General features: G+C 68.7%; 192 protein-coding genes, 1 tRNA gene and 1 pseudogene (1 of these 194 cut by a window edge). 91 read left to right on the plus strand and 103 right to left on the minus strand.

Annotated features, from left to right (window positions below):
- The 3 genes from JGU66_13605 to JGU66_13615 all read left to right on the plus strand — a co-directional run.
- Positions 1-1,455 (plus strand): invertase recombinase-like protein (locus JGU66_13605; protein ID MBJ6761805.1); only part of this gene is annotated, 1,455 nt, incomplete at its 5' end.
- A gap of 465 nt (positions 1,456-1,920) precedes the next feature.
- Positions 1,921-2,337: a hypothetical protein gene (locus tag JGU66_13610; protein MBJ6761806.1), complete on the plus strand. Its 417-nt coding sequence runs from the start codon at positions 1,921-1,923 to the stop codon at positions 2,335-2,337.
- Entirely contained in the window at positions 2,334-2,891 is a 558-nt protein-coding gene (locus tag JGU66_13615) for a DUF4123 domain-containing protein (protein ID MBJ6761807.1), read from the plus strand. The genes JGU66_13610 and JGU66_13615 overlap by 4 nt, the downstream gene beginning before the upstream one ends.
- Before the next feature lie 35 nt (positions 2,892-2,926).
- Here the strand turns inward: JGU66_13615 and JGU66_13620 are convergent, their stop codons facing one another.
- From JGU66_13620 to JGU66_13630, 3 genes are read right to left on the minus strand one after another with little or no spacing between them, the layout of a single operon-like run.
- Positions 2,927-7,798 (minus strand): hypothetical protein, encoded by a 4,872-nt coding sequence (locus JGU66_13620; protein ID MBJ6761808.1) that lies wholly within the window; start codon positions 7,796-7,798, stop codon positions 2,927-2,929.
- Positions 7,799-7,816: 18 nt separating this feature from the next.
- Positions 7,817-8,782: a peptidoglycan-binding protein gene (locus tag JGU66_13625; protein MBJ6761809.1), complete on the minus strand. Its 966-nt coding sequence runs from the start codon at positions 8,780-8,782 to the stop codon at positions 7,817-7,819.
- Positions 8,783-8,796: 14 nt separating this feature from the next.
- Entirely contained in the window at positions 8,797-9,195 is a 399-nt protein-coding gene (locus JGU66_13630; GenBank protein ID MBJ6761810.1) for a hypothetical protein, read from the minus strand.
- Between the two features lie 277 nt (positions 9,196-9,472).
- Between JGU66_13630 and JGU66_13635 the strand changes: the two genes are divergently transcribed.
- Entirely contained in the window at positions 9,473-9,769 is a 297-nt protein-coding gene (locus JGU66_13635; GenBank protein MBJ6761811.1) for a hypothetical protein, read from the plus strand.
- 91 nt (positions 9,770-9,860) lie between these two features.
- A complete protein-coding gene (locus tag JGU66_13640; protein ID MBJ6761812.1) occupies positions 9,861-10,982 on the plus strand; it encodes a sterol desaturase family protein in 1,122 nt (373 codons plus the stop codon).
- 28 nt (positions 10,983-11,010) lie between these two features.
- Here JGU66_13640 and JGU66_13645 read toward each other — a convergent pair whose 3' ends face one another.
- From JGU66_13645 to JGU66_13725, 17 genes are all read right to left on the minus strand, one after another.
- Positions 11,011-11,565 carry a TlpA family protein disulfide reductase gene (locus tag JGU66_13645; protein MBJ6761813.1) on the minus strand — a complete coding sequence of 185 codons (555 nt, stop codon included), beginning with the start codon at positions 11,563-11,565 and terminating at the stop codon, positions 11,011-11,013.
- Positions 11,566-11,673: 108 nt separating this feature from the next.
- Positions 11,674-12,039, minus strand: coding sequence for an HPF/RaiA family ribosome-associated protein (locus JGU66_13650; GenBank protein ID MBJ6761814.1), 366 nt, complete (start codon positions 12,037-12,039; stop codon positions 11,674-11,676).
- Between the two features lie 237 nt (positions 12,040-12,276).
- On the minus strand, positions 12,277-12,639 hold the full coding sequence (locus JGU66_13655; protein ID MBJ6761815.1) for an antibiotic biosynthesis monooxygenase: 363 nt from the start codon (positions 12,637-12,639) through the stop codon (positions 12,277-12,279).
- Positions 12,640-12,677: 38 nt separating this feature from the next.
- Complete coding sequence (locus tag JGU66_13660; protein MBJ6761816.1) at positions 12,678-13,835, minus strand: cytochrome P450; 1,158 nt, start codon at positions 13,833-13,835, stop codon at positions 12,678-12,680.
- A gap of 282 nt (positions 13,836-14,117) precedes the next feature.
- Positions 14,118-14,318: a hypothetical protein gene (locus tag JGU66_13665; GenBank protein MBJ6761817.1), complete on the minus strand. Its 201-nt coding sequence runs from the start codon at positions 14,316-14,318 to the stop codon at positions 14,118-14,120.
- A 283-nt stretch (positions 14,319-14,601) separates the two neighbouring features.
- Positions 14,602-15,162 (minus strand): hypothetical protein, encoded by a 561-nt coding sequence (locus JGU66_13670; protein ID MBJ6761818.1) that lies wholly within the window; start codon positions 15,160-15,162, stop codon positions 14,602-14,604.
- Between the two features lie 95 nt (positions 15,163-15,257).
- Entirely contained in the window at positions 15,258-17,507 is a 2,250-nt protein-coding gene (locus JGU66_13675; protein MBJ6761819.1) for a hypothetical protein, read from the minus strand.
- A 338-nt stretch (positions 17,508-17,845) separates the two neighbouring features.
- Positions 17,846-19,009, minus strand: coding sequence for a His-Xaa-Ser system radical SAM maturase HxsC (hxsC, locus tag JGU66_13680; GenBank protein ID MBJ6761820.1), 1,164 nt, complete (start codon positions 19,007-19,009; stop codon positions 17,846-17,848).
- A gap of 3 nt (positions 19,010-19,012) precedes the next feature.
- The gene (gene hxsB, locus JGU66_13685; GenBank protein MBJ6761821.1) at positions 19,013-20,455 is read right to left on the minus strand and encodes a His-Xaa-Ser system radical SAM maturase HxsB; all 1,443 of its coding nucleotides are present in this window, start codon (positions 20,453-20,455) and stop codon (positions 19,013-19,015) included.
- A gap of 14 nt (positions 20,456-20,469) precedes the next feature.
- The gene (gene hxsD / locus JGU66_13690; protein MBJ6761822.1) at positions 20,470-20,838 is read right to left on the minus strand and encodes a His-Xaa-Ser system protein HxsD; all 369 of its coding nucleotides are present in this window, start codon (positions 20,836-20,838) and stop codon (positions 20,470-20,472) included.
- A complete protein-coding gene (locus JGU66_13695; protein ID MBJ6761823.1) occupies positions 20,832-21,359 on the minus strand; it encodes a hypothetical protein in 528 nt (175 codons plus the stop codon). The genes hxsD and JGU66_13695 overlap by 7 nt, the downstream gene beginning before the upstream one ends.
- On the minus strand, positions 21,356-23,590 hold the full coding sequence (locus tag JGU66_13700; GenBank protein MBJ6761824.1) for a hypothetical protein: 2,235 nt from the start codon (positions 23,588-23,590) through the stop codon (positions 21,356-21,358). The genes JGU66_13695 and JGU66_13700 overlap by 4 nt, the downstream gene beginning before the upstream one ends.
- A 28-nt stretch (positions 23,591-23,618) precedes the next feature.
- Complete coding sequence (locus tag JGU66_13705) at positions 23,619-25,799, minus strand: DEAD/DEAH box helicase (GenBank protein MBJ6761825.1); 2,181 nt, start codon at positions 25,797-25,799, stop codon at positions 23,619-23,621.
- Between the two features lie 46 nt (positions 25,800-25,845).
- Positions 25,846-27,186 (minus strand): ATP-binding protein, encoded by a 1,341-nt coding sequence (locus tag JGU66_13710; GenBank protein ID MBJ6761826.1) that lies wholly within the window; start codon positions 27,184-27,186, stop codon positions 25,846-25,848.
- The gene (locus JGU66_13715) at positions 27,183-29,291 is read right to left on the minus strand and encodes a TerB N-terminal domain-containing protein (GenBank protein MBJ6761827.1); all 2,109 of its coding nucleotides are present in this window, start codon (positions 29,289-29,291) and stop codon (positions 27,183-27,185) included. Before JGU66_13715 ends, JGU66_13710 begins: the two co-directional genes overlap by 4 nt.
- 1,324 nt (positions 29,292-30,615) lie before the next feature.
- Positions 30,616-30,987, minus strand: coding sequence for a hypothetical protein (locus tag JGU66_13720; GenBank protein ID MBJ6761828.1), 372 nt, complete (start codon positions 30,985-30,987; stop codon positions 30,616-30,618).
- 92 nt (positions 30,988-31,079) lie between these two features.
- Positions 31,080-32,891, minus strand: coding sequence for a DUF4157 domain-containing protein (locus tag JGU66_13725; protein ID MBJ6761829.1), 1,812 nt, complete (start codon positions 32,889-32,891; stop codon positions 31,080-31,082).
- A gap of 621 nt (positions 32,892-33,512) precedes the next feature.
- Between JGU66_13725 and JGU66_13730 the strand changes: the two genes are divergently transcribed.
- From JGU66_13730 to JGU66_13770, 9 genes are all read left to right on the plus strand, one after another.
- On the plus strand, positions 33,513-35,042 hold the full coding sequence (locus tag JGU66_13730; protein MBJ6761830.1) for a hypothetical protein: 1,530 nt from the start codon (positions 33,513-33,515) through the stop codon (positions 35,040-35,042).
- Entirely contained in the window at positions 35,039-36,547 is a 1,509-nt protein-coding gene (gene hldE / locus JGU66_13735; GenBank protein MBJ6761831.1) for a bifunctional D-glycero-beta-D-manno-heptose-7-phosphate kinase/D-glycero-beta-D-manno-heptose 1-phosphate adenylyltransferase HldE, read from the plus strand. Before JGU66_13730 ends, hldE begins: the two co-directional genes overlap by 4 nt.
- Positions 36,548-36,550: 3 nt before the next feature.
- The gene (locus JGU66_13740) at positions 36,551-37,765 is read left to right on the plus strand and encodes an FAD-dependent oxidoreductase (GenBank protein ID MBJ6761832.1); all 1,215 of its coding nucleotides are present in this window, start codon (positions 36,551-36,553) and stop codon (positions 37,763-37,765) included.
- On the plus strand, positions 37,756-38,991 hold the full coding sequence (locus JGU66_13745) for an HAD-IIIA family hydrolase (GenBank protein MBJ6761833.1): 1,236 nt from the start codon (positions 37,756-37,758) through the stop codon (positions 38,989-38,991). The genes JGU66_13740 and JGU66_13745 overlap by 10 nt, the downstream gene beginning before the upstream one ends.
- Positions 38,981-39,832: a hypothetical protein gene (locus JGU66_13750; protein ID MBJ6761834.1), complete on the plus strand. Its 852-nt coding sequence runs from the start codon at positions 38,981-38,983 to the stop codon at positions 39,830-39,832. Before JGU66_13745 ends, JGU66_13750 begins: the two co-directional genes overlap by 11 nt.
- A complete protein-coding gene (locus tag JGU66_13755; GenBank protein MBJ6761835.1) occupies positions 39,829-40,416 on the plus strand; it encodes an AAA family ATPase in 588 nt (195 codons plus the stop codon). The genes JGU66_13750 and JGU66_13755 overlap by 4 nt, the downstream gene beginning before the upstream one ends.
- Before the next feature lie 9 nt (positions 40,417-40,425).
- Positions 40,426-41,751, plus strand: coding sequence for an aspartate aminotransferase family protein (locus JGU66_13760; GenBank protein MBJ6761836.1), 1,326 nt, complete (start codon positions 40,426-40,428; stop codon positions 41,749-41,751).
- An 18-nt stretch (positions 41,752-41,769) separates the two neighbouring features.
- On the plus strand, positions 41,770-42,834 hold the full coding sequence (locus tag JGU66_13765) for a glycosyltransferase family 9 protein (protein ID MBJ6761837.1): 1,065 nt from the start codon (positions 41,770-41,772) through the stop codon (positions 42,832-42,834).
- Between the two features lie 367 nt (positions 42,835-43,201).
- Entirely contained in the window at positions 43,202-44,005 is an 804-nt protein-coding gene (locus JGU66_13770; GenBank protein ID MBJ6761838.1) for a lectin ESA-2, read from the plus strand.
- 148 nt (positions 44,006-44,153) lie between these two features.
- Here JGU66_13770 and JGU66_13775 read toward each other — a convergent pair whose 3' ends face one another.
- From JGU66_13775 to JGU66_13785, 3 genes are all read right to left on the minus strand, one after another.
- A complete protein-coding gene (locus tag JGU66_13775) occupies positions 44,154-44,843 on the minus strand; it encodes a lysoplasmalogenase (GenBank protein MBJ6761839.1) in 690 nt (229 codons plus the stop codon).
- 108 nt (positions 44,844-44,951) lie between these two features.
- Positions 44,952-46,574: a DUF2079 domain-containing protein gene (locus JGU66_13780; GenBank protein ID MBJ6761840.1), complete on the minus strand. Its 1,623-nt coding sequence runs from the start codon at positions 46,572-46,574 to the stop codon at positions 44,952-44,954.
- A 645-nt stretch (positions 46,575-47,219) separates the two neighbouring features.
- Positions 47,220-48,080, minus strand: coding sequence for a haloalkane dehalogenase (locus tag JGU66_13785; protein MBJ6761841.1), 861 nt, complete (start codon positions 48,078-48,080; stop codon positions 47,220-47,222).
- Positions 48,081-48,231: 151 nt separating this feature from the next.
- Between JGU66_13785 and JGU66_13790 the strand changes: the two genes are divergently transcribed.
- Both JGU66_13790 and JGU66_13795 read left to right on the plus strand, forming a co-directional pair.
- Positions 48,232-49,140 (plus strand): LysR family transcriptional regulator, encoded by a 909-nt coding sequence (locus JGU66_13790; protein ID MBJ6761842.1) that lies wholly within the window; start codon positions 48,232-48,234, stop codon positions 49,138-49,140.
- Positions 49,141-49,339: 199 nt separating this feature from the next.
- Complete coding sequence (locus JGU66_13795) at positions 49,340-49,753, plus strand: nuclear transport factor 2 family protein (GenBank protein ID MBJ6761843.1); 414 nt, start codon at positions 49,340-49,342, stop codon at positions 49,751-49,753.
- A 120-nt stretch (positions 49,754-49,873) separates the two neighbouring features.
- On the opposite strand, the pseudogene JGU66_13800 reads toward JGU66_13795, so the two are convergent.
- A pseudogene (locus JGU66_13800) lies at positions 49,874-50,215 on the minus strand (LysR family transcriptional regulator).
- A 12-nt stretch (positions 50,216-50,227) separates the two neighbouring features.
- On the minus strand, positions 50,228-50,857 hold the full coding sequence (locus JGU66_13805) for a TetR/AcrR family transcriptional regulator (protein MBJ6761844.1): 630 nt from the start codon (positions 50,855-50,857) through the stop codon (positions 50,228-50,230).
- 187 nt (positions 50,858-51,044) lie between these two features.
- On the opposite strand from JGU66_13805, the gene JGU66_13810 reads away from it, so the two are divergent.
- The 5 genes from JGU66_13810 (at position 51,045) to JGU66_13830 (ending at position 55,031) form a co-directional block, all read left to right on the plus strand.
- On the plus strand, positions 51,045-52,052 hold the full coding sequence (locus JGU66_13810; GenBank protein ID MBJ6761845.1) for an NAD(P)-dependent oxidoreductase: 1,008 nt from the start codon (positions 51,045-51,047) through the stop codon (positions 52,050-52,052).
- A 31-nt stretch (positions 52,053-52,083) separates the two neighbouring features.
- A complete protein-coding gene (locus JGU66_13815; protein MBJ6761846.1) occupies positions 52,084-53,097 on the plus strand; it encodes an NAD(P)-dependent oxidoreductase in 1,014 nt (337 codons plus the stop codon).
- A gap of 152 nt (positions 53,098-53,249) precedes the next feature.
- Complete coding sequence (locus JGU66_13820; protein MBJ6761847.1) at positions 53,250-53,669, plus strand: ATP-dependent helicase HrpB; 420 nt, start codon at positions 53,250-53,252, stop codon at positions 53,667-53,669.
- A gap of 204 nt (positions 53,670-53,873) precedes the next feature.
- Complete coding sequence (locus tag JGU66_13825) at positions 53,874-54,260, plus strand: VOC family protein (GenBank protein ID MBJ6761848.1); 387 nt, start codon at positions 53,874-53,876, stop codon at positions 54,258-54,260.
- Between the two features lie 165 nt (positions 54,261-54,425).
- On the plus strand, positions 54,426-55,031 hold the full coding sequence (locus tag JGU66_13830) for a TetR/AcrR family transcriptional regulator (GenBank protein ID MBJ6761849.1): 606 nt from the start codon (positions 54,426-54,428) through the stop codon (positions 55,029-55,031).
- A 4-nt stretch (positions 55,032-55,035) separates the two neighbouring features.
- Here the strand turns inward: JGU66_13830 and JGU66_13835 are convergent, their stop codons facing one another.
- The 8 genes from JGU66_13835 to JGU66_13870 form a co-directional block, all read right to left on the minus strand.
- Positions 55,036-55,887: an NAD(P)H-binding protein gene (locus JGU66_13835; GenBank protein MBJ6761850.1), complete on the minus strand. Its 852-nt coding sequence runs from the start codon at positions 55,885-55,887 to the stop codon at positions 55,036-55,038.
- A complete protein-coding gene (locus JGU66_13840; protein MBJ6761851.1) occupies positions 55,884-56,690 on the minus strand; it encodes an SGNH/GDSL hydrolase family protein in 807 nt (268 codons plus the stop codon). The genes JGU66_13835 and JGU66_13840 overlap by 4 nt, the downstream gene beginning before the upstream one ends.
- Positions 56,691-57,022: 332 nt before the next feature.
- Positions 57,023-57,095, minus strand: a tRNA-Ile gene (locus tag JGU66_13845).
- Between the two features lie 55 nt (positions 57,096-57,150).
- Positions 57,151-57,507: an MGMT family protein gene (locus JGU66_13850; GenBank protein MBJ6761852.1), complete on the minus strand. Its 357-nt coding sequence runs from the start codon at positions 57,505-57,507 to the stop codon at positions 57,151-57,153.
- Between the two features lie 80 nt (positions 57,508-57,587).
- Positions 57,588-59,726, minus strand: coding sequence for an RNA polymerase sigma factor RpoD (gene rpoD / locus JGU66_13855; protein ID MBJ6761853.1), 2,139 nt, complete (start codon positions 59,724-59,726; stop codon positions 57,588-57,590).
- Positions 59,727-59,819: 93 nt separating this feature from the next.
- On the minus strand, positions 59,820-61,628 hold the full coding sequence (dnaG, locus tag JGU66_13860) for a DNA primase (protein MBJ6761854.1): 1,809 nt from the start codon (positions 61,626-61,628) through the stop codon (positions 59,820-59,822).
- 330 nt (positions 61,629-61,958) lie between these two features.
- The gene (locus JGU66_13865; protein ID MBJ6761855.1) at positions 61,959-62,417 is read right to left on the minus strand and encodes a GatB/YqeY domain-containing protein; all 459 of its coding nucleotides are present in this window, start codon (positions 62,415-62,417) and stop codon (positions 61,959-61,961) included.
- Between the two features lie 105 nt (positions 62,418-62,522).
- Positions 62,523-62,717 (minus strand): 30S ribosomal protein S21, encoded by a 195-nt coding sequence (locus tag JGU66_13870; GenBank protein ID MBJ6761856.1) that lies wholly within the window; start codon positions 62,715-62,717, stop codon positions 62,523-62,525.
- A gap of 153 nt (positions 62,718-62,870) precedes the next feature.
- Between JGU66_13870 and JGU66_13875 the strand changes: the two genes are divergently transcribed.
- Positions 62,871-64,430 (plus strand): HEAT repeat domain-containing protein, encoded by a 1,560-nt coding sequence (locus tag JGU66_13875; protein ID MBJ6761857.1) that lies wholly within the window; start codon positions 62,871-62,873, stop codon positions 64,428-64,430.
- A 10-nt stretch (positions 64,431-64,440) separates the two neighbouring features.
- On the opposite strand, the gene JGU66_13880 is transcribed toward JGU66_13875, so the two are convergent.
- Complete coding sequence (locus JGU66_13880; protein MBJ6761858.1) at positions 64,441-65,352, minus strand: GGDEF domain-containing protein; 912 nt, start codon at positions 65,350-65,352, stop codon at positions 64,441-64,443.
- Between the two features lie 72 nt (positions 65,353-65,424).
- Positions 65,425-66,486, minus strand: a complete 1,062-nt coding sequence (locus tag JGU66_13885; GenBank protein ID MBJ6761859.1) for an asparaginase — start codon at positions 66,484-66,486, stop codon at positions 65,425-65,427.
- Between the two features lie 72 nt (positions 66,487-66,558).
- On the opposite strand from JGU66_13885, the gene JGU66_13890 reads away from it, so the two are divergent.
- Genes JGU66_13890 through JGU66_13900 form a run of 3 tightly spaced genes read left to right on the plus strand, consistent with a single transcriptional unit; the run spans position 66,559 to position 69,951 of the window.
- Positions 66,559-67,593: a thioredoxin domain-containing protein gene (locus JGU66_13890; protein MBJ6761860.1), complete on the plus strand. Its 1,035-nt coding sequence runs from the start codon at positions 66,559-66,561 to the stop codon at positions 67,591-67,593.
- A 7-nt stretch (positions 67,594-67,600) separates the two neighbouring features.
- Positions 67,601-68,932, plus strand: coding sequence for a DUF4388 domain-containing protein (locus JGU66_13895; protein MBJ6761861.1), 1,332 nt, complete (start codon positions 67,601-67,603; stop codon positions 68,930-68,932).
- Positions 68,929-69,951, plus strand: a complete 1,023-nt coding sequence (locus JGU66_13900) for a tRNA pseudouridine(13) synthase TruD (GenBank protein ID MBJ6761862.1) — start codon at positions 68,929-68,931, stop codon at positions 69,949-69,951. Before JGU66_13895 ends, JGU66_13900 begins: the two co-directional genes overlap by 4 nt.
- Positions 69,952-70,090: 139 nt before the next feature.
- Here the strand turns inward: JGU66_13900 and JGU66_13905 are convergent, their stop codons facing one another.
- Both JGU66_13905 and JGU66_13910 read right to left on the minus strand, forming a co-directional pair.
- On the minus strand, positions 70,091-71,524 hold the full coding sequence (locus JGU66_13905) for an OmpA family protein (protein ID MBJ6761863.1): 1,434 nt from the start codon (positions 71,522-71,524) through the stop codon (positions 70,091-70,093).
- Positions 71,525-71,541: 17 nt separating this feature from the next.
- On the minus strand, positions 71,542-71,856 hold the full coding sequence (locus JGU66_13910) for a DUF4398 domain-containing protein (protein ID MBJ6761864.1): 315 nt from the start codon (positions 71,854-71,856) through the stop codon (positions 71,542-71,544).
- A 148-nt stretch (positions 71,857-72,004) separates the two neighbouring features.
- On the opposite strand from JGU66_13910, the gene JGU66_13915 reads away from it, so the two are divergent.
- Together JGU66_13915 and JGU66_13920 are read left to right on the plus strand one after the other, a co-directional pair.
- On the plus strand, positions 72,005-72,991 hold the full coding sequence (locus tag JGU66_13915; GenBank protein MBJ6761865.1) for a HEAT repeat domain-containing protein: 987 nt from the start codon (positions 72,005-72,007) through the stop codon (positions 72,989-72,991).
- Positions 72,988-73,851 (plus strand): DUF1460 domain-containing protein, encoded by an 864-nt coding sequence (locus JGU66_13920; GenBank protein ID MBJ6761866.1) that lies wholly within the window; start codon positions 72,988-72,990, stop codon positions 73,849-73,851. Before JGU66_13915 ends, JGU66_13920 begins: the two co-directional genes overlap by 4 nt.
- Before the next feature lies 1 nt (position 73,852).
- Here JGU66_13920 and JGU66_13925 read toward each other — a convergent pair whose 3' ends face one another.
- Both JGU66_13925 and JGU66_13930 read right to left on the minus strand, forming a co-directional pair.
- On the minus strand, positions 73,853-74,308 hold the full coding sequence (locus tag JGU66_13925; protein MBJ6761867.1) for a hypothetical protein: 456 nt from the start codon (positions 74,306-74,308) through the stop codon (positions 73,853-73,855).
- Positions 74,309-74,379: 71 nt separating this feature from the next.
- Positions 74,380-74,742 (minus strand): response regulator, encoded by a 363-nt coding sequence (locus JGU66_13930; protein ID MBJ6761868.1) that lies wholly within the window; start codon positions 74,740-74,742, stop codon positions 74,380-74,382.
- A 159-nt stretch (positions 74,743-74,901) separates the two neighbouring features.
- On the opposite strand from JGU66_13930, the gene raiA reads away from it, so the two are divergent.
- Positions 74,902-75,261 carry a ribosome-associated translation inhibitor RaiA gene (gene raiA, locus JGU66_13935; GenBank protein MBJ6761869.1) on the plus strand — a complete coding sequence of 120 codons (360 nt, stop codon included), beginning with the start codon at positions 74,902-74,904 and terminating at the stop codon, positions 75,259-75,261.
- Positions 75,262-75,393: 132 nt separating this feature from the next.
- Positions 75,394-77,616: a cell division protein FtsK gene (locus JGU66_13940; GenBank protein ID MBJ6761870.1), complete on the plus strand. Its 2,223-nt coding sequence runs from the start codon at positions 75,394-75,396 to the stop codon at positions 77,614-77,616.
- Positions 77,617-77,673: 57 nt separating this feature from the next.
- Here JGU66_13940 and JGU66_13945 read toward each other — a convergent pair whose 3' ends face one another.
- From JGU66_13945 to JGU66_13965, 5 genes are all read right to left on the minus strand, one after another.
- Entirely contained in the window at positions 77,674-79,326 is a 1,653-nt protein-coding gene (locus JGU66_13945) for a HAMP domain-containing protein (protein ID MBJ6761871.1), read from the minus strand.
- 10 nt (positions 79,327-79,336) lie between these two features.
- The gene (locus JGU66_13950) at positions 79,337-80,710 is read right to left on the minus strand and encodes a peptide ABC transporter substrate-binding protein (protein MBJ6761872.1); all 1,374 of its coding nucleotides are present in this window, start codon (positions 80,708-80,710) and stop codon (positions 79,337-79,339) included.
- Positions 80,707-82,053, minus strand: a complete 1,347-nt coding sequence (locus JGU66_13955) for a VCBS repeat-containing protein (GenBank protein MBJ6761873.1) — start codon at positions 82,051-82,053, stop codon at positions 80,707-80,709. Before JGU66_13955 ends, JGU66_13950 begins: the two co-directional genes overlap by 4 nt.
- Positions 82,054-82,070: 17 nt before the next feature.
- Entirely contained in the window at positions 82,071-84,683 is a 2,613-nt protein-coding gene (locus JGU66_13960) for a PBP1A family penicillin-binding protein (protein MBJ6761874.1), read from the minus strand.
- 104 nt (positions 84,684-84,787) lie between these two features.
- Positions 84,788-85,819 carry a tetratricopeptide repeat protein gene (locus tag JGU66_13965; GenBank protein MBJ6761875.1) on the minus strand — a complete coding sequence of 344 codons (1,032 nt, stop codon included), beginning with the start codon at positions 85,817-85,819 and terminating at the stop codon, positions 84,788-84,790.
- A 191-nt stretch (positions 85,820-86,010) separates the two neighbouring features.
- On the opposite strand from JGU66_13965, the gene xth reads away from it, so the two are divergent.
- A complete protein-coding gene (xth, locus tag JGU66_13970) occupies positions 86,011-86,781 on the plus strand; it encodes an exodeoxyribonuclease III (protein MBJ6761876.1) in 771 nt (256 codons plus the stop codon).
- Between the two features lie 13 nt (positions 86,782-86,794).
- Here the strand turns inward: xth and JGU66_13975 are convergent, their stop codons facing one another.
- Positions 86,795-87,250 carry a hypothetical protein gene (locus JGU66_13975; GenBank protein ID MBJ6761877.1) on the minus strand — a complete coding sequence of 152 codons (456 nt, stop codon included), beginning with the start codon at positions 87,248-87,250 and terminating at the stop codon, positions 86,795-86,797.
- 139 nt (positions 87,251-87,389) lie between these two features.
- Here JGU66_13975 and JGU66_13980 point away from each other — a divergent pair, with 139 nt between their 5' ends.
- Positions 87,390-87,581, plus strand: a complete 192-nt coding sequence (locus JGU66_13980; GenBank protein MBJ6761878.1) for a hypothetical protein — start codon at positions 87,390-87,392, stop codon at positions 87,579-87,581.
- Positions 87,582-87,706: 125 nt separating this feature from the next.
- Entirely contained in the window at positions 87,707-89,353 is a 1,647-nt protein-coding gene (locus tag JGU66_13985) for a GMC family oxidoreductase (protein ID MBJ6761879.1), read from the plus strand.
- A gap of 39 nt (positions 89,354-89,392) precedes the next feature.
- Here the strand turns inward: JGU66_13985 and JGU66_13990 are convergent, their stop codons facing one another.
- Positions 89,393-89,908, minus strand: coding sequence for an OmpA family protein (locus tag JGU66_13990; protein ID MBJ6761880.1), 516 nt, complete (start codon positions 89,906-89,908; stop codon positions 89,393-89,395).
- A gap of 198 nt (positions 89,909-90,106) precedes the next feature.
- Between JGU66_13990 and dgt the strand changes: the two genes are divergently transcribed.
- The 3 genes from dgt to JGU66_14005 are packed head-to-tail and all read left to right on the plus strand — an operon-like array spanning position 90,107 to position 93,529.
- On the plus strand, positions 90,107-91,552 hold the full coding sequence (gene dgt, locus JGU66_13995) for a dNTP triphosphohydrolase (protein ID MBJ6761881.1): 1,446 nt from the start codon (positions 90,107-90,109) through the stop codon (positions 91,550-91,552).
- Between the two features lie 59 nt (positions 91,553-91,611).
- Positions 91,612-92,736, plus strand: a complete 1,125-nt coding sequence (locus tag JGU66_14000) for a histidine kinase (protein ID MBJ6761882.1) — start codon at positions 91,612-91,614, stop codon at positions 92,734-92,736.
- Positions 92,729-93,529: a response regulator transcription factor gene (locus tag JGU66_14005; protein MBJ6761883.1), complete on the plus strand. Its 801-nt coding sequence runs from the start codon at positions 92,729-92,731 to the stop codon at positions 93,527-93,529. The genes JGU66_14000 and JGU66_14005 overlap by 8 nt, the downstream gene beginning before the upstream one ends.
- On the opposite strand, the gene JGU66_14010 is transcribed toward JGU66_14005, so the two are convergent.
- The 3 genes from JGU66_14010 to JGU66_14020 form a co-directional block, all read right to left on the minus strand.
- Complete coding sequence (locus tag JGU66_14010) at positions 93,526-95,067, minus strand: hypothetical protein (GenBank protein ID MBJ6761884.1); 1,542 nt, start codon at positions 95,065-95,067, stop codon at positions 93,526-93,528. The two genes, JGU66_14005 and JGU66_14010, sit on opposite strands and share 4 nt — an antisense overlap.
- Positions 95,068-95,182: 115 nt before the next feature.
- Positions 95,183-95,569: a hypothetical protein gene (locus tag JGU66_14015; GenBank protein MBJ6761885.1), complete on the minus strand. Its 387-nt coding sequence runs from the start codon at positions 95,567-95,569 to the stop codon at positions 95,183-95,185.
- Between the two features lie 355 nt (positions 95,570-95,924).
- Positions 95,925-96,146 (minus strand): hypothetical protein, encoded by a 222-nt coding sequence (locus JGU66_14020; protein ID MBJ6761886.1) that lies wholly within the window; start codon positions 96,144-96,146, stop codon positions 95,925-95,927.
- Between the two features lie 86 nt (positions 96,147-96,232).
- On the opposite strand from JGU66_14020, the gene JGU66_14025 reads away from it, so the two are divergent.
- Positions 96,233-96,907 carry an SOS response-associated peptidase gene (locus JGU66_14025; GenBank protein ID MBJ6761887.1) on the plus strand — a complete coding sequence of 225 codons (675 nt, stop codon included), beginning with the start codon at positions 96,233-96,235 and terminating at the stop codon, positions 96,905-96,907.
- A gap of 179 nt (positions 96,908-97,086) precedes the next feature.
- Here JGU66_14025 and JGU66_14030 read toward each other — a convergent pair whose 3' ends face one another.
- Positions 97,087-97,974: a LysR family transcriptional regulator gene (locus JGU66_14030; GenBank protein MBJ6761888.1), complete on the minus strand. Its 888-nt coding sequence runs from the start codon at positions 97,972-97,974 to the stop codon at positions 97,087-97,089.
- Positions 97,974-100,760 (minus strand): 2-oxoglutarate dehydrogenase E1 component, encoded by a 2,787-nt coding sequence (locus JGU66_14035; GenBank protein ID MBJ6761889.1) that lies wholly within the window; start codon positions 100,758-100,760, stop codon positions 97,974-97,976. The genes JGU66_14030 and JGU66_14035 overlap by 1 nt, the downstream gene beginning before the upstream one ends.
- 198 nt (positions 100,761-100,958) lie before the next feature.
- Here JGU66_14035 and JGU66_14040 point away from each other — a divergent pair, with 198 nt between their 5' ends.
- Positions 100,959-103,679, plus strand: a complete 2,721-nt coding sequence (locus tag JGU66_14040; protein ID MBJ6761890.1) for a response regulator — start codon at positions 100,959-100,961, stop codon at positions 103,677-103,679.
- A 9-nt stretch (positions 103,680-103,688) separates the two neighbouring features.
- Here JGU66_14040 and JGU66_14045 read toward each other — a convergent pair whose 3' ends face one another.
- The 3 genes from JGU66_14045 to JGU66_14055 all read right to left on the minus strand — a co-directional run bounded on the left by JGU66_14045 (position 103,689) and on the right by JGU66_14055 (position 106,232).
- A complete protein-coding gene (locus JGU66_14045) occupies positions 103,689-105,206 on the minus strand; it encodes an Hsp70 family protein (protein MBJ6761891.1) in 1,518 nt (505 codons plus the stop codon).
- Between the two features lie 83 nt (positions 105,207-105,289).
- Positions 105,290-105,667 carry a GIY-YIG nuclease family protein gene (locus JGU66_14050; GenBank protein MBJ6761892.1) on the minus strand — a complete coding sequence of 126 codons (378 nt, stop codon included), beginning with the start codon at positions 105,665-105,667 and terminating at the stop codon, positions 105,290-105,292.
- The gene (locus tag JGU66_14055; GenBank protein MBJ6761893.1) at positions 105,654-106,232 is read right to left on the minus strand and encodes a hypothetical protein; all 579 of its coding nucleotides are present in this window, start codon (positions 106,230-106,232) and stop codon (positions 105,654-105,656) included. The genes JGU66_14050 and JGU66_14055 overlap by 14 nt, the downstream gene beginning before the upstream one ends.
- 340 nt (positions 106,233-106,572) lie before the next feature.
- On the opposite strand from JGU66_14055, the gene JGU66_14060 reads away from it, so the two are divergent.
- Both JGU66_14060 and JGU66_14065 read left to right on the plus strand, forming a co-directional pair.
- Entirely contained in the window at positions 106,573-108,507 is a 1,935-nt protein-coding gene (locus tag JGU66_14060; protein MBJ6761894.1) for a carbohydrate binding domain-containing protein, read from the plus strand.
- 255 nt (positions 108,508-108,762) lie between these two features.
- Entirely contained in the window at positions 108,763-109,644 is an 882-nt protein-coding gene (locus tag JGU66_14065) for an alpha/beta hydrolase (protein ID MBJ6761895.1), read from the plus strand.
- A 78-nt stretch (positions 109,645-109,722) separates the two neighbouring features.
- Here JGU66_14065 and JGU66_14070 read toward each other — a convergent pair whose 3' ends face one another.
- A complete protein-coding gene (locus tag JGU66_14070) occupies positions 109,723-110,778 on the minus strand; it encodes a DUF2236 domain-containing protein (GenBank protein MBJ6761896.1) in 1,056 nt (351 codons plus the stop codon).
- Positions 110,779-111,372: 594 nt separating this feature from the next.
- Between JGU66_14070 and JGU66_14075 the strand changes: the two genes are divergently transcribed.
- Complete coding sequence (locus JGU66_14075) at positions 111,373-111,738, plus strand: hypothetical protein (protein MBJ6761897.1); 366 nt, start codon at positions 111,373-111,375, stop codon at positions 111,736-111,738.
- A gap of 97 nt (positions 111,739-111,835) precedes the next feature.
- Here JGU66_14075 and JGU66_14080 read toward each other — a convergent pair whose 3' ends face one another.
- The gene (locus JGU66_14080; protein MBJ6761898.1) at positions 111,836-112,270 is read right to left on the minus strand and encodes a hypothetical protein; all 435 of its coding nucleotides are present in this window, start codon (positions 112,268-112,270) and stop codon (positions 111,836-111,838) included.
- A gap of 1,747 nt (positions 112,271-114,017) precedes the next feature.
- On the opposite strand from JGU66_14080, the gene JGU66_14085 reads away from it, so the two are divergent.
- A complete protein-coding gene (locus JGU66_14085; protein ID MBJ6761899.1) occupies positions 114,018-114,869 on the plus strand; it encodes a patatin-like phospholipase family protein in 852 nt (283 codons plus the stop codon).
- A 1,224-nt stretch (positions 114,870-116,093) separates the two neighbouring features.
- Positions 116,094-117,941: a S8 family peptidase gene (locus JGU66_14090; protein ID MBJ6761900.1), complete on the plus strand. Its 1,848-nt coding sequence runs from the start codon at positions 116,094-116,096 to the stop codon at positions 117,939-117,941.
- Between the two features lie 348 nt (positions 117,942-118,289).
- Here the strand turns inward: JGU66_14090 and JGU66_14095 are convergent, their stop codons facing one another.
- Positions 118,290-118,463, minus strand: a complete 174-nt coding sequence (locus tag JGU66_14095) for a hypothetical protein (protein MBJ6761901.1) — start codon at positions 118,461-118,463, stop codon at positions 118,290-118,292.
- Between the two features lie 162 nt (positions 118,464-118,625).
- On the opposite strand from JGU66_14095, the gene JGU66_14100 reads away from it, so the two are divergent.
- A complete protein-coding gene (locus JGU66_14100; protein MBJ6761902.1) occupies positions 118,626-119,324 on the plus strand; it encodes a site-specific integrase in 699 nt (232 codons plus the stop codon).
- Here the strand turns inward: JGU66_14100 and JGU66_14105 are convergent.
- Positions 119,273-120,754: a sigma-54-dependent Fis family transcriptional regulator gene (locus JGU66_14105; GenBank protein ID MBJ6761903.1), complete on the minus strand. Its 1,482-nt coding sequence runs from the start codon at positions 120,752-120,754 to the stop codon at positions 119,273-119,275. The genes JGU66_14100 and JGU66_14105 overlap by 52 nt on opposite strands.
- Before the next feature lie 187 nt (positions 120,755-120,941).
- On the opposite strand from JGU66_14105, the gene JGU66_14110 reads away from it, so the two are divergent.
- The 13 genes from JGU66_14110 (at position 120,942) to JGU66_14170 (ending at position 135,334) form a co-directional block, all read left to right on the plus strand.
- Complete coding sequence (locus tag JGU66_14110; GenBank protein MBJ6761904.1) at positions 120,942-121,694, plus strand: OmpA family protein; 753 nt, start codon at positions 120,942-120,944, stop codon at positions 121,692-121,694.
- Between the two features lie 23 nt (positions 121,695-121,717).
- A complete protein-coding gene (locus JGU66_14115; GenBank protein ID MBJ6761905.1) occupies positions 121,718-122,152 on the plus strand; it encodes a chemotaxis protein CheW in 435 nt (144 codons plus the stop codon).
- A gap of 2 nt (positions 122,153-122,154) precedes the next feature.
- Positions 122,155-122,541, plus strand: coding sequence for a protein CrdC (locus tag JGU66_14120; GenBank protein MBJ6761906.1), 387 nt, complete (start codon positions 122,155-122,157; stop codon positions 122,539-122,541).
- Positions 122,538-124,334 (plus strand): methyl-accepting chemotaxis protein, encoded by a 1,797-nt coding sequence (locus JGU66_14125; protein MBJ6761907.1) that lies wholly within the window; start codon positions 122,538-122,540, stop codon positions 124,332-124,334. Before JGU66_14120 ends, JGU66_14125 begins: the two co-directional genes overlap by 4 nt.
- A 3-nt stretch (positions 124,335-124,337) precedes the next feature.
- A complete protein-coding gene (locus JGU66_14130; protein ID MBJ6761908.1) occupies positions 124,338-126,155 on the plus strand; it encodes a methyl-accepting chemotaxis protein in 1,818 nt (605 codons plus the stop codon).
- On the plus strand, positions 126,152-128,626 hold the full coding sequence (locus tag JGU66_14135) for a response regulator (GenBank protein ID MBJ6761909.1): 2,475 nt from the start codon (positions 126,152-126,154) through the stop codon (positions 128,624-128,626). The genes JGU66_14130 and JGU66_14135 overlap by 4 nt, the downstream gene beginning before the upstream one ends.
- 82 nt (positions 128,627-128,708) lie before the next feature.
- Positions 128,709-129,761 (plus strand): chemotaxis-specific protein-glutamate methyltransferase CheB, encoded by a 1,053-nt coding sequence (gene cheB, locus JGU66_14140; GenBank protein ID MBJ6761910.1) that lies wholly within the window; start codon positions 128,709-128,711, stop codon positions 129,759-129,761.
- 66 nt (positions 129,762-129,827) lie between these two features.
- Entirely contained in the window at positions 129,828-131,126 is a 1,299-nt protein-coding gene (locus tag JGU66_14145; GenBank protein MBJ6761911.1) for a methyltransferase domain-containing protein, read from the plus strand.
- 70 nt (positions 131,127-131,196) lie between these two features.
- Positions 131,197-132,063: a tetratricopeptide repeat protein gene (locus JGU66_14150; protein ID MBJ6761912.1), complete on the plus strand. Its 867-nt coding sequence runs from the start codon at positions 131,197-131,199 to the stop codon at positions 132,061-132,063.
- Positions 132,064-132,263: 200 nt separating this feature from the next.
- A complete protein-coding gene (locus JGU66_14155) occupies positions 132,264-133,178 on the plus strand; it encodes a 5'-nucleotidase (GenBank protein MBJ6761913.1) in 915 nt (304 codons plus the stop codon).
- 205 nt (positions 133,179-133,383) lie between these two features.
- Positions 133,384-133,848 carry a hypothetical protein gene (locus JGU66_14160; GenBank protein ID MBJ6761914.1) on the plus strand — a complete coding sequence of 155 codons (465 nt, stop codon included), beginning with the start codon at positions 133,384-133,386 and terminating at the stop codon, positions 133,846-133,848.
- Between the two features lie 144 nt (positions 133,849-133,992).
- Positions 133,993-134,244 carry a 50S ribosomal protein L31 gene (gene rpmE / locus JGU66_14165; GenBank protein ID MBJ6761915.1) on the plus strand — a complete coding sequence of 84 codons (252 nt, stop codon included), beginning with the start codon at positions 133,993-133,995 and terminating at the stop codon, positions 134,242-134,244.
- A 211-nt stretch (positions 134,245-134,455) separates the two neighbouring features.
- Positions 134,456-135,334, plus strand: coding sequence for a site-specific DNA-methyltransferase (locus JGU66_14170; GenBank protein ID MBJ6761916.1), 879 nt, complete (start codon positions 134,456-134,458; stop codon positions 135,332-135,334).
- Between the two features lie 22 nt (positions 135,335-135,356).
- Here JGU66_14170 and JGU66_14175 read toward each other — a convergent pair whose 3' ends face one another.
- Positions 135,357-137,111, minus strand: coding sequence for a M1 family metallopeptidase (locus JGU66_14175; GenBank protein MBJ6761917.1), 1,755 nt, complete (start codon positions 137,109-137,111; stop codon positions 135,357-135,359).
- Positions 137,112-137,237: 126 nt separating this feature from the next.
- On the opposite strand from JGU66_14175, the gene JGU66_14180 reads away from it, so the two are divergent.
- Both JGU66_14180 and JGU66_14185 read left to right on the plus strand, forming a co-directional pair.
- Entirely contained in the window at positions 137,238-139,631 is a 2,394-nt protein-coding gene (locus tag JGU66_14180; GenBank protein MBJ6761918.1) for an enoyl-CoA hydratase/isomerase family protein, read from the plus strand.
- Between the two features lie 81 nt (positions 139,632-139,712).
- Complete coding sequence (locus JGU66_14185) at positions 139,713-140,885, plus strand: thiolase family protein (GenBank protein ID MBJ6761919.1); 1,173 nt, start codon at positions 139,713-139,715, stop codon at positions 140,883-140,885.
- Between the two features lie 79 nt (positions 140,886-140,964).
- Here the strand turns inward: JGU66_14185 and JGU66_14190 are convergent, their stop codons facing one another.
- Both JGU66_14190 and JGU66_14195 read right to left on the minus strand, forming a co-directional pair.
- Positions 140,965-141,888, minus strand: coding sequence for a hypothetical protein (locus JGU66_14190; GenBank protein MBJ6761920.1), 924 nt, complete (start codon positions 141,886-141,888; stop codon positions 140,965-140,967).
- A 133-nt stretch (positions 141,889-142,021) separates the two neighbouring features.
- The gene (locus JGU66_14195) at positions 142,022-143,857 is read right to left on the minus strand and encodes a DNA mismatch repair protein MutS (protein MBJ6761921.1); all 1,836 of its coding nucleotides are present in this window, start codon (positions 143,855-143,857) and stop codon (positions 142,022-142,024) included.
- 165 nt (positions 143,858-144,022) lie between these two features.
- Between JGU66_14195 and JGU66_14200 the strand changes: the two genes are divergently transcribed.
- The 5 genes from JGU66_14200 (at position 144,023) to JGU66_14220 (ending at position 148,000) form a co-directional block, all read left to right on the plus strand.
- Positions 144,023-145,117: a VWA domain-containing protein gene (locus JGU66_14200; GenBank protein MBJ6761922.1), complete on the plus strand. Its 1,095-nt coding sequence runs from the start codon at positions 144,023-144,025 to the stop codon at positions 145,115-145,117.
- Positions 145,118-145,334: 217 nt separating this feature from the next.
- Positions 145,335-145,901, plus strand: a complete 567-nt coding sequence (locus tag JGU66_14205; GenBank protein ID MBJ6761923.1) for a hypothetical protein — start codon at positions 145,335-145,337, stop codon at positions 145,899-145,901.
- Between the two features lie 17 nt (positions 145,902-145,918).
- Complete coding sequence (locus tag JGU66_14210) at positions 145,919-146,599, plus strand: AHH domain-containing protein (protein MBJ6761924.1); 681 nt, start codon at positions 145,919-145,921, stop codon at positions 146,597-146,599.
- A gap of 17 nt (positions 146,600-146,616) precedes the next feature.
- A complete protein-coding gene (locus JGU66_14215) occupies positions 146,617-147,225 on the plus strand; it encodes a hypothetical protein (protein MBJ6761925.1) in 609 nt (202 codons plus the stop codon).
- 43 nt (positions 147,226-147,268) lie between these two features.
- Entirely contained in the window at positions 147,269-148,000 is a 732-nt protein-coding gene (locus tag JGU66_14220; protein MBJ6761926.1) for an immunity 49 family protein, read from the plus strand.
- Between the two features lie 9 nt (positions 148,001-148,009).
- On the opposite strand, the gene JGU66_14225 is transcribed toward JGU66_14220, so the two are convergent.
- Complete coding sequence (locus JGU66_14225; GenBank protein MBJ6761927.1) at positions 148,010-150,538, minus strand: TIGR02270 family protein; 2,529 nt, start codon at positions 150,536-150,538, stop codon at positions 148,010-148,012.
- Between the two features lie 94 nt (positions 150,539-150,632).
- A complete protein-coding gene (locus tag JGU66_14230; GenBank protein MBJ6761928.1) occupies positions 150,633-151,097 on the minus strand; it encodes a DUF4150 domain-containing protein in 465 nt (154 codons plus the stop codon).
- Positions 151,098-151,468: 371 nt separating this feature from the next.
- On the opposite strand from JGU66_14230, the gene JGU66_14235 reads away from it, so the two are divergent.
- Complete coding sequence (locus JGU66_14235; protein ID MBJ6761929.1) at positions 151,469-152,293, plus strand: HEAT repeat domain-containing protein; 825 nt, start codon at positions 151,469-151,471, stop codon at positions 152,291-152,293.
- A 24-nt stretch (positions 152,294-152,317) separates the two neighbouring features.
- Here the strand turns inward: JGU66_14235 and JGU66_14240 are convergent, their stop codons facing one another.
- Genes JGU66_14240 through JGU66_14250 form a run of 3 tightly spaced genes read right to left on the minus strand, consistent with a single transcriptional unit; the run spans position 152,318 to position 155,656 of the window.
- On the minus strand, positions 152,318-153,142 hold the full coding sequence (locus JGU66_14240) for a metallophosphoesterase (GenBank protein ID MBJ6761930.1): 825 nt from the start codon (positions 153,140-153,142) through the stop codon (positions 152,318-152,320).
- 41 nt (positions 153,143-153,183) lie between these two features.
- Positions 153,184-154,353: a hypothetical protein gene (locus JGU66_14245; GenBank protein MBJ6761931.1), complete on the minus strand. Its 1,170-nt coding sequence runs from the start codon at positions 154,351-154,353 to the stop codon at positions 153,184-153,186.
- Between the two features lie 31 nt (positions 154,354-154,384).
- A complete protein-coding gene (locus JGU66_14250) occupies positions 154,385-155,656 on the minus strand; it encodes a hypothetical protein (protein ID MBJ6761932.1) in 1,272 nt (423 codons plus the stop codon).
- A 206-nt stretch (positions 155,657-155,862) separates the two neighbouring features.
- Between JGU66_14250 and JGU66_14255 the strand changes: the two genes are divergently transcribed.
- Positions 155,863-156,759: a hypothetical protein gene (locus JGU66_14255; protein MBJ6761933.1), complete on the plus strand. Its 897-nt coding sequence runs from the start codon at positions 155,863-155,865 to the stop codon at positions 156,757-156,759.
- Between the two features lie 25 nt (positions 156,760-156,784).
- On the opposite strand, the gene mrpC is transcribed toward JGU66_14255, so the two are convergent.
- The 3 genes from mrpC to JGU66_14270 form a co-directional block, all read right to left on the minus strand.
- A complete protein-coding gene (gene mrpC / locus JGU66_14260; protein ID MBJ6761934.1) occupies positions 156,785-157,531 on the minus strand; it encodes a Crp/Fnr family transcriptional regulator MrpC in 747 nt (248 codons plus the stop codon).
- 276 nt (positions 157,532-157,807) lie between these two features.
- A complete protein-coding gene (locus JGU66_14265; GenBank protein MBJ6761935.1) occupies positions 157,808-159,238 on the minus strand; it encodes a sigma-54-dependent Fis family transcriptional regulator in 1,431 nt (476 codons plus the stop codon).
- 7 nt (positions 159,239-159,245) lie between these two features.
- Positions 159,246-160,220 (minus strand): HAMP domain-containing histidine kinase, encoded by a 975-nt coding sequence (locus tag JGU66_14270; GenBank protein ID MBJ6761936.1) that lies wholly within the window; start codon positions 160,218-160,220, stop codon positions 159,246-159,248.
- Between the two features lie 43 nt (positions 160,221-160,263).
- On the opposite strand from JGU66_14270, the gene JGU66_14275 reads away from it, so the two are divergent.
- The 3 genes from JGU66_14275 (at position 160,264) to JGU66_14285 (ending at position 164,555) form a co-directional block, all read left to right on the plus strand.
- Positions 160,264-163,152, plus strand: coding sequence for a fused MFS/spermidine synthase (locus tag JGU66_14275; GenBank protein MBJ6761937.1), 2,889 nt, complete (start codon positions 160,264-160,266; stop codon positions 163,150-163,152).
- A 165-nt stretch (positions 163,153-163,317) separates the two neighbouring features.
- Positions 163,318-163,575, plus strand: a complete 258-nt coding sequence (locus tag JGU66_14280) for a hypothetical protein (GenBank protein MBJ6761938.1) — start codon at positions 163,318-163,320, stop codon at positions 163,573-163,575.
- Positions 163,576-163,679: 104 nt separating this feature from the next.
- The gene (locus tag JGU66_14285; protein ID MBJ6761939.1) at positions 163,680-164,555 is read left to right on the plus strand and encodes a hypothetical protein; all 876 of its coding nucleotides are present in this window, start codon (positions 163,680-163,682) and stop codon (positions 164,553-164,555) included.
- 16 nt (positions 164,556-164,571) lie between these two features.
- On the opposite strand, the gene JGU66_14290 is transcribed toward JGU66_14285, so the two are convergent.
- Entirely contained in the window at positions 164,572-166,068 is a 1,497-nt protein-coding gene (locus JGU66_14290) for a hypothetical protein (GenBank protein MBJ6761940.1), read from the minus strand.
- Between the two features lie 155 nt (positions 166,069-166,223).
- On the opposite strand from JGU66_14290, the gene JGU66_14295 reads away from it, so the two are divergent.
- The 5 genes from JGU66_14295 to JGU66_14315 are packed head-to-tail and all read left to right on the plus strand — an operon-like array spanning position 166,224 to position 171,502.
- On the plus strand, positions 166,224-167,564 hold the full coding sequence (locus JGU66_14295; protein MBJ6761941.1) for an amidohydrolase family protein: 1,341 nt from the start codon (positions 166,224-166,226) through the stop codon (positions 167,562-167,564).
- Complete coding sequence (locus JGU66_14300) at positions 167,561-168,547, plus strand: class I SAM-dependent rRNA methyltransferase (GenBank protein MBJ6761942.1); 987 nt, start codon at positions 167,561-167,563, stop codon at positions 168,545-168,547. The genes JGU66_14295 and JGU66_14300 overlap by 4 nt, the downstream gene beginning before the upstream one ends.
- A gap of 37 nt (positions 168,548-168,584) precedes the next feature.
- Positions 168,585-169,916: a protein kinase gene (locus JGU66_14305; protein MBJ6761943.1), complete on the plus strand. Its 1,332-nt coding sequence runs from the start codon at positions 168,585-168,587 to the stop codon at positions 169,914-169,916.
- Positions 169,917-169,922: 6 nt separating this feature from the next.
- Complete coding sequence (gene truA / locus JGU66_14310; GenBank protein MBJ6761944.1) at positions 169,923-170,696, plus strand: tRNA pseudouridine(38-40) synthase TruA; 774 nt, start codon at positions 169,923-169,925, stop codon at positions 170,694-170,696.
- A 20-nt stretch (positions 170,697-170,716) separates the two neighbouring features.
- The gene (locus tag JGU66_14315) at positions 170,717-171,502 is read left to right on the plus strand and encodes a hypothetical protein (protein MBJ6761945.1); all 786 of its coding nucleotides are present in this window, start codon (positions 170,717-170,719) and stop codon (positions 171,500-171,502) included.
- A 13-nt stretch (positions 171,503-171,515) separates the two neighbouring features.
- Here JGU66_14315 and argC read toward each other — a convergent pair whose 3' ends face one another.
- Genes argC through JGU66_14350 form a run of 7 tightly spaced genes read right to left on the minus strand, consistent with a single transcriptional unit; the run spans position 171,516 to position 179,253 of the window.
- A complete protein-coding gene (argC, locus tag JGU66_14320; protein MBJ6761946.1) occupies positions 171,516-172,583 on the minus strand; it encodes an N-acetyl-gamma-glutamyl-phosphate reductase in 1,068 nt (355 codons plus the stop codon).
- Positions 172,580-173,641 (minus strand): DUF1611 domain-containing protein, encoded by a 1,062-nt coding sequence (locus JGU66_14325; GenBank protein ID MBJ6761947.1) that lies wholly within the window; start codon positions 173,639-173,641, stop codon positions 172,580-172,582. Before JGU66_14325 ends, argC begins: the two co-directional genes overlap by 4 nt.
- Position 173,642: 1 nt before the next feature.
- A complete protein-coding gene (gene argG / locus JGU66_14330; GenBank protein ID MBJ6761948.1) occupies positions 173,643-174,833 on the minus strand; it encodes an argininosuccinate synthase in 1,191 nt (396 codons plus the stop codon).
- A gap of 30 nt (positions 174,834-174,863) precedes the next feature.
- A complete protein-coding gene (gene argH / locus JGU66_14335) occupies positions 174,864-176,213 on the minus strand; it encodes an argininosuccinate lyase (protein MBJ6761949.1) in 1,350 nt (449 codons plus the stop codon).
- Positions 176,206-177,267 carry a M20/M25/M40 family metallo-hydrolase gene (locus JGU66_14340; GenBank protein ID MBJ6761950.1) on the minus strand — a complete coding sequence of 354 codons (1,062 nt, stop codon included), beginning with the start codon at positions 177,265-177,267 and terminating at the stop codon, positions 176,206-176,208. Before JGU66_14340 ends, argH begins: the two co-directional genes overlap by 8 nt.
- Positions 177,264-178,193, minus strand: a complete 930-nt coding sequence (gene argB / locus JGU66_14345; protein ID MBJ6761951.1) for an acetylglutamate kinase — start codon at positions 178,191-178,193, stop codon at positions 177,264-177,266. Before argB ends, JGU66_14340 begins: the two co-directional genes overlap by 4 nt.
- Positions 178,194-178,248: 55 nt before the next feature.
- Positions 178,249-179,253, minus strand: a complete 1,005-nt coding sequence (locus JGU66_14350) for an N-acetylornithine carbamoyltransferase (protein MBJ6761952.1) — start codon at positions 179,251-179,253, stop codon at positions 178,249-178,251.
- Positions 179,254-179,433: 180 nt separating this feature from the next.
- On the opposite strand from JGU66_14350, the gene JGU66_14355 reads away from it, so the two are divergent.
- From JGU66_14355 to JGU66_14365, 3 genes are all read left to right on the plus strand, one after another.
- Entirely contained in the window at positions 179,434-179,859 is a 426-nt protein-coding gene (locus JGU66_14355; protein ID MBJ6761953.1) for an arginine repressor, read from the plus strand.
- 141 nt (positions 179,860-180,000) lie between these two features.
- Positions 180,001-181,842: an SBBP repeat-containing protein gene (locus tag JGU66_14360; GenBank protein ID MBJ6761954.1), complete on the plus strand. Its 1,842-nt coding sequence runs from the start codon at positions 180,001-180,003 to the stop codon at positions 181,840-181,842.
- A gap of 153 nt (positions 181,843-181,995) precedes the next feature.
- Positions 181,996-183,483, plus strand: a complete 1,488-nt coding sequence (locus tag JGU66_14365) for an RluA family pseudouridine synthase (GenBank protein MBJ6761955.1) — start codon at positions 181,996-181,998, stop codon at positions 183,481-183,483.
- 47 nt (positions 183,484-183,530) lie between these two features.
- Here the strand turns inward: JGU66_14365 and JGU66_14370 are convergent, their stop codons facing one another.
- On the minus strand, positions 183,531-183,947 hold the full coding sequence (locus tag JGU66_14370; GenBank protein ID MBJ6761956.1) for a hypothetical protein: 417 nt from the start codon (positions 183,945-183,947) through the stop codon (positions 183,531-183,533).
- Positions 183,948-184,113: 166 nt separating this feature from the next.
- Between JGU66_14370 and purU the strand changes: the two genes are divergently transcribed.
- Positions 184,114-184,980, plus strand: coding sequence for a formyltetrahydrofolate deformylase (gene purU / locus JGU66_14375; GenBank protein MBJ6761957.1), 867 nt, complete (start codon positions 184,114-184,116; stop codon positions 184,978-184,980).
- 72 nt (positions 184,981-185,052) lie between these two features.
- On the opposite strand, the gene clpB is transcribed toward purU, so the two are convergent.
- Positions 185,053-187,677, minus strand: a complete 2,625-nt coding sequence (gene clpB / locus JGU66_14380) for an ATP-dependent chaperone ClpB (protein ID MBJ6761958.1) — start codon at positions 187,675-187,677, stop codon at positions 185,053-185,055.
- A gap of 232 nt (positions 187,678-187,909) precedes the next feature.
- On the opposite strand from clpB, the gene JGU66_14385 reads away from it, so the two are divergent.
- Entirely contained in the window at positions 187,910-188,443 is a 534-nt protein-coding gene (locus JGU66_14385) for a hypothetical protein (protein MBJ6761959.1), read from the plus strand.
- 6 nt (positions 188,444-188,449) lie between these two features.
- Here JGU66_14385 and JGU66_14390 read toward each other — a convergent pair whose 3' ends face one another.
- From JGU66_14390 to JGU66_14400, 3 genes are read right to left on the minus strand one after another with little or no spacing between them, the layout of a single operon-like run.
- Positions 188,450-189,097 carry a hypothetical protein gene (locus JGU66_14390; GenBank protein ID MBJ6761960.1) on the minus strand — a complete coding sequence of 216 codons (648 nt, stop codon included), beginning with the start codon at positions 189,095-189,097 and terminating at the stop codon, positions 188,450-188,452.
- Positions 189,094-189,405, minus strand: coding sequence for a DUF1844 domain-containing protein (locus JGU66_14395; protein MBJ6761961.1), 312 nt, complete (start codon positions 189,403-189,405; stop codon positions 189,094-189,096). Before JGU66_14395 ends, JGU66_14390 begins: the two co-directional genes overlap by 4 nt.
- Positions 189,402-189,656 carry a hypothetical protein gene (locus JGU66_14400; protein ID MBJ6761962.1) on the minus strand — a complete coding sequence of 85 codons (255 nt, stop codon included), beginning with the start codon at positions 189,654-189,656 and terminating at the stop codon, positions 189,402-189,404. The genes JGU66_14395 and JGU66_14400 overlap by 4 nt, the downstream gene beginning before the upstream one ends.
- A gap of 92 nt (positions 189,657-189,748) precedes the next feature.
- Here JGU66_14400 and JGU66_14405 point away from each other — a divergent pair, with 92 nt between their 5' ends.
- From JGU66_14405 to JGU66_14415, 3 genes are read left to right on the plus strand one after another with little or no spacing between them, the layout of a single operon-like run.
- Positions 189,749-190,396: a thiamine phosphate synthase gene (locus JGU66_14405; GenBank protein ID MBJ6761963.1), complete on the plus strand. Its 648-nt coding sequence runs from the start codon at positions 189,749-189,751 to the stop codon at positions 190,394-190,396.
- A 31-nt stretch (positions 190,397-190,427) separates the two neighbouring features.
- A complete protein-coding gene (locus JGU66_14410; GenBank protein MBJ6761964.1) occupies positions 190,428-191,192 on the plus strand; it encodes a gamma-glutamyl-gamma-aminobutyrate hydrolase family protein in 765 nt (254 codons plus the stop codon).
- Positions 191,189-191,929 (plus strand): bifunctional hydroxymethylpyrimidine kinase/phosphomethylpyrimidine kinase, encoded by a 741-nt coding sequence (locus JGU66_14415; protein MBJ6761965.1) that lies wholly within the window; start codon positions 191,189-191,191, stop codon positions 191,927-191,929. Before JGU66_14410 ends, JGU66_14415 begins: the two co-directional genes overlap by 4 nt.
- Before the next feature lie 9 nt (positions 191,930-191,938).
- On the opposite strand, the gene dnaB is transcribed toward JGU66_14415, so the two are convergent.
- The 12 genes from dnaB to JGU66_14475 all read right to left on the minus strand — a co-directional run bounded on the left by dnaB (position 191,939) and on the right by JGU66_14475 (position 201,661).
- A complete protein-coding gene (gene dnaB, locus JGU66_14420; GenBank protein MBJ6761966.1) occupies positions 191,939-193,342 on the minus strand; it encodes a replicative DNA helicase in 1,404 nt (467 codons plus the stop codon).
- Positions 193,343-193,501: 159 nt separating this feature from the next.
- Entirely contained in the window at positions 193,502-194,251 is a 750-nt protein-coding gene (locus JGU66_14425; GenBank protein MBJ6761967.1) for a response regulator transcription factor, read from the minus strand.
- Positions 194,248-195,369, minus strand: a complete 1,122-nt coding sequence (locus tag JGU66_14430; GenBank protein ID MBJ6761968.1) for a histidine kinase — start codon at positions 195,367-195,369, stop codon at positions 194,248-194,250. The genes JGU66_14425 and JGU66_14430 overlap by 4 nt, the downstream gene beginning before the upstream one ends.
- Positions 195,370-195,376: 7 nt before the next feature.
- Positions 195,377-196,546 (minus strand): acyltransferase, encoded by a 1,170-nt coding sequence (locus JGU66_14435; GenBank protein ID MBJ6761969.1) that lies wholly within the window; start codon positions 196,544-196,546, stop codon positions 195,377-195,379.
- A 167-nt stretch (positions 196,547-196,713) separates the two neighbouring features.
- Complete coding sequence (locus tag JGU66_14440) at positions 196,714-197,157, minus strand: 50S ribosomal protein L9 (GenBank protein ID MBJ6761970.1); 444 nt, start codon at positions 197,155-197,157, stop codon at positions 196,714-196,716.
- A 22-nt stretch (positions 197,158-197,179) separates the two neighbouring features.
- Positions 197,180-197,560, minus strand: coding sequence for a 30S ribosomal protein S18 (locus JGU66_14445; protein ID MBJ6761971.1), 381 nt, complete (start codon positions 197,558-197,560; stop codon positions 197,180-197,182).
- Between the two features lie 51 nt (positions 197,561-197,611).
- On the minus strand, positions 197,612-198,088 hold the full coding sequence (gene rpsF / locus JGU66_14450) for a 30S ribosomal protein S6 (protein MBJ6761972.1): 477 nt from the start codon (positions 198,086-198,088) through the stop codon (positions 197,612-197,614).
- 240 nt (positions 198,089-198,328) lie between these two features.
- A complete protein-coding gene (locus JGU66_14455) occupies positions 198,329-198,904 on the minus strand; it encodes an aminoacyl-tRNA hydrolase (GenBank protein MBJ6761973.1) in 576 nt (191 codons plus the stop codon).
- Positions 198,905-198,998: 94 nt separating this feature from the next.
- Positions 198,999-199,694 (minus strand): 50S ribosomal protein L25/general stress protein Ctc, encoded by a 696-nt coding sequence (locus JGU66_14460; GenBank protein ID MBJ6761974.1) that lies wholly within the window; start codon positions 199,692-199,694, stop codon positions 198,999-199,001.
- A 180-nt stretch (positions 199,695-199,874) separates the two neighbouring features.
- A complete protein-coding gene (locus JGU66_14465; protein ID MBJ6761975.1) occupies positions 199,875-200,825 on the minus strand; it encodes a ribose-phosphate pyrophosphokinase in 951 nt (316 codons plus the stop codon).
- A 44-nt stretch (positions 200,826-200,869) separates the two neighbouring features.
- The gene (gene spoVG / locus JGU66_14470) at positions 200,870-201,169 is read right to left on the minus strand and encodes a septation regulator SpoVG (GenBank protein MBJ6761976.1); all 300 of its coding nucleotides are present in this window, start codon (positions 201,167-201,169) and stop codon (positions 200,870-200,872) included.
- Between the two features lie 105 nt (positions 201,170-201,274).
- The gene (locus JGU66_14475; GenBank protein ID MBJ6761977.1) at positions 201,275-201,661 is read right to left on the minus strand and encodes a hypothetical protein; all 387 of its coding nucleotides are present in this window, start codon (positions 201,659-201,661) and stop codon (positions 201,275-201,277) included.
- A 180-nt stretch (positions 201,662-201,841) separates the two neighbouring features.
- On the opposite strand from JGU66_14475, the gene JGU66_14480 reads away from it, so the two are divergent.
- From JGU66_14480 to aqpZ, 4 genes are all read left to right on the plus strand, one after another.
- The gene (locus JGU66_14480; GenBank protein ID MBJ6761978.1) at positions 201,842-202,441 is read left to right on the plus strand and encodes a thymidine kinase; all 600 of its coding nucleotides are present in this window, start codon (positions 201,842-201,844) and stop codon (positions 202,439-202,441) included.
- 47 nt (positions 202,442-202,488) lie between these two features.
- Positions 202,489-203,304, plus strand: coding sequence for a uracil phosphoribosyltransferase (locus tag JGU66_14485; GenBank protein MBJ6761979.1), 816 nt, complete (start codon positions 202,489-202,491; stop codon positions 203,302-203,304).
- An 11-nt stretch (positions 203,305-203,315) separates the two neighbouring features.
- Positions 203,316-203,849: a hypoxanthine phosphoribosyltransferase gene (gene hpt, locus JGU66_14490; GenBank protein MBJ6761980.1), complete on the plus strand. Its 534-nt coding sequence runs from the start codon at positions 203,316-203,318 to the stop codon at positions 203,847-203,849.
- A 145-nt stretch (positions 203,850-203,994) separates the two neighbouring features.
- Entirely contained in the window at positions 203,995-204,825 is an 831-nt protein-coding gene (gene aqpZ, locus JGU66_14495) for an aquaporin Z (protein MBJ6761981.1), read from the plus strand.
- A gap of 48 nt (positions 204,826-204,873) precedes the next feature.
- Here aqpZ and JGU66_14500 read toward each other — a convergent pair whose 3' ends face one another.
- From JGU66_14500 to JGU66_14510, 3 genes are all read right to left on the minus strand, one after another.
- Positions 204,874-205,884, minus strand: a complete 1,011-nt coding sequence (locus tag JGU66_14500) for a ribonucleotide-diphosphate reductase subunit beta (protein ID MBJ6761982.1) — start codon at positions 205,882-205,884, stop codon at positions 204,874-204,876.
- Between the two features lie 47 nt (positions 205,885-205,931).
- The gene (locus tag JGU66_14505; GenBank protein ID MBJ6761983.1) at positions 205,932-208,406 is read right to left on the minus strand and encodes a ribonucleoside-diphosphate reductase subunit alpha; all 2,475 of its coding nucleotides are present in this window, start codon (positions 208,404-208,406) and stop codon (positions 205,932-205,934) included.
- Between the two features lie 494 nt (positions 208,407-208,900).
- Complete coding sequence (locus JGU66_14510; protein ID MBJ6761984.1) at positions 208,901-209,713, minus strand: IF-2 protein; 813 nt, start codon at positions 209,711-209,713, stop codon at positions 208,901-208,903.
- Positions 209,714-209,817: 104 nt separating this feature from the next.
- Between JGU66_14510 and JGU66_14515 the strand changes: the two genes are divergently transcribed.
- Genes JGU66_14515 through JGU66_14530 form a run of 4 tightly spaced genes read left to right on the plus strand, consistent with a single transcriptional unit; the run spans position 209,818 to position 219,654 of the window.
- A complete protein-coding gene (locus JGU66_14515) occupies positions 209,818-215,382 on the plus strand; it encodes a plectin 1 isoform 8 (GenBank protein ID MBJ6761985.1) in 5,565 nt (1,854 codons plus the stop codon).
- A 24-nt stretch (positions 215,383-215,406) separates the two neighbouring features.
- On the plus strand, positions 215,407-216,261 hold the full coding sequence (gene dapF, locus JGU66_14520) for a diaminopimelate epimerase (GenBank protein MBJ6761986.1): 855 nt from the start codon (positions 215,407-215,409) through the stop codon (positions 216,259-216,261).
- A 35-nt stretch (positions 216,262-216,296) separates the two neighbouring features.
- Positions 216,297-218,147 (plus strand): response regulator, encoded by a 1,851-nt coding sequence (locus JGU66_14525; protein ID MBJ6761987.1) that lies wholly within the window; start codon positions 216,297-216,299, stop codon positions 218,145-218,147.
- A 16-nt stretch (positions 218,148-218,163) separates the two neighbouring features.
- Positions 218,164-219,654 carry a response regulator gene (locus tag JGU66_14530; protein MBJ6761988.1) on the plus strand — a complete coding sequence of 497 codons (1,491 nt, stop codon included), beginning with the start codon at positions 218,164-218,166 and terminating at the stop codon, positions 219,652-219,654.
- A gap of 20 nt (positions 219,655-219,674) precedes the next feature.
- Here JGU66_14530 and JGU66_14535 read toward each other — a convergent pair whose 3' ends face one another.
- Positions 219,675-220,019 carry a hypothetical protein gene (locus tag JGU66_14535; protein ID MBJ6761989.1) on the minus strand — a complete coding sequence of 115 codons (345 nt, stop codon included), beginning with the start codon at positions 220,017-220,019 and terminating at the stop codon, positions 219,675-219,677.
- 40 nt (positions 220,020-220,059) lie between these two features.
- Here JGU66_14535 and JGU66_14540 point away from each other — a divergent pair, with 40 nt between their 5' ends.
- Positions 220,060-221,388 (plus strand): tetratricopeptide repeat protein, encoded by a 1,329-nt coding sequence (locus JGU66_14540; GenBank protein ID MBJ6761990.1) that lies wholly within the window; start codon positions 220,060-220,062, stop codon positions 221,386-221,388.
- On the opposite strand, the gene JGU66_14545 is transcribed toward JGU66_14540, so the two are convergent.
- Both JGU66_14545 and JGU66_14550 read right to left on the minus strand, forming a co-directional pair.
- Entirely contained in the window at positions 221,366-222,691 is a 1,326-nt protein-coding gene (locus JGU66_14545; GenBank protein ID MBJ6761991.1) for an insulinase family protein, read from the minus strand. The two genes, JGU66_14540 and JGU66_14545, sit on opposite strands and share 23 nt — an antisense overlap.
- On the minus strand, positions 222,688-224,226 hold the full coding sequence (locus JGU66_14550; GenBank protein MBJ6761992.1) for a HAMP domain-containing protein: 1,539 nt from the start codon (positions 224,224-224,226) through the stop codon (positions 222,688-222,690). Before JGU66_14550 ends, JGU66_14545 begins: the two co-directional genes overlap by 4 nt.
- Before the next feature lie 150 nt (positions 224,227-224,376).
- Between JGU66_14550 and JGU66_14555 the strand changes: the two genes are divergently transcribed.
- Complete coding sequence (locus JGU66_14555) at positions 224,377-225,936, plus strand: hypothetical protein (protein MBJ6761993.1); 1,560 nt, start codon at positions 224,377-224,379, stop codon at positions 225,934-225,936.
- A 19-nt stretch (positions 225,937-225,955) separates the two neighbouring features.
- Here JGU66_14555 and JGU66_14560 read toward each other — a convergent pair whose 3' ends face one another.
- The 3 genes in view from JGU66_14560 to tssI are tightly spaced (at most 22 nt apart) and all read right to left on the minus strand, a layout consistent with a single transcriptional unit that may run on beyond the window.
- Positions 225,956-227,014 (minus strand): hypothetical protein, encoded by a 1,059-nt coding sequence (locus JGU66_14560; protein ID MBJ6761994.1) that lies wholly within the window; start codon positions 227,012-227,014, stop codon positions 225,956-225,958.
- Positions 227,015-227,036: 22 nt separating this feature from the next.
- Positions 227,037-229,313, minus strand: a complete 2,277-nt coding sequence (locus JGU66_14565; protein ID MBJ6761995.1) for a hypothetical protein — start codon at positions 229,311-229,313, stop codon at positions 227,037-227,039.
- 7 nt (positions 229,314-229,320) lie between these two features.
- Positions 229,321-229,873, minus strand: the end of a protein-coding gene (gene tssI, locus JGU66_14570; GenBank protein MBJ6761996.1) for a type VI secretion system tip protein VgrG. The gene runs 1,940 nt beyond the window's last position; only the last 553 of its 2,493 coding nucleotides appear in the window; its start codon lies beyond the right edge, outside the window; the stop codon is at positions 229,321-229,323.

Consider the following 229,873-nt stretch of genomic DNA (forward strand, 5'->3'; position numbering starts at 1 on the left):
GACTCCGGCACGGTGACGCCGGACGCGGGCAGCGAGACGCCCGACTCCGGCACGGTGACGCCGGACGCGGGCTCCGAGACGCCGGATGCCGGCACTGGGAATCCCGACGCGGGTGAGCCCCAGGTGGTGAACGCCATCGACAATGGTGGGTTCGAGATCTGGCCCGGAGCGCTGCCCGCACAGTGGTTCGGCAGCACGTCGAACATCCTCAGCAGCGACGTGCAGAAGGTGACGACGGGCGCCTTCGAGGGCGTGAACGCCGCCCGGTTGGTCAACACGTCGGGCACGCACCGGCGCTTCAGCACCCTGGCGAAGTCGATGCAGAAGGGCCGCTACACCTGCACCTACCAGGTGCGCGGCTCCGGCGAGATTCGCAACGCCTTCTACAGCACCGACTACTCCAGCTACTCGGGCTACATCAGCGCCAAGCCGCAAGAGTGGACCCAGGTGTCGTATTCGTTCAACCTCGCCACGGACGTCTTCGACACCTTCGAGCTCATCTTCAGCATCCGCAACACCACCAGCGACCATCTGCTCCTGGATGACGTGCGCTGCACGCGCGCCGCCGAGCCGTGTGATCAGGTCACCTGCGGTTCTTGGGAGCGGTGCGTGAACACCACCGCCACCTGCGAGCCGCTCTCGGGCCGCTGCAACGACGCCTCGAGTTGCACCGAGTGGCAGACCTGCGACGCGACCCACACCTGCGTGGTCGCAGCGGACCGCTGCGTCCGCCACGCGGATTGCGCGGGGACCCCGACGACGCCTGTCTGCAATACGGCCACGCACGTGTGCGTCGAGGGTGACCCGTGCGCGGGTGTCACCTGCAGCAATCCCGCGACGACCTGCAACCCGACGTCGGGCGTGTGCGAGCTGGCCCCGGGCGCGTGCTTCACCACCTATGACTGCGTCGGTGCGCTGCCCGCCTGCGATCCTTCAACCCGGCGCTGCGTCGCGGCGGACCACCCCGCGAACATCATCCGCAACGGTGGCTTCGAGTCCTGGCACACCTACTCCGTCCCTTACTACGGGGACTACTACCTCCCGGACTACTGGTACGGCCCCGACAACGGCATCACGGACCCGGGCACGGAGATCAAGCCTTCGCGGCTGGTGCTCTACTCGAACGCGGTGCATGGCGGCACCAAGGCGCTCCAGTTCGTGGTTCCCATCCAGGTGGCGGATCGCTTCACGAGTGAGAAGTTCAACGTGCCCAGCGGCAACTACTCGTGCTCGTACCGGGTGCGCGGCCACGGCACCATTCGTCACCGCAGCTACTCCACTGGTGGCTGGAGCCCGCAGACGGACTTCATCACCGTGGACAGCGACGCGTGGACGCCGGTGTTCTTCCGCTTCACCGGCAACGTGCGGGATTGGCGCCTGATTCTCTATCCGAGCCGCAGCGTCGCCGATCGCGACCACCTCCAGATCGACGACGTGGTCTGCACCAAGGACTGAGTCCGTCCCGGGCTCCTCGCTGAGCCCGAACGGTTCCAGCGGCACCCGGTGACATGCCGGGTGCCGCCTTGCCGTGAAGGGAGCGCATTCGCTCGCGCTCCCTGTGGGGGAATGGGACGTCGAGGTGGGCCAATGCCATACCCTTGCATCGGTTGGCCCAGGCGGACCGCATGCAATGGCAAGCGGCTGGGGGGCCCACCCAGCGGGTGGGTCAATCTCTCCGTGGCTGGGCAATCCGTGACACCGCCGGGCTGACAAAGGCTGCCAGGCGTCGTCCAGTCCTGGGCTTGACGCGATGGGGCCGGGCGGTCAGCATTCCTTGCCCACCTCCAGCAACGGCCGGGAGCCCCCATGACAATCCGTACCTCTCGCGGAAGGGAATCATGGTCGCTTCGGCACGGTCTCAATTCCCACATCCGCATCTATCGCGACACGGACGTGACCGCGGACGAAGCCGTCGCTCGAGTGGCTCCGACGCTCATGCGCTGGACGTTGGAGGAGGGGATTCGCAGCGCTCCCGCGACGCTTCGCGCGCTGTACGAAGCGCTGGGCGGTGTCTGGCCTTCCGGCCTGACGAGCCTGGAGCGCACGCCCCACGAACTCCGGCTCGTGAAGCGCCTGGCCGACGCCTTCGAGTCGGGCGCACTGGTGGCGCTGATTGAGGAGCGCCCGGTGGGCACCTGGCATTGGCCCGAGACGGTGCCGGAAGCACAACCGGCGGCGCAGCCCCGGCCCATCCGTGCGCCCCCGACGCCCGAGCCCGGAGTGGATGCCGCGGCCCAGGCCAAGGCCTTGCGTGACGCCGCTCGGTCGGGCGTGCCCTTCTGCGAGGAGTGCGAGAAGCTGCGTCAGAGCCAGCAGTCCCAGCGGGCCGCCGCGTGAGCGAGGCCAGCTCGCAGGTCGACTCCATCATCGAGGCCTTGTGGCAGCCGCGCGATACCGGCGGTCCATCGGAGGTCTACGCCATCCTGGACGCGGCCCGGGACCCCGCCATCCTGCCGTTCGTGGCGGGCAAAGGGGTCCGCCATGAATGTCTTTACGAGGGCCCGGTGCCACGGGAGCTTCTGGAAGTCGCTCCCTACCTGGTCCCGCTTCAGCGCGAGTCTCCCTTCACGCGCGAGTTGTTGGAGCGAGCCTGGGGCAATTCCTGGGGGCTGTTCTTGATGACCTCGGAGGACCTGCCCACGGTGCGCAGGCACTTGCGCCGGTTCCTCAAGGTGAAGGACGAGCAGGGGCGGCGTCTGTATTTCCGCTACTACGATCCGCGCGTCATGCGGGTGTACCTCCCCACCTGCAACGAGGATGAACGCCAGTTTGTCTTTGGCCCCCTCCACGCCTGGGGCATGGAGAGTCAGGAGGGGACCGCATTGCTGCGCTACAGCCTCGGAGACAACTCCGAGATGCACGCGCAGACCGAGCAGCTCGCAGGGCGCTAAGCCCCGCCATCCGCGGGGCCTTGCCAGCTCCGACGTCAATCCCGCCGGGGCTCCACGTGCAGCTTCTTGTGGGGGCCGTCGTCTTCGACGGAGACCGGGTCGACGTCATCCGAGTTCGGGTCGTCCATCATGCCGGCCCCCAGCTCCACGTCCCCATTGTCCTGCTGGGAATTGTTGGGGGAACCCATGCCCCTGACTTTCTTGGTGACGCGTTCCTGGGTTCCTGGCGTCGAGCGCGGCGCGACATCTCCCTCATCATCCGAGTCGTCACGACCTTTGCGCTTGGCGTCGGGCCGCGCCGTGGACGGGCGGCTGTCGTCCGTGTCCATGGCCGACGCCTTCTCGACTTGGACCTCCCCACAGCGCTTGACGAGCTTGTCGAGTTCTTCGTGCAGGTACTTCAGCGTCTTGGGCGAGTGCTGGTCGAGCAGCCCCTTCTCGGTCCCCAACAAGGGCTTTCCGTCCGAGTCCAGGGGCAACACGAGCCGCTGGAACTTGCCGCTCTCCACCTTGTGGCGCAGCGTCCCCAGCCCCTTGTCGATCGCGGCCTTGTTCTTGTCGAACTCGGCGTCTGTCATCAGGCCCGTCTCGGGGGACGTGGCCCCGGGGTACCACAGCGTCCGCAAGCCCACGACGTTGTCCGCGGACTTGAGGCTGGTGCTGGAGTTCGCGTCCACCGACCAGGCGTCATCCATTGCGCGCGAAACCTCCTGCACGTAGAGGTCCGAGGAGCGGTGCTTCACGACGCTGGGGACGAACCCCATCGTCTTGGGGACAACGTGGACCTTCCCCACGTTCGTCTTCGCCCACGTGATGAGCCCGTCGATGGCTTTCTTCAGGTGCGCCCACGTCTGGGCCGATTTCGGGTTCTTGTCCAGGTCCGCGACGCCGGTGCCGATATCGACGGTGTTCGCCTTGAGGTTCCACGGAATGACGAGCGCCGTGTAGCCATCATTCGTCAGCTTCGTCTTCGCGTCTTCGATGTCCTCGTCGATGGCGGCCGTGTTCTTGGCCAGGTCCAAGTCCTCCATTCCTATTCCGGCCACCCAGCACGTGCGAACCCCGTGGGCGTTCGGGCTCATCCGGATGATCGCTTGCGTGCTGGCCTGGTAGTAAGGGTTCTTCTTCGCCGTGTCGTTCTCTCCGAAGAGGAAGAGCGCGTGCGGGTGTCGGCTGGGGGTCTTGTCGTCGAACCACACCCGGTGATCCCACAGGCACACCGGCCCCTTCGTGGACGGATCGCTGGAGGCGGTCTTGGAAGGGGCAGACACCTTGGGCTCGGTGCCCGAAGAGGGCGTGGGAGACTTCCCCTCGTCCCGACGGCGGCGCTTGCTCAGCGACTCGAACCGCGCCGGGAACTCCACCGCCAGGGGCGGCATCGCGAGCAAGGGTTGCACCGCGACGAAGTGTGCCTGATTCAGGTTCGCGAGCTGCAACGTCGCCGCGGCCTCATGGCCCAGGGCGCGCGGCACGAAGTCCACGAGGTCGGTGCGGAAGGCGTTGGCGCCTGTCCGGACATAGAGCTGGATGCGAACCCCGAACAAGTGCGAGGCCGCCGAGAGACCGATCAGATCTCCCCACGCGCCCTCCCTGCTCATGGCCCGCAGGTAATGCCGCCACGGATCCACGCCGGGGACCTCTCGGTACGCGGGCTCGTCAGGCCAGCCCTCGCGGTGCCAGTCGAGCATGAGCCGCATGTGCTCGCGGAACTCCGCCGTGGACACGGGCCCCACCTGTCCGCCCGCGTCCTGGACCGTCCCCTGGAGCAGATCCTCCAGGTGATTGACCACCGCCTGCCGGATCTCCGCGTGGTGTTCCTCGGTGCCGTACAGGAGTTGAGAGAGTGAGCGGAACATGCAGTCCCCACCCCCCTTGTTGTCCACGAGCCCCAGCGGAGAGTCCAACCCGGCCAGATGGCTCTCCAGCGACTTGGTGGCCGAGGTCGAGCCTTGGGTGCCCCCGTGCTTCAGGGTCGGCCGCTTCTCCCAGTGGGCGAGATCCTCGAAGCCCTCGGCCCGCAGCACTTCGAGCGTCGCTCTCCACTGCATGGCCTCCGCGACCAGCACCGCGGACTGCCCGTACTCCGCCTCGGGGACCTTCTGCGCCGCCTCCAGGATGGCGTTGAGTTGCTTGGCGGCCTCCGCATCCGAGGCGGAGGAGATCTGATACTTCTCGCACAGCGAGCGCAGCTTGCTCAGCTCCGTGGACGCGACGGGGAGCAGGGCGGGTTCCTCGAGGACCAGCGCATCCCTCCCGCTGTAGACGAGCTGGAGGTTCGAGACGAGCGGCATGTGGTCGCTCAGCTTCTTCGCGGCGACCATGACCGCCTCCCACCGCGCGTCATGCTTGCCTGTCTTCGACACGCCGCCCTCGCGCAGGGAACCGAAGAGGCGCTGATCATCCGGCAGCTTGGCGTCCTCACGCTGGATGAGGGCCCAGAAGGGCTTCAGGTGCTCGGGGAGCAGCTCCCCGTGGATGAAGAAGAGGTCTTTCTCGTCCTCGCTGGCGATGGCCATGGGGAACGGAATGACGAACACCGAGACCTGCTCCAGCGTCCATCCATCCGTCGACGGGGAGTACACGAGAATCTTGTCGTAGCCGCTGGCGCCATAGCGCTGCTGGGGCGGAGTGGCGAAGGACTCGATGAGCCCCAGCACCTCGTCCGAGGTCAGCCGGGGGGCGACCTTGAGCCCTTTGTTCTTCGTCGTGCTGGACGTGAACATCTCGGGCCGCGCCGCCTTGTTGAACAGCGAGCGGAGCGACTGCTGCGAGCCACTCCCAAAGTCCCGAGGCTCGTCGACACTCCACGCATTGAACTTGCTCTTGGCGATGGTGGAGAGCTGGTGGGCCTGTTCGTACAGGTGGCGTGGATCCACGCTGGGCCCGAGCAGGGTCCCGAAGAACTGATGGAACGACAGCGCGGGCAGGCACGTGTCGATGAACGGCGAGCCGTCCGGTGCCTTGTTGTTCTTGGGCCTCGCGGTGTCGATGTTCAGGTCCGACAGGATGAGCCCCAGTGACTTCGCCTTGCGCTCGTCCTGGCAGTACTGGAGGAACGTGGGGAAGTCCTTGCCCCGGGCGCTCTCGTTGCGAGGCCCCGGCGCGGGGGGATGCCACGCGACCACGCCCACCGGCGGGCTGCCCTTCACTTGGGCCAGACGCACCGGGACGCGGATGGGCTCCCGTTTGGCGAAGCGACTGGGGGCGTCACGCTCGTCTCCGTCCTCGCCTTTCGCGCCGCCATCGGTCTCCATCTTCAACGCGCTGTCCGTCGAGGACTGGGACTGCTTCGCCAGATAGGTGCTGAGGTAGACGATGCCCTCCGCGTCGACGGTCACCTTGGACTTGCGCCACAGGACGCCGTACGCCTCGTCCTGGGTGTAGAGCCCCTTGCGCGGCTTGTCGGGGACCGCGTCGGGCCAGGACAGATAGGTCTCCTCGCCGCGATCCTGGCACTGGCGATTCAGCTCATCGCGGATGCGGAGGAACTCGCGCAGGCCCGCGTGCGACAACTCCTTGCCATCCACCTGCGCGTTCTTCTGCTTGAGGTACTCGGCGTATTTCTTCTGATAGAGCGCCTCCAGATGGTGCTGGTTGGCGCGCATCAACTTGTTCTGGAGGAAGTTCTTCGGGTCCTTGGCGACTTCCTCCTGGGGCACCTTCGCGAGAGCCGCCAGGAAGCCGTAGAAGAGGTCCGTACACACGGCCTGCAGGCCTTGGAGCGCGACCCTCGCACGCTCGCTCCGCGCGGCCCGTTCCTCCTGGGCCTGCCGCTCTTCTTCCTTCTCCGCTTCGGTCTTCTCGTTGTCCTCCGCGGTCTTCTTCGTCTTCTTCTTGTTGGCGCCCTTCTCGGGGACATGGGGCTGACACCAGTCGTGGTAACCCTCCTCCAAGAGGAACTGCGTGCTGTGTTGCGCGGCGGTCTTGAGATCGCCGGTCGACAGGACCTGCGCGGCGTCTCGCGCCGTTCCATCCGGAGGGTTGTATTGCCTGGCGAGCTCGGCCTCGCACTTCTTCCATTCCGCGTCGAAGCTGGCTTCCGCGGTCGGCTGGAGGCCCTCCATGCGCTCTTGCCGTGTCTTCACCCAATCCGGCGCGGGGTGCGTCGCCTCGGTGGCGCCCGGCCAGATGGTGTGACTCACCCGCGTGGAGAAGAGCTGGGCCAGGTAGTCGAGCAGGACTTCGCCCAGCCGGATGGACAGGAGCTTGGGGTCACCCTTGCCGAAGGCGACGTAGCCCTGGGCCAGCTTCTCCGGCACCGTGGACGCCTTGTCCGTCCCCCCGCCCTTCGCGCGGACCGTATTCTGATGCGTCTTCTGGAACGGCTTGGGCTCTCGCAGCGTCGGGCCCATCTTCTTCAACTCGAGGAGGGTCGCGACGTCGGGGCGCGCGGTCCGGATGATGTGGGCCAGCGCGGCGATGGTCCACGGCTTGCGGACGGGAAGCGTGCCGCTCGGTCCTCCGCCCAGGTCCGCGATGTTCCAGAGGAGCACGCGCAGGGGGAATCCCTTGGGGACCATCGGCTTGTCGGCGACGACGGTCTCTTCTCCCAGGGGGGCGAGGCGCTCCTCGTCGAACACGTCCTCCAGTTCCTCGGAGGGCACCACGAGGGGCTCGACGATGGACGGACCCGACGTGGCCCGGCGCAGCTCCTCGCCCATCTCCTCCAGCGAGAGCCGCGGCTCCGCGAGGAGGCCGTTGTAGCTGCTGGACAGGAGATGGTTGCGGAACGCCTCCTGACTCCGGCGGACGTCGTTGCGCGGCGCCTCATCGAACGTGACCTCGACCATGGACTCGTCGACGCCTGTCGTGGGGTCCGCGATGAGGTCGGCTTTGCAGGTGTCGCACTTCGGCGAGCCCGAGGACTCGTCGATCATGAAGTCGTTACCGCAGTTGGGGCACTGCATGGAGAGTGTCCTCGCCGACTACGAGCGATGCAGCAGACCCAACGCGGCGCACGTCGCATCGTCCGCGTCGCCGCTCGGGGGAATCCCGAGCGCGTACTGGAACCACTCGATGGCGCGGCGAGTCTTCGGCCCCAGCTCGCCGTGCTCGCCTCCGCAGGAGAAGCCCAGGTTCTCCAACCGCTCCTGCAATCCGTCGGGCTCACTCGTGGGGCGCAGGGCCGCGAAGCGCAGCGTCACCTTGCGCTCGTCTTGCTTCCCGGGCGACACGGTCAGCTCGCCGCGCACGGCGCGCTCTGGCAAGACCTCCGCGACACGGCCTTCCGCGTCGGTCACTCCCTCTCGCGCGGGCAGCTCCTCCTCGTCATCCAGCCACACCTTCAACAGGTAGGGCTGACGCACGCGAGGCCGGTGCGTGCCGTCACGAAGCGTCAGCACCAAGGCCAGGGGAATCCCGATGCGGTGGACCACCTGTCGGTAGCCGGTGTCCACCTCCGCCCACTCCCGGTTGAAGTGGCTCACTGCGACGCGTGTGCCCGCCGCGGGAGGGACCTCGGACGCGAGGGCTTGGCCGCTCTGGGCATCTCTCAGTCGAGACGGCTGCACCCCCAGTCGAGCGGCCAGCACGCCCACGGACTCCGTTCCCTCGCAGGTCCACGTGAGGGATTGCGGCTTCGAGAGGGGGCCCCACGCCGGAGCCTTGGTCCCCTCGCGCTTCGGGAGGGGCAGCTGGCCAAGCACGCGCCACAGCGCGGGCTCCACGTCGACCAGACGCAGACGGTAGCGCCCCTCATCCAGTCCTTTGAACACGGCCACGCCGTGCTCATCCGTGCGCAGGCACACCGCTTCTTCCTCGGTGCGCTTGGCCAACTCCAGCGCCACGTTGGCGAGCGGGGTCTCCTGGTCGTCGACGACGACGACCTCTACCTGTCCGGGGCGCTTCTGGAGCGGGCAGGGCGCAACCGCTGGGTCGTTCTGTGCCGTCATAGAAAGCGAGGCGTTCAGATGGAGGTGGGGGGCGAGGCATGGCGGAGTCGGAACGCCTCCGCTTTCTGCCGGTTCATTCGCGCGACATCCTCACGGCGGCGACGCTCGGTCAGCACCCGGTGCAGTCGCGTCACCGGGTCGGAGATCGCGGTGTCATCCAGCCAGGTCCGCATCCAGGCATGGGGCCGCTGCGTCTCGAAGTCCGCCCCCAGCGCCGAGGCGAGCCCCACGTACTGACGCACCTCGTCCAGCGGCAGGATGCCTCGCTCCACCACCCGCCGCACCACGGGCTCCAACGTCTCGTGGGTCCAGGCGGGGGTGGCGGTGGTCTCGACAGAGGGGGGCTCCGCGAGCAGGACTCCGACGAGCTGCTGAACCCGCGCCTCGGTCGTTGCGCGACGCAGCGCTGCCATCTGGGATTCTCGGATCCGCAGCAACGTCGACCCCCCGCTCGTGGTGAAGGAAGACAGAAGTATTCCCGGTGCAATCCGTGTTGGCAAGGCGGGCGGGGGAGGGATTGCGCGGCACCCTCCGGAGGGTCAGGTCTGTCCCAGCCCCGTAGGGCGCTGCCCCGGCGCCAGGTCACAGATGCGAGGCAAAGCCAGCCAGACCACGCAGAGCGCTCCTCGCTGTCTGTCGTGGTGATGGATTCGTGTGCGACGAATGTTTGTCCAAACCCACAGGTCCCGCATGGCTCATTTTCACGGTGCGACGCGTCGAGAGGTCCTGATGTGGGCGCTGGGCAGCCATGCCCTCGTTCGTACGCTGTTGGCGCAGGAGGCCCTGGCCGCGCCGGTGCGGACGGAGGTCCAGGCTTGGTCCGCTCGGACCTCTCAACTGTGCGCGGACGTCAAGGGGCGCAAGCTGGAGCCACGGGAGTGGCAACAGCAGGTCGAGGAACTCTTCGCCCGAGTCCCACTTACTGACCTGCTCCGCGCGCGTCGCATGGACTTCGACGAGGCGATTCGCCGTTACGGAAAACATTGAGCGGGTGCTCGTCTCACCGAGGCCGGACGCCATGGACACGCCCTGAAGTCCGTGAGTTGAATGGACCTTGTTCTCTCTCGGGATACCTCTCTTGGACCTCTCTTTGACTCCTGGCTTGCGCACCGACCTGGGGAAGCGTGCCGGTGTGACCGGCGGCCTGCTGGGCGTGTTGTGTGTGTTCGCTGAGTTCTGTTTCTTGTTTCCCCACCTGCTGGTTTCCAACGACAGCCGGGCCCTCTACGCGGAGCACATGGGCCTGTTTCGCGGCATCCTTCAGGCCGCCATCGTCGCCACCTTCGTGCTCGGGGCCATCAGCGCGCTCATCCTGCGCTCCAAGGCCCATGGCGGCATCGCGATGCTGCTCGCGCTGGTGGCGTTGCTCCTGGGCGGGAGTGAAGTGGAGCCGCTCACCCGCGAGCCGCGTGCCTTCAGCGCGGGCCTGGACTACTTCGTGTTGGAGCTCTTCGTTCTGGGGCTGTTGTTCATCCCCATGGAACGGCTCTGGGGGCTCCATCCGCAGCGCATCTTCCGCGAGGGCTGGCAGACGGACCTCAAGCACTTCTTCGTCAGCCACGTGGGCGTGCAGCTCATCTCCTTCGCGGTGCTGATTCCCGTGCAGGTCTTTCTTTCCTGGGCCGTGCGCGCGGACTTCCAGGCCCACGTGGCGGCTCAGCCCGTGTGGCTGCAAGTCTTCGAGATTCTCTTCGTGGTCGACCTGGTGAGCTACTGGGTGCACCGCGCCTTCCACCAGGTTCCCTGGATGTGGAAATTCCACGCGATCCACCACTCCAGTTTGCAGATGGACTGGCTGGCCAGCTCGCGCTCACACCTGGTGGATGTGCTCATCAACCGGGTGGCGGGGTTCGTCCCCGCGTTCCTCCTGGGGTTCAGCCCCTCCGCCATCTACGGCTACCTGGTCTTCGTCTCGTTCCACGCTGTCTACATTCACGCCAACGTGAGCCATCGCTGGCCGTACCTGCGTTGGGTGTTCGCGACGCCGGAGTTCCACCACTGGCACCACACGTCGGACGAGGAAGGCATCGACAAGAACTTCGCGGTCTTCCTCTCGTTCATCGACGTCATCTTCGGCACCGCGCACCTCCCCGCGCACTGGCCCTCGCGCTATGGAACGACGAAGTTCCAGCCGCCCGAGACGTATCTGGGGCAGCTCGCCTATCCGTTCCAGCGGCACGAAGAGACGCCTTACGGGTAGGCCGACGTTCTCGGGCCTGGGTGGCTGGCTACAACATCCACCGCCAGGACAATCCGAGCAGCGTGGTGTAGCCCACCACCGAGCGCTCGATGCGCCCCTCAGGGGACAGGAAGAAGACGGTGGGGAACATGTTCACCCGCCACGCTTCCTGGAGCGAGTCGTCCCCGAGGAGCACGGGGTAGTCCACCGCGTGCTCCTGGGTGAAGCGCCGTACGGCGGCCACATCGTCATAGGCCAGCGCGACGGACACGACGTGCGCGGAGTCTCCCGCGAGGCGTCGCAGCTGCGAGAGGTTCGAGGACTCCGCGCCGCACACGCCGCACCACGGTGCCCAGAAGGCGAGCACCACCGGCTTGCCGCGCAACGAGGCGAGCGACACGGTCTCGCCCGAGAGGCTCGTGAGGGTGAAGTCCGGAGCCTGTGTGCCTGCGCCTGGCAGATGCCGTGTCTGCCAGGCCGCCACCGCGGTGATGACGAGCGCCACGAGGGCCAGGTCCACGCCCCACCGCACCCACCAGCGCTGTCGTGCTCGGGCCCATGCGGCCCGTACTCGCTCCAGCGCTCCAGTGCCTGCCGTCTGCATGGCGTATCTCCAGGAAGGGCTCGTGGGCGCTCACGGCCCGCGCGTCACGAGCCCATCCTGACATTGCCCAGGGCCCTCCGGGGGGAAGGCTCGTGGGGGAGCGAGCGGTCAGACGGGGTGAGGCAGCTCCTCAGCGGCCCACGGGCCGGTCCTCACGCTCGCGCTGTCCTGGCGGTGTGTACGCCCCAGCGCCTTGCTCACGGCGTGTCCGGCGCGCTCCAGGGCTCGGTCCACCGCCGCGGCGTAGCTGGCGTCCATCGCCTCCGAGGCGAGCTGGCCCCCATGCTCCAGGCGCACGGTCACCTTCGCCACCTTGTCCACGCCTCCGCGTGGGCCGTTGATGTCTTCCAAGCGCACCGTCACCTCGCGGACCCGGTCCGACAGTCGTCCCATGGCGAAGCGCGCGCGGCGCTCGACGTGGGTGCGAAGGGTCTCGGTCAGGGTGAAGTGTCGGGCTCGGATTTCGATTCGCATCCTCGGCTCCTCATGGCCCACCATGGGCCTCCCCTCTTCTCTGTCGGCTGACGACTTTCGGCGCCAATAGGAAAACCACTGAGGATGCTTCGAAAAAACGAAGGTCTCCTGCGGGAATGAGGAGGGCGTCGGGATGTTGGCTCCGGGCCAGGGTTCAGGTCGCGAAGGGCATCCGTGTGCCCTATGACCGAGACATCGCCGAGAGATGCTGGAGGACGGCGCGAGCGCGCCATGGCCTTACGTCCCCTGTGCGCTGGCGTCATGGATGCTGCGGCTGTCGGTCGGCGCTTCGGTGCGCTCGTGCATGCCGTAGTCGCGCAGCACCTGCGCCACGCGCAGTCGGTAGCCGGCAAACACGCCGTCGCGACCGTTGGCCTGCGCCTCTCGATGCGCCACCGAGTTGCGCCAGGCGAGCACCGCCGCCTCATCGCGAAAGAACGACAGCGACAGCAGCTTGCCGGGGTTCGTCAGACTCTGGAATCGCTCCACGGAGACGAAGCCGTCGATCTGCCGCAGGGTGGGCAACAGCTGCGCGCCAAGGTCGAGGTAGGAATCCTGCCGGCCTGGCGCCGGCTCGACTTCAAAGATGACCGCAATCATGGTGGCTCCCGGTGGAGTGAATCGGGTGGGCGATGGTGTCAGCCGAAGCGAGGCATGCGCGCATTGACTGAAGGTCGATAGGAGAAGCGCTGCGCCAACGCGGCTGGCTGGATGCCGCGCGCCAGCAGCGCCGTCACGGTGGCCGAGGCCAGGGCCTGCGCCAGTGAGTGACCGGGGCATGCGTGTGCGCCAGCGCCAAACGTCCACGGGCGGCCATCGATATCGGGGCGCATCGTGCCGGCGGATGCGAGCACCACCAGCACGCCGTCGCCCGCGGAAACCCGCGCGCCACACAGCGTCGTGTCGTGCGCGATGAAGCGCCGTGTGTTCTGCACGGATGGATCCTCACGGGCCACTCGGGCGACCCAGGCGTGCATGAGGTCCAGTGCTTCAGCTGTCACGCTGTCTGGAGCATCGCCTCTCCTGACGCCTACGTCCGACGAACCCACGTCTTCACGGGCCAGCCTCAGCAGCGTGTTGCCAGCCAACCCTGCCGTGGCCTCACAGGTCTGGACCAGCAGGCCAGCCGCGTTGGCTGCCACGGCTTCTGGCGGGATACCGGCGGCAGCGGCCGACTGGCGCAGCGCGAAGAGCGGACTGTCATCGGGTACGGGCAGCTCGGCCCAGCGCATCAGCGCTTGCGCGGCTTGTGCACCACGCGCTGCATCCTCGGCGCTGGCCAAAGGCGATTGTGCGGTCGCATAGGTCGCCACCTGGGCGGCGATGCCGTCAGGGTCCAGCGAGGACTCGACTGGGAGCCCGAGCAACGTGCCCACGGTGAGCACGGGAATCGTGCGCAGCCATGCATTGACGGTCTCACCAGGCGAGGTGGCCTCACACGGCAGTCGCGATGTCAGCCAGAGCGCATGTCGCCTGGCCGTGGGGAGATCGACGGCGGCCAGCTCCGTGGCCAGCATGCCCTTGAGGGGTGCATGTGCTGGCCCGTCATTCATCCGCACGAGTCTGCCGAACAGCGCTCCGGCAGCGGTATTGACCAACGCGGGTGGAACCGGCTGGGCCGCTGGTCGCACACGGCAGGCCGGATGCCGCAGCACCTCGGCCACCGCGTCAGGTCCAGCCGCCACCCACAGGCCGAGCGCGGTATCTCGGTAGAACGAGCGCGTGGCGGCGAGGTGCCGGTAGTAGGGGTACGGGTCGGGATGCGTGACGGCGGCGATGGGATCGGCGGGGAACATGGAGGTCGGCAGTCGGCGCGAGAACGAGAGTCGATGGGGCCGTGTCGGCAACAATCGGTCGATGCGCGCAGAATGGCGCCGAGGCCGCACCCGATGTTTCGGCGCGACATGAAACGTCGATGGGTGCGGCCGCCTTTGACGCACGGCGCCCCTCACCGGCGTCGTAGGCTGTCTCTCCTTCGGTCTCACCCGGGCCGAGCACGCCACCGCCCACGGCATCAGGTTGCGTGGGCAGTGGTCTCAGGGGGACCCGACAGCCTCATCGGTGCATCGTGCTCCGCGCTACGGCTGGGGCTCGCAGACGCCGCACTCCAGGGGGGCACCGCAGCCGTCGTCCACGGTGCCGCAGGGCACGCCCAGCGACGCGCACGTCACGGCAGCGCCGCCACACGTCCCCGCGATACAGGCATCCGCCTGCGTGCAGGCCAGCCCGTCGTCACAAGCCGTCCCGTCCGGCAGCGCCTCGTCCGCGGGGCAATCCACCTGGGTGCCGTCGCAGAATTCGGCCGCGTCACACGTGCTACCCGCTGGTCGGCACGTCACCTGGGCAGCAGCGGCGACGACACCACATGTTCCATCCTCCGCGGCTCCTGCGGCCTGGCTGCACGCTTGGCAGTCCGTGGACACTCCGCCACCGCAGGCGCTGTCGCAGCAGACTCCGTCCGCGCAGAAACCGCTGGTGCAGTCCGACTCCGAGGCACATGCCGCGCCCTGGTCGCCAAATGTCAGGGTGATCGCTTTCCCCCGGACGACATTGAGGGCCGAGTCATAGCGGGAGACCAGCGCCATGAAGCGGCCCGGGGCGTGGGAGGCCAGGGGGGGCAGGGGTGGACTGATCCATGATGACGAATCCGGCCCCGTCCACGACCCTGCCCGCCGGAGAGACCCGGGTACCAAATAGGTTCTGGCTCGTTCGCCAGTCCACCAGGAAGTTTCCTCCATCAAAGGCCACTCGGGGCATGTCCTGATGGCCGGAGAGGGTGCACAACGGGATGTTCTCGGCGTCGAGCAGGGCGCCGTCCGCGGGGGACACGCGCACCGCGTAGACGTTGCCATCCGTGCTAGTGGGGTAGCCTGTCCATGCGAGAAGGTAGACGCCCCCTCCATAGGTCACGGCCGGGTAGTTCGTGTGGAACGTGCTGCGCGACAGGTCCAGGCCCGTGGCGAGCACCGTGTCCGTCGCGCCACTCACGCGCGCGCCCTTGATTCTTCCCACCGATCGGAGGTCCACCCAGGCGACGAGGTAGTCTGCTCCATCCGAGGCCACCGTCGGGGAATCCTTCGTGAAGTTCCCGTCGGCGAGCAGGAGCTCCGATCCGAGCTTCACCCCATCCATGCCCCGCACCCGAGCTCCGTAGATGCCCGCCGAGGTGCTCGTCCGGGAGTCCCTCCAGACCACAAGGAAGGTGCTCCCACTGGAGGCTACCGCCACCTGGTCTTGGTTCTGGGCTGCGGTGGTAATGGACAGGCCCGCAGGGTCCAGAACCAGTCCATCCGAAGCCCGCACCCGGGTCCCGTACACGTCCGACGTCGTCCCGTTGCGGAAGTCCTGCCACGCAACGAGGAAGTTCGAGCCATCGAATGCGACGGCCGGCGCCTTCTCGTCCGTGGGGCGGGCGGAGATGAGAATGCCGGATGGGTCCAGTACCGCGCCATCCGAGCCACGGACGCGCGCCGCGTAGATGTCCGAGCTCGCGCCCGTCCGGGTCTCTGCCCAGACCAGGAGGTAGCCTTCCCCCCCGCGGTGAGCGTCATGGAGGTCTGGTTCACGGCGGCGGTGGCGACGAGCAGCCCCGTGCCATCCAGCGGTACGCCATCTGATAGCCGCACCCTGGTCGCGTAGAGGTCGCTCCCCAGCTCCGTCCGGGCCTCGCTCCACGCCAGAAGTGCCTGGGTTCCATCCGTTGCGATGGCAGGGCTCTCCTCGTTCTTTGCTCCCGTGACGAGCACCAAGCCCGCAGGGTCCAGAACCACGCCATCCGAGGCCCGCACCCGCGCGCCGTAGAGGTCGACGCCCGCACCCGCGCGTCCGTCCCGCCACACCACGAAGCACTCGCCGCTCGCGAATGTCACTTGCGGATTCATCTGCCCTCCTACCGCCGTGCTGACTGCGATGCCATTGACGTCAAGCACGGATCGGTCCGAGGCCCTCACCCGCGTTGCATAGATGTCCAGGTTGCCGTTGCGTGCGTCTGCCCACACCACCAGGTGATTCGTCCCGTCGAAGGTCACCTTGGGCTGGACCTGGTTCCCCGCCGCGGTGGTGATGGTGAATCCGTTGGCAGTATCCAGTGTGGCTCCATCTGAAGGGCGCACGCGCGTGCCGAAGAGATCGTCCCCGCCGTTGCGGTTGTCCCGCCATATGACCAGGAAGCTGCCTCCACCGAACGACACCGCTGGGTCCTTCTGGTCATTCGCGCGCTGTGAGATCGGCAGTCCTGCTGTATCGAGCACCACGCCATCCGAGGCGCGCACCCGCGCTCCGAAGATGTCCGAGTTGGTGCTCAGCGTGTAGCGCGTGTCCTGCCACACCACGAGGTAGTGGGTCCCGTCGAAGGCCACCGATGGGCTTGTCTGCTCTCGGGCCGCCTTGGAAATGGCGATGCCGGTGGGGTTGAGCACGACGCCGTCCGAGGCGCGCACCCGCGCGCCGTAGATGTCGTAGTTAGAGCCATTGCGCGCGTCCTGCCACACGACGAGGAAGTTCGTTCCATCGAAGGCGGACGTAAGGCCGCCTTTGGCTCCGAGGTTCGTCGAGATCGTGATGCCCTGCTTGTCGAGGACGACTCCGTCCGAGGCTCGCACCCGCGCGCCATAGATGGCGTCATAGCCGCCGCTGCGCAGGTCCCACCAAGCGACGAGGTACTGGCCATCACCGTAGGAGACAGTGGGTTCCCACTGGTGATTAGGCGCCGGCCGGTACGGGGTGACGTCGATTTCGGCCTCGGCAGAGATGAGTGGAGCCAGCACGGCGGGAAAGGCGGAGCCTTCCACCACGCGTGCCGGGACTCGCAGCACCAGCGCACCGTTCTCGTAAGTGGATGCCACCGCCGTGCGGCTCCCTCGGGCGTCCACCCAGGTGGCGTCGCCATAGCGCACGCCCATCCCAGTCCGGGCGTCCACGAAGTGGTGCCCCCGCATCGTCCTGCCCGCATAGGCAAGACCGGTGGTCGCCACGCGGACTTCCAGGTCCTCGGTGCCAGAGGGCTTCGCGGCCAGCTCCCAGCGCTGTTCCACGCCGTCCTCGCCGTTGCGCAGCACCTCCACCACCGAGCCCCGGTTCAAGGCCAGCGCGCCGTCCTCGCGCATGGACACGACCGGTGTCGTCAGCGGTCCGCCGCGGGAGACAGCCGCGGTGCGCAACGTGAGCGTGGCCCCTTCGGTGGCCCGGGACGCGTCCGCTGCTGGCTGCCAGGGCGTGAAGTGGAACGTCCCGTCCAGCTCCGCGCGCACGATATGGCTGTCATGGCTGGCGGAGAAGGCGCGAGGCCCCTCAGGGCGGAATGCGAAATGGATGCGCCGGATGACGGCCTGCACGTCGAACGGCTCGGCGCCGTGCGCGGCGTGGGAGGGCACGGCGGTAGGGGCCCCGGCCGGGGTGCAGGCCCCGAGCGTGGCGGTGAACAGCACGAGACTGCGCCAGAGCAGAGGCGGGACGGCAATACGTTTCAAGGGGACTCCCGAGGTAGGCGTTGATGCGGAATGTGTCTATCCCGCCCATCTGACTCCTTCTACGGAGCGCACGTCCCGACTAGGCGATTCGCCTGCCTGTCATTTCCACGAGACTGGTGAGAATGGACACCGTTGACCTAGGAATGCTTGACTTGGAGGAGAAGCCAGACAGGGGGCAGTCGCCTCAAGGGTGGTGAAGGCGAGGACCTGGGCGGCCTCGTTGGCCAGGTGGGAGGGATTGTGCCCGGACATCAGCCAGAAGAGTTCGACTCGCAGGTGCGGCTCCTCGCCTGTTCATCGGGAGGACCGCGTCCGTCGCGCAGGTGCTCTCTCTCCGCTCAGTCCTGGAACGGCTGGACGCCCCGGCTTCGCTTCGCGAGTCCCGAGGAGAAGAATCCGCCGCATTCCGCTCGGCGGGTGCAGCGTCCGCAGTCCTCGGCGTAGAGGTTCTTCCAATCGGAGATGCTCTTGCGTGCGAATGGATGCAGCTCAGTGGGCAGGGTGCAAAGTTGATGGTTGTAGATGGAAGTGTCGAGCCCGGCCCGACTGAGCGTTCGGGCTGCCGCGATGAGCTGGGACTGATAATCGAGCGGGTCGATCCAGAGCAGGCCCAGATTCGCTCGGGCAAACCCCATCTGTTCCAGCCCCATCAGCGCCACATGGTCGACGAAGAGCAGGTTGCGCGCGATGAAGTCCGCGAGCTGAGGCAGTCGCGAATAGGTCTGTGCATGGATGACGCAGCGCAGCTCCACGCGGACGCGGGCGCGCTTGAGCTGGAGGATGCCCCGAACGGTTTCGTCGAAGGCTCCCAGGGCCTGCACGACGTAGTCATGCTCCTCGGGCAGGTCCGAGTAGAGCGGGACGCCCAGCATGAGGTCGGGGTGTTGGACCTTCGCCAATGCGCGCGCCAACTCGGGGTTTGCGAAGCCGCGCCCATTGGTCAGGAGATGGACCGAGGTCCGAGGCAGATGGCGCTTCATGTGCTCCAGCAGTTCGATGAGGCGGCCTTTGAGCAGGCTGGGCTCGCCTCCCGTGATTCCAAGCTCACGGGTCTCCGGGGAGATGAGCGGGAGTGTCTCCATCAACTCGTCCACGAGCCAGGAGTCATCCTGCTTGCGGGGGGGCTGGGAGCACATCAAGCAGTTGTTGTCGCAGCGCTCCGTGACCAAGAACGTGTTTGACGGAGATGCGCGGCGATACAGCGTCGTCAGGGCTCGATGCCCGGGATGGATGCGCACCACGTCCCCATCGGCGAGGTAGCCCAGGCTGGGCGGGAGGACGTAGACGTCCTTCAGGCTTGGGTCCACGAGCCCCTCTTCCAACAGGAGGTATCCACGGAAGCCCGGAGGGAGGAACTCGATGGGGTGTCGGACAATAAGAATCTCTTTGTCGCGAGCGATTGCTGACTCCTCTGGCCGGTCGCGGAGGACTCCGATGAACGGCTCAGAAGAGCGCGCTGCCAGGGGCTTCAGACCGCCCGCAGTAAGGTCGATGGCGGGCATCGCTCAACGCCACCCCATGAGAATGTTTCGTGCGGGGGCGTCGTCCTCGAGCAGCCCGATGAGGTGTCGCAGCACGCCCATTTGCTTCTTGCAGAATGCGCTGAACGACTTGTGCCCGACGGTATCCTTCATCGTCGCCTGATGGAAGACCGGGTCCGCGCCACAGTAAGGGAGGAATGCGCAGTCGCCACACATGGGCGCGCCCTCCGGCATCGTGTCGCTCAGGTGGGCCAGCAGCGTCTCGGACGTCATGATGGACTCGTAGGAGTCGCGAGACAGATGCCCGAGTCGGAAGGAGAAATCGCCCATCTCCGCGAGCATCCGTCCCTCGTCAGAGGCGTACACCGCGCCGTCGTAGTTGTAGACAAGCGCGCCGATTCCAATGCCAGCGGGCGACTGGAGATCGACATATGTCGAACCCCTTGGGGAGAAGATTTTCTGCAGCAGGATGGTGGCGAACTCTTCCTGGAGCGGGTAGCCCTGCGCGTTGATGCGCAGGATATGGGCGAGCCCTCGCTTGTAGAACTCCACCCAGGCCTCGACGCCGTACTGGCGTGAAGCGCGTTGGCGCACGGCGAACCCGTATGGGCTGAGGTTCCTCAGGAAGATGCTGTGGAATCCCAGTCGCACATACTCATCAATGATGTCCTCGACACGCTCCATGCTCGCGTGTGTTGTCGTCATCAGCGCGGAGATGGCGGTCGGCCCGAGTGCCTGCCTCGCGCGTTGAATCGCGTCGAGCGTGCGTCGATGGCTGTCCCCGCCACGAACAGGGCGCTGGGCGTTGTGGAGGTCCTCGGGCCCATCCAGCGAGGTAGAGAGCAGGACTCCATGTTCCCGACAGAAGTCCAGCACCTCATCCGTGAGTCGGGAGAGGTTGCTCGCGATGACGAACTGGAGGTCTCGGCCGTGCACTGCGTTCATGGCCTTGGCCCGCTCGACGATGTACCGGATGCGTTCGAAGTGGAGCAGCGGCTCCCCGCCCTGGAACTCGACCTTGAGGGCGGGAGAGGGGCTGCGGAACATGAAGTCGAGCGCCCGGTCGGCATGCTCTTGCGACATGTCGAACTCGAGGCGGCCCTCCGTCTGCCGCGACACCTGGCAGTACGCGCAAGAGTGGTCACAGCGCAGGGTGACCACGAAGATGTGCAGCCCGGTGAAGTTCGCGAGCTGCTCGGCGCGGGTCCTGTACTTCAGGGCGAGCAATTCGAGCGCAACGCGGGAGCGCGCGTCGAACAGAAAGTGGCGCGATTTAAGTGCTTGATATGCTGGACGGTCCGGGGGCAGTGAATGGCCGACGAAGTCGACCAGCTCCTGCCGGGAGAGCACGACGTATTCGCCGACGTCGTTCGTCACGACATACCGGGATGCATCCAGGCGGGTGAAGCGAATGGGCGCGAGCTGGTAGCCCTGCGTGGATTGATACTGGGCGCGGTCATGGAACATGGCGTGCGTCGACCTCAGTCCTGGCGAATCAGGTCTGTGCGCGAGAATGCCTGGGCGACAATCAGGGCACGCAGGGCTCGAGTCTCGTCGCCTACCTGCTCCCTCAGCTCCTGGTCCAGCAGCTCCTGGAAGAACAACCTCATGGTCTCCAGCGCGTCTTGCTCGGTGATGGTGGGGGCGAAGATGCAGCGAATGGGGAGTCGCTCCTCCACGGGGGAATCGAACACCGCAGTGAATCGTTCCGCGAAGCGGTAGGCGGACTTCTGTATCGCCGCGAGTCGATAGATGCGCAGATCCAGGATGGTTTGAACTCCCCCGTCCCGGAAGACGAGGGGGGATGGTGCCTCGGTGTCCTTCTTTGTCACGTGACCATTCCTCACCATTCAATCGGGACCTGGCCCGTTTGCCCCGCGAGGAGATCCACCTCGACCGTTGTGGAGCCAAGGAATGGGTTCTCGACACGGACCCTGTGCTTGCCCGCAGACAGCCGCATGACCCCCGTCACATCCAGGCCCGCAAGCTTTTCATCGACGAAGATGCGTCCGCCAGGGTACGCGATGAAGGACACCGACGCGGCTCTGGGCGGAGGGGCGGGAGGTGCCTCCGGTTCAGACGGGGCAACGTTGTAGCCACCGCCGTAGCTCCGACTCCTGCTGCCGCTTCCTGAGTAGTGGCTGCGATGAGAGGAGTGGGAGCGGTGTCCCGCGAGCAAAATCTGGCCCTGCGTGGGAGGCACGACGAGGAGCAAATCATCTCGTGAGTCCTCTTCGTCGCGCCGCCTCCAGGTGGGCTGGGCGACCTGGAGCGCGATGCCGGGCACGAGCAGTCCCGAGGGCTCCGCGCCCCCGAGCAGTCCCATGATCGCCGCGCTGACGGAGAGCAGCCGGGGAGGTTTCGAGTTCATGGCGTCATGTCTCCGATCCGCAGCTCCATCAGGGATGTTCCGCTCCACCTCGCGACGAGAGGCACCGCGCCATCCCGCCAGGAGGACTGTGTGAGGGTTTTGCCGTTAAGGGCCTTCGGTGGGGTGGGCAGTTCGACCGAGTGCCCCAGGACACGCGAGAGGAGCGCCTTCGTGGTCTCGGAACCATTGCCATTGAGGGTTCGCGAACCCTTGTTCGCGCCCACCAGATATGCACCCAAGCAGCGCCCATTCTTGAGTGCGCAGTAGAGGGCAACACCTTGGGTGGTCTTCGTCAGGATGTTGGGCGTGCTCCCAGCCGTCAGGTCCAGCAGCGCGATGGCCATGGCTCCGTCGGCACCGATGAGCGCAATCCGCGCTCGTTCCTCTTGAGCCCACACCGTGGCTTGGTGCGCAAGCTCGCCCAGCTTCGCCTCGGAAGGGGTATCCCCCAGCTCGGTGGCGAGCGCGCTCGTCTTGTCGAGGCGCACGACCCACTCCAGCGTGGCGACCTTGGGGCGTGGCACAGGGGTCAACTGTTCCACGAGCGTCGCGCGTACCTGTCCGAGTTGCTGCTCGCGGGTCGGAGTGGGCTCGGCACGAAGCGCGGCAGACAGCGCCTTCCAGCGACAAGGTTCCGTTCCACAGCCCGCGAACTCCATGTCGTGGAGACGTGCCGTCAGCTCGCCCAGGTCCTTCGCGAATCTCTGCTCAAGCACGGGGCGGGCCGAGGCGAGCACTGTCGATGCGACGTTCACGTCCTTGCGCTCAAGGGCCGCGAGGACCTGCTTCCGGGTGAGTGTCTGGAGATGCTGCTCGACCTTCGACCGCTCAGACGAGCCGGGCTTCAGCAGGAGGGCATCCTTGGCGACCTCGTCTACATGATGCTCTTGGAGTGCATGGGCGAGATGGAGCGCTGTCCAGGCCGGCTGGAGGTCAGGATTCTCGGGGCCGCCCAGTGCGAGCAGCTCGAGGTTGGCGTCGTCGAGGCGCCCCGCGGAGATGTGTCGTTGGGCCTCGTCGAGCCTCGGCTCCGAGGCCACCGCCAGGACGCCGACAAGGATCGCGGAGACCGCCGCGCCGATGCCCCATCTTCGCGCCCTTTCCTTCCGTCCCAGGGTCCAGTGTTGGACGAAGCGCTCGGCCAGCATCGCGGACGCGCCGAGGAGGGTACTGAGCGCCAACAACAGGCCGTTCCAGAAGTAGACACCACGAAAGGTGTAGAGCAGCGGCACCCCTACGGCCACTGTGAGGAGGGCGGCTCGTGCCGCGAAGACCTTCCGGGCTCGGGCGGCGAACGGTCGGTCCGCGGCGACAGAGGGCGGGAGCATCCGCTGGCCCTCGAACCCAATCGTTGTCGGGGGAGCGTCCGTGATGGCATAGGAGACGCGCGCGGTGGGAACTTCGAAGACCTGGAAGCTCTGGCGGGTGATGCGCTCCCGAGACTTGAGGCTGACCTGAGTTTTCCCCCAATGCGCCTGGAGCCACTCGGCGGAGAAGTGTGGCGTGACCTTCTCCCGGGTGAGCACGCCGTTCGCGGTGATTTGGCCCACGAGCTTCGCGTCCTTCTCCATATCCCCGGTCGTCCACTCCAGTCGACGCAGCTCCTCGTCCTCCATCAGCACCAGGAAGTCGAAGCGGACCGACTCGACGAACTCGAGCCAGCGCTGTTCCCGGCCAGACCCTTGGCACGTCGAGCAAGACACCTGCCCCCCAAAACAGCGGGGGCAAGGCACCATGCCTTTCGCGCCGCACGGCTTGCAGTTCATCAGCCGGCGCGAGCCGTTCGAGGCATAGCCATAGGCCTTCCGAGAACCTCCGCAGTGGGAGCAGTGGATCTGCTCCCTGCCTCCACAGTTCGCGCACGCGACCGAGCCTCGTCCATCGCACGGGTTGCACGCGAGGATGGAGAGGCTGCTTTCGCGGAGGCTCGCGTGCGTCTCCTCCCACGGGTCGACGCTGTCCGCGCTTCGCTTCACTCCCGTGACACATGGTGAGCCTGGAGCCGTGCTTTCCTTCCACACCAATTGTCGCTCGGTGATGATGGAATAGAGACGGCAGGCCTTGCGCACCTGCGGCTCCACGGAGCGGATGAAGTCCGTCGGATTCGCAGGGGGGACAGGCAAGCGACGCGTCCATTCAGAGAAGGCCTGCACGGCAGCGTGCTTGATGGACTCCTCGCCTTCGAGCGGCATCGATTCGACTGCCTGGGATTCGTGAGATGGACGGCTCATGGGAGACAAGGCCTCATCAAGGGAATCGTCACTGCAACACCTGCTGGGCGGCCCGCAACGCTCCCTGGACATCCAGGTATCGCGCGGCGTAGTCGCGAGCGAGCAGGTCCTCCGGCACGAAGCCGTCATGCTTCTCGAGAGCCATGTTGGCCACGTGGCGCGTGAGGGACTCCGCTCGGGGTGCTCCCTCCGCTACGAGCGCGCGCAGGGCACTTTCCACGTCGGACTGTTGTCCTTGCACGCTGAGAACAGGCCCCAAAGTCTCCACCGCCAACCCACGGGTCTGGAGCGCGAGCGCCAGCGTGTGCACGACCGCGTCACCGGCCCACGGGAAGACATGGACCTCCCGACCGGAGGCCACGATGGAGCGCTCGCTGAGCCTCAAGCGCTGGAAGGTTGCGCGAGCTTCCGCTAGCAGTTCCTGGGCTCGCGCATCCAGATATCGGGGCAGGGTGTCGCCGGCGTAGACCGAGCGCATTTGTTCCCGGACACGGTCGTGCACACCCCCTACGCCGGTGGACTCGAACATGGGGACTCGCCCCGCGGGCGCGGGCTCCAACTCCACGATCTTTTCGTCTCCCTGCACGGCGAGCACCCGCCATCGCCGTCCACCGAAGATGAGGTACGTGCCAACGAAGAGTGGCTGGTCGATGGGCATCGTGCCCAGCGTGCGCCCCCCGCTCACCAGTCGGAACTCCTCCACCGAGGCGAAGGCCGCATAGAAGCTGTAGTGGTTGACGAGCCGCTCTCCTACCCGGCCCAACAGCAATGTCCCATCCGAGGACTGCGAGAGCAGTTCCCGCTGTCCCAGGCCCCGCAGGAAGTGTGCGAAGTCCTTGTGTGACACCCTTGCGAAGGGGCCCTGGTGGCACAGGGCCAAGAAGGCCTCGCCGGCCTTGACGCCGCCATGCTGGGCGATGAGCGAAAGCAACTGCTGCACCAGCGTTGAGAAGTGGAAGGCTCCCGACGCAGGAGGCTCGAACCAATTCGTCAAGAGCAGGTCGAGCATGGCTACGGATTGGACCAGTCGAACGCGAAGCTGATCCGGCAGCGGGCTGGTGCTTGTCAGCGCTGCTTCCTGCAAATACATCCGGAGCACGGCGGGCCCGCCCTTCCGGCCACTGCGACCCAGGCGCTGGCGGAGGCTGGCCACCGAAGGAGGAACTCCCACCTGCGCGATGCTCTGTACAGCGCCCACGTCGATTCCCATCTCCAGCGTGGTGGTGCACACGAGGCTGATGGGGCGCTGCTTTGCCTTGAGCGCGATCTCCGCTTCTTCGCGCAGCTCTTTGGAGAGGTTGCCGTGGTGCGGGAAGAACTCGTTGGGCAGCCGCGCCTCTTCACACATGCGGCGCAACAAGTCCGCGTAGAGCTCGACGTTGGCCCGGCTGTTGGCGAACACGAGGTTGTGCGTCCCTCTCAGCGTCTTGAAGAGGTGGGCACCCACGTCGTGTTCATCCTCGGGTATGCCGTTGGCGGATTCCGGGGCCTCGGTTTCTCGCTCGCCTTCCCCGGAGGCGAGCCGCCGCGCATCGGGCGTGCTCCTGCGATAGCCCCTGAGTTGAAGGAGCAGCTCTCCACCACCGGCGGCGGAGTTGCACAACTGGACCTTCGGGCCTGCGCCGGGCCGCAGGAACTCTGCGGCCAGCGACATGTCGCCCAGCGTGGCGCTCAGTCCCACTCGTGGCACGGTGCGCCGCAGCGTCAGCTCGAGGCGATGCAGGAGCGATTGGAGCTGGCAGCCTCGCTCGGTGCCAAGGAAGGCATGCAGCTCATCGATGACAATGAACTCCAGTCCCGAGAACAGTCCCACGAGCGCGGAGCCCTGTCGGATAAAGAGTGCCTCGAGCGACTCCGGCGTGATGAGGAGGATTCCCGCGGGCGACTTGAGCAACTGCGCCTTGTGTCCCTGGGAGACATCGCCGTGCCAGCGATGCACGGGGATGCCAAGCCCCGTGCAGAGCCCATCCAATCGTTCGAACTGGTCATTGATGAGCGCCTTGAGTGGGCCGATGTAGATGGCGCGCACGCTCCCTCCGGCCCCATCGGCCAGCCGGCTGCAGATGGGCAGGAACGCGGCCTCCGTCTTCCCGCTTGCCGTCGAGGCCGCGAGGATGACGTCATTCGTCCTCTCGAGGATGGGGACGATGGCCGCCTCCTGGATGCCGCGCAGCTCCTTCCAGCCCTGGGTCCATACCCAGCGCTGCACCTGGGGGTGCAATCGGTGGAAGGTGCGCGATGCGGCGCTGCTTGGGTCAGAGCTTGAAGGATGCGAGTTCATCATCTGCTCCGGCCGAAGGGCTCCCTGCCTCGGTCTCGGACAGGGGCGCCAGGTCGGGATTGACGTCTGCGGCGAGTTCCACGCCGCCGAGGAGCTCCTTCCAGTCCGCGCTTGGGTTCTGTTCAAGCACTGCCAGCAGGTTGATGAAGGCGGTGACGGTGCTCCGGGGCGTGCGGAAGTAAGCCTCACCGATCCGTTCGGAGCAGTGGGTCATGAAACCCCGGAGTCCCTCGTCGGGCAGGCGCTGCGCGGACGGGTCCCCGGCGGAGTAGACGTGCCGCAGCTTGGTCAGCAGGACGTATAGGTCCTCGGGAGTGAGGTTGGCCAGCCGGAGGACCGGAGAGCTGAAGTCCACCAAGTTGCCCACCGCGAATGTGTTCTGGGCCAGTCGAGACTGGAGCGCCTCGTAGCTGTAGAGGCCGCGGCGTGTATCCATGAGGAACTCCGGTGTTCCTCCCAGGATGAAGCCCAGACCTTCGGCGCTGCCCTGGAGACAGTCATTGAGGATTCGGAGGATCTGCTCGTAGTTGGACGCACGCGCCTTGGTATTGGCCAGCTTGTAGAGGTTGACCAGCTCATCCAGGCACACCAAGAGCCCGTCGTAGCCGGACAGGCGGACGAAGCGCGCCAGGAGCTTCAGCTGATCGTAGACATCCGCGTCGTCGATGATGGTACGGACCCCGAGCGCCTTGCGAGCATCGGTGCGCGTCGAGAACTCGCCGCGCAGCCACTTCACGGCGTCAGCCTTGAGCACCTCGTTGCCGCTGTCATGGCCGCGCCAGTAGGCGGCGATAACCTCTGCGAAGTCGTACCCGCCCACCAGCTCTGACAGTGCGGCGAGCTTCTCTCGGATGACGACCTCGGCATTCTCGTTGCGGCTCTTCGCGTCCGTGAGCGCGCTGGAGACGAAGCGTTCCACGACGCTGGCGATCGCGCCGCCCTCGGGGCGGGCTCGGGTGGCCAGATTGCGCATCAGCTCTGCGTAGAGGCCGCGGGCCTTGCCGTCCGTTGCGTGGATGCGCCGGTCGGGATTGAGGTCCGCGTGCAGGGTGACCAGCCGCTTCTCTAAGGCGATGGAGCGGATGAGATTGAGGAAGAACGTCTTGCCGGAGCCATACTCGCCGATGACGAAGCGGATGGCGCTTCCGCCCTCGGCGACTCGCTCGACGTCGCGGACCAAGGCTCGGACCTCCTCCATGCGACCGACCTGGATGTGCTGTTGACCCACGCGAGGCACCACTCCTGCGCGCAGCGACTGGACGATGGCGTCTCGGTCCCTGGGCCTGATGCGTCCCTGCGGTGTCGCGTCTGTCATGACATCATCTCCTTGACTGCCAATGCATTGAGCTGAAGTGTTTCGTCGCCTTCGAGGATCGGCTCGCCGCACACCTCGAACGCCGCATCGTTGATGACGTCCAGCGCCCCGTCGGGAAGCAGGCCGAGTCCGCTGGCGAGTTTCTCCACCTCCGAGCGAGGCCACTCCGGCTTCGCGACGAGCGCGCGCAGCAGGGAGGTGTGGAGGGTGTCCAGCCCCGCGACTCCCGGCTCGGTCGTGGCGGGTGCTATCGGGGCTTCGGAAGATGGGGTGTCCTCCTCCGAGAAGATGCTGCCCAAGAGACTGGAGACCGCCGCGGTCTCCACGAGCTTGGCCTGGACACTCCGCATGTCGAGTGCCAGCCGTTCGCTTTTTTCGGGAGGCGGTGGAGGGATGGCAAAGCCTTGCTCAGGTGTACCCGCCAGTCGCATGGAGACTGGCTCGGTCGCCGGAGTGGGCCGGGTCGCCGCGGCAGCGTGAATCTTCGAGTAGACGCTGCTTTCGTCCAGCCCCAACATGGCGAAGAGCTTCGACAGGGTCTTGATCTCCTGGGGGGACACATTGCCGTCCGCCATGGCGACGTCGACCAGGAGGTTTCCGAGGGACGTTCTGGCCTCGGGTGTCAGGGCTTCCACTCGCTTCTTGTGGCCCGTGCTGGATGCGGGTCGAGCGAGCAGCCATCCGAAATGGGCCTGCAGCCGGACCTTCTCCGCGGCAAGTAGCCCTTGGGCTGTGTCCACCCACGCTTCCATGCGTGTGACTTCCTCAGGGGAGACAGTTCCATCGGCGCTGGCCACTGCGGTGGCGAGGTGGAGCATTGCGAGCGTCGACAGGTAGCTTGGGGACGGCGCGCTCGGTGAGTCGGGTGGGAGCGCGAAGATGCGGGCGGAGTCGTCGGCAGAGAGCACCGCGCCGCCCATGCGAGGATCGGGCTCCATGCCGTAGCCGAGCTTTTCGAGAGCCTGAGCCAACCCCACGGCTTCGGACTTGGAGAGCTTGGCGGAGGTTGCAGTGGGCCAGTGTTTCAGCAACTCGGTGGCGGCGACTGGCGCGGAGGCGCTGGTTCCCAGCGATTGGCGCAGCAGCGCACGGAGTGCCTGTACGTCCGAACCTCCTTCCATGGAGATCGCCAACTCGGGGGGGAGCAGTGCCAGAGCGCTCATGCTGTTGCGCGCGTCGGAGCTTTTCCCCACCCAGCGGCTATAGGACTCGAGCGAATCGCAGCAGTCCTCGATGAGTGCTCGTACAGGTTTGAGCGAAGTCTCTGATGCCTCGTTGACGGAGGCCGATGCCAGTCGCACGGGGCCTCCGAAGGAGGCGCTCGCAGGGCTATAGCGGGCCTCCACCTTCGCCTTCCTGGTGCGAGGGACGATGCCTGCGCCGTGGTCTCGCTGGTAGCGCGCGCGGAAGAGCGCCTGGAACTCCTCGGGGCAGCGGGTGGCGGGCGTCCGCAGTTTGATGTCGCTGGCCTCAACGGCCCAGGCGAGGGCCCAATCCGCTGGAAGTGCGAGCCCCTGGGTGGCGGCGGCTCCCACGGCCATGCGTACGTCGTATGAGGCCGCACCAGCGTGCCGCATCGTGAACTGGGGAACCTCCTTCAACAGTCCACTTTCGCCGGTGCGTCGCACGCGGAGGACGTCGAGGAGGGCAGAGGCATAGTTACGGAACGAGTTGCTCGTCCTGTAGACGTCGAGGAGGCCTTGGACTTCGTCTTCGATGAGTCGGGCCTCGGCGAGGGCCTCGGGTTCGGTGCCCAGGTCGTGAATCACGCGCCGTTCCAGTCCATAAAAGAACAGGAAGACAAAGCCGATATAGCCCCCGGGCTGGCGACGTCCGCCTGCGAGCCATTCGAGGTAGCCCGCCCGGGATGCGGGAGAGATATCCGAGTATGACGGCCAGTACCCCATACCCTCTCCCTCACGATTCGGTCGCGAGGCAACCTCCAGTTTGGGCTGGATGAGGGCGGGCTCGGTGCTCGGTGCATTTACGGAGCGCAGCTGTGCGCCCACGTAGAGCATTCCACCCTTGAGCCTGTAGCCTGCGACCTCAATGGACTGGCCGGGAGGAATCCATCCTGCCTTCTGCGATACGGCGGTTTGTCGCAAGGGCCCGTGAGAGGACGGCTCGAGGGGGGCGGGTGTGATGGTCCGCGCGGGAGGCGCCTGTGTGCTGGCCTCTCGCCTTGCGAGGTCAAAGGGCTTCGAGTTGGTGGCGAGAGGCGTTGGTGCGCTGACCTCGGGTGCGCTGGGAGCGGGCTCCACATGTGGCACGGTCGGCGTTGAGCCGTTCCGTGCGAGAATCTCGGTGGTGCGCCTCACCTCCGGTCGAGGCTCATCCGGAATGTGGGCTCTGAGCCCTGGGGCGACCTTGGGCGCGCTAGCCGTCTCGAATCGCAAGGTGAGAGCAGAGGAATCAGTCGCGGAGGATGCGGCGCCAGTCAAGCCATGTCGGGCGACGCTGGCGCGTGCCTGCTGCGAGGCCTTTCCGTGGGCATTGCGCTTGTTGAGCCAAGCAATGCCACCCCACGCGCCCAGTCCAAAGATGACGAGACAACACAGCGTCCCACTGACTCCGTCTGACTGCGCAGCAGCGACAAGCGTCGGCAGCGCTGCTATCCATACCGCCACCACCATTGTGTCGCTCCCCGCATGGTGTCCAAGAATGGCTACCTCTTATGTCTGCCCCTACCAGTCCGACGAAGGGTACTGGGATGCCGGACCTTGCGTAAGGGAAAGGCATCTGTGACGCCTCCCTCCGGAGTGGTATTCCCTTTGGGGTGCGCATGACCCAGTGTGGGTCTGAACAGTTCGGCGGATGCGGCCCTTGCGCAAGCCATGGATGCGCGCCACGAGGCCGACTCGAGGGATGGCGGGATTGCCGAGGTGGAAGGATGGCGCTGCGATGGCGGACGTGATGGTCAAGCCGCGCGATGGGCAGTCATCAAGTCGCTCGCTGCTGCAGGAGTTGGCGCTGGGATTCACTCGAGCGGGGGCGGGTCGTGGAGCTTCCGTAGCCCGTGGTGAACAGGAATGGACCTCCGCCTGCGCGTGATGCCCCGGAGGGGCGGAATCTGGTGCGAAGGGGCGTATCGCGGATGCCCACTGTGGGCGAGGTAGCGGAGAAGCTGGCCGTCTTCCAGTCTCCCGGCTGAGCGCTCTTGACTGATGGAGACCTGAAACGGGTGTTGGATGGGCAGACCGTCCGGCTCCTGGCCTCATTGCTGGAGGCACTGCTCTGCCGGAGGGAGTCGCTGCTGGGTGGTTGCCAGTTCGACAGGGCCACCTGAAGCCCCTGCGCACTGGACGCTGGAGCTTTGTGGCTTCCACTCACCAATCCAGGAACGAATGGACTCATGCAACGGCAGACTGCTCGATGGATGTGAGCCGGGTGTATCAACACTCAGGTGCGGGACCTGTGCCCCTGCCGCCTTCATCGATGAGTCGCGTCGAGGAGTTCTTGGAGCTGAGGGGAGTTGAGAGTGTCTCTGTCCTGTGCAGCCTGAAGCGCGGCGCGGCCTTGCTCCGACTCTCCGGCCATCTTCCAGGCGCTCCAGGCATTCGCGTAACAGACGCGCCGGTTGTAGGCCATGGCCTCCCACGCGGGCGCATCCTTCCCCTGGAGCAATGGCTCCGAGGCGCGCATGAACTCCCGCGCCGCGCGCGTGTAGTCGCCGGCCCGGTACGCGGCGGTGGCTTGCTCGAAGAGACTGGCGGCGGCCTCCTGACGGGCGGTGCGCTCGGAGGCGTCCGCATCCGTGCCAGTCGGATAGCCCATGAGTTCTTCCAGCAGGGGAGGCTCCATGCCTGTCTCCATCGTCCGTGCCGAGCGGTCTCCACGGCACGCCACGACCGAGCACAGCACGAGGCCCAGGGGAATCAGGAGGCGTGCTCGGCTCACTTTGTGTAGTCCCCGTTCTGGAAGAACTCGTAGATGGGCAGGTAGTGCGCCTGGACGAAGGCCGGGGTCGTGAGCCACTGCGAGTAGGCCTCTGCGTAGAACTCCTCGGGACTGTAGGGCCAATTCTCACGCGCGTACTTCGTGAATGGAACGATGTGATTGGCATTCACCACGTCCACGAAGCGCTGCAGCCGCAGTGAGCGTCCTCGCGTATGCGCGAGTGTGCGGGCCGCGTCGCGCCAGGCATCCTGCGCGGTGAGCACGGGCGCGAACGTCGTGAGCGCGAGGTTCGCTGGATTCGCGGCCTGGAGCGCGCTGCGTGCGGCGGTCCGAGCGGAGAACGCGGCGAGGAGCGTGTCGTCCAGCGCATCGAGGTCCTGGGTCGCCGGTGCCTTCGCCACATACGTATCCATGGCGCTGGGAATGGCCGAGATGGCGGCACGGAAGGCGTCGCTCTCCGCCTGGGCCGCGGGGTCGAGCGCCTTGGCCGCGGTCGTCGCGGTCGTCAGGGCAGCCTGGGATTGGGTTCGTTGAGTGCCCAGCGCTTTCTCGAGCGGGTCCGTGGTCGCCGCGGGGACTTGCGCGGCGGCCACCGCGGACTGGCTCGTCTGCTCCGCCCGCACGGCTTTGTCGTAGGTCTGCCGTTGAGACGTCACGGTTGGACGGAGCGCCCGGGCCTCGCCCTGTCGCCCCGCGCGGACCGCGCGGTTGAAGCGTTCCACGGTAGGGTTCAGGGCCGCGACCGCTCGATTCTGCGCCACGACCGCCTCCGCGTGCTTCGCGCTCAGCGGGCGGACAGCCTGTTCCTCCACCGCATGTCCAACCTCATGAAGGATGGTCCCGAAGCTGGCGGGCCGTGGGTTCGCCGCGTCCCCGAGGAAGCGCGGTGTCGCCGCGAACGCGGTATCGGCCAGCTTGAGCGTGGCGCGGGTCGGCGGCGCGGTGGACCCTTGCGGCACGCCTCCTCCCCGGGAGAACTCACCCGCGTGCCCCCGCGGAAGCGTCCGCACCCGCACCAGCTCGACATCCTTCAGGGCCGCGACATCCGTTGCTGGCAACAGCGCGAGCGACGCCACCACGTCGCTCAGCTCCGCGGGACTCCAGCGACCGTCTCCATTCAGGACGGTGAGGCCAAACGTCGCGTTGAGCTTCGTCCTCGCATCCGGGTCGGCGAGCTGCGGGGACTGCGGGACGGCGGCCCTGGAGAGGAGTTCGGCTCGGGCATTGCCTTGTGCGTCGATGGTGACACGCACGAGTCCCGTGGCTTGGGGCGTCGTGGTGCCTGGCGGCGGTGGCCAGCCCAGCGGAATGGATTGGGTGAGCACGGTGTCCCACCGGTCCGAACGTCCCACCGTCCACAGGAAGTATTGAAGGAAGATCATCGCCTCGCTGTTCGGGGCCGCGCCGGACACGGTGGCGCTGGTGATCTCCTTTCGTTTGATCTGCTCGTCGAGCAACGCCCGCGTGCTCTGCACGGTGTGCCCTGGCGGAAGGGGTGCAACGATGAACCCCGTCATGTCGAAGAGGGGCGCGCGAAGCACCATGGCCTGATTCCGAGGCGACCCCGCGACATGGGCCAGCTCATGGAGCAGCAGCGCCTTGCCCATGGGCGTCTGGGGCGCGTACTGCCCCGCACGGAAAATGACGTCCTTGCCGGAGGTGAACGCCCGCGCGCCCGCGGCCCGCGCCAGCCGGTGTGCTTCCGGACCGTCATGCAGTTGCACCTGCGCGAGTGAGGTCCCGAAGCGACTCTCCGTGTCAACGCGCAGGGCCTGGGGGAGCGGCTTGCCCTCATCGACGCGAAGCATGCTCTCCAGCCCCGCGGGGGCTCGGGCCTCACAGCCGTTCCCTTCCACCGGAGGAAGGAGCCTGAGCCGCCCGAAGTCATGTCCCAGTCCTGGAGACGCAGCCCTCACCGAGGATTGTTCGTTCCGTGGCTCGGGTGGCGCCCCGCGAGGAGTGGAATTCCTCTCAGGCACTCTCAATGAGGGGGCCGATGAACTCTCCCAGAGCCACGTTGACTGGCGTGCCATGGCAAGGACTGTGACACCCGTTAGGATTTGCGGGCAAGTCAATCACCCCGGAGGTCCAGCCATGCCCCCAGCTCGCGCGTGACCCGCCTCCATGGGTCGTGACACCGAGACAGCGCGGCTCGCTCCGAGGAGACTTCCGAAGTCATCACGTGCTTCTGGTGGCGCCACTCAAGAGCGCACGGATGGACGGTTCGGGGCGCCTGCGTCATGGATGCTCGACGTGTCAGTCTTTCGAGCGGCGCGGTCGAAGCGGGGTGCGTTCCCGGAAGACGCGAACGCGTTGCTGGATGACGCCAGCCTTTGGCTTGTGCTGCGTTCCTGACGCCAAGTGCGCGAAAGAAGATGCTTTCTTTGTCTGTGAGGGAATGGCACTCGGGTTGCTCCTGGATGCGTGCCATGCAATCGCAGACGACACTGAAGCTCCCGGCTGTGCTTGCTCGCGCCCCGTTCGCCCGCCAGCCGGCGGTCTCGGGTGGATCCTCCGAAGGCCAGGGCGCGCAAGGAGGACGCCGACCCGCGCGACATGTCGCCATCTCCGCGAGCCACGAGCTGTTCCCGTCGCGGGACGCGGCGCTGGCTTGCGTCGTCGAGAAGCGCGTCGTCGCTCATCAGCGGATGCGAGACCAACAGCAGGGCCTCACGCGCCGTGCTCCCGTGCGACTCGCCGCGACGCGGATGGAGCGGACCCAGGAAGGAGGCATCGACGACCTGAAGTTCCTCTACCCGGTGCTCGACACCCTCCCTGCCATCGCGTTTCCCATCCTCCACTTCGCGACCTGTGGCGCCCAGGTCAGTGTCTATGGATCCGCCGAGGTGGGCCGGGTGGTGGAGGTGATGCGTGGCTATCTGCTCGAGGCGCGCGTCATCGACGCGCCGGAGAAGCTGCTGTTCGTCCCGGAGGACCCACGGCGCATCTCCTTCTTCCACTCCGTCAAGAGCGCCGCGGAGCCGCTGGCGGCGAAGGATGCGGAGGCGCTCGTGTGGTGCGCGGGGGACATCGTCCTCGCCTATGACGTCTTTCCTTGGCTGATGGAGCCGGACCTGGGGTCGCACCAGCTCGTCCTCAACGTGGGCGCGAAGCAGCGGGTGTTTCCAGAGGGAACGCCGGAGCTGTTCCTCGGCAACTACTACGAGACGCTCATCACCCGGGATGGGCAGGGGGCGTCACAGATATTCGACGTCAAGGATCCGAACCTGCTCGTCTTCACGCGAGAGGGATTGCGTGGCCTGTCCCGCCTGGATGACTTGCGAAGCGCGAAGGACTCCAGCGTCTACATGGACGTGTTCTTGCGGGCCGCATGGCGGGCGCTGGCCAGCTCCAGAGCGCTCGCGTGCCTGGGGACGCTGCGCTACGGCCTCAAGCGTCAGCGGGGAACACTCCGGCCCGGCGAGGGGCTGCGTCAGGACCATGCCAGCGATTTCGCTTCGGCCTTCTTCGATGTCCGGGTGCGACTCAAGGCGGACACGGTCGACCCGTTTGTCCTCAAGGACTGCGACAACTTCGAAGACCTGTTCGGCTTCTACCGCAGCTTGCTCCAGGGGATCGTCGACGAAGGCGCCACACGTGAGGAGGGCTATCGCCGCCTCGCGGAGTTCTACCCGCATGCGAAGCACCTCCTGGCCCTCTCGGACCGATTGCTCCCCCTCTGGAATGAACTGCCGCTGTGGCGTCATTGGCCGGAGCTGATCCGCGACCGAATCTCCACGTGCAACCGCCGCCTGACCGAGGCGCTCCGAGACAGGGACCTGTACGACGGGACACCGCCGCTCCCGGAGTACTTCGCCGCCGATGGCTCCTTCCGGCAGGCACCCGCTCCGGGAGACGACCTGCCAGCCACGCGCGCCTTCCTGCGTGATGTCTATCTGCCGCGCTTTCATCAGGGCCGCGCGGCCTATGCCTCCGCGCTCGAGGAGTCCCAGCCATGAGGCTCGTATGGGAACCGGACTTCGTGGCGAGGGATGACCTGGCGGCGCGACTCTCCGCGCTGGAGTCCGCCCGGGTATTGGTGGTGGGCGATGTGATGCTCGACCGCTACTGGCATGGCACCGCGTCACGGCTCTCTCCGGAGGCGCCGGTGCCCGTGGTGCGCGTGGAGCGAGACGAGTGTCGTCCGGGGGGAGCCGCGAACGTCGCGGTGAACGTCGCGGCGCTGGGTGCCCAGGCCACGGTGTTGGGCATCACCGGGGACGACGCGGACGCGGGTTCGCTGGACGAACGGCTCGCGGAGGCACGGGTGTGTTCCCGCCTGATGCGGACCCCCGGTGTTCGCACCATCAGCAAGCTGCGCGTCGTGGGCACCCGTCAGCCGTTGATCCGCTTGGACTTCGAGGACGGTCTGCCAGGAAGCCATGATGCGCGGTTGCTCGAGGGGTTCGCGCCCCTGCTCGCGGAGGCGGGCGCGGTCGTGCTGTCCGACTATGCCAAGGGGACCCTGCGGGATCCGCAGCGCTTCATCCAGATGGCGCGCGCGGCCGGATGCCCCGTCCTGGTGGCTCCCAAGGGCCTCGACTTCACGCGCTACGCGGGGGCCACGGTGCTCGTCCCCAACCGGAGCGAGTTCGAGGCCGTGGTCGGCTCCTGCGCGGATGACGCCGTGCTCGTCGCGCGCGGCCTCGACTTGCTGCGGACACTGTCGCTGGAGGCGCTGCTCATCACGCGGGGCGAGGAGGGCATGACGCTGCTGCGGGACGGCCACCCCGCGCTGCACCTGCGCGCCACCGCGAGCGCCGTCCTGGACGTCACCGGAGCGGGAGACACCGTCATCGCGGTGCTGGCGGCGGCGCTCTCCTCGCGGGTCCCGTTGCCGGAGGCGGTGGCGCTCTCCAACCTGGCGGCGGGCCTCGTCGTGGGGCGACGGGGCACGTGCGCCGCGACCTTGCCGGAGCTGCGGCGGGCGGTCGCGGGCCCTCGCCAGCCGAGCCGAGGCGTCGTCACGGAAGAGCACCTCCTGGAACTGGTGCACGACGCTCGCGCGCGTGGAGAGACCGTCGCATTGACGCTCGGATGCTTCGACATCCTGCATGCCGGGCACGTCTCCTATCTGGAGCAGATGGTCGGCCTCGCGGATCGCCTCATCGTCGCGGTCAATGATGATGATTCCGTGCGGCGGCTGAAGGGTGCATCGCGACCGCTCAATCCGCTGGGACAACGGATGCGCGTGCTCGCGGGGCTCGCGGCGGTGGACTGGGTGGTGCCCTTCAGCGAGGACACGCCCGAGCGGTTGGTGTGCAGGGTCGTCCCCGACGTCCTCGTCAAGGGAGGCGACTATCGCCCCGAGCAGATCCCCGGGCAGCGCTGTGTGCGCGCGGCGGGAGGCCGGGTCCTCGTCTTGGATTACGTCGAGGGCTGCTCGACGACGGGGTTGGTGGCGCGCATCCACGAGCGCCAGGGCGCCGCGAAGCACGACCTCGTGAGCGTGGGGCCTGGGTGAGCCATGAGCGCGCGCGCCCACTTCGAGAGCCTTCGCGCCGACGTGGCCATCCTCGGGGGTGGCATCACGGGATTGTGGCTGCTGGCGCACCTGCGTGGGCAGGGCTACTCCGCCGTCCTCTGTGAGGGGCGGGCGTTGGGGGCAGGGCAGACGCTCTGCTCGCAGGGCATCATCCACGGGGGGCTCAAGTACGCGCTCACCGGGTCGCTGTCGGCCGCGAGCCGCGCGCTGACGCACATGCCCGCGCGCTGGCGCGACTGTCTCCAGGGCGCGAGCACACCTGACCTCCGTGGCTCACGGCTCCTGTCGTCGCATCAGTACCTGGTCTCGGGGCTGCGGCTCGCGGGCTTCCTCGCGAGCCGGCTGCTCCAGGGGCGCGTGAGCCACCTGGACGCAGGGCGGGTTCCGGAGGCATTCGCCTCGGCGCTCAGCCCCTCCTCGCGGGGCGGCGTCTATCGGCTGGATGAGCCCGTGGTGGACGTCAGGTCGGTCCTCTCGGAGCTGAGTCGCGCGCAGGAGGATGCCCTGCTCGCGGTGGACCCAGACGCAACGCGATTGCTGCTGGAGCCGGGAGACCTCACCGGGCTGGAGGTGCGCTCACGTGACGGCCGCGGTCTGCGGATCCGCAGCGAGCAGGTGGTCCTCTGCGCGGGCGCGGGCAATGAGGGCCTGGGCCGTCAGCTGTCCTCGGGGGCCGCTCCGATGCAGCGGCGCCCCCTGTGCATGGTGATGCTGCGCGGTGCGCTGCCCGCGCTCTATGCCCACTGGCTCGGCACCGGGCCTTCGCCGCGCGTCACCGTCACCAGCCACCGCGACGCGAAGGGAACTCCCGTCTGGTACGTGGGGGGAGAGCTGGCGGAGTCCGGCGTGTCGCACGAGCCCGAAGCACAGGTGCGTCGGGCCCGTGAGGAGCTGTCCCGGGTGATGCCCGGTGTAGACCTCTCGACCTGCGAGGGCGCGGTGCTGTCCGTGGACCGCGCGGAAGGTCGGCACTTCGCAGGGCAACGCCCGGACGGTCCGGTGCTCGCGCGAGCGGGCGCTGTGACCCAGGTCTGGCCCACCAAGCTCGCCTTCGCGCCGCTCGTCGCGGAGCAGGTGGAGGCGCAGTTGTCACAGGCGGGAGTGCGGCCCGGCCGCTGCCCCATGCCCTCCACGCAAGGGTGGCCCCGTCCTGCGCTCGCGCCCCTTCCTTGGGACGAGGTGCGCGCATGGTGCTGAGTGCCGCCAGCGGACGGCCCTTCGTCCTCCTGGACCGCGATGGCACGCTCATCGAAGAGCGGGGCTATCTGCGCGACGTGGGCGAGGTCTGTCTTCTGCCCAACGCCGTCCAAGGACTGCGCAGGTTTCGAGCGCTGGGGCTCGGGCTGGTCCTGGTCACCAACCAGTCCGGCGTTGCCCGAGGCTACTTCGACGCGAAGCGGGTCGATGAGGTCCATGCCCGCGTCCGCGCGTTGCTCGCCTGCGAGGGGCTGAGCCTGGACGGCATCTATGTCTGTCCTCACCTGCCCGACGCGGGCTGCGCATGTCGAAAGCCCCGACCGGGGCTGGGGCTCCAGGCGGCTGCGGACCTGGGCATCGACCTCTCGCGCAGCTTCGTGGTGGGGGACACACCGGGAGACGTCGCGTGGGGCCACGGCCTCGGCGCGACGAGCTTCCTGGTCCGCACGGGCCACGGCGCGAACGTGGACCTCGCGCGGCTGCCCAATCCCACCCAGGCCGTCGACGACTTGTTGCACGCCGCGGAACACGTCCAGCGGCTCATCCACCGGAGGGGGCAGATGGAACTGGAGCTGACGCGGGACGCAGGGGAGGGACGTACCGAAGCGGGCACTCGGCTCGTGAGGCAGCACGTGCTGGGCAGCATCGACGTCAAACAGCGGCTCCTGGTGGACTGCGAGGGTTCACTCCAGGAGGCCGCGAGCCAGCTGTCCCAATCGCTCCGGTCCGGAGGCAAGCTGCTGCTCTGCGGCAATGGAGGCAGCGCCGCCGACTGCCAGCACCTGGCGGCGGAGTTCGTCAGCGCGCTGAGCCATGACATCGAGCGGCCGGGGCTCGCGGCCATCGCGCTGACGACGGATACGTCGCTCATCACCGCCCACGCCAACGACTTTGGCTTCGGCCATATCTTCGAGCGGCAGGTGCAGGCGCTCGGCCGTCCTGGGGATGTGCTCATCGGCATCAGCACGAGTGGCGAGTCCGAGAACGTGGTCCGCGCCTTCCGCACCGCGCGGCTCCAGGGGTTGAGGACGGTGGCGCTCACGGGCAGCGGGGGTGGCCGGCTCCTGGCGCTCGCGGACGTCTGTGTTCGTGTGCCCAGCACCAACGTGCAGCACGTGCAGGAGTGCCACATCACCATCGCGCACCTGCTGTGCATGCTGGTGGAGAGCGGGCTCGTGGCCCAGCCCATGGCCGCCGCGGGGAGGGCCGTGGCCCATGCCAAGTGAGGCTCGCGACAGCGGAATCGAGACGCGCTCGCTCTGGCGCTTTCTCGCCGTGGACCTCGCTCCGCTCTGGTCTCGACTGTTGGAGGGCTCGCTCGGGGCTCCACGCGCGCAGGCGGACGGCAACCTGGTGTACGGCGTCATCGACGAGCTGCGCGAGCGCACGTCCATCTTCCTCTCGCGCCGCTACCCGGGTCTCCCCATCAACGAAGAGGGCATGTCCCAGTGGCCGCCACGGGGTGACTGCTGCGCGGTGGATCTCGTGGATGGGACGAACAGCCTGCTGCTGGGCGCCCCGCTCTTCGGCCTTCAGTTCGCCTCTCTGATTGGCGGTCGGGTGGAAGAGTCCGTCATCTTCCTTCCCTCCGAGGAGCGGCTCGGCGGCTCGGGCCTTCATGTGAGCCGCAGGGGCGCGGGCGCGTACGTCCTGCTGCGGGGGGACACGGAGCTGCGGCTGCGCGTCTCCTCGGTGCGCGCCCTGGCGAAGGCCTCCATCGCATTCGATGGAACGACGCCCACGGTGGGCGCCCTCTACCACCCGCCGCTGGTGGCGGCCGTCACGCGGATCCGCAACTTCGGCGCCTTCTGCTGGGCTGGGACCCGGTTGGTGCGGGGCGCGCACCTGCCGGTGAGCCTGGATGCGATTGTCGCCATCGGCAACAAGCCGTGGGACCACCTGCCGGCCATCGGATTGGTCGAGGAGGCTGGTGGGCAGGTGACGTGCTTCGACGGGACGCCGCACTCGCTGGCGCACTGCACGGAGCTGCTCTTCTCCAACGGGCATCTGCACGCGGAGCTGCTCGGCCACCTGCGCGGCGCGGGCCTGTCCCGGAGGGGGACGTGAGCGGGCTCTCAGACAGGACCCACGTCACGGTCCTCTGCGGCTGGCCGCTCTCGGGAAAGACCGAGACGGCCGCGCTGCTGGGCCGCGAGCTGGGCGCGCACGTCGTCGACGTCGACGTGCTGGCGCGTGCGGGCATCGGGCTTCCGGAAGAAGCATGGTGGACGACCGAGGCGGGGCGCCAGCGCAACCTCAACCGAATGGCCATGGCCTACGAGCTGCTTCACCAGTCCGTGCGCATCCACCTGGAGGTCGCCGAGCCGAAGCGCTCGCTCGTGGTCGTGTCCACCTACTCGCGGCCGTCGAGCTGGGACTTCCTGCGCGCCGTGCTGGCGCCGCACCCGGAGGTCCTCTTCAAGGTGCTGTGGTTGCGGCCCTCGGACGATTCGCCCGAAGCGGTCCGTGCATTGTTGGGCCGTCGCGCCGCCGAGGGCTACTGCGGAGGTTGCACCACGCCGGCCGAGTACTTCGACGTCAAGGCCCGCTTCGTCCCGCCGCCACTGCCTCACCGCGTCGTCGACACCTGGTTCCGTCACACCCCCGCGGCCTGCGCGCAGCGGGCCCTCGACTACGTCCTCGCGCCCTAGGGAGTCCCCATGCTGTTCCACCGCAGGTTCGACCACCGCTATCCGCGAATCGTCCGAGGGCAGGGCGCCTCGCTCCATGACGACGAAGGCCATGTCTGGCTCGACGCCGTGGGCGGCGCGGGCGTGGCCATCCTGGGCCATGGTCTGGAGGAGCTGGCCCGGCAAGCGGCCGAGTCGATGCGCCACGTCAGCTATCTCCACGGCACCCAGTTCACGACGCCCGAGCTGGAGGCCTATGGCGAGCGACTGGTGTCCCTGGCGCCCGACAACATCTCCCACGTGCTGCTGATGGGCAGTGGCTCGGACGCGGTGGAGACCGCCATCAAGCTGGCCTATCAGTACTCCGTCCGGAAGACGGGCACGCGGCGCAAGCGCAAGGTAATCGCCACCGAGCCCGGCTATCACGGCGCCACGGGGCTCGCGCTGGCGGTGACGGGCAAGCCCCGCGACCGGATGCTCTTCCAGGAGCTGCTGAGCGCGCAGTGCTTCATCCCCGCGCCGGACAGCTACCGGCGGCCCGAGTCCGGCGAGGTCTGCGCCGAGGCGCTGGAGCGGAAGATCCTCGAGGAGGGCCCGGAGAACTGTCTGGCCTTCATCCTCGAGCCGGTGATTGGCGCGTCCATGGGCATCGGCGTTCCGCCGACCGGCTACCTCCAGCGAGTGCGGGAGATCTGCGACCGGCACGACATCGTGTTGATAGGCGATGAGGTGATGTGTGGCTTTGGCCGCTGCGGCGAGTGGTTCACGTCCTCGATGCTCGGCGTCAAGCCAGACATCATCATCCAGGGCAAGGGGATGGCGGCCGGACTGGTTCCGCTGTCCGCGGTCTACGTCAGCCGAGCGCTCTACGACGGCATCCACCGGGATGGCGGCAACTTCGCCCATGGCTTCACCTTCACGAACCATCCGCTCTCCGCTGCCATCGGCCTGCGGGTGCTGGAGCACATCGAGCAACACGACCTGTTGGCCTGCGTGCGACAGCAAGGGGAGTCATTGCGAGCGAGGCTGCGGGAGCTGACCGCGTTCTCCTGGGTGGACGACGTGCGGGGACTGGGCCTGTTCTGCGGCTTCGAGCTGGTCGCCGACAAGGCCACCCGGCGCGCCTTCCCGCGCTCGGCGAAGCTGGCGGAGCGGGTGCTGCAGCGGGCCATGGAACGGGGAGGAAACTTCTACTTCTCCATCGGCTACCTGCCGGACGGCACGGGTGACTCCATCCTCGCGATGCCCCCGTACAACGTGACCGACTCGGAGCTGGACCGCTTGGTGGACATCCTGCGCGGCACGCTCACGGACCTGGACGCGGAGGTCCAGGCCCTGGCGCGCTCCAGCGCGTAGCCTTCGGACAAGACATCCATGGACATCCGGACCGACTGTCTCCACTTCAATGGCTACAAGCCTTGCGGGCCGCACAAGGAACGAGGCGTCCACTGTGATGGCTGCACGGACTACCGGCCCGCGACCGGCAATGTGCTCATCATCAAGTTGCAGGCCGCGGGTGAGGTGGTGCGCAACACGCCGCTCCTTCGGGTCATCCAGCGTCAGCACCCGGGCGCGAGGATCTTCTGGCTCACGAACTACCCGGAGCTGATCCCCCGGCGCGAGGTCTTCAAGACCCTGCGCTTCGACCTGGCCGGCATGCTGACCGTGCTGGATACGAAGTTCGACCTCCTGTTGTCCCTCGACAAGGACGTGGAGGCGTGTGCGTTGGCGAACCGCGTCGACGCCAAGGTAAAGAAGGGGTTCACGCAGAAGGATGGGGCCATCCTCCCGTTCGACGCGGACAGCTGGGGCAAGTGGCGGACCGGCGTGTTCGACGACCTGATGAAGGCCAACCGCAAGCACTACGTCGAAGAACTCTTCGAGATCTGCGGCTACACCTTCCAGGAGGAGGAATACCTGCTGCCGGACTACGAGGTGCCCGCGGTGCCGCTGACGCCCGGCAAGCCCGTGGTGATGCTCAACACGGGCGCGGGCAGCCAGTGGAAGCCCCGGCTGTACTCTCCGGCGCGCTGGGCCGTGCTCGCCCGGAGCCTGAAGGACTCGGGCCGCGAGGTCGTGCTTGTGGGGGGGCCAGAGGAGCATGCGCGCAACGAGGAGATCGCCGCGGCGGCGGCCGTTCACTACTTCGGCGTCCAGCCGTTCGCCGGATTCATCGGGCTGCTGAGCCTGGCGGACGTGGTGGTCACGTCGGTGACGTTCGCGTTCCACGCGGCTGTGGGGCTGCGCAAGCGCATCGTGTTGTTGAACAACACCTTCAACAAACACGAGTTCTACATGTACGGACGTGGCACGGTGCTGGAGCCGGAGGTGCCGTGTCTGATGTGTTATAAACAGGACTTTGACGCGCGCTGTGTCCAACGAGACTGCATGGATTTGATTTCCCCGGAGCGCATCTTGCGCGCGGTAGGGGAAGTCTGAGTCCGGACTCCACGAGTCCTCCGACGTAGCTGGCTGCTCCCCTTGGCCGGGAGCCCGTGCGACGGCTGTGGTTCTTTCGTGTCCAGGTGGATTGAGTCTTGTCTGGAATTGCGGGCGGGTCGTTCCCTATGGGTAAGTCCTTATGTGCCAGGAGTCGCGTCTTTCATTGACGCGCATGCGTTGGTGAGGAACGCGAGATTGGACAGTCTTTCTTTCTGGAGCCAGTCGTTTCCGAGTGCAGGGCGTCTTTGAATTCTGACGGCACGATATCTGCTTTGTCTCCCGCACGAACCGGACCTGCCTCCGAGTCCCGGTTCAAACTCGCGGTTGGCATGCAGTCCAACCGCCATCCGAAAGGGCGTGGAAGATGGCTGCGTATATCGTTCAGAATCAGTGGGGTGGTTCGAGCGCGCCGTGGAACCCGGGTGGACTCTGGGTCATCGGCAGCCGGAGCACGCAGGGAGTCGTTGCGCTCAATGTCACGTCCAGCGACGGCGGCAAGACGCTGACGGGAACGATGACCTACAGCGGTGAAGGTCCCATCGGTTTCCGTGGCACGTTGAGCGACGGCAACAACTACACGGTGGAGAACCAGTGGGGCGGCAGCTCCGCGCCCTGGCAGCCCGGCGGTGTCTGGATCCTCGGCTGTCGCAAGGGCCAGAACGTCATCGCCCTCAACCTCACCTCCAGCAATGGTGGGCAGACGCTGGCGGGGACGATGACGTACAACGGGGAAGGCGCCATCGGCTTCCGCAGCGAGCAGTCCAACGGAGGGGCGTACACGGTGGAGAACCAGTGGGGTGGCAGCTCCGCGCCGTGGAATCCGGGTGGACTCTGGGTGCTCGGCGCTCGGAAGAACCAGAACGTCGTCGCCGTCGAGGTCTCTTCGACTGACGGTGGCAAGACGCTGGCGGGGACCATGACCTACAACGGCGAGGGCCCCATCGGCTTCCGTGGCACGCTGACCGAAGTGGACACGTACGCGGTGGAGAACCAGTGGGGTGGTTCCTCCGCGCCGTGGCAGCCCGGCGGTCTCTGGATCATCGGCTACCGGCCGAATCAGAACGTCGTCGCTCTCCACATCACCTCCAGCAACGGAGGGCAGAACCTGTCGGGAACGATGACCTACAACGGGGAAGGCCCCATCGGCTTTCGCGGCAAGTTGAACTGACGCGAGCGTCACGTCGTTCCACCGGCCGGCCCCATCTCAGGGCCGGCCGGGTACGTCGGGTGAGGAACCCAGGAGTGTACGGCCAGGACCTGTAGGAGCGTGAATCGGTGGTGAGTCTTGTCTGGCGTCACCGGTGCCTGGGTCTGTCTTACGCCAGGGTAGGAGTTGGAGGATGGGCCCGTTGCTGCTGAGACTCGCGCGCCGAGAAGGCGATGCAGAGCTGGGCGGCCCAGTACAACACCATGATGACGAAGCTGCTTCCGGGCAGGGGGCGCACGAAGAGCTTGATGGCGAGCAGGCTGTCGCTGGCGGCGAACAGCAGTGCGCCCGCGAAGGCAGTCCATTGCTGGGCGCGAGAGGTGTGTGCATCTCCGAGGAGTGCCGCCGCGCGCCAGGCCATGGTGCTGATGATGGCGACATAGAGCGTCACGGGCACCGTCATCTCTCCCAGCCAGGGACGCAGCAACACACTGGCGCCCACAGCGAGCACGAGGAAAGGCAGGCCTCTCGCGGGGTGCGGCGTGCGGCTCACGTGGAGATAGGCGAAGGTGTAGCCCAGGTGCGCGAGCAGGAATGCGCCCAGCCCAGGCAGGAAGAATCCCGGGTCGATCTCCAGCAGCAAGTCGCCCAGCAGCGACAGGCCCAGGCCGGCAAATATCCAGCGGGCGTAGCGAGTCCGGGGTGGCCACATCCACAGGAACAGGCAGAGCATCGGCAGCGCCTTGGTCACCATCCGGAAGCCCGGAGGTGGCGGGTCCCATTGGAGCAGGAACCCCACCGCGCCAGCAGCGCCCACCGCCGCGAGGAGCTTCGTCACACCACTCGATGCACCGTGCATGCACGCGACCTTATCCAGCCCCGATGTGCGCGAGGACGCGGATTTCACCCGCGAGTCTCCACGGCGCGGATGCGTGCGAATGGTCGCGGGACTCGCACGGGGACCACCTCAGCGCGGGCGCAGGAGCACCAGTCCTTCCCCTCGTGGCTCCGCCTCGCCCCTCGCGGTGGCCTCGGCCACCAGGGCCGTCAGCGCCTCTTTTGAGTGGGGCCAGGGATCCAACTCGGGGTGGACGAGCACCACCGCTCCTGGTGTGCGCGCGCACGCGAGATCGAACAAGGGCCGCGGCGCGAGCGCGTAGGGCAGGTGCGGAAAGAGTACCGTCTGCGCGCAGACCGGACCCGTGGGTGTGCCCAGTTCCACCGCCGTGGCCCTGACGACGGCGCGCGTCTCGAGCGCCAGTGGCCACAGCCGCGCGTAGCCATCTCCCCACAAGGGGAAGCTCAGGGCGGCCACGGCGAAGAGCGCGGTGCGACGCCCCTCGGACCATCCCCACTGCCCCAATCGCTCGCGCGCCTCCAGCAGTCCCCACAGGAAGAAGGGCAGCAGCGTCACGGGGTAATACAGGCGGTACTCATGCATGGTGGGGTTGGACGCGCTGCCCAAGAGAAAGAGCGAGGGCAACATGGCCACCAACGGTTGACGCGACAGCAGCGGCAGGAACAGCGCCGGCAAGAACAGCCGGTACCATCCTGAGCGGAAGATGTCGGACACCACAGTCCAGGGCGAGCTGAGCATGTGGAGCGCAATGGCTCCCAGCGAACTCCCATGCTGCCCCCAGAAGTCCAGGTAGCCCGGCCGCACCTTCCCCGTCTGCGCGAGCGCCCAGGGCTGCACCACCGTGGTGTTGAGGATGAACAGCGCCACGCACACGCCCAGCACGCCGAGGGCCTCTCGACGACGCGACCGCTCGAAGAGGAGCGCGCCCAAGGCCAGCGCGCTCGCGTGCAGGGCCGCATCCTCCTTGATCGCCAGGAACGCGACCAAGGCTGGGGCCCAGAGCGCCGCGCGGTGCTCCACCCATCCCCACGCGAGCATCAGGCCGCACAGCGGATAGAGCACCTCCGGACGAAAGCCACCATCCAGCAAGCGATTGGACCAGGGGCTGGTGAGGTATGCCACGCAGAGGAGCAGCGCGAGCGCCTCGCCACGTCCCGCGCGCGTCGCCAGCTTCCACAGTGGCAGCACCGCGCCCCACACTCCCAGCGCCGTGATACCCACCAGCAACAGCGGGCTTTCGAACAGCCGATGCAGCGGCACCAGCGGCAGCATCACGTATGACGGATGCACTCCGAAGTGGTTCACGTCGTAGATGGGCGAGTACATGAATCGCCCGTGGTTCGTGCTGTAGAGCATCCAGTCGAAGATGCTGAAGTCCACGCCGTTGACGCTGAACGCGTGGTAGCGCCAGAGCTGCAGCAGCAGGCACCAGCCGAGCGAGCACAGAGCGAGCGCGACCTTCAGCCTCCGTCCCAACGACACGCGCTCCAGGACGGGAAACGCGCCCGAGCGCCACAACCAGAGCACCAACAGAGGATGCAGGAGGAGCTGCCACGAGCGGACCGCGCCCAGTTCCCGGTGCACCCACGACAGCGGCCCCGAGGCCACGGCCAATCCGCAGAGCGCCATGGCATAGACGGCGAACCCCCAGGACGCGCGGCGCAGCGCGTGCTCGGACGGCACCTCGGTGGGCGCCAAGACGGTCGGCGGCAGGTCCATGGGGACGCGCATGAGGCCCTCTATCAGGGAGGCGCGCGACTCTCACCATTCCATTCTGGGATTCGCGCGGTGCTACCCCAATCACGTCACCCACGTTTCCTCCCTGGGAACCTCGGGCCCGCGATGTGCCCGACGCTGTCATGGCTCGGCACGCTCCAAGGTGACTCCCGGTTCGAGGAGGTGGCGGACCCGAGCCCGGTCCGAGTCTTCGTCCGGAAGGATGCGCGTGACTGCGCACGACTCGCGAGCTCGACACCCCAGTCGCTGCGTTGAGTCCACGAGTACGCGACTCACACTCATGTGGTTCGCCGCCGACGGCACAAGGACAGCCGCACCGAGTCTCGCAGCTTGTCGCGAGGCAATTCTGTCTACCAACCCAGGCCACTCACGCGCGGCGGGCGCAGCGCAATACACAGATGCCTTCGAGATGTGTCCGAGGCGTTGCAAGGATTTGAGAGGAATGGACCTCCTGGATTCGAACCCGGGACCCATCGGTCATGAGCCGGGGCCTGCGGGCCGCCGCGTCGATGCGACGGGCAGCTGGGGCCTTCACGCCACCCCGCAAGTCCGAGGCCAATCATGGTGGCGCATGCACGCCCGCGTGTGTACGCGGGCGTGCACGACGCACCTCGACGGCCCCCACACGCCACGAGGGGCTCACCAGTCGTGACGGTCGAGCCAGCTTCGGAGCGCGCGGCCGATGTCGTCGGGCACGTCCTCTGGGGCATGGTGTCCCGCCGGGCTGAGCCTGGCGATTTCGAGGCCTGGCAGGGTGGTGCGCGCCCACTCGATGATGTCCGGCTTGCTGAGTCCGGTGTCGGCGAACGTCAGGAAGAGCGCCGGCTTGGCGGAGGGTTGGGCAAGCCAGGCGGCGTTGTGCTCGACGACGGCGACCACGTCGGCGGGCTCGCCGTCGATGGGAATCTCACGCGGCCACTGGAGCATGGGGCGGCGTGACGCGGGCGTGGGGAAGGGCGCGGAGTAGGCCTCGCGGGCGCTCTCGGTGAGTCCCGTCTTCACGCCGTTGCCAAGGGAGCGAGGGAGGAACTCGTTCTGCTCGAGCACCATCTTCTCGCCGACGCCCGGTGTGCGCAGCGCGCGGAACATCTGCTCGCCCTGGGGGGGCCAGTCGCTCCAGTGCATCGGTCGGAGGAACGTCTCGAAGATCACGACGCCGCGCACGCGGTCCGGGTGTCGCGAGGCCCAGTCCAAGGCCAGCACGCCGCCCCAGTCGTAGCCGACGAGCACGACGTCGCGCAGGTTGAGCGCATCGAACCAGGCGTCGAGGTATCGCGCATGGTCCGCGAAGCGATAGGCGATGTCGGGCTTGCCGGAGCTCCCCATCCCGATGAGGTCGGGCGCGAGGGTTCGGCTCCGGTCGGCAAGCTGGGGCGTCACGTTGCGCCACACGTACGAGGACGTGGGGTTGCCGTGGAGGAACACGATGGGCGAGCCGCTTCCTTCCTCACGGTAGGAGATGAAGGAGTCGAGGACCGGGACCTGGTGGAGGCTGGGCATGGGCGTGCGCGAGGGGAGAACGGCGGGAGTGGAGTGGCACGCCAGGAGCGCGCCGATGACGAGACAGCCAAGCAGTCTGTTCATGGGCGCAATATGGGGCCGGTGAGACGTTCCTGGCCGTGATGATTCGTGAGCAGTAACCTCACGATTCATGAGCATTCAGATCGGGGCCATCGACCTCAATCTCCTCCTGGTCCTCCACACCGTGCTCGCCGAGCGCAGCGTGGTTCGCGCATCCGAACGGCTCCACGTCACGCCGTCAGCCATCAGCAACAGTCTGGCTCGGCTCCGAGCCCTGCTCGGGGATCCGCTCGTGACGCGCAAGGGGCGAGGCATCGTCCCCACGCCGAGGGCGCTCGCGTTGGCGCCCGCGATCGGAAGAGGGCTGCGAGAGATGGAGCTCGCGCTGCACGAGGTTCCGTTCGAGCCGCTGCGGTGCAAGCAGACCTTCACGCTGGCGGTCTCGGATGGAGGGCAGCTCACGTGGGTGCCGCGCATCGCGGGGCTGATGCGAGAGGAGCTGCCGGACGCGCGGCTGAAGGTGGTGGGGATCGACTCGCTCGTCTCGCTGGGGGACTTGGGGGCGGGGCAGGTCGACTTGCATCTGGGCCTGGCGGGACAGGGCGCGGGTCTGCACTTCGAGCCGTTGTTGACGGAGCGCACGGTGCTCGTGGCGCGCCGAGGGCATCCCCTGATGGGCAAGCGGCTGTCGGCGCGGGCATTGGGCGGGCTCCACCACGTGAACGTGGAGATGGTGCCAGGAAAGAACTTCCGAGACGCGGTGGCGGCTGCCTATGCGCGTGCAGGCATTCCACGCGAGGTCGTCATGACGGTGCCCTCGTTCACCGCCGCGGCGGCGGTCGTCGCGGCGACGGAGCTGGTCGCGACGTTGCCGGAGTCACTCGTGCAAGAGCACGGGGCACGCTTCGCGGTGCAGCCTGTCGATGCGCCGTACCCCGGGCGCACCGTCAAGATATCGATGTGCTGGCACGAGCGAACCCACGTCGACCCAGCGGCGCGCTACTTCCGCGAACTGGTGCGGCGAGGCGTTCTGCCGTGACGACGGTGGGCCTCTCGCCACGATGGGCAGATCCCCAAGCACGCGAGGCGGAGGGGCGGGTGGCACCCCAGTCTGGCTTCACCCTCTAGAACATGCTCAAACGCAACACGTGTTCCCTCGCCCTGCTTTCATCCTCGTCGTCGCGCTGCTGATGACTGCCTGTGTTCGCGACGCAACGACCCGTTGGAGCCCACCGTCCATGCCCTCCCAACACACCAGTCAGTCAGAGGATGTCCGTGCCCTCCTCGCCCTCGAGGAATCCATCGTCCGCGCCATCCAGGCCCGCGACACCCAGGCCCTCCAGGGGTTGATGGCCAAGGATTTCGTCTTTCGCGGCGTGGGCGACGTGGAGACAGACCTGACGACCTTCCTCGCCAACACCGCCGCCATCCCTGGCACCATTCTCTCCGTCGAGACCGAGACAGTGCGCGCCCACGTCTTCGGCGACACCGGCGTCCTCACCGGCACCCAGCGGGCCCGCGTGCGTCTCCCCGACGGCTCCGAAGTCACAGACGTGGGGCATTTCACCGACGTGTGCCAGCGTCGCGACGGTCGCTGGTGGGTCGTCCTCGCGCACAGCCTCCCCGCACCGCCTCCCTCCAACCCCGATTGACGCAGGACCAGCACTCCCATCCACCCCCCGCTGGCCGGCGCAAAGCCAGACGAAAATCCCGCGCTTCTCCGCGAACAAGTGGATCGAAGCCCCGCGCTTCTTGAAGGTCGTCTCCACCGTCACGAACGACAGCAGCGCGGACATGGGAAGCATGGCCTGGACGACGAGCGCGAGCTGGGTCTCCTCTCCACTCTTGAGCCGACCGACGACGGTCTGGAACGTGGCGAGGTCGTCATGTCGTCGCTGGGCTACGGCGACGACTGCCTCGCCCTTCATCGTCAGGCGAGGGACGCGGCTGCTGCGGTCGAAGCGGCGCAGGCCGAGCTGTTTCTCGGGGCGCTGTATGGCCTGACTGACAGTGGGTTGTCCCTGGCCCAGGCGCCGGGCCGCCTCGGAGGTACGGCCTTCCTCGGCCACCGTGCAGAGCGTCCGACGCGGGTCGATGGTGACGCTGTTGAGCACCTCGCGACTGCATTACTTCAACGCGGGCGTTGAACGCGTGGCGGGCCGGCCCTCCTTGCGCGCGGACAACCAGGAGACGATGAGCGAGCTCAGCGTCGCCGTGGCGACGCTCTCCGAGATGGCGCCCCGGAGCATGTCGCAGGAGATTGCCTCCGCCGCTCCGACGATGCCCACGCAGCGCTGCCGCAGGGTCTCCTTCGACAGCTCGCAGTACGGCGCGAGCGCGCCCTGATAGAGGTCCACATGGCGGTCCAGCACGCCTTGATAGAAGTGCTCCATTTGCCCGTCGCCCCTGAGTGCGGCGGAGATGGCGTGCTGCTCGGGGCCGATGCTCCGGTAGCAGTGCATGGTCGCGCTGCTCATCACCCTGGCGACGTCCTCCAGTTTGCGTCGCGCCCGCTGAAGCGCTTCCTTGAACTCGACGACCTGCGCCGCGTCGATGCGCTCATACAGGGCCATCAACAGCCCGGCGCGTGACTGGAAGTGCTCGTAGGGGATGGGCTTGCTGACGCCCGCGCGCTCGGCGAGGTGGGCGAGCGTCAGCGCGTCCGTGCCTTCCTCCCTCACCACCGCCATCGCCACGTCGAGCAACTGCTCGCGTCGCTGGGCCTTGGGAAGCTTCTTGGAGGAGGGCTCACTCATGGGACGTCGCGGAGGCACCCCTGGGGCTTAGCCGCCTCGACGCGGACGCGCAACCGCCCCCGCCTCGTCGAAATCGTGGCGAACCTACTATTGGTAACTTACTTTGAGTAGGGTCAACGCAGCGCCATCTCCGCCGGCCCGCCGGCACCCTCAACCACTGCCCCTGGGGCAGGGGAGCGCACCCGTCATGTCTTTGAACTCTCACAAACCCGTCCTCATCATTGGTGGCTCGGGCGTCGTCGGCTCCGTGGCCGCCAAGGCCTTGCGTCGCCTGCAACCGGACCTGCCGCTCACGATTGGCGGCCGGGCTCTCCCCCGCGCGGAGGCCGTGGCCCGCGAGGTCGGCCTCGCCGACGCGACGACGGTGGACCTGTCCCGGCCTGATTTGGGCCAGCCCGCGAGCCGCGCCTACAGCGCCGTCGTGCTGTTCGTGAAGGACGACACGCTGAACTCGCTGCGGTACGCACAGACGCACGGGCTGCCGTACCTGGGCATCTCCACGAGCCTGTTCGAGGTCGCTCCCGAGGTCGCCCTCCACATGCACCAGCCCACGCGCTCGCCCATCCTCCTGGGCAGCACCTACCTGGTGGGCGCAACCACGCTGCCCGTGCTCCAGTTCGCTCGGGAGTTCCGCGCGCTGGAGTCCATTGCCATCAGCGCCGTGCTCGACGAGCGGGACTTGGGCGGGGCCGCCGCGTACGCGGACCTGGACCGGCAGAAGGCCGCGCCCAACAGCCTCATCTTGGAGAACGGACAGTGGCGGTGGGTGGGTGGCGACGCGGCGCTGCGCACCTTCCGAGACTCGGAGGGAAATGACCTCCAGGGCCAGGCGTACTCGCTGATGGACCCCGTGGCCCTCGCCGCCGCGACGCGGGCGAAGTCCATCCGCTTCGATCTCGCCGTGGGCCTCTCCGCGTCGCGCCGCCGGGGCGAGCCCTTCTCCACCGAGATCATCTTCGAGCTCGAAGGCACGCTGCACGATGGAACTCGCGCGCGTGTACGTCACGAGCTGCTGCACCCGGAAGGGCAGGCTCCGGTGACGGCGGTGGGCGTGGCCGTGGGCGTCGAGCGGTTGCTCGGCCTCGCGGGAGGCGCGCCCGTCGCACCGGGGCTCTACCTCCCCCATGTCCTCATCGAGCCGGAGTACCTGCTGCGCCGACTCCAGGAGTTCGGAACCCGGCTTCGTCGCGCGTGACGTCCACTCTTCTCCCCACAGGAATCCCAACATGAACGCATCGAATCTGAATCCCGTCCTCGTCATCGGTGGCTCTGGCGTCGTCGGACGTCGCGCCGTGAAGGCCCTGCGCGAACTGCACCCGGAGCTGGCCCTCCGAATCGGAGGACGCGACGTGAACAAGGCCGCGATGCTCGCCCGGGAGCTGGGCCGCGCGGAGGCCGTGCGCATCGACCTGGAGCGCGAGGACCTGGGGCTGCCACCGGACGCCGCCTTCAGCGCGATGGTGGTGCTGCTCAAGGACGACTCGCTGCGCACGATGAAGTACGCGCAAGAGAAGGGCGTGCCGTACGTCTCCTTCTCCGACTTCGTCTTCGACATCGGCCCGGCGGTCGCCCTCCACATCCAACACCCCACGGCCTCTCCCGTGCTCCTCCTGGGGAACTTCCTGGGCGGCATCGTGGCCCTGGCCACCCTCCAGTTCGCACACGAGCTGAAGAAGGTCCACGCCATCCAGATCGGCGCCGTCTTCGACGAGGAGGACGTGGGAGGTCCCGCCGCCAACGGAGACATGGAGCGCCTGACCAAGGGCGTCCCCAGTCCGCTGATCCGCAAGGACGGGAAGTTCCTCTGGGCCACCTCGGAGGAGGACGTGACGCGGACCTTCCAGGGCGCGGACGGCACGCAGTGGAAGGGCCGCGCGTATCCACTGCTGGACGTGGCCACGCTCGCGGCGGTGACGGGCGCGAGCACGGTGCGGCTCGACGGCGCGGTGAAGGCCGCGTCCAGTCGGAAGCCTGGCGAGGGACCGGGCCACGAGGTCATCATCGAGCTGACCGGTGAGCTGGCGGACGGCACGACGGCGCACGTGCGCCACACGCTCGTGGATGGCGACGTGCACTCGGGCTTGAGCGGGAAGGGCGTGGCGCTCGCGGTGGAGCGACTGGTGGGGCTCGTGGGCGGCGCGCCCGTCAAACCCGGGCTCTATTCGCCCGAGGGTGTGTTGGATTCGGCCCACGTCGTCGAGCGCCTGAAGGCGTGGGGCACGCGGATTCAGCGCGCGTGACGTGGGGAGCGCGGCGCGCGTGCCCGCGCGAGGACGACGCTGGAGGAAGGCTCGTGCGCCGCGCCTCGTGTGCCGCGCCAGGAGGCTGTCAGCCCTGGCGCGGATACTCGCGGTTGGCGTCCCCGCTCCGCATCCGAAAGAGAGCGCATCCCATGACGAGCCCGCTGTCCGCCGCCCCCCTGCCGCTTCCGCCGCAGCCCGCGCCGCCGCTCGCGCGGGTCGAGAAGTTCGAGGCCTCCCGGTTCGATGGCGTCCTCGCAGACAAGGCCCACCCCGTCCCGAGCCCGAGCGCTCTCCAGGGGGTCGCCTCCGTGGGAGTGGTGCCCCCGGTGGCGAAGCTGGACGGGACGGTGCTCCACGGCATCTCCCGTTTCGTCCAGGAACTGGAGCAGGGGCAGCGCGTGATGGACCAACTCATCCGGTCCGCGTCGTCGGGCTCGAGCTATTCCAACGCGGAGCTGCTGTCGCTTCAGGCGTCCATGTACCGCTACGCGCAGGGTTTGGACCTCGTGAGTCGAATCGTGGAGAAGGGTACCAACGGACTGAAGGACGTCCTCAAGACGCAGGTATAGCGACCCTCGGCGCGTGCTCGTGGCTCGGGGAGCACGGGTAGCTCTCAGGGACTTCTCGCGCTCAGGTCTTCTGTGCACGCAGCGCCGAGCGAGAGGTGTCCCTGCTCTCTTCTTCCCGCTCGGCTCGCGCCTGACTGCCCCTCAACCTGATCGTGAATCACGACCCTCGGTTTAGGATCGCCATGCCAACCCGAAGGAGTTCTCGTGTTCGATCACCTGAGCGTCGTCGTCAGCGACTATGCGAAAAGCAAGGCCTTCTACTCGCGAGCGCTCGCCCCGACCGGCCATTCGCGGCTGGTCGAACTGCCGGCCACGCATCCTGCCCGAGGAGAGAGCGCAGGTTTCTGCCATGCGGACGGGTCTGATTTCTGGATCGCGCAGGGAGAGGCGATCCATCCGCCCATCCACATTGCGTTTCGCGTGTCCTCTCGCGCCGCGGTGGACGCCTTCTACGAGGCGGCCCTCGCCGCGGGCGGGAGGGACAACGGCGCACCCGGCTTGCGACCCCACTACCACGCCCACTACTACGGTGCCTTCGTGCTCGATCCGGACGGCCACAACATCGAGGCCGTCTGTCACGAGGCGGAGTAACTCGGTTCCCCCTGATGCGCATGAAGAGCGTGGTGCCCTCATCCTTCCTATGGACATTGGCACCAGGTCGTACTCTCAAGTATCTACAGGGCTCCAAGTCCTCTTCGCCTGGCGTTCGGTGGCTTGAGCTGTCCCTGGCGTGGTCGTTCCTGAACAGGTCCGCAGATGAAGAACGACGAGAGCACGCAGAGCCGTCGCCAGCCAAAGCAGGAGCGCTCGCGGCAGACGGTGGATGCCGTCCTCGACGCCGTCCCCAGGGTGCTCAAGAGGCACGGAGCCCGAGCGGTCACCACCAACCGCATCGCGGAGGTGGCGGGGGTCAGCATCGGCTCTCTGTACCAGTACTTCCCGGACAAGCAGGCCATCTTCAATGCGCTTCATGAGCGCCATGTGGAGGATGTGAAGCACCGGATGGAACGTGCCGTGGCGCAATGCGCCTCGAGTTCCATCGACGAGTTCGCGACCTGCCTCGTGGAAGGACTGGCGGATGCCCACATCGTCGAGCCTGAGCTCCACGAGCTGATCTCCGCCGCCGTCCCGGCTTCCTCGCTCGGGTTCAAGGAAGCGCTTCAGATGGTCTTCGAGCTGGTGATTCCACCGCCCGAGGTCGGCCCCTCCCGCCCGCAGGAAGGCGACCGGATGTTGTTCGTCCTGCCTCACCTGGTCGAGGTGCTGATCCACGCCGTGCCCCAAGCGCGCCCGCCCTTCACGGCGGAGCGCGCCAAGGGCGAAGTCATCCGGACGGTCCTCCATTACCTGGACCGGCCATGACGGTTCACTGAAAGGCTTCGGCGTTCTGTTGGACCCAGCGGTCGAATGAGAGGGGCTTGCGGCCGAGGAGCCGCTCAACGCCGTCCGTGATAGTCGTCAGTCTGCCGTCTCGGATGGCACGCCAGATGTCCACGAGCGCGTCCGCATACTGCCGGCCCCCTGCGTAGACGAGTGCGGATTCGAGGGCTTCTTCGTCGGAGAGCTCCTCGTAGCGGACCTTTTTCCCAATGGCCGCGCCAATCTTGGCTGTCATGGCTGCGTAGCTCAGCGCCTCGGGTCCGGTGATCACCAGGGACTCTCCGATGTGCTCGCTCGTCGTGAGTGCGTGAGTGATGACGTCGGCGAGGTCGTCGGGATGAATGAAGGCGATCTTCCCTTGCCCTGTCGAGGAACGGAGGACCCCTTCCGCGGCAATCGAGTGAGCCCAACCGAGCACGTTCGACATGAAGGCGGCTGACTGGATGAACGTGTACGGCAACCCGCTCTGCCGGATCGCATCCTCGCCGCGCGCGTGCCATGGGCCGGTTCCCACCCCGGTCCGGACGTCCAGGGTCGAGAGCTTCACCATGTGTTTGACACCCGCCTCCACAGCGACCTCCACGACGACTCGGTCTCGACTGGCGAGGCGTGGCCCGCTGTTGAGGAGAAACACGCCGTCGCTGCCGGTGAGTGCCTTCCGGAGAGCGGGGCTTGGCTTGGCCAGGTCGCCGACGTGAATGTCAACCTCGTCGCCGAACAGCGCCTGGGCTCGGGCTGCATCCCGGACAAAGACGCGGGGACGATGCCCACCTTTGATGAGGCGATGGGTGACGAGAGAGCCGATATTGCCTGTCGCGCCAGTCACCAAGAATGTCATTGAACGTGGCTCCAGGTTCGCATGAGCTCACGGACGACCTGTCGCTGACCATCAAGCGACAGGTGCAGGCCATCCTCCGTGAAGAACTCAGGCGGTGGAGATGCGCCGAAGGCCGCAAAGAGGTCGACCGTGGGCTCCTCGAGGGCACGGATGGCCTCCGCGACACGGCGGACGTCCTCGTTGCGGAAGCGGACTCCGAAGCGAGACAGCCCCCAGTGCTTCGACACGCGCTCCTCGAGGACCGGGGGCGGCGTCATCCACAGGCGACGTGCCTGCGTCCCCTGTGCGGCACGGGAGCGAAGCTCCTCCAGGTTGCGCGCCGTCTCATGGGCGTCCACGAGCGTCTTGCCCGCGTTCGGGCCTTGATACCGCGCGTCATTCACACCGATGAAGAAGATGATCCAATCCGGCTTCTGCACGAGGGCGTTCCCTAGCCGCACCAACCCATGCGTGGTTGTCTCTCCGCCGCCCGCATTGATGGCCACGGAGACCTCATCTTGGGGACGCTGAGCCGCCACCAGCTCCCGGAGAATGACCGCCCAGGATTGAGGATCTGCCGTGTGACTGTCGCCGAACGTGACAATGCGCGCGCTCTTGCTCAACGGTAGTTCTTCCAGCATCCGGCTGAACTCGGGTTCCGCGAGCAGCCCTTGTGCGGCTTCTCTTGCGCCCTTCTGGAACTGAGCGAGCTCGGCGAGGTACGTCTCCGGCTCGAGGCCGAGCAAGGCGGCGCACGTCTCGGCCGATACTTTGCTACCGCCCGGAAGCGACGAGACGGTCCTCTCCGGTTGAAGGACTTTCATGAGCCAGCGCCTCTGCTCAGGTGACAATTCCATGTGCTCCGTCTCCAGTGATTGGGGGGAGGCATAGAGGTACCGGACAGGGGCAGCACGGTCAGCTCGCGTTGCCCCGCGGCCAACCCTTTGAAATGACTCCGTCCTGATGCAGCGGCGAGTGACTTGCTCAGGTTCCACGCCCGAACGCGCAGGGGTCGTGCTCGCGCAGGCCCCTGAGCGTCAGGCCATCCGCCGTCATTCCGCCACGGCGGCGCCGGTGGCTGGGCACGCAGCGGAGGCGATTCTCGCCCCGGTGCCTCGATGGAGAGTGCCGCAGCGCTGCGAGGCTTTGAGGGGAATGGGCCCTCCTGGATTCGAACCAGGGACCAATCGGTTATGAGCCGACAGCTCTAACCGCTGAGCTAAGGGCCCTCATCACGCGCGGGGCTGAGTATCGCTCGACGCGCGGGGCTGGCAAGAGGGCCCTTCAGTCCAAGGCCTGCGGCGGCACCTTCACGCGATAGCCACCGTCGCGCTCGTCCACCTGGAGCCCCTCGGCGCGCAGCAGGCTCGCCTGCCGGTCTCCCACGGGCGACGCGAGCGTCCCGTCCGCGCGCACCACCCGCCACCAGGGCACGTCCTTCTTCGCGAGCTCCGGGGGCAACATGCGCATCTCCCGCCCCACCGCGCGCGCCGCGCCGGGCTTGCCCGAGTAGAGCGCCACCTGCGCGTAGGTCCGCACCTGTCCGCGCGGAATCGCTCTCACCGCTCGCCGCACGGCCTCGGAGAAGGGCAGGGGAGCGGACGCGGGAGCCTTCGCTGACTTTGTCTTCTTCTGGGCCACGCGCGGACTCTAGAAACACGAAGGCCCCCGGTCCACGACTTGGGAACGGGGGCCTCACGCCTTCACGAGGAAGGTGTGCGTCAGCTCTCCACGAAGGAGCGCAGCCGCTTGGAGCGGCTCGGGTGGCGCAGCTTGCGCAGCGCCTTGGCCTCAATCTGACGGATGCGCTCGCGCGTCACCTCGAAGTCCTGGCCCACCTCTTCCAGCGTGTGGTCGCTCTTCTCGCCAATGCCAAAGCGCATGCGCAGGACCTTCTCCTCGCGCGGCGTCAGCGTGGCCAGCACCTTGCGGGTCTGCTCCGCCAGGTTCATGTTGATGACCGCGTCCGCCGGCGACACGAGGCTCTTGTCCTCGATGAAGTCGCCCAGGTGGCTGTCCTCTTCCTCGCCAATCGGCGTCTCGAGGGAGATGGGCTCCTTGGCGATCTTCAGGACCTTGCGGACCTTGTCGAGCGGCAGCTCCATCTTCTCCGCGATCTCCTCGGGCGTCGGCTCGCGGCCAATCTCCTGCACGAGGTAGCGGCTGGTGCGGATGAGCTTGTTGATGGTCTCGATCATGTGCACCGGGATGCGGATGGTGCGGGCCTGATCCGCGATGGCGCGGGTGATGGCCTGACGGATCCACCAGGTGGCGTACGTCGAGAACTTGTAGCCGCGCTTGTACTCGAACTTGTCCACGGCCTTCATGAGGCCGATGTTGCCCTCCTGGATGAGGTCCAGGAACTGGAGGCCACGGTTCGTGTACTTCTTCGCGATGGACACCACGAGGCGCAGGTTCGCCTCCACCAGCTCGCTCTTGGCGCGCTCGGCGCGCTTCTCGCCCAGGCGGATGGCATCGTAGTTGCGACGCAGCGCCTCGTGGGGAAGGTTGGCCTCCTCCTCCACGCGCTTGATCTTCCGTACCGCGGTACGGACGTCGCGGTCGAGCATCTCCAGCTGCTCAGGGGTGAAGTTGAGCTGCTTCTGGAGCTTCTTCGCGATGGTGGGGTTCTCGCGCGACTCCTTGAGCTGCGGGCGCAGCTCCTTGACGGACACGCCATAGCGGCGCTCCAGGTCGCGGATCTCGTCCTCGGCCTTGTCGACGCGCTCGATGAGAGCCTTCAGGTTGATGACGATGCGGTCCACCTGCTTCTTGTTGAGCCGCATCTCCTCCAGGACCTCCATCATCTTGGTCCGAAGGTCCTTCACCTCCTGCTTCAGCTCCTTCTTGCGCACCTCGGTGAGCTTCTTCTTCGAGCCGAGCTCCTCCTCCAGCACTTCGCAATCCTTCGCGAACTTGCGGAAGCGCTCGATCTGCTTGCAGATCTGCTCAATCTTGTTCAGCTCGCTCTGCGCGAGCTGCGCCGGAGCGCCCTCACCGTCCACGCCCTCCTCGGCCGGCTCCTCGCCACCCTCGGCGTTGGTCTCCTCGGGCGCGTCCTTGATGACGTCGCGCACGCGCAGCTTGCCCGTCTTCAGACGGTTGCCAATGTCGAGGATGTCCGCCACGGCGACGCGGCAGGCGAGCAGCGCGCGGAGGACTTCCTTCTCGCCCTCCTCGATGCGCTTGGCGATTTCGACTTCGCCCTCGCGCGTGAGCAGGCTGACGCTGCCCATCTTGCGCAGGTACAGGCGGACGGGGTCGTTCGACTTGCCACCCGGCTCGTCGTCCTCGTCCTTCTCGTCCTCGTCGGCCTCTTCCTTCTCTTCCTCGACGGCGACGGTGGGCTTGATCTCGTTGGACTGCGCGGCCTTCTGCGCGTCGACGATCTCGATGTCGTTGTCGCCGAACATGCTCATCACGTCGTCGATTTGATCCGACGACACGATGTCCGCAGGCAGGGCGTCATTGACCTCGTCGTAGGTGAGGAACCCCTTCTCGCGCCCAGCGGCCAGGAGGTCCTTCACTTCCTTGCGCTCGGCGACCGGGTCCTCCTCGACGTCGTCCTCGACGGCGTCCGGGTCCACTTCGACGGCGGCGGCGGCCTCTTCGGCGGCCTCCTCGGGATCCACGTCGTCGGCGATCGCCGCTACGCCCTTCTTCTTCTTCGTCTTCTCGGTGGCCTCAGCGGTAGCGGCAGTGGCCTCCTTCGCGACGGCCTCCTTCTCCTCGGCGCCCGCCTTGGCACCCTTCGCCACCGCCGCCGCCGGAGCGTCCGGAGCCTTCTTCTTGCGGATCACCGGATCCACCTTCTTCTTGGTGGGCTTCACGGACCCCTTGGAGGGCTTCTGCGTCGGCATTCGGGTACTTCTCCTTGAGGAAAATCAGATGCTTGAGGCCTGGGGCGAGCCGGCCGATCTACCGCAAAGTCGAGGTTTCTTACAAACGCGAACTCAAACCGGTTGCATTGGGGCCTTTGTTCCCGCTCCGGATGGGCGCAACTCGTCCTCGATGCGCTTCTTGAGAGCCAGCAACTCGATGCGCTCGGCCAGGAGCTGGCGAGTCTCCTCCGTCAAATCAAACGCCCCCGGCGTCTGCTCTGTCGCACGCTTTATATAAACGAGCCGCTCGGCGATCCGCCGCAGCATGATGTCTCGGCAGACAAGGATGAACTCGGTCTCCAGGGCGAGCCCTCCCTCGGAGAGTCGCCGCCACGCTGCGTCGATGGCCTTCTTCACCAGCTCACTTGTCTCGAACAGCGCGTCGTTCGTGCCGCGTCCCGACGTGGCGTGGGCCAGCACCACGCGCAGCCCCATGTGGGAAAGTTCGTCACACACGCGGAACGTGTCCTGGGCGAGCAGGCGAGGCTCGCGGAGGACGGCGGCCACGTAGAGCGCTTCGCTCTCGGGGGGAGGGCGCTCGGCGACCGGGCGGGGAGCGGGGCGAACTGCGGCCTCATGGGCAGGCGGGGCGGGGGGCGGCGTCTTGGCGCGCAGCGAGTTTTCAATCTGTGTCGGCTGCCAGCCGAAGTGGTCCGCCAGTGAGCCAAACAACGCGGAGCGCACCAGACCCGGGGGGACCTGCACGGCCACGGGCTTGAGCCGCTCCAGCGCGGCCATCTTCTCCTCGAAGGTGGCCGAGCGGCCCTGCGGTAGCAGGGTGGCGAAGAGGTAGGTGGTGAGGGGCTGCGCGGCCTCCAGGAGGCGCTCCACGCCCTCGGCGCCCTCGCGGCGGGCGAAGGTGTCCGGGTCGTCTCCCTGGGGCAGCAGCGCGACGCGGGTGGGCGCGCCAGCGGCGAGCAGCGGACCCGCCAGCCGCTCGACGGCCGCGAGCCCCGCCGCGTCCCCGTCCAGGAGCAGCGTGAGGTCGCGCGCCTCGGCGCGGCGCAGCACCTGGAGGTGGCCCGCGGTCAGGTTGGTGGAGCACAGGGCCAGCGCGTGCTTCACGCCCACCTGGTGCAGCCCGATGCAGTCGAAGTAGCCCTCGACGAGCACCGCGCCCTTGCGCTTGCGCAGCTCATCACGCGCCTGGTCCATCCCGAAGAGCGTCTCGCTCTTGTTGTACAGCCGGGACTCCCGCGAGTTGAGGTACTTGGGCCCGCCGTCTTCCACGCCCACCACGCGGCCACCGAAGGCGATGGGACGGCCCTCCGGCGCGCGGATGGGCACCATGAGGCGGCTGCGGAAGAAGTCGAAGCAGCCGTCGCCCGAGTTGCGCTTGAGGACGAGGCCCGCCTTCATGCCCCACTCGAGCATGCCGTGCTTCTGGAAGCGGTCCGCCAGGAGACTCCAGGCGTGGGGCGCCCAGCCGAGACCAAATGCGTGGGCCACCTCGTCGGAGACGCCCCGGCTGTGGAGGTAGGCGCGAGCGGCGCGGCCCTCGTCCTCCTGCCAGAGCAGCGCGCGGAAGTGCTCGGCGGCCATGTCCGTGGCGGACTTGAGTTCCTGGCGCTCGCGCATCCCCGGGTCCTGCGCCGCTTCCAGGTCGATGCCTACCTCGCGGGCGAGGTCGCGCACCGCGTCCAGGAACGTCTTGCCCAGGTATCGCTGCACGAAGGAGACCGCGTCGCCGCTCGCCCGGCAGCCGTGGCAGAAATAGAACCGCTTCTCTGGCACCACGTAGAAGGACGGCGTCTTCTCCTGGTGGAAGGGGCAGCGGCCCTTGAACTCCCGGCCGGCCTTCTTCAGCTCCACGTGCCGGGAGATGAGCGTGACGATGTCGACGCGCTCGAGGACTTCTTGAATCTTGTGTTCTGGAATCACGCCATCCCCCCCGCGGCTCGCGCTGGCCAGGGCGCCTGGGAGGCATCCTTCCAGTCCAGCCTGACGTCCCCCGGCGACTCTTCGCCCGCACAGGCGCACCCCGCTCGGGCGGTGGGCGGCCCGTGGGGGGCGGACGCGGAGGAGGGGATGGGCACGTTCACGGACTCCTGCGGAGCAGCCACGCCGGCCCCTGGGTGGGCAGCGGACGATGCTCCTGCGGGTAGCCCTTAATGGGGCGCGGGCGGCGGATCAAAAAAACCGCTCAGCGCTCCCCACCGGGTGGGAGGGCACCGTGAGTTTCCGCACAGTGCCCGGGACGGAGGAGACCGCTCAGGACAGCTTCGCGAGCTGCGCCTTGACGGCCTCGGAGATGGCCCGGCCCTCGGCGCGACCCTGGACCTTGGGGTTCACGTTCTTCATGACGGCGCCCATGTCCTTGGGGCCCTTCGCACCCACCTCGGCGATCGCGGCCTGGACGGCGGCGATCAACTCGTCGGGGGACAGCTGCTGGGGCAGGTAGCCCTGGAGGACGGAAATCTCCGCCTCTTCCTTCTCGGCCAGCTCGGGGCGGCCACCGGCGCGGAACTGCTCGACGGAGTCCCGGCGCTGCTTGATGAGGCCCGCGATGACCTGGAGCACGCCCGCGTCGTCGAGCGCCGAGGCACCCGGCTCCACTTCCTTGTACTTCACGGAGCTCTTCAGCATCCGCAGCACGCTGGTGGTCAGTTCGTTCTTGGACCGCATCGCGTCCTTCAGGTCCGCGTCGATGCGCTCTTTCAAGGTGGCCATGTTCGGGACTCCCGGAGGTGGCGGGAAAGGGTACAGCGGGAACTGCGAGCGACGGGAGCCAGGGTTCCGTCTGACGAAACCCCGGCTCCTCGGCGCGAGGCGCGCTTAGTACGACTTGCGGGCCTTCTTGACGGCGCGCTTCTTGGCGGCGAGCGCCTTCTTCTTGCGCTTGACGGAAGGCTTCTCGTAGTGCTCGCGCTTGCGGATCTCGGAGAGGATTCCGGCCTTCTCGGTGGCCTTCTTGAAGCGCTTCAGGGCGCTCTCGATGGACTCACCTTCCTTGACTCGAATACCGGGCATACTGTCACCTCCTTCCGCCGATGCTGGAATGTAGGACTTCCTGAAAAGGGCAGGGGGTATTACCCAGCGGCCCGCAAAACGCAAGGACGCACGACCAAAACCCTGCGTTCACTGGGCTACAGTGTCCACTTCGTGAGCCCTGCCCTCCTCCTGATGGTGCTGCTGGCGGCCGGCCAGCAGCGTGGCAGCACGGGCGCCGCGGCCTGCTGGGTGTCCTGTCAGCGACATGTGACGGACCGCACGCTGCGAGCGCAGGCCTACGCGCGCTGCATGACGGGCGGGCGCGTGGACTCGTGGCTGTCTGTCGTCGGCTCGCAGGGCGAGGACCGCCGCGTGCTTGCGTCCGCGCGCACGGATCCGGATTGGCGCGTGCGCTGGGGCGCGGTGAAGGCAGAGGCGCGCAGCAAGGGTGTCACCGAGCGCCGCGTGCTGGCGGACTGGGTGGTGGACACCTCGCCTGGCTCGGATCTCGACGCGTGCCTCACCGCTGCGCGCGCCGCGGCCGAGCAGGGGCAATCCACCGCGGACTTCCTCAAGGAGGCGGGCTCGCGAGGGCCGGCCGCCGCCGCGCGAGTATGGGCGCGCCGCGACGCCATTCGCGAGGCGCTGGAGCTGGAGCTGTACGCGACGGATGAGTCCGTGCGTCCGGCAGCGCTCGCGCACCTGGGCGTCTTCCTGAGTCGCTCGCCAGCGCGCGTGGTGCTGGAGGCCATGGCGGGGCGGCCCGAGGCGGGCGATGCCGCCGTGGCCGCGTCCCTCAAGGCGGTGGCGACGCGGCGACAGACGTCCGTGGGGCAGCTGCTCTTGAACGAGGCGCGGCCCGCGGATGAGGCCCGCGTCAATCGCCTGTTCGCGGTGTACTCGCAGGAGTTGGACGCGCTGCGACCGCAGCTCACCTCGGCGGACGCGAGCGTGCGGCGCGGGGCGCTTGCTTCGTTGCGAATCTATGGCCCGCTGGCGCGCAAGGAGTTGGAGGCCGCGCTGGAGGATGACGACCGCCGCGCCCGCGAGCTGGCGGCACGTGCGCTGGCGGATGGCAGTGGGGGACGGGTGTATCTCGCGAAGCAGCTCCAGGCCGCGACGACTGGCGAGGGCGCGCGCCCATGGTTGGAGGTCCTGGCTCGCGACAAGGGCTGCGCGGCGCTGCTGCACGACGTGGCCTCGGACAAGGCCCGTCCGGCTGCGGTGCGCGGCGAGGCCGTGGCCCTGCTGGGTGAATGTCCCGAGACCTCGCGCGATATTCGGAAGCTGGGGAGCTACTTGTCGGATCGGGCCCCCGCGGTCCGCGCGGGAGCGGTGCGCGCGCTGGCGTCCATGCCTCGCAGTGCCGAGGGGGCGCAGGCCGCGGCGCGTGCGCTGGAAGACCCCGCGCCAGAAGTGGTGGCGGCGGCCCTGGATGCGGTGGCGGATCCTCGGCAGTCGACGCACGGGGATGATGCCGCGGAGTTGCTCGGTTCGGAGCATCCGGTGGTTCGTGCCGCCGCGGCCCGGGCGCTGGAGCGCATTGGTCGGCCGCCGCACGTCAAGGCGCTGGCCGAGTGTCTGCGCGAGGACCCCGTGGTGGAGGTGCGCGTGGCCGCGGCGCAGGCGCTGACGAACATTGGTGGGCCGCTCGCGGTCGCCGCGTTGTCCGCGGCGGTCAGCCACGATGCGGACAGCCATGTGCAGCATGTGTCGCGCGAGGGGCTGCGCCGGCTGGGCTTTACGCGGTAGCGCGCGCGGTTCAGGGGCCGCTGATGCTGCGGCCATCCACGCGGTTGCGGCCCGCGTGCTTGGCCCGGTACAGGTATTTGTCCGCGGCGCCGATGATGTCCTCGGGCTGGGAGAAGTCCGAGTCGAGCAGCGTGGCCACGCCCAGGCTGATGGACACCTTGATGGGCGTGCCGCTGAACATGAAGTCGCTGCGGTCCACCGCCACGCGGCAACGCTCCGCGCACGCGAGCGCGGCGTCCTCGGCGGACTCGCGCAGCATGAGGGCGAACTCCTCTCCGCCGTAGCGGGCCAGGAGGTCCTCGGTGCGCACGGTGTCGCTCACCCGCTGCGCGATGCGCGTCAGCACGAAGTCTCCGGCCGGGTGGCCATAGACGTCGTTGATGCGCTTGAAGTGGTCCACGTCGAACAGCACCAGCGACAGCGGCACCTGATGACGCAGGCAGTACGCGAACTCCTTGCGCAGCGTCTCCATGAAGTACTTCTTGTTGTAGAGCCGGGTGAGGCCGTCCCGGGTGGCGGACTCGTAGATGCTGCGCTGGTACTGCTCCTCCAGCGCGTCCTGGATGGAGAACTTCAGGACGGTGTTGGAGCCGATCTGGATCTTGTCCCCGTCGTAGAGCGGCGCCGCGCTGACCTTCAGCCCGTTGAGATAGGTGCCGTTCGTGCTGCCGAGGTCCACCAGCTGGAAGCGGCCATCGCCGATGGCCACGACCTTGGCGTGCTTGCGCGAGATGCCGTCGTCCTCGACCTGGAACTGAGCCTCGGACGAGCGACCGAGCACCACTTCCGAGCGATCCAGCTTGAACATCCGTCCGATGCCCGCCGCGGACTTGGCGCTGATGACGATCAGGTACGCGCTCTGCTGCTGGGCGCTGCCCAGCAGGTCCGAAATGGAATGGACGGAAGTTTTCTCCTCGGACATCGCGTCTCCCATCTTAGGGGCCGCCATTTCGCGGCGGCAAGCTCGCCGCCGCATGGATCGCCACCCGGCGTGTCACTTCGCTCGCGCGGACCGCGCGGACCGGCGCCGCGCCGGGGAGGGTGGGGGAACTGTCATGCGCCCGACGGTCAGCTCGCCCGCCACCGGGGTCTTGAGGAAGCGGGTGAGGGCCTCCGGAGAGTTCGGGTGGTAGGCCAGCCCCTGCATCAGCTTCACCAGGGCGGCCGACGGGGTCATGTCCGCCGCTCCCACCGCGCCCTCGGCCAGCGCCGCCGCGCCGGACTCGTAGAGTGACAGGTCCACCCCGTTGCGGTGCGCCTGACTCACCACCAGCACCGGGACCCCGCGCTCTCGCGCCTGGGTGAACAGCGGGCGCAGCGAGCGGCCCAGCTCCGGATCAATGGGGAAGTTCCCCGCCCCATACGCCTCCACCACGAACCCCTTCACGTGCGGCAGGAGCTGGAGCGGCAGCGCGGGGTCCAGGCCCGGGTACACCTTCAAGAGGAAGACGCGCGAGTCGAGCCGCTCGAAGAGGCGGAAGGGGCCGCGTGCCTTGAGCCCCGGCTCGAAGGTGGCGTCCACGCCCAGCGTGCCCAGCACCGGGAAGTTGGGGCTCTCGAAGGCGTCGTACTCGGCCACCTTGACCTTGCGCGTGCGATTGCCCCGGTAGAGGTGCGAGTCGAAGCAGATGGTCACCTCGCGCGGGCCCTGCAGCGCGGAGAGGACCGCGTCGATGAGGTTGAGGCGCGCGTCCGAGCGGATCTCCCCCAGCGGCCGCTGCGAGCCCGTCAGCACCACGGGGCAGGGCGGGTTGCGCAGCATGAACGACAGCGCGCTTGCTGTGTGGGCGAGCGTGTCCGTGCCATGGGTCACCACCGCCCCGTCGAAATGGGGGAGGCGCTGATGAAGGTGTGCTGCCATGCGGCTCCACAGTTCGGGCTGCATCTCCGAGCTGTCGACGTTGCAGAACAGCTCCAGCTCGATGTCGGCGAGCTGGAACAGCTCTGGAGCGCGCTTGCGAAGCGTCTTGAAGAAGGCCGCGGGACGCAGGGCGGACGGGCGTCCTCCGGCCATCCCCAAGGTTCCACCGGTGTGAAGGAGCAGGACTCTGGGCATGGGCAAGGGACCCTCCCCTGCCAAAGCCTGCCTTCCTTTACAAGCTTTGCGCGCATGGCTAAGACCCGCGGCGTGCTCCTCCCCTGCTGGAAGCGTGTCGTTCCTCTGCTGGCCGCCATGGTCCTGACGGGCCCCGCCTGCACCCAGAACCCCCCGTCCGCCGCCGCGCCGTCGCCCGCTCCCGCCCCGCGCGAGTCCCTGGCCACCTCGGTGCCCCTGCCGACGTCGCCGACCGGCACCGTTACGCCTACCTCCGGAACGCCTGCCGCGGCCGCTCCAGCCACGCCGTCGTCGGATCCCGCCGCGGTGCTCACCGGCATCCCCGGGATGGACTTCTCGGCGCTCTCACCGGCCGCCAAGCGCGAGCTGGCCACGGTGATGAGCGACGAGTTCTGCTACTGCGGCTGCCCGCACACCCTGGGCGCCTGTCTCAAGGGTCACACGAACTGCAAGCATGCCAAGCGCATGGCCCGGCTGGCCGCGCGCATGGTGGCGGATGGCGGCCCGGCCACCGAGGTCATCGTCACGCTGTCCAAGTACTACGCCTCGTTCCGCGAGCCGCGCGCCCAGCTCAAGATTGATCCGCGCATGTGCCAGGGCGACCCCAAGGCCCCCGTGACGGTGGCCGAGTTCTCTGACTTCGAGTGCCCGTTCTGCGGCAAGGCCCGGCCCATCCTGGAGGGCTTCGCGAAGAAGAACGCGGGACAGGTGCGCTTCTGCTACCTGCCGTTCCCCCTGTCCATGCACGCCAACGCCATCCCCGCGGGGCAGGCGGCGCTCTGGGCGCGCGACCAGGGCAAGTTCTGGGAGATGCACGACGCCCTCTTCGAGCACCAGGAGAACCTCAAGCCCGAGGCGCTCCCCGCGCTGGCCAAGTCGCTGGGCCTGGATGGCGCCAAGCTGGCCGCGGTGCTGAAGACGGACCAGTACAAGCAGGAGCTGGAGGGGTTCCGCGCCCAGGGGCGCACGGCCGCCATCACCGGCACGCCGTCCGTGTTCTTCAACGGGCGCTTCTACGACCTGGGATATGAGGCGGAGATGCTCGCCCACAGCCTGGAGGACGAGCTGGAGTGGCGCGCCAACAACAACGCATGGTCCGCTGACTGACGCGGGGATGACGCAACGCTTCCGCATCGAAGGGGCCTCGCAGCTCGTTCCCGAGGACCGCATGGGGCCGGCGCCGCTGTCGGGGCGCTCGGGCGCGTACACGCTGGTGCCCACCACGCCGGACCTGCTCGTCTTCTCTCGTACGCCGCCGCAAGGGGGCTCCATCCCCACGCCGCGCGTGGTGCTGGCGGGTGACGCCGGCGGCTTCCCGCTGTCGGACCTCATCGCGTTCCTGAGCCAGTCGCGCTGGAGCGGCGTCATCCGGGTGCACACGCCGGGCGGCGAGCGAACGGTCCTGTTTCGCGAGGGCGAGGTGCGCGGCGCCAGCTCGGATGATCCGGCGGATCGTCTGGGCGAGGTGCTCGTGCGCCTGGGCTACGTGGAGCGCGCTGTCGTCGAGCAGGTGCTGCGCGAGCAGCCGCCCTCGAAGGTGGGGCGCGCGCTGGTGGAGCGGGGCGTGCTTCAGGCGCATGACCTGTTCAAGTGCGTCACGCACCAGGTCAGTGAGATCTTCCACGCCATCGTGCTGTGCCGCGAAGGTGCCTTCTTCCTCATCGATCAGCCGATGGACGAGAAGACGGGCCACACCATCCAGCTCTCCACGCAGAGTCTGCTGATGGACAGCATCCGGAAGATCGACGAGATGGCGCACTTCCGGAAGCGCATCCCCCACGGGCGCCTGTACGTCACGCGCAAGCGCCCCTCGGACGGCAAGCTGGAGGAAGACGAGGACCGGGTGCTGGCCCTGCTGGACGGGCGGCGCACCATCCTGGAGCTGGGGCACGCGGCGAAGCTGTCCGAGTTCGACGCGACCAAGGTCGTCTTTCGGCTGCTGGAGGGGGGCTTCGCGGCGCTGTCGGACAAGCCGACGGGTGTGGTTCCCGTGGCCGCGCCCGTGGAGAAGCGTCCGGTTGCGCCCGTGCCGGCGACGCGTCCTGCGCCTACGCCTCGGCCCGCTCCGGTGGATGCGCGCCCGGTCGCGCGTGTCTTCAACTTCATCTTCCGCGAGATTCGCGACGAGGTGTCGCGGCAGGGCATGGACCGCGAGTTCATCGCCGCGGCCAATGCGGCGCTCTCCGGCCAGGCGCTGTCGTCCTCGCCCGTGTTGGAGGGCCTGGCCTTCGCAGCGGATGGCAGCCTGCCCGAGGCTCAGCTGATGGAGGCGTTTGAGCGCCACCGCGCACAGCTCGGCAGCGAGCCGCTGGCGTCCTTCAAGCAGGCACTCAGTGACGTGATGTTCTTCCTCCTCTTCCAAGCCGGCGAGCTGTTGGAGTCCCGCGCGGATGAGGATCTCGCCCGCCGCGTGAAAGAGCTTCTCGCGACCCTCGAGGCATCGTGACGGACAGCAGTCTCCCGCGGTTGACCGCGGACGTTCCCGGTTGTGGTGGTGGTTTCAAGCTGGCTCCCGAGGACTTCGAGGTGGAGGAGCTTCCCGCCTACCTCCCGTCCGGAGACGGCACGCACCTGTATCTCTGGATAGAGAAGCGCGGGCGCGACACGCGCGAGGTGGTGCGCGCGCTGTCCCAGTCGCTCGGCGTGCGCGAGGACGACGTGGGCGTGGCGGGCATGAAGGACCGTCACGCCGTCACGCGCCAGTGGTTGTCCGTGCCCGCCGTCGCCGAGCCTCGCCTGGGGGAGTTCTCCCTGGACGGCGTGCGCGTGCTGGAGGCGCGGCGGCATGGCAACAAGCTCAGGACGGGCCACCTGCGCGGCAACCGCTTCCGCCTGCGCGTGCGCGACGTGAAGGACGTGGAGGCGGCGCGCGAGACGTTCGCGCGGCTGTCCGCGCAAGGCGTGCCCAACTACTTCGGGGAGCAGCGCTTCGGCCGGGCCGGCGACAACGCGGACCAGGGCAAGTTGCTCGTCCTGGGACAGCGGCTGCCCAAGCGGCCGGATCGCTTCCAGCGCAAGCTGTTCCTGTCCGCCTTCCAGTCGCGGCTGTTCAATCGCGCGCTGGTGTTGCGCCTGCAAGCCGGGACGTTCGCCACCGCCCTGCTCGGAGACGTGCTGCGCAAGGAGGAGACGGGTGGCCTGTTCGTCTGCGAGGCCCCCGAGGTGGATGGCCCTCGCGTGGCCTCGTTCGAGGTGAGCCCCGCCGGTCCGCTGTTCGGTCCGAAGATGACGGCCGCGCAGGGCGAGGTCGCCGAACTGGAGGCGCGCTTGCTCGTGGAGGAGGGCGTCACCCCGAGCGACTTCCTGCGGGGCGGCGGCGAGACGGAGGGCAGTCGCCGGCCCTATCGCGTGCGCCTGGGCTCGCCCGTGCTCACGCCCGAGGGCGGAGACCTGTGGCTGACGTTCGAGCTGCCCCGCGGCTCCTACGCCACCGAGGTCCTCCACGAGCTGCTGAAGGACGGCTGACCCCTCGACACGACAGTGCCTTCGCGAGAGGGGACTCCGAATTGCTGAGGGACGGCTGTCCCTCGACGCGACAGCGCCTCCGCGAGAGGGGACTCTCGGGAGGCGCGGGTGAGGCGGTCCGCCGTGGGGCGGACCCTTGCTACTGGTCGACGATGTTGAACTCGGTGCGGCGGTTCTGCGCGCGGCCGGCCTTGGTGTTGTTGGGCGCGATGGGCTTCGTCTCTCCGAAGCCCACAGCCTCCGCGCGACCCGGGTCGATGCCCCGACGCAGTAGCTGCGCCATGACCGCGTCCGCTCGCTTCTGCGACAGCTTCAGGTTGGCCGTGTCGTTGCCCATCGAGTCGGTGTGGCCCTCGATGCGCACCTTCTTGATGTAGGGCGCATCACGGAGCGCCGCGGCCACGTCGTCCAGGATGGCGAGGCTCTGCTTGCCGATGATCTTCGCGGACCCGGAACCGAAGAGGATCTGCTTCTTGATCTCGATGCGATCCCGGGTGACGACGACGAGCTTGTACTGCTTGGCGCAGCCTCGCTCCTCCTTGACGCCGGGCTGATCCGGGCAGGCATCCAGGCGGTCCACCACGCCGTCGTTGTCCTTGTCCGTGTCCGGGCAGCCGCCGTTCTCCGCAGGGCCGGCCTGGAGCGGGCACTTGTCCTGACCGTCCGGCAGACCGTCGCTGTCATTGTCGAGATCTGGACAACCGTCCTCGTCCTGGAAGCCGTCCTTGTCCTCGGGCTCGTCCGGGCACTTGTCCTTGTCGTCGTTGATGCCGTCGCCGTCCTTGTCGACGATGGGGCAGCCCAGGTTCTGCAGCGGACCGGCCTCGTTGGGGCACTTGTCCGAGCTGTCGACGATGCCGTCGGCGTCGTTGTCCAGCTCAGGGCAGCCGTCCTCGTCCTGGAAGCCGTCCTTGTCCTCGGCCTGGTCGGGGCACTTGTCGACGTTGTCGAAGATGCCGTCGCCGTCGCGGTCCTTGGGCGCTTCCTGCGGGCAGCCGTTGTTCTCGGCCACGCCGGGGTTGAGCGGGCACTTGTCGGCCGCGTCCGGGATGCCGTCGTTGTCGTTGTCCAGCTCGGGGCAGCCGTCCTCGTCCTGGAAGCCGTCCTTGTCCTCGGGCTGATCAGGGCAGGGGTCGTCCTTGTCCAGCACGCCGTCGCCGTCGCGGTCCGTCTCCTCGATGACGACGACCTGCGAGGGCTGCTGGGGCTGCGGCTGGACCTTCGGCTGCTGAGGCTGGGCCTGCGGCGTGGGCTGCGGCTCAGGGCGGTCTCGCACCAGCACCTGGCGCGGGCCGCAGTTCTTGGACAGCTCGAGCGCGCGCTTGATGGACACGTCCGCGGTGCGAACGTGCTGGGCGGCGCGGGTGCTGTCGCCCTGGCTCAGCTCGCCTCGGGCGAAGTCGAGGTTCGCCTCGGCGGTGGCCAGCTCCGCAGGGGCGCATCGCAGGGCGCCGCTGCGCCGGGCGCGCTCGACGTCCGCCTGGAGCACCTGGGTGTCCGCGCGAATCTTGTTGCCGCTGACACAGGCGGAGGACAGCAAGAGGAGCAGCGCTGCAAGGGACAGACGCTTCATCGGGGGGCGCTCGGGCGTCACGGGTTCTGGGGACGGGCGGGTGCGTCGCTGCCGGCCGCGGCCATGGACTTCTCACGCGCTTCGTTGGCGAAGCGGGCGGCCTTCACCGCGAAGTCCACGCCGGACTGATAGTCCGAGTAGCCCACCTCTTCGCGCGCCTTCTGCAGGTAGAGATTGGCGGCGGTCCACTCGTAGGGCGCCTCCTTCTCCGCGCCAGCGGTGCGCGCGGCTTGAATCTGCACCTCGGCATCGAGGAGGTTCGCGGTGGTCTTCACCGGGCCGCATGCGGCCAGCGCACCCGCTACCGTCAACAGGACCGACAGCCTCTTCATAGGGTGGGGCCTCGCAGAAGGAGTCAGGGTCGGTCGTATCAATCGCCCCCCGGGGGGTCAAGAATCGGGCAGACCGGAGCAGGCGGGAAGGCACGGCGGAGTCCGACTCTTTGACGGATGCCCCCATGCTTGCCATCGTCCCCGTCCCGTGCGCCCCTCCGCCCGTTCCATCCTCGTCCTCCTCGCGCTGCTGGGGGCCTCTCCCACCTTGGGCGCTACGTCCACCGCGGTGAAGAAGGCCGAACACCGCATGGAGGCCGACGAGGTGGTGGCCCAGGTCATCCGGGGCGGGACGGTGGCGGCGGCGCTGTCCCGGCTGCACTACCTGCGCGAGGAGGACTACGCGGCCGCGGAGATCTCCGAGCAGATGCGCCGAGTCGTCGATGAGCGCGCGCGCCGCAACCTCGCATCGCTGCTCGCGGGCCTGGGGTCTCGGGCCGGAGAGCGGGCGCTGGTGCAGCTCACGTCGGACGCGGACGGCTCGGTGCGCATGTCCGCGGCGCAGGGGCTGGCGCGGCTTCGCAGCCGGGTCGTGGAGCCGGTGTTGCCGCTGCTGCAGGACAAGAGCAGTGGCGTGCGCCGCGAGGCGGCCCGGGCGCTCGGGGCGTCGGGCAACCCGAAGATGGGGCGCGTGCTGGTGTCCGCGGCGAAGGACGAGACGGACCTGGAGGTCCGCGCCGCCATGCTGGCGTCCGCCGGAGAGACGGGCGACAAGAAGCAGATCCCCGCGCTGAAGGCGTACCTGGACAGTGGCTCGGAGGGCACGCGCTTCGCGGCGGCCAGGGGCCTGGTCCGGCTGGATGCGCCCGAGGGCGTGGCCTTCGCGGGCAAGCTGCTCGCCTCGACCGACAAGTTCGTGCGGCGCCAGGGCCTGGAACTCTACGAGGGCGTGTCCGCGAAGAAGTCCGCGCGCGCGCTGGAGCCGCTCTTGGAGGACAAGGAGCGCGCGCTGGCCGCGGCCGCCGCGCGCATCCTGTACCAGGGCGGGGATGCCTCCATGCTCGACTGGCTGGTGCTGGCGTCGTGGAACGCGAAGGGGACGGACAAGCTCGTCTACGAGAAGGAGCTGGAGACGCTTCAGCTCGCGGACGACAAGCGCAAGGCCATCCTGCGCAAGGCGGGTGTGGCGAAATGATGTCGGCGGTCGTGCTTGTCGCGGCGCTGTTGTCCCAGGCTCCCGCGCGCCAGAACGGTTGGGAGGGCCTCACCCTCGCGCAGCGTGCCGCGCTCATCGCCTCGCACGCCGATGCGCCGCTCTCCGAGCGGCTGTTGTCCATGAGCGAGCGCTTCCTCAACACGCCCTATGTCCATTCGCCGCTGGGCGAGGGGCAGGGCGTGGATCCCGACCCGATGTTCCGCCTGGACGCGGTAGACTGCCTCACGTTCGTCGAGGAGACGCTGGCGATGAGCCTGGCGCGCGACGATGCCCAGGTGCCGTCGCTGCTCGAGCGGATCCGCTACGCGTCCGTGCCCACGTACGAGGACCGCAACCACCTCATGGAGGCGCAGTGGCTCCCGAACAACGTCCACAAGGGCTTCCTGACGGACGTGACGCGGCGCTACGGCGGCTCGGATGTGGTGTCCGTCGCCAAGACGCTCACGAAGCAGACGTGGCTGTCGAAGTCGTCGCGTGAGCTGGTGCTGCCCCGCGAGCGCCAGCCCGTGGGGACGTTCTCGCTCGACATGCTGCCCCTCGCGCGAGTGCTGGCGCATGCCCGCGATGTGCCCTCGGGCACGTTGCTCGTGGTGCTGCGCGAGGACTTGCCGTTCAAGGCCACGCGCATCTCCCATCTGGGCTTCGTGGTGCAGAAGCGGCACCGCACGTACCTGCGGCACGCCTCGCGCGGGGGCTACAACCGCGTGGTGGATGAGGACCTGGAGACGTTCCTCGCGCGCAATGCCCGGTACGACAAGTGGAAGGTCACGGGCGTCAGCTTCTACGAGCCGCGCCGCCCTCCCACGGATGCGGCGGGCGTGGGCATGGGCGCGCGCTGAGTCAGTGCGCGGGCAGGGCCGGCGGTGGAGGGGGCGGTTCTTCGCTCTCGCGTTCCTCGGCCTCCGCCGCGGCCGCGGCCTCGTCCTGGCTGGCGAGCTCCAGCCGGCGCTCCTGCTCCATCAGCGTCGCGGCGCGCGCCTGCTCCTCGGCGGGCACGCGAATCTCCCACCAGGGCAGCAGCGCGCCGGTGGTCAGCTCGTCCACCACGCCCGAGCGTCCGGGACGCACCAGCACGGGGATGTTCCGCTCGTGCATCATCTCCACGAAGGCCTCGGCGGTGAGTGGATTCTCCGCGATGGCCGCGCGCACGAAGCGGCGTTGATCCAGGTCATGGGGAAGGGGCAGGCCGCGCCGCTCCATCTCCTCGGCCGAGACGAGGGCGGGGTGGTTGGGGCAGTCCGTGCAGTGGCCGACACTGTCCTGGTACTCCGAGCCGCACCTGGCGCAGTACTTCATGTGCCCTCCTGGCCGATGGATGCCTGGAATGTGGGGCCGCGCCTCGTCAGAAGGGAGATGCGGCGGCTTGCTCACTGCCGGGCCGCGTCTCCCAGGTTGCCCACCTCGGCGCTCAGGCGCTCCACGTCGATGGGCTTGCGCAGCACCACGTCGCAGAACTCGGCGCCGGTCACCTCGGCGTAGCCGGACACGAGGATGACGCGCGCGTGTGGCGCTTGCTCTTTCACCTTCTGCGCCAGCTCGGTGCCGCACATTCCCGGCAACGACTCGTCCGTCACCACCACGTCGACGGGCTCTGCCTCGAAGGCGCGCAGGCCCTCCAGCCCATCTCCCGCGGTGCGGACCTCGAAGTCGGTCTCCAGCAACTCCGCGAGCAGCTCGCGGCTGTCGCCGTCGTCCTCCACCACCAACACCTTGATTCGCTCGGAGCCCATGCGCTCTGAAAACCCACGGCGTCGCGGGGAAACGTCCGGCGCCGGTGGTGCGGCGCGGCGGGGGCCTTGTCGTCCCCTCGCTGGGCGAGCGCGGGAGCGTGGGGGACTCCCTCACCGACCCAGGGTGGGCTGTCCATGTTTGCCCCCGGAGGTGACGCCATGAAGGTGTTGCTGCGAGGAGTGCACCTGAAGCTGACCGACTCGATTCGCGCCTATGTCGACGAGCATCTGGTGAGCCATCTGGAGCGGTTCGCGGAGGACGAGGCGGCGGAGATCGACATCTCGCTGGTGGACGTCAACGGGCCCAAGGGTGGCGTGGACAAGGAGTGCCGGGCGACGGTGAGCCTGCCCAACCTCCCGATTGTGCATGTCACGGAGGCGGCTGAGACGCTGTTCCAGGCCATCGACGCGACGCGTGACCGGTTGGAGCGAGCGCTCCAGCGCACGGTGGACCGCCGCCGGGACACGCCTTCCGAAGGGCTGCCCCAGGACCTGGCGGCGAACGTCCCGACGTACTGACGGGGCGCGGGCCGTGAAATCCCGGACGCCTCCCTGGCGTCCGGCCTCACGGCCCGAGTGGCCGGAACCTTGCTGGGGCGGAACGGTGGACGCTATAAGCGGAACCCTTCAACCCCGGGCTAAAGGACGGCGATGGTCCGCCTCAAGTTCCTCGTCTTCGCGTTCCTGGTCCTCGGACTGGGACTGGCACATCTCCCGCTCTTGTCGGAGCCCCTGCGCGCACGTGCGGTCGAGGGCGCCGCGGCGCAGGCCGCCTCGGGCGCCGCGGAGGTGTCCCGCCGCGTGGAGGCACGCCGCGCGGAGGTGCAGTCCCTCGCGCTGAAGCTGGCCGCGAGCCCCAATGTGGCCGCCGCGGTGCACGCGCTGACGCCCGCGCCGGTGGCGCACAATCCCCGCGAGCGCAACAAGCCCCAGGACGCCGAGCCGGAGCTGCTGCCGCTGACGGCCGAGCGCTTCGCCGCGGTGCGCACCGCCGCCGAGGCCGCTGTCCCCAAGGAGCTTCAGGGGGTGGTCATCGCGCTGGTGGCGGGCGACGCGAGCTTCCATGCGCGCGCCGGCGGTGAGGCCTCCGCGGATGCCGCCGCGCTGGACGCGCCCGCGCTCGCCAAGGCGGGCTCGACGGTGGTGGACGCCTTCGGTGCCGCGCATGCCTTCGCCTCGGTGCCGCTGCGGTGGGGCGGTGAGTCGGGCAACACGCCGGCCGTGACGCTCGTGGTGGGCGCGCCGCTGGTGGCGGAGACCCTGCTGCAGGGCTCGGCGGATGTGACGGGCGTCGCGGCGCTGGCGCTCGTGCAGGGCGACAAGGTGCTGGGCGGCGTGGGCAAGGAGAAGGCCGCGGCGGAGGGCTCGCTCGCGAAGCTGCCGGTGGGCTCGCGGGATGTCGTGCTGAGCACCGGGCACCTTCAGGCCCTGGGCCCGGTGATGCTGCCCGCGTTCACCAGCGGCGATGCGATGGGCGGCAAGGCGCCGCTGCTCGTGGGTGCCCGCCGTGCGCTGGAGGGGACGACCCTGGAGGTCGTCGCCGTGGCCAGCACGCAGGCGGTCCTGGGCGCGCTGGCGGCGTACCAGCAGAGCGCGGTGATGGGCCTCGCCGGCCTCCTGGGGCTGGCGCTCGTGTGGACCTTGCTGATGGGGAGCGCTCGCTCGTCGCAGCAGGACGATGCGCAGGGCTCGGGGGACACGCTCGGTTTGTCCGCCGCGATGGCCGCGCAGCCCATGTCCGTGTCCGCGGCTCCGATGGAGTCGGCCCCGGCTCCGCAGGCCGCGCCGCCGAGCGCGTTCGCGCCGCCCGCGCATGACCCGTTCTCGGCGCCTCCGCCTGCTCATGCGCCGCAGCCGTTCGCCGCGGCCGAGCCGTTCCCGTTCCCGGCGCCTCCGCCCGTGGCGGATCCGTTCGCGGCGATGCCTCCGGCGCCGAGCGCGTTCGCGCCGCCCGCGCATGATCCGTTCTCGGCGCCTCCGCCCGTGGCGGATCCGTTCGCGGCGAGGCCTCCGGCGCCGAGCGCGTTCGCGCCGCCCGCGCAGGATCCGTTCTCGGCGCCTCCGCCCGTGGCGGATCCGTTCGCGGCGAGGCCTCCGGCGCCGAGCGCGTTCGCGCCGCCCGCGCATGATCCGTTCTCGGCGCCTCCGCCCGTGGCGGATCCGTTCGGGGCCATGCCTCCGTCGCCGAGTGCGTTCGCGCCGCCCGCGCATGATCCGTTCTCGGCGCCTCCGCCCGTGGCGGATCCGTTCGCGGGTGCGGATGCGTTCCCGTTCCCCGCGCCTCCGTCGCCGACCTACGCGCAGCCGCAGTACGCGCAGCCCGCCATGCCCTTCGAGCCGGACCCCATGGCGCAGCCGCCCGCCGAGGCCATCGCCACGGCCGCGCCGCGTCGGGGCGCGTTCGCCTTCGAGGATCAGCCCACCGCGGCGTACTCGCTCCAGCAGGCGGCGGATCCGTTCGCCCTGGCCGCGGCGCAGTCCTCCGAGCCCCTGGGCAATGCGGAGACGACGCGCGTCGCCGCGATTCCCCGCGAGTTGCTCCAGGCGAGTGTTCGGCCCCAGACGTCCGAGGCCATTCCGATGCCTCCGCCTCGTGGCGCCGCGGTCCCGCTGCCGGGCCTGTCCCCGTCGGGCAGCGCGGCCGCGGTCGCGCTCTCCGAGGAGCAGCACTTCCAGGAAGTGTTCCGGGAGTTCGTCACCACCCGCGAGCGCTGCGGCGAGCCGGCGGATGGGCTCACCTACGACAAGTTCCAGCAGAAGCTCCGCAAGAACAAGGAACAGCTCGTCCAGAAGTATGCGTGCAAGACGGTGCGCTTCCAGGTCTACGTGAAGGAAGGCAAGGCGGCGCTCAAGGCGACGCCCGTCAAGGACTGACGCACGGCTGAGGCTCGCGCCCACTGCGCGCGCGAGCCTCGCCACCTGCGCGTCTTGTCAGATGTTCGCGCGGGGCAGCACCACCGTGAAGCGTGCGCCCTGGCCGGGTTCGCCACTGACCTCCAGCTTGCCGCCGTGCTCCTGGAGGATTCTCGCCGCGATGGCGAGCCCCAGGCCGGTGCCGCCGTCCTTGGTGGTGAAGTAGGGCTCGAAGATGCGAGCGCGGTGCTCGGGCGGGATGCCGGGGCCGCTGTCCTCCACCTCGATGACGGCGTCCGAGTCCGTGCCCTTCACGCGCACGCGCAAGGCGCCACCTTTCTGCGCCATCGCCTCCTCGGCGTTCTTCACCAGGTTCACCAGCACCTGGGTGAGCTGATCCCGGTCGGCTCTCGCCACCACGCCCTCCTGCACCGCGGGCAGCAACTGAATGCCCTCGGGTGGAGAGGCGTACAGCGCCAGGACGCTCTGGGTCAGCTCGCCCAGGTCCACTCGCGTGAGCTGTGGCTTGGGCAGTCGGGCGAAGTGGCTGAACTCGTCCACGATGCGTCGCAGGCGATCCACCTCTTCCAGCACCACGCCCGCGCTCTCCTTGAAGAGGGTGGGGAAGCTGGGATGCGCCGAGGCCTGCGCGGCCAACAGCGTCTCCAGTGACATGCGGATGGGGGTGAGCGGGTTCTTGATCTCGTGCGCCAGTCGCCTCGCCACCTCCTGCCAGGCGGCGATGCGCTCACTGGCCATCAGCCGCTCGGTGGTGGCTTGCAGCTCGGAGGTCATGTGGTTGAACGCGCGGACCAGCTCGCCCAACTCGCCTGAGGCTTCCGTTGTCACCTGCACGTCCAGCGCGCCCTCGGCGACTCGCCGCGCTCCGGACGTGAGGGCCTCCACCGGCCGAGTCATCCAGCGCGACACGAGCAGGCCCAGCAGCGCGGCGAAGGCCATGCCCAGCGCGGCCAGGAGGAGGAAGGCCCGCATGACGCCTTGCACGGCCTCTCTCGCCGCTGCCCGGCTGAAGGTGAGGCGCACCGAGGCCGCGTCGCCCAGCGGTAGCAGGCGCTCCACCGTGGGGGCCTCGGCGCTGCCTGCGTGGGCCAGCGTGGTGTCTCCCGCGAGCAGCGTCACTTCGGCTTGCGTGAGGCGGGACAAGTGCTGGGCCAGCCCGTCATCCAGCAGGACTCCGCCCACGGCCCACAGGCGCGCGTCTCCGTAGTCCACCGGCCGTGCCGAGACGAGCGCCAGGGCCTGTCGCAGCCCGGCCGTGGTGCGTACCTCGACGCGCACAGGAACGGGGCGCTCCGGCGCGGCGCGCGTGACTGCGAAGAGGGCGGGGTCGGGGTCGCCGCGCCGCGCGGGCAGGTGCCCGGATGACAGGACGGTGCCACTTCGGTCGAAGAGCGTGAGCACCGTGAGGCCTCGGCTCTTCATCAGGGCCTCGGCGGTGCCGGCCTGGATGGCGAGCATGGGACGCTCGCGCGCTTCGCGGGCGAGGTCCTCCATGGCCGGGCTCTCCACCAGTTCTTCGACCGCACGTCGCACGGTGGTGGCCGAGCGCTCCAGTGACTCCTGCGCGGAGGTGGTGGCCGCGCCCATGCGGGCTGTCTGCTCGCGAGACAGCGTCTCGCGCAGGCGCGACAGCGTGAGCGGCACCACCACGGCAAGCGGCACCAGGGCGAGCAGCGCGAAAGCCAGCGCCAGACGAGTCCTCAACCGCATGCCGTGCTCCTCATGGCCTCCCCGATGCGCCGGTGCCATCGGCTGGGAGGAACCATGCGCCATCCAGCAAGGGCAGGCCCTGGGCGTCCATCGTGAGGCCCATGACTTCTGGGGCCACGCGCGCCGCGAGTCCCTGTGCATACAGAGGCAACAGCGGCACCGAGGTCGCCAGCGCCATCGCTCGCTCTCGTGCGCGAGCGTCTCGCGCACTCGCGTCCGCCAGCGCGCCCAACGCGGGCAGCTCCACGCCGAGCAAGTCCTTGCGGCCCGCCGTGTCCAGGACGACCGCGAGCGCGGGACCGGGCACCGGTGGCAGCAGCACGGCCTGCAGCATCAGCTCGAAGTCGCCTCGAGCCCAGCGGGAGCGGAGCGTCGCGCGGGGCTGCGGATCCAGCGCCACCGTATAGCCCCGGTCGTGCAGCTTCACCTGGATGCGCTCGGCCACCGCGCGCTGATCCTCCAGCGCCGAGTCGTAGACGAGCGTCACCGTTCGTGCCGCCGTGGGCGCGGGCGCGGTGGGCCGGACCCGCGCAGGTTGGGCAAGCAGCGCGGGAGGCAGCAGGTGCGGCATGGGCACGGCAGGGCCTCGCACGAACAGGCGCGTCAGGTCGTCCCGGTCGATGGCGCTCTCGAACGCCTGGCGGAAGTCCGCGGGCAGCTTGCGCGGCGAGAACGCCAGGTAGGTGGCGTACAGGGCCGCGCCGACCTGGGTGTTGTTCTCGGCGGGCGCGCCCAGCTCCACCTGCACCTGCTTCGCGGTCCACATGCGCGCGAGGCCGCGCTCGTCCGTGGCGGTGAGCGCCAGCTTGTCCAGGTAGGGCCGGCCCTCGGGCCACGCGAGCTGCGCCGCCAGGACGCCCTTTCCCGATGCGGTGAAGGGACCACTGGCGGTCGTGCCCAGAGGCGGCGCGAGCGCGGGGTGGCACAACGCGCGCTCCAGGTCGGGCCAGGGGAACGCGAGCGCCAGCTCCAAGGAGGCTCCAGACGCCGTCACCTGTCGGCCCTCGGCGCGCAAGGGATACAGGAGCGCTCGGTACGGTGAGGGCGAATCCGGCCCGGTCAGCCGCGACCACGCGCGGACGAGCGCGGTGGCCGAGGCGGGTGTCGCCAGGTCCACGCGGACGGCTTGCGGCACCGGCCTGGACAGCGCACGCGCGAGCGCGGGGCTCGCGTCACCGTCGGGCGTCACGCGACACACAGGCCGCGACAGGAGGCCCAGGAGCGTTGCTTCGATGGGCGTGTCCGCGAGCGCGGGCTCCGCGACCTCGGGAGGGCCTGCGTGGGCCACGCGCAGCTCGCCGCCATAGCGTGGGCGGCTGGCCGCGAGCGACGCGGACGCGGGAGCGAGGAGGGCAAGACAGACGAGGGCCGTGCGGGACTTCATGGCGCACCTTGGCGCAGGAGGAACAACTCGCTGGTGCCGTCGGGCTTCCAGAGGCCAACGACGACCGCCCGGCGCTTGTCGCCGTCCAGGTCCGCCGTCACCACCTGAAGCGCGCGTCCGGCCGGCAAGGAGCCCTGCCAGAGCGGCTCGCGTCCGAGGGGCGCGTCATGGGCCAGCGACACCACGCGCAGCACGTCCGGCGTGGGTTGGAGCAACGGCGACGTGGTGATCAGCTCAGGCACTCCATCCCCATCGAGGTCACCCAGCGCGCTCCCCGCGCCCAGCCCGCTCAGCCGCGAGGGCACTCCGCCCGGCCGCGCGTAGAGCGATGCGGTGCCGTCCGGATGGACGAACAGACGCCAGGGCGGCGCCATGCTCGCGGTGGTGAAGGGCGCGGGGACGGTGAGGCCATGTCCCTCGGCCAGCTTCACGTCGGGGAGGAACGCCGTCTGTCCTGGTACGGGCGCGCCTCGCTCACGAGGCCCCAGCGCCACGGCGTCGAGGACACCCAGGGTGTGCAGCTCGGCGCGGGCGCGGTCGAACGCGAAGAGCGCGCCGCGCGCATGCTGACTGCTCCACACCGCGAGCCGAGGCGGACCTCCGAGCACCGCCACCGCGCCGAACGGCTCGCGCGTGGTGGCCGGCGACGGGGCCATGCCCACCAGCTCCTGACGGGCCAGGAGCCGCCCATCCGCCGCGTACACGGACACCGTGTGCTCCGTGAGGGCGATGATCTCATCCTTGCCATCGCCGTCCAGGTCTCCCGCGCCCAGGGCCGCGAGCGGCGCATCGAGCCGGGCCATGACCGCGCCCACCAACCGCACGCCCCGCGACGGCGGACCCGAGGGCGGCTGGGTCGGCGCGCGCACCGCCGCGAGCGCCAGCACGGTGGGATCCGCCTCCACGCCCTCGGACAACGCGGCGGCCGGGCGCGGCGGGCGGGTGGGCGTGCGGCCCGACCAGAAGTTCACCCACGTGCCCAGCACGTCTCCGCGAGCGAGCACCTCGCCTGCGTCCACGTCCAGCGTGAGTCGCACGAGCGAGCGTGCGCCCTGCGCGCGAGCCTCGGCCTCCACCGCGTCGGAGGTCGGCGCAGGCAGCACCACCGGCGCCAGTCCCGCCGCGGCCAGGCGCGAAGCGAGCAGGGTGCCAAAGGCCTGGCGCAGCTCCACCGAGCCGCCATTCAGCGAGACTGCGATGGGCGCCTCGGGACTCGCCGCGCGCACCGCGTCGGCCACGGCCCGCGCCAATCGGGGCAGGGCGGGCGTGGCCTCGGTGATGGGGCTGGGCTCGGAGGTGGACGAAGACGGCTCCGCCACAGCGAGCGCGAGCAGCAGGGGCACCGCGAGGGCAGAGGCGCTCACAGTCCCTTCTTCTCCCCGTCCTCCATGAAGAAGTTGTCGGGCGTCACCTGTCCGGGCGGAGGCGCCTCGGCGGTGGGCTGGGTGCCTTCGAGGAAGGGCTCCAACCGGCCAGGGACGGAGTTGCCTGCGAGCAGCCCCGTGGCGGGATCGATCCGCACCTGCGTGATGCCGGGGGGAACCTCGAAGTCGCGCGCGGGAAGGCCCTCATGGGCCACGCGCATGAAGCTCAGCCAGATGGGCAGCGCGGCGCGACCTCCCGTCTCGGCGCCCCCAAGCGGGGTGTTGTCGTCGAAGCCCACCCACGCGCTGGCCACCCAGTCCGTCGTGTAGCCAGAGAACCACGTGTCCTTCGCGTCGTTCGTGGTGCCCGTCTTGCCCGCCGCGGGACGGTTCAGGTCTCGCACCGCGCGCGCCGAGCCCTCCTCCACCACGCTGCGCATGAGCGAGGTGGTGAGGTACGCCACCGCCGGAGGCAGCGTCTCCTCGAAGGCGGGCTGGTGCTCCTCCACCACCGTGCCGCGCGCGTCGCGCACGCGCAGCAGCATGAGCGGCTCGGCGTAGCGTCCGTTGGCCTGGAGCGTGGCGTACGCGTTGGCCGCCTCCAGCATCGTCACTTCGCCCGTGCCCAGCGCCAGGGTGAGGTTCTCCGGCATCGGCGAGTGGATGCCCGCGCGCCGCGCGAAGTCGATGGCCGTCGCGGGGGTGATGGCCTCGATGAGCCGCACCGACACGGAGTTCTTCGACTTCGAGAGCGCCGTGCGCAGCGTCATGGGTCCCTCGAACTGGCGATCATAGTTCTGCGGCTTCCACGTCTTGCCCGTGTACGGATCGCGGATGGTCTCCGGCGCGTCGTTCACCTTCGACAGCGGGGTGTAGCGCCCGCTGCCCATGGCCGCCGCGTAGATGAAGGGCTTGAAGGACGAGCCGGGCTGCCGCCGAGCCTGCGTGGCGCGGTTGAAGGCCGAGCGGCGCGCGTCGTAGCCGCCCACCAGCGCGACCACGTTCCGGTTGGCGGGGTTGATGACCACGAGCCCGCCCTGCGCCACCGGAATCTGATCCAACGCGGCCTCGACGAAGGCCGGCGCGGGCGCGGCCTTGAGCACGCGCACGAAGACGAACTCACCCGGGGCGAACACGTCGGTGATGTCCTTGGGCGCGGCCCTGCCCTTCTGCCTTGCCCACGTCGCGGTGCTGAAGGCGACCTCGGCGGTGCGGCCCACCAGGTCCACGCGCGCCACGTTGCGCCTGGCGTCCACCTCGGTGACGTAGCCCGTCAGCCGCAGGCCCTCCTCAATCGGCTTCAAGCCCACGCGACCCGCCAGCTCGCGCTCGGGGCTCTGCGCCTCCTCTTCCTCGGGCGTCAGCTCAGGGCGCTGCTCCTCGCTGCCCTCGTCGTCGAGGTCCGGCGTCCGCGCGCCCTTGGAGCCCGGGGCGTCCTTGGGGGCGTTGACCGTGTCCGCGGCGAGTGGCGCGAGATCCGCCACATAGCCCTGGTCCTTCTGCCGGCGACCCGCTTCGTCGATGCGCTGGGCGATGAGCGCGCGCAGCCGCTCGAAGCGCGCGGCCTCCATCCGCCCCAACGCACCCCGATAGCCCTGGCGTCGGTCCAGCGCCTCCAGGCCGTCGCGCACGGACTGCTCGGCGGTGCTCTGGAGCTTGGGCAGCATGGCGATGTCCACGCGCAGCCCGCCCTCCATCACCGCCTTCTCGCCGTACCGCTCGATGAGCGTGCGGCGAATCTCTTCCGCGTAGTACTCGCCGCCCGTCGTCTCCTTGCGCGGCGCCAGCACGATGGGCTTGGCCTTCTCCGCCTCGGTGATGGCGCGGGGCACGAAGCCGTGCTGCGCCATCTGCTCCAGCACGTAGTGCTGCCGCGACCGGGCGCGGGTCATGTTCGTCACTGGGTTGATGCGGTGCGGGAGCTGCACCGTTCCGCCCAGCACCGCGGCCTCGCCCACCGTGAGGTCCTGCGTGTGCTTGCCGAAGTAGAAGAGCGCCGCCTCCTCGATGCCGTAGCGGCGCTGACCGAAGTACGCCTGGTTCACGTAGAGGTTGAGGATCTGATCCTTCGTGAGGGCCTCCTCCACGCGCGGCGTGAGGATCCACTCCCGCACCTTGCGCGACAGGCGGCGCTCGGGCGTCAGGAGCATGTTCTTCACCACCTGCTGCGTGATGGTGGAGGCGCCGGACTTGCGGCTGCCCGGGATGAGGTTCTTCACCGCCGCGCGCGCGATGCCGAAGAAGTCGAGCCCCTCGTGCTTGTAGAAGTCCGCGTCCTCCGCGGCGAGGAAGGCGTAGCGGACATGGGGCGGCATGTCCTCGATGCGCACGATGGTGCGGCGCTCCACGGCGTACTCGGCGCACACCGTGCCGTCCCCGCACGTCACCTTGGTGACCTGGGGGAGCTGGTAGGTGCGCAGGGCCTCCACCGAGGGCAGGTCGCGGCTGAAGTACAGGTAGGTGCCCACGGCGGTGAGCAGCGCGAGGACCAGGCCCACCGCGCCCAGCACGAGCAGGCGCTTCGTCCACCGCCACAGGCGCGCGCCCAGGCCGGGGCGCGCGGGGGGAGGGGGGCCCACCGGAGCGGGGGTGGGGGGGGATGTGGGCATCGGTCGGGCCGGAGTCATGGCGCTCGGAAAGAAAGGGGCTGCACGTTAAACCGAGGGGCGCGAGACGGGAACCCGCGCCCGAGGAGAGTCTTCCGGCTGCCCGCCTACGGTGCGGGAAGCTCGGGGGTCAGGGCCAGCGGTGGGTCGGCGTGGGCGAGGCGCTTCATGCGCTCGGCGTTGACGCGGGCCTGGACGTAGCGCGGCGACAGGCGCGTGGCGGTGGCGTACGCGGCGCGGGCCTCCTCTGTCCGGCCGAGTCGCTCGCACGCGACCCCCAGGTTGTTGTGGACGTAGGCCACGTGGGGCAGCAGCGCGGCGGCCTGGGCGAGGACCTCCATGGCCTTCTGGTTCTCTCCGGCGCGCAGGTAGGCGAAGCCCAGGTTGTTGAGGGCGTAGCCGTGCTCGGGGTCCAGGTGCACCGCCTGCTGGAAGCGGAGGATGGCGAGGGCCAGCTCGCCCGCGCTCAGGTGGGCGAGGCCGAGCACCTGGTAGACCTCCGGCTCCTCCGGATCCCTCAAGAGCGCCTCCTCGCCCGCGTGCACCGCGTCCGCGGCCCGGCCGAGCGACAGCAGCAGGCGGGCCTGTTGCAGCAGCGGCCCGGTGCTCGAGGCCTCCAGGCGGCCGAGCCGCGTGTAGGCCTGGAGCGCCAGCTCCGTCTGGCCCGCGAGCCGCGCCAGGCGAGCCAGCTCCGCGAGGGCGTCCGAGTCCAGGGGCTCGTCATGGAGGGCACGCCGGCACTCGGTGAGGGCACCGGACAGGTCTCCCAGCTCGCTCAGCACGCGCGAGCGACCGAGGTGATCCACCTTCCGGCCGTGGGAGTGCGCCAGCCCCAGGCCATCCGCGTCGGGAACGGGGACGGGAGCGACGGGCAGGTCGGGCGTGGAGGCGAGCGGAGCTGCTGCCACGACTTCGCGCGGGGCCTCGGGCGTGGAGAGGAGCACGGGCGTCGCCTCGCTCGGGGCGGTGGGCGCGTGATGGAAACGCGAGGCGAGGGCGCCTGGGACATCGCCCCAGGCGGTGATGCCGAGCGCGGCGAAGCAGGCGGGCAACAGCGCGTTGCGCAGGGCTCGGGTGAGCGAGTCCTCTCGGGACGACGGGGCGCGGCGAGGTGGGGCGGTGCGGCTCCTGGGGCTCATGGTGCGGCCTCGACTTCCTGCTCGGCGTGCCAGGCGAGGCGCGCCGGGGAGCGGCGCAGCTCCCACCCGCGACTACTGCGACGCGCGTGCCAACGCGGTGGCCCGGGACGTGGACGGAGGGTGTGGCCCGGCAGCCGCAGAAGCAGGGAAAAGCGTGGCGACCGCGTGGGTGTCGTGCGACGGTCGCCGCGATGAAGATTGCGACCTGGAACGTGAACTCGGTGCGGGCTCGGCAGCAGCGCCTGGTGGACTGGCTGAAGAGCGCGCAGCCGGACGTCCTCTGCCTTCAGGAGCTGAAGTGCGTCGACGCGGACTTCCCCTTCGAGGCGGTGCGCGAGGCGGGCTACTTCGCCGCGGTGCACGGCCAGAAGACCTACAACGGCGTGGCCATCCTCGCGCGTGAGGAGCCCCAGGACGTGGTGAAGGGGCTGTCGGATGGCGTCGAGGACAGCCACGCGCGCCTCATCGCGGCGACGGTGCGCGGCGTCCGCGTGGTGAGCGCGTACGTGCCCAACGGGCAGTCGGTGGACTCGGACGCCTACGTGTACAAGCTCGAGTGGTTCCGCCGCCTGCGCCGCTACCTCGACACGCGGCACAAGCCCGACGAGGCGCTGGTGCTGGGCGGTGACTGGAACGTGGCGCCCGAGCCCATCGACGTGCACGACCCGGCGCTGTGGGAAGGTCAGACGCTGTTCACGATGCGCGAGCGGGACGCGCTCCAGCAGGTGGGCGCGTTCGGACTCACGGATGCGTTCCGCAAGCTGCACCCGACCGAGCAGAAGTTCTCGTGGTGGGATTACCGGATGCTGGCGTTCCCCAAGAACAAGGGCGTGCGCATCGACCACCTGTTCCTCTCCGCGCCGCTGGTGGAGCGGCTGACGGCGTGTGACGTGGACCGCGAGGCGCGCAAGGGGCCGCAGCCCAGTGACCACGCCCCGGTCTGGGCCGAGCTGCGCGACTGAAGCCCCGTGGGCGCTACTTCCCCAGGCGCGCCCCTTGGGTCACGGGCAAGGTGGGCGCGGGGCCCGTGCCCGCGAGCGCGCCCGCGGTGGACTCGCCGAGCAGCTTGCGGAGGTCATCCCCGAAGAGGATGACCGAGAGCACGGCGATGGTGACGAGCAGCGCGATGGCCCCGGCCACCGTGGTGACGGTCGACAGGAGCGCGAGCGCCTCGGAGCGCTCCGTGGTCCAGATGCGGCGGCAATCCCCCGTGACGACGGTGCCATCGTTCCGACGGTACAGCCGCACGCAGACCCGGCCGCCGGGCTGGAGCAGGGCCTCCACCTCGGGCGTCGTCATCTCGCGCACGTTGTAGACGTCGAGCCGGCACGCGGCGCAGTGGCGCACGCGCTCATCGCCCTGCATGTCCCCCCACTTCATCTGGCAGGGCGTCCGGATGGTGAGCCGCTCGTCGAGTGAACGTGGATCCATGACCCGCAAACCTAGGGGCGCGGCTCCCTGGGGAGAATCCGCTCCATGTCCGTCGGACGAATGACCGAGGGCGCGAGCGACCCTCCTCGTGGCGTGGCGTGCTTGCGGGCTCAGGTCGGCATGCGATGCTCGCCCTCGCATGTCGACGACGCCCCCTGAGCCGTTGCCGTTCCCGGAGAGCTTGTGCCATCGCTGCGGGGCGCCGCCTCGGTACGTCCAGACGCGGACCTCCACGTTCATCATGTGCCCGTTGCTGCCCCAGAAGTACGCGCCCCAGCCCGTCCGGGCCTGCGCCCTCTTCGTGGCCCGGCCCCCCTCGACGGAGGGTTGATCCGGCTTCGTCGCATCCCAGGCAAGCGTTCACTCCGCGCTCCGACCCCTGCATCATCGAGTCGGGGGCGCCAGTCATTGTCATAGAGTGCGACCTTCCGGGTTGCCCCGGAGTGGAGGCGCGACATGGACTGTGACTGGCTCATCATCGGCTCGGGTTTTGGCGGCAGCGTCAGTGCGTTGCGGCTGACCGAGAAGGGCTACCGGGTGGTGATGCTGGAGAAGGGCCGCCGCCTCCAGGCCCAGGACTTCCCCAAGACGAACTGGAACCTCAAGCGCTGGCTGTGGATGCCGCAGCTCGGCTGGCGCGGGCTCTTCAAGATGACGTTCTTCCGCCACGTCACGGTGTTGTCCGGCGTGGGGGTGGGCGGGGGCTCGCTGGTGTACGCGAACACGCTGCCCATCCCAAAGGACGACTTCTTCGAGGCCCACTCCTGGGGCCACCTGGCGGACTGGAAGACCGAGCTCGGGCCGCACTACGTCACCGCGCGCCGGATGCTCGGCGCCACGCCCAACCCGCTGCGCACGTATCCGGATCAGGTCCTCGAATCCGTGGGCCAGGACCTGGGCCGCACGGACTTCCAGCCCACCACGGTGGCCGTCTACTTCGGCGAGCCGGGCGTCACCGTGCCGGACCCCTACTTCCAGGGCGAGGGCCCCGAGCGCACCGGCTGCATCGCCTGTGGCGGCTGCATGCTGGGGTGTCGCCACGGCTCGAAGAACACGCTCGACAAGAACTACCTCTACCTGGCGGAGCGGCGCGGCCTCACGCTGCACGCGGACACCGAGGCCACCTGGGTGCGCCCGCTGCCTGAGGGTGGCTACGAGGTCCAGGCGCTCGAGGGCACGGGCTTCTTCCGGACCCGGCGCCGCTTCACCGCGCGGCACGTCATCTTCGCGGGTGGCGTGCTCGGCACCCTGGATCTGCTCCTCAAGCTCAAGGCGGACCCAGACGGACTGCCGCGCGTGTCGGAGCGCCTGGGCGATGGCGTGCGCACCAACTCCGAGGCGCTCATCGGCATCGTCAGCGGTGACCCGAAGCGCGACCTGTCCAAGGGCATCGCCATCGGCTCCATCCTCCACACGGACGCGCACTCGCACCTGGAGCCCGTGCGCTACTCGGATGGCTCGGGCTTCTTCCGGCTGTTGATGGCGCCGCACGTGGAGGGGCGCACGTTGGTGGCGCGCCTGGGGCGGCTGGCCATGTTGCTGGCCCGTCACCCGCTGCGCTTCCTCAAGGCGTGGTTCGTCCCCAACTTCGCCCGGCGCACCATGATTCTTCTCTACATGCGCACGATGGAAGGACACCTGCGGCTGCGTCGCGGTCGAGGCGTGGCCACGGGGGGGCGCAAGGGGCTCGTCACGGGCTTGCAGGAGGGGCCCGCGCCCACGGCCAACATGCCGGAGGCGTTCGACCTGGCGCGGCGCGTGTCACAGAAGCTGGATGGCTACGCGATGACGATGGTCAGCGAGACGGTGCTGGGCAGCCCGACCACCGCGCACATCCTGGGCGGCGCGTGCATGGGCGACTCGGCCGAGACGGGCGTCATCGACCACCGCCACCGCCTCTTCGGCTACGACGGGCTCTACGTGGTGGACGGCTCGGCCATCTCGGCGAACCCCGGGGTGAATCCCTCGCTCACCATCACCGCGCTCGCCGAGCGGGCCATGACCTTCATCCCCGCCGCGAAGGAGCGCCCGCGGGGCGACACGGAGGCGCGAGTGGAGGCGCCGTCCGCGCCGCGGGCACCGCACCTCGCGGCGGGCGGCTGAGCCGGGAGGAAGGGCGGGCCCTTCCTCCCGAGCCGAGCACTACAGCCGGACCTGCACTTCGTAGCGGCGGTTCTTGGCCTTCTTGGCCTCGGTGTTGTCCGGCTTCACGAGCAGCTTCTCGGAGCCGTAGCCCACCGCCTTGATTTCGCCGCGGGGGATGCCGCGCGCGACCAGCTCCTTGACGATGGTCTCGGCGCGGTCCTCGCTGAGCTTCTTGTTCTTCGCGGCGTCACCGGTGGAGTCGGTGTGGCCGGCGACCTCGAAGGTGTAGCTCTTGGCGCCCGCGCCATCGAGCTGCTTCTTGGCATCGACCAGCGCGGCGGTGAGCTTCTTCAGTCGGTCGCCGCAGCCGGGCGCCAGCTCGGCGGTGCCCGTCTTGAAGCTGCACTGGTTCTTGCGCGCATCTTCGAGCAGCTTGGTGTTGACGCGCTTCTCCACCGTGGCCTTGCCCGCGTCGCCCGCCGCCTTCTTGAACTGGTCGAGCGCGCCCTGCGCCCCGGCCACTCCGGGAACGGCCAGCAGGGACACGGCGATGCACAGTGCCTTGAGCTTCATGTTCGGATGCCTCCAAGTTCCGGGTTCTGACTGGAACGGGGCGCAAGGCTGCCCACGCGGTGGCGCCGCGTCCAGCCCCATCATGCCCGTCCCCTCGCGGGGGAGCCGGCCGTGGCGTGGCGGACGGGCCGTGAAACTTGCCTCGCCTCGCGGCCAGCGCACGATTCGCCGCTCGGCGCGCAAGGAGGCGAGGCCCCCATGAGTGACACCCCCCGGACGGACATCTGGCGACGGCTCCTGTCGGGCCATCGCGTGGGAGCGGAGCCCAAGCCGGAGTCCGCCTCGCCCCAGCCCGCTTCCGCCGAGGAGCGGCTGCTCCCGGATGAGCGCACCGACTACGACCGCGACTACGACCGCATCGTCTTCTCCAGCGAGTTCCGCTGCCTGCACGACAAGACGCAGGTGTTTCCCCTCTCGTCGAGCGACTACACACGCACGCGGTTGACCCACAGCATCGAGGCCTCGTGCGTCGGCCGTTCTCTTGGACAGCTCGCGGGGCGTCACCTGCGCGCGAGCGGCGTGGACGTGGAGCCCTCGCACCTGGGCACCATCGTGGCGGCGGGATGTCTGGCACATGACATTGGCAACCCGCCCTTCGGCCACTCGGGCGAGTCGGCCATCCAGCACTGGGTGGAGCAGCGGCTGGCCGCTCCTGGCTCGCCCTGGCCCGAGCGCTTCGCGTCTCCAGCGGAGCGCACGGACCTCACGCTCTTCGAGGGCAACGCGCAGGGCTTCCGCATCCTCACCCGGCTCCAGTCGCGGGAGCGACGAGGGGGGCTGCGCTACACCGCGGCGCTGCTCGGCGCGATGGGCAAGTACCCCCGGCCCTCGGTGTTGCCGGGCGAGCGGGCGCGCCGCGAAGGCTTCGTGTCCGAGAAGAAGTTCGGTTACTTCCAGGACGACGTCGAGCTGGCGCTGGAGGCGTATCGCGCGGTGGGGTTGGTGGAGCGCGAGCCGGGCGTCTTCTCCCGGCACCCGCTGGCCTTCCTCGTCGAGGCGGCGGACGACATCTGCTACGCGGTCATCGACCTGGAGGACTCCGCGAAGCTGGGACTCGTTCCGATGGAGCGAGCCTGCGAACTCCTGGAGGCCGTGCTGCCGCCGAAGCACGGGAGCCGCGCGCCGCATTCGCATGGAGAGACGCGCATGGCCCAGGCTCGGGCGCGCGCCATTGGCCTGCTCATCCCCGCGTGCGTGACGGCCTTCCTGGAGCATGTGTCAGAGATGGAGGCGGGGCGCTTCGAGGCGCCGCTCGTCTCCGTGCTGCCCGAGGTCCGCGAACAGTTGAAGGCCATCAAGGATGTCACGCGCGCGCATGGCTATGAGAGCGAGCGCGTGCTTCAGATTGAGAGCGCGGGCTTCAAGACGCTGGGCGGCCTCTTGGACATGTTCGCGGGCGCGGTGGTGACGGACGCGCCGAACAAGGAGGAGCGCAAGCTGCGCCAGCTCCTGCCGGTGGAGTCCTTCCAGCGGCCCGAGCACGCGGAGGTGGATCGGCGGAGTCCCCCGAGTCGCGACGAGGCCATCCGTCGCCTGACGCCGTACCAGCGCCTGCTGTGCGTGACGGACTCCATCTCCGGGATGACGGATGGGTTCGCGGTGGAGCTGTTCCAGCGCCTGTCTGGCATCAAGCTCCCCACGTAGCCACAAGGCAGGCACGACTGCTGCGCGGCATCGCGGGCTCCGGTAGAGTTCGGAGCACCGTGTCCTCTTCCGTCGTCGCACCCGAGCGCTCCTGGCGCCGCTGGGCATGGCTCGTCACCGTGTGGTCGGTGCCGGCGCTGTCCTCCGTCCTGGAGACGTACACCTTTCGTCGCGGCGACTTGCCGCTGTGGCGTGCCTTCGGCTCGCAGGCTCCCGCCTGGTACGTGTGGGTGCCCGCCACGCCGTGGCTCTTCGCGCTCGCGCGGATGTGGCAACTGAAGCGCCCGCTGCGTGCTCAGGCCGTGCTCGTTCAGCTCCTGGCGCTCGGTGGCATCAGCGGTGGGTTCGCGCTCGTCTATGCGGCGTGCGGCCTTCAGTTCGGCCTCATGCCGTCGGGGGCCATGCCTCCGTTCCTGTCGTACTTCCTGCGCTCGTGGCTCGGGTGGCTCCCGATGATGGCCATGGCGCAGGCCGCGGTGCTGGCGCTGGCCCACGCGCAAGGAGAGTCCCAGCGGGCGCGCGCGCAGGAGCAGCAGGCGGCGCGGCTGGCCGCGCAGCTCTCGGAGTCGCGGCTCCAGGCACTCCAGGCACAGCTCCACCCGCACTTCCTCTTCAACACGCTCAACGCCATCGTCGTGCTGGTGCGCGAGCGCGAGACGGACGCGGCGGCGCGGATGCTCGTCCAGCTGAGTGAGCTGCTCCGGCAGTTCCTCCGCCAGGGCGCGGCGCAGGAGGTCACCCTGCGCGAAGAGGTGGCGGTGCTCGAGCGCTATCTGGAACTCCAGGGGTTGCGCTTCGCGGACCGGCTGCGCGTGCAATGGGACGTGGCGCCCGAGTTGATGACGGCGCGCGTCCCGTACCTCGTGCTCCAGCCCTTGGTGGAGAACGCCTTGCGACACGGCATTGGCGCGCGAACCGCTGCGGGCGCGCTGGCCATCCAGGCGCGACGAGACGGCGAGCGCTTGGAGTTGGTGGTGCGCGACGATGGTCCTGGATTGCCTCAGGGATTCGATGCGGCGCGTAGCTCCGGCATTGGATTGGCGAACACGCGGGCTCGCCTGTCTCAGCTCTATGGCGAGGCCGGTGTGCTGAGCGTCAGTGCTGCGCCGGGCACTGGCACCGAGGCGCGCGTCCTGCTGCCCCTGGTCTGGGAGTCGCGGTCCGCCGAGGCCGCCCATGCCTGAGCTGCGGGTGCTGCTGGTGGATGACGAGCCGCTGGCGCGGAAGGGACTGCGGCAGGCCCTCGCGCGCCATCCGGATGTCGAGGTCTGCGGCGAGTGTCGCGATGGTCGCGAGGCCGTGGAGTCCATCCATGCGCTGCGCCCTCACCTGGTGCTGCTCGACGTGCAGATGCCGGAGTTGGATGGCTTCGGGGTGCTGCGCGCGGTGGGACCGGAGCACATGCCGGCGGTCATCTTCGTCACCGCGTTCGATGCGTTCGCCGTGCGCGCCTTCGACGTGCACGCGGTGGACTATCTGGTGAAGCCCTTCGCGGACGAGCGATTCGACGCGGCGCTGGCGCGCGCGCGGCAGCGTCTGCGCGTGGGCGAGGCGGCGGAGCTGGGGCGGAAGCTCGCGTCACTGCTTGCCGAGACACCGACTGCGCCCACGGTGACTCCGGCCTCGCCACGACAGGCTGAGTCACCGGAGCGGCTGCTCGTGCGGGTGGGGACGCGCTCGGTGCTGGTGTCCGTCGCGGACATCGAGTGGATCGAAGCGGACGACTACTGCGTCACGCTCCACGCGGGCGACAAGTCCCACGTCTTGCGCGAGAGCCTGTCCGCGCTGGAGGCGCGGTTGGATCCCGAGCGCTTCGTGCGCATCCACCGCTCGGCGCTCGTGAACCTGGAGCGCATCCGGGAGGTGCACCGCCCGAGCCCCACCGAGCAGGTGGTGGTGCTGGACTCGGGGCAGCGGCTGCCGGTGAGCCGCAGTCGCCGCGAGCACTTGGAGCGGCGACTGGGCCGGGCTCGCTAGCCGCCCGACGGCGGAGTGGGCGGCGCGACGGGTGCGCGGGCTTGCTCCACGGCCTGGACGAGCGTGGCCCAGTCCGTGGGGCCCAGGTGCATGCCGAAGACGCGGCCCACCTCCAGCTTCTCGCGAGCGGCGACCTCCTGCGTTTCGGCGAGCTGCTGCGGCATGGCGAGCGCCCCGGTCTGCGCGGGCTGAACCAGGTCGCTGGTGTAGAGCAAGCGGTGCTCCGGCAGCCACGCGAAGAGCATGCGCTCGCCCGTCTCGGTGCGGACGGGGATGAGTTCAATGCGATTCTTGCCCGTGCCCAGCACGGTGCGGCGCGAGAGGGCCTGGAGCTTCGCGGCGCGCGGGGCTCGGGCGAGTGCGTCGGGGACGGTGAGGCGCGGCGCCTTCAACAGGCGCTCGACCAGCGGGCGGTTGAGGTCGAGCACTTGAAAGGGAATGCCGCGCGCGGCGTACTCGCGCAGACCGCCGATGTGTGGCCACGCGTCGCTGGTGGAGACCACGGCCTTCACCTTCTGGCCGGGGAACCGCCTGGCGACTTCCTCCATCACCTTCGCCGAGTAGCCCGAGGTGAGCGGCGCCTCCAGCACCACGATGCCGTCCTCCTGCTGGACGAGCGCCACGTTCCATCGCCCAGGAATCTGCACGACGCCGGGCGCGACCTCGACGGGCGCGCTCCCTGGCAGGCCCAGGGGCATTCCCTCCAGCGTGCGCGTGGCGCGCTCAGCGAAGCCCTTCGTCACCGCCTCGGGCACGGCGAAGACCTTCTCGTCGAGCGGCGCATCCAGCGTCACGGCGGTCACCGTCTGCGAGTGGTACGCGACGCCATTGCGCTCCCAATCCCAGCCGCGCGGATAGCGCAGTCCACCGGGCTCCAGGGACCACGACTGGAAGGTGAGCACCGTGCGCACGTCACCCCAGATGTTCCAGAACAGGTCCTCGGGGTGGGCCTCCACGCGCTCCACGGCGGTGGGCAGGGCGGTGTTCGCGTTGAGGAACAGGCGCACGCGCGCCGCGCCCTGACGGAAGGCCACCACGTGGTGCGGGACGTCCTGCATCACCGCGTCCGGTTCGGCGCGCAGGTCGCTTGCGTCCAGCGCGATGAGGAGCACGCGCTCAGGGGCGGTGTCGAGTCGCTCGCGCAGGTCCTGGGCCTGCGCGGTGCCCGCGGGACGCATCTGTCCCTCTCGCTCCATGGCCGCCACTCCGTCGACGAACACCTGGCTGAGTGGGGTCCACGTGGGGAGCGGGGCGCCTCGGGCTTCGCAGTGCTGGTGCAGTCGTCCCCGCCGCAGGTCGCGCACCTCGTCGAACTGCTCGTAGGCGACGAGGAACGGCGGAGTCGGGCGCTCGGACTGCTCCAGCAGGTTCCAGTGCCCCACGCCCTGCAGGCGCAGGCTGCCGAGGTTCCGGAGGCGCGCCTCGCCGCCCATGGCTTCCAAGGCGGCCTGGACGTGGGCCCGAGCGACCGCGTCCGAGGCCGAGGCCGGTCGCGCGAGCAGGAGGAGGGTGATGACGCAGAAGAGCGGGGTTCTCATGCGCCGGACGATGGCGCACCTCGAACCTGTCGCTCGGGGGCATGCAGCGAGCGCGCGGCGGCGTGCGGCGAACGGTTCGTCGCGCGCGGTGAACGGCAGAGGACGGGGAGGGCCCTCAGTCGCCGCTGACCGCGAGCTGCCAGTCACCCGAGGGGCTGATGCCCACGCGCAGGCCCAGGTAGCTCTTGGCCTTCTTCATGGAGCGCACCTGCACCTCGGGATAGAGCCCTTGGAGGGCATCGAACTCCTTCGCGGTGGCGCCCTCGCGCGCGGCGGTGGGCCACAGGTAGAGCTGCCCCTGCTTCACGTAAGGCATGTTGAGCACGCGCACGAGGCGGCCAAGGATGGGATCGCCCTTGGCTTCCTCCATGTCGCGCCAGTACGCGGCGACGTCGGGCGCGCTGCCGAAGGTGAAGCGCAGTCCGCGGCCATGTTCGTCCGCCAGCTTCGCGAGCTCCGCGTAGTCACAGGACACCGCGGCCGCGACGATGCGGCGGCGCATGTCTTCCACCAGCGGGGGCAGGGCGGGCTTCGCCGGCTTCGGCGTGGCGCTCATCCCGCTCGCGGAGCACGTCGACGAGGTGCCGGCGTCCGTGCCCGATGTGCCGACCGGGCCGGCATCGGCCAACCCCGCGTCTGGTTCTCCGAGGGGCGACGCCGCGTGTTCTCTCGGCGCGGCGGCCCCCGCGTCCGCTTCGGCCGAGGTGCCGGGCGACGGCGTGCGCGGCGATTCCTTGCAGGCGGTGCAGAGGGCGAAGACACAGGCGGCGACGAGGGCGGTGCGGTTCATGGCGGGGGCGTTGTAGCCCACCGCTTCCGCGCGGGAAGACCTCAAGCGGCCATGTGTACAGCAGTCTTCAAGTCCCGCCCTTGGGGCTCTCGATGACGACGGAGAACGGGTCGAACGCCTCGTCCTTCTTCTTCTGTGGGGGCGTGGGCATCCCGAACTCGCCCGTGGGGTGCGAGGGGCGCACGGACGTGTACGGATCAATCTTCACGGGGACCCCGAACACCTTGGGGTTCTTCTTCACTTCGCGAACTTGACCGAACGGCTGGGGCGCCACCTTGTCGTCGCTCATGCCCTCCAGCCTACCGCGCGAGCGGACTGTCCGTACGTCCACACCAGGACTTGGGTTGAGGCGGACTCGGGGCGATACTCCGCGCCATGTGCGGCCGTGTCACCGTCCAGACGTCACCCCAGCAACTCGTCGAGGAGCTTGGCCTCCTCGGGGTCCGGGCCTCCTTGGAGCGCCCTCGCTACAACCTGTCGCCCACGCAACAGATGCCGGTGGTGCCCAATGACGGCGCGCGCATGTTGGATGCGTTCCGTTGGGGCCTCATCCCCTCGTGGGCGAAGGACGCCTCCATTGGCAACAAGCTCATCAACGCGCGCGCGGAGACGGTGGCGGAGAAGCCCAGCTTCCGCTCCGCGCTGAAGCGCCGTCGGTGCCTCGTGTTGGTGGATGGCTGGTACGAGTGGAAGCAGACCACCAAGCCCAAGACTCCGTTCCTGTTCCGTCGCCGAGACGGGAAGCCCATCGCGTTGGCGGGGCTCTGGGAGGAGTGGACGGCGCCGGACACGGGCGAAGTCCTCCGCACGTGCACCGTCATCACCACGGGCCCCAACGCCTTGATGGCGCCCATCCATGACCGGATGCCCGTCATCCTCGCGCCCGAGGCTCGGGAGGTGTGGCTCCGCCCCGAGCCGCAGGAGTCCGCCGCGCTGCTGCCGCTGCTGGTGCCCGCGTCGGGTGATGCGCTGGAGGCCTACGAGGTGGCGCGGGTGGTGAACTCGCCCGCGAACGACGTGCCGGAGTGCGTGGCGCGCGTGGCCGCCTGAGGCTCCGCGCGACGTGGCGACCGCGCGGCCCGAGGTGGACGTCGCGGTGCTGCACCCGGGTGTGGTGCGCACGGCCCTGGGCGCGCGCTCGGGCCCCGTCGGGTGGCTGCGCAAGTGGGTGAAGACAGGCGGTGCGCGACTCGACGGCGCGGCTGCTCGCGCACGCGTGAAGGGCGCGCTCAGGGCCTGCCCGGACCGTGCATCGTCTCCACGATGTGCTGCTTGAGCGCGCGCGCCGCGGACTTGAGCGAGGCATTGCCGCGATGCACGAGCACCACCTCGCGGTGACGCCCGCCAGCGCCCACCGGGACGACCTCGAAGTTTCCCGGCTGCCGGGCCAACAATGCCGGCACGAAGGCCACGCCCAGGCCCGCCTCGACGAGCCGGCGCAGGCTCTCCACGGTGTCTGTCTCCGCGACCACGCGCAGCGACTGGCCGCGCTCGGCGCAGGCGCGGCGCAGGGCCTCGGTGGCGGGCGCCTCGGGCACGATGACGAAGGGCTCGCCGCACGCGTCACCGAGCGCGATGGGCGCAGTGGCGCGACCCAGCGGATGGCCGCGCGGCGCGAGCAGCACGAAGTCCTCGTCCCACAGCCGCTGGATGACGAGGTCCACGCGCTTGAGCGGCAGGTTGAGGACGGCGAGGTCCAACATCCCTCGGGCGAGCTGGGCCTCGAGCACGTCGGGCAGGCCTTCGGTGAGTCGGACGACGACGTGAGGGAAGCGGGCGTGGAATGCGGCCACCATCGCGGGGGCCACCTGCGCTGTGACGCTGGCCATGACGCCGAGCGCGACGGTGCCTTGGGGGCGCTCGGTGACCTCCGCCACGGCCGCCGCGCCCGCGCGCAGGTTGTCCACCGCCTGTCGGGCGAAGGTCAGGTAGCGCCGTCCGGCCTCGGTGAGCGCCACGCCGCGCGCGGTGCGCACCACGAGCTGCGCGCCCAGGGACTTCTCCAGTCCCCGGAGCTGGCGGGACAGCGTGGGCTGCGACAGGTGCAGCCGCTTCGCCGCGGCGGTGATTCCCTCTTCCTCCACCACCGCGAGGAAGGCTTCGAGCTGTTCGAGCATCACGGGCGATTATGCGTCCGCTCCAGGGCGGCGTTCACGAGTCGCGCTTGTTCGAGCGTGTGGGCCTCGGCGATTCCCGTGGCGGGGCTCGCGCTCCGAGGCCGTCCCACGTACCGGGGGCCGTCCGGCACGCTGAGCCCCGAGGCCCGCAGCGCGTCGCAGAGCCTGGGGCGCACGAAGCCCCAGGCCCCCATGTTCTCCGGCTCCTCCTGCACCCAGCGCACGTCCGTGACGCCCCGCAGGGCCTGAAGGTGCCGAGCCAGCTCCGCGGCGGGGAAGGGATGGAGCTGCTCCAGCCGCAGCACGAGGGTGCGCGAGTCCGCGCGCGCGGTCCGCTCCGCCTCCAGGTCCCAGAACACCTTGCCACTGCACAGCAACAACCGGTCGACCTGCGCGGGCTCCGGCGAGGACGGATCCGCGAGCACACGTTGGAACGTGCCGCGCGCCAGTGCCTCCAGCGGAGACTCCACCTGCCGCAGCCGCAGCGGAGCCTTGGGCGTCATGATGACGAGCGGCTTGCGCAGCGGGCGCAGCACCTGACGCCGCAGCAGGTGGAAGAGCTGCGCGGCGGTGGTGGGGGAGCAGACCTGGAGGTTGTCGTCAGCGCACAGCTCCAGGAAGCGCTCCAGCCGCGCGCTCGAATGCTCCGGTCCTCCGCCCTCATGTCCGTGAGGCAGCAGCAGCGTCAGGCCGCTCAGTCGGCGCCACTTCACCTCGGAGGACGCGAGGAACTGATCCAGGATGGGCTGGGCCATGTTGACGAAGTCGCCGTACTGCGCCTCCCACAAGACGAGCACCTCCGGCGCATCCAGGCTGTAGCCGAACTCGAAGCCCATCGGCGCCAGCTCCGAGAGGGGCGAGTTGTACACCTCGAAGCGGGCCGCCTCCGGAGCCAGCGTGGCGAGCGGAACATGCCGCGCGTCGGTGACGGCCTCATGGAGCACCGCGTGGCGGTGGCTGAAGGTTCCGCGCTCCGCGTCCTGACCCGTGAGCCGCACGCGGTGCCCCTCGGACAGCAGGCTCGCCAGGGCCAGATGCTCGGCCTCCGCCCAGCTCACCGTGGCCTTGCGCCCCTCCGCCACGTCCTTGCGTCGCTCCAGCACCTGCGTGGTCTGCCGCAAGAGTCGGAAGCCCTCGGGCACGGTCGCCAGTCGCGACATGAGCGCGCGCAGTGTCGACTCCGCGACACCCATCTGCGCCTCGGGGGTCGCCGTGTCCTCGCCGCCTCGGTAGTCCTTCCACCGGCCCTCGAGCGTGGTGGGCGGGGCATAGGCGTTGTGCGCGCGCGCGCGCTCATACGCCTCGCTGAAGTGCCGCACGGCTTCGAGCCGCAGCGCCTCTGCCTCCTCGGCAGTCACCACGCCCTGGAGGGCGAGCACCTCGGCGTGAAGCTGGCGCACGCGGGGGCGCGACTCGATGTCCCGGTACTCGCGGGGCTGGGTGAAGCGGGGCTCGTCCGTCTCGTTGTGGCCCAGGCGCCGGTAGCAGCACAGGTCCACCACCACATCGCTGTGGAACCGCTGGCGGTACTCTGTGGCCAGCCGCATCACGAAGGCGCATGCGTGGGGCTCATCCCCGTTCACGTGGAAGATGGGCGCGTCCAGCATGCGCGCGAAGGCGGTGCAGTAGTCCGTGCTGCGCGCATCGGAGGGATCCGTGGTGAAGCCCACCTGGTTGTTGATGACCACGTGCACGGTGCCGCCCGTGGTGTAGCCCTTGAGCGCCGCCATGTTGAACGTCTCGCCCACCACGCCCTGGCCCGCGAAGGCCGCGTCGCCATGGATGATGACGGGCAGCACCGCGTCCTGTCCGCTGTCCGCGCGACGGTCCTGCCTGGCGCGAGCACGGCCGAGGACGACAGGCCCCACGACCTCCAGGTGGCTGGGGTTGAAGGCGAGCGACACGTGGATCCGCTGCCCCGCGCGCGTGACGTGATCCGTGGAGGCGCCCAGGTGGTACTTCACGTCGCCTCGGCCCAGATAGCGCTCTGGCTCGGTCGGCCCGTGGAACTCGCTGAAGAGGGCCTCGGGGGGCTTGCCCAGCACGTTGACCAGGACGTTGAGCCGCCCGCGGTGGGCCATGCCCAGCATGACCTCCTGGACGCCGAGCCCGCCCGCGGTCTCCAGCAGCGCGTCGAGCATGGGGATGAGGCTCTCGCCGCCTTCGAGCGAGAAGCGCCGCGCGGCCGAGTTCTTCAGGTGCAGCACGTGCTCGAAGGCCTCGGCGGCGGACACGCGCGCCAGTCGCCACCGGCGCTCCTCGCGAGAGCCGCCGCTCCAGTTCGCCGGATTCTCCAGCCGCTCGCACAGCCAGCGCCGAGGCGTGTCTGGCAGCTGCGACAGCTCCACGCCCACGAAGCCGCAGTAGGTCCGTCGCAGCAGCCCGAGCACCTCGCTCCAAGGAAGCGGCGCGTCGAGCCGCATCTCCGGAGGGCTCACGCGTTGCTCCAACTCCGCGGGCGAGAATCCGTCGGGCTCCAACCAGAGGAGCGCTTCGACATCCGGGGCCCGAGCGCGGCGACGTCGGAGCGGATCCACCTGGGCCTGGAGGTGGCCATGGCGCCGGAATGCGTCAATCGTCCGGGAGATCCGTGCCGCGAAGGTGCTCGTGGGGCCCGCCGCGCCGTCTGAGGGTCGGGTGTCAACGGGCGAACGGCCGCCGCCCCACTGCTCGAACAGGCCCGCCCAGCTCCCGTCGACGGACTGCGGATCCGCGACGTATTGCGCATACATCGACTCAAGGAAGCCGACTTGGTCGCCGGCGAGGACGGAGTCCGGATTGCCCATGTCCCCACCTTAGGAGCGAGTCTCCGCGGGCTGGAGCCCCCGCGCCGGAATGCCTCGCATGCGCCTTGCGCATGGGAGACCCGGACGGATGGAGTGGGGTGGGACGGGCCCCCAGTCGATGGCGCGGTGCTTCCGGACACCACTGACGTGGTCTGGGCTCCAGGATTGCCTTAGAGTCGCAGGCCCCGAGGGGGAGCGTTGCCCGACCTGCCGTACAGCGCACATGCCGCCGTGTTCGAGCACACGCGAGACGGTGTGCTCGTGCTCGATCACGCCCATCGCATCGTGGAAGTGAATCGCGCGGCGGAGAACGTCTTCGGTGAGCGGTCGGTGCTGTTGGGCATGGCGGTGGAGCAGGTGCTTCCCGGCTGGCTTCCCCCCGCCCCCGACGTCGATGGAAGCGCCCCCCGCGAGTCCGTGCTGGTGTGGCCACCCACGGGCTCGCTGCGTGTCTTGAGCGTGCCGCAGCGCGACGCCTCGGGGCAGGTGTGCGGCTGGACGCTGATGCTGCGGGACCTGGTGGGCAGCCTGGAGGCAGAGGCCACGCTGCGTCACCAGAAGGAATTCAGCGAGGCGGTGATTCGCAACAGCCCGGTGGCCATCGTGACCATCAGCCGGGAGTTCCGCGTGCTGTCGTGGAACCCCGCGGCGGAGCGGCTGTTCGGCTTCACACCGCAAGAGGCGCTCGGTCGGAACATCCTCCACCTGGTGGCCAATGTAGAGCCCATCCGCCCCGTGGCCGAGCAGACCTCGCGCGAGGTGCTGCAGCTGGACCGCGTGCACTCCGTCACGCAGCGCGTGCGCAAGGATGGCAGCGTGGTGGACGTGGAGCTGCTCGCGCTGCCCGTGGCGGTGGGCGGCCAGCCGGTGGGCTTCATCGCCATCTACCATGACATCACCGACCTCCAGCGCGCGCGTCAGGCGGCCGAGGCGGCCAACCAGGCCAAGAGCCTGTTCCTGGCCACGATGAGCCATGAGATCCGCACGCCGATGAACGCCATCATCGGCATGGCGGGGCTCTTGCTGGACACCGCGCTCACGCCGGAGCAGCGCGACTTCGTGACGACCATCCGGCAGAGCGGTGACGCGCTCTTGTCGTTGCTCAACGACATGCTGGACTTCTCGAAGATTGAAGCCGGCCGCGTCGAACTGGAGTCCAATCCCTTCGACTTGCGTCAGTGCGTGGAGTCGGTGCTGGACCTGCTCGCGGTGCGCGCGAGCGAGAAGGGCCTGGACCTGGGCTACCACGTCGCGGCCGCTACGCCGTCGCTGCTGGAGGGAGACGCGGCGCGGCTGCGCCAGGTGCTGCTCAACCTCGTGGGCAACGCGGTGAAGTTCACCGAGCGGGGCGGGGTGGTGGTCTCCGTGGACGTGCTGCGCGCGCCCGTGGAGCCGGGCGACCCCTTCGAGCTGCGCTTCTCCGTGCAGGACACGGGATTGGGCATCCCCGAGAACCGGCGCACGGGCCTCTTCCAACCCTTCAACCAACTGGACGCCTCCGTCTCCCGCCGCTTCGGTGGCACGGGCCTGGGCCTGGCCATCAGCAAGCGGCTGGTGGAGATGATGGGCGGGCGTATCTGGGTGGAGAGCGAGGGCATCCCCGGCCGAGGCTCCACGTTCCACTTCCTGTTGCCCGCGCGCGCCGCGCCTCAGGCCGCGCTGGGTGGGCCGCGCCTGGAGCAGCCGGTGCTGCGCGGCCGGCGCGTGCTGGTGGTGGACGACAACGCCATCAACCGCAAGCTGATCAATCGCCAGCTCGTGTCCTGGGGCATGGAGCCGGTGGAGGCGGGCTCGGGCGCCGAGGCCCTGGCGCGACTCGAGTCGGGTGGTCCCTTCGACCTGGCCATCCTGGACCACCGCATGCCGCTGCTGGACGGCCCGACGCTGGCCGGAATCATCCGAGGCCAGGAGGCGGTCCGCGAGCTGCCGCTGCTGCTGCTCACCTCGTTTGATCAGCGCGACGCGCAGCCCCCGGGGTTGTTCTTCTCGGTGCTGTCGCGACCGGTGAAGTCCTCGCAGCTCTACGACGCGGTGATGAAGTGCCTGTCGCACGACACCTCGCCGAGCGTGCCCGCGCCCCCGCCGGCCCGCGCCACCCGCGAGGGCTCCATCTTCGGGGAGCGCCCGGCGGCGATGAGTTCGCTGCGCATCCTGCTGGTGGAGGACAACCCCACCAACCAGAAGCTCGCCCTGCTGGTGTTGGACCGTCTGGGCTACCGCGCGGACGTGGCCGTCAACGGACGCGCGGCGCTCCAGTCGCTGGAGCAGCGCGTCTACGACGTCGTCTTCATGGACGTCCAGATGCCCGAGATGGACGGCCTGGAGACCACGCGTCGGGTGCGCCGCGACGTCCCCGCCGGGGTTCAGCCGCACATCATCGCGATGACCGCCAACGCCATGGCCGCGGACCGTCGCGAGTGCCTGGACGCGGGCATGGACGACTTCCTCAGCAAGCCCATCCGCGTCGAGGAACTCATCGCCGCGCTCCGTCGCGTGCAGCCCAAGTTGGAGGCGGCCCCTGTCTCGTCCGCGCCAGTCGTCCCCCGCATCGAGGGACTGGATGCCGCGGCGCTCTCGCGCCTGTGGCACTCGCTGGATGGTCAGGTGGAGCGGATGCTGCCTGAACTCATCGACACGGCCTTGCACAGCATGCCCAAGCTGCTGGATGACGCGCGCGCCGCGCTCGCCCGAGGCCAGCCCGATGACCTGGGCCGCGCGGCCCACACGCTCAAGTCCAACGCGGCCTACTTCGGCGTGACGGGGCTGGAGTCGGTGTGCCACGAGGTCGAGCGCAGCGCGGACGCGGGCGAGCTCGACGGGCTCGCGGAGCGCCTGGAGCAGTGCCAGGGCGAGCTGCTCACGGCGCGTCGCCTGCTGGAGTCCCTGCGCGCGAGCGTGGCGGCTCGCGCGGCGGGCTGAACGCGGGGCTCAGCCGCGCTGCGGTGCCCGTGGATCCACGATGGCGACCGGCTGGCGTCGCCCCTCCTGCGAGACGAGCGCCGCGCTCAACACGAAGTCCTGGCCCATGCGCAGCTCCAGCGAGGTGGGGCCCTTGTTCGCCACGCGCCACTCGGGCTCGATGCGCACGGTGCCCAGCAGCTCGCGCTCGACGGTGGTGCGATCCACCGCCTCGAAGAGCGCCAAGGGGACGGGGCCCGGCCACGGCGGCAGGTCCACGGCCACGGTGCGCACGCTGGGCACCGGCGTGTTGGCGGGGATGACCTCGTGCTGGCCTCCGCCGGGAACCATGATGCCAATGGGCATGGGCACCACGTCCGCGAGCCCACTGACTCCGCGCGCCAGATTGCGCCCGAGGATGGCCGCGCCCACCGCCACGCCCAGCTCGGGGTGGACCTCCTTCTCCGAGGACAGGCGCTTGAAGTGCGCGAAGCGCTGACGGATGGCGGGCATGCGCGTCTGGCCGCCCACCATCACCAACTCGTCGATCTGCTCGGCCTTCAAGCCCGCGCGCTCCAGGACGTCGTCGCACGCGGCGGCGGTGCGCTCGACGAGCTGGAACACCATGTCCTCCAACTGCGCGCGCGTGAGCGTGTGCTGGAAGTCGATGAACGCGCCGTCCTTCTGCGCGATGCACGGCACCCGGATGGGAGTGGCCTCGGTCTGGCTCAGGGCCATCTTCGCGGACTCGGCGGCGAAGATGAGCCGCTGCATCACGACCTTGTTGGGCCGCAGGTCGATGCCGTGCTGCCGCTGGAAGTCGTCCACGAGCCGCTCGGCGATGAGCTCGTCGAAGTTGGCGCCACCGAGGAACGCATCGCCACCCGTGGCGAGCACCTTCACCACCTTGTTCTGCACCGCGAGCAGCGTGGCGTCGAACGTGCCTCCGCCCAGGTCGAACACCATCACCGTCTGCTCGGGGTTGCGCAGGTTGGCGTAGTAGAGCGCCGCCGCGGTCGGCTCGTTGACGATGGCGCGCACCTTCAGGCCCGCCATCTCCGCGGCGTGGCGAACCGCTTCGCGCTGGCGGATGCTGGCATGCGCGGGCACGGTGAGGACGCACTCGGCGAAGGGCGCGCCCGCCGCGTGCGACGCGAGCGTGTGAATCTGCCGGATGATGAGGTGGGCCACGTCGGTGAGCGTCGTCACCTTGCCGTACACCTTCGCGGCCGTGTAGCCGTCGGGCGCCTCCAGCAGCTCGAAGGCGAAGCGGTCGCGGTGGCGCGCCACGTACTCGGACTGGAAGCGCCGGCCCAGGAAGCGCTTGGCCCCGAAGATGGTGTGGCGTGGGTCGTCGATGATCTGCCGCCGCGCCGCGTGGCCCACGATGGCCTTGTCCGCCGCGTGGAACCACGCCACCGAGGGCAGCGTGAAGCTCTTGTCCGTCACGGGGACCACGCGCAACTTGCCGGTCTTGTCGAAGAAGGCCGCCGCGGTGTTGGTGGTCCCGAAGTCGATGCCGAGGATGGGGTCCGCGCTCGTGCTCATGCGCGGCCCACTCTTCCACGTCTCGTGTCGAGGTTCAGCCCGACCGACCTGCCCGCCGGGCTCATCCTCCTGTCACGGAGCCATCAAGGTGGGGTGTTGTACCCCGCTTCGCCATAGGGGCGCAGGCGGTCCAGCCACAGCGACAGCAGCACCTGCAGCTCCTCCTTCGGGTCGGCCCGAGGCTCCTCCTGAGGTGGGAGCACATCGAGGGTCTCGAAGGAGAACGCGTCCGCGCCGTGCGTGCGCCAGTCCTCCTGGAGGCCTGGGGCGAGGCTGTGCATGCCCTGGGTCAGCTCGAAGCGCAGGCGGTTGAGGAAGGCGGTGACGTTGAGGCTCGTCCCCACGAACACCTTCCCATTCACCCGGCAGCGGACCGCGTAGACGCCCATGGGCGGCGGCTTCTCCTTGTAGGCCCGCTTGGCTTCGCTGCGAGAGGCGCGCGAGTCATCACCGGACGCCATGGCGACCTCCCAGGTTCAACATCGCCAGCTTCTCGGTCAGCCGCCCCCGTGCATCGACATCACGCGGTGCCACCCAGTCGCGCCCCATGCGCTCCCAGTCGGGGTCGTCCGGATCCGCGCCAAGCGCGCGCAGGAAGCCCGCGTCGCAGATGAAGAACTGCGTGCGGAAGGGGAACAGGAATCCCCCTTCGGTGCGGAGCGAAGCCGCGGCCTTCGCGTAGGTGCCGAACCAGCGGTTGAGGAAGGCGCCGGGAGGCCGAGCGAAGAAGACCTCGGTGTCGAACTCGCTGGGCGCGCGCTGCTCCAGGGTCTCCTTCAAGGCAGACCACGACGGATGTCCCTGCTCCTGCGCGATGACGCCGAGCGCATGCTTGCGCAGCACCGAGTCCTTGCGCGCCAACACCTCCGGAGCGGACAGCTCCGCGAACTGGGGGAGCTGGCGCAGGCGCTCGGCCGCACGGGTGGCGCGGGCGGCGTCATCCACGAGCAGGTCCTTGAGCAACAGCGAGGCGCGGACCTTGTACTCGCGCAGGAGGTCCAGGGGAGGGGAGGAATCGGTTCTCATGCGAAGCCCTTCGGTGGCGGTCCTCACCCGACGGTGGACCTGGAAGGTGTGCATCGAGAACGACTCGACAGCGGGAGACAGCGAGGGTGACGACGTCTTTCTCGGGTGCAGGCGCCCCTCGGCACCTCGCGGCAGTCAACCAGAGCCGTGCCGGGCTGGCAATGACTTCGCGGGGGAGCTGTCGCTCGTTGGGTTGATCGCTGTCGTCGGATGAATCATGTTTTGCGACGCGCGCACTGAATCCACAGTCAACCCGTGACTGTCTTTCCATCCGTGCTCGACCACCGCGCGCTTGGGCGTCGAATGACCGACGCCCTTTCTCATCCACCAGGAGCAGAGAGTGAATCGCACGCGATGGAAGTGGGTCGCCAGGCAAGCCGGGAGCGTGGTCTTGCTGGCTTTGGGATTGATGTCGACAGAGGTGCTCGCGCAATGCGCCTATTCGAGCATCCAGGCGCGGTTCCAGCTCTCCTCCACGGGAGGCTGGGTGGCCAGCGGCACGGTCATCCAGGGACAGCGCTTCAAGGTCGGGGTCCTGGTGAATGGCGGCAGCACCCTGGCGGCGCGCGAGTACGTGGCCCTGCGCCTCACGGGTCCCAGCGGCTTCGAGGTGCGTCCCCCCGTCAACGGCGTCTACGTCGAGGCGCCCTACAGCGGGACCTATACGTTCGAGGCCACGTGCAACAACAGCACCCTGACGTCCTCGGCCACGCTCACGGCGGATGTACCGAGCACGGGCACGCCCGTGCAGCGGCCCAATCTCCGCGCGATTGGCTTCCGCTCGGGGACGGAGCTCTACGGCGGATACACCGGGAACCAGACGCAGATTGATGCGTGGGACCGGGCGAGCCTGGAGAAGGTGGTCGAGGCGGGCGCGGTCGCGACGCATGTGGGCTTCAGCTGGTCGGACATCGAGCCCGTGCGCGGCGGGGGCTTCAACTGGACGGGCGCGGACGCGCAATACGCGCTCGCGCGAGAGAAGGGCCTGGTGGCCTTCGCGTTCAGCGGAATGACGCCGTTGTGGGCCTTGCCCGCGGGCAGGACCGCGCCGCACAAGTCCCCGCCGGATCCGCAGTACACGGCGGACTTCCAGTACTTCTTTCGCGAGCTGTCGGCACGCTACTGCCACAAGATTCGTTACTACGAGTTCTGGAACGAGCAGAACGGGTGCGGGTGGATCGACGACCAGTGCTCGAACGGGCAGCAGGCTCAAGCCGAGCTGTATGCGGACTGGCTGAAGCTCTGGTACGTGGCGATGAAGGAAGGGTGCCCGGACGTGGTGCTCGCCACGGGTGGTTTGGATTGCGCCAGCTACACGGGGCCCACGGCATGCGCTGACTACATCGGGTGGATCTACAACCGCATCGGCGGGGAGTACTTCGACGCCGTGTCCATCCATCCGTATGGCCAGAAGGTGCCCACGAGTGACGCGGATCCGTACCTCAACATCGACGCGCTCCAGAACGTGCGCGGGGTGATGGTCAACCATGGGCAGCCCTGGAAGAAGATCTGGGCGGACGAGTGGGGCTACAACACGCCCGCGACGCTGGAGGGGCTCAAGGGGCGGATGATTGAGCGGGCCCTGAACTGGTTCGAGGATCCGACCCACGACTATGTCTTCCAGTCGCGCTACCTGACGGTGCAGGACACGGGCGAGCAGCCGGTGGACCACAACTATGGTCTGTGTGACATCAACGCTTCGGTGAGCCCGCCGGTGCTGACGCCGCGCACGGGGCATCAGGCCTACCGCGAGCATGTGCTTGGCGTGGGCGGGACGGTCCTGCCGCTGCAGAACGCGACCATGGAGTTCAACACCACGCCACAGTACGGCGGCCTGGCGAACTGGGGCCCCAACGGCGGATGGGCGAACCACGAGCAGTATGCGCGTCCGGCCAACCAGTTCCTGGGGCAGATGTTCGGCTTCTACTCGGCGGGGACTGCGGAGACGGTGGGCCAGCTGCTCCCGAACAACCGGTTCCAGGCGGGGAAGACGTATGTCTTCAAGAGCTGGGTGCATGGCGGCGGAGACAACACCGGCGTCGTGCCGTTTCAGCTCGGCTATGCGCAGACGGATGGGAGCTTGTCCTCGTGGGCACCGCTGGCCACGCAGCTCTACGCGGTGGGCAACACCTGGTACGAGGCGGCCGGCGTGAGCTTCACGGTCCCGGCTGGGAGCCCCGCCATCGGGAAGCAGATCATCGTCCGCTTCGGCAAGGGGAGCGACGGTGGCATGAGCGACATCTGGTTCGACAACCTGAGCCTGACGATGCGCTGAACCCGGTGCGCGTCATCCCGGGAGAGCCGACGCCCGAGCCTGGATGACGCGCCCGAGCTGAAGCAAAGAGCCGGCGAGGCTGCGAGCCCACGCCTTCGCCGGCTCCCTTTGGGGTGCGAGCCCAGTGCGAAAGCCTGGACACGCGTCCCTTCGTGCCTCATGCCGCCTGTCCTGTCGCCTGCTCCATGTCATTGCGCGCAAGAGGGGGATGCTCATGTTCCGGACAATCGCAGTGCCCCCAAGGAGGAACAAACCATGGACGGACAGCTCCAATCCGCGCGGTCGAGCATCAGCGACAAAATCTCGGGTGCCTACCTCACCACGCGGGATGGCACGCAGATCTACTTCAAGGACTGGGGCCCCAAGGATGGGCAGCCGGTGGTCTTCTCGCATGGCTGGCCGCTGAGCGCGGATGCCTTCGAGGACCAGATGAGCTTTCTGGCCAGCAATGGGTATCGGACCCTCGCGCATGATCGCCGAGGCCACGGGCGTTCGTCGCAGCCGTGGGGTGGCCACGACATGGACACCTATGCGGACGACCTCGCCGAGCTGACCGCGGCGCTCGACTTGCGCAAGGCCATTCACGTGGGCCACTCGACGGGAGGTGGCGAGGTCGCGCGCTACATCGGTCGTCATGGCACCACGCGGGTGGCGAAGGCGGTGCTGATTGGCGCCGTGCCGCCCATCATGATCAAGACGGACTGGCATCCGAACGGCTTGCCCATGAAGGTCTTCGACGACATCCGCGCGGGAGTGCGCAACGACCGCTCCGCCTACTTCTGGGAGCTGAGCATGCCGTTCTACGGCTTCAATCGGCCGGGAGCGAAGGTCTCCGAGGGCTTGAGGGAGAGCTTCCGACTCCAGGGCCTCATGGGTGGACTGCCCGCGATGTACGACTGCGTGAAGGCGTTCTCGGAGACGGACTTCCGGGATGACCTGGCGCGCATGAACATCCCGACCCTGGTGATGCACGGAGACGCGGACCAGATCGTCCCCTTCGAGGGCGCGGGCAAGCTCACGGCCACACTGGTGAAGGGCGCCACGCTGAAGGTCTACCCAGGCGCCCCGCACGGCCTGTGCTCGACGTTGAAGGAAGACATCAACCGAGACCTGCTGGCGTTCATCCGGGGCAACTGAGGCCCAGGGCTTCAAGCCGGTGGGGCGAGAGCACCAGCTCCGTCCCACCGGCCGCTGTCGTGCGGGAGTCCCCTGGATTCAGCGTCCCTTGAAGTAGTGAAACCACCTGGGCGTGTTGCGCAACTGGGTCACGAGCCATGCTGGCAGGAATGAGGCCAGGTCGAAGGTCGTCCCGTTGTCGGGCTGGATGCGATTCGAGGCGTTGAAGGCGGTGTGCAACGCTCCGTTCAACTGCCGGAATCCGGGCTGAGTGTGGCTGAGGTCATGCGGATTGCCATTGCACTCGCCATTCGCGAAGAACCAGTACCACATCTCCTCCGCCTCATCGTGATCGTGCGGAATGAGGGCGGCAGACAGTCCGAGCAATGAGCCGAAGATCCGCCAGAAGTAATACCACCGGGCTTCATCGAAGGCGTAGCCCTGGGGCTGGTTCTGCTGTCTGTCACGCCACGCCTGCGCGGGCACATAGGAGAAGGTCAGCAGCGTGAAGGCGACGCCGCTCTGGTTGTAGAGGGGCCGGCCCGCGTGGGTGTATTGCTTCAACAGCCGATTGTGCATCATCCCGAGCAGCAGCGTCGTGAGCAGGCTTCGCTTCTGGTAAATCGAACGCCAGACCCCGTTCATGTTGCCCCAGAGAATGCGGAGCATGATGCGCGCCGTCTCCATGACTCGGTAACGCAAGACATTGGGGTTCCGGAAGTGCTGGAGGCGGGTGAACAGCGTCTCGATGTCCCGGTGAAGGTACGTCGCCTTGAAGGAGAAGCCGTTGAGGGTGTTGACGGAGGGCACCTGGGCGAAGACATAGAAGGCCTCGTCTCGGGCCGCCTCAAAGGCATCCGCGAAGGCGTCCGCGGTGACATGCCCGACGATGTTCGCCACGTCCGCGCCGCGAGCGCTGTTGAACAGGGCGCGGGCCAGCTCGCGATCGCCGTAGGACGTGCCCCACCAGCCCTCCAGCGCGGCGAACGCGCCGAGCGACGGACGGTAGCTGGGTGCGCCGGTCATGGGCGTGGCTCCCTGGTGGGCCGTATCCCAATGCTGCCGGAGCGCGAACATCAACTGCTGCTGCGCCGAGTACATCGCCGAGTAGAGGGAGTCATGCGCCGGCAGGGGCGTATGGAGCAGATGACTCACATCCTGACCGCGTACAAGGAAGGGCGGGGGCATCGGAGCAGATTACCCGACTTCCTGTCTTGGCGCCTCTTTGGGGACGCCGCTGAACAGGGCGGCGAGGCCCATGCAACTATCGCTCTTGCGAGTACCCGGGCCTGGCCGTTCGGCTGGATTTCCGCATCCCCTGAGCCCGGCGCTCGCGGCGGCTCGCAATCGCCTGAAGGAGCTTCTCTCCCTCGGACTTCGGACGCGTGGCATCAATGAAGGCTGCGACTTCGCTCAGTGTTCTCGGGCGATAGCCCGGGCCTCCGCAGCCACACGATCTGTAATCAAACCCGTATGACAGAAGGACGCGGACCTTCTCCCACTGCTGTGCGTCGCTCTTCGGAGGAACCTTGAAGTCCAACCCCATGGAGTGCATGGGGGCCCGACACTGCGGGCACTTCACAGGGCCCGACTGCGGACCTGGATGGTCGCTGGACATGAAGAGGGGCCATTTGAAGCTCTTTCGGCACCTGAAACAGGCAAAGCGTTCCTTGTAGGGGCCGTACATCGCGTAACGACACATGGCGCTGCCTCTCGGTGAAATTGGCGCTCCCGGGACGGGGTTGCCTGGTGCGCCTGACGCCGGGGCTTATCATGCTGTGCCTTGGGGTGCTCCGCCCCATCAGCTACCTTGAGCGGTTGACGGACGATGAGAAGGTGATTGGAGAGTGTCTTCGCGCCGCGGTGGAAGGTCCCTTTTTCCCGGAGTGGGAGTTCCAGACGCTTTTGGGTCTCTCGCGGGCCGAGGTTGCGGCGGAGCTTGCGACGTGGCCTGCTACCGGTTCGCCTGAAGATCAGGATCTTGCGGTCAATAACGCACTGAATAATCACCTCACGTATCCCCATCGACAGTGGGCCGAGTGGCCCAAGTACATCTCGGTTTCGGAAGACGAGGTCGATGCGGTCTTCGCCCGGTGGCGTGCAGCCAATAAATAGCGGGGCGGAGGACTGCTGCGACTCGATGGAATTGTCGCTGAAGAACGGCTCGTGGCACGCCGGCGCCCGGCGTGCCATGGGCGTTGTTTGATTGGGCTCAGGAGGTGGGGTCAGGGCGTTGGGCGGCGGTGACTCGGGTGGACATCGTCCACAGCAGGGCGCGGAAGCGCTCGGGCGCCTTCTCTGGCTTGATTCGATCGTAGACGTCGAGGAGTTGGTCGTTCGGGATCTGGGCGTACGCCGGCGCCTCGGACGGCTCAGTTTCAGGGATGGCCGCGCGGTGTCTGGCCACGATCGCGGCCATCTCCTGAAGATCAGGTGCACCTTGTGACGGAGTGCGGGCCAAGGCGGCCTTGCGGAACGCCGCTCGCGCCAGTCCCACCCCGATCAAGGTTTGAAGGACCAATCCCACGCAGGAGCTTGCGACACTGGGCGACTGGCTCTCCGCGATGAACGCCAGACTGACCAGTCCCAGAAAGCACGTCACGCCTATCGCTGACCAGCCGCCAATCTCCCACCACGTTTCCTTCATCACGTCCTCCCCTTGGACATGAACTGTGCTGGACGGTGCAACGATCTCGCAAGCGACTCCACGATGGAGACGACCTTCGAGAGCGCGGGCGCTCGCTCCCTTCAGTCGATGGGGCTGTGAGGAAGGGGCACCTGACGGGCCCGGTTGTTCCTCCTCGCTGTGTGGGCCCGTCGGCATCGAGCCCGGCGCGAGGCTTCGCGACAGCCTCGCTCCCTTCGGTGCCGCGCAGTGCTCAGAGGGTGCAGGTCTGGAGGCAGTTCTTGCTGAGCAGCCCGGCATTGTAGACGGTGCCATCGGGGCGTTCGCAGTAGATGAACTGGCCGACTCCCTGGCGCCCGTTAGAGCAGGCGACGCACTCCATCACCTTCGAGGACGTTTCCCCGGGAGGGCAGTATGTCGCAGAGAGCGCGCTGGTGCCGACCTCCACCGCCGCGGAAGTCGCCTCCTCTGTAGCGACTCCCTGACCACATCCTGCGAGGAGCCCGGCGACTGCGAAAGCGCTGAGAATGGACTTGTGCACTCGAAGGCTCCTGCTGGATTGCAGATTATTCTGCAATCCGTGAATAGCACAGGCGGCGTGTGGCGCAAATCGTGCCGGGGCCTCGACCCGGGCTCGTGATCGATTGACGCCATCCACGCATCAAACGCGATTCGCTGTCCTGCCGCGCCCCTTCAACCGAGTCCTCTCGGGTGCAGTCATCTTGCGTGGGCTGGAGGTCGCCGGGCTCGCAAGTGACGTTGAGATGGAGGCACGGAACGGCGAGCCCGCGCCGGCTGTGGTGGAAGTCGCCCAAGATTCGTTGCTTGAAATGTCCGTTGAATATCCGCCCGCAGTTCGCGTCCTGGCGGTCCTCCAATTTTGGCCCCAGGCATAGGGATAGTCAGTAGGACGGCTGTCCCTGCTTCGCCGTGCTCAATGCAGGTGTGCTGAAACAACGAGACGGGAGTTTCATGCGAATCACAGTCGCTCAGGCTGACGGCACTGTGATGGGACCCCTGGTTACGTATGAGGGTACGTACGTAACGCTCATTGAGTCCTATCCAGGTGTTGGAAAGCTGTTTGTGACGCGCACCTTGGAAAGTGGTGAAGTCGCGGGCGGCTTCTCACCCTGGTTCACCGTGCCTACCTGCGACGTGACAGAGAACACTGCGTTTATTTCAGAGTCCCATCCGGGAACGCCAGAACTCGTAGGGGGAGCCGGTAGGGCGTTCGTAGTGATTCGAGAGACTCTTGCCGTGACCCCGACGCATTATTTGAACAGTGGAGGCAAGTGCACCCCTCTGCCCGGTGCGCCCAGAGAGATGAAAGTCTCACGGATTCTCCTGATGCATCCCGCTTCGGCAACAGACCCCATTCTGGTCGCGCTTCCGTTCAAGGTTCCGGCGCCTCGGATTCTTCAGCCCAGTTATCCACTCTGGGGGGAAGGCGCCTCGTCGCGGGTGGGCCTCCGTGGGGCGGTTGACGGCCACCCATGGGCCCGCTCGTTCGAATGTCTTTGCCTGAAGGAAAAGGGGAAATCTTGTTGCTGACGAGGCGGGGATGCCGCGGCTGGCCGGTGCTGAGCAATCGGTATCCATGGGGCGCAAATGCTTGCGGAGCTGATTCAGCACCGCGACTCGCTGAGCTGTATCGAGGCCAGCCCTGCGGGGGAGCTCGGTACCGGCGGATGTCACTGTCCGCGGATTGCGGGCCACGTCCCGGGCTCGTAGGTTGGACGGGCTCAACAACGGGACGATGAGGTCGAATGTGGCAAGTCGTGCATTGGTGCTCGGTGGTGGCGGGGTGGCTGGGATCGCATGGGAGATAGGTGTGCTGGCCGGACTGGCCGAGTCCGGCATCGACGTCACAAGTGCCGACACTGTGATTGGAACGTCAGCGGGTGCGGCGGTCGCCGCGCAGGTCACCAGCGGACTGTCGATGGAGGAGCTGCTTGCCCGGCAGGTGGAACCGGCGCTGCAGTGTGAAGAGCTGGTGCCGGCGCTGGAGATTCCGGCGCTGTGGGCGGCGATCGGCGCCATCGTGAACGAGTCGAAGGACATCGACGATGCGCGTCGTCGTTTCGGTGCGCTGGCGCTCTCGGCGGACACGGTGAGCGAGTCCGCTCGGCGCGCGGTCATCGCGGGCCGGCTGCCCATGCACGAGTGGCCGCAGCGCCGGCTGATGCTGCCGGCGGTGGATGCACAGACTGGTCTGCCCCGAATCTTCACCAACGACTCGGGTGTCGATCTGGTCGACGCCGTGGCCGCCAGCTGTGCGGTGCCCGGTATGTGGCCGACGACCACCATTGGGGGCGCGCGCTATCTCGACGGCGGTATCCGTTCGAACGAGAACGCCGATCTGGCAGCCGGATTCGACCGGGTGCTGGTGCTCAGCGTGATGGCGCTGCCCGGGGCCGCGCAGTGGCGAATCGACCTGGACTCCCAGGTCGCCGCGCTGCGATCGCACGGCTGTCGAGTCGAGGTGATTCGAGCGGATGGCGCCTCAGTGGCCGCCTTTGGCACCAACCCGCTCGACCCCACCACCCGGACACCTTCCGCGCAGGCCGGTCTGGCGCAGGGGCGCGCCGAAGCGGACCGGATCCGTTCGCTCTGGCTGTGATTCAAGGCTGTCGCTCCCAGACATGCGGAGACTCGCGAATGCGGCTGGAAAGGGTGGGGCGCTGCTGCTCCTGCGCTCCACCGCGAGCGTCCAGTCCGACGGCATGGCGGGGCCGCAGTTCGAGGCCCACTGCCTGGATGGACTGTCCATCGAGGTGGCCTGGAGCCGGCATGGTGGTGCCGGACGCAGGGCCCGCATGTCGTGGAGCGCGCTGTGTACCCGGCCCTGGATCTCGCCAGCAAGGGGGTGGATGTCGCGCTAATGCTCCAGGACTCCATCGAGGACTGCCAACCGTGAGCAGTCCTCAGTGCATCTCAACGGCGTGGACTGGGGCTGGGCCGTCGTTAGTGACAGGGCAAGAAGTAGTCAGTGATCTTGTACGCCGTTACCGTGCCGCCGTGTTGGGGCAGGGCGCTGCACGTATAGCAACTGGACCAGCCGACCTCCGTCGTGTAGGTCGCGTCGCTTTAGAACGTGGTCTCATATAGATTGACGCACGCCAGCAGAAGGTCGCCCTCTGACGTCTCGACGTCGGAGCCCTCCGTGGGGCCGCTGTCAGAGACAACGCCACCAACGCGCCTCCACCAATTCCCCTTTCAAGGACTGGGGCAAGCTCTTCCACAGCAGCGCCGCGGCCTCCGCCATCGCGGACCGCCTCGTGCACAAGGGACTGCTCGTCCGGATTTCTGGCAAGTTTCGCCGCTCCGACCATGAGCAAGAGCTCGACGCGGCCTGATTCATCTCTCTGCAGGACTGACGGCCGGCAAGCCTCGAGCTCTCGCAGATCGCTCTGCCGGCCGTCCTGCGTCCACCGATCGCGGCTCGCGCGGTCGAAACGCCGCGCCTTCTCAAGATCGTCTCCAGCTGGCCACGTTGACGAGCGCGGACTCGTGCTCGGTGGGACCGAGCTTCCACTTCCTTCGGGCGATGATCTCCGAGGTCTCTCGCACTGGGGCGTCGAGCGGAGCGGCGTGAACTGATCGGTGCAACAGGGACCATGCTGGGGCTAGAACGTTCTGTGGCGGACATTGGTAGGCCCGCCGGGCAATGGCTTGTGATTGGTCTATCACGATGGGGACCGGTGCTTCCGGCTTGGCGCTCACCGGTTTCGGCCTCCAGAAAGTCTCGAATTCGTGTTAAGTGGTGATTTGCTTGAGTGGCGACTTGCTCTCTGGTAGCTGCGGCAGCGCAACCTTCATCCTGGTAGGAGTCGCGATGCGGCTTATGAGAATCGGTGTTGGCTTAGTTTTGATGATGCTCTCTGTCGCGGGAACAAGCGCCGCACAACCGAGCAAGGGAGACTTGCCTCAAGGCACATCGAGCCCCTTGATCAGGTCGAATAACCGAGTCCCGGGGCAGTACATCATTGTCCTCAAAGATCCGCAGCCTGGCATTGCTGCGCAGGAGACGTCTGCAGTCGCCACTAACCTAGCCTCTCGATTCGGTGGCCGCGTGACGTTTACGTATGAGCATGCTCTGCGAGGTTTTGCCGCTCAGATGTCGGATGCTCAGGCACGGGCCATGGCGAGCGACGCCGCAGTACAATATGTCGAGGAAGATTCGTACGTAAGGGCGGATGAATTGGCTTCGCAATCATCCCCTCCGTACGGCCTGGATCGCATCGATCAACGCGACTTGCCACTGGATGGCTACTATCGATACATGACTGGGTCGACCGTTAATGCCTATATTGTCGACACAGGTGTCAGGACGACGCATGTGGATTTTGAAGGGCGCGCCACGGCGGACTTTACCGTGATTGATGACGGCTACGGGGCCGGTGATTGTAATGGACATGGGACTCATGTTGCGGCGACGGTTGGGGGCGAAACGTATGGTGTTGCCAAGGACGTTCTGATTCATTCGGTTCGTGTCCTTGATTGTTCGGGTGTGGGCACCGTCGCAGGCGTTGTTGCTGGTGTGGACTGGGTGACAACTCATTTTGTCGCTCCGGCTGTGGCAAACGTAAGCATTGGTGGAGTGACGTCTCAAGCGATCGATGATGCAGTCCGGCGGTCGGTTGGGGCGGGGGTTGTGTACGTGGTTTCTGCGGGGAATGATGGCGTCGATGCCTGCCAGGGGTCGCCCGCTCGAGTCGCTGAGGCAATCACGGTTGGTGCAGTCGATCGCGCTGATGTGCGCCCCTCGTTCTCAAATTGGGGCGGGTGTGTGGATTTGTTTGCTCCGGGGGTCGATATCCTGTCGGCTTCGAATTCCGATGATCAGGCATCGCGAGTGTTGAGCGGAACGTCAATGGCTGCACCTCATGTTACAGGGGCGGTAGCTCGCTATCTGGCAATGGACCGAGGGGCTACTCCGGCTAAGGCTGCTACAGCGCTGCTAGCCAACTCTACTCAGGCCCGGGTCCTGAATGCTGGGTGGGGGACTCCTAATCGCTTGGTGTATGTTGGCTTCACAGGAGGAATGCTGAACAATGGGAGCCCCATGCTCGTCGGGAATGAGTCACTAAATCCGTCGGTAGGGGAAGTGCAGTTTTTCTACTTCGACGTTCCGGCCGGATACGCTCGACTTGATTTCTTCATGAGCGGTGGGTCGGGTGATGCGAATATGTATGTCCGAAATGGGGATTTCCCATCGCGTGATGTTTATGCGTGTCGACCGTTCGTTGGGGGGAGTACTGAGTCGTGCACGTTTTCGAACCCTGCTGCTGGACGTTGGTATGTGATGATTGATGGATACAGCCGCTTTGCTGGAGTCTATCTCGGTGCGGTGTATAGCAACCCGCTGCAGAATGGGGTCCCCGTAGTTGGAATTGGTTCGACCTTTTTCCCGCGATTTTATACGCTGAATGTGCCGGCAGGAAAATCTGGGGTTCGATTTGATACGTCGGAGGGGAGTGGCAGTGCTGATGTGTATGCCAAAATAGGGGGCATGACGATGCCTGGAGCCGACTGCGTATCGGCCGTGAAGGGGACTGTCGAGAGTTGCTTGATTCATAATCCTCTCCCTGGGACGGCGTTTGTTGAGGTTTCGCCGGCGTTCTGGAGGCACGGTTTTTGGTCAGGGGGATTTAGCTATAGCAACGTGACGCTCGTAGGGACGTATTATTGATTTCATCCGGCGGCATGGACGAGCTCAATATTTCCGACCTGCACCTTGGAGCGAGAGCCCCAGTCCCACAGTAGACAGATAAAGGAAGATGCGGAGCCCGTTCTCCGCGTCTTCCGAGTTGAGGTTAGACCACTGAAGTTAAGGCCAGTGTCTGGATCCGCTCTCCATGCGGCCCAGGAGTTGTTTAGGTCTTCCATCCAGACGCCCAGGCTGACAGCTCGGGCCTCCTGTTGGATGTCACGACCGCGCGCCAGGACTCCACCGAGGACCACCACCGGCGGCTGTCCTCAGCGCTGTGCAACGGTGTCGGAGCACAGGGGCAGCGAGGTGATCCAGCACGTTGCTGAGTCAGTGCTCGACGCGCCTCGCCCTCAATGTGAACTGGATCAGGAACTGCGCTCCAACCGCGCCGAGCCCGTCGCCGAGAATGGTGCCAAGTCCGTCTTCGGTGACGGCGGTCACCCGCCAGCCCGAAGGGAACACGGACACCACCATGGCGCCAGGGGTGGAGACGACCTTCAAGAAGCGCGGGTCTTCGATCCACACGAGCGCGGAGAAGCGCGAGATTGGAAGGCCGCGCAGGGGCGCTCGAGGTGCCGAAAACTAGCGACTGGGGAGGCTTGGGCCACGCTGGGCTGGAAGAGTGGACGAGATGAGCGCCCCGAGGTACCGAAGAAGGACGTGGTGTTCCTCTCGCGCGAGCAGGTGGCAGCGATTCTGGACGCGACGGGCCCTCACCGCTTCCTCATCCTCCTGGCGGTCCTGACGGGCGCGCGGCGCGGAGAGCTCGGTGGGCTGCGCTGGTCGGACTTCAAGTTCGACGAGGGCCAGTGCGGCGTGGTGCACTTCCAGCGCAGTTGGGGGCGGAGCACGACGAAGGGCGGGAAGGAGCGGAAGGTGCCGCTCCACCCGGCGCTGCTGCCGGAGTTGCAGGTGGCCTGGCAGGCGGCCACGTCCGAGTTGGTGTTTCCGGCCCCTCGGCGCGGTGGGATGCGGAGCGAGGCATGGCATGTCGCCAAGCTGCTGCGAAACATTGCCAAGCGCGCCCATGTCTCACTGCCGTCTGGCATTACGTTCCACACGTTGCGCAAGCCGTTCGTCACGCACCTGATTCGCGACACCGGCGGCGACATCACCACGGCCCAGCAGTTGGCGGGGCACTCCACACCGACCGTCACGATGACGTACTACGTTGGGCGCGACGCTGCCCACCATGCGAGTCAGATTGCGGACCTGCAGGTGGCCTCGGCCTCTGCAACTGGTCACACCCCCGTCACACGGAAGAGGAGACCCATGGTTGCCACGACACCCACATCAGTGAAAGCCGATGGTTACGCGTCAGAATTGCCTCGGCGCATGCCGAGCGACTTCATCTTCTTGTAGAAGTGCCCGCGTTCCAGGTCGAGGATCCGCGCGGCCTCGGTGACGTTGTCGTGCGTATGCGCGAGCACGTGCTGGATGATCTCCCGCTCCGCGTCGTCCACCTGCTCCCGGAACGTGCGGTCCGCTCGCGGCCGGAAGCCCGTCACGGGCGCGGCGGCGGGTGCCACGGTGCTCGGCGCCACGGCGGCAGGCACGGCTGTCGGCACTGTCGCTACCGGCTCGGGGCTCGGCTCATGGGCAACAGCTCCGGGCGCGGCGAGCGTGCCCTTGCCTCGTGGCAGCAGCTCCAGCGCGTCCGTCCGGCTGACGACCGGGCCCTCGCAGAGGATGGCCAGTCGCTCCACCAGGTTGCGCAGCTCGCGCACGTTGCCGGGGTAGTCGTACGCGCTCATCACCGCGAGCGCGTCCGGCGACAGCGTCAGCGCTCGGCGTCCGTTCTTCGCGCATGCCTCGCGCAGGAACGTGTCCATGAGGTCCGGCAGATCCTCGCGCCGCTCACGCAGCGGCGGCGAGTGAATCTGCACCACGTTGATGCGGTAGTAGAGGTCCTCGCGGAACCGCCCGGCGGCGATCTCCTGCTCCAGGTTCTTGTTGGTCGCCGCGATGACTCGGACATCGACCTTGAGCGTCTCCGCGCCGCCCACGCGCTCCAGCTCCCCCTCCTGCAACACGCGCAGCAGCTTGGACTGCATCGCCGCAGGCATGTCCCCGATTTCATCCAGGAAGAGGGTGCCGTCGTGGGCCAGCTCGAACTTGCCCCGCCGCACGCTCACCGCTCCGGTGAACGCGCCCTTCTCGTGGCCGAACAGCTCGCTCTCGATGAGGTCGTGCGGCACGGCCGCGCAGTTGAGCTTCACGAACGGGCCGCTCTTGCGCCGCGAGTTCTGATGCAGCGCTCGGGCGACTAGCTCCTTGCCCGTGCCGTTCTCGCCGGTAATCAGCACGCGCCCCTCGCTGGGGGCCGTCCGCTGGATGAGCGAGAAGATGCGCTGCATCGCGCGCCCGTTGCCCACCATGTCGTAGCGGCCGAGCTGCGCCTTCAGCTCCTGCAGCTCCTCGATGACCGCCTGGTGTTTCAGTGCGTTGCGCAGCGCCACCAGCAGCCTGTCCCGCGCGATGGGCTTCTCGAGGAAGTCGCGCGCGCCGAGCTGGGTGGCCTTCACCGCGGTGTCGATGGTGCCGTGGCCCGACATCATGATGACGGGCAGGTCCGGCTTCAGCTCCGTGAGCCGCGCCAGCACCGTGAGGCCGTCCATGTCCGGCATCTTCACGTCCATCAGCACGGCGTCCACGGGACGGGCACTCACCACGTCCAGTGCGACCTGCCCGCTGCTCGCCAGCTCCGTGCGATAGCCGGCGAGCTGGAGCGACTGGCTCAGGGTGAGGAGGATGTTCTTCTCGTCATCGACGATGAGGACGGCGGGAGCCATGGTTGGGCCAAAGGACACAGTCTCACGGAAATAATCGGTGCATCAAGCGCTTCGGGACCAGGCGAGCATTCGGAACGGGACAAATGCTTTGACTCATCGGGCCATGTGAGACTAGACGCGACGACTCGTACCGCGTCCCGCGCGGACAAACTTTAGCGAGACAGAGATTCAGATGTTGGGAGGAACGATGCGTCGCATTTCGCTCTGGGCCGGCTTGGCCCTCGCCGTGGGTGTTCTCACCGGGTGCCCCCCCACCTATCCGAAGTGCAACACCGACGAGAACTGCAAGGAGAAGGGCGAGGTTTGCGTCCAGGGAAGCTGCCAGGAGTGCGCGACCGACGCGAACTGCAAGGAGGGCTTCACCTGCCAGGGCAACAAGTGCGCCCCGAAGCCGCCTGAGTGCACGACGGACACCCAGTGTGGTGGCGGTCGCATCTGCGAGGCCGGCAAGTGCGCCGAGGCCCAGTGCAAGGATGATACGCAGTGCACCGGCGGCGCGACGTGCCAGGGCGGCCGTTGCCAGGCCCCGAAGGACACCTGCTCGGCCAGCTCCGACTGCGGTGAGGGCCAGGAGTGCAAGGCCGGCAAGTGCGTGACGGCGGACGCCTCCAGCAAGTGCGACTGGTCCCCGGTTCGCTTCGGCTTCAACGAGTCGAGCATCTCCGGTGACGCCCAGCAGCGCCTGAGCGCCCTGGCCGCCTGCATCAAGGCGGCCCCGGCGAAGATCACCCTCGGCGGCCACGCCGATGAGCGCGGCACGGAGGAGTACAACCTCCAGCTGTCCAACCGCCGCGCCGCGGCCGTGAAGCGCTACCTGGTGGACCTGGGCGTGCCGGCCAAGCAGCTGTCGACGGTGGGCTACGGCGAGACCCGTCCGGCCACCAACGCCTCGTCCGAAGAGGCCTGGGCCGAGAACCGCCGCGTGGAGTTCCAGCGCTAGTTCTGAGGTAGGCTGCGCGCTCCATGGCCTTGCCTGAGCCGGATTCGCGTCAGTCCTACCTCGTCTTCGCCTGCGGTAGCAGTTGGTACGCGGTACCCGCGGAGAGCGCGGCGGAGGTCGTCACCTTCCCAGAGCTCACGCGGGTGCCGGGTGCCCCCGCCCATTTGTTGGGCGTGTTCGCGCACCGGAGTGAGGTCATCCCGGTCGTGGACATGAGCCTGCTGGTGGGCGGCGTTTCCGCGGGTTCCCGGCGCGCCGTGCTCGTGCGTTTGTCGCGCGGCACGCTCGCGCTGACCGCCAGCACCGTGGCCGGCGTGTCCTCCGTGGCAGGCGTCCTGGAGCCCTTGGGGCCCAGCGGCGTGCATGTCCACCTGCGAGGTCCCGGCAAGAGCGGCGCTCGCGACGTCGCCGTCATCGACATCGAGGGGCTTTTCGATCACCTCAGCCAGGGCGGCTAGCCATGAGGCCGGCCAGCCGGGTCGAGGGGACGCTCCTGTGTCGCGCGGGTGCGCATCGCATTGCCTTCGCTGCGCACGAGGTGGCCTTCATCGCCTCGGCGGAGCGTGAGGCCACGTCGCGCGTCTGGAGTGCTCGGCGGGCCTTTCATGAGGCCGCATCCGCGTCGCTGGGCCGCGTGCTCGTCGCGCCATCGGGCGAGTCGGTGGGCGTGGATGCGCTGGAGCTCGACGCGGAGACGCATTCCGTGCTGCCACCTCCTCCCGTGGCGGAGGCGCTGTCCGGCGGGAGCCTGCGAGGCTTCATCATGGTGCGCGGCTCGCTGTGGCCGCTGCTGGGGTTGGCGGACTTCGAGCACTTCCTGCGCAGCCTGGATGCGGAGGCGACATGAGCGGTGCTCCCTCGCTGAAGGGACTGGCTTCGTGGACGGTGCGCCCGTCGTGGCTGGGCAGCAGCGTGGGGCTCGGGTTGGCGCTCCTGCATGGCCGGTTGTCCGGCGCGGTGCCCGAGGGGACTTGGAGCCTGTTCCTCGGCCTGGTGGCGGCCTCGCTGATGCTGTCATTGGGGCTGACGCACCTGCAGGCGCGCCAGGCGCTGCGCGTGTTGCATGGCGTGGGCGAGGGGCGCCTGTCCGCCACACCGGACCATCTGCGAGGCGCGCTCCAAGAGGCCCGCGCGATTCCAGGCAAGTGCTTCGCGTTCACCCTGCAGGGGTGGCTGGGGGGCTCGCTGCTCGTGGCGTTCGCGTTCACCCAGTTGGCGGAGGCCCACGCCTCGGTTGGGCTGCGCGTGCTGCTGGTGGGGTTGGCGCTGGGGCCGCTGAGCGCGTTGCTCGTGTATCTGTTGGTGGTGCGGCGCAGCCGTGTCGCGGTGGAGCGCATCGCGGCGGGAGGCCTGACGCCGCTGGAGGTGATTGCCGCGGCGCCGCCTCGGAAGATGCACATCCGGCGCAAGCTGGTGCTCTTCACGGCCATCGCGGTGCTGAGCCCCTCGCTGTTCATCCTGGACGTGGCTGTCACGCAGACGGTGGAGACCGTGGACACCTGGGCCGTGGCGCGCACGCCGGAGGCCCGCGCGGCGGTGGTGGCTCGCGCCCGCGCGGACCGAGGGGCCACGCTGGGGCTGATGGCCGCGCTCGTGACGTTGCTCGTGTTGGGCACGGCCTACGCTGGCGGCACGGCGCTGGCCGAGCCCCTGCGCTCCATCACCGAGGACGCGACGCGCATCGCGCAGGGCGACCTGCGGCCCCCGCGAGTGGTTGCCGCGGAGGATGAGCTGTGGGCCGCCTCGGCGGCGTTCACGCAGATGCAGGCGCAGCTCGGTCAGGCGCTCACGCAGCTTCGGCGCGCGGGCCTTCAGATTTCGAGCACCACCGAGCAGCTCGTGGCCACCAGCGCCGAGCAGGAGTCGGGCGCTGACGAGCAGGCCAGCTCGCTCAACATGACGAGCGCGACCACGGAGGAGCTGGCGCGCTCGGCCCAGCAGATCGCGGGCGACGCCGAGTCCGTGGCCGCCATCGCGGAGACGACCTTCGCCGCGGCCCAGACAGGGCAGCGTGGCGCCACGGCCTTCCTCGGCGCGATGCAGCGCATGCGCGAGGGGAATCAAGCCATCGCGGACGCGGTGGTGCGACTCAACAAGCGCGTGCAGCAGATTGGAAAGGTGGTCGAGTTCATCAACGAGATCGCCGACAAGTCCGACCTGCTGGCGCTCAACGCGGAGCTGGAGGGGACGAAGGCGGGCGAGGTGGGGCGCGGCTTCTCGCTGGTGGCGGCGGAGATGCGCCGATTGGCGGAGAACGTCATCCGCTCGACCAAGGAGATCGAGGGGCTCATCGAGGAGATCCGCGACGCGACCAACGGCGCGGTGATGGCCACCGAGGCGGGCCTCAAGGCGACCGAGTCCGGCGCCGAGCTGGCGGCCCAGGTGGACGAGGGCCTGGGGCTCATCCTCGAGCTGGCGCGTCAGACGTCGCACGCGGTCCGGAGCATCTCGCTGGCCACCCAGCAGCAGCAGACGGGGACGGATCAGCTCGCGGCGGCGATGGGGGACATTCTCCGCGTCACCGAGCAGAACGCCGCGGCCACCAAGCAGATGGTGGCCGCCAACGCGGACCTCTCCACGCTGTCACGCGACCTCAAGCATGTGGTGGACCGCTTCAGTCTGGGCGCGGGGGAGGGCTGAACCATGGCGACGCGCGCCGGTGTCCGCCGGGCTTCTTTCAGCCGGCACCTGATGCTTCCTGTCGCGATGGCCAACCTCGTGGGCGCGGCGCTCAGTGCGCACTACGCCACGCTGGTGTTGGGGGACGCGCTGGGGCCTCACCTGACCGGGCTCCTGGTGATGGGCGGCGTGCTGAGCATGCTGCTCATGGTGCTGGGCGGCGGCACGTCGCTGCGTCGGATGGGGACCCTGCGAGGCATCGAGCGCGGGGACGTGGCCGCCACCGCGCCTCGGCTGGCGGATGCGGTGCGAGAGGTGACGCGCGCTCCAGACGAGGCGTTCATCCTGTCGCTGGGGTTGTGGGGGCTCACCGCCACGGTGCTCAGCGGGCTCATGTGGGCCCTGGATGGCATGCCACTCGACGTGGCGCTGCGGGTCGCGGGACTGGGGCTGCTGTTCGGTCCGCTGTCCGCGCTGCTCGTGCATTGCATGGTGATGCTGCGCGCGCGGCAGGTGGTGCTCTGGCTCGCGGCGCTGGGGCTCACGCAGGCGCAGGTCATCGAGGCCATGCCTCGGCGCGCTTGGATTCGGGCTCGGCTGGTGGCGTTCACCGCCATCTCCGTGGTGACGCCCGCGGTGCTGTCCGCGAACCTCGCGGGCGCGCTGTCGGAGCGCGTCCTGGCGCGGTTGGCGGCGGCGGGGGACTCGGATGTGGAGGGCATGCTCGCGGGGGCGCTTCGTGCCGAGGCGCTCACCTCGGGAGGCTTCTTGTGCCTGCTCGTGTTCGGACTCGCGCTGACCACCGCGTACCTGGGCGGCACGTTGCTGGGGCGGCCCATGCGTGCGCTGTCGAGCGAGGCGCGGAGAATCGCGGAGGGTGACCTGGCCAGCCCTCGGCTCGTGCCCGCGGAGGACGAGGTCTGGGACGTGTCCGCGGCCTTCACCACCATGCGCGCGCACCTGGCGGATGTCCTGGCGCAGCTCCAGCGCGCGGGCGCGCAGATCTCCGCCACCACGGAGGAGATTCTGTCCACCTCCAACCGCCATGAGCTGGGCGCGACCGAACAGGCCAGCAGCTTGGATCAGACGAGCGCCACCACGGAGGAGCTGGCTCGCTCGGCGCGGCAGATCGCCGAGAACGCGGGCTCGGTGGCGGAGATTGCCCAGCGGACGCTGACGGCCGCGGAGGCAGGGCATGGCGGCGCGGCTTCGTTCCTCGGGTCCATGGACCGCATGCGCCAGGACAACCAGGCCATTGCCTCGGCGGTGGTCCGGCTCAACAAGCGCGTGCAGCAGATCGGCAAGATCGTCGAGTTCATCAACGGCGTGGCGGACAAGTCGGACCTGCTGGCGCTGAACGCGGAGCTGGAGGGGACGAAGGCGGGCGAGGTGGGGCGTGGCTTCTCGCTGGTGGCGGCGGAGATGCGCCGACTGGCCGAGAACGTCCTCGAGTCAACGAAGGAGATTGAAGGACTCATCGAGGAGGTACGCGAGGCGAGCGCGGCAGCCGTTTCCGCCACGGAGGGCGGCGTGCGCGCGGTGGAGACGGGCACGTCGCTGGCTCGGCAGGTGTCGGAGTCGCTGCTGCAGATTGTCGACCTCGCGGGGCGCACCTCGGATGCCGTGCGCAGCATCTCGCTGGCCACGCAGCAGCAGCAGACGGGAACGGATCAGCTCGCCGACTCGATGGCGGACATCCTTCGCATCACCCAGCAGAGCCTCAACGCCTCCCGCCAGGTGGGCAACGCCAACGGAGACCTTCTGGTGCTCGCTCGCGACCTGCGTGAGGTCGTCGAGCGCTTCCAGATTGCGCGGTCTCCGGTGCGTGAGGAGGGCGGGTGAACCCCAGCGAGCGCCTGCTCAAGCAGTTCCGCGAGCTGGTGACGGTGCGCCTGGAGCGCATCAATCGGTCGCTCGTGGAGTTGGAGGGCGGGGCGAACCTCGACGCGGGTCGCCGGGTGCTGCGCGAGCTGCACGGCCTCAAGGGCGAGGCCCGGATGATGGGCTTCGACGACATCAACGCGCTCGTCCACCAGATGGAGGAGCTGGTTCGCCGCACCGAGCCCAGTCGCTACCTGTTGACCTCCGACTCCACGGACGCGCTGCTCACTGCCGCGGACGCGGTGCTCGCCTTGTCCGCGGCGGCGCCCGCGTCAGCTCCTTCCACGGAGACGTCCGCGCTCATCCAGGCGCTGGAGACGCGCCTGCGCGAAGAGGCCGATCGATTGCCTCCGCCAGGAGACGAACGGGTCCCTGCTCCCGAGCTGGAGACGACGCGACCGTTGTCCCCGCGTGCCGAGGCTGCGCTCACGCAGGGTGGCCGTCCGGTCATCAACCCGCCCGCGGGTCCCTCACATCTGCTCACGACCGCCGCGACGTCGCTGGTCGGGGGACGGGTGGGAGAGGCGGCTCACGTTTCGATCGGGAACGCCGCGGCGGGCTTCGTGACGCGGAGCGCGGAGCCGACGAGGGCGCCGGGGGCTGGCGCCACCGACAGCTCCAGTTCCTCACGGTCCCCTGACCTGCCTCGCGGAGTGAGTGGAGTCGCGCCCGCCGCCGCTGCTGCACTGGCCCGTCTGCCCGCGCCATCCAGTGCGGGAGCGTCGCGACCTCCCGAGCCCCGCGTGGACCCCGCGTCGGTGCGCATCGACGTGGCGAGCCTGGACCTGCTCACGAACGCGGTGACGAACCTGACGCAGGTGGCTCGTCGTCGCGATCTCGCCAACGCTCGACGACTGGAGCTGGCGCAGGAGCTGGGGCAGCTCGCGCGCGAGGCCGAGGACCTGGGGCCCGCTGCGGCGGCCCTGGTGGCGCGCTTGGGCAAGGCGAAGGCGCTCGCGGCCACGCTCCATCGCGAGGCCAAGCTGCTCTCCAACGCGGAGCTGCGCGACCTGGGCCAGGTGGCCGAGGAGGTGCAGACGCTGCGGATGCTCCCGCTCTCGGTCCTCTTCGAGCCGTACCCGCGCATGGTCCGCGACCTCGCGCGGGAGCTGGGCAAGGAGGTGGAGCTCGTCGTCGACGGCGAGGACACGCGCGCGGACCGGGCGGTGGTGGAGGCGCTGAGAGATCCGCTGATGCACCTGGTGCGCAACGCGCTCGACCACGGCCTGGAGACGCGCGTGGACCGGGTGACGGGCGGCAAGAAGCCGCGCGGCTGCCTCACCCTGCGCGCGGCTCGCGAGGGCAATCGCATCGTGCTTCGCGTGGAGGACGACGGCGTGGGGCTGGAGCCCGCCGAGCTGCGCCGCGTGGCGGTGCGCAAGGGCTTCCTCGACGAGGCCGCGGCCCATTCCTTGTCCGATGCCGCCGCGCGCGACCTCATCTTCCTGGCGGGCTTCACCTCGCGAGACGTGGTGACGGACCTGTCGGGCCGGGGCGTGGGCCTGGACGCGGTGCGCACCGCCATCCAGGGCCTGGGCGGCGATGCCGGCGTCGAGTCCGCGCCCGGCTGGGGCACCATCTTCACCCTTCGCGTGCCCGTGTCCCTCACAGTGGCCCCGCTCCTGTTCATCCAGGTGGCCGACGAAGTGCTGGCCTTGAGCGCCACGCACGTCTCCCGCGCGCTGCGAGTGGAGGCGGACGACGTGGGCGAGCTGGCGGGGCGACCCACCCTCAAGGTCGCCGGTGGGGTGCTGCCCTTCGCGCCCATCTCCGCGCTGCTCGGCCTGGAGCCGGAGCGCCCTGCCCACGAGGGCGAGCGCGTGCTCGTGGTGCGGAGCCAGGGCGTCCAGGCCGCACTCGGGGTGGATAAGGTGCTGGAGGAGCGGGTCCAGGCCATCCTCCCCTTGAAGGGGCTGTTGGCGCGCTTTGCCCACCTGAGCGGCGCGACGACGCTCGCGGATGGACGGCTCTCCATGGTGCTGTCGGCCGCGTTCCTCACCGCCGTCGCACACGGCACGTCGCCGCACCGGGTGGCCCGCGCGGCCCCTCGCGCTCCTTCGCCCCGCCGACGCCGCATCCTCGTGGTGGACGACTCGCCGCTCACCCGGGAGCTGCTGTCCAACCTCCTGGACGCGGTGGGGTATGACACCCGCGTGGCCGCCGACGGCGCCGAGGCGCTCGCCCTGCTGGGCCAGGAGTCGGTGGACCTGGTCCTCACCGACCTGGAGATGCCGGGCGTGGACGGCCTGGAGCTCACGCGGCAGCTCAAGGGCCACTTCCTCCATGCCCGACTGCCTGTCGTGATTCTCACCACCCGAGGAGGCGAGGAAGACCGGATGCGCGGGCTTGCCGCCGGAGCGGACGGCTACATCACCAAGGGAGACCTCGTCCGGCAGGACCTGGTGGACGTGGTGGGGCGGTTGTTGAGCTGACGGGCTCGGGTGACGAAGCCCTCTGAGTTGGCACCGCGCATTGGCTATACTCCCGGCGGCACGCACGGGGTATGCACGAGACATGGGGAAGAAAGTGTCGGTGCTGGTGGTGGATGACTCGCTCATCTGCCGGCAGCTCATCAGCCAAGCGTTGAGCCAGGACCCTGACATCGAGGTGGTTGGGAGCTGTGCCGACGGAAAGCAGGCCATTGCCCTCACGAAGGAGTTGCGCCCCCACGTCGTGACCATGGATGTGGACATGCCCGTCATGGACGGGCTCACGGCCGTCGAGCACATCATGGCCGAGTGCCCCACGCCCATCCTGGTGCTGACGGCTGATCCGCGCTCGCAGGCGCCGGAGCTGACGTGCCGAGCGCTGGAGCTGGGCGCGCTGGCGCTGCAAATCAAGCCCGCCATCGACGCGGGGCCGGATGCGTGGAACCTCGTGCGCGAGGTGAAGCTGCTGTCGTCCGTTCGAGTCATCCGCCACTTGCGCGGCCCCAAGCGGGCGCAGCTCCTGCCTCGGCCCGTCACGGCCATGCCGCCGGTGTCCATGGGCATCGTGGCGGTGGCCGCGAGCACGGGCGGTCCCCAGGTGCTCTACCGGATGTTGTCGGAGCTGCCGGCGGACTTCCCGGCGCCCATCGTCATCGTCCAGCACATCAACGCGGCCTTCTCCGAGTCGCTGGCGGGCTGGCTCGCCAACGCGAGCAAGCTGAAGGTCCGGCTGGCGCAGGACGGCGAGCCGCTCATGCCGGGCCACGTGCTCATCGCTCCGCCAGGGCTGCACACCATCACCCCGTTCCGCGGGCGCGTGGCGCTCAAGCCGGGCACGGAGCGCGACGGCCACATGCCCAGCGGCACGGTGCTGCTGGAGAGCGCGGCCAAGGCGTACGGCCGGCGCGCGGTGGGGCTCGTGCTGACGGGCATGGGGGCGGACGGCGCGGAGGGACTCCTGGCCATCAAACAGGCCGGTGGCCTGACGCTGGCGCAGAACGAGGAGTCCTGCGTGGTGTACGGCATGCCCGGCGAGGCCGCGGAGCGCAAGGCGGTGGACCACCTCATCCACGGGGACGACGTGGCCGCCACGCTCGTGCGGCTGGCGCGCGGCGAGTCCCTGGCAGCGGGGCGCTGAGCGCCGGTGGGGCCCTCGGCTCCGCACCGCGGGCCTGTGCACGCGTTCATCGCGGAGCGCACGGGCATGGCCCTGTCTCCCGCGCAGGCGCGGCGGTTGGACGAGCGGCTCGCGGTGCTCCAGGGCCACGCCTCGGCGCCGCAGTACGTGCAGCACCTCAAGTCCATGGCGGGCGCGGCGGACCTGGAGCAGTTGGTGCGCGCCGTCGTGGTGCACAAGACGGACCTCTTCCGCGACGAGGTGCAACTCGCGGCGTTTCGCTCTCGCGTGCTGGCGCCTCGGGTGGCGCGGGCCCGAGGGCCGCTGCGCGTGTGGAGCGCGGGCTGCGCCACGGGCGAGGAGGTGGCGACGCTGCTGGCCCTGCTGGAGGAGGCCGGAGCGGACCCCGCCAGCACCGTGCTGGGGACGGACATCTGCGAGTCGGTGTTGGAGCAGGCGCGCACGCTGAGCTTCCCCGCGGAGGCGCTGCGCCGAGTCCCCGCTGGGCTGCGCGAGCGTTGCTTCGTCTGGGACGGCCGTCGCGCGGCCCTGGCTCCCGCCCTGCGCGCCCGCGCGAGCTTCCGTCTCCACAACCTGATGGACACGCCGTACCCGCGGCCCGAGGGGGGCGGCTTCGACGTCATCTTCTGCCGCAATGTCCTCATCTACTTCTCGGCGGAGGCCTTCCAGCGCACCGTGGTCGAGTTGGCCGGGAGGCTCGCGCCGGGCGGAACCCTGGTGCTGTCCTCCGCGGAGCCGCTGCTCCAGGTCCCGCCGCCCTTGAAGCTGCTCCGGGCGGAGCAGGCCTTCTTCTACGTTCGCGCCGAGGACGCCGAGCCGGCTCCCTCCATCGCCGAGCCCCGGATGGAGTCGTCTCGAACGCCCGTGCCGCTGGTGCGGCGGGAGCCAGAGCCGACGGGGAGTCAGGTGGCCAGACGCGAGTCGGGGAAGTTCGCGACCGTGGCCGCAAGCCCACCTCCGCCCGCACGTGCTCATCCCGAAGCAGCGCGACTCTTCGCCAGGGTGCTGGATGGTTCCACCTCCGGACCCCTGCCGCTCTCCAGTGCTACGGACGGGCGGCGCGGACCCACGCAGGTCGCGGCCGAAGCGGACGTGAGGCCTCGGTCAGCTCCGCCCTCCGCCGAGGCGGACCTGCGGCGCTGCCTGGAGCTGGAGCCGGACCTCGCCGCCGCCCGCTATCTGCTCGGCCTTCTGTTGGAGCAGGGGGGCCGGCCCGATGAGGCCGTGGGGGAGTACAGGCGGGCGCTCGGCGCGGTGGACACCGGCCGGGCAGTCTCCGTTCCCTTCCTCCTCAATCCGGCGCGGCTGCGCGTCGCCTGTGCGCACGCCATCGAGCGGCTGGAGTCCGCCTCCGCGCGCCGTTGATGGGGCCACGCTCCGGCCCCACGAAATCGAGGCCGACGCGCAAGCCATTTGGCCGTAGGATGCCGACCCCATGCGAAGGCTCGTGTTGGTCGCCCTGTTGGCTTCCCTGCCCGGATGTTTCTACCCCGCGGACCGAGGCCGTGCCCTCGAAGCGAAGGTGGACAAACTGAGCGCTGACAACGCTCGGATGGAGGCGGAGCTGAAGGAGGCGCGCGGCCAGCTGTCCGCCACGCTCCCCAAGATTGACGAGAAGGTCACCGAGGTGACCCAGGCGCTCCAGAGCCTGGACACCGCCGCGCGCCGCAAGGACGCGGACATCGGCGTCCAGCTCCAGAAGACGATGGAGGACCTGGCGCAGCTTCGCGGCCAGGTGGAGACGTACCTCTACAAGATTGGTGAGCTGGAGACCGCGCTCAACAAGTCCTCGGAGGACACCAATCAGAAGCTGCTCGCGCTCCAGGGCACGGACGCGGTGAAGGAGGCCGAGGCCAAGAAGAAGGCCGAGGAGCTCAAGCGCCCCACCGACAAGAAGGAGTTCCTCGCGCTCGCCCAGGAGAAGGCGAAGGCCGGCGAGGGGCTCGTGGCGCGGCAGCTCTTCAGCGAGTTCATCAAGAAGTGGCCGAATGATCCGCTCGCCGGCGAGGCGCACTTCGGCCTGGGCGAGACGTACTTCACCGAGTCCAAGTGCCGCGAGGCCCTCTTCGAGTACGGCAAGGTGGTGCAGGACCACGCCAAGACGGCCTCCGCGCCGGAGGCGTACCTCCGCTCGTCCGAGTGCTTCCAGAAGCTGAAGATGAAGGAAGAGTCCCGGCTCGCGCTGGAAGAGCTGGTGAAGAGCTATCCGAAGTCCGAGGCGGCCAAGACGGCGCGCACGCGCCTGACGGAGCTGGACAAGAAGCCCGCGCCGCCTCCGCCCGCGAAGAAGGGGAAGAAGTGAGCCCACGCCTGCGAGGACTCGTCGCGCTGGCGCTGCTGCTCGTGCCCGTGTGGGCGAGCGCCGCGCCCAAGAAGCTCGTGCTCGTCTTCACGGGAGACAACGGGGGCGAGATCGCCCCCTGTGGTTGACGCCACAACCCGTCTGGCGGTCTGGCCAGACGCGCGACGGTCCTCGAGCAGGAGCGCGCGAAGGGCGCGCCGGTGCTCGTGTTGGATGCAGGCAACGCCCTCTTCAAGAGCACCGACATTCGGGAGGACCCGACCGCGCGGGCGCGCGCGGAGCTGTTGCTCCAGCAGATGGAAGCGCAGGGCTATGCGGCCATGGCCGTGGGCGCGCGCGATCTCATGCTGGGCGTGGACTTCCTGAAGACGCGGACGAAGGGCACGAAGCTCAAGCTGCTCTCGGCCAACCTCACGGATGCGAAGGGCCAGCTCCTCTTTCCCGCCTCCCAGGTGGTGACCGCCGGGGGACTGAAGGTCGGCGTGGTGGGCGTGTCGCCGCCCACGGGGCCTGCCTTGCCCCCGGCGCCGCCCGTGCGCGGCCTGCCCGTGCTGCCGGCTGTTTCGGCCGAGGCTCGGCGGCTGCGCAAGGAGGAGCACGTGGACCTGGTGGTGGTGCTGGCCGCGGTGCCCTACGACGCGACCGTGCGGCTCGCCCAGGATGTGGAGGGCGTGGACTTCGTCGTGCAGTCCCATGAGGGACGCGGCGAGGGCATGGCTCAGCGGCAGGGGCTCGCCACGCTGATTCCCCCGGGCGAGCGGGGCCGGCAGGTCGCGAAGCTGGAGCTGTCCATCGACGGCCCGGGGCCCTTCGTGGACCTCTCCGAGTCCACCCGCGCGCGGGAGAGCCAGCGGATGGTGGAGAACAACATCGCCCGCGTGAAGGCGCGGCTCGGCACGGAGAAGGATGCCGCGCAGCGGGAGATGCTCACGCAGACGCTCACGTCGTTCGAGGAGCGCCGCGAGTCGCTGCGCAAGCTCGCCGACGCGGCCTCCGCGGGCAAGAGCCGCACGCACCTGCTTTCCTACCTCCAGCTCACCGAGTCGGTGGCCGCCGACCCCGCCGTGCAGCAGCGGGTGGAGCGCATCGAGCCCCCGGGCTCCGCGGCCCACTGACGCGCGCCGCCCGCGTCCCAACTCCGGACACGTCCCCCAGCCCCGAAACACAGGCAGGGCAGGGGACACGTGTTCTGGAGCCGCTGTTTCGTCTACGCTCCACGGGAAATCCGGGCCCACCGATGTTTCAGCGACCCACACCCTGGGCTCGGAGTGCTTCCTGGGAGAAGGCGGCCGTGCCCTCCCGGGCCGGAAAGATACGAACATGAGCACCCAGACGAGCAGTGCCCCGGTTCAGGGCTCCCCGTGGCCCAACCGCATCATCCTGGCGATTTACTTCGTGTGCTTCTCCGTCGGGACGTACGCCCACCTCAGTGGCGTCATCGCTCACGGCTTCCTGTACCAGTCCTCCGAGGGACTCCAGGCGCCCATGGGCGCCATCGCGGTGAACGACCTGTTCACCTTCCTCAACCCGCTGACCCTCGTGCTGCTCATCTTCAAGCGGCGCGCGGGCGTGGCCTCGGCGCTGCTCGTGGTCGGGCTGGTGTACGCGCTCAACCTCTTCCTCATGGCCTATTGGTGGACCACGGCGCACTACTTCCACTATTGGTGGATGCCGCTGAACGGAACCATGGGCCTGTTCATGTTGGCCACCGCGCGTCGGCTGTGGCGCGCCGCCGGCCCGGCGGCTCCGGCCCTGCAGGCGTCCGCCGCGCCCAGCGTGGGGTGAGCAACCCCTCGGCCCCCCGCCCGTTGGCTGTCCCACACGCGGCCTTGAGAAAGGGCGGGCCGGCCGTTATAAGCCCTGACCCACCTCAATCGCCGGACCTCCCACCCAATGGCGGGTGGGGGCAAGGCGCACTGGAGCGTTGCCATGAAGCCCGACCTGCATCCGGTCTATCCGCCGTCCCGCGTCACCTGTGCGTGCGGCAACATCATCGAGACCCGGTCTACGCGCGGCTCGTTCGGCGTGGAAGTCTGCTCGAACTGCCACCCCTTCTTCACCGGTAAGTACAAGCTGCTCGACACGGCTGGCCGTATCGACCGCTTCAAGAAGAAGTACGCCGCCACGGACGCCGCGAAGAAGCAGGCCGCCGAGGCCGAGGCGAAGGGCAAGAAGGCCTAGGCGTCAGCCGGTCCTCAGGACTTCAGCAGTCCCCACGAGCAGGGCAGTGGAGAGCCTCTCTTCAGAGGTGCTCCCGCCCTGCTCGCGGCATTTCTGGCCTCCGTTCCGCGTCAAGTTTTCGAGTGCTACAGGCCAGAAATTCGACGTAGCACTCAGGTGACTGCACAGTCCGCCGCGTCCCACCCACGACGACGAGTCCGACGGAGGCGAGATGTTCGCGGAAGCTGCTGCCCCTGCCCTGAAGATTGTCCGGCGCACCCTCAATGACAGCGTGTACGCCAAGCGGGGCGAGGCCTATACCCTGCTCCAGGGCGACAGCCTGGAGATGATGGCCCAGCTGCCCGAGCAGTCCTTCGACCTCATCTTCGCGGACCCCCCGTACTTCCTCTCCAACGGCGGCACCACCTGCAAGGGTGGCAAGCGCGTGTCCGTGGCCAAGGGCCAGTGGGACGTGTCGCGCGGCGTGGAGGAGGACCACCGCTTCACCACCGAGTGGCTGGCGGCCTGCCAGCGCCTGCTTCGCCCCTCGGGCACGCTGTGGGTGAGCGGCACCCAGCACGTCATCTTCAACGTCGGCTTCGCCATGCAGAAGCTCGGCTACAAGCTGCTCAACACCGTCACCTGGTACAAGCCCAACGCCAGCCCGAACCTGGCGTGCCGCTACTTCACGCACTCCACCGAGCTGCTCATCTGGGCCTCGCCCAAGTCCGGCGGCAAGCTCCAGCACACGTTCAACTACGCGCGCATGAAGGCGGAGAACGGCGGCAAGCAGATGCGCGACGTCTGGGCCCTGCCGCGCAACGGGGACGAAGAGTTGACCGCGGACGGCGCCGGCCGGATGTGGACGCAGACCGCGCCCCGCGGCGAGGAGAAGGCCTTTGGCAGCCACCCAACCCAGAAGCCGGTGGCCCTGCTGGAGCGCATCATCGAGGCGAGCTGCCCCGAGAACTCCCTCATCCTGGATCCGTTCAACGGCAGCGGCACCACGGGCGTGGCCGCGCTGAAGGCCGGCCACCGCTACATCGGCATGGACATGAACCCGGAGTACCTGGCGCTGTCCAAGAAGCGCCTGGACGCGGTGGCGAAGTAGCCACCGCGCCCGCGCGGCGTGCTCAGCTCCTCGAGAGGATGAGCTCCACGCCCTGCCGCGCGATGGGGTGGTAGCGCTCCGAGTACTGCTGGAACAGAGCGCGCGCCCGTGCCCGGTGCTCGCGCGACGCGCCCAGCACGCCGTACAGGGGCTTGAGGTACTTCATCCGGCCCACCTCGCCCAGGAACGCCTCGGCGCGCGTCAGCGCCGGCTCCCAGCCCGCGCGCACGGCCGCCACCAGCCACGTCACCAGCACCTCCGAGTTGCGGCTGTCCGTCAGGTGGAAGCGCTCGTCGAGCTGCCGGAACACGTCGCGTGACGTGCCCTGGGGCATCCCCTCCAGGAAGAGCTGCCACTCGGTGGGCGTCCAGTCCTTCACCGCCTCGGCCGTGGGCACCTTGCCCTTCCAGGACTCCAGCGCCTCCAGCCGCTTCGAGCGCGGGCTCGGCGCGTGCGCGGGCACCCCCGGCTGGTCCAGGTACGCCTCCGCGTTCACCTTGGCCAGGATGCCGGGCAGCTCCTTCTCCGTGAAGGTGATGAACTCCTCGGTGGTGAGCGCCCGGAAGCGGTAGGTGTCCAGGTAGCGGCGCAGGAAGCCGTCGAACGCCTCGCGCCCGGCCGCGTCCTCCATGGCCCTGAGCAAGAGGTAGCCCTTCTCGTAGGGGACCTGGGAGAACGCCTCGTCGGGGTCCACGCCGTCCAGGTGCGTGCGCAGCGCCGTGAGCTGCGGGTGCGCGCGGAAGTGGTTCATCGCCTCGTCCAGCGCGCGCCGGCCCAGCGCGGCGTGGAGCGCGGCCACCTCGGGGCCCGCCAGCGCCTCCAGGATGCGGCGCTCGGCGAACACGGTGAAGCCCTCGTTCAGCCAGAAGTGCTCCGCCGATGCGTTGGTGACGAGGTTGCCCGTCCACGAGTGCGCCAACTCATGCGCCACCACGTTCACCAGGCTCTTGTCCCCCGCGATGAGCGTGGGCGTGAGGAAGGTGAGGCGCGGGTTCTCCATGCCGCCATACGGGAACGATGGGGGCATGGTGAGCAGGTCGAACCGCTCCCAGTCGTACGGCCCGAACAGCGACTCCGCTGCCCGCAGCATCTCGTCCACGCCCGAGAACTCCTCCGCGGCGTCCTCCAAGAGCTCCGGCTCCGCCCACACCCGCGAGCGGGGCCCCAGCGTCCGCATGGCCAGGCTGCCCACCGCGAACGCCAGGAGGTACGGCGGCACCGGCTGCGGCATCTCGTAGTGCTCCTCGGCCTCCACCCCGTGCTCCTCCCGCCGCACGAAGCTGGCCGCCATCACCGCCTTGAGCGCCTTGGGCACCTGGAGCGTCGCCCGGTACCGGATGCGCAGGCGCGGCGTGTCCTGGAGCGGCACCACACTGCGCGCGTGGATGGCCTGGCACTGGCTGTAGAGGAACGGGTGCTGGCCCCCGGCCGTCTGGGAGGGCGTCAGCCACTGGAGCGCGCTGGCCTCGGGCGAGGTGCGGTAGCGCACGGTGAGCTGCTTCACGCCAGAGGGAAGCTGGATGCGCAGCCGGCTGCCCAGGATGGGCTCCGGAGGTGACACCTGGAAGGGTAGGGGATGACCCTGGCCATCCACCACGGAGCGGATGTCGAGGTCTCTCGTGTCCAGGTCCAGAGGCCCCGCGGACGCTTCCTTCAGCGTCAGGGTGGCCTCCGCGTGCAGGCGGCGCGTCCGGAAATCGACGCGGGCCTTCCAGTCCAGCGTTTCCGTCTCCGGCTGCGTGTCGTCGTTGTACGAGTGCGGGTCGAGGCGAGCCATGGAAGGCCCGCTTGTAGTCGGTGTGCCGACCTCCTGGCGAGCACCCCCGACATGGATGCAGGTTGACTTCCGGGTCAATCGCCTACATTTGTGCAATCCCCTCTTCCATTTAGGGAGCCATTTCCGATGACGACGCGGATCCGAAAAGTGGCGGTGCTGGGCGCTGGCGTGATGGGCAGCGGCATTGCCGCCCACCTGGCCAACTCCGGCGTGCGCGCGCTGCTGCTGGACATCGTTCCCCCGAAGGCCGCTCCGGGCGAGGACACTTCGTCCAAGGCGTTTCGCAACAAGTTCGCGCAGGGCGCGCTGGCGAACATGCGCAAGCAGAAGCCCAGCCCCATCGTGTCCGAGCAGGTGTTCACGGCCATCGAAGTGGGCAACTTCGACGATGACATGCACCGGCTGGCCGAGTGCGACTGGGTCATCGAGGTGGTGAAGGAGGACCTGGCCGTCAAGCAGGCCCTGTTCGCGAAGGTGGAGCAGCACGCCCGCAAGGACGCCATCGTCAGCAGCAACACCTCGGGTCTCTCCATCGTCGGGATGACCCAGGGGCGCGGCGCGGAGTTCAAGAAGCGCTTCCTGGTGACGCACTTCTTCAACCCCGTGCGCTACATGAAGCTCCTGGAGCTGGTGTCCGGCCCGGAGACCGACCCCGCCGTGGTGAAGCTGGTGCACCGCTTTGGCGAGGAGGTGCTCGGCAAGGGCATCGTCTACGGCAAGGACACCACGAACTTCATCGCCAACCGCATTGGCGTGTACGGGATGATGCGGACCATCGCCGACATGGCGAAGGCGGAGATGTCCATCGAGGAGGTGGACAAGATTTTCGGACCGGCCATGGGCCGTCCCAAGTCCGCCGTCTTCCGCACCGCGGACATCGTCGGTCTGGACACGTTCATCCACGTGGCCAAGAACTGTTACGACACGCTCACCCAGGATGAAGAGCGCAACGTCTTCGCCATCCCCGAGTTCCTCCAGAAGATGGTGGAGAAGGGGATGCTGGGCGACAAGAGCGGCGGCGGCTTCTACAAGAAGAACAAGGGCGGCGAGGGCGAGAAGGAGATCCTCGCGCTCGACCTGAAGACGCTCGAGTACAAGCCGCAGCAGAAGGTGCGCTACCCGTCGCTGGGCGCCGCCAAGGACATCGAGGACGTGCGCGAGCGCGTGGCCTCGGTGCTCAACGGCGATGACAAGGCCGCCAAGTTCGCCGAGCACGTCACCCTGGACGTGCTGGCCTACACGAGCCGCCGCATCCCCGAGATTGCCGACGACGTGGTCAACGTGGACCGCGGCGTGCGCTGGGGCTTCGGCTGGGACCTGGGGCCCTTCGAGGTCTGGGACGCCTACGGCGTGAAGAAGGGCGTGGAGCGCATGAAGGCGCTCGGCCTGCAGCCCGCCAAGTGGGTGGAGGAGATGCTGGCCAAGGGCCGCACGTCCTTCTACGGCGTGGAGAACGGCCGCGACACGTACTGGGACATCCCCACCCAGTCCGTGAAGGTGGTGCCGGAGAACGCGCGCACGATGCGCGTGGAGTACCTCAAGCGCGGCAACAAGAAGATTACCGGCAACGACAGCGCCACGCTGTGGGACATGGGCGACGGCGCCACGCTCTTGGAGTTCCACTCCAAGATGAACTCCATCGACGATGACATCATCGCGATGATGAACACCGCGCTGGACGAGACGGAGAAGAACTTCCGCGGTCTCGTCATCGGCAACGACGGCTCCAACTTCTCCGCCGGCGCCAACATCATGGCGATGCTGATGGCGGCCAAGAGCGAGGAGTTCGACGCCATCCGCAAGATGGCGGCGGCGTTCCAGGCGGCCAACCAGCGCATGCGCTACAGCCCGGTGCCGGTGGTGACGGCGCCCTTCAACCTGACCCTGGGCGGCGGCGCCGAGGCGGCCATGGGCGGCAACGCCATCCAGGCCAGCGCCGAGACGTACATGGGCCTGGTGGAAGTCGGCGTGGGCCTGATTCCTGGCGGCGGCGGCACCATGATGCTGCTGCGCAACGTGTTCGGCGCCTACGCGGCGGACAAGGACTTCGACGCGCTGCCCTTCCTCAAGAAGGTCTTCCTGGCCATCGGCATGGCCAAGGTCGCCACCAGCGCCGAGGAGGCCCGCGAGATTGGCTTCCTGTCCGCGCAGGACGGCATCACGGCCAACCGCGACTTCCTCCTGTCGGACGCGAAGGCTCGGGTGCTCGGCATGGCGGACGCGGGCTTCCGTCCGCCGCGTCCCACCCGGTTCCGGCTGCCGGGGCCCAGCGGCGCGGCCACCATCGACATGATGCTGTACGACATGCAGCTCAATAATCAGATCAGCGCCCACGACCGGAAGATCGCCCAGAAGCTGGCGCGCGTGCTGTCCGGTGGTGACACCAGCCCGCAGGTGCTCGTCACCGAGGAGCGGCTGCTGGAGCTGGAGCTGGAGGCCTTCTTGAGCCTCATCGCCGAGCCGAAGACGCAGGACCGCCTGATGTTCATGCTGGAGAAGGGCAAGCCGCTGCGGAACTAGCGGGCGGCCTGTACTCATTGGTTTCCATGAAACGCCATCTGAAATCAGCCCGGTGGCTCACCGGGCAAGGAGACACCTGAGATGCCCGGTCGAGTCGTGATTGCCAGCGCGGTCCGCACGCCGTTCACCCGCGCGCACAAGGGAGAGTTCAAGGATACGCGGCCGGATACGCTCGCCGCGCTCGCCATCAAGGAGGCGGTTGCTCGCGTCCCTGGCCTCAAGCCGGCGGAAGTCGAGGACGTCATCCTCGGCTGTGCCATGCCGGAAGCCGAGCAGGGCATGAACGTGGCGCGCAACGCCAGCCTGCTGGCCGGTCTGCCGGACACCGTTCCGGGCATGACCATCAACCGCTTCTGTTCCTCCGGAACGCAGGCGATTGCCCAGGCGGCCCAGGCCATCCAGGCCGGGATGATCCAGGTGGCCATCGCCGGTGGCACCGAGTCCATGACCATGGTGCCCATGGGTGGCAACAAGGTCAGCGCCAACCCTGAAATCATGCAGCAGCACCCGGAGGTCTACACCTCCATGGGCGTGACCGCGGAGAACATCGCGGCGCGCTTCGGTGTCTCGCGCGTGGACGCGGACGCGTTCGCCGCGGAGAGCCAGCGCCGTGCCGCCACCGCGCGGGAGCAGGGCAAGTTCAACGAGGAGATCTTCCCCGTCACCACGACGATGTACGACGAGGACGGCGCCCCCAAGCAGGTGACCGTCTCCGTGGACACCATCCTCCGTCCCGAGACGACGGCGGACGGTCTGGCGAAGCTCCGCCCCGCGTTCAACCCCAAGGGCATCGTGACGGCCGGTAACGCGTCCCCGCTGACCGACGGGGCCGCCGCCGCGGTGGTGATGAGCGAGGAGAAGGCGAAGGAGCTGGGCGTCAAGGCGCTGGGCTACTTCCTCGACTACACCGTGGCTGGCGTGCCGCCGGAGATCATGGGCATCGGCCCGGTCCCCGCGATCCGCAAGCTCTTGGAGCGCAACAAGCTGAAGGTCGAGGACATCGACGTCTTCGAGCTGAACGAGGCCTTCGCGGCGCAGGCGCTCTACTGCATCCGTGAGCTGGGCATCCCCCAGGACAAGGTGAACCCGAACGGCGGCGCCATCGCCCTGGGCCACCCGCTGGGCGTGTCCGGTGCGCGCATGGTGGCCACCATCCTGCGCGAGCTGAAGCGCCGCAACGGCCGCTACGGCGTCGTCAGCATGTGCATCGGCGGTGGCATGGGCGCCGCCGCGCTCGTCGAGCTGGCGAAGTAATCCAGCCGCTCGCTGAGTTGAAACTTCGGGCGGACGGAGCTTCAGGCTCCGTCCGCCCGTTTCATTTCGTCGCCACGAATCAGGGCGACTCAGGCAGGAAGAAGTGGGGTTGCGCGCCGCTCGCGAGCTTCCCCACTCGGCCGGTGGCCACCTGCACCACCCAGGTGGTGCCCGAGAAGCCGAACAGCACGTGGTCGCAGCTCGGGGTGAACAGGCGCACGGACACGGAGGGCTCGTAGTCGTGGAAGCCGCGCTTGCGCCCCTCGATGGTGACAAGTGTCTTTCGCTCGCCGCTGACGGAGACGAGGGTGATGCCCTGGTCATCCGACTCCAGGGTCTGTGAGCGCGCGGGACACGAGTCCAGGTGGCCCGCTTGAGGCGGCAGTCGCGAAGGCGGCACCTCCTCTCCCACGGCGCGGCGAGAGCCATCCGAGACGCGAACCCACTGCGCGCCGCCGCTCTCGTGCGCCAGGTAGACCTCGGTGCCCTCCGCGTTCCAGTTGGGATTCAGCGCCCAGGAGTCGTTCTGGGCCGGCAGGCGCGTGACTTCCAGCGTGGTGGTGTCCACCAGATAGACCGCGTCATCGTCCTTCCAATCCCGCTGAGGAAGGCTGAAGTCGGCGTGCCGCACGGCCGCCACGCGGGTGCCATCCGGAGACAGCCGCGCCTGACTGACGCGTCGTGCGAGCGAGGGCACCGAGCGCTCACGCGAGCCGCCCTGATCCGCCACGTAGAGGTTCGTGTCGGGGTCCGAGAGGATCCACAGCTGGCCATCCGCCGTGTAGTCCAACACCGAGCGATTCGTGGGGAACACCCGCGCGCGCTCCGAGCCGTCCAGGCGCACGCGCACGAGTCCTTCCTTCGTGCCCAGGTGAATCATGGGGCGCTCGGTGACGAAGGCCGTGTTCGCCTCCGCGCCGACAATCCGCCCCTCCGAGCCACCGCACCCGCTGACGAACGGAGCGAGTCCCAGGAGCATCGACAGCCAGACCCGTTGCTTCATGTGCCGAATCCCCCTGCCATGCGAAGCCGTCATAGCCTCGCATGAATGGGGGCCGCTTGGGGGCTCAGGCGGGCCGGTGCCGCATGCGCGGGCCCATCGTGCCCGCTCGCGAGAACCGGAGCGGGCAGGGAACTCAGGCCGGGGGCTCGGTGTCGTCGACGGGGATTCCGGCCGAGCGCAACACGCGCAAGGCATTGGTGGTGTCCACCACGCCTTGGCGGAGCTGATAGTCGAACACCATCTTCCCGTCCTCGAGGTGGTCGCGGAAGTGGACGTTGCGCACGTGCGAGCCGGGCAGGTCCGCCAGCGTGGCCAGGGACAGGTCATGCGTCGTCACCGCGCCGCACGCACCCGTGGCGAGCAGCAGCCGGAGCACCTCGCGCGAGGCAATCTGTCGCTCGCGCGTGTTGGTGCCCAGCAGGATTTCATCGAGCAGGAACAGGGCCTGGCCTCGCGCGGCCTCTGCGGCATCCAGCACGGCCTTGATCCGCTGCACCTCGGCGTAGAAATACGAGACGCCGCGCTCCAGCGAGTCCTTGACCCGCATGCTCGTGAGCACCTGCATGGGGGACAGCGCGAGCGACCGCGCGCAGACAGGCGCACCGGCCAGCGCGAGGACCACGTTGGCGCCCACCGCGCGCATCAGTGTCGTCTTGCCGCTCATGTTGGAGCCGGTGATGAGCAGCGCGTGGCTCGGGCCGGGCAGGGACACGTCATTGGGGACAGGCGCGTCGAGCAGGGGATGGCCCAGCGCCGTGGCGACCACGCGTGGGCCGTCCGACTCCAACTGGGGCCACGCGAAGCCGGGACGGTCGAACGCGAGCCCGGCCACGCACGAGAGCGCCTCCAGCTCCGCGAGCGCCGAGAACCACTGTCGGATGTGCTTGCCGTGGGCCGCGCGCCAGCGCTCCAGCGCGAACAGTGCGTGGATGTCCCAGAGCGTGAGCCAGTGCACCAGGGGATGGAACTGGTGCCGCTTGAACTCGATGAGCGAGTAGAGCCGGCTGAAGCGTCGGAAGTGCGCGGACACGGGCAGCTCGCCCGAGGGCTGGAGTCCGGACTGGAGCTGGCGCAGCAGCGGGTGCTCGAAGGTCTGCTGTTCGACGCGCTCGAAGAGGGGGGCGTACTTCGCGAAGCCGCGCTCTCCGGCCTCCACGCCCTCGTCCATGTGGCGCAGCGTGCGCCGCGTGAGCACCGCCACCCCGAGCTGGGCCATGAGGCCCACCCAGACCGTCCACCCAGGAATCACGCCGAACTCACCGAGCAGATAGAGCGCCAGCGTGATGGGCGGCAGCGCCACCGCGAGAGGCCGAGCCCAGCGAATGGCGTTCAGGGACGGACCTGCTTCGGCCCACTGGATGAAGAGGCCGGGGTCCGCCTTGTCCTTGGCCACCACGCGCGCGTCCACGCACAGGTCCTGGCGGAAGCCCACGCGAGGAGCCAGCTCCCGCGCCGCGCCTTGCCGCGCGAGGATGACGTCCGAGGTGGCGGGGGCGGAGAGCCACTCGGCCAATCGCTCCTCGCCCGCGCGGGTGGCGGTCTCGTTGAGCAGTTGGAAGAGGCTGCCCTGGCCAAAGACATCCAGGTCGGGCGTGTACAGGTGGGCGGGTGAGAGGAATCGCTCTCCGCGCTCGATGAACTCCCGCCAGCCTCCGCTCAGGCGGGCGAGTCCGCGCTCATTGAGGAGCACGTACAGCCGGGCGCGCGCCTCGCGCAGGAACACCTGGTGGTGCAGCACGGCGAGCACGCCATAGCCGACGACCGCGAGGGCCACGACCCACCAGGCGGGACGCGGCAGCCGACCCATGAGGATGAGCACGGCGACGATGGCGGCGACGAGGAAGGCCACCGTGCGCAGGTTGGCGTAGCGCGCGCTGACGGTATCCAGGGCGGCCAGGTCCGCCTGCGCGGAGGCTCGGCGGGCGGTGTAGGTGGGGTGCGGATTCGACGGTTCGGCGGTGGGGGACACGATGGCCGGGCATGCTGTGCGTGCGCCCCGCCAAGAGCAAGGACGGAGGCGGTTTCCTGGGGCCAAAGGATTCGAAGCCGGACGGGAAACCCCCAGATTCCGTGTCAGACCCTCCAGGTACTGTTCTTCCCATCGCAGCCAAAGAGCAGCGACGGGGGAGCAATCATGAGCACGTCTGTGATTGATAATCGGGTCGAGGTCGTCTTCAGCTTTGACACCACGGGCAGCATGTATCCGTGCCTCGCGCAGGTGCGCAAGAAGCTGGGGAGCGCGGTGGCCCGCCTGACGAAGGAGATTCCGGGCATCCGCATCGGCATCATCGCCCACGGCGACTACTGTGACGAGCGCTCCACCTACGTGACGAAGGCGCTGGACCTCACGGACGACGCGAAGGCCATCACCCGCTTCGTGGAGAAGGTGGAGCAGACGGGGGGCGGAGACGCGCCGGAGTGCTACGAATTGGTGCTGCACCAGGCGCAGTCCTTGTCATGGACGCCGGGCTACACGAAGGCGTTCGTGTTGATTGGGGATGATGTTCCGCACGCGCCCGCGCAGAACCCCAAGCGTCTGGATTGGCGTCAGGAGGTGGACGCGCTGGGTAGGATGGGCGTGCCGGTGTACGGGGTGCAGGCGCTGAACCGGCGCCACGCGACGTCGTTCTACAAGACGCTGGCGGAGAAGTCGGGGGGCTTCCACCTGAGTCTGGACCAGTTCGCGCACGTGACCGACATGCTGTTGGCCGTTTGCTACAAGCAGTCGTCGGACGCGCAGCTCCAGTCGTACGAGGCGGAGGTGTCGCGCGAGGGCCGCATGAGTCGCGGCCTGAACTCGATGTTCAACACGATGCTGAAGCGGGCCACGTCGACGGTGTACGGCGAGGCGGACCTGCGAGCGGTGCCCTCGGGGCGCTTCCAGGTGTTGGACGTGGACGAGAACACGGCCATCAAGGAGTTCGTGCAGGAGAACGGCCTGCGCTTCAAGACGGGCCGAGGCTTCTACGAGTTCACCAAGACGGAGACCATCCAGGGACGCAAGGAAGTGGTCTTGATGGACCGCAAGACCGGCGACCTCTACAGCGGCGAGCGAGCGCGAGAGATGCTCGGCCTGCCGGAGGGAGAGACGGTGCGCATCCGCCCGGCGAGCCTGGAGAAGTACGTCGTCTTCGTGCAGAGCACGTCGGCCAACCGCAAGCTCATGGGCGGCACGCGGTTCCTCTACGAAGTGGAAGACTGGGACGGCGCGCGCGGCGTCGCGGCCTGAATGGGACCTGGGTGGGATTGAGACGCGCCGCGTTGCCAGCCTCTATGCTCCCGAACTTCCGATGCGATCGGTAAAGAGGCGCTGCGGTGGACCGCTGCGCCGCAACAGGGGGACGATCATCGTGCCGGCAACAGCTACACAGCCGCTCATACGGGTGGGCTCGCCAACCCGCTCGGCTACTGAGAGAATGGGCGCTCCCGTGAGGCGGAGGTTGCCTATGACTACACCTGACAATAGCGGTACGCCCGACAAGGTTACTGGTCCAGCGCAGCACCAGCCTATTCTCGGAGCGCGCGTTGGGCGACTTATCGGCGTGAGCCTGGACGGTCAGCCATTGGTTCGGTTCGAAGGCTTTCCTGAGCCGATTCCGGCCCGGAACTTTGTAGCTCTCGACATGGCGCAGCTCCGCGTCGCGGTAGGAGAGCAGCGTCAGGTCGTACTGTTCTTCGAAAAGGGGGACCCTTCGTGCCCCCTACTGGTCGCCATCGCGCGGGATTCCAATGTGCCGTCTTTCCTGGAGCAACTTCTGGAAGAGGCGGGTCGGCCCGGTGACCTCAAGACTCCCTCGCCCGTTGAGCCTTCGCCCGCTGCGGTGGTCAAGGCAAAGAACGCCGTGCCGGAGGAGCGCGTGGTACTCGGAGCGCAGCGGGAACTCGTTCTTCAGGTGGGTGAGGCGAGCATCACGCTGCGCAGGGATGGCACCATCCTCTTGCGTGGCGTTCGGGTGGAGAGCCGCGCTTCGGGGCTTCAACTCATTCGCGGTGGTAAGATCGAGTTGAACTGAGTCCGACGGAGGCAGGCATGGGAACGCACCTCTCGGGCGCGGGCGAGTCGAAGGCTCGGCTCAAGCGCTCTCACGATTATCGGGGTGAGGGCTACAAGCACATCAAGGTTGGAGCCCGCAAGAACGTCTACCAGGACCTCGATGTCATTCAGGGCGTGCTCCAAGCACGTGGTACGCGTGCCCGTGACAAAGGGGTGAAGGCAGGCAGCAAGGCGCATGCGCGGCGCTACACCTTCACGTATGGAAACAACTTTCAGCTCGGGCAGTCCCCGTATGTCAACCAGGGGCATCACCTGCTCCCAGAGGAGGCGTTCTCCGATAAGTTTTTCGACAGCAAGCAGCTCAGGATGCTGCAAGGGGTGGATTACAACATCAACAATGGGGAGAACATCATCTTCCTCCCCGCGAGACAGAAAGACACGGCGTTCCATCTTCTGCCATTTCATCAAGGCAGCCATCCAGACTACACCCGCCAAGTCAATGTGGATATGCAGGCTGTCAAGCGCGCGTTATCGAAGGCTCTGCAGAAGGACAAGAAGCACAAAAAGTGGAACCCTCCAGAGGATCTCAAGGACAAGCTGATGAAGCTCCAGGAGGATTACTGGGACATGCTGGTGGCCGCCGGTCCCATCCCCATCAACAAGTTCGCGAAGGCCGCTCCCAAGAAGAAGGGCCTCACGAAGAGCAAGAAGCCCTGACCGAGGAGTCTGTTTCTGTGAGCTATTATCCCTGGGTGAATGACGCGGAGGATGAGTCCTTCGCGTGGCTGGATTCGCACCGCAAGGAAGAGTTGGATGAGAACGGCTACCTGCTGACGGAGGGGGTGTCCTGTAGGGATTGGTTTCCAGAGGGACTCGTCTTCGACTTATCGAAGGAGGATGGCAGCAAGCTGACCGACAGCATCCCCAATACCTCTGCCCTTCTGGTGGTGTCCGAGAAGCTCAAGGGTATCCTGGAGCGGGAGACGACTAGAGGCACCATCGAGTTCCTGTCGGTACGTCTACGTACGCCGCGCAAGAAGGTGTTGGCCGCGCCCTACTTCATCGCCAACGTGCTCTCCACGGTGGCCTGTATGGATGCGAAAAAGTCCGACTTCACGATGGACTCCATCATCAAGGATCAGGTTCATCGTTTCCGGAGGCTGGTGCTCCAGGAAAAGAAGATACCCAAGGACACGAAAGTCTTCCGGCTGGCAGAGCAGGCCCAGCTTATCCTCGTCCGAGAAGACCTGGGGCAGACCATCCTGGATGAGGACTGCACCGGGATGTTCTTCCAGGATCTAGACGATTACGGCTCCGAGTTCCGCAAGCGGGTCGGCTCGTAGGCGCTCCGCGTTCGCAGAGGATAGGCGATAGCTCATGCTCCAAATGGATCTCACTCGCGAGAACGCGCTCGCCGCGGTCGAGGAACTCGAGGAAGGCCTTCGCCAACCTCTCACGCTTCTTCAACGTGAGGAGTTGCTGACTCGGCTTTCCTCCTATCGCCGCATTGCCGCCATCAGCGCGTTGCTGGCAGAGGGAGACGTCCCGGCCTTCCGCCACGAGCTGCGCCTGTCCGCGACGGTGCGACGGGAGTTGCTGCTCTCCAGTCCGGGGTCGGCGGCGCCGAGCCGGTTCCGCTGTGCCAGCAGGTTGGATCCCTTGTTCGACACGCTCGCCGCCGGGGAAATGGGCCTCGCCCGCGACATTGCCAAGCATTCCCCGCACCGCTGGGTGGCGGACGAGGAGTTCGAGGACGACTTCCGCTATGCCGACTTCCTTCGCGAGCACCTGCTCGCAGGCGCGAAGTCCTCTTCCCCGGGGGAGGAGCGGGCACTCGCGGCCTTCCAGAAATGCTCCGGCGACAGTGGCTCCCCGCGGCTGACCGTGTGTGAGTCGCTCTCCAACCGGGACCAGGAGGCATTCGATGCCGTCCTGGAGGATCTGCTCTTCGAGCGCGAAGCGGAGTTCCAGAATGCAGGCCCACCCCTCCATCCTCAGCGCTTCCACACCGAGCGCCACATCTTCATCGAGGGCCTGGCCTTGCTGCGGCTGGCCGTGGAGCGTGGCCTGAGTACGCAGCCTGATTATCGGATGATGCCGGGCTTGGTCAGGCGTTGACGCTCCACTTCACTGTGTCATGGGCGCCCGCATGTGAAGCGCGGCCCGCTCCCCCGCCCACCCCCAGAGCCACGCCAGGATTCCGGACGCCGGTGCATGACCCCGCGCGAAACTTCGTGACGCCATGCAGACGGCCAAGGCTCCCGTTGCCGCGCCCACGCCTCCCCACGCGTCCGCAGGATGCCACGTGGGCAACTCCCTCAGCGGCGAGCCCGCCATCCTCACCTGGGCATAGCCCCAGTCCTGGGCCCGCTGGGTCGTACCGTCGAGGTCTGCGAAGACGAGGCCCGTCTGCCGCCCCCGGTCCTCTAGGAGCCCGAGCGTCTCATTGAGCACCGACGTCAGCGCGACTCCCAGGTGAGGCCGGCCGGAGAACATGTGGGTCGATTCAGCGGCGGAGGTCATCGCATCGATGTAGGCGTGGACTGCTGCGCCTCGGCGGGCTGGCGCGTTCGTCTTCTCTACCAGCACGAAGGCCGCGCATTCTCCGGGCATCAGTCCCACTGGCCGATTGGGCGTCTTCAGCAGCCGTAGTTGCTCCAGTGCGTCCAACCACTCGGGCTCAACGAGGCTGTCGATACCGCCCACGATACACCGCTCCACCTCGCCCGACCTAAGTGCGTGCTCCGCCGCGCGCAATGCGGTGACGAAGCCAGGCGAGTCACCGAAGAAGACCTCTTCCCTTGAGACACCACCCGGCAAGGCGGCCTGAGCGAGCAGCCTTGGAAGCAGCGTTCGTGAGTACCGCTCGCGCAGTTGCTCCGCGAGCGAGGGCTCCTCTTCGGAGCGCTCCACCTCGCTGGAGCCCTCGTCTTGTCCGGACGCGAGCGCCTCTCGCTTTGCGGTCTCGCGCACATGCCGCTCCGCGGCAGCGAGGAGGAATCCGCTTGGCAGGTTGAGGAAGATGCCGGTGCGCGGTCCCGCGGTCAATCCGGTCTGATGGACGAGGTCCGCCAAAGCCGCCACCCCAAGCCGCACCATCCTGCCCACGCCGCTGAAGCCCTGCGTGAGGTGCGGTATGGCATGTCCCGTGATTGGCAACTCCTCGCCCGAGTCCTCGTCAACGCAGGAAGTGCCCGCCAGCGCCTCCGGGCGGGCAATCCCCACCCGGGCGGCCGCGCAACTTCCCACCACTCCATCCCCCAAGGACGACACCAGCCCCAGTCCTGTTACCGCGAGCGCACCTGGAGGTGGCGGAGACTGGCGGAGCACTGGCGGAAAGAGTTGCTCGTCCACCTCTGGCAACCCCTTCGATCCGGCGAAGGTACGGGGCAGCGCGCGGAAGGGGCCAGTGCTGAGCCCCCCTCGTACCGTAGGCCGCATGGCCTGCAAGAATTTCCATTGTCGCAACGCCCAGCTCCGGGTGGACAGTTGCCAATCACCTTGACTGCGCACGGCCAATTCGAGCGCCAGCGTCGCATGTCTGCGCATGGAGCCAACGGTGAGGGCATCGAGGAGTGGCTCGGCCGCGAAGGGCTTCCCGGCGAGGTAGCGCCCCTCGGGAGGGAAGTGACTCTGGGCCTCTTTCCACCAGCGCTCTATCCGCTGGGGCTCGGGGCGAGGGAGTTCTGCCTCGGGGCCGAGAGGCGTAGGGTCCTCCTTCTCGGGAGCATTCGGCGCCCAGTCCTCGCGTGTCACTGCGAGTGCGCCGGTCAACTCCAAGCCCGTGATGGCGCAGAAGGCCTCCGCAGCCAAGGGCGCGACGGTCTCGTCTCGCATGGCCTCGAGCAGTGGCTTCACGGCGGTAATGCGCCCGCTAAGTCCGAGGGCCCAGAGCGCGTCCCGCCGCAGCGTCGGTTCCGGCAGCGCCTGGAGGAGGAGGTCTACGTCCTGGAGGTCTCCGCCCAACGCAAGAAGCGCCGCAGGCCCACCCCACCCCGGCCCCAAGCGGTGGACGGCTTCGACGCAGATTCTCCATGCGCCGAGGTGTCCCAGGAGAAAGGCAGTCTCGAGCGCCGTGTTGCGCACTTCCGGCACGTCCGCTCCGAGGGTGCGGTCGAGTGACGAAGATCTCAGCCGCGAGGGAAATCGGCGGGCGGCGCGCAGCACCGCGCAAGCCAGCGGTGCATTGCTCGCGGCGAGGAAATCGTCCAAGTCTTGAGCGGGATCTGCCTCCCACTGCGTGAGGATATCAAGCACACGGGCCTGGACGACGGTCGTGGCATTCCTGAGGAGTGCGTGCAACCGAGGCACCGCGTCCACGCGGCGGGTGAGTTCCAGGGCTCGTGCCGCTCCCTGACTCGTCGGCTCCACGTCGACGCTGAGCGTGGTGAGCACGGCGTCGAGCCCTTCTTCTCCGCCCTGCATGAGGAGGACAGAGCATGCGCATGCGACAGTCTCCAGTTCCTCAGACGCCAGGGCGGGCTGCAGTAACTTGCGATTGACCGTTGGCCCACCCAACACCAATGCATCGAGGCAGGCGAGAAGCCTCTGCTCGGGACCTTCCAGGATGTCCTGAAGAGAGTAGTCGGGTGAGCCCAGCCCCTGCTCACGCTGCCTCCAGAAGAAGGCAGCATCCGCGAGGAAGTCTCGCGCCATGTCCATTCGGGGCGAGGCATCTGGCGGCGCGGAGGATGCGCCGGTGCCGCGGTGAGCTTTGATGGATCGCATCAGAACGTCCCCTGCAACGTGCCTAGATGTCCTCTTCGCAGCAGAGGCACTTGGGCTTCGCGTCACCACCGCCCATGGCGATGATGGGCCCCTGGATGACAGGGAATGGAGGCGTGTTCTTGTCGTTGTGAAGCATTAGATCGAAGGCTCGCGCGACGTTCTTGCCCTCGAACTTCACGTCAAAGGAGAAGTTGACGAACTCGGCCTTGCCCTGGGTCTTGCTCGAGACGACACCGCCCCCTGCCGTGCCCGCCTCATCACCCGAGCTGGTGCCGAAGTTCGAGTCCTTCACGCACACTGGGTTGCCTGCCACGGATACCCTCTTGGTGCCCTTCGCGGTGTCCGAGGATTTCGCCACATTGGGATAAGGAATGGGGACGGGCCCGGCTGGGCTGGGAGTCTTGCAAAGGTCCGGGAATGCGGTGGTGACGCCACCGCTGTCCTTGGTGACCACAGACCTCTTGTTGACACCGGTGTTGATGGGCATGTCGACCCCCAAAGGGGACAAAGATTACCACGCCGAATTCACGTGGTGCAAATGCCGGCCCCTTACTGTGTCCAGCGGACGGCGAATGGAATTGATTCGCCCCGAGGACACTGACGAAGATGACGGCGGTGTGCGACATGACGGAAGTGAGGCGGCCGTGATTCCCGCGGCGCATCAGGACTTTCGTAACGATTGGTCCGAAAGACGGGTACGATTCAACTGTGCGGCGCGTGTTGCCGATGAGAAGGTGAGCGCTTGATGGTGATGGTACGGACCTGCATGGCTTGAGCTGGCATCGTCGAGTGATTTTGGGTCGCCCATCGCTTGGTGCGAGATTGACAAGGCCGCGCCGCAGAGTCCTCAAGGGAATCATGAGTCATTCAGAGGAACGTGACGCGCGCAGCACCGAGGAACTCATCCAGGCGGCCCTCGCGGGGGACGAGGATGATGAGGGAGCCTGGGAGGCCATCTGGACGCTGCGCCGGCGGGGAACGCGCACCGAGCTGGATGCTGCGCTCCAGTTGTTGGGCTCTCCCTCTGCTCGCGCGAGGGGGTGCGGGGTAGACATCCTGGCCCAATTGGGAGCGGCGCAGCCCACGTTCTCGGCAGAGCGGGGCGATGCCCTGTTGGACCTCCTGCGCCGGGAACAGGAGCCTGCGGTTCTCTGCTCGATAGGCGTTGCACTGGGGCATCTCAGGGAGCCCCGTGCGCTGTCTGTCCTTCTTGATCTGGCGAATCACCCCTCGGCCGAGGCTCGCTATGGCGCGACGCATGGCCTGTCCGTCTTGGAATCTCCCGAAGCGCTCGCGGTCCTCATCCGGCTCTCGGCCGATCAGGACCGCGACGTCCGGGACTGGGCGACCTTCAGCCTGGGTTCGCTTCGGGAGGACCTCGACACGCCGGAGCTGCGGGATGCGCTCGCGGCGCGCCTTCACGAGGAGGATTCAGAAACCTTCGGAGAGGCTCTCGTGGGCCTGGCGACTCGCAAGGACCCTCGTGCGGTCGAACCTGCACGCGCTGCGCTCGGTGGGGGCCGGGTGACGGTCTATGTGCTCGAGGCTGCCTCGGCGCTTGGCGAGCCGAGCTTCTATCCCTTGCTGATTGCCCTTCGCGATTCACGAGCGCCAGCGGATGAACACTTCCGGAGCGTTCTGGATGAAGTCATTGCCCAGTTCGAGCGAGGAACACAGACCTGAAAACGGGCACTTCGCTTCACGCTGTCACGTGCTCTTGCTGGCGATGGGCTGGAGCAGCACTGCTCTCGCGTCCACGTTGAGCACCTGGACGCCGCCGGGCAGGGGGACGAGCGGGACGTCCCAGTGGCTGTGCCCGCAGATGATGAGCAGGTCGTTCCAGGGCGCCACTGCTTCGCGGATGAACGCGTTCCCTGGGAGTGACTGCTCGGGCGCGTCCGGTCCTTCGTGGAGGACGAGCACCTGGGGCTCCTGGAGCAGCACGGACTCAATGCGCTCCAGTTGGGCGGACTGCTCGCGGCGGTTGGTCTTGTCCGGTCTCCCAATGATGTAGCTCACGCCGCCCACGCGAAGCCCATCCAATTCCGCGAGGTCTCCGTCCAACACGTGGGCGCGTGACTTGTGGCGGAAACGCTCGAAGCCACCCGGCTCGCCGAACATGTCGTGGTTGCCTGCCACCCCGGCCACCCAGCGGAAGGACTCCGTGAAGGCATTCCAGACCGAGCGCACGTCCCCGCTGGCGCCGCGCTTGTCTGCCAGGTCATTGGAGTACAGGTCGCCCGCGAGAAGGACTCCGGTGTTGCTCGCGAGCGGGAGTTCTCCGGCCGCACCCTGCATTGCCACCTCATCGGCGAGGAACTCTCCCAGCAGCGTTGCGGCGCCGTCGTGGTGTGCGCTGGTCGCCATCCCCTGGAGGTCCGAGGTGGCGAGCACAGCCTCCACTCCCGGAGGGAGGGCGTCCACCCAGCCTCGCAACAAGGGAAGCCGCTCCACCCGAGTGCCTCCACGGGGCGCGGCGTTCAGGTAGCGCCATTCCAAGAATGGCGTGGTCTCCAAAGAAAGGATTCGCATGCGCCGTGGACGACGCGTCTGTCCTCGACTGACCGGAGGACTCAGCCCAGGCCGAGCCGAGCGAGGGTGACTTCGCGGACGCGAGGAATCCGGAAGCGGAACATGAACGCATCCGAGAAGTAGTGCGCCAGCACGATGGCGTTCGTGACGATGACGCCCAGCGACCACAGCGGTTGTTGCCGGAGCAGGAACTCCGTCGCCGCGCCGTTCGTGCTCCGGTCCACCAAGGGGATGAACGGGCTGTTCGCCACGCCCACCAGGATGATGGGCAGCATCACGAGCATCATGGCCGCCCAGACGCCTGTGCCGCGCAGCCTCGCATCGGACTCCTTCGCCGTGGGCTCCATCATCCGCCCCGTGAGGAAGAAGTACTCGAGCCCATGGATGCCCGCGCTCAGGATGGCGCCCCACGTGGGCCACACGAGGTACACCGCGACCACCGACGCGTGCCCCAACACATACAGGCGGCGCGGACCGCTGGTGCCACCGGGGCCTCTCATCGCGTTCAGCAGCCCGCCCACGAAGACAACCCACGCCGCCAGCAGGACCCACGTCGTCGCGTAGGGGAGGCTGCCACCCTCGGCCTGCCCGATGTTCACCATGGGCGCCGAGCCCTTCGCTCCCGACAGCGGCACCGCCAACGAGCGCGCCATCATCAGGAGCAGCGCCACGGGGACGAAGTTTCGCTGCATGCGGCGCTCGGCCTCGGAGAGGGGTGGGGCTCCGGCGGTGCGGGCTCGCAGGCCGTGCAAGGCCCAGATGCCCTTCACCTGGGACAACGTGTGGTGCACCGCCAGGATGTGGATGGTCGCCGCGAGCATCAGGTCCAGGCGAGGCGCGTGCTCGCCCGCGTACCAGAGCAGCGAGGCTGTGAGCACGAACACGACCGTGGCTCCACCCACCAGGAGCCGAGGCTGCGTGGGCGTCGTGTGCAACAGCTCGCGCCGCGTGCCCAGCAGCAGGAATGTGAGGATGACGTGCGTGCCATTGAGCAGCACGTACTGCGAGGTCCACTGTCCGATGGCTCGCGAGAAGCCCAGTGGCCCTTCACCTGTGAGCTTCGCCAGCCACACGCAGAAGAGTGTCAGCAGCGCGGGCAGGAGCAACAGGCTGACGTCCATTCGCGGCGAGAACAGCCACAGTCCGGAGAAGCGCACGGACGCGGGGGCTGCGGGCTCGCGGAGGGCCGGGGCGGGGATGGACGAGGACATGCGCGCCCCATCATAGACGACAACGAGCCCCTCACGGGCCTGGCACGAAGAGGCTCTGGTACTTCGCCCACGTGGTCCGGTCCGGCGGCAGCACGTTGCGCCAGTACTGCACCATGAGGAAGCACTGGAGCAGCACCAGCCCCACCGTCAGTCCGCCCACGATGGCGCGAGCCGACGGACGGCGCAGGCTCGTGAACAGGCCCGCGAGTCCCAGGGCGAACAGCGCGCTGGCCTCCGTGTACGCGCGATGCCCGAAGCTGCCGCCGTAGGGCCAGTGCCACCAGCTCGCCACCAGGAACGTGTGCAGGAGGAAGAAGAGGAACACCGGCAGCACGTAGGGCTCCAATTGCTCACGCGCCTTGCCGAAACCCACCACCGCGAACAGCCACACGGGGGCCCAGAAGAAGAGCCCCTTGCGCACGCTGAACAGCACCGGCAGCACCTGCGGATGGTCGAAGCGGAACCCGTAGCCGCGATACGAGTAGACCAGCCACGCCCCCGTCACGAAGTGCCAGTACGCAATCAGGACGCCCACCACGGCGAGGAACGCGAGCGATGCCAGCGCCACCTGCCACATGTTCGCGCGAAAGAACGCCAATCGCGCTCGCTGCGTCGCCCCATCCACCACGCCGTACAACGGGACGAGCAGCAGCACCACGGCGTTGGGATTGCGCACCAGGACGATGAACCCCGCTACCAATCCCAGCACCACCGAGCGCCGCGCCGTGGGTTCGCGATACCACTCGGGCAGCACGACGAGCAGCGCCGCGAACAGCGCGAACGAGTAGACGTGGCTGAAGATGGCGTCGTACGTGCCGTAGTGGAACAGGTTGGTGCCCAGCGTCACCGCCGCCAGCGTCGCGAGCACCACGCCCGGCGAGAACAGCGCTGACAGCGCTCGCCGAAGCAGGGCCAACCCCACCAGCAAGGCCAGCCATCCATTGAGGGCCGCCATGACCTGATAGGGCGTGGAGAAACCATCCGGCACGCCCCCGGTCACGGAGGCATAGGCATGCGCGAGCAGGAACGCGGGCAGCATGAGCAGCGCCTGTCCCGGCGGGAACCGGTTCAGGTATCGCCCCGTGCGAGGGTCCTCCGTCAGGCCGATGTTGGGGTCCCAGTTCTCGCCCCACTCGGCGACTTCGGTGCGCATCGACAGGTCGTGCTGCACGAAGACCGCGGGCAGGTACAGGTAGTGCCCGTATCCATCCGAGCGGATGGGCTCCAGCTCCGGATGGGCTCGGTAGAACACGCCCATCGCGAGCAGTCCGAGCAGACCCACCACGGGAATGAACCCGTCCAACGCGCGTGCGAAACCTGGCCGGGAGAGTGGCGGTGCGGAGACCGCGGGGGAAGGCGTCATGGGGCGCGGCCACTATAGCCAGCCACCCGCGAGCCTGGATGACATGCCGCGTCTTGGATTTTCCATGGACGGAGCGTGTTATGTCAGCGGAGCGCGAGGCGCTGGCCGGAGTGAGCCGCACGCACGAGGCGAACATGCGGTTCCCCATGGCAGGGTGGTGCGCGGGCCTCCTCTCCGGATTGCTCGTCGCTGCTCCCGCGCGGGCTGAATTCGGCAAGCGTTCGGACGACTCGAAGTCCGAGAAGCGCACCCATGAGGCCACCGCGATAGGAACCGAGTCGGACGATGAGCCCGCCAAGATGGCTCATCGCGAGACGGTGTCCTCGGACGAGGATGTCGTCGAACCCGTCCGTGACGATGACGACGGGGGTGGCGGCGACATCGGCAGTGCGATCGCCGGCTTCATGGTCGAGCTGCTGGTGCGCAACCTCGTCTTCATCATCGCGCAGTCCGGGAATCACCCGTCGGTGTCACCGAACGGCGAGCTGCCCGCGGGCGTCATCTCGGATCAGCGCCATGCCGCTCCCATCTCCGTGCGGATGGGGGCCCAGGCCCTGATTCTGTCGCGGCAGGGCAAGGGGGCCGACTACTTCCTGGGCGTGGATGGGCGTTACTTCGGCGTGGACGCGCGGCTCATCCGTCTCTTCCTGAACGCGGAGGACGGCGGGAGCGGCTCGGACCCCATCTCCGTCTCAGAGGTCCATGTCGCGTGGGCGTTGGTGGCCATCCCGCAGGCGCGGTTGCGCGCCGAGGCGGGTGTGAGCACCGCGCATGGCGCGGATGCGACCTTCATCGGGCCCAGCGTGGGGTTCTCCTTCGAGGGCTGCGTCGTGGGGCCGCTCGACTTGGAGGCTCGGGCGCAGGCGACGCCCTTCCCGCATCGCCAGGTAGATGGCGAGGCCGGGCTCGCGCTGCATGCCGGAGGGTTGGTGCTTCGCGGTGGCGTGCGCGGCCTCTTCCTCGATGACGCGGGGAAGGTGGACGGTGTCGCGCACCGCGAGCGACTGTTCGGCCCCTACCTCGGACTGGGCTTCACGTTCTGAAGCCCTCGCCCGACGCGGGGTGCGACTACTTCTCCTTCGAGGCGATCTTCCGCAGCGCCTTCTGGTCGCGCACGCAGAGGATGCGGCCCACGTTGCCCAGCACGCCCTCGCGCTTCATCTCGTTGATGAGCGTGGACACGAACGAGCGCGAGGCGCCCACCAGGTCCGCGAGGTCTTGCTGGGTGATGCCGCGCAGGTCCGTCTCGCCGCCGTGCGGGCAGCGCTCGCCGTGGGCTTCCACCAGCGTGAGGAGCGTGTCCGCCAGCCGCGCGGGCACTTCCTTGAAGGTCAGGCCCAGCACGCGCTTGCGCAGGGCACGCACGCGCTCGGCGTAGGCGCGGACCACGTCCACCGCGAGGGCGGGGCGGGCCTCGAGCTGCGCGCGGAAGTCGCGGCCCTCGATGCTCCAGACCTCGGCCTCACCCGCGGCGATGGCCATCTCCTCGATGGGCGTGCCCTCGGGGCGGAACAGCTCGCCGAACAGGTCACCCGGGCGAAGGATGGACACCACCGAGCGGGTGCCATTCTTCCCGATGCGCATCAGGCGCACGCGGCCGGACTTCAGCAGGTAGACGCGGTCCGTGTTGTCGCCGGGCCGGTAGATGGTCGAGTTGTGCGGGAACGACTCGACCTTGAAGTACCCCTTGAAGTCGATGGCCTCCTGACCGGGAACCAGCTTGTTCGCGGTCACCATCATCCCGGAGCTGGTCGCTTGCAGCGGCGCCACGACATTGGAACCGATGGGGCCCAGAGGGCGGTTGAATCCGTGCATGGCATTCACTCCTGAGAATGGGGGAAAGGCAGCCCGCCAACTCGCTGGCCGGCGAATGGGAAGTGCCTTCTCCAAGGAATGTGCCAAGCGGATTGAAAGTGCTGCCGAGGGAACACATCCAGGAATGGCGGGTACTTAGCGCTACAGCCCCGGATCTCCCTCATTTCCGTGTCCAAAACCTGAAACAGAACGTTCAAACAGTCTGATCAGATTGAACGAAATGTTCAATCGCTGGGCCGGACTGTCGAAGGGGGGACAGTGTTCAGCAGGTAGCCATCAGGGGGACGGCGGCACCTGGGGCCCCTGGCTCTGTGCAAGGCCGTACTTCTGCAGCTTGCGCTCCAGGGTGGGGCGACTGATTCCAAGAATCTGGCAGGTGCGACCCTTGTGGCCCTTGGTGACGGCCATCGCGCGGGCGATGAGCTGTCGTTCCGCCTCTTCCAGCGTGGGGATCAGGCTCACATCATCCACGGCGGGGGCGGCGAACATGGGGGCCGCGAGGCGGCCGGGCTCGGGCGGGGTGGTGGGCTCCAGCGTGGGCAGGTCGTCGCCGCGCAGGACGTCGCCGGGAGCGAGCACCACGGCGCGGGTGAGCACGTTCTCCAGCTCGCGCACGTTGCCGCGCCAGGGCAGCAGGGTGAGGCGCTCCATGACCTCGGTGGGCACGCGGGTGACGCGCTTGTGCACCTTCTCGTTGATGCGCTCGAGCAGGTGCTTCACCAGGAGGGGGATGTCCTCGCGCCGCTCGCGCAAGGGCGGAATCTGGAGGGTGATGACCTTGAGGCGTTGATAGAGGTCCTCGCGGAAGCGGTTCTGCTCCACCTCTTCGGCGAGCGTGCGGTGCGTGGCGGCGATGACGCGCGCGCGCAGCTTGATGCGTTTGACGCCGCCCACGCGCTCGAACTCGCGCTCCTGGAGGACGCGCAGCAGCTTGGACTGGAGCATGAGCGACATGTCTCCAATCTCGTCGAGGAAGACGGTGCCTTCCTCGGCCACCTCGAACTTGCCGGGCTTGCCGGCGGTGGCGCCGGTGAAGGCGCCCTTCTCGTGGCCGAACAGCTCGCTCTCCAGCAGCGTGTCCACGATGGCCGAGCAGTTGATGCCGATGAACGGCCGCGCCTCGTCGTAGGAGTAGTTGTGGATGACGCGTGCGATGAGCTCCTTGCCGGTGCCGCTCTCGCCGGTAATCAGCACCGTGGCGGCGCTGCTCGTCACCTTGCCAATCTGTTTGACGAGCTGCTGCATGGAGCCGCTGGTGCCGACGATGTCGCCCAGGCGCACGGCGGCGTTCTCGCGGTTGACCTCATCCGCGCGGCGCGAGAGCTGCCGGTACTCCAGCGCGCGCTCCACCACGAGGTCGAGCGCGGCGGGGTCCGGGAACGGCTTGTGGATGTAGTCGAACGCACCGGCCTTCATGGCCCGGATGGTCGTCTCCATGTCGTGGTAGGCGGTGACGAGGATGATGCGCGCGTCGCCGCACAGGCCTTTCATCTCCTCGATGATCTCCAGGCCCGTGCGGTCCGGGAGCATCATGTCGAGGATGACCACGCTGGGCAGGCACTCCTGCGCGGCCGTCAGCCCCGCCGACGCGCTGGTTGCCGTGACGACCTGATAGCGCGGCTGCCCGTCCTGCTCGATGTCCTCGAAATGCATCGTGAGGGTTTCGAGCAGTGAGACGTCGTCGTCGACGATGAGGAGGGTCTCCATGGGCGGTTCAAGCGGCGAAGGTCAGCGTGAACACCATCCCCGGCTCCGCGCCTCCCTCGGCACTCACATCTCCGCCCTGGCTCATCATCACGCGGCGCAGCGCCGCCAGGGACAGGCCGGCTCCGCGCGCCAGTCGGGAGCCGAAGGGCTCGAAGAGGGAGCCTCGCTCCTCGGGGGGCAGGGCGGCGGCGGGGTCCTTGAGCACCATGAGCACGCGGCCGGGTCCACCCTGGCGCAGCGACACGTGCATGCGGCTGTCCTCCGGTTGGCCCATGGCCACGTTGAGCAGCACCTGCGCGAGCACGGGCCGCAGCCGCGAGCCATCCATCCGAACACGAGGCAGGTCCGGCTCCTCGTCCACCTCCAGCTCGATGCGGCGCTCGGCCAGTTCGGGGGCCACCATGGCGTTTGCCTCCTGGAGCACCGTGCGCAGGGGCTGTGCCTCGAAGTTGGGCGTGGTGTCGCGGCCGTACTCGGACAGGAGCCACAGCATGCGCTCCATGGTGCGGATCTCCCGGTTGGCGATGGTGAGGCGCCGCCGGTCGCGGTCCCCCAGCGTGGTGTTCCGGGCCAGCGTCTGCACGGCCATCTTCACGGAGGACAAGGGGTTGCGGATCTCGTGGCTGAGCGAGGAGGACAGCCGTGAGATTTGAACGGGCGGGGCGCCCTCCAGCACCGTGCCCAGGTCCATCACGCCCGCGCTGGCCTCACCCTCCAGCACGCCCAGCACCAGGCGGAGGAAGGAGGGCTCCTGCTCGCCCAGGTGCGTGGCGGCGAACTCCACGGCGCCGCGGTCCTCACGGGCGCGAGCGTCCAGCTCGCGGGCGCGCTCGGCGCTCACGCCCAGCGCCACGTGGAGCGGACGGTCCAGCAAGTCTGCGCTGGTACGGCGCAGCACGGTGGTGGTGTCGCCCTCGGCGCGCGTTACCCGCAGACCTGGGGACCAGGCGAGCCGTGCGACCTGAAGGAGGTGGGAGTTCATTGGTGGGTCTGGAACATACCGAGTAAGCTTCCTCGCTGTCCCCATGTCTGGATCCACGCGTTTCCCGAAGAACCTTGTGGCTGCCCTCTTGTTCCTGTCGGGGTCGACCGCACTGGTATACGAATTGGTTTGGTCCAAGTACCTCGGGAATGTGCTGGGGAACAGCGGACAAGCCCATGCCGTTGTCCTGGCTACGTTCATGGGCGGGCTGGCCCTGGGGGCATCTGTCTTCGGGCGGACAGCGGACCGGGTGAAGAGCCCCCTGGCCCTGTACGGACTGCTCGAACTCGGAGTCGGCCTCTATGCGCTGGCGTTCCCCTCGGTGCTGCGCGCGCTGGGGGCGCTCTGGCTCGCGGTGGCGCCCAGCGTGCCCGAGGGCCTGCGGGCCGGACCTCGGCTCCTCGTGGCGGCGCTGTCGCTGGTGGTGCCCACGCTGCTGATGGGCGGCACGCTGCCCGCGCTGGTGCGGCACTTCGCGGCGAGCCTCGCGGGAGTGAGGCGTGAGCTGGCGCGGCTGTACGCGGTCAACAGCCTGGGCGCGGCGGTGGGCGCGTTCGTGGCGGGCACGCGGCTGGTGCCAGTCATTGGCCTGTCCGCCTCGGCCACGCTGGCCGCGGGCCTCAACATCCTATTGGCGCTGGCCGCGCTGGCCCTGGCTCGCACCACGCCTCCCGCGCTGCGGCCGGGAGAGTCGGCACCGAGTTCGGAAGGGGACACCGAGGTCGCCTATCCACGGACGGCGGTGCGCGCCGCGCTGGTGGGCGTGCTGCTGTCTGGCTTCACGTCGATGCTGTACCAGGTGACGTGGATCCGCCTGCTGTCCATCGTGCTGGGCGCATCCACGTATGCCTTCACGCTCATCCTCACCGCGTTCATCCTGGGCATTGGCCTGGGCAGCTTCTGGCTGATGATGCGCCGCGAGGGCGTGGACTCGCTGCGCCTGTTCGGGCGGATGCAGGTGGCGCTGGTGGTGAGCGTCTGCGTGGCGCTGCCGCTGTATGTGCGGCTGCCGCACCTGTTCCGCCAGGCGCAGTGGATGCTGTCGCGTTCCATCGACACGTGGCCGGTGTTCCAGGTGCTCACCTTCGCGTTCTGCTGCGCGGTGCTGCTCGCGCCCACGTTCTTCATGGGCGCGGCGTTCCCGGCTGTCGCTCGCGTGGCCACGGCCAAGGTGTCCGAGGTGGGGCGCCAGTTGGGCGGCGTCTACCTGTGGAACACGGTGGGCACCATCACCGGCTCCGCGCTGGGCGGGCTGTTGCTCATGCCGTGGTGGGGCATGGAGGGCAACTTCGTCGCGGGCGTGGTGGCGAACCTGATCGCCGCGGGGCTGGCCTACGGGGCCGCGCCCGGAGCGAAGGTGGACGCCGCGCGCGTGGGCGGGCCGGGACGTGCGCTGTGGCCGGTGGCCGCGACGGCGGTGCTGGCGGTCGTCGTGCTGGGGAGCATGCACGGATGGCCGGTGCGGCTGAGCGCCATCGCCGCCATCCGCGTGCACCAGAGGCCGCCTGAGAGCTACGCGAAGCTGGTGGCGGACACCGAGCGCGACATCCGCCCCGTCTTCTACCGCGACGACACGTTCGCCACGGTCCTGGTGGGCGACTATCCGCCCGACCACCTGCGCTTCATGAAGCTCAACGGCAAGGTGGATGCCTCCAACGGCAGCGACGTGGAGACGCAGGTGGTGGCCGGGCACCTGGGCGTGCTGCTGCATCCGCGCGACCCCAAGAACGTGCTGCTCGTCGGCGCGGGCGCCGCCATCACCGCGGGCAGCGTGCTGGCCCATCCCATCGAGCGGCTGGACATGGTGGAGATCTCCCCCGCGGTCATCGACGCCGCGCGCCTCTTCAAGGCGGACAATCGCAACGCGGTGGATGATCCGCGCACGCACGTGCACATCGATGACGCCAAGACGTTCATGGCGCTCGCCCCGCGCAAGTACGACCTCGTGGTGAGCGTGCCCTCCAACCCGTGGGTCGCGGGCGTGTCCGGGCTGTTCACGCGGGACTTCTTCCAGACGGTGGATCAGCACCTCTCGGACGACGGCGTGCTGGTGCAGTGGATCCACACCTACGAGAGCAACGAAGAACTCATCAAGCTGGTCATCCGGACCCTGCGCGACACCTTCCCGCATGCAACGACATGGCTGGGCCCGCAGGACCTCATCCTGGTGGCGAGCCGCAAGCCCATCACCTTCGACGCCGCGCGCGTGGCCGAGCGGATGGGCCGTCCCGAGCCGAAGGCCGACCTGGACCGCGTGGACATCCGCGACGTCTTCGCGCTGCTGTCCAAGCAGGTGCACAGCGAGGCAGGTCAGCTGGAGTTCGCGGGGCCGGGGCCCATCAACACGGATGATCACAACCTCCTCGAGTACGCCTCGCCCATCGCCTTCTTCGTGGGCAACCTGGACGTGCGCGTGAAGGACGAGCGGCGCGCGCCGGATGGCGGCCCTCGCCTGTTCATCCACGACTACGTGCGCGAGCACCCGCCCACCGCCGAGCAGGTGGCGGGGCTGGCGCGCAACATCGAGCGGTTCCACGCCGCGAATGATCCGTTGGTGCGGGGCGTGGCCACGCTCTGGCGCTCGCTCGCACCGGACAGCCGTGATGCGGCCGTGGCGCTGAGCAAGGCCGCGCTGGCCCAGCAGGACCTCACCCTGGCCGCCTCGCTGCTCTTGCCGGAAGTGGAGAAGGGGGGCCGCGAGCCCGAGCTGATCACGGCGTACCTGAAGCTCGTCGCGGCGCAGATCTGGGCTCAGCGCACCGTCTGGACGCCCCAGCACACCGCCGAGGCGGTGGCCCTGGGCCGTGAGGTCTCGCGCGCCCACCCGGAACATGCTCCACTCGCAGCGGCCCTGCGCACGCTCTGCGAGGCCCTGCCGTCCACGGCTTGCGCGCCCGCCGCGGAGCCCATCGCGGCTCCGTCAGGCCCCTGAAATGGCCTGCTCACCGGGCCGAGAGGGGTAACCGGCCCGGAATTCCTAGATTTCTCCCCATCCTCCCGATGACGGATGGAGGTGGAGGTGGGATCCCTCTACTGTGCGTTTCGAACCCTGGCAGCTCAGGGTGAGCAACTCCACCGCTTCAACCCGGGAGCTTCCATGAAGGCCCTCAGCAAGAAGACCCAGCTGCGCAAGTCGCGTGGTCAGGGTATGACCGAGTACATCATCATCGTTGCCCTCATCGCGATCGCCGCCATCGGCGTCATCACGCTGTTCGGCGACAACATCCGCAAGCTGTTCGGTGCCTCGGCCGCGGCCCTCGCCGGCGAGGACAACGTGGACAACACGGGTCAGAAGTCCAACGACACGCTGAACAAGAAGACCATGAAGGACTTCGGTCACAACAACACCTACTGATTTCTCAGGTGTTCGTTGCATGAATGGCAGGTGCCTCTCTCGAGGTACCTGCCATTTCCGTTTGGGGCCATGGCGCGCGAGGTGACGGCTAGGATGCGTGCCTTGTGAGCGCGCCCGTCCCCGATGCCCTCGTCTCGTTGAATCGCCGCCTCTGGCTGTATCGCGGGCTGGTGGTCGTGCTGTCGCTGTCGCTGCTGGGCGTGCTCGGCGCCGTGCGGCGAGCCATGGCGACCGCGCCGGATCCGGACGTGGAAGTGTTCGACGTGCCGGCGCGCTTCGAGGCCCTGGCTCGGCACAACCCAGGCGCGGCGGATGTCTCGGAGACGTACTTCTACGGCGACAGCGCCACCGTGCATCTGCACGCCATGGGCAGGGGCCAGACGTGTCCTCTGCACATCCACCGAGGCACCCACGAGGCGACGGTGATTGCCGCGGGGCAGGCCCTCGTGCGGCAGGTGTGGGGACGGGATGATGCGCTCATCGAGCTCCGGTCGCCGAGGCGGCCCGGTGAGTTGATCGGCTCTCCGCCCTTCACGGGCCATGAGTGGCGCAATCCTTCGGCGGAGCAGTTCCTGGGCAACCTCGTCTTCGCCACGCCGCACTTCGACGGCAACCTCTACGTCGACGCGGATGACGCTCGGATGAAGCAGGGGCGTGAGCCCTTCGCCTTCGATCCGGACCTGTCGCTCGCGGCACTCCGCGCGAAGGGAGAAACGTCCCGCGAGGAGGCGCTGCCCGTGCTCGATGGGCACATGTCGAGCCTCCTGCTGGATGGAGGGGAGCGCGCGCTGACCGCCACGCCCGAGCAGCCCGTGGTGCTCTACGTGGCGCGGGGCACGGGGACGCTTGCTGCGCCGGAGGCTCGGCCCGTGAAGGTGGGCCAGCTCTGGGTGCTCCGGCGCGCGGCCCAGGTGCGCACCGAGGCGAGCGGCGGGCTGGTGCTCTACGTCTTTCGCCCGCCGTCCAGTCCGTCGCGCTGAGCGTCGCGACGGGGCATCACGGCGGCGTCGCGGTGGCGGCGCGCTCGCGAATCCAGAGCACGTACTCGCCATCGCGCGAGGCCTCGCGCCAGCCACCGCGCGTGCGCAGGTGGTCGAGCAGGATGTTGCCCGGATTCACCGTGTCCCAGACGAGGTAGTCCGGGTCATAGCGCGTGAGCACGTCCTCCCAGCCGGGCTCGGACCAGACGAGCCGCTCGTAGTCGTCGTGGATGGCCATGGGGAAGGGGTCATTCCGGCTGTCGATGAAGACCTTGTAGTCGGCGCCCGCGAAGTACGAGATGGGGCCGCCGATGACGAACCGGTTGAGCACCTTGCCGGGCGGCAGCTTGCGCAGCGCCTCGAAGACCTTCAGCGGAATGGTGGCGTGCCGCACCCCTGCTTCGATGGGCAGGGGCGTGCGCGCGTGCACCGTCACGAGCCCCGCGAGCACCACCGCTGGCCACACGTTTCCTCGCGCGGTTGCGCTCCAGGTGGCGACGCGACGATCCACTCCCTCCAGGATTCGGCGCAGGGCCGCGGGGAGGGCGAACTGTCGCTCGGACAGGGCCGCGTGCTCCAGGAGCGCGAGCCCGAGCAGCACGCCCGCGAAGGGCGCGTGTCGTTGCACCTTGAGCGCCGCGATGCCGAGCACCAGCGTGGGCAGCAGGCTGGCCACCTTGCGCGTGGGGGACTGACCCACGGCGAACAGGGTGGCGCCAAAGAGCGCGAGGTAGGCCCAGCTCGCGCCCATGTCCAGGTCGAGCGGTCGCCACTCGACGATGGTCTGCGTGGACGGCAGCACCGAGTGGTGCAGCGGGTAGAGGTAGATGGCCGTGCCATCAGGGCCCAGGCCCGCGGCCAGGAACATCGCCACGCAGAAGCCCAGGGCCTTCACGGAGCGCTTGCGCGACTCCGGAGTGGGGACGTCCAGCGCTTGCCCCACGGCCGTGGCGCCGAGCAGCGCGGGCCCTAGCAGCCAGCTCCCGTGCACGTTGGCCCACAGGACGCCCAGCACGGGGAAGGCCCACAGGACGCGGTCATTGCCACCGCGCCAGGCCAGCACGGCCATCACCGCGAACGCGAAGAGGAGGTGACCCAGGTGGTAGGGGCGCTCCTGGGGCCAGGTGGGGGACTGCACCGCGAGCATCGCCACGAGCGTGGCCACCGCGAGCAACCCGCGCGGTCCCGATGCGGCGCGACCCAGCGCGGCCCACAGTACGAGCACGTTGGCGGCGACCAGCCCGGCGACGAAGAGCGCGGGGCCCGCGGCGCCCAGCAGCTTGACGAGGAGGACGCACGCGACCCCGAAGCCCCACTCATGAGGCACCCAGCCCGCAGTGCCAGTGAGGCTGAAGGGATCCACTCGCGTGAAGCCGTGCTCCAACACGAAGCGGCCGCCCGCGAGGTGGAAGAACAGGTCGTAGTTCTTGAGGGGCGACAGCCCGAGCTTCGTGACGAGCCAGAGCGCCAGGAGTGCCGCCGGCCCGGGGAGGAGAAGGAACCGCTTCCGCATGTGGGCGCAGGCTACCGCGCCCGAGGTGTCCGGAAGAAGGCGGCATGTATCCGGAGCCACCAACCGGGCACGACGTGACCCACCCCACGAAAGGCCGCCCCCACCTGCGCGAGTCGATATTTCCCTGGGGGGCCCATGCTAAGACGCGAGCGTCCATGGAAGGCCGCCTGTTGCTGAAGAACTGCGCCGTGTTCCGCGCAGATGGTCGTGTCCGTACCGGCATGGCCGTGGTGGTGGAGGGAGGCCTCATCCGCCGCGTGGCGCCCGATGCCGAGGTGCCCGTGCTGCCCGGAGACTGGGAGGTGGCCTGTCGAGGGCGCCTCGTCGCGCCCGGGCTGGTGGATTGTCACTCGCACCTCGTGAATGGCCAGCTGTTGCCTCCCAACGGCGACTTCCTGCTGCGGCTGCCGCGATCGCGCCTGGGCCGGATGCGCCACGTGGCGGCGCACGTCACCGCCGAGGACGTGGAGGCGCTCACTCGCTTCGCCGCGGCGCGGGCCCTGCGCGAGGGCATCACCCTGGTGGTCGAGCACCTGGCGTGCCCCTCGGATGTGGCTGGAGCGCTGGCCGCGCAGGCACGTGCCGCGGAGCAACTGGGGCTGCGCCTGGTGACGGGCCACTCCACCCACAGCCTGGATGGGCCCGCCGCGGCCGAGGCGCAGCTGGAGGCCAACGCGGACTTCGCGCGCCGCTACCTGAAGCACCCGCTGGTGCGCGGCGTGCTGGGCTTCCATGCGTCCTACACCGCCGAGGACGCGCTGCTCACCCGGCTGGCTCGCCTGCGCGAGGAGCTGGGCGCGTTCACCCTGTTCCACCTCGCGGAGAGCGAGGACGACCTCACCACGACGTATGCGCAGTTCAGCCGCCGCGTGGTGCCTCGGCTCGAGTCGCTCGGGCTGTTGGGTCCGCACGCCATCGCGGGCTACGCGCGCGTGGTGGACAACGCCGACGCGGAGCGGCTCGCCGCGACGGAGACGTTCGTGGCCCTCACGCCTCGGGGAACGCGCACGCTGGAGCATGGCGGCGACCCGATGGAGGCCGTCCTGTCCAAGCTCCACCTGGTGGGCCTGGGGACGGGCGGGCACGGGACGCTGCAAGAGGAACTGCTCGCGGCCACGGTGGGGGTGTTGCACATCGCGCGCACTGGGCGGTTGCTGGATCCCGATAGCTCGCTGGCTCACCTGCTCGTCAGCGGGCCCGCCGAGCTGTGCACCCGAATCTTCGGCGCGCCGTCGGGCGCCGTGGAGGAGGGAGGGCTCGCGGACCTCGTCGTGTATGACGCTGTTCCTGCCGCGGACCCCGAGACGGGTTACTCGCCGCACCTGCTGGGACAGGTCGCGCACTCGCGCGTGGCGTGGACCATCGTGCACGGCCGGGTGTGCGTGCGCGAGGGCCAGCTCCTGGGCTCCGACTATGTGGAGCTGTCCCGTGCCGCGGCGGATGCGCTCGCGCGTGTGTGGACCCGGGCGCGGCTCCCGTCGTATGGCGGGGTATGAGCGCGCTTCCTCCCGCCCTCGCTGAGGTGCTTCGCGCGGCCCGTGCTCGACGCGGGCCTCTGCTGTCTGACTCGCGCACCTCCGCGTTTCGTCTGCTCAACGCTGGCGCGGATGGCGTGCCGGACGTGACTGCGGACGTGTTCGATGACCTGTGCGTGGTGAGCCTCTATCGGGACTTCTCGCCCGACGAAGAGGCGATGCTGCTCGACGCGGCGATGGAGGCCTGGGCGCCGCGCTCGCTGTACCTCAAGCGTCGTCCTCGAGAGGCGCGCGTGCTCGCCAATGTGGCGAAGGATGCGCTCGCGCCGGAGCAGGCCGCGCGGGGTGAGTCGCGCGAGTCGTGGGTGGCGAAGGAGGGGGGGCTGTCCTTCCTCATCCAGCCGGGGCAGGGGCTGTCGGTGGGCCTGTACCTGGACATGCGCGACACGCGAGCGTGGCTGCGCGCGCAGGCGCGCGGCCTCACGGTCCTCAACCTCTTCGCGTACACGTGCGCGTTCGGCGTGGCGGCCCTCGCGGGTGGCGCGACGCGCGCGCTCAACATCGACGCGAGCCGCCGCGTGCTGGAGTGGGGCGAGGAGAACGCGCGGCTCAACGGGCAGGCGGTGGACCGCTACGACTACATCGCGGGCGATGTCTTCGAGTGGCTCAAGCGATTGGCGAAGAAGGGCGAGACCTTCGACCTGGTGGTGTCGGATCCCCCGTCGTTCTCCACCACCAAGACGACCCGCTTCTCCGCCGCGCGCGACTACGCGCAGCTGGCTGAGTCCGCGGCTCGGCTGGTGGCACCGGGGGGACGGCTGGTCGCCTGCTGCAATCACGCGGGGCTGCCCTCGCGGCGCTTCGAGGCGATGGTCGCGGAGGGCGTGGCGCTCGCGGGACGGACGGGGCGAGGGGTGGGGGCGCTCGGTCCTTCCGCGTTGGACTTCCCCGCGCCCGCGGGCGAGGAACCCGCCTTGAAGGTTCACGTCGTCCAACTTCGTTAGCGCCGCCGGGCCGGGCGCGGTTACAGTGCTTCCAGTCATGCCTTCCGCCGCATCGCAGCAGCGCGACGCCGGCCGCTTCGGCAAGTACCGGCTCATCGACCGGATTGCCGTGGGCGGCATGGCGGAGATCTTCCTCGCCCATCAGACGGACAAGCAGGGACGCGAGACGCCCGTCGTCATCAAGCGCATCCGGCCCCACCTGTCCAAGCACGCGGCCTTCGTGAAGATGTTCCTCAACGAGGCGCGGCTGGCCTCGCAGCTCAATCACCCCAACATCGTGCAGATCCACGACCTGGGGAAGATTGCCGAGAGCCACTTCATCGCCATGGAGTACGTCTCCGGCCGCGACATGCGGCGGGTCGTGCCCAAGGCCGAGTCCCTGGGGATTCCCTTCCCCATGGTGTACGCGCTGAAGATTGCCTCGTGCGTGTGCGCGGGCCTGCACTACGCCCACCAGAAGGTGGACCTGTATGGCAACCCGCTGAACATCGTCCACCGCGACGTGACGCCGGAGAACATCGTCGTCTCGTTCGATGGCTCGGTGAAGGTGCTCGACTTCGGCATCGCCAAGGCCACCACGCAGGTGGAGCAGACGCGCACCGGGGAGATCAAAGGCAAGCTCAGCTACCTGAGCCCGGAGCAGTGCCTGGGTCGCCCCGTGGATTGCCGCAGCGACATCTTCTCGCTGGGCACCGTGCTCTACGAGTGGCTCACGGGCTTCAAGCTCTTCACGGGCGAGACGGATGTGGCGGTGATGCGCAGCATCACCGAGGGGAAGATCTACGCGCCCTCGTACTTCCGCGAGGACCTGCCGGAGCGCGTGGAAGCCATCCTCATGAAGGCCCTGGACCGCGACCGGGACCGCCGCTACGCGACGGCCGCGGACCTCCAGCGGGACTTGGATGCGTTCCTGGACGCGTACGAGTTCACGCCCACGCCCCTTCACCTCGCCAACTTCATCAAGCAGCTCTTCGAGGATGAACTGGCCGAAGAGCAGCGAAGGCTCGCGAGCCGTCAGTCCTCGGCTCCGACGTCCGAGGAAGCGCTGGAGCTGTCCGAGGTCGTGGCCGCCGTGGCCGATGCACCCGCGGCCGAGGCGCCGGCCCTGGAGGTCGTCCCTCCGCTGGAGGCCGAGCCCGTCCCCGAGACGCCCACGGCACCCGCGGTGGTCGAGCCCGCTCCCGTTCCCGTGGAGGCCGCGTCCGAGCCGGTGCCCTGGCCTCACGAGGAGCGCACCGAGCCGCGCATGCTGGCCGTGCCCTTGAGCCCCTCGATGTCCGAGTCGCTGGAAGCGCTGGCGCGCAAGCACGGCGTGCCCGCCGGCCGCATGGTGGCCGAGCTGCTGGAGGCATGGCTGAAGTACCGCTGAGCGCCCATGCCGCGACTGAAACTGACGCTCGAATACGACGGCACCCGTTACGTGGGCTGGCAGATGCAGCCCAACGGGCCCTCCATCCAGGCCGTGATGCAGGACACCCTGGCCCGCCTGCTGGGCGAGCCCGTGGTCGTGAACTCGGCGGGCCGCACGGACTCGGGCGTTCACGCCGAGGGGCAGGTGGCCTGCTTCGACACCACGCGCGTGCTCCCGCTGAAGGCCTACCGGATGGGGCTCAACGGGATGCTGCCCTCGGACATCGCCGTGGTGGCCGCCGAGGAAGTCCCCGCGGAGTTCGACCCGCGTCGCTGGTCGCGAGGCAAGCGCTACCGCTATCGCGTCAGCAACCGGCCCACGCGCTCACCGCTCCGACGGGACACGCATTGGGAGGTGTTCGCGCCACTCGACGTGGAGGCCATGCGACGCGCGGCGCGGGTGCTGGAGGGGCGGCATGACTTCTCCGCGTTCCGTGCGTCGGACTGCCAGGCGAAGCACGCGATGCGGGAGATCCGCTCGCTGCGCGTCGAGGGGACGCGGGGCGACGCGGTGTCGTTCGTGGTGGAGGGCACCGCGTTCCTCAAGCACATGGTGCGCAACCTGGTGGGCACGCTGGTGGATGTCGGGAAGGGAAAGCGCCCCGAGGCCTGGGTGGCCGAGGTGCTGGCCTCGCTCGACCGGAAGCGAGCGGGCCCGACCGCGCCGCCGCAGGGCCTGGTCCTGGAGGAGGTCTTCTACGGCGATGGCCCTCCCGGTGGAGACGAAGACGAGGACTGAAGTGCGGTAGGCTGCGGCGCGTGAGCAATCAAGACGGTGTCCTCGCCCCGTTGCGCGTCCGCGTCCGGCGCTTCCAGTTCATCGTTGGACTGGGATTCCTGTCGCTGGTGCTGGGGTCCATCCTCAGCGTGGCGTTGACCCTGCGGCTGTCCACGCGCGTGTTGGACCTGCCCTTCGAGCCACTGCGCATCGCCATGGCCGTGGCCCTGGAGAACCTGTGGGTGCTCGGGGTGTTGCCCGCGCTCGCCTACGGTGCCGCGCGCGCGTTCGACCTGCGCCCCTGGAACACGGCGGTGGGCTCGGGCGTGTCCGGTGCGCTCTTCGTGGTGGCGCTGGACCTGGTGCGCGATGGCACTGGGAGCCTGTGGGAGGGCGGCCTGCCGACGTTGTTGCGTTGGGCGGCCTTCGCCGTAGGCGTGTTCTTCACCGCGCAGGCCGTGAAGGCAGGGCGCGCGGCGGCGGCCACGGTCGCGCGACAGGCGCAGACGAAGGCGGAGTCGCGCAAGTCGGAGTACGACGAGTTCCTCCAAGCCGCGGCCCAGGGCGGCGCACGGCTGGAGCAGCGCGAGGGCACCGCCGCTGCCGATGCCACCACTCCGCCCGCCTCGACGCTGGGCCCGGCAGCGGAGACCCCGACGTTGCTCCCGCTGGAGTCCGCTGCTGCCCCCACGAGCGAGCAGTCGCTGGCGTCCAGCGCCGCGCTCCCGTCGTCGGAGGGACAGTCTTCAGGCGCGGTGACTTCGCTCACGCCGGCGGGGACGCCCGAGGCGGTGGAGCCTCAGGCGCCCAAGTCGCCCGCGGCGTGAGCGGTCCGCGGGCCTACGGGTAGCAGGCGGCCTGACGCAGGCCGATGTCCTCGGGGAGCCCGAGCGCCACGTTGAAGTTCTGCACCGCCTGCCCGGCCATGCCCTTCACCAGGTTGTCGAGCGCGGCCATGACCGCGACGGAGCGGCCCTTCGTCGCGACGGAGATGTCGCAGAAGTTGCTGCCCACCACGGCGGCCACGCGCGGCGTGCCCTCCACGATGCGCACGAACTTCGAGCCCTCGTAGTAGCGCCGGAACTTCTCCGTCAGCGACTGCGTCACCACCGCGCCGCCGTGCTCCGGCCACTCGAACTGCACGGTGGCGAAGATGCCGCGCACCATGGGGGCGGAGTGGGGCACGAAGGCCAGCCGGTGCCGGGATGCGCCGTGCGCCACCAGCATGACCTCGACCTCGGCCTCGTGCTGGTGCTCCAGCGGCTTGTACGCGCGGAAGTCATGCGCGCGCGTCGGGTGGTGCGTGCCCTCGCCCGGCAGCGAGCCCGAGCCCGAGGATCCCGTCACGCCCGAGACGGCCAAGAGGCCCAGCCCCGGCGTGCTCGCGATGGGCAGGAGCGCGAGCTGCACCGCGGTGGCGAAGCAGCCCGGGTTGGCGATGCGCCGCGCCTGCTTCACGCTCTCGCGCTTCCACTCGGTGAGGCCGTACGTGAAGGTGCCCAGCAGCTCCGGCGACGGGTGCGGCCGGCCATAGGCGCCCGCGTAGCGGCCCGGGTGGTCCAACCGGAAGTCGGACGACAGGTCCACCAGCAGCATCCGCTCGGTGAGCCCGAACTCGACCCACTTCTTCTCCAGCCCCGCGAACTGCGACGCCAGCTCGCCGTGGCCCAGCGCGCTGAACACGACGGGGCGAGGCGAGTCCGCCAGCCAGCGCCAGTCCGGCTCGGCCTCGAAGCGCGCGTCCACCAGCCCGCGCAGGTGCGGGTGCACCTTGTGGATGGGCTCGCCGGCGTGGTGCCGTGACACCACGCGAATGCCCGCCACCGCGGGATGGCCCGACAGCAGCCGCAAGAGTTCGCCGCCGCCGAAGCCGGAGGCTCCCAGGATGTAGATATGCGCCTGCGTCATGACTTCCTCCCCGCGCCCAGCTTGGGGGCGAGCTTCTCCAGGACGAGCCCGCCAAGGGCCGCCGCATCCGCCCGCGCATTGCGCGCCGGCAATCCCACCACCTGCTCCACGAAGCGCACGCCCACCGCGTTGTCCGTGGCGGGCCCGGCCACCATGTCCACCTCGATGCCGTAGACCTCGCGCAGGTGCCGCACCCCGCCCGCGGCGCCCACCGGATCGTTCGCGCACAGCACGAACGCGCCGCCCAGCGCCTTCAGCTCGGGGTCCGCCAGGATGGCCTGCACCCCGTACTCGCCCATGATGCCGTCACCCGTCTCCGCGACGATGACGTCCACGTTCGCGGCCGCCATCTCGGAGAAGATGGTGCGCGCCACCCGCGCCGCCGTGCGCGAGCCCGTGCACACGATGCCCGCGTCGGTGAAGTCCATCACCACGTCCGCGCCGCTGTCCTGCATGCTCAGCGTGTCGCGCATGAGTGACACACCCGTCAGCTTCGCGCCGCCCACGCGGTAGCCCGCCTGCATCAGCCGGCGCACCATGGCGCTGGCCGCGTAGGTCTTGCCCGCGTTCATGCAGGTGCCCACCACGTACACCACCGGGCACGTCACCGGCTTCGCGGTGCCCTTCAGCGCGCCGTTGCTGATGTGCGCCGGCTGGCCCGAGCGCGACTGGAACTCGGGGAACACGAGCACCTGGCCGAGCACCTCGGCCTCGAACGGCATGCCCACGCCTGGGTTGTGCGAGGTGCACTTGCCGATGACGCCGCCCATGTTGAGCACGTTGATGCGGTCGCCCACCTTGACGGACTCGGGCACCACGCCCTCGTAGCCGTGCAGGGCGTTGCGGTGACCCAGCGCGCCCACGACGATGTCGCCGGCGTGCAGCGTCACGAGGCGGCCGTTCACGTCCTCGAGCTGGTTGTAGACGCTCTTCTCGCCGTGGATGCGCACGGCCACCACCGCGCCCTCCTCGGCCCGCACCTCATCCGTCAGGTGCACCGTCCGGCCGAGCTGGAGGTTGCGGGTGACGCTGCCGACTTTGTCGACGTAGATCTTCATGTCACTTCGCCGCCTTGTGAGAGAGCATCTGCGCCACGCCGTAGAGCTTCGCGAAGCCCGCTGCCTCGGAGCCCGTCCACAGCACGTTGGCCTCGCCGTACGTCGCCACCTTCGCGTCCATGAGCGAGAAGGGCGAACGCACGCCCTCCACCACCATGGTGCGCGGGTGGAGCACCAGCTTCACCTCGCCCGTCACGCGCTCCTGCGACGACGCGAGGAACGCCTCCAGGTCCTTCACCAGCGGATCGAAGAAGTGGCCCTCGTGGAGCAGCGAGCCGTACAGGTTGCCCATCGACTCCTTCCAGAAGAGCTGCTTGCCAGAGAGGACCAGCTTCTCCAGCTCGCGGTGCGCGGTGATGAGCAGGTGCGCGGCCGGGGCCTCGAAGCCCACGCGGCCCTTGATGCCCAGGATGGTGTCGCCCAGGTGCACGCCTCGGCCAATGCCGTACGGCTTGCCCAGCGCGTTGATCGCCTCCACCACCTGCACGGGCGACAGCGCCTGACCGTCCAGCGCCACGGGCACGCCCTTCTCGAAGGCGATGACGAGCGGGCGCGGCTTCAGGTCGCCCGGAATCTCGCCGCCCGGGAACGCCGCCTCGGGCAGCGTGCTCCACGAGTCGAGCGTCTCGCGGCCGCCGACGGACGTGCCCCACATGCCCTCGTTGACCGAGTACGAGCCCAGCTTGGGCGGCATGTGCACGCCGCGCTCGGCCAGGAAGTCCAGCTCCTGCTGACGGCTGAGCGACAGCTCGCGGATGGGGGTGATGAGCTGCAGCTCCGGCGCCAGCGAGCGGAACGCCACGTCGAAGCGGACCTGATCATTCCCCGCGCCAGTGCTGCCGTGGGCCAGCGCCTGCGCGCCGCGCTCACGGGCCACGCGCACCACCTCCACGGCCTGGCACGCGCGCTCGGCCGAGACGCTCAGCGGGTAGAGCTGGCCGCGCAGCACGTTGCCGGCGATGAGGTAGCGCAGGTAGCCCTGGAACAGCGTGGCGCGCGCGTCCACCGTCTGGTGCGCCACCGCGCCGAGCTGCTTCGACAGCGCCTCGATGCGCGCGAGCTGCTCGGCCGGGAAGCCCCCCGTGTCCACGGTGACGGTGGTGACGTCGTGGCCCTGCTCGCGCAGGTACACGGTGCAGAAGGCGGTATCGAGGCCGCCGGAGAACGCCAGCACCACGGGTTTCTTGCTCATGGGGTACTCCTCGGATGAATCAAAAAGGGTTCAGGCGGACCAGACGCGCGCGGCGGACTCCGCGAGCGAGGCGTGAAGACGGGTGAGCCACTCGCGCGAGGCGGCCAGTTCCGCTCGCGCGGAGGCCACGGCGAGGTTGCCGGCGCCGCCCAGGTGCGTGGCCGTGAGGGCCTGCCGGTCCGGACGGAACGTGCCCTCGCCGAGCTGGCGACCCACCTCGCGGTAGGCATCGCGGAACGGCAACCCCTGGGCCACGAGCACGTACGCGTGGTGGGCGGCGTACAGCGAGTCGTCGCAGGCGCGCGCGGCGGCGTCCGGCTGCACCTGGAGCGCGGGCACGAGCCGGGTGAGCACCTCCACCAGCGCGCGCGTGCTGGTGAGCGCGGACAGGGTGGGGCGCTTGAGGAGCTGGAAGTCGCGGTGGTAGCTGGACGGCAGTCCGCCGGCCACGGCCTCCACCTGATGCGCCAGCCCGCGCAGCTCGCGGCAACGTCCGCGCGCCAGCTCCACCACGTCCGGGTTCTTCTTCTGCGGCATGATGGACGAGCCCGTGGTGAACGCGTCCGGCAGCTTGAGGAAGCCGAACTCGTCCATGCTGTAGAGCTGCACGTCCCACAGCCACTTCTCCAGCGTGCCCGCCACGGAGCAGGCCCAGCCCAACAGCGCGGACTCGTGCCGGCCTCGGCTGTCCTGCGCGTCGATGGGGCTGCGCTGCACGCGCGAGAAGCCGAGCAGCGACGCGACGTACTCGCGGTCGATGGGCAGCGGCACGCCGAACCCCGCCGCCGCGCCGAGCGGGCAGCGATCCAACCGCGACCACACGCCCTTGAGCGCCTCCAGCTCTTCGAGGAGCCCCTCCGCGAAGGCCATGCCCCACAGGCCGAACGTGGACGGCATGGCCCGCCGCAGGTGCGTGTAGCCCGGCAGCGGAAGGGCCGCGTGCGCCTCGGCGAAGTCCAGGAACGCGCCGGCCAGCTCCGCCACGCGCGCGCCCAACGTGAGCAGCTCCTCGCGCATCAGCAGCCGCAGGGCGAGCAGCACCTGATCATTCCGCGAGCGCGCCAGATGGATGCGCTTGCCGGCGTCTCCCGCGCGCACCACCAGCGCCACCTCCAGCGCGGTGTGGCCATCCTCCTGCTCGGGGAGGATGGTGAACTGGCCCGCGCGCGCCTCGTCGTGGAGTTGGTGCAGCGCGGCCACGAGGTCGGCGGCCTCGGTCGGCTTCAAGAGCCCCACGTGCGCCAGCATGCGCGCGTGCGCGGCGCTGCCCAGCGCGTCGTGCGGCACCAGCGCCAGGTCTACGATGGGGTCATCCCCCACGGTGAAGCGATGGATGGCCGTGTCGAGCGGCTGCCCCTTGCCCCAGAGCGTGTCAGCCACGGCTCACCTCCGCGAAGTAACCGCGCAGGAGCGAGCCATAGAAGGCGATGCCCGCCTCCAGCTCCGCGCGCGTGAGGAACTCATTGGCCTGATGGCTGCGGTGCGTGTCGCCCGGGCCCACCTTCACCGTGGGCACGCTGCCCAGGAAGGCCCAGTCGGACGCGGTGCTGGAGCCCACCGGGCCCACGCCCGAGGCCGCCACGGCCGCGCGGACGATGGGCTCGGACGCCGAGGTGGACTTGGGCAGATAGCGCGCCGAGTGCACGCGCACGTCGCTCTCCAGCACGCCGGCCACATGCTGCGCCACCTGCGCGTGGTCCATGCCCGGGGTGGTGCGCAGGTCCACGAAGAACTCGCACTGGTCCGGCACCTGATTGCGCGAAATCCCGCCGGACACCTGCGTCACCTGCGGCCGCGCCTCGCCCAGCAGCTCGTGCGCGGGGAAGCGCAGCTCGGACAGGACGTGGATGTCTCGCGCCGCGCGGTGGATGGCGTTGTCCGCGCCGTTGGCGTGCGCGTGCGCCACGTGGCCGCTGCGCCCGTGGGCCACGCATTTGAGCAGCAGCATGCCTCGCTGCGCCGTGCACGGCTTGAGGCCCGTGGGCTCGCCCACCACCGCCGCGTCGAGCGGTCCCAGCTCGGACAGCATCGTGCCCAGGCCCGCGCCGCCCGTCTCCTCCTCGGCGGTGAAGGCGAACACGACCTCTCCGCCCGCGGGCGCGCCCTCGCGCAGGAAGGTCCGCGCGGTGAGCAGCATGGAGGCCACGCAGCCCTTGGCGTCATTGGCGCCCAGGCCGTACAGCGCGTCGTCCTTCCAGACCGGCACGTGCGGATCCGTGTTCCACCCGGCGCACGGCTTCACCGTGTCCAGGTGGGAGTTGACGAGCAGCCGCCGCGGCCCGCTCCCCACCGAGAACCACACGTTGTGGCCCTGGCGGTGCACGCGCGCACCCCAGCCCTCGGCCCAAGTGCTGACGGTGTCCGCCAGCCGGGCCTCATCGCCCGAGACGCTGGGCGTGGCCACCAGCGCGGTGAGGAGCTCTTCCGGCTTCATCCCTGCGCCGCCTCGCCGTGCTTCTGCGGGTGCTCGCGCACCACCATCGTGCCGCTGCCCTCGTTGGTGAAGACCTCCTCGAGGAGCGCGTCCGGCTGCATGCCGCTGACCAGGTGCACGCTGCCCACGCCGCCCACCAGCGCGTGACGGATGGCATGGGCCTTGGGGCGCATGCCGCCGGCGAGCCGGCCTTCGACCTCGAGCGACGCCAGGTCGGCCAGGGTCGCCAGGGTGATGAGCGAGGACGGATCCGTGTGGTCCTTCAGGAGGCCGGGCACCTGCACGAGGAAGAAGAGCTTCTCCGCGTTGAGCGCCACGGCGAGCGAGGCCGCCACGGTGTCCGCGTTGGTGTTGTACACGGCGCCGTCCAGGCCGCCCGACAGCGGGGCCACCACGGGGACGTAGTCCGCCTGCCGCAGGTGCTCCACGACGCGCGTGTCCACCGACTCGATGTCACCCACCAGGCCGTAGTCCACCACGCGGCCCTCGGTGGAGCCCGGCTCCGTCACGAGGACGGGCGGACGCTTGCGCGCCTTGAGGAGGCCCGCGTCCACGCCGCTCAGGCCCACCGCGGGCACGCCCGCCGCCTGCAGGTCCGCCAAGAGGTCCGTGTGCAGCTTGCCCGCGAGCACCATCTTCGCCGCGTCCAGCACGGGCGCGGACGTCACGCGCCGGCCGGCCACCTTCTCCACCGGGAGGTGGAGCGCGTCGCAGAGCGCGTCCAGCTCCGGGCCGCCGCCGTGCACCACCACGGGGCGGATGGCGAACGTCCACAGGAGGGCGATCTGCTCGCACACCGCGCGCCGGGTGCGCGGGTCGCTGAGCACGGGGCCTCCCAGCTTCACCACGAACGTCTTGCGGCGGAACTGCCGCACATAGCGCGCGGCGTGGCGAAGGGCGGCGTAGGGATCGGGCGACAGGGGCACGGAGGACCTCGGGAGTCTGAAGGCTGAAGAAGAAGGGAAGGGGAACGGCGCGCGCTCAGGCGAACCGCATCCAGTTCAGGAGGGCGCGCTGCACGTGGTAGCGGTTGCCCGCCTCGTCCACGACGCGGCTGCTCGGATGGTCGAGCACCTCGTCGGACACCTCCACGTTGCGGCGCACCGGCAGGCAGTGCAGGAAGGCTGCGTCCTTGGCCGCCTGGGCCATGTGCCGGCGCGTGGGCATCCAGCCCGAGTACGACGCGAGCAGCGTGGCCACGTCCGCCGGAGTGAAGGCCGACTCGGCGCTGGGGCCCCAGGACTTCGCGTACACCGCGCGGCTGCCCGCGAGCGCCTCATCCTGGTCGTGCGTGTACGTGATGCTGCCGCCCGTCGCCTTGGCGTAGGCCTCGGCCTCGGCCCGCACGGCCGGATGCAGCTCGAACCCGGGGGGATGCGCCACGCGCACCTCGCAGCCCGCGGCCGCGGCCGACAGCAGGAACGAGTTGGGCACCGCCTTGGGCAGCGGCTTGATGTGCGGCGCCCAGGTGAGCGTCACCGGCAGCTTGCGCGTGCTGCCGAACGTCTCGCGCAGCGTGAGCACGTCCGCCAGACCCTGGCACGGGTGCTCGCGCGCGGACTCCATGCTCACCACCGGAACGGTCGCCCACTTGCGGAAGGCGTTGATGACCGGATCCACCTCGTCCTCCGCGTCACCGCCGCCCTGGGAGAACGTGCGCACGCCGAGCATGTTCACGAAGCGCGACAGCACCGGCGCCGCTTCCTTGATGTGCTCCGCGCGGTCCGCGTTCATCACCGCGCCCGGCCGGTCCTCCAGCTTCCACACGCCAGAGCCCACATCCAGGACGATGGCGTGCCCACCCGCGCGCAGCATCACCGCCTCGAACGAGGTGCGCGTGCGCAGCGACGGATTGAAGAACACCATGCCCAGGAGCTTCCCCGCGAAGATGGCGCCGGGGTCCTGCTGCTTCCAGGCCGCGGCCTGCGCCAGCACCGCTTCGACGCCCTCGGGGCCCAGGTCCAGGATGCGAGTGACATGCTTCATCGGTTGCGCTCCCCGGCCAGGCCGGTCAGTGGCTGGAAATTTGTGAATATGCACGCAATCTCGTGCATAAATGACGAATTCGGGCGGATATTATGCACAACGGCGCGGCGCGCAAGAAGATTCTGGGGAGCCTATGCAGTGGCTTGCACGCGTATTCACTCGCATGCATGGTGAAGGGGCATGAAGAACCTGGACGACGCGATCCTCCGCCTCATCTCCGAGCGTGAAATCACGGACCAGTCAGTGCTGCAGGAGCTGCTGGAGGCGGGCGGCCACGAGCCGAGCCAGTCCACGCTGTCTCGGCGCTTGAAGAAGCTGAACGTGCAGAAGGTGAACGGGCGCTACCAGCGGGTGGAGGCGCCGGTGGCCCGCGTGCCTGAGCGCCCGCGGGTGTCCATCATCGAAGCGCCGCCGAACATGTTGGTGCTGAAGACCGCGCCTGGGTACGCGCAGATTTTCGCGCTCGCGTTGGACCGGGAGCAGGAGCTGCCGGGACTTGCGGGGACGGTGGCGGGAGACGACACCATCTTCGTGGCGGTGAGAGACCCGTCGCTCTTGCGCGAGGTCCGCGCCGCCGTCGAGCGGCTGACCACGCAGGGCCCCTGAGCGCGCGCGGTCTCGTCCCAGCTCGGGCGTGCTTCGTCCCGCGCGGGGGTGTGTTCGTCACATTCCTCCTGGCCTCGGGTGGCATCGCGCGTATGCCCCCTGCCGCGTGCGCGTCGCACGTATGCATTCCAGGGGGATCACATGTCACTCGTGAAGTCGTTCAAGAGCTTGTTCCTGGCGGGGGCCGTGGGCCTGCTGTCCCTGCCGGGTTGCCAGGGCGCGGACTCATCCGTGGAGGGGGGCACGGAGGAGACGGGCGCCAGCGCGCAGCCATTGTGTGGGGTCACGATGGTTCCCACGATGACGAGCGCGACCGCGCCCTCGGGCCTCGTGACCGCGTCGGGTGTCTTCAGCACCGGCTATCCGGCGTGGCAGGCGTTCGACGCGAGCATTCCCTCGATGTGGATCTCCCAGGAGGGCCAGACGCCCGCGTGGCTGGCGTATGAGTGGACGGATGCGCCGCGCACGGTCCAGTCCTATGCCATCCAGTACAGCAACGGGAGCATCACCACCCGCGCGCCGAAGAACTGGACCTTCGAGGGCTGGAACGGCAGCGCCTGGGTGGTGCTCGATACGCGCACGAACCAGGTGAACTGGGGCGGTGGCGAGCGGCGCGCGTTCACGCTCTCCACGCCGGCGACGTATCGCAAGTTCCGCATCAACATCTCGGATGACAATGACACCCGGGCGGGCATCGTCGTCATCTCCATGGGGACGCTGGAGCTGATTGGCTGTGCTCCCACGCCCCTCAACGCGCTCTGGGTCAAGACGCAGGGCGCGACGGATGGCTTCACGCGCAACCACGACCTCGTGGGGGACCTGGCCGGGCGCACCTATGTGACGGGCATGACGAACGTGGGGCTCGAGGGGAGCGCTGCCGTGGGCCCCATGGACGCCTTCCTCAACGCGTACAACTCCAGCGGCAACAAGATCTTCAACGTGCAGATTGGCGTCCCGAACGGAGCCACGGTCGGCTACGGCATCGCGCGCAACAGCACCTACGAGGAGATCTACGTCACGGGCCTCACGGATGGCTCGGTGGACGGAGCCCCGAACTCAGGTGGCCGGGACTTCTTCCTCACCAAGTATCGCTACACGGGCGTGCGCCAGTGGACTCGCCAGTTGGGCGTGGCGGGAGCGCAGACCGAGGGCTACGGCGTGGCCGTGGACGGCTCGAACAACTCGTTCGTGGTGGGCTCGGTCAACGCGGGCCTGGATGGCAACGTGAGGACGGGGCGCTACGACGCGTTCGTGACGAAGTATGACACCTCGGGCAACAAGCAGTGGACGCGCCAGGTCGGGGCGACGAGTCAGGACACCATCGGCCGCCGAGCCGCCGCGGACGCCTCTGGGAATGTGTATGTCTCGGGTTGGACCACGGGCGGCCTGGATGGCAATACGCGCATCGGTGGCCAGGACTTCTTCGTCGTGAAGTACAACGCGGCGGGCGTGAAGCAGTGGACCCGGCAGAACAGCGCGCCGGGGGGCTCGGCCTCGCTGTATGGCTCGGCGGTGGATGCCGCGGGTGATGTCTATCTCACGGGCTATGTGAATGGCCCCATCGATGGCAACCCGACGGGCAATCGCGTGACGACCTTCCTCGCGAAGTACAACGCGGCGGGCGTGAAGCAGTGGACGCGGCAGTTCGGCTCGGCCTCGGGCACGTATGGCAATGCGCTCTTCATCGATGACAGCGGTGTGTATGTATCCGGCTCGGGGGCGGGGGATGTGTCCAACTCCGCGAGCACGGGCTCGGAGCTGCATCCGTTCATCGCGAAGTTCGACACCGCGGGCACCCTCCAGTGGGTCTCCCAGCAGCCGCTGGCGACCAAGGGCGGCGTCGATCAGCGGGTCTTCAACATGGGCATGTCGATTGACGAGGCGGGCAACTTCTACATGGCGGGCTATCTGTACGGGGACTACGGCGGCAACACGCTGAAGGGCAACCCGGACGGCTACGTGATGAAGCTGCCGCCTCACTGAGGTGCCCTGGGGGGAAGCCCCGGCGTGGCCTGTCCTGGCGCGTCGGGGTGTGTTTGTTCAGAAGTGTCCGGCCCGCTTGCGCCCATTCGAGGGCGCGAGTTTCACGTGCCATGCGGGAGCGGCCGTGGGAGTAAGGGCGCTGTGTCGGAACTCGTGACGCACTTCGAGCCACAGCCTGCCCCGGACGAGGTGCCGACGCGGCTGCCCAGCCCGTTCCGTGAGGATGCACCGCATCCTCTGGCGCTCCGCGCGGCCGAGGCGCTTCAGCGTGACCTTCGTCGCGGTGTCATCGCGCCGGGCGTTGACGTCCGCGCGCTGGAGGGGGCGGGGCAGGGGAAGATGTTCGGGGTCCTGGTGGTCGCCTCACGAGACGGACGCATCGGATATCTGCGCGCCTTCTCGGGGATGCTCGCGGAGCGTTGGTGGATCGCGGGGTATGTGCCGCCGCTGTTCGACGCGGTGGCCCGAGAGACGCTCTGGGAGACGGGGGATGCCACGCTGGCGCTGTTGTCCGAGCAGTACGCCGCGCTGACCCACGGTCCAGAAGTGACGGCGCTGCGCGAACGTCTGTCTGAGTTGGATTCAGCACGCAGCGCTCCCGATGCGGGGGGCGTTCGAAATGCATTGAATGGGCTCGCCGCGCGCCGCGAGAACGTCGCGCGGGCCCGGGCCGAGTTCTCGCGCGAGCTGTGGCGGCGCAATGCCCGGACGTATGTCTTTCGCAACGCGCGCGGGGAGCAACAGACGCTGGAGGCGATGTATGCGCCGCTCGCGCCTCCGGGGGGAGCGGGTGATTGCGCGGCGCCCAAGCTCCTCGGTGCTGCGTATGGGTTGGGATTGCGTCCCATCGCGTTCGCGGAGTTCTGGTGGGGTGGGGCGCCCGCGTCAGGAGACCGGCGCGAAGGGGCGTTCTATCCCGCGTGTCGAGCCAAGTGCGGAGACGTCCTGCCCTTCATGCTCCAGGGCTTGGATGCCGAGCCCGCGCCGCTCATCGAGACTGTTTCCACGGAGGCGCTGCGCTTCCGATTCGAGGACCCGTGGTTGCTGGTGCTGGAGAAGCCCGCGGGATTGCCCTGTTCGCAGAATCGCCACGCGCGTGAGCGCGACTCCGTGATGACCCGGCTGCGTCAACACCCTCGCCAGGTCATGACGCCACACTTCGCGAGGCGCTTGGACTCGGAGACGTCGGGCCTCATGGTGGTGAGCAAGGACGCCCAGACGCACGCCTCGCTCATGCGTCAGTTCGCGCTCCACGAGGCGCACGTCACCGCGAAGGCCTGGGTGCAGGGGCGTCCGACGGGTGAGCAAGGCCTCATCACATTGCCGCTCGCTTCGCGAGGCGCGGACGAGGACGCAGTCGCTGTCGTGGAGCCAACCCGAGGCAAGCGAGCCATCACCGAGTGGCGCGTCGTGCGGCGAGAAGAGGCGCGGACGCTCGTGGAGCTGCGGCCTCGGACGGAGCTTCCCCGTCAACTCCGAGTGCACGCGGCGCACCCGCTCGGACTGGGTGCCCCCATTGTCGGAGACCGCGGCGCGGGTGTGGAAGGGGCGCGACTCCTGCTTCACGTGGATGCGCTGTCCTTCCGTCATCCCCACACGGGCGAGCGCCTCACGTTCGACAGCCCGCCGCCCTTCGTGTGATGCGCCACGGGTGACGACTGCCCGAGGTCGTGAGTGCCCGACCTGTGTCAGCCCATCGCGAGGCGACTGCCCGCCAGCAGGGTGAGCCCGTCTTCGAACAGCGCGGCGACGACATCCGGCACGTGCAGCCGCTCCGTGGCGAGTTGGCGCAACCCATAGAACGCGAACGATGAGGCGAGCGCCGCAAGACCGCCCATGACGGCAAAGGCGAACACGGGCTGTCGCTTCGCACGCGCGAGCGCCGCACCCGTGAAGGCCCCCGAGGCCAGTCGTCCCGCGAGCGCGGGAGGGGCAATCCTCGGCGGCGCGAAGGGGAGCTTGTCCACGAGGAACTCGCCCGCCGCCAAGGCCGTGAGGAGCCGCGCCACCCGACGTGTCTTGCTGGCCCGTCCCCACCTCCACCCGAGTTGCTCATGGCGTGCGAGCCGGTGCTCCAAGAACGCGGGCGCGGAGAGCGACCTCATGCCCGCGACGACTCCAAACCCCGTGGCCCTCAGTGCCTCGCGTGTTTGCATGCGCTCGCTCCCCCTCGACAGCAGGGTAGGGCGCGAGGTCTGCCCAGGGGACCCCATGGCGAGCAGGCGGGCGCCAGCCCGGATGTCATGAGGTAGTGTCGGCGGAGACTTCCCCATGACAACCGAAACGCCCCCGGAATACACCCTCACGCTCTCTTGCCCGGACCGCCGTGGCCTCGTCCACGCTGTCTCGGGATTCCTCGCCGAGCACGACTGCAACATCCTCGACAGCGCCCAGTACGGCGACCACCAGACGGGCCTGTTCTTCATGCGCGTGCACTTCGCGGACGAGCATGCGCGCCGCGACCACGCCGCCCTGAGTCGTGCCTTCGCGCCGCTCGCCGAGCGCTTCGCCATGACGTGGCACTTGCACGAGGCCGCGGTGAAGCCTCGCGTGCTCATCCTCGTGTCGAAGATTGGCCACTGCTTGAATGACCTGCTGTATCGCTACCGCAGCGGCATCCTGCCGGTGGAGATCCCCGCCATCGTGTCCAACCACATGGACTTCTACCAACTGGCGGCGTCCCACAACGTCCCGTTCCATCACCTGCCCGTCACTGCCGCCACCAAGGCGCAGCAGGAGGCGCGGCTGATGGAGTTGGTGCGGGAGCACCGCATCGACCTGGTCGTGCTCGCGCGCTACATGCAGATCCTCTCGCCCGAGACGTGCGAGGCCCTGCGTGGCCGGCTCATCAACATCCACCACTCGTTCCTGCCCAGCTTCAAGGGCGCGCGCCCGTATCAGCAGGCGCACGACCGAGGCGTGAAGCTCATCGGAGCGACCGCGCACTTCGTGACGAGCGACCTGGACGAGGGACCCATCATCGAGCAGGGCGTGGAGCGCGTGGACCACACCATGACCGCCGAAGAGCTGACCGCCTTGGGCCGCGACGTGGAATGCGTCGTGCTCGCCCGCGCGGTGACGTGGTTCGTGCAGCACCGCATCCTGCTCAACGGCCACAAGACCGTTGTCTTCCGCTGACGCAGAAGACGCGAAGGGCCCGAAACCCCCTGGGGTTCCGGGCCCTGTTCCTGCCCTGCCGCGAGCGCCGCGCTAGTCCGGACGCTTCACGTTCTTCGAGGCGTCCACCAGCACCTTGGCGAAGGTGATGGCATCCGCGCCCGCATCGGCCTGGATGTGATCACCCGGCGCGAAGTCTCCGTTGAGGACCTTGAGCGCGAGCGGATCCAACAGGTACTTCTGCACCGCCCTCTTGAGCGGCCGAGCGCCGTAGGTGGGGTCGTAGCCTCGGTCCGCGAGGAACTCTCGCGCCTTCTCCGTCAACTCCAGCGTGAGTCGCTTGTCGGCCAGGAGCTTCTGGAGCTTGCCGAGCTGGATGTCGACGATGCGGTAGATGTCCGACTTGCGCAGCGGCTCGAAGATGACGATCTCGTCGACGCGGTTGAGGAACTCCGGGCGGAAGTGGCTGCGCAGCGCCTCCATCACTTCATTGCGCGCCAGCTCCGTCAGCGTGTCCTTGCCGGCCATGCCTTCCTGGATGGCCTGCGAGCCCAGGTTCGACGTGAGGATGAGCACCGTGTTGCGGAAGTCCACCGTGCGGCCCTGGCTGTCCGTCAGCCGGCCCTCGTCGAGAATCTGGAGCAGGATGTTGAAGACGTCGTGGTGTGCCTTCTCGATCTCATCGAAGAGCACCACGGTGTAGGGCCGCCGCCGCACGGCCTCGGTGAGCTGGCCGCCCTCCTCGTAGCCCACGTAGCCCGGAGGCGCGCCGACGAGCCGGGCCACGGAGTGCTTCTCCATGTACTCGGACATGTCGATGCGGACCATGGCGCTGTCGTCGTCGAAGAGGAACTCCGCCAGGGCCTTGGCCGTCTCCGTCTTTCCCACGCCCGTGGGGCCCAGGAAGATGAACGAGCCGATGGGCCGATTCGGGTCCTGCAAGCCGCTGCGCGCGCGGCGCACGGCGTTGGACACCGCCTCGATGGCGCTGCGCTGACCAATCACGCGGTGGGCCAGCCGGTCCTCCATGTGGACCAGCTTCTGGACCTCGCCCTCCATGAGGCGCGAGACGGGGATGCCCGTCCACTTCGCCACGACCTCGGCGATGTCCTCCGCGTCCACCTCTTCCTTGAGGAACTTCTGGTTCTTCTGCAGCTCGGCCAGCTTCTCGTTCTGGTTGCTCAGCTCCTTTTCGAGCTGCGGCGTGACGCCGAACTTCAGCTCCGCGGCGCGGTTCAGGTCGCCCTGGCGCTCGGCGGCCGCCTGATCATTGCGCGCCTTCTCCAGCTTCTCCTTCGCCGTGCGGATGGCGCCGATGGCCTTCTTCTCCTCGGCCCAGTGCGCCTTGAGCGAGTTGAACTTCTCGTTGAGGTTGGCCAGCTCCTTCTCGATCTGCCCCAGCCGCTCCTGCGAGTGCGGGTCGGTCTCCTTGCGCAGGCCCTCCCGCTCAATCTCCAACTGGGTGATCTTCCGGCGGATGTCGTCGATCTCCGTGGGCATGGAGTCGATCTCAATGCGCAGTCGGCTGGAGGCCTCGTCGACCAGGTCGATGGCCTTGTCCGGCAGGAACCGGTCCGCGATGTAGCGGTGGCTCAGCGTGGCGGCGGCCACGAGCGCGCTGTCCTGGATGCGCACGCCGTGGTGCACCTCGTAGCGCTCCTTGAGGCCGCGCAGGATGCTGATGGTGTCGTGCACGCTGGGCTCGCCCACGTACACGGGCTGGAAGCGGCGCTCGAGCGCGGCGTCCTTCTCGATGTACTTGCGGTACTCGTCCAGTGTGGTGGCGCCGATGCAGTGCAGCTCGCCGCGCGCGAGCGCCGGCTTGAGCATGTTGCCGGCGTCCATGGCGCCCTCGGCTTTGCCGGCGCCCACGAGCGTGTGCATCTCGTCGATGAAGAGGATGATCTCCCCGGCCGCGTCCGCCACTTCCTTCAGGACGGCCTTGAGGCGCTCCTCGAACTCGCCGCGGAACTTCGCGCCCGCGACCATGGAGCCCAGGTCCAGGGTGATGAGGCGCTTGTTCTTCAGGCCCTCGGGGACGTCGCCATCCACGATGCGGCGCGCGAGCCCCTCGGCGATGGCCGTCTTGCCCACGCCCGGCTCACCGATGAGGACGGGGTTGTTCTTGGTGCGCCGACTGAGGACCTGGATGCAGCGGCGGATCTCCTCGTCGCGGCCAATCACCGGATCCAACTTGCCGGCCCGCGCGGCCTCGGTCAGGTCGCGCCCGTACTTCTCCAGCGCCTGGTAGGTGGACTCCGCGTCCTGGCTGGTGACGCGCGCCGAGCCACGGACCTCCTTGAGGCCCGCCAGCACGCGGTCCCGCGTCACGCCCGAGGACTTCATCACCTCGCCGGTGGGGCCCTTGTCGCTGGTGAGCGCGAGGAGCAGGTGCTCGGAGGAGACGAACTCGTCCTTCAGCGACTTGGCCTCGTCCTCGGCCTTGTCGAAGGTCTTCATCAGGCGCTGGCTGAGCGTGGCGCCCTCGCCGCCCTGGAGTTTCGGCAGCTTGCCCAAAGCCTCGCCCAGCCGGGCCGCGAACAGCTTCACGTCCGCGCCAATCTTGCGCAGCAGCGGCTCGACGATTCCGTCCTTCTGGCTGAGCAGCGCGGTGGCCAGATGCTCGGGCTCGTAGGTCGGGTTGTCCGCTCGCCGCGCGAGGGCCTGACCTTCCTGGATCGCCTCCTGCGCCTTTACCGTGTATTTGTCGAGTCGCATGGCTTCAACGTAAGGGCAGGCCCCCCCTTGGCAAGCCAGCGCTGGATGCTCGCCCTGCGATTTTCGCGGAATACTTTGAGCCGCTGGGACCGGCCGGATTTTCTTGGTGACGGAGTTGCCAGCGACGGAGTCATCGGTTATAGGCGGCGCCCAACCCCCGGGGGGCTTTCTGGACGCGCACGGCGGCTATCTCGTTCGACTCGACAGTTTCTCCGGGCTGGAGGTGCTCCGGCTGGCCCGTGAGGCGCTGACGCTCGACAGCGCGGAAGGCGCGACGGCCCTGCGGGTGACGGTGAATCGGCGCCGCAAGGTGGTTCGCCTGGCTTTCGTGGCCCCCTTCACGGCGGGTCGGCAGGGGGCGCACTGGTACGCGGCGCACCACGCCCTGGCTCGGCTGCTGTCTCGGGCGGCCAACGCGACGGTGCACGCCTACGCCTACGTCTACGACGCGGACGAGGGCGAAGAGGTCATCGCGTACGGCAACGGCCGGAGGGTGGGCGGCGAGCGGGTGGTGTACGAGGACGCCGAGCTGCCGTGCCCGCTGGACGAGCTGGACGATGCGACCTTCGAGCGATTGCAGTCCCGCTGGCCGCTGGGGCACCTGGCGTACGTGTTCGGCCTGACGCGCGAGGAGCTGGTGCGGATGCCCCGCGCCATGCCGGCGCACGTGCTGATGCTGGATGCGGCGGACAGCAGCTCGGAGGCGGCCCTGGCGACGCTCCTGCCCGAGCCGCAGGCCCCGCGCGCGGGACCGGACGCGGGCTGAAGCGCGCTACTCGGCGGGGCCGTCCTGCGCGGTGATGACGTCGCGCACGCTCTGGCTTCGGAAGTACTGCCCGATGAGCGCGAAGGTGCCCGCCACCAGCGCCGTCTGGAGGATGGAGCCAAAAGCCATCAACGTGGGCATCATCTGCTTCATCTGATCCGCGGCGAGCGGATCCTGGAACTCAGGCATCTTGCCCAGGCTCTCCGCCATGACGGCGCCCATGCGCCGGGCCACGACGGTCCATTGGGCTCCGTCGATGGTTCGCAGGACGGCCGCCGTGAGGGCCGCGCCCCCGAGCATCCGACGCATGCCTTCCCGGGGCAGGCCCGCGGGCCGCAGCATGCGCCCCGAGGCCACGAAGGCGACCATGCAGGACATGCCCAGCACGCTGAGCACCACCAGGCGCGGCTCGCGCATGGGCTCGAGGACGGAGAACTGCGCCTCGACCAGGCGCTCGGCGATGACGGGGTCACCGCCCAGGAGCGTGGCGCGGCGGGGCTCCAGGCTGGCTTCTCGGTACTTGGAGAAGTCGGAGAGCCCGTAGGCCTCCATTCCGGCGAGCATGCCGGACAGGATGGAGAGCACCAGACAGACCGTCGCCGCGATGCGGACGCGGCGGGGCAGGCCCTCGGGGCCGGAAGCCGGGGACGTCACTTCTGGGTCGCCTCCACGTAGCGCATGCGCAGGTCGGTGAGGAGGCCGTCGAGCAGCTTCTCCTCATCGGCGGTGAGGTTGCCCCGGGTCTTCAGCCGGAGCATGGACAACAGGTCCAGGTTTTGCCGAGCCAGCGGCAGGTCTCGCGCCTGCTGGCCCGTTTCAGGATGGGGCGCGTCGCCCAGGTGGATGAGCACGGCGGTGCCCAGCCCCACGATGAAGGTGGTGAACGACAACGGCTCTTCGCTCGCGGAGCGGGACTCTCCCTTCATCACGAAGGTCTCGCCGCGCTTATCCCCGGAACTCATTCGGCCGCCGTGTCCTCGGCGTCGTCCGAGCCCTCGTCGTCGGACTCGTCGTCGTCCAGCTCGTCCTCGTCCTCGTCGTCGTACATGTCGAGGTCCTCGTCCATCCGAGTCTCCACCGGGACCGCCTTGTCGGCGACGTCCGGCAAGCCCTTGATGTGGCTCTCGTACGCCTTCTCGTTGAGCTGGCCGCCGCGCAGGTACCGGTCCGCGGTGCGCTTGTCGAGGTGCTTCGGGTCCACGTTGTCCGCCATGATTCAAATCCTCGGAATTGCTTGGAAAACAGCGCGCCACCTTATAGCAGGGAGGGCGCCTGTCAACGCCGCCATACCATTCCTCGGACCCGATGAACGCCGCATTCCGTCCTTCGCTTCCCCGTGGCCCCTACCTGCTGTGCGACGACACCCTCCTGTCCGAGGTGCCGCTGGCCGAGAAGGCCGCTCGCCTCCTGGCTGGGGGAGCCCGCATCCTGCAGCTGCGGATGAAGCGCACCTCGATGCGCGAGGCGCTCGGGGCGGCCCGGGAGGTGGTGGCCCGGTGCCGCGCCGCGGGGGCGCTGTGCCTCGTGAATGACCGGGTGGACCTGGCGCTGCTCTCGGGCGCGGATGGGGTGCACGTTGGAGACGAGGACCTGCCTCCGGAGGCCGCGCGCGAGCTGCTGGGGCCGGGCCGGTTGGTGGGCGTCACGGTGCGAGGCGTGGAGGGGGCGCGGGCTGCTCGGGAGGCCGGGGCCGACTACGTGGGGTTGGGGCCCGTCTTCGGGACCACGACCAAGCAGGTCGCGGCCCCGGTGCTGGGGCTGGAGGCGTTCGCCCAGGTGGTGCGCGCCTGCCCGCTGCCGGTGGTGGGCATTGGCGGTGTGAGGCTGGAGAACATTGGCCGGGTGGCGGCGGCGGGCGCTCACGCGGCGGCGGTGGCGTCGGATGCGCTGCTCGCCGGGGACATCGCCGAGCGGGTCCGCCGGTTGGCGGCCGCGTTTGACAGGGGCGCATAGGGGGCTACCCTCGCCGGCCGGTCACCCCCTCATGAACCATCCTCCGCGTCACCATGGCCAGGCCCCGCGTCGTCCCAACATTGGAATCACGCCGGACTTCGTCCAGCCGGCTGACTCCGCCTTCCCGCGCTATGAGCTGAAGGTGCCCTACGCGGACGCCGTGCTGCGCGCGGGGGGCCTGCCCTTCGTGTTGCCGTACTCGGATGATCCGAGCTGCGTGGAGGCCTATCTCGACCGCGTGTCGGGGTTGCTCGTCACGGGCGGCGCGTTCGACATCCCTCCCGAGGCGTATGGCGAGAAGGTGCGCGAGGGCATGGGGCAGGTGAAGGAGGGGCGCACCGCCTTCGAGACCCAGCTCATGCGCGGCGCGCTGAAGCGCAACATGCCCGTGCTGGGCATCTGCGGCGGCATGCAGCTCTTGAACGTGGTGCTGGGCGGCACGCTCTTCCAGGACATTGGCCGAGAGGTGCCTGGCGCGCGCGAGCACGAGCAGAAGCACGACCGCACCCAGCCGCAGCACCCGGTGGAGGTGCGCAGCGGCACGCTGCTCGCGGAGGCGGTGGGGCACGGCCAGCTCATGGTGAACTCGACGCACCATCAGGCCGTGGCTCGGACGGGCGCGGACGTGACGGTGTCCGCGGTGGCGCCGGACGGCGTGGTGGAGGCCATCGAGTCCACCGCCACCGGCTTCGCGCTGGGCGTGCAGTGGCACCCGGAGATGATGCTGGGGACCATCCCCGTGCAGCTCGGTGTCTACAAGCTCTTCATCCAGCGGGCGCGTGAGCATCGGCGGTGAAGGCGCGGGTGTTGTTGCTCGCGGGCCATGAGCCCACGGGCCGGGCCGGGCTCCTGGCGGACCTGTCCGCGGCGCGTGCTCGTGGCGCGGAGGCGGTCGCGATTCCCACCGGGCAGACGGCGCAGGGCGCTCGGACATTCGGGACGTTTCCTTCGCCCGCGCGCGTGCTCGCCGCGCAGGTGGCCGCCGCGCGCGAGCTGGGGCCGCTGCACGCGGTGAAGCTCGGCATGGTGGTGGGGCCCGCGCAGCTTCGGTCGCTGCGCTCCGTGCTCGCGGACCTGGATGCGTGGTGGGTCGTGGATCCGGTCGTGCGCACGTCGCGAGGACAGGTGCTCTCGCGCCTCTCCGCGCGTGACTACCTGGGGCTCGCCGGTCCTCGCGTGGTGCTGACGCCCAACCTGGACGAGGCCGCGTGGCTGCTCCGCCGGCCCGTGCCGAGCACCGTGGCCGAGGCGTCGGATGCGGCCGTGGCCCTGCGGCGGTTCGGCTTTGGCGCGGTGCTGGTGAAGGGCGGACACCTGCCGCGAGGGCAGGGCGTGGCGGATGTGCTCGCCCTGGAGGACCGTGCGCGTGTGCTGGTGGGCCGCAGATTGGAGCGCCCCGCGGAACGTCGGGGCACGGGGTGCCGGTTGGCCTCGGCGCTCGCCGCGGAGCTGGGACGAGGCCGTCCGTTGACGATGGCCGTGCGCCTGGCGCGCGCGCATGTGGCGCGCTACCTGCGCACGGGCCAGGACTGAGGCTGCGGCCTACTCGCCGCGGCTGCGGCTCTCGAAGCGCGTGTACTCGGAGAGGAACACCATCTCCACGGAGCCGATGGGGCCGTTACGCTGCTTGGCGACGATGAGTTCCACGGGGATGACGGTGCTGGAGGCTCCACCTCCGCCCCCGCCTCCTCCTCCGCCACCACCCCCACCGCCGCCTCCCTCGCCACCCTCGTCCGTCTCTTCGCGGTGGATGAACATCACCACGTCGGCGTCCTGCTCGATGGAGCCTGACTCACGGAGGTCGGACAGCATGGGCTTGCCGCCCTTGCGCTCTTCCACCTTACGGTTGAGCTGACTGAGGGCGATGATGGGCACGGAGAGTTCCTTGGCGAGCTGCTTGAGCGCGCGGGAAATCTCCGCGACTTCCAACTGGCGGCTCTCCACCTTGCCCTTCTGGTGCATCAGCTGGAGGTAGTCGATGACGAGCAGCGACAGGCGCGGATCCTTCTGCTTCACACGCCGCGCCTTGGCGCGCAGGTCGAACGGGGACAGACCGCCAGAGTCGTCGATGTAGATGGGCGCGTTGTAGAGCGCGCCCGCCATCTCCTGGAACTTCTCCTCGTCATGCGGGCTCAGCCGGCCGCCACGCAGCTTCTTCATGTCCACGCGCGCGGTGGACGCGAGCAGACGCATGAGGAGCTGATCCGCGGGCATTTCCAGGCTGAAGATGCCAACGGCCTTGTTCTCCTTCATGGCCGCGTGCACCGCGATGTTCATGGCGAAGGACGTCTTGCCCACGCCGGGACGCGCCGCGAGGATGATGAGCTCACCGGCGTGCAGACCGGTCAACTGCATGTCCAGGTCGATGTAGCCGGTGGACAGGCCCGTCACGCCCGTGGACGCGGCCTTCATCTTGTCGAGCAGATCGAGCGTCTGCTCCATCAGCTCGCTGACCGGGCGCAGGTCGCCCTCGCGCTTCTTCTCCGCGAGGAGGAACACCTTGCGCTCGGCCTCGTCGAGCAGCACCTCCAGCTCGCCCGTCTCAGTGCTGGCGAGTTCCTGGATCTCTCGCCCCACGTTGGCCAGGCGGCGACGGATGGCCTGGTCCTTGACGATGTTGGCGTACTGGACGGCGTTGGAGGCCAGGGGAACCACCTGGTCCAACCCCATCAAGTAGGCGGGGCCGCCCACCGACACGAGCTGCCCGAGGATCTTGAGTTCCTCGGCCAGCGTCAGGTGGTCGACCTGCTTCTGCTGGCCGTCCAGCTTCATCATCGCCGCGAAAATCTGCGCGTGCGCCGGACTGGAGAAGTCGTCCGCGTGGACGACCTCCGCCACCGGGGCGATGAGTCCGTTGTCCGCCAGCACGGCCCCGAGGACCGCGCGCTCCGCCGCGAGATCCTCGTGGACCCGCCGTCCTTCTCTGCCGTCCATGATGTTCTGCATGGCTACCCGCTTCCTCTACAGGCAGCGTCTGACACGGCCCCGGGCTCGTCTACTTTTCATCCAACAGACCTGTAGCAGCGGGTCCGAATCGCACCGGACGTCGGGCTCCTGCCCACTCAGGGTCGGGTGTGCCGCGTCCCACCCAGCGAGCAAGCAGGCTCAGGTCTCCAGGCCCCAGCGGCGCAGGAACTCCTCCCGGTGGGTGCGGCTGAGGACCACGGTGGTTCCGTCGCGGAGCACGAGGATGCCGTCGCCATGCGTCCACGGCTCCAGGCGCGTCACGGCCTCCAGGTTGACGAGGTCACCTCGGTGCACGCGGATGAAGCGCGCGGGGTCCAGGCGCTCCTCCAGTGTGCGCAGGCTCTGGCGGACGAGGTGCTCGCCCTTGGCCGTGCGCACGCGGACGTACTTGTCATCCGCCGCGAGGTGCCAGACGTCGTCCACGCGCAGGGGCACCCAGCCTTCGCCCACCTTCACCACCAGCCGCTCCAACCGGGCGCTGGCGAGCAGGCCGCGCATCCGCTCCGGCTCGCGGCGCGTGCCACGCAGGAGCGCTTCCGCCTTGTCGAGCGCCTTGCGGAAGCGCCCTGGGTCATACGGCTTCAGCAGATAGTCCACCGCGTGCGCCTCGAAGGCCTGGAGCGCGAACGCATCGTGAGCGGTGGAGAAGATGATGGCGGGGCAGGCGTCGGGATCCAACGCGGCCAGCACCTCGAAGCCCGTGAGGCCTGGCATCTGCACGTCGAGCACGAGCAGGTCCGGCTGGAGCGAATCGACCTGCGCGAGCGCCTCGGGCCCATCTCTCGCCTCGCCCGCGAGCGCGAAGCGCTCATCTCCCGCGAGCAGGCGCTTCACCTTCGCGCGGGCAGGGTCCTCGTCGTCCACCACGAGCACGCGGAAGGGGGTCATGCGGTCTCCCGGGGAAGCCACAGGGTGACGCGCGCGCCGCCCTCCGGACCCTGGCTGCGTTCGAGCGCGGCCTGGGGCCCATGCAGGAGCGCCAGCACGCGCGACAAGTGAGAGAGCCCCACGCCCGGGCCCGCTTCGGGAGAGGGCGCTCCGAAGCCACGCCCGGTGTCCTCCACCTCCAGCCGCCAGCGAGAGCCCTCCGCGTCGGCGCGGATGCGGACCTCGAGCACGCCGCGCAGGTCCTGGTTGTGCTTCACGGCGTTCTCCACCAGCGTCTGAATCGCGAAGCAAGGCACCCGCAGCGAGTCGAGCGTGGGCGCCAGGTCCCAGCGCACCACGAGCCGCTCGCCGAAGCGGGCCGCGAGCAGCGCCACGTAGCGCTGGGAGTGCGCGCGCTCCTCGGCCAATGTCCAGGTGGGCTCGGCGCGCGCCAGGCTCGCGCGGAGCAGTTGCCCCAGGTCGCTCAGCATGCGGTCGGTGCGGCCCAGGTCCTCGTACATGACCGAGCTGATGGTGTTCAGCGCGTTGAAGAGGAAGTGGGGCTGGAGCTGTCCCGTGAGGGACTGGAGTTGCGCGGTGCGCAGCTCGCCCTCGAGCGTGGCCTCGCGCAGGGCGCGCTCCTGGCGGGCACGCCACATGTCCAGGCTGATGATGAGGGTGATGGCGATGGCGTAGGAGATGACGTCCTTCTGGACCTCCATGGGGATGCGGAAGGCCATGACGCCGTAGTGATAGCTGCCCCAGCCGAGCAGCGAGTACAGCGCGTTGCGCGACACCAACATCAGCACGATGTGCAGCGACGTGTAGAGCGTGAAGGCGACGGCGTGGATGGTCAGGAAGCGCGCCCAGCCCACGCGCGGGCGGGGCGCGTTGAGCGCCGCCATTCGGAGGAGGGGGAGCAACAGCGCGGCGGAGAGCGCACCCGTCACCTCCCACACGAATGGCCGGGAGGCGGGCAGGGTGCTCCCATCCGCCAACAGCGTCAGTCGCATCACGTTGCCCTGCCAGAGCCCCATGACGAGACAGACCCCCCACACGAGGAACGTCGTTCTCGGCCGGCGTGGGGGCCACTGCCAGCGCCAGGGGCGTGGCGCGCTGTCGTGGGGAGGAGCAGTCATCGTGGGCTCACGCAGTATGCCCCGAGGCGGGGAGCGAGGAGACGGGGCTCGGCTGGCGACGCGCGGCGCGGGGCTTCATGCCGAAGCAGGGACGCAGCCAGCCCACGCGGGCAACCATCTCGCACAGCGCCCAGGTGACCAGGAACGAGGCGGTCAGCACCGCCGCGAAGAGTGCCCAGGGCCCCAGCGGCAGGCGCAGCATCGCCAGGCCCAGGACGACGATGACCGTCTGGTGGAAGATGTAGAACGGATACGACAGCTCCTGCGCGTGCGCGAGCCATGCGGGCCGCGTGAGCAGGTGGGCGTGCGCATGGCCCAGCGCCGACAGCAGCAGCGTCCAGAGGATGATGCCCTGGCCCAGGCGCTCCGCCACGAGCGGGAACTCGTCGTCCGGGAGCATGGGCAGCATCACCGCCACCCCGATGCCCAGCAGCACGCGGCGCAGCTCCACCAGTCGCTCCCACACCCCAGGGCAGCGGCCGAAGAGGTGTCCGAAGAGGAAGAGCATCCCGTAGTGCAGGAAGGTGCGCGGATCATTCAAGAGCGCGTGCGTTTCCGGGGCGCGGTTCAGGACCACCTGATTCAGCACGAGGGGGAGGCACAGCAGCGCCACGTTGAACCCGCGTGACAGCCACGCGTTGGCCCGCGCGAGGAACGCCTGCCCGCTCCGGGTCTCCAGCCACGCGAAGAGGGGCAGCGCCAGCACGCAGTACACGAAGAGGTACGCGACGAACCACAGGTGGTGCCAGCTCAGGCTGCCCCGGGGATACGTCACGAACTCGAACACCGACGGATAGAAGTCCAGGTAGCTGCCGTGGAATGCGCCGTGCTGGAGGCGCTCGGCGTAGATCTGCGGCGGGACGATGATGAACATCCCGAACACGAGCGGCCACAGGAGCCGCTTCGTCCGATCCTTCGCGAAGGACCCCAGCGAGCGGTGGCGCAGCGCGAGCGCCGTCCCCACGCCAGAGATGACCATCAGCAGGGGCATGCGCACCAGGTGGAGCAACTCCATGAGCGGCTCCAGCGCGGGCAGGGGCACCGGGCTCTTCACGTGCCAGTCCCACCGGTTGAACATCATGCCGGTGTGGAAGAAGTGCAGCAGGGCGATGGCGATGACCCGGAGCCAGTCCAGGTCGGGGCGGTGCTCGGATGCGGGGCGTGTGGACGCGTTCATGTGCGGCCTCCTTCGCCCCTCGATACGCGCGGCCGTCCCAGCCCTCCACGCGCATGTCGTGAGCCGGACCGCCCGCGGCGCCAGCCGGACTTCCTGGCCCCAAAGCAGAAGGGCCGCCCGGTTTCCCGGACGGCCCTTCCGAACTTCAACGGTGACGCGAGGACGGACTACTCCGCCGCGACGTCGACCTTGATCTTCGCCACCACGTCGCGGTGCAGCCGGAGCTCCACCTCGAAGCTGCCCAGCGCCTTGATGGGCTCGGGCAGGTGGATGTGACGGCGGTCCACCGTCTGGCCCGCGGCGGCGAGCGCCTCGGCGATGTCCAGCGCGGTGACGGAGCCGTACAGCTTGTCCTGCTCGCCCACCTTGCGCTTGATGGTGACCTTGGTGGCGCCGACCTTCTTGGCCTGCTCCTCCGCGGCGCCCTTCAGCTTGGCGTTGCGGGCCGTCATGACGGCCTTCTCGTGGTCCAGCTGGCGCATGTTCTGCTCGCTCGCCAGCACTGCCTTCTTGCGGGGCAGCAGGAAGTTACGGCCGAAGCCGTCCTTCACCGTCACGAGGTCCCCGGACTTGCCGAGGTTGTCGATGTCCTCTCGCAGAATGACCTTCATGTTCAGTCTCCTGGGCGGACGGCTAGCCGACGACCGCGTTGTAGGGGAGCAGCGCGATGCCACGGGCGCGCTTGATGGCCACCGCCACCTCGCGCTGGTGCTTCGCGCAGTTGCCAGAGATGCGGCGGGGGATGATCTTGCCGCGCTCGGTCACGAAGTACTTCAGCGTGGCCTGGTCCTTGAAGTCGACCTGAGCGTTCTTCTCGGCGCAGAAGCGGCAGACCTTCTTGCGGCCGAAGCCGCGGCCACCACCGCGCTTGTCGTCGTCGCCCATGGGACCGCCGCGATCGCCGCCGCGCTCACCACGCTCGCCGCCGCGGTCACCGCGGTCACCGCCCCGCGCGCCACCGCCAGGGCCCCGAGCGCCCGAGGCGCCCGTGCTCATCTTGTTGTCCGTGTTCATGAAGTCTCTCTTTTCCTGGATAGGTCTCTAGGAGATGTCTACCGGGGGCCCTCAGGCCTCCTCGGGAGACTCCTCCTCGGACTCGGCCCCAGACTCCTCGACGGGCTCGGCCCGGAAGGAGCCATCGCGATCGGAAGCGGCGCCCGGACGCGTCTCCTCGACGTCGCCGGCCAGCTTCACGTCCTCGAGCACCGGACGCGTCTCGGGATCCACCTCGTCCGCGATCTTCACGGAGATGTAGCGGGAGACCTCGTCGAGGTTGCGGAGGTTGCGCTCCACCTCGGCCACGGCCTTGCCGTCACCCAGGTAGCTCGTATGGACGTAGATGGCGCGGGGCTGCTTCGCCACGGGGAACAGGGTCTTCTTCTTGCCCCACACCGTGAAGCGAATGACCTTGCCACCCTCACGCGTGACGATGGAGCGAACGCGCTCCTTGATCTTGTCGACGTTGTCGTCGGTGAGGTCCGGCTTGACCAGGAAGATGGTCTCGTACTCACGAAGCCGCTTGGCGGCCTGCGTCTCTGCCATGTTTCTCTCCCCTTGGGGTCGAGTGCCCCCCGGCCTATCCGGGGAGCGGGGAAACGGTCCGTGGCCCAGAAGCCACAACCGGGGACGGGAAACCTGCGCGCCCGTCACCGCCGCGCCTTGTCCCGTGCGGAACACGGGAAGATGAAAAAGAGCATCCCGGTACAGCGGACTGTCACACCCGGGGAACGGGCCTTCTAAGGGGGGCCATCCCCCAAGTCAAGCCGCCCGCGCCCCAAGGGCTCAGGCCTTGCGGTTGAACCGATTCATCGCGGTGGCCAGTCCGTCGCGCACCCAGCACTCGGCCATGTCGAGCGCCCGGTCGGTCAGGGCGTCCAGCTCGCGGCGCTCGCCGTCATCGAAGTTGGACAGCACGTAGCCCGCCACGCGCTCCCGGGCATTGGGGCCCTCCGGCTTCCCGATGCCGAAGCGCAGCCGGATGAAGGCGTCCGCGCCCAGGCTGGAGACGATGCTCTTCAGGCCGTTGTGGCCGCCCGAGCCGCCGCCCGCCTTCAGTTGGAGCCGGCCCAGGGGCAGGTCCAGCTCGTCGTGGATGACGAGCACGTCCTCCACCGCGATCTTGTAGAACCGCGCGGCCTCCGCCACCGAGCGACCCGACAGGTTCATGTACGTCTGGGGCTCGACGAAGAGGATGCGCTCGCCGGCGAGCGTGCCCTGGCCCACGCGGGCCTGGAACTTGTCCTGGTTCAGGTCGGCGCGGGCGCGGCCCACGAGCGCGTCCACCACCATGAACCCGATGTTGTGCCGGTTCCGCTCGTACTCGCGCCCGGGGTTTCCCAGTCCGCAGATGAGCTTCATGACCGCTCCGAGGAGATGGCTCCCAAAAATGACCGCGGGGCCGGCCCCATGACAAGGCCAGCCCCGCGAAGGAAACACAGACCGCGACGAGGGACTACTTCTTCGCCGGAGCCTTGGCCGCCGCAGGGGCCGCCTTGGCGTCGCCCGCCTTGGCGTCGCCCGCCTTCGCCGCCGGAGCCGCCGCGGCCGGAGCCGCCGCAGCCGCCGCCGCCGGAGCCGCCTCGAGCGCCTCAGGCGCGGACAGAACGGCCACGGTGTAGTTGACGTTCGTCTTCACCGACACGCCCGCGGGGAGCTTCATGTCGTTGACGTGGATGGCCTCGTTGATCTTGAGCGCCGAGACGTCCACCTCGATGGCCATCGGGATGGCCGTGGGGAGCGCCCAGACCTCCAGCTCGCGGCGGATCTGCGTGAGCAGACCGCCATCCGCCACGCCGGCCGCCTTGCCGGTGAGGACCAGCGGCACGTTCACCTTCACCTGCTCCGTCTCCTTCACGGCGATGAAGTCCGCGTGGAGCATGCTGCGGGTGAGCGGATCCTGCTGGTAGTCCTTCAGGAGGACCTGGTGCGTGTCCGAGCCCACCTTCAGCTGGATCAGCGTGTTGAACTTGTGCGGCGTGTTGATGGCCGTGCGGATCGCCTTCGGATCCACCGCAATGTGCTGCGGGGTCGCCAGGTGCTTGCCGTAGATGACGGCGGGGATCTGCCCCTTCGCGCGCAGACGGCGGGCAACGCCCTTGCCGGAACCTTCACGCGCCTGGGCCTCGAGGGTGCTCTTGTCGACGGACATGGTTCTGCCTTTTCTTGGGACCGCGGGTGCACCGGCTTCCTGGGCGTCCTCGGCATCCCGCCCCTGTGGCGGGCCCCGATGACGACGCCCCCGAAAAGCAGGGGAGGCCGGTGGAGGAGGGTGCACATGCCAGCCGGGGGGCCTGGAGTCAAGCCGCCCGGCGGGCAGGGGGAAAGCCGCTCAGACGAAGAGGGAGCTGAGCGAATCCGCGCGGTGGATGCGCGCGATGGCCTCGCCGAAGAGGCGCTCGGTGGTGAGCACGCGAATCTTCGGGCAGGCCTGCGCCTCGGCCGACAGCGGCACGGTGTCCGTGAAGACGACCTCTTCCAGCACCGAGTCGGTGATCCGCTGGATGGCCGGGCCCGAGAGGATGGGGTGGACAGCGTAGGCGACCACGCGGCGCGCGCCCTTGTCCTTCAGCGCGGCGGCCGCCTGGGCCAGCGTTCCGGCGGTGTCCACCATGTCATCCACCAGGATGGCGTCCTTGCCCTTCACGTCGCCGATGAGGTTCATCACCTCCGAGGCGTTGGGGCGCGGACGGCGCTTGTCGATGATGGCCAGGCCCGTGTTCAGGCGCTTGGAGTAGGCGCGCGCGCGCTCCACGCCGCCCGCGTCCGGGCTCACGATGACCAGGTCGTTCGACTCGGGGAAGCGCTTGCGCAGGTCCTCCAGGAAGACCGGCGAGCCGTAGAGGTGATCCGACGGGATGTTGAAGAAGCCCTGGATCTGCCCGGCGTGCATGTCCATGGACACCACGCGGGTGGCGCCCGCCACGCCCAGGAGATCCGCCACCAGCTTGGCGGTGATGGGCGTGCGCGCCGCCACCTTCCGATCCTGCCGGGCATAGCCGTAGTACGGAATGACGGCGGTGATGGAGCCCGCGCTGGCGCGCTTGAGCGCGTCACACATGATGAGCAATTCCATCAGGTGATCGTTCGAGGGAGGACAGGTGGATTGGATGATGAAGATGTCCAGTCCACGCACGTTCTCGCCGATCTCGACGTGGATCTCCCCGTCCGAGAATCGCCCGACGACGGCCTTGCCCAGGGGGCGCTTGAGGTACTCGCAAATGCGAAGCGCCAGACCGGGATTCGAGTTCCCGGTGAACACCTTGAAGTCACGCGGCTGCATGGTGGGCCGCTGACTATCCCGTGGCCGCGCGGAAGGGAAGCGCGTTAGTCGAGGTCCGCTGCCACCGCGACGACCTGCCCAGCTTGCGCCTGATGGAGGTGTCGCTCGTACTCGATGAGGATCACCCGCTCCATCTGGCTGCGCGTGTCCGCGTTGAGCGGATGCGCGATGTCCTTGTACGTCCCATCCTTCCGCTTCTTCGCGGGCATCGCGATGAAGAGCCCGGTTGAGCCGTGGATCACCTTCAAGTCACGGATGACGAAGCAGTGGTCCAGGGTGATGGTGACATACGCCTTGAGCTTGTCCTCTTCGACCGGAAACACCCGGACGTCGGTGATGTTCATGGTCCCCCCCCGAACCCGAAAGGTCGGAGCTAACCGGGAAGCCTGGGACATGAGGGGTGGGAAATGCAAGCACGCCCGGAGTGCAAGTGCACCGTACCGAGCACTTCAAACCGGCCTGCCACCCAGGATGGCGGGCCAGTGACTTACCAGGTGGGTGAGGAAGGCCAGATGATAGACGACGATGATGGCGTAGATGATGGCGCCGGCGCGAATCGCGATGCGGCTGGCCTTCATGTGGCGGTGCAAGCACAAGAGGCACAGGCCCGCGTTGACGATGAGCAGCTTGGACAACATGAAGAAGAGCGGTGACTGCTCGTACGCCACGCGCATCACCGGGTTGAGCTCCTCGGCCACACCCAGCTGCAAGAAGAGCAGGGTGAAGAGCCCGTCGAACAAGTTGAGGAGCAGGAGCGCCACCGAGGCCGGTGACGCATAGAAAGAAGCCCGCTTCGTCCACGCCGCGCTCTGCGCCTGCTCGACCGTCGCCGCCACGCCCGCCCCCTCGCCCGATTCCCCAAGCCCGAGCGGACTTCTTTCAAGGCGCTTGCCAAGGCCGCGTCGCGCGCCAGCACCGCGCGCGGGTGGCTGGCGAGGCGTTCGAAAAGGGAAATTGACTCAGGGGGGACCGTGCACGAGATTGCGCCCCTCCGCCCTCCGTCTGGCGAGCCTTCCTTGCACCAATTCCCTAAAGATATCGGGTGGATAGAAGTCATCTGCGGATCCATGTTCTCCGGTAAGACGGAGGAGTTGATCCGCCGCGTCAAGCGCGCCGTGTACGGCAAGCAGAAGGTCCAGGTGTTCAAGCCTCGACTGGACACGCGCTACGACGAGACACAGGTGGTCAGCCACTCGCAGCTGAAATTGACGTCCAATCCCATCGAGCGGGCTGAAGAAATTTTCTATCACCTGGAGGCAGACACCCAGGTGGTGGGCATTGATGAGGTGCAGTTCTTCGGGCCCGAGGTGGTGCAGGTGTGCGAGGCGCTGGCCAACAAGGGCCTGCGCGTCATCTGCGCGGGGTTGGATCAGGACTACCAGGGCCGCCCGTTCGAGCCGATGCCGCAGCTGATGGCGGTCTCGGAGTACGTGACGAAGGAGCTGGCCATCTGTGTGGTGTGTGGCAATCCGGCCAACCGCTCCCAGCGCATCCTCTCCAGCGGCGAGCGGGTGATGGTGGGCGCGGCGGGCGCGTACGAGCCGCGCTGCCGCAAGTGCCATGTTCCGGACCCCACGGAAGGCACGCCGCCGCAGACGTTGAAGCTGTTCGACTGAATCGACGCGCGGCCCGGGCCTGGGGCCCGCCGCCTGGAGACCGAGCGATGCGCGACACCCTCTATTCGAACGTGCCCTTCCGGCTGAACGAGATGGCGCACCACTACGGGCCCAACGTCCACCTGGTGGGCAACCCGTTCCTCTTGTCGCAGCTGGCCACGCTGTGCGCCAAGGGCACGCTGCAGCCGCAGATCAACCGGCTGGTGGAGCTGCTCTACACGGACCTGGTGAAGACGGTCATCAACGCGGAGTTCCCGCGCAAGATGGTGGCGCTGCCCACGCGGATGATTGATCACACGCCGCTGGGCATCTACCAGGGCGAGGTGGTGGAGCCGCAGCTGCGCGTGGTGACGGTGAACATCGCGCGCGCGGGCACGCTGCCGTCGCAGGTGACGTACGACCTGCTGAACTTCACGGTGGACCCCACGCTGGTGCGCCAGGACCACATCATCATGAGCCGGATGATCGACGCGGCCGAGACGGTGGTGGGCTCGTCCATTGGCGGCGCGAAGATTGGCGGCGACGTGGACGACGCGTTCGTCCTCTTCCCGGACCCCATGGGGGCCACGGGCGGCAGCCTGTCCACGGCCATCCAGCTCTACAAGACGAAGGTGCCCGGCAAGGCCCGGCGCATCATCACGCTCAACCTCATCATCACGCCCGAGTACCTCCGGCGGATGACGAAGGAGCACCCGGACGTCATCATCTACGCGCTCCGGTTGGATCGCGGCTTGTCCCCGCCCGAGGTGTTCGGCACCGAGCCGGGCGCGCTCTGGGAGAAGGAGCGGGGCCTGGATGACCGGCAGTACATCGTCCCCGGCGGCGGCGGCTTCGGGGAGATCATGAACAACGCCTACGTGTAGAGGGAGCACCCGTGACGTTCCACCAGAAGGATGTCGACGTCCTCATCTCCGAGGAGAAGCTGCACGCGCGCATCAAGGAGCTGGGCGCGGCCATCACCCGTGACTACCAGGGCAAGGAGCTGACGCTCGTCTGCGTGCTGAAGGGCTCGGTGTTCTTCGCCACCGACCTGGCGCGGGCCATCGACCTGCCCTTGACGCTCGAGTTCCTGGGCGTGTCCAGCTACCAGGGCGGCACCGAGTCGACGGGCGAGGTGCGCATCACCACCGACGTCAGCAAGCCCATGGCGGGCAAGCACCTGCTCGTCATCGAGGACATCATCGACACGGGCCTCACCATGAGCTTCCTCATGGAGAACCTGGCCGCGCGTCACCCCGCGTCGCTGAAGCTGTGCTCGCTGTTGGAGAAGCCGGCGCGCGCTCGCACGCAGGTGAACATCGACTACAAGGGCTTCGTCATCGACGACCACTTCGTCGTCGGGTACGGCCTGGACTACGGCGAGAAGTACCGGAACATCAACTTCATCGGCGTCTGGAAGGGCAAGTAGGCGCGCCCCCGCCAAGCCTCGCCGCCTTCCGACCGGGGGGCGGCTGGTCCCTGGTGGTGAGGCGAGGCATGCGCAGCATCCCCTTGGGCTTCAGGAGCCGCGGGCACCTCGTGTGCGTGCCCGGCCCGGAGCCGGGAGGTTGCGCATGGATGCGTCGAACGTGAAGGCGGAGAAGGAGGCGGCCGTCGCCACCGGCGATGACGCGCTTCGCAAGTACACCGCGGAGCTGGTGGGCACCTTCGTCCTGGTGCTGGGCGGAGTCGGGGCCGCCGTGCTGGCGGGCGATGACATCGGCTATGCGGGGATTGCGCTCGCCTTCGGCCTGTCGCTGCTCGCGATGGTCTACACGATAGGGCCCATCTCCGGCTGCCATGTGAACCCCGCGGTGACGCTGGGACTGGTGCTGGCGGGCAAGCTGGAGCGCCGCTACGCGCTGGGCTACGTGGTGGCCCAGTGCCTGGGCGCGTTCCTCGCCGCGGCGGTGGTGCTGATGATTGCCCGAGGCGTGCCGGCGGGCTACTCGGCGTCCCAGGAGGGGCTGGCGACCAACGGCTATGGCACCTGGTCTCCCGGAGGCTACGGCGGCGGCGCGGCCTTCCTCGCCGAGGTGGCGCTCACCTTCCTCCTCGTGCTGACGGTGCTGGGCGCCACGGACTCGAAGGCGCCGGTGGGCTTCGCGGGCCTGGCCATTGGCCTGGTGCTGACGCTCATCCACCTGGTGGGCATCCCGGTGACGAACACGTCCGTGAACCCCGCCCGCAGCCTGGGGCCCGCGCTCTTCGTGGGCGGGCACGCCCTGGGCCAGTTGTGGCTCTTCATCATCGCGCCCTGCATTGGCGCGGGATTGGCGGCGGCGGTGTACCGCTCGGTCATCCAGACCGTGGCGCGGCCCATCACCGCGGCCACGGCGGAGAGCTCTCTACAGCGGCAGCGCCGGGAGCGCCTGCTGCGCGACCGGCGCGAGAACCCCACCTGAGGACAACCGAAGGCGCCTTCCTTCCCGGAGGAGGGGAGGCGCCGCTCGTCAGAAGGCCGCGTCGAACACGACGTCGTTCGCCGCGCCCACGCCCACGGCCACCTGGTACGAGGACACGCGGCGCTCGAAGAAGTTGGTGAGCTCCTGCACGTCCTGCAGCTCCATGAACCCCAGCGGGTTCTTGGTGCGGAACACGGGCGCCATCCCGAGCATGAGCAGGCGCTGATCCGCCACGTACTCGAGGTAGCCGCGCATGTCCTGCGTGGACAGGCCCACCACCCCGCCGCTGAGCAGGTCCTGCGCGAAGGTCGTCTCGCACTCGACCGCTTCACGGAGCATCTGCTCCACGTCGCGCTCCATGCGCGCGTCGAACAGGTCCGGCTCCTCCTTGCGCGCCACCTGGATGGCCTCGAAGGCGAACGCCATGTGCGCGCTCTCGTCGCGGAACACCCAGTTCGTCCCCGCGGCCAGCCCGTTGAGCAGGCCCTTGCTGCGCAGGAAGTACACGTAGGCGAACGCGGCGAAGAAGAAGAGCCCCTCGATGCAGCCCGCGAAGCAGATGAGGTTGAGGAGGAAGCGGCGGCGGTCCTCCTTCGTCCGAGCGGCCTGCACGTCGTGGATGCTGTCCATCCACTTCATGCAGAAGGCGGCCTTGCGCTGGATGGAGGGGATGTTGTCGATGGCCGCGAAGGCCTTGGCCCGCTCCGCCGGATCCGGCACGTAGGTGTCCAGCAGCGTCAGGTAGAACTGGACGTGCAGGGCCTCCTCGTAGAGCTGGCGCGACAGGTACATGCGCGCCTCGGGGGCATTCAGGTGCTTGTACAGGTTGAGCACCAGGTTGTTGCCCACGATGGAGTCACCCGTCGCGAAGAACGCCACCAGCCGGTGGATGAGGTGACGCTCCGCCTCGGTCATCTTCGAGCGCAAGTCCACCAGGTCCGTGGAGAAGTCCACCTCCTCCACGGTCCACGTGTTCTTGATGGCGTTCCGGTACATCTCGAAGAAGACCGGATAGGCCATGGGGCGCAGCGTCAGGTTCAATCCAGGGTCGAGCAGCATTGCTTCCGTGACTCCTTCAAGGTCCGGGCGGAGGTGCGACGGCGCGCCTACTGGCACGCCTCGCACGACTCGGGGTTCTCCAGCGAGCACGCCACGGCTTCCGCCTCGGGCATGGCCTGGGCCATGGGGGCAGGAGCGGGGGCCGAGGTCGCGGCGGCGCCGCTGGCGCCCACCGTGGCCTTGGCGATGCGCGTGGCCGGACGCGAGCGCAGGTAATAGGTGGTCTTCAACCCCTTCTGCCATGCGTAGAAGTACATGGAAGAAAGCTTCCCGATGTTGGGCGTCTCGACGAAGAGGTTGAGCGACTGGCTCTGGTCGATGAAGGCGCCGCGGTCCGCCGCCATGTCGATGAGCGAGCGCATGGGGACCTCCCATGCCGTGCGGTAGACGTTGCGCAGCTCGGCGGGCAGCTCGGTGAGGTCCTGCACGCTGCCCTCGGCCATCTTGATGCGGTTGCGCGTGCTGTCGTTCCACAGCCCCAGCGCCTGCAGGTCGCGCACGAGGTAGCGGTTCACCTGGAGGAAGTCACCCGAGAGCGTCTCGCGCTTGAACAGGTTGGACACCTGCGGCTCGATGCACTCGTAGCAGCCCGCGATGGACGCGATGGTGGCGGTGGGCGCGATGGCGATCATCAGCGAGTTGCGCAGGCCCGTCTTCTGGATGCGGGCGCGCAGCGCGCTCCAGCGCGCGGTGTCCTCCGGCACCACGCCCCAGCTCTCGAACTGCAGCTCGCCCTGGGCGGCCCGCGTCTCAGAGAAGCCCGGGTGCGCGCCGAACTGCTCGGCCAGGTCCGCCGAGGTGCTCAGCGCCGAGTAGTAGATCTCCTCGGAGATCTTCTGCGACAGCGCGCGCGCCTCGGGGGCGTCGAAGGGCAGCCGCAGCTGGAAGAACACGTCCTGCAGGCCCATCAGCCCCAGGCCCACCGGGCGCCAGCGGCGGTTGGAGTCCGCGGCGGTGGGGATGGGGTAGTAGTTGAGGTCGATGACGCGGTCCAACTGGCGCAGCGCGAGCTGCACGTTGGCGCGCAGGCGGTCGAAGTCGAACTTCCCGTCCGCCACCATCCGGCCCAGGTTCAGCGAGCCCAGGTTGCACACCGCCGTCTCGCCCTGGCTGGTGACCTCCAGAATCTCCGTGCAGAGGTTGGACAGGTGGATGACGTTGGCCGGCTTCGCGGTCTGGTTGCTCTTGCGATTGCTCAGGTCCTTGAAGGTCATCCAGCCGTTTCCGGTCTGGGCCAGCACCTTCATCATCCGAGCGTACAGGTCGCGCGCCTTCACCTTGCGCAGCGCCATCCCCGAGGCCTCGGCCTCCGCGTAGGCCTTCTCGAAGGCGTCGCCCCACAGGTCCGTCAGGTGCGGCACCGTCTTCGGATCGAACAGGCTCCAGTCACCGTCGCTCTCCACGCGACGCATGAACAGGTCCGGCACCCAGTTGGCCAGGTTCAGGTTGTGGGTGCGGCGGGCCTCGTCACCGGTGTTGTCGCGCAGCTCGAGGAAGTCCTCGATGTCCGCGTGCCACGTCTCCAGGTACACGCAGCACGCGCCCTTGCGCTTGCCGCCCTGGTTCACCGCGGCGACCGAGGCGTCCAGCGTCTTGAGCCAGGGGACGATGCCGTTGGAGTGGCCGTTGGTGGAGCGGATGAGCGAGCCGCGCGCGCGCACGCGGTGGTAGCCCACGCCGATGCCGCCGGAGAACTTCGACAGCATCGCGATGTCGGAATACTTCTTGTAGATGGAGTCCAGCTCGTCCGCGGGCGAGTCCAAGAGGAAGCAGCTGGAGAGCTGCTCGTGGCGGGTGCCCGAGTTGAACAGGGTGGGGGAGCTGGGCAGGTACTCCAGCGAGCTGAACAGGCGGTACAGCTCGATGGCCTCGCGCGCGTTGTCGCCGCTGAGCGCGCACGCCACGCGCAGGAAGAACTCCTGCGGCGTCTCGAGGACCTCGCGCGTCTGCGGGTTCTTCAGCAGGTAGCGGTCATAGACGGTGCGCAGGCCGAAGTACTCGAAGAGGTCGTTGCGGACCGGGTCGATGGCGGCGTTGAGCTTGCGCGCGTTGGCCTGGACGAACTGCAGCAGGCGGTCCGCGATGAGGCCGTGCTTGTGGCCCGCCGCGATGGACTGGCTGAAGGAGTGGATGTCCTGGTTGCTGACCTCCTTCTGGATGAAGGTGGCGAGCAGGCGCGAGGAGAGCCGCGCGTACTCGGGCTCCTCCACGATGAGTGCGGCGGCGGTCTGGATGGAGAGGCTGTCCAGCTCGCGCGTGGTGGCGCCGTCATACAGGCCGCTGATGGTCTTGGTGGCCACGCGCATGACGTCCACGCGCGACAGCCCCATGCAGCTGCGACCCACCGCGCGGACAATCTTGTTCAGGTCCACCGGCTCCGCCGTGCCGTTGCGCTTGCGCACCCGCATGGTCGTCGTGCCGAACTCGGCCGGACTTTGCGCCGGTTGAGGGGAGGTGGCCGGCGCGGCCGTGACCGGGGGCGCGGGCGGGAGGGGCAGGGTGGTGGCGGCGGTCGGCTTCATGGGCGTTTCGACGGTCACGAGCGGCTCACTCCAAGTGAAGCATTGGCAAGACAACGGCGTGGCCACGGGACGGACACCGGTCCCGTTCGGGGGAAGGGTGATTCCCCGCCACGTTACATGAAAATCTGTTCAGGGGAGACCCTCCGCGTCGGGCGGGAGGGTCTAACGTCTAGGTGTATCGGCTGGCGTGAGGTTCGTTTTGGGGCAGATGGGCGCGGTGAGCAAGAAAACCACATCTCCTCCAAGACCCCCTCAGCCGACACCGTCGGTGGTGGGGGAACCATCGACGGGCACAAGGTATGGGGGCACCCATGGCCTGTCAACGCGAGATCTTGTGTCCGCCTGGGATCGACATTTGCAATCTACGATCGATCCCCGCGGCGGTTTTTGGCGACTCCGTCACGTTCTCTTCAAGACACTGAGATGACATCGAGTCCGTGTGGGGGAAATACCCGCTGTGAACCACCTGACAGGGTGGGCGGGGGATTTCCGGCTCAGGGAGTGGGGCCGGCGTCCGGAGCCTGGGCGGGGGTTGCGGGGGCCTGGGCGGGCGCGGGAGCGCCGGGCGCGGAAGGGGGCAGGGGAGAGGGGGAGACCTGCCGCGTCGGGGCCGTGGCGCCGTCCTGGGCCTCCTGGGGGCCGCTTTCGGTGTGCACGGCGCGGCGGAGGGCTTCCTCCAGGTCCCGGGCCGGGGGGCCCACGGTGGAGAGCATCTGGTTGGCGTTGCGGGCGTGGCGGTTCTGGCTCTCCGCGGCGAGCTTGAGCTGGGCCAGGCTTTCGGAGACGAGGCGCCGGGCGTCCTCGAGCTTCTGGCGGGCCTGGTAGTAGGCCACGTCCGCGAGCATCCCCTGGAGGGCGCGGCGCTGCTCGTCGGTGAGGCCGGAGAGCTTCTCGGCGCGGCGCAGGTAGTAAAGGCCCCGGTCCACGCGGGCGGGCTCATCCGAGGCGATGCGGGGCCGGGCCAGCGACTCCAGGAGGGGGAAGAGGGCGCGGTCCAGCTCGTCGCGCTCGGAGTAGCTCTGGAGGGTGAGGAGGGTGGCGTCCTGGCCCTCCAGGGGGATGGGGGCGTAGGCGTCCGCGAGCCGCGCGTCGCCGGGCTGGTAGGGCGCGGCGCCGGTGGGGAGGTTGCGGCCCTTCATCACCACCAGCGCGCCGTTGTCCACGGTGAGGGTGAAGGTCCGGGCGTTGATCTTCCCGAGGAGGAAGAGGATGCCCACCCCCAGCGTCAAGATGACGAGGAGGGTGACGGTGCGCATGAAGGCGCGGCGCGCCCGGTGGCCAAATCCCTGGGGTGAGTTCACGTTCATGTCGCCTACCCTCCTGTCGTGCAGGCCCCGGAGCCGGAGGTGGGCCCGGCGCTTTCCTTGGGGCTCGGGAGCCCCTGGCTATACTCCCACTCCCGAACACACCCATGCATCCCACATTCCGCCGCATGGGGCCCAGTGAACTGCTGCCCCGGTACATCTTCGCGGAGAGCCTCTTCGCGCGTCGCAGGGTGCTCGAAGTGGACGCGGTGGCCTCCACGGGGGGCGAGAGCGCGCGTTTCCTGTTGGAGCGCGGCGCGCGCGCGGTGGTGGCGTGCGACGCGGACCTGGCCGCGGTGGAGGCGGCCCAGAAGGGGCCCGTCGCGCCCGGGCTGCGCTTTCGCGCCAACGTCTATGACGACCTGGAGCCGGGCAGCTTCGACGTGGTGCTGGTGGCGGACCTGGCGCCCTACGTCCGCGCGCCGGAGCTGCTCTCCGAGCTGACGCGGCTGGTGTCTCGCCAGGGGTATCTGGTGGGGGGGCTGCGCAACATCGCGGGCCTGGCGCTCACGCAGCTCATGGAGCCGGAGGAGGGCGTGCCGCCCACGTTCGGCCAGGCGCTGGATGCCCTCTCCGTCCACTTCCCCCACGTGGAGGTGGCCACCCAGTCCCCTGTGTTGGGCTACCAGCTCGCGTTCGAGCGGGGCGAGGGGCTGCAGGTGGATGGCTCGCTCGTCACCGGGGGCGAGGCGGCCTACTTCGTCGTGGTGGCCGGACAGGAGCCCGCGCGGGTGGTGGACCCGACGTGGGTGCAGCTGCCGCCCGAGCCCCTGGCCTTCACGCGCGGGAAGCTGGACGACATCGCGGCCCGGGCGAAGTCCTGGGAAGAGCGCGCCGGTCGACTCAAGGAGGCGCTGACCAAGGTCCGGGCGGAGGCGGGTGACCGCGAGGCCGAGGTGGCGGCGCTGCAGCCCGCGCTGGAGGTGGCGCGGCAGGATGTGGCTCGCCTCACCGCGCAGCTGGAGCAGGCGCGGGGCAGCGCGGAGTCCGCGCGCGAGCGGGATGAGCTGAGTGGACGGCTCCGGCGGCGCGAGCTGGAGCTGCAGGTTGCGACGGAGCGGCTGGCGGACGCGGATCGGCGGCTCGCGGCGCACCGGCTGGACGTGGAGGCGGCGCAGCGGGCCCAGGCCGATGCGGGTGTCCAGGTCCTGGCGGCCCAGGAAACGGTGCGGCTGGAGCGGGCTCGTCGCGAGGAGCTGGCCTCCTCGCTGGAGGAGACGCGCGAGCGGTTGACCCAGGCCTATGCCCAGGTGCGCGAGCTCCAAGAGGAGCAGGGCTCGCTGCGCATCGACCGGGAGAAGGACCGGCTGGCGGCGGAGCGCGCCCTGGACGCGGCGGAGGACAGGCGGCGTCAGGCCGATGCCGCGCGAGAGCGCGAGCTGCGCATCGCCGAGCAGTACTCGGCCGCGCTCGCCGCCGTGGAGCACCTCCAGGAGCAGGTGACTCGGGCCGAGGAGGCCGCGCGGGCCGCGGGTGACTCCGTCCCCGCGAAGGACGCGGAGCTGGCGCGCGCTCGCCGTGAGCTGGCCGAGGCGCACCTGCGGATGTCCGCTGCCGAAGGGGCTCGGCAGGAGGCGGAGTCCCGGCTGGAGTCTCGTGAGGCCACGCTTCGCGGGCTGGAGACAGAGGTCACCTTCACGCGCGCGGCCGAGGCCCAGCTTCGCGAGGCGCTGGAGGCGCGCACCGGGGACGTGGCCCGGGCGCAAGCGTTGGCCGCGTCGCTCGAGGAGGCCTTGCAGGCGGCTCGTGAGCGGCTGGGCTTGCTCGAACAGACGGGTGAGTCCCGGACGCGGGAGCTGGATTCGGAGCGGGCTCGGTTCGAGCAGGCGCTGGGCGAGGAGCGTGCGCTCGCGGCTCGGGCTCGGGAGGCGGTGGAGGAAGAGCTGAGCGCGCTGCGGCGCTCGTCATTCGAGGCGCAGGAGGCGCTCGAAGGTCGGCTTGTCGTGGCGACGGAGCAGGCCGCGCGGGTCGATGCGGCGCTGACCGAGGCGCGCGCGAACCTGGAGGCGACGCGGCGTTCGCTGGAGGCGGCCGAGGCGCTGTCGGCGCTCGCGAACGAGGAGCTGGAGCGCGAGACGCAGGCTCGAAAGACCGCCGACGATGCGCTGACTCGGGTGGGTGAGGCGCTCGCCGAGACGGAGCGGCGGCTGGCGAGCGCCACCGAGCGGGGCGAGGCCCAACAGCAGGCTCGGGCGGAGCTGGAATCGGCGCTCGCGGATGTCCGTGAGACCTTGGAGCTGGAGCGCCTGGAGCGCGAGGACGTCCAGGGCGCGCTCGAGGCCGAGCAGGCTCGGCGGCAGCAGGCGGACGCGGACCTGGCGAAGACCCGGGAGGCGCTCGCGGCCGAGGAGGAGCGGCGGGCTCGGTGGGAGGCCGCGCTCGCGGACACCCAGGCCCAGTGGCAGTCCGAGCGCGAGCAGCGCGCGCGCGTGGACTCCGCGCTGGCGGCCGAGCGGACCCGGCGCGAGGAACTGGACGCGTCCTGGACGGAGACGAAGGCGGCGCTGGAGGAGGAGCGCGCGCACCGGGCTCGGACGGAGTCGGCGCTGGCGGAGGCGCGGTCGGCCTTGGGCACCGAGCGCGAGCACCGGGCTCGGTTGGAGGCCACGTTCTCGGAGATCCAGGCTCGCGCCATCGGCACGGACGAGGCGCTGGTTCGCCTGCGTGACGAGGCCGAGAGCGCGCTGGCCCAGGAACAGGCTCGGCGCGCGCGGGCGGAGGAGTCGCTCGCGGAGACTCGGGCAGCTCTGGCTGCGGCCCAGGAGTCCCAGGCTCGCTCGGTGGCGACGCTGGCCGAGACCCATGCCGCGCTGCTGTCCGAGCAGGAGGCTCGCGCGGCCTCGCTTCGTGATGGGCGTGCGGCGCTGGAGAGCGAGCGCGCGGCTCGGGCCGAGCGTGAGGCCGCGCTCGCTGAGGTGCGCGCGGCGCTTGCGGCTGAGCAGGATTCGCTTGCCGAGGTCCGCGCGCAGCACGAGTCCGCGCGCAAGGAACTCGATGAGGCTCAGGCCGCGCTGTCGGCGGAGCGCGTGGCTCGCGCAGCGAATGACGTCTCGCTGGGTGACGCTCGGGTGGCGCTGGAGGCCGTGCGCGAGGAACTTAGCGCGACGCTGGAGGCCGAGCGGGTATCTCGCTCCGAGGCGGAGACTTCGCTCGCCGAGGTTCGGAGCGCATTGGCGTCGGAGCGCGAGGCCCTTGTTCGGATCAAGGCCTCGTTGTCCGAGACGCAGGCCGTTGGGGAACTCGAGCGGGCTCGGCAAGAGGCTGCGCTCGTCGAGGCTCGGGATGCACTGGCCTCTGAGCGCGAGGCCCGGGCTCAGGCCGAGTCTTCCTTGGCCGAGGTGCGTGGCGCGTCCGATGTGGCTCGGGCCGAGGTGGAGCGCCTGCGCGCGGAGCTGGATTCCGAGCGGCAGGGACGCAGCGCGGGCGAAGCCGGGCTGACCGAGGCTCAGCGTCGCCTCGTCGCGGAGCAAGAGTCGCTCGCGCATACCGAGGAACGGTTGCGCGCGGAGACCGAGGCTCGCGCCGAGATCGAGTCCTCGCTGCGCCAGAGTCGCGAGGCGCAGGCGCAGGGGGAGGACTTGCTCGCGGAGGCTCGCGAGGCCCAGGCGCGGACTCTCGCCGAGTTGGAGGCGCTGCGTACCGAGGCCGCGGAGCTGTCCGCTCGACTGAGTTCGGCGGAACGCGTGCTGGAAGAGCACCGCTCCGCCGCCGAGGCGCAAGAGACGGAGCTTCGCGCGAGCGTGGAACGGCTGGAGGCGGAACGCGCCTGGGCCGAGGGGACCGTTCAAGAGCAGCGCTCTCATTGGGAGTCGCAGCTCTCCGAGACTCGCGCTGCTCACGCCTCCGCGGAGACGCGCCGTCAGACGCTGGAGTCGTCGCTCGCGGAGCAGGAGAAGCTCGTTGCGTCCCTTCAGGAGAAGCTGCGCGAGGAAGAGCTTCGCGCTCAGCGGCTCACGGAGGCCGCGAGCACTCGCGAGCAGACGCTGACGGAGGCTCGGGCTCGGCTGGTGTCGCTGGAGGCGGAGCTGGAGGGCTCGCTGTCCCGCGCCGAGCGACGGCAGCAGGACTCTGAGGAGGCGCTCCAGCAGCTTGCCCTTCGCGACCAGGAGTTGCTCGGCGCGCGGAGCGAGCTGGCCCACCTGGGCGCGACCCGTCAGGAGTTGATGCGGCTGGGGACCGAGCTGCAACGGGCCCATGCGGCGCTGCACGAGCGGGGCATGCACATCGCTCGATTGGACGCGGAGTTGGTGGATGCGCAGGACCGGCTCTCCGCCACGCGCGAGCATGCGGAGCTGCTCGTGGTCCAGCTCGAGACGGCTCGGCGCTTCGCGGGCAAGGCCAACAATCTGGAGTCCTCGCTGGAGGCCGAGCGCACCGCGTTGGAGTCGGCTCGAACCGACGCCGAGGCCGCGCGCGTTGAAGTCCAACGTGCCATCGAGTTGGCTCAGGCCGAGCGCGAGCGCGCCGCGGCACTGGAGTCGAAGCTGACCGAGCTGCGCGCGGAGCAAGAGGCTCGCTTCGCGGATCAGGTGTCTCGGTCGACGTCCGACAAGGCAGACCTGGAGGCGCGGCTCTTGGAGCTGGGGGCTCGTTCCTCGGCGGAGAAGGCGGAGCTGGAGGCTCGGCTCGTTGCGCAGGAAGCGTTGGCTTCGGCGCAGCGGGCGGAGTGGGAGGCTCGGCTTACGGAAGCTGTGGCCCGCGTGGAGACGGAGCGCGCGCAGGTGGAGGCCCGGCTCGCTGAAGCGCAGGGCATGGCCACGGCGGAGCGCGAGGCCCTGGAGTCTCGGCTCTCCGAGGCGACGGCTCGCTCTTCGTCCGAGGTGCGTGAGGTGGAGGCTCGGCTCGCGGAGCTCACGGCTCGCGCCGAGTCGCAGCGGGCCGAGCACGAGGCCCGGTTCGCGGAACTCTCCGCCCAATCGAATACCGAACGGGCTGCCTTGGAATCTCGGGTCGCCGAGGCCAGCGCTGCGCTCGCGTCGCAGCGCGCGGCCCTCGATACCCGGGTCGCGGAGCTGTCGCAGGCCGCCGCCGACGCGGAGGCGCAGGCTCGGCGCGCTGAGTCCGAGCGCACGACGCTCACCTCCGAACGCGAGCGCCTGCAGTCGGACCTCACCATCGCGCGGGCTGCCCGCATCCGCCTGGAAGGGCGCGTGAGCGCGTTGGAGACCGCGTCCGTGGATGCGGTTCGCCTGCTCGATACGGAGCGGGCCGAGCGCGAGAAGCTCGCCCAAGCGCTGGCGCAGACGCGCCAGCAGTCCTCGCGTGAAGGGGACTCTATTGCCCAGCTCTCGGCGCTTCAGTCGGAACTCTCCGCCGCGCAGGCCCTGGCGCGGACCCTGGATGCCGAGCGCGCCGAGCTGCTCGGCACGGTCGAGTCCCTCAAGGCCGCCGCTCAGCCGCCCGAGGCCGTCCTGGAGATGGCCCTGGAGATGGAGCAGCTCCAGACCTTGATCGAATCGCTCCAGGACAAGGTCGCCGCACAGGAGACCGAGCTGGCGACCCTGCGCGCTCAGGCCCCCGCAGCCCCCCCGCGAGAAGCCCCGAAGCGTCCGGCGCCGACCGCCGCTCCCCGTCCCACGGCGCCGGGTCCGGCCGCCCCCAAACCCCGGGCCGCGGTGCCCGCCCTGGACCTGCCTCCCACTCCGACCAAGAAAGCGGGCGAGCGCGAATGAGGGCTCGCGCTTAGGATTGTCGACGTGGACGTACGCGAGCGCATCTTCAAGTACCAGGGCCTGGGCAATGACTTCGTCGTGCTGGACCGTCGTCGTACGGGCCAGGACATCGACGCGCGCACCTCGCGGTGGCTCTGCGACCGTCGCCTGGGTGTTGGCGCGGATGGGGTGCTGTCCCTGCTGCCGTCGTCGCGCGGCATGGCGCGGATGGTCGTTCACAACGCGGATGGCAGCATCGCGGAGATGTGCGGCAACGGCCTGCGGTGCGCCGTGAAGTACCTGGTGGATCACTCCGCGGAGCGGCCCGAGTGGCTCGACGTGGAGACAGGGGCCGGGGTGCTTCGCTGTGTCCCCGGCTACGACGCGAGCGGCGTGGCGGAGGTGGACATCTCCATGGGCCCCGCGCGGCTGGTTGCGCCCAACCTACCCTCGGGCGTGACGGGCACTCCCTTCGTGGGAGCCGCCGTGCCGGGTCATGCGGACCTGGTGGTGGGGACCGCGGTGAGCATGGGCAATCCGCACCTCGTGCTGTTGGATCAGCCGCTCTCGGATGCGCCGCTCAAGGGGCCGGTGCTGGAGGTCCATCCCTCGTTCCCGGACCGCACCAACGTGGAGTTCGTCCGCGTGGAGTCCGATGGCCTCACCGTGGTGGTGTGGGAGCGTGGCTGCGGCCTGACGCAGGCGTGCGGCACCGGGGCGTGTGCGGCCGCGGTGGCGGCGGTGCTGGCGCGGCGGCTGCCCTCGGATGCCTGGCTGCGCGTCACCCTTCCAGGCGGCGACCTGCGCATCCAGGTGCCGGCTGACCTGTCCGACATCCGCCTCCGTGGGCCGGTGGCCTTCGTCTTCGAAGGCGTTGTGGCGCTTCCCACGGGCCAGTAACCTCCCGGGCTCACTTCCTCTCGATTCCGAGCTCCGTGGCCGGTCCCATCCTCGTCGTCGACGACGACCTGTTCTTCCGTCAGCTCGCGAGCGACATGCTGTCCCGCCGGGGGCACCGTGTGGTCGCGGTCGAGAACGCCACGATGGCGTTGCAAGAGGTGGCGCGCGCCGCCTTCGACCTCGTCATCACCGACGTCGTCATGCCGGGCGTGGACGGCTTCGCGCTCACCGCGCGCCTGCGCGAGAGGGATCCGGACCAGGAGGTCATCCTCGTCAGCCAGCGCACCGACGTGAAGGGCTCCGAGACGGCCCTGCGCGCGGGCGTGGCGGACTGCCTCACCAAGCCGGTCGACGAAGCGGACCTGCTGCTCGCGGTGGACCGGGCCCTGGAGCGTGCGCAGCTCCGTCGCGAGCGGGCCCAGCTGCGCGACGAGAACCTGGAGTTCGCGCGCTTCCACAACCTGCACCAGCGCTGCCTGGAGCTGCTGTCCCATCCGGACCTGGAGTGGCTCCAGGAGCGCGTCATCGCGGACCTGTCCGCGGTGTGCGACGCCCAGAGCGCCGCGCTGTGGGTCATCGACGATCGCGGAGACCTGGTGCTGCGCGCGTACCGGGGCCTGCTCGACAAGCAGTTCCTGGCCGAGAAGATGAGCCCCGAGGGCCCGCTCTCCGGTCGCCTGCGCGAGGCCCAGCCGTGGGTGGCTCGCGACGAGCGCTCGATGGTGCTCTACGTCCCGATGATCGCCTCGGGCGAGGTCATGGGACTGGCGCAGATGAGCGACCCGCTGGCGGGAGACTTCCGGCCCGAGAACACGCGCGACGCGAAGCTGCTCGCGGACTTCGCCGCGGTGGGCGTGAAGAACGGTCGTCGTCTGCTGGCGCTCCAGCGCCTGGGCCTGAGGGACCGGGACACCGCCGCGTACAACCTCAGCTACTTCACCGACTACGCCTCCAAGGAGATCTACAAGGCGCGGCGCTACGGCCGGACGTTCTCGCTGCTGACGTTCTCCGTGGACAACCTCCCGCTGGTGCGCGTGCGGCTGGGCGCTGCGGAGGCGAAGAAGGCCGTGCGCGGCATCATCCGCGCGCTCAGCCGGATCATCCGGGACTCGGATGTCATCGCGAAGGCGAGCGACCAGGAGTTCTACCTGCTCCTGCCCGAGACGGACTTCTTCGGCGCGATGATGTTCGTGCGACGCGCGGTGGCCGCCGTGCGCGAGGAGCCCGAGGCGCAGGAAGTGGAGCAGCGCCTGCCGCTCGCGCTGGTGGGCGGGGCGAGCACGTTCCCCAAGGACGGAGAGGACTTCGACGAGCTGGTGCACCGCTGCCGCCGTCGCATGGACGAGCGGCGCGCGTCGCTCCAGCGGCGGCTGATGCTGGATGGCCTGCCGTTCTGGGACGAGGTGGACCTCCTGCTCGGCAACCCCACCAGTCCGCGCCTGCCGTCGGATGAGCGCGCGGAGCCGAGCCGCCGAGGCAAGGTCGCGGACGTGCTCTTCGACGAGCTTCAGGTGGAGATCGCCCGAGAGCTCGTTCGCGACCCGGGGCAGCGCGGGCTGCTCTACGTGGGCGGGCCCGAGATTCGCGCGGAGCTGCCCATCGCCTCGGGGCTGGAGTCTGCGCCGCCGGACCTCGCCTCGCGCATCTACTTGCTGGGTCGGCGCGGCGATCTGGAGTCCCATCCCGCGCTCACGCCCGTGTTCCTCGAAGGCGACGAGCGCGTCACCCGCCACGAGTTCATCCTGTGGTTGTCGGAGACGGCTGCCTACGCGCTCATCCAGCGGCGCGGGCGCGGGGCGACGTGGGGCTTCCATACCTCGGACACCGCGGTGGTGGACGGGCTCATCTCCAAGCTGCAGGCCGAGTACGACCTGCAGCCTTACTGAAGCGAGGCGCGCGGCCGTGGCCCAGGTGCGGAAGATCCTCATCGCCGACCCCGACCTCGACTCCGTGCGCGCCCTGTCTCGGGCGCTGCGGACCAAGGGCTATCAGGTGCACTACGCGCCGGATGGCTCGCGCGCGCTGGAGGTGGCGGTGCTGCGCCACCCGGACCTCGCGCTGTTCGACGAGGCGTGCCGCCTGCTGGACGCGCGCACCTTCATCCAGATCCTGCGCACCAACCCGCGCACCGAAGACATCCCCGTGGTGCTCACCACGTCGAGTCTGGACGCGGACCGGGTGCGAGCGCGCGACGGCTCGCTGCGCAAGCCCTTCAACCTGGACGAGGTGCTCAGCCGCATCGAGCACATCTTCCGGCGCAGCGAGGCGGCCAAGGACCTCAAGAGCGAGCAGCAGGAGATCGAAGGGTCGCTCACCCAGCTCAGCATCCCGGACCTGATGCAGATCCTGGGGATGAACAAGCGCAACGGGCGGCTCGCGCTGGAGCGCGGCGCCGAGCGCGGGGAGATCTCCGTCGCCGAGGGGCGGCCGGTGAACGCGCGGCTGGGCCGGGTGGAAGGGGAGAAGGCCCTGTTCCGCCTCCTGGCCTGGGCGGATGGCAACTTCACGTTCACCCCCGGCACCAGCGCCGCGCGCCCACGCATCTCCCGGGCCATGGATGACGCGCTCCTGGAGGGCATGCGCCAGTCGGACGAGGTGAACCGGCTGCTGCCCAAGCTGCCGCCGCGACACACGCGCTTGTTGCTCGCGCCGGACGTCGTGCTGCCGGACGAACTGCACCCGGTGACGGCGCAGGTGGTGGAGCTGCTGCGCCAGCCGCGCGCGCTCGGCGAGGTGTTGGATTTGGCGCCGGCCACGGACATGGACGTGCTGGGCGTGCTCTCCACGCTGCTCGCGAAGGGCGTGGCCCGGCCCGTGGAGGGCGATGGCGCGAACCTGGGCGCGAGCGATCTGCTCGGCGCGGCGGAGGTGCACGCGCTGCGAGGCCGCATCCTGCGCACCCGCGCGCCGTCGAAGGTGGCCACCGCGAAGGTGTTCGTCTGCGGCAGTGGCGCGTCCGCGGCTCGGCGCGTGCTGGCGCGCGTCCCTGGGCTGGAGGCGCTGTCGGCGGACCCCACCGCGGTGAAGAGCGGCTTCGGGACGCTGGGGCGGCTGGAGCTGAGCGAAGTGCTGCGCCTGGACTTCTGCGTGCTGCCCCCGGCCGAGGCCGCGCGTCCGCTGTGGCGTCCGTTCTGCGCCGGGGCCCTGGGCGCGCTCCTCATGGACGTGTCCGAGGGCGCGGTGCGGCTCGCGCGCTACCTGGCGTGGGAGGTGCGCGTGCCCGTGGTGGTGGTGGGCTCGGACGTGCCCGCCGCGCTGCAGGGGTCGCCCGCGGGCGCGGTGTCGGTGGGCGAGGACCTGGCCGAGGCGCTGCGCGCGATGCTGATGCACGCGCTCAACCCCGCGCCCACGCTCCCCGGCGTCACGCAGGTGCAGCGCGCCAGCGCGTCCTGAGTCGCGGCGCGGGCGAGCCGCTACGCGGCCTCGTCACGGAACTCGAGCGCGTCTCGGACGCCGGGCAGGTTGGCGAGCAGCTCGAACTCCGCGGCCTGGAGCATGGAGACGCGCCGACCCGCCAGCCGCTCCATGAGCAGCTCCAGGCGGTGCTCGCCCGCCGGGTTGACGCGGCGGGAGATGCAGGCCCGCCGCCCCTCGGCCTGGCAGGCCAGGATGTCCTTCTGCAGGCTGCGCAGGCGCCGGAACACCTTCAGCGCCATCCGCCCCTCCGGTGTGTCGAAGGTGTGGAAGTGCCTGTTGCGAGACAGGGGCTTGCTCGGATCATGGAGCCTCTCCACGAGGCGCCGGACGAATGGGTCCATCGACGGGAGAGGATAACATCCGCTACCCTGCGCCTCAGTGATGCCTCGACGATTTTTCCTTCGGCCATGGGCGCTGGCGCTACTCCTCCCGCTTGCTTGCAAGGACCCGGAGACTGTCGCCGCGCAGACGCAGGCACAAACCGCGCAGACGGCGCTCGCCGAGGGCAAGGCGGCGCTGGCCAGCGGCAACACCAGCCGTGCCATCGCCGCGCTCCAGCGCGCTTCCGTCGCGGCACCGGAGAGCGTGGAGCCGCTGCTGCTCTTGTCCGATGCCCATCAACAGGCGGGCAACCCGGGCGCCGCCATCCTCACGCTGAAGCAGGCCGAGGCGCTCGCGCCGGGGACGGACCCCGTCATCCAGAAGCAGCTCTCCAACCTCTACCTGCGCGAGGGGCACTCCTCCGAGGCCCTGGCCATCCTCCTGGCCCTGCGGGACGCGGATCAGCTCCGCGACGAGGAAGTGCTGTCGCTGGCTCGACTCCAGGCGCGCATGGGCGATGTGGATGCCGCCTTCAAGACGCTGGAGCGAATCCAGACGGACCGTCCGGATGACCCCGGCGCCAAGGTGGTGGAAGCGGACATCCTCCTGCGCCGAGGGGATGAGGTGCTCGCGGCCAACCTCATGGACCGGCTGCTGAACCAGGATCCGGGCCTCACCGCCGCTCGGCTCCTGCGCGCGCACTACTTCCTGACCAGCGGCTATCCGGACCTCGCCCTGGCGGACCTGCAGGGCGTGCCGGCCGAGGAGGGCAAGAAGCTGGAGGTCGTCGCGCTGCGGGCCCAGGCGCTCATCGCGCTCAAGCGCGCCCCGGAGGCCGAGACGGCGCTCAAGGCGCTGCTGGACGCGGAGCCCGGCAACGCGGACGCCATGGCCTGGTTGGCCGAGGTGTCCCGCGTGCAGGGCCGCGAGTCCGAGGCGCTCCAGTGGGTGGACCGCTCGTTGCGCGTGCGCCCGCGGCTGGCCCAGGCCCTCTATGTGCGCGGCCGCGTGCAGGAGCAGCAGTCGGACCGGCGCGCCGCCGAGGAGAGCTTCCGCCACGCGCTGAGCGCCGACGCCACCTTCGCGCCCGCGCTCTCGCGCGTGTGGCGCATCCACCTGGACGCGGGCCGCAAGACGGACGCCATGTCCACGCTGGAGCGGTTGTTGGGCCTGGGCGAGGCCACGCCGGAGGAGAAGGCCACCCTGGCGGACCTCTCCGCGCAGCTGGAGACTCAGGTGCCGCGCGGCAAGAAGCTCATCGAGGAGCTGCTCAAGCGCGAGCCCGCCAACCCCGAGTACCTGCGCATTCGGAAGGCGCTCGACAACGCGACCCCGAAGACGCGCAAGCGCCCCGTGGGGCCCGTCATCATCCGAGGGAGCCGGCGCTGAGGATGGGCGTGCCCAGGGAGGGCAGCCCGTCTGCATCCGCGACGACCTTCTCCAGCGCCTTGATTCCCTTGCGCTGGCCCACCGCGACCACCGTGAGGTTCTCGCGCGCGAAGTAGCGGCGCGCCACCTCACGCACGTGGGCCGCGGACTGGCTGTCCACCAGGTCCGCGCGGTGGTTGAATGTCTCGGGCGGGCGGAAGAGCTCCGTGCCGCCGAACCACCCGGCCAGCTCGCCCGGCGAGTCCTGGGAGAACTCCAGCAGCATGCGGTGACGCCGCTTGGCGCGCCGCAGCTCCTCCTCGCCCACTTCCTGGTCGCACAGCGCGCCCAGCACGCGGAAGGCCTCGGCCACCACGAGCGACGCCTTCTCCGGCGCGCTGGCCGCTTCAATCTCCAGCAGTCCCGCGTCGTGGTACGTGTCCAGCGCCGCGTTCACCGAGTACGCCAGCCCGCGCTTCTCCACGATTTCGAAGGGCAGCCGCGAGGACAGGCCGTCATCCAGCAGGCGGCGCAGAATCTGGAGCGCGGCGTAGTCGTCGTGCTGCTCGGGCACGGTGCGGAAGTTGAGGCGGAACTCCGTCTGGGCCTCGTCGTGCGCCACGAAGTGGAAGGTGGGGCCGCGCGGCGTGTCGGGCGGGGCCTCCTCGGTGGTGGCGGGGCCTCGCGGCAGGTGCGCGAAGGCGCGCTCGGCCAGCTCCATCACCTCCGTGTGCTTCACGCGGCCCGCGGCGGTGATGACCAGGTTGCCGGCCACGTAGTGGCGCGCGAAGTGCTCCAGCACCTGCGCATGGGTGAGGGCCGTGACGGACTCCCGCGTGCCGGCGATCTTCAGCGCGAGCGGGTGGTTGCCGAACAGCGCGCGCTTGGCGAGGTTGTCCAGGTCGATGTCCCGACCCTTCTCGTCCACCTCGTCCAGCATCTCCTCGAGGATGATCTGCCGCTCCACCTCCATGTCGGTGAGGCGGGGGCGGGTGAGCATGTCGCCCAGGATGTCCATGCCCACGCGCAGATGGTCGGGGTGCAGCGGCGTGTAGTAGTAGCCGTGATCCCGCGTGGTGACGCCGTTGAGGTTGCCGCCCACTTCCTCCACCGCCGCGTTCATCCGCACGGTGTCCGGCCAGTTCGCGCTGCCTCGGAAGAAGAGGTGCTCCAGGTAGTGGCTGACGCCGTTGTTGGCGAGCAGCTCGTGGCGGCTGCCGGTTCGCACGTACACGGCCAGCAGGGCGGTGTGGAGGTGGGGAGTCTCGACGGTGACGACGCGCAGCCCGGAGGGCAGCACATCCCGATACGGTGCGAAGCTCATGCGCGAGGAAGCCTTAACACGAAGGTCGTCCCCTGGCCGGGAATACTCTGGCAGGAGAGCGAGCCGCCGTGAGCCTGGAGGATCTGCTGGCTCACCGCGAGCCCCAGGCCGGTGCCGCCCTCCTTGGTGGTGAAGAACGGCTCGAACAGGTGCTGGCGGACCTCCGCCGTCATGCCTCCGCCGGTGTCCTGGACCGTCACCTCCACGTCGCGCTCGCGGGGGAGGGTGGCGACGCGCAGCCGGCCGCCCTCGGGCATGGCCTCGCGGCTGTTGCGCAAGAGGTTGAGGAACACCTGCCGCAGCTGCCCCTCGTCCGCGAGCACCCGGGGCGTGTCGGGCGTGAAGTCGCGCACCACCTCCACGCCCGCTCGCGCCAGCTCCTCACGGGTGAACTCCAGCACCCCGTTGAGCACCTGGGTGATGTCCTCGGGCTCCAGGTCCGGGCGCGGCGGCCGCGCCATGCGCAGGTACTGCTCGGTGACCTCCGTGAGTCGGTCCACCTCACCCGTGACGGCGGCCAGCAGGTCCCGGGCCTCGGAGCCCGTCTCGGCCGGGAAGCGGGCCTCGGCGAGGGCATCCTGGAGCAGCTCCACGTTGAGGCCGATGGAGGACAGCGGGTTGCGCACCTCGTGGACGATCTGGGCGGAGATGCGGCCCACGGCGGCGAGCTGCTCGGCGCGCATGAGGGCCTCGGCCTGGGCCTTGATCTGCGCCTCGCGCGCTTGGAGCGAGTGCGCCATCTGGTCGAACTCGCGAGCGAGCACCGCCACCTCGTCATCGCCGCGCACGCCGAGCTGGGCGTTGTAGTCGCCGCGCGCGATGCGGGACACGCCCTCGATGAGCGTGCGCACCGGGCGCAGCGTGCGCGCGGACCAGGCGGTGGCGCCCAGGCCCACGCCGATGGCCATGACGGACAGGGTGATGATGGCCAGGCCCGTGCGGCGCTCGCGCTCCTCCGCGCCGTCCACGCGCTCGCGGATGCGGTTCTCCAGGGTGGTGCGCAGCACGCTCAGCTCGCGGCTGATGGTGCTCTCCACCTGACTCAGGTCTCCCATGGAGCGCGCGAGCGCCACGTGGTCCGGGGCGTCCGCGGCGAGCACCGCGTAGACGGCCTCGGCGGCGCGCCCGTAGGCCTCGTATTGGTGGGCCAGCTCTCCGAAGCGCGCGTCCAGCCCTCGCACGAAGGGCATCTCGCCGCTGGGCGCGAAGGAGAGCACCTCGCGGGCGCGGGCGCGGGCCGTGCCGAGCCGCTGCGCCATGTGCGGCGGGAAGTAGAGGCGGGTGAGGCGGATGAGGGCGCGGCGCGTCTCCACGCTGTTCTGATCGAACAGCCGCTCGGTGTCCTTCTTCTGGTTGTTGTGGAGGGCTTCCAGCTCCGCGGCGTCCTGCGAGAGCTGGAGGTAGCCCTGGCTGACGAGGCGGATCTCCAGCCGGTTGCGGTGCAGCTCCGTCACGCTGAACAGGGACACCGCCCCGAAGGTGACGAGCACCACCGCGTAACCAAGGAAGATGCGGGTGGCGAGCGAGAGCTTCATTCGGGAGCCGGCCGGGACTGGCCGTGGAACGTCATCGCTACGCGCCCCGGCGGCCAAGCGCAAGTCATCCGTCCACTTCCCGGGCCTCCGGGTGTCGGGCTCGACAGCCCCCGCTCCCCTGGGGGGCGGGCCTGCTAGCGTGGGGCCTCCATGTCCGCGCGAACCCTCCTCTGGCTCCTGCCCGCCTCCCTCGTGGCCTCCCTCTGCGCGTGCGGGTCGCGCGAGGCGGCCACCGACCTGGACCTCATCACCACGGCGTGCAGCGGGACGGCGCCGCTCGATGGGGTGACGCACCTGGCCTTCCGCGTCAGCGGGCCGGACATGGCGCCCCGCGAGCACATCGGCACCGTGCGCTGGGCCCCCGAGGACGTGCCCGAGGTCCCCGCGGGCCGCGCGCGCGTGCTGGAGGTGCGGGGCTATGTGGGCTCGCCCGGGGCGCACCCGGTGAGCGTCGCGCTCGGGCGCTCGGCGCCGTTCGATGTGCCGGAGAGCGGGACGGGGCGCGTGGCGGTGCGGGTCTTCCTGCGGCGCGTGGGCGAGTTCGCCTCGGCCAACGTCGCGAGCAACCCCACGGGCTGCGCCGTGCCGGGCACACAGCGCGCGGGGCACACCGCTACGGCGCTGCCGGATGGCCGCGTGCTGGTGGCCGGGGGCTACCTGGACGTGGGAGATGGCACCACGCAGGGGCTGGGTTCAGCGGAGTACTTCGACCCTCGTGAGGGGACCTTCACCCCCGCGCCCGACGTGGGGGCTCGCGCCTTCCACACCGCGACGCTCCTGCCGGATGGGCGCGTGCTCCTCGCGGGAGGCGACACGGGCATCTCCGGCCCGGGCGCCCCCGACGCGGGCTCCCGCATCGTCCCTGAGTCCCTGCGGAGCGCGGTGCTCCTGGACGTGGCCCAAGACACCGTGAGCGCGATGACGCTGGCCCTGCCGCGCGCTCACCACACGGCCGCGGTGGACGCCGAGGGCCATGTGCTGTTCGTCGGCGGCGTCAACACGGACGGGTCGACGGTGAGCACCGCGGAGGGCTTTGACTCGGCGCAGTCGCAGGGCTTCGCGGTGCCCACGTCGGTGCCGCGCGTGGACGGCCGGCTGGCAGTGCTCCCGGACGGGCACACGGTCGCGCTGGTGGGTGGGGCCGAGGGCGGCAGGGTCCAGGCCCGCGTGCCCACCTTCGCGTTCGTGGACGGGACGTTCGCGCCTCAGGGCGACGGCCCCTTGTTGCAGGTGCCGCGCACGGGCGCCGCGGTGGCGTGGATGGGGCGGGCGTTGTCCGAGGGGCCTCGGCTGTTGGTGGTGGGAGGCCAGGTGGCGACAGGACAGCGCTCGCGGACCGTCGCGGCCTCCGAGCTGTTGGACGTGGGCGATGACGGCCTGCGAGGCGTGGCCTCGGGGCCCAACCTCGCGTCGCGCGCCAATGCCTGCGCCGTGTCGTTGCCGGATGGGCGCGTGCTCGTCCTGGGCGGCTCCCGGCCGGATGAGGACGGCGTCATGCGCGCGGTGGATCAAGCGGATTGGGTGCAGCCCGAGGCGGACGGCGCCTCGGTGGCGCTGTCACTTCCACCGTTGCCACAGCCCCGCTGGCGGCACACGTGCACCGCGTTGCCGGACGGCTCGGTGCTGGTGGTGGGCGGGGTGGATGACAGCCAGGGCGCCTCGCGCTTCCCCGTCGAGGCGCTGGTGGTGATGCCCCCGCCGCGCGACTGACGCGGACGGGGACGGGGCCTCACTTCGGGAAGGCCCAGCGGGTGATCTGCTGCTGGCGCGTGGAGAGGGCCGCCAGCGCCAGCGGCGCGCGCGTCCACACGAGCGTCTTCACATCCTCCAGCGGCCCGAGCAGGTGCGGCGGCCCCACCGTGTCCATGACCTGCTGGGCGTAGAGCCGCGCGGGCCCGGGCTCCGTCTGCGTGTAGAAGATCCATCCGCCGTCGGGAGAGAACTCGCCCAGCTTCACGCGCTCCAAGGGGGACAGGCGCGCCAGTGGCTCCAGCTTCGCCTCACGCTCGTCCCAGGTGGCGCGCCACAGTCCGCCCACGTCCTTGTCCGCCGGAGTGAGGCCCGCCACGGTGAAGATCGCGAGCGGGCGCGTGGGGTGCAGCCGCAGGCGATCCAACCGCATGCTGGCGGACAGGAGTCCCGCGAGCGCGCGCGGCAGCGGATGGTCCACCGGGCCCTTCAGCGTGGGCCCGAGCACCTGCACCTGGTTGTCCTTGCGCAGCACCAGCACGCCATGGCCCGCGTCCCAGACGAAACCGCCGTCGGTGCCCATGTCGAGCTGGCCCACCGTCTCGGCCTCCAGCCCGCTCAGGTCGAGCACCCGCAGGCGGAAGTCCGCCTTGCCCGTGTCCAGGTAGTTCGTGAGGTCGCGCACCAGCACCGCGATGCGCCGAGGCTCCACGGAGAGCCACCGCGCGGTCATCGGCGTCTCCTCCATCGTGTCCGCCGCCAGGTGGAGCTGATGTTGGCGCTTGGCCAGGTCGTAGATGACGAGCAGCCGCGTCTGCAGGTACGCGCACGTGTCGGGGAGCACCGCCGGCGTGATGCCTTGCAGGCTGCCGCCGGATACCTGCGGCAGATAGCCGCGCTCGACCTTGGTGAGCTGCGCGGAGGACTCGCCCAGCTCCAGGAGGCGCAGCGTCTCGTCGAAGAGGATGGCGGCCGCGCAGCCCGGGCGGGGCGTGGGCATCACCAGCGCGAGCTGCTCGGCTGTCACCGGCAAGGCGTAGCGCTTCGCCTGGGTGGGGAAGGGCACGCTCTGGCCCAGCGTCAGGGGTGCGGAAGGCATGCGGAGGGCTCCGAGGAGACGTTCACGACGTGGGCACCACGTTCACGAAGCGGACCTGATCCAAGTACAGCTTCCCCTTGTCGTCTCCCGCCGCGCTCTCCACCTTCTCGAGCACCGCCGCGAGGTTCTTCAGGATGGGGTAGTTGCGCGTCATCCGCTCGGACGTCTGGGAGAAGCGCTCCTCCTTCTCCTCCTCGCTCAGGGGGGCCTCGTTGACGAAGGCCTCGATGCCCGCCTTGAGGTTGTCCGCGATGAGCGGCAGCCGGTAGAAGCGCATCGGGTTCACCACCGCGAACTGGTAGAAGAGGTTCACCTTGCGCGGGAGGTTCAGCTCCTTCTCCACGTAGGACAGCCCCTCGATGGTCTCCTGGTACCACTTCGAGTAGCTCTTCTTGGACGCGAGGATCATGTACCAGTCGCTGCCGAACATGATCTTCGTCAGCATGTTCTTGTTCGCCTTGCACGCCTTGGCGAGCCCCTGCCACATGAGCGGCAGCTTCTTGTCCTTCACCATCTTCCGCAGCGCCTTCTCCTCCTGCTTGGAGCGGGCGGGGTAGGGGGTCAGCGGCTCCAGGAGCGGCAGGTACGACAGGTCCGTGTAGAAGTTCTCGAACTTGTCGCAGAGGTCCACGATGGACGTCACCCAGTTCTTCTCGTACTCGACGTCATCCAGGTCGCGGCACTTCGCGTTCTCGTCCTTGAGGTAGTGCGACCACAGGCACGTGTCCGAGGCGAAGTGCGCCAGGCACAGCTTGAGCTTCGGGTGCTTCTCCAGGAGCGGGCGCCACGCCTCCGGATGCAGGTGTTTCTCCTTGAAGTACTTCAAGCGCAGGGGCGGATCCTGCTCCATCTTCGCCAGGTCTCCGCCCGCCCGCTTGTAGCGCGCGGAGATTTCCTCGTGGTTGCGCAGCGCGCGCGCGACGCGCTCGTAGTCCTCGCCCGTGTCTTCCAGGGCCGTGCGCGCGTCTTCGTATTCGCCGTAGTGCTTCCAGTACTCGGCGGGGAGCATCACGCCCATGTCGGCCGCGAGCATGCTGTGCTGCTGGTACAGGTACGGGTTCAGCGCCAGGCCCTTCTCCGAGCAGTAGTCCTTGAAGGCCTTCTCCTTCTCCTTGTGGACGGCCTGGGCATCCAGGTACGCGTCGCGCTTCTTGCGCCCGTCCTGGTAGGCGTCCTTGTCCGCCTGGCTGAGCGTGTCGGCGGCCGCGGGGTCCAGCTCGATGTAGAGCCGGCGATCATGCGTGAAGTGCCCGGACGGCGTGCAGTGGGTCATGATGGGCACGCCCTCCTGCGCGCACCGCGCGAAGAACTTCGCCAGGCTGGGCACGTGCGGGTCGATGGGCTGATACGCCTGCGACGTGTACATCTTGAAGCCGGCGAACATGCCCGCTTGCGACTCCGTGGCCAGCTCCGAGAAGGGCCGGTCCCAGTTGGGCGCGAGCGCCGCTTCCGTGAAGGACTTCTCCTGCCCCGTCCACTTCGAGTAGCGGCGCGGCTCGTAGTGGTACATGGGGATGAGGCGCAGCGGGTGCTCGGCGCAGGCCGTCTTCGTGGCCAACAGCTGCGCGCTCCACTGCTCGAACAAGCCCCACTCCGCGGGGTGCGCCGCACCCTCGTCGGGTCGCTCGTTCACGTCGGCCGTCAACCGCGTGCTGTACGTGTAGATCTTCTTCGTGCTGCCTTTGACCGGCTGCTCCGAGTAGACGGTCTGCCCCTTGTAGCCATCGAGCTGGCACAGGTCCATGTCCATGGTCAGCACGATGGAGATGCCCAGGAAGGACGGCCGCGAGTCGCGCAGCTCCTTCACGGTGTCCATCTTGCGGAACACGGCAGGCACGCTGTCGTTCTGGTCGACGGTATCCTCGCCAATCTTCAGCGTGTGGCGCGGGGACCAGCCGAGGAACGGCATGAAGAAGCTGAAGATTTTGCCAACCTTGTTGAGGGCACTGCGCGAGCTCGCTGGCGACAGGAATCCGCCCATGCGCGGCTCGATTTGCGTGTAGTAGGCCACCGGGAACGGCGTGCAGTTGCCGCTCATGATGTGCATGTGCGCGTCGATGATGACGGGCGCGAGCGGCAGCTTCTCCGAGGCCAACAACGTCGCGCTGGAGCCGCTGGGCAGCTCGATGAACGCGTCCGGGATGGTGACGGAGTCGCCGGGTTGGATTTCGTTGGGGCCGCGCTTGCCGCGCAGCGCCTCATTGGCCTTGTGCTCGTAGATGCTCTTCCAGTCCTTGAACCCGAAGAGCGAGGCGAGGCCGTGGGGCGTGTCGCCGTCCTGCACGGTATAGTTCTTCATGGTGCCCTCAGCTCTTGGAGACGCCTGCGTCCAGGTCGGGGAAGGACATGCGGCAGTTGCCCGGGGGGACGTCTTTCAGCTCGGCCTTGCCGCTGCCATCGAGCGTGCCCTTGCGCACGGTGCCGTCCGGTAGCTCCATCTCGTACTTCACGTTGGCGAGCGACTTGCCGTCCTGCCCCTTCATCTGCACGGACATGGGGCCTGGCTTCGCGTCCTCCAGCTTCTGGATGTCCTTGAACTTCTGCTTCTTGGACTTGAGCGAGCCCGCGGCCTCCAGCTTCACCTTGCTGCCCTTGATCTTCACTTCCTTGCCATCGAGCGTGAGCTTCTCGGCGTAGAGCTGGACGTTGCCGGACTTCTCCACGCTCAGGATGAGGTGTTCCCCCACGGTGAGGGTGAACAGCTCGGCTTCCACCTTGAACGTCTTGGCCATCCACGACAGCAGCTCCACCACCTTGAGCTGCGAGTCGCCGCCGGCCTTTTCGTTGAGGTCCTTGCCCAGCGTCTGGTTGAGCGCGCCCTTCACCTCGGTGACGAAGTCCGAGCCCACCTTGCGGGAG

It is taken from the genome of Myxococcaceae bacterium JPH2 (assembly GCA_016458225.1).
Taxonomy (GTDB): Bacteria; Myxococcota; Myxococcia; order Myxococcales; family Myxococcaceae; genus Citreicoccus.

What these genes read in the sequence shown, in the direction of transcription:
- JGU66_13620 (MBJ6761808.1), bottom strand. Translation starts at nt 7,798, where the DNA reads ATGCAGTGCCCCAACTGCGGTAACGACTTCATGATCGACGAGTCCTCG.
- JGU66_13625 (MBJ6761809.1), bottom strand. Translation starts at nt 8,782, where the DNA reads ATGACGGCACAGAACGACCCAGCGGTTGCGCCCTGCCCGCTCCAGAAG.
- JGU66_13630 (MBJ6761810.1), bottom strand. Translation starts at nt 9,195, where the DNA reads ATGGCAGCGCTGCGTCGCGCAACGACCGAGGCGCGGGTTCAGCAGCTC.
- JGU66_13635 (MBJ6761811.1), top strand. Translation starts at nt 9,473, where the DNA reads ATGGCTCATTTTCACGGTGCGACGCGTCGAGAGGTCCTGATGTGGGCG.
- JGU66_13645 (MBJ6761813.1), bottom strand. Translation starts at nt 11,565, where the DNA reads ATGCAGACGGCAGGCACTGGAGCGCTGGAGCGAGTACGGGCCGCATGG.
- JGU66_13650 (MBJ6761814.1), bottom strand. Translation starts at nt 12,039, where the DNA reads ATGCGAATCGAAATCCGAGCCCGACACTTCACCCTGACCGAGACCCTT.
- JGU66_13655 (MBJ6761815.1), bottom strand. Translation starts at nt 12,639, where the DNA reads ATGATTGCGGTCATCTTTGAAGTCGAGCCGGCGCCAGGCCGGCAGGAT.
- JGU66_13660 (MBJ6761816.1), bottom strand. Translation starts at nt 13,835, where the DNA reads ATGTTCCCCGCCGATCCCATCGCCGCCGTCACGCATCCCGACCCGTAC.
- hxsC (MBJ6761820.1), bottom strand. Translation starts at nt 19,009, where the DNA reads ATGCCCGCCATCGACCTTACTGCGGGCGGTCTGAAGCCCCTGGCAGCG.
- hxsB (MBJ6761821.1), bottom strand. Translation starts at nt 20,455, where the DNA reads ATGTTCCATGACCGCGCCCAGTATCAATCCACGCAGGGCTACCAGCTC.
- hxsD (MBJ6761822.1), bottom strand. Translation starts at nt 20,838, where the DNA reads ATGGTGAGGAATGGTCACGTGACAAAGAAGGACACCGAGGCACCATCC.
- JGU66_13695 (MBJ6761823.1), bottom strand. Translation starts at nt 21,359, where the DNA reads ATGAACTCGAAACCTCCCCGGCTGCTCTCCGTCAGCGCGGCGATCATG.
- JGU66_13700 (MBJ6761824.1), bottom strand. Translation starts at nt 23,590, where the DNA reads ATGAGCCGTCCATCTCACGAATCCCAGGCAGTCGAATCGATGCCGCTC.
- JGU66_13710 (MBJ6761826.1), bottom strand. Translation starts at nt 27,186, where the DNA reads ATGACAGACGCGACACCGCAGGGACGCATCAGGCCCAGGGACCGAGAC.
- JGU66_13720 (MBJ6761828.1), bottom strand. Translation starts at nt 30,987, where the DNA reads ATGGAGCCTCCCCTGCTGGAAGAACTCATGGGCTATCCGACTGGCACG.
- JGU66_13725 (MBJ6761829.1), bottom strand. Translation starts at nt 32,891, where the DNA reads ATGCTTCGCGTCGATGAGGGCAAGCCGCTCCCCCAGGCCCTGCGCGTT.
- JGU66_13730 (MBJ6761830.1), top strand. Translation starts at nt 33,513, where the DNA reads ATGCAATCGCAGACGACACTGAAGCTCCCGGCTGTGCTTGCTCGCGCC.
- hldE (MBJ6761831.1), top strand. Translation starts at nt 35,039, where the DNA reads ATGAGGCTCGTATGGGAACCGGACTTCGTGGCGAGGGATGACCTGGCG.
- JGU66_13740 (MBJ6761832.1), top strand. Translation starts at nt 36,551, where the DNA reads ATGAGCGCGCGCGCCCACTTCGAGAGCCTTCGCGCCGACGTGGCCATC.
- JGU66_13745 (MBJ6761833.1), top strand. Translation starts at nt 37,756, where the DNA reads ATGGTGCTGAGTGCCGCCAGCGGACGGCCCTTCGTCCTCCTGGACCGC.
- JGU66_13750 (MBJ6761834.1), top strand. Translation starts at nt 38,981, where the DNA reads ATGCCAAGTGAGGCTCGCGACAGCGGAATCGAGACGCGCTCGCTCTGG.
- JGU66_13760 (MBJ6761836.1), top strand. Translation starts at nt 40,426, where the DNA reads ATGCTGTTCCACCGCAGGTTCGACCACCGCTATCCGCGAATCGTCCGA.
- JGU66_13765 (MBJ6761837.1), top strand. Translation starts at nt 41,770, where the DNA reads ATGGACATCCGGACCGACTGTCTCCACTTCAATGGCTACAAGCCTTGC.
- JGU66_13770 (MBJ6761838.1), top strand. Translation starts at nt 43,202, where the DNA reads ATGGCTGCGTATATCGTTCAGAATCAGTGGGGTGGTTCGAGCGCGCCG.
- JGU66_13775 (MBJ6761839.1), bottom strand. Translation starts at nt 44,843, where the DNA reads ATGCACGGTGCATCGAGTGGTGTGACGAAGCTCCTCGCGGCGGTGGGC.
- JGU66_13780 (MBJ6761840.1), bottom strand. Translation starts at nt 46,574, where the DNA reads ATGCGCGTCCCCATGGACCTGCCGCCGACCGTCTTGGCGCCCACCGAG.
- JGU66_13785 (MBJ6761841.1), bottom strand. Translation starts at nt 48,080, where the DNA reads ATGCCCAGCCTCCACCAGGTCCCGGTCCTCGACTCCTTCATCTCCTAC.
- JGU66_13790 (MBJ6761842.1), top strand. Translation starts at nt 48,232, where the DNA reads ATGAGCATTCAGATCGGGGCCATCGACCTCAATCTCCTCCTGGTCCTC.
- JGU66_13795 (MBJ6761843.1), top strand. Translation starts at nt 49,340, where the DNA reads ATGCCCTCCCAACACACCAGTCAGTCAGAGGATGTCCGTGCCCTCCTC.
- JGU66_13805 (MBJ6761844.1), bottom strand. Translation starts at nt 50,857, where the DNA reads ATGAGTGAGCCCTCCTCCAAGAAGCTTCCCAAGGCCCAGCGACGCGAG.
- JGU66_13810 (MBJ6761845.1), top strand. Translation starts at nt 51,045, where the DNA reads ATGTCTTTGAACTCTCACAAACCCGTCCTCATCATTGGTGGCTCGGGC.
- JGU66_13815 (MBJ6761846.1), top strand. Translation starts at nt 52,084, where the DNA reads ATGAACGCATCGAATCTGAATCCCGTCCTCGTCATCGGTGGCTCTGGC.
- JGU66_13820 (MBJ6761847.1), top strand. Translation starts at nt 53,250, where the DNA reads ATGACGAGCCCGCTGTCCGCCGCCCCCCTGCCGCTTCCGCCGCAGCCC.
- JGU66_13830 (MBJ6761849.1), top strand. Translation starts at nt 54,426, where the DNA reads ATGAAGAACGACGAGAGCACGCAGAGCCGTCGCCAGCCAAAGCAGGAG.
- JGU66_13835 (MBJ6761850.1), bottom strand. Translation starts at nt 55,887, where the DNA reads ATGACATTCTTGGTGACTGGCGCGACAGGCAATATCGGCTCTCTCGTC.
- JGU66_13840 (MBJ6761851.1), bottom strand. Translation starts at nt 56,690, where the DNA reads ATGAAAGTCCTTCAACCGGAGAGGACCGTCTCGTCGCTTCCGGGCGGT.
- rpoD (MBJ6761853.1), bottom strand. Translation starts at nt 59,726, where the DNA reads ATGCCGACGCAGAAGCCCTCCAAGGGGTCCGTGAAGCCCACCAAGAAG.
- JGU66_13865 (MBJ6761855.1), bottom strand. Translation starts at nt 62,417, where the DNA reads ATGGCCACCTTGAAAGAGCGCATCGACGCGGACCTGAAGGACGCGATG.
- JGU66_13870 (MBJ6761856.1), bottom strand. Translation starts at nt 62,717, where the DNA reads ATGCCCGGTATTCGAGTCAAGGAAGGTGAGTCCATCGAGAGCGCCCTG.
- JGU66_13875 (MBJ6761857.1), top strand. Translation starts at nt 62,871, where the DNA reads ATGGTGCTGCTGGCGGCCGGCCAGCAGCGTGGCAGCACGGGCGCCGCG.
- JGU66_13880 (MBJ6761858.1), bottom strand. Translation starts at nt 65,352, where the DNA reads ATGTCCGAGGAGAAAACTTCCGTCCATTCCATTTCGGACCTGCTGGGC.
- JGU66_13885 (MBJ6761859.1), bottom strand. Translation starts at nt 66,486, where the DNA reads ATGCCCAGAGTCCTGCTCCTTCACACCGGTGGAACCTTGGGGATGGCC.
- JGU66_13895 (MBJ6761861.1), top strand. Translation starts at nt 67,601, where the DNA reads ATGACGCAACGCTTCCGCATCGAAGGGGCCTCGCAGCTCGTTCCCGAG.
- JGU66_13905 (MBJ6761863.1), bottom strand. Translation starts at nt 71,524, where the DNA reads ATGAAGCGTCTGTCCCTTGCAGCGCTGCTCCTCTTGCTGTCCTCCGCC.
- JGU66_13910 (MBJ6761864.1), bottom strand. Translation starts at nt 71,856, where the DNA reads ATGAAGAGGCTGTCGGTCCTGTTGACGGTAGCGGGTGCGCTGGCCGCA.
- JGU66_13920 (MBJ6761866.1), top strand. Translation starts at nt 72,988, where the DNA reads ATGATGTCGGCGGTCGTGCTTGTCGCGGCGCTGTTGTCCCAGGCTCCC.
- JGU66_13925 (MBJ6761867.1), bottom strand. Translation starts at nt 74,308, where the DNA reads ATGAAGTACTGCGCCAGGTGCGGCTCGGAGTACCAGGACAGTGTCGGC.
- JGU66_13930 (MBJ6761868.1), bottom strand. Translation starts at nt 74,742, where the DNA reads ATGGGCTCCGAGCGAATCAAGGTGTTGGTGGTGGAGGACGACGGCGAC.
- raiA (MBJ6761869.1), top strand. Translation starts at nt 74,902, where the DNA reads ATGAAGGTGTTGCTGCGAGGAGTGCACCTGAAGCTGACCGACTCGATT.
- JGU66_13940 (MBJ6761870.1), top strand. Translation starts at nt 75,394, where the DNA reads ATGGTCCGCCTCAAGTTCCTCGTCTTCGCGTTCCTGGTCCTCGGACTG.
- JGU66_13945 (MBJ6761871.1), bottom strand. Translation starts at nt 79,326, where the DNA reads ATGCGGTTGAGGACTCGTCTGGCGCTGGCTTTCGCGCTGCTCGCCCTG.
- JGU66_13950 (MBJ6761872.1), bottom strand. Translation starts at nt 80,710, where the DNA reads ATGAAGTCCCGCACGGCCCTCGTCTGTCTTGCCCTCCTCGCTCCCGCG.
- JGU66_13960 (MBJ6761874.1), bottom strand. Translation starts at nt 84,683, where the DNA reads ATGCCCACATCCCCCCCCACCCCCGCTCCGGTGGGCCCCCCTCCCCCC.
- JGU66_13965 (MBJ6761875.1), bottom strand. Translation starts at nt 85,819, where the DNA reads ATGAGCCCCAGGAGCCGCACCGCCCCACCTCGCCGCGCCCCGTCGTCC.
- xth (MBJ6761876.1), top strand. Translation starts at nt 86,011, where the DNA reads ATGAAGATTGCGACCTGGAACGTGAACTCGGTGCGGGCTCGGCAGCAG.
- JGU66_13975 (MBJ6761877.1), bottom strand. Translation starts at nt 87,250, where the DNA reads ATGGATCCACGTTCACTCGACGAGCGGCTCACCATCCGGACGCCCTGC.
- JGU66_13980 (MBJ6761878.1), top strand. Translation starts at nt 87,390, where the DNA reads ATGTCGACGACGCCCCCTGAGCCGTTGCCGTTCCCGGAGAGCTTGTGC.
- JGU66_13985 (MBJ6761879.1), top strand. Translation starts at nt 87,707, where the DNA reads ATGGACTGTGACTGGCTCATCATCGGCTCGGGTTTTGGCGGCAGCGTC.
- JGU66_13990 (MBJ6761880.1), bottom strand. Translation starts at nt 89,908, where the DNA reads ATGAAGCTCAAGGCACTGTGCATCGCCGTGTCCCTGCTGGCCGTTCCC.
- dgt (MBJ6761881.1), top strand. Translation starts at nt 90,107, where the DNA reads ATGAGTGACACCCCCCGGACGGACATCTGGCGACGGCTCCTGTCGGGC.
- JGU66_14005 (MBJ6761883.1), top strand. Translation starts at nt 92,729, where the DNA reads ATGCCTGAGCTGCGGGTGCTGCTGGTGGATGACGAGCCGCTGGCGCGG.
- JGU66_14010 (MBJ6761884.1), bottom strand. Translation starts at nt 95,067, where the DNA reads ATGAGAACCCCGCTCTTCTGCGTCATCACCCTCCTCCTGCTCGCGCGA.
- JGU66_14015 (MBJ6761885.1), bottom strand. Translation starts at nt 95,569, where the DNA reads ATGCGCCGCCGCATCGTCGCGGCCGCGGTGTCCTGTGACTACGCGGAG.
- JGU66_14020 (MBJ6761886.1), bottom strand. Translation starts at nt 96,146, where the DNA reads ATGAGCGACGACAAGGTGGCGCCCCAGCCGTTCGGTCAAGTTCGCGAA.
- JGU66_14025 (MBJ6761887.1), top strand. Translation starts at nt 96,233, where the DNA reads ATGTGCGGCCGTGTCACCGTCCAGACGTCACCCCAGCAACTCGTCGAG.
- JGU66_14030 (MBJ6761888.1), bottom strand. Translation starts at nt 97,974, where the DNA reads ATGCTCGAACAGCTCGAAGCCTTCCTCGCGGTGGTGGAGGAAGAGGGA.
- JGU66_14035 (MBJ6761889.1), bottom strand. Translation starts at nt 100,760, where the DNA reads ATGGGCAATCCGGACTCCGTCCTCGCCGGCGACCAAGTCGGCTTCCTT.
- JGU66_14045 (MBJ6761891.1), bottom strand. Translation starts at nt 105,206, where the DNA reads ATGAGCACGAGCGCGGACCCCATCCTCGGCATCGACTTCGGGACCACC.
- JGU66_14050 (MBJ6761892.1), bottom strand. Translation starts at nt 105,667, where the DNA reads ATGGCGTCCGGTGATGACTCGCGCGCCTCTCGCAGCGAAGCCAAGCGG.
- JGU66_14055 (MBJ6761893.1), bottom strand. Translation starts at nt 106,232, where the DNA reads ATGAGAACCGATTCCTCCCCTCCCCTGGACCTCCTGCGCGAGTACAAG.
- JGU66_14065 (MBJ6761895.1), top strand. Translation starts at nt 108,763, where the DNA reads ATGGACGGACAGCTCCAATCCGCGCGGTCGAGCATCAGCGACAAAATC.
- JGU66_14080 (MBJ6761898.1), bottom strand. Translation starts at nt 112,270, where the DNA reads ATGAAGGAAACGTGGTGGGAGATTGGCGGCTGGTCAGCGATAGGCGTG.
- JGU66_14090 (MBJ6761900.1), top strand. Translation starts at nt 116,094, where the DNA reads ATGAGAATCGGTGTTGGCTTAGTTTTGATGATGCTCTCTGTCGCGGGA.
- JGU66_14105 (MBJ6761903.1), bottom strand. Translation starts at nt 120,754, where the DNA reads ATGGCTCCCGCCGTCCTCATCGTCGATGACGAGAAGAACATCCTCCTC.
- JGU66_14110 (MBJ6761904.1), top strand. Translation starts at nt 120,942, where the DNA reads ATGCGTCGCATTTCGCTCTGGGCCGGCTTGGCCCTCGCCGTGGGTGTT.
- JGU66_14115 (MBJ6761905.1), top strand. Translation starts at nt 121,718, where the DNA reads ATGGCCTTGCCTGAGCCGGATTCGCGTCAGTCCTACCTCGTCTTCGCC.
- JGU66_14120 (MBJ6761906.1), top strand. Translation starts at nt 122,155, where the DNA reads ATGAGGCCGGCCAGCCGGGTCGAGGGGACGCTCCTGTGTCGCGCGGGT.
- JGU66_14125 (MBJ6761907.1), top strand. Translation starts at nt 122,538, where the DNA reads ATGAGCGGTGCTCCCTCGCTGAAGGGACTGGCTTCGTGGACGGTGCGC.
- JGU66_14130 (MBJ6761908.1), top strand. Translation starts at nt 124,338, where the DNA reads ATGGCGACGCGCGCCGGTGTCCGCCGGGCTTCTTTCAGCCGGCACCTG.
- cheB (MBJ6761910.1), top strand. Translation starts at nt 128,709, where the DNA reads ATGGGGAAGAAAGTGTCGGTGCTGGTGGTGGATGACTCGCTCATCTGC.
- JGU66_14145 (MBJ6761911.1), top strand. Translation starts at nt 129,828, where the DNA reads ATGGCCCTGTCTCCCGCGCAGGCGCGGCGGTTGGACGAGCGGCTCGCG.
- JGU66_14150 (MBJ6761912.1), top strand. Translation starts at nt 131,197, where the DNA reads ATGCGAAGGCTCGTGTTGGTCGCCCTGTTGGCTTCCCTGCCCGGATGT.
- JGU66_14160 (MBJ6761914.1), top strand. Translation starts at nt 133,384, where the DNA reads ATGAGCACCCAGACGAGCAGTGCCCCGGTTCAGGGCTCCCCGTGGCCC.
- rpmE (MBJ6761915.1), top strand. Translation starts at nt 133,993, where the DNA reads ATGAAGCCCGACCTGCATCCGGTCTATCCGCCGTCCCGCGTCACCTGT.
- JGU66_14170 (MBJ6761916.1), top strand. Translation starts at nt 134,456, where the DNA reads ATGTTCGCGGAAGCTGCTGCCCCTGCCCTGAAGATTGTCCGGCGCACC.
- JGU66_14175 (MBJ6761917.1), bottom strand. Translation starts at nt 137,111, where the DNA reads ATGGCTCGCCTCGACCCGCACTCGTACAACGACGACACGCAGCCGGAG.
- JGU66_14180 (MBJ6761918.1), top strand. Translation starts at nt 137,238, where the DNA reads ATGACGACGCGGATCCGAAAAGTGGCGGTGCTGGGCGCTGGCGTGATG.
- JGU66_14185 (MBJ6761919.1), top strand. Translation starts at nt 139,713, where the DNA reads ATGCCCGGTCGAGTCGTGATTGCCAGCGCGGTCCGCACGCCGTTCACC.
- JGU66_14190 (MBJ6761920.1), bottom strand. Translation starts at nt 141,888, where the DNA reads ATGAAGCAACGGGTCTGGCTGTCGATGCTCCTGGGACTCGCTCCGTTC.
- JGU66_14200 (MBJ6761922.1), top strand. Translation starts at nt 144,023, where the DNA reads ATGAGCACGTCTGTGATTGATAATCGGGTCGAGGTCGTCTTCAGCTTT.
- JGU66_14205 (MBJ6761923.1), top strand. Translation starts at nt 145,335, where the DNA reads ATGACTACACCTGACAATAGCGGTACGCCCGACAAGGTTACTGGTCCA.
- JGU66_14210 (MBJ6761924.1), top strand. Translation starts at nt 145,919, where the DNA reads ATGGGAACGCACCTCTCGGGCGCGGGCGAGTCGAAGGCTCGGCTCAAG.
- JGU66_14220 (MBJ6761926.1), top strand. Translation starts at nt 147,269, where the DNA reads ATGGATCTCACTCGCGAGAACGCGCTCGCCGCGGTCGAGGAACTCGAG.
- JGU66_14225 (MBJ6761927.1), bottom strand. Translation starts at nt 150,538, where the DNA reads ATGGCGCGAGACTTCCTCGCGGATGCTGCCTTCTTCTGGAGGCAGCGT.
- JGU66_14230 (MBJ6761928.1), bottom strand. Translation starts at nt 151,097, where the DNA reads ATGCCCATCAACACCGGTGTCAACAAGAGGTCTGTGGTCACCAAGGAC.
- JGU66_14235 (MBJ6761929.1), top strand. Translation starts at nt 151,469, where the DNA reads ATGAGTCATTCAGAGGAACGTGACGCGCGCAGCACCGAGGAACTCATC.
- JGU66_14240 (MBJ6761930.1), bottom strand. Translation starts at nt 153,142, where the DNA reads ATGCGAATCCTTTCTTTGGAGACCACGCCATTCTTGGAATGGCGCTAC.
- JGU66_14245 (MBJ6761931.1), bottom strand. Translation starts at nt 154,353, where the DNA reads ATGTCCTCGTCCATCCCCGCCCCGGCCCTCCGCGAGCCCGCAGCCCCC.
- JGU66_14255 (MBJ6761933.1), top strand. Translation starts at nt 155,863, where the DNA reads ATGGCAGGGTGGTGCGCGGGCCTCCTCTCCGGATTGCTCGTCGCTGCT.
- mrpC (MBJ6761934.1), bottom strand. Translation starts at nt 157,531, where the DNA reads ATGCACGGATTCAACCGCCCTCTGGGCCCCATCGGTTCCAATGTCGTG.
- JGU66_14265 (MBJ6761935.1), bottom strand. Translation starts at nt 159,238, where the DNA reads ATGGAGACCCTCCTCATCGTCGACGACGACGTCTCACTGCTCGAAACC.
- JGU66_14270 (MBJ6761936.1), bottom strand. Translation starts at nt 160,220, where the DNA reads ATGAACTCCCACCTCCTTCAGGTCGCACGGCTCGCCTGGTCCCCAGGT.
- JGU66_14275 (MBJ6761937.1), top strand. Translation starts at nt 160,264, where the DNA reads ATGTCTGGATCCACGCGTTTCCCGAAGAACCTTGTGGCTGCCCTCTTG.
- JGU66_14280 (MBJ6761938.1), top strand. Translation starts at nt 163,318, where the DNA reads ATGAAGGCCCTCAGCAAGAAGACCCAGCTGCGCAAGTCGCGTGGTCAG.
- JGU66_14290 (MBJ6761940.1), bottom strand. Translation starts at nt 166,068, where the DNA reads ATGCGGAAGCGGTTCCTTCTCCTCCCCGGGCCGGCGGCACTCCTGGCG.
- JGU66_14295 (MBJ6761941.1), top strand. Translation starts at nt 166,224, where the DNA reads ATGGAAGGCCGCCTGTTGCTGAAGAACTGCGCCGTGTTCCGCGCAGAT.
- JGU66_14300 (MBJ6761942.1), top strand. Translation starts at nt 167,561, where the DNA reads ATGAGCGCGCTTCCTCCCGCCCTCGCTGAGGTGCTTCGCGCGGCCCGT.
- JGU66_14305 (MBJ6761943.1), top strand. Translation starts at nt 168,585, where the DNA reads ATGCCTTCCGCCGCATCGCAGCAGCGCGACGCCGGCCGCTTCGGCAAG.
- truA (MBJ6761944.1), top strand. Translation starts at nt 169,923, where the DNA reads ATGCCGCGACTGAAACTGACGCTCGAATACGACGGCACCCGTTACGTG.
- argC (MBJ6761946.1), bottom strand. Translation starts at nt 172,583, where the DNA reads ATGACGCAGGCGCATATCTACATCCTGGGAGCCTCCGGCTTCGGCGGC.
- JGU66_14325 (MBJ6761947.1), bottom strand. Translation starts at nt 173,641, where the DNA reads ATGAAGATCTACGTCGACAAAGTCGGCAGCGTCACCCGCAACCTCCAG.
- argG (MBJ6761948.1), bottom strand. Translation starts at nt 174,833, where the DNA reads ATGAGCAAGAAACCCGTGGTGCTGGCGTTCTCCGGCGGCCTCGATACC.
- JGU66_14340 (MBJ6761950.1), bottom strand. Translation starts at nt 177,267, where the DNA reads ATGAAGCCGGAAGAGCTCCTCACCGCGCTGGTGGCCACGCCCAGCGTC.
- JGU66_14350 (MBJ6761952.1), bottom strand. Translation starts at nt 179,253, where the DNA reads ATGAAGCATGTCACTCGCATCCTGGACCTGGGCCCCGAGGGCGTCGAA.
- JGU66_14355 (MBJ6761953.1), top strand. Translation starts at nt 179,434, where the DNA reads ATGAAGAACCTGGACGACGCGATCCTCCGCCTCATCTCCGAGCGTGAA.
- JGU66_14360 (MBJ6761954.1), top strand. Translation starts at nt 180,001, where the DNA reads ATGTCACTCGTGAAGTCGTTCAAGAGCTTGTTCCTGGCGGGGGCCGTG.
- JGU66_14370 (MBJ6761956.1), bottom strand. Translation starts at nt 183,947, where the DNA reads ATGAGGTCGCTCTCCGCGCCCGCGTTCTTGGAGCACCGGCTCGCACGC.
- purU (MBJ6761957.1), top strand. Translation starts at nt 184,114, where the DNA reads ATGACAACCGAAACGCCCCCGGAATACACCCTCACGCTCTCTTGCCCG.
- clpB (MBJ6761958.1), bottom strand. Translation starts at nt 187,677, where the DNA reads ATGCGACTCGACAAATACACGGTAAAGGCGCAGGAGGCGATCCAGGAA.
- JGU66_14395 (MBJ6761961.1), bottom strand. Translation starts at nt 189,405, where the DNA reads ATGAGTTCCGGGGATAAGCGCGGCGAGACCTTCGTGATGAAGGGAGAG.
- JGU66_14400 (MBJ6761962.1), bottom strand. Translation starts at nt 189,656, where the DNA reads ATGGCGGACAACGTGGACCCGAAGCACCTCGACAAGCGCACCGCGGAC.
- JGU66_14405 (MBJ6761963.1), top strand. Translation starts at nt 189,749, where the DNA reads ATGAACGCCGCATTCCGTCCTTCGCTTCCCCGTGGCCCCTACCTGCTG.
- JGU66_14410 (MBJ6761964.1), top strand. Translation starts at nt 190,428, where the DNA reads ATGAACCATCCTCCGCGTCACCATGGCCAGGCCCCGCGTCGTCCCAAC.
- dnaB (MBJ6761966.1), bottom strand. Translation starts at nt 193,342, where the DNA reads ATGCAGAACATCATGGACGGCAGAGAAGGACGGCGGGTCCACGAGGAT.
- JGU66_14425 (MBJ6761967.1), bottom strand. Translation starts at nt 194,251, where the DNA reads ATGACCCCCTTCCGCGTGCTCGTGGTGGACGACGAGGACCCTGCCCGC.
- JGU66_14430 (MBJ6761968.1), bottom strand. Translation starts at nt 195,369, where the DNA reads ATGACTGCTCCTCCCCACGACAGCGCGCCACGCCCCTGGCGCTGGCAG.
- JGU66_14435 (MBJ6761969.1), bottom strand. Translation starts at nt 196,546, where the DNA reads ATGAACGCGTCCACACGCCCCGCATCCGAGCACCGCCCCGACCTGGAC.
- JGU66_14440 (MBJ6761970.1), bottom strand. Translation starts at nt 197,157, where the DNA reads ATGAAGGTCATTCTGCGAGAGGACATCGACAACCTCGGCAAGTCCGGG.
- JGU66_14445 (MBJ6761971.1), bottom strand. Translation starts at nt 197,560, where the DNA reads ATGAACACGGACAACAAGATGAGCACGGGCGCCTCGGGCGCTCGGGGC.
- rpsF (MBJ6761972.1), bottom strand. Translation starts at nt 198,088, where the DNA reads ATGGCAGAGACGCAGGCCGCCAAGCGGCTTCGTGAGTACGAGACCATC.
- JGU66_14455 (MBJ6761973.1), bottom strand. Translation starts at nt 198,904, where the DNA reads ATGAAGCTCATCTGCGGACTGGGAAACCCCGGGCGCGAGTACGAGCGG.
- JGU66_14460 (MBJ6761974.1), bottom strand. Translation starts at nt 199,694, where the DNA reads ATGTCCGTCGACAAGAGCACCCTCGAGGCCCAGGCGCGTGAAGGTTCC.
- JGU66_14465 (MBJ6761975.1), bottom strand. Translation starts at nt 200,825, where the DNA reads ATGCAGCCGCGTGACTTCAAGGTGTTCACCGGGAACTCGAATCCCGGT.
- spoVG (MBJ6761976.1), bottom strand. Translation starts at nt 201,169, where the DNA reads ATGAACATCACCGACGTCCGGGTGTTTCCGGTCGAAGAGGACAAGCTC.
- JGU66_14485 (MBJ6761979.1), top strand. Translation starts at nt 202,489, where the DNA reads ATGCGCGACACCCTCTATTCGAACGTGCCCTTCCGGCTGAACGAGATG.
- aqpZ (MBJ6761981.1), top strand. Translation starts at nt 203,995, where the DNA reads ATGGATGCGTCGAACGTGAAGGCGGAGAAGGAGGCGGCCGTCGCCACC.
- JGU66_14500 (MBJ6761982.1), bottom strand. Translation starts at nt 205,884, where the DNA reads ATGCTGCTCGACCCTGGATTGAACCTGACGCTGCGCCCCATGGCCTAT.
- JGU66_14505 (MBJ6761983.1), bottom strand. Translation starts at nt 208,406, where the DNA reads ATGAAGCCGACCGCCGCCACCACCCTGCCCCTCCCGCCCGCGCCCCCG.
- JGU66_14510 (MBJ6761984.1), bottom strand. Translation starts at nt 209,713, where the DNA reads ATGAACGTGAACTCACCCCAGGGATTTGGCCACCGGGCGCGCCGCGCC.
- JGU66_14515 (MBJ6761985.1), top strand. Translation starts at nt 209,818, where the DNA reads ATGCATCCCACATTCCGCCGCATGGGGCCCAGTGAACTGCTGCCCCGG.
- JGU66_14535 (MBJ6761989.1), bottom strand. Translation starts at nt 220,019, where the DNA reads ATGGACCCATTCGTCCGGCGCCTCGTGGAGAGGCTCCATGATCCGAGC.
- JGU66_14540 (MBJ6761990.1), top strand. Translation starts at nt 220,060, where the DNA reads ATGCCTCGACGATTTTTCCTTCGGCCATGGGCGCTGGCGCTACTCCTC.
- JGU66_14545 (MBJ6761991.1), bottom strand. Translation starts at nt 222,691, where the DNA reads ATGAGCTTCGCACCGTATCGGGATGTGCTGCCCTCCGGGCTGCGCGTC.
- JGU66_14550 (MBJ6761992.1), bottom strand. Translation starts at nt 224,226, where the DNA reads ATGAAGCTCTCGCTCGCCACCCGCATCTTCCTTGGTTACGCGGTGGTG.
- JGU66_14555 (MBJ6761993.1), top strand. Translation starts at nt 224,377, where the DNA reads ATGTCCGCGCGAACCCTCCTCTGGCTCCTGCCCGCCTCCCTCGTGGCC.
- JGU66_14560 (MBJ6761994.1), bottom strand. Translation starts at nt 227,014, where the DNA reads ATGCCTTCCGCACCCCTGACGCTGGGCCAGAGCGTGCCCTTCCCCACC.
- JGU66_14565 (MBJ6761995.1), bottom strand. Translation starts at nt 229,313, where the DNA reads ATGAAGAACTATACCGTGCAGGACGGCGACACGCCCCACGGCCTCGCC.